This window comes from Streptomyces sp. NPDC102278 (assembly GCF_044766345.1).
In the GTDB taxonomy this organism is placed as follows: domain Bacteria; phylum Actinomycetota; class Actinomycetes; order Streptomycetales; family Streptomycetaceae; genus Streptomyces.
Genome location: NZ_JBIWLV010000006.1, coordinates 57311 through 239673, shown reverse-complemented (window position 1 = coordinate 239673; position 182363 = coordinate 57311). Strand labels below are relative to the sequence as shown.

General features: G+C 71.6%; 168 protein-coding genes, 7 tRNA genes and 3 pseudogenes (1 of these 178 cut by a window edge). 126 read left to right on the top strand and 52 right to left on the bottom strand.

Features of this window, described 5'->3' with window-relative positions:
- Window positions 1-148: 148 nt before the first annotated feature.
- The 5 genes from ACIRO3_RS17930 to ACIRO3_RS17910 form a co-directional block, all read right to left on the bottom strand.
- Window positions 149-1162 carry a PAC2 family protein gene (locus tag ACIRO3_RS17930; RefSeq protein WP_366150242.1) on the bottom strand — a complete coding sequence of 338 codons (1014 nt, stop codon included), beginning with the start codon at window positions 1160-1162 and terminating at the stop codon, window positions 149-151.
- A gap of 127 nt (window positions 1163-1289) precedes the next feature.
- Window positions 1290-2897, bottom strand: a complete 1608-nt coding sequence (locus tag ACIRO3_RS17925) for an FAD-dependent oxidoreductase (RefSeq protein ID WP_404137533.1) — start codon at window positions 2895-2897, stop codon at window positions 1290-1292.
- 44 nt (window positions 2898-2941) lie between these two features.
- Window positions 2942-4468, bottom strand: coding sequence for a glycerol kinase GlpK (gene glpK / locus ACIRO3_RS17920; RefSeq protein WP_404137530.1), 1527 nt, complete (start codon window positions 4466-4468; stop codon window positions 2942-2944).
- Between the two features lie 76 nt (window positions 4469-4544).
- Entirely contained in the window at window positions 4545-5327 is a 783-nt protein-coding gene (locus ACIRO3_RS17915; protein WP_404137528.1) for an MIP/aquaporin family protein, read from the bottom strand.
- A 315-nt stretch (window positions 5328-5642) separates the two neighbouring features.
- Window positions 5643-6410 carry an IclR family transcriptional regulator gene (locus ACIRO3_RS17910; protein WP_404137525.1) on the bottom strand — a complete coding sequence of 256 codons (768 nt, stop codon included), beginning with the start codon at window positions 6408-6410 and terminating at the stop codon, window positions 5643-5645.
- A 252-nt stretch (window positions 6411-6662) separates the two neighbouring features.
- Between ACIRO3_RS17910 and metH the strand changes: the two genes are divergently transcribed.
- From metH to ACIRO3_RS17890, 4 genes are all read left to right on the top strand, one after another.
- Window positions 6663-10175 carry a methionine synthase gene (gene metH / locus ACIRO3_RS17905; RefSeq protein ID WP_404137522.1) on the top strand — a complete coding sequence of 1171 codons (3513 nt, stop codon included), beginning with the start codon at window positions 6663-6665 and terminating at the stop codon, window positions 10173-10175.
- A 111-nt stretch (window positions 10176-10286) separates the two neighbouring features.
- Window positions 10287-10988 (top strand): HAD family phosphatase, encoded by a 702-nt coding sequence (locus ACIRO3_RS17900; RefSeq protein ID WP_361785073.1) that lies wholly within the window; start codon window positions 10287-10289, stop codon window positions 10986-10988.
- A gap of 481 nt (window positions 10989-11469) precedes the next feature.
- A complete protein-coding gene (locus ACIRO3_RS17895; protein WP_366150245.1) occupies window positions 11470-13074 on the top strand; it encodes an ABC transporter substrate-binding protein in 1605 nt (534 codons plus the stop codon).
- 74 nt (window positions 13075-13148) lie between these two features.
- On the top strand, window positions 13149-14726 hold the full coding sequence (locus ACIRO3_RS17890) for an ABC transporter substrate-binding protein (protein WP_361785067.1): 1578 nt from the start codon (window positions 13149-13151) through the stop codon (window positions 14724-14726).
- A gap of 73 nt (window positions 14727-14799) precedes the next feature.
- Here ACIRO3_RS17890 and ACIRO3_RS17885 read toward each other — a convergent pair whose 3' ends face one another.
- Together ACIRO3_RS17885 and ACIRO3_RS17880 are read right to left on the bottom strand one after the other, a co-directional pair.
- Window positions 14800-15474, bottom strand: a complete 675-nt coding sequence (locus tag ACIRO3_RS17885) for a response regulator transcription factor (RefSeq protein WP_361785064.1) — start codon at window positions 15472-15474, stop codon at window positions 14800-14802.
- Between the two features lie 65 nt (window positions 15475-15539).
- The gene (locus ACIRO3_RS17880) at window positions 15540-16466 is read right to left on the bottom strand and encodes a RecB family exonuclease (protein ID WP_404137517.1); all 927 of its coding nucleotides are present in this window, start codon (window positions 16464-16466) and stop codon (window positions 15540-15542) included.
- 166 nt (window positions 16467-16632) lie between these two features.
- Here ACIRO3_RS17880 and ACIRO3_RS17875 point away from each other — a divergent pair, with 166 nt between their 5' ends.
- The 3 genes from ACIRO3_RS17875 to ACIRO3_RS17865 all read left to right on the top strand — a co-directional run bounded on the left by ACIRO3_RS17875 (window position 16633) and on the right by ACIRO3_RS17865 (window position 19576).
- Complete coding sequence (locus ACIRO3_RS17875) at window positions 16633-17832, top strand: site-2 protease family protein (protein WP_404137514.1); 1200 nt, start codon at window positions 16633-16635, stop codon at window positions 17830-17832.
- Window positions 17833-17850: 18 nt separating this feature from the next.
- Window positions 17851-18771, top strand: a complete 921-nt coding sequence (locus ACIRO3_RS17870) for a tRNA (adenine-N1)-methyltransferase (protein WP_361785061.1) — start codon at window positions 17851-17853, stop codon at window positions 18769-18771.
- A 220-nt stretch (window positions 18772-18991) separates the two neighbouring features.
- Complete coding sequence (locus tag ACIRO3_RS17865) at window positions 18992-19576, top strand: hypothetical protein (protein ID WP_404137792.1); 585 nt, start codon at window positions 18992-18994, stop codon at window positions 19574-19576.
- Window positions 19577-19580: 4 nt separating this feature from the next.
- On the opposite strand, the gene ACIRO3_RS17860 is transcribed toward ACIRO3_RS17865, so the two are convergent.
- Window positions 19581-19901: a ferredoxin gene (locus ACIRO3_RS17860; protein WP_366001460.1), complete on the bottom strand. Its 321-nt coding sequence runs from the start codon at window positions 19899-19901 to the stop codon at window positions 19581-19583.
- 264 nt (window positions 19902-20165) lie between these two features.
- Between ACIRO3_RS17860 and arc the strand changes: the two genes are divergently transcribed.
- The 6 genes from arc to prcA all read left to right on the top strand — a co-directional run bounded on the left by arc (window position 20166) and on the right by prcA (window position 26126).
- Complete coding sequence (gene arc, locus ACIRO3_RS17855; RefSeq protein ID WP_351752020.1) at window positions 20166-21932, top strand: proteasome ATPase; 1767 nt, start codon at window positions 20166-20168, stop codon at window positions 21930-21932.
- A gap of 252 nt (window positions 21933-22184) precedes the next feature.
- Window positions 22185-23696, top strand: a complete 1512-nt coding sequence (gene dop / locus ACIRO3_RS17850) for a depupylase/deamidase Dop (protein ID WP_361785054.1) — start codon at window positions 22185-22187, stop codon at window positions 23694-23696.
- A 192-nt stretch (window positions 23697-23888) separates the two neighbouring features.
- Entirely contained in the window at window positions 23889-24101 is a 213-nt protein-coding gene (locus ACIRO3_RS17845; RefSeq protein ID WP_030233608.1) for a ubiquitin-like protein Pup, read from the top strand.
- A gap of 72 nt (window positions 24102-24173) precedes the next feature.
- Window positions 24174-24524, top strand: coding sequence for an endonuclease domain-containing protein (locus ACIRO3_RS17840; RefSeq protein ID WP_404137509.1), 351 nt, complete (start codon window positions 24174-24176; stop codon window positions 24522-24524).
- Window positions 24476-25315 carry a proteasome subunit beta gene (prcB, locus tag ACIRO3_RS17835; RefSeq protein WP_404137506.1) on the top strand — a complete coding sequence of 280 codons (840 nt, stop codon included), beginning with the start codon at window positions 24476-24478 and terminating at the stop codon, window positions 25313-25315. Before ACIRO3_RS17840 ends, prcB begins: the two co-directional genes overlap by 49 nt.
- Before the next feature lie 46 nt (window positions 25316-25361).
- On the top strand, window positions 25362-26126 hold the full coding sequence (gene prcA, locus ACIRO3_RS17830; RefSeq protein ID WP_351917259.1) for a proteasome subunit alpha: 765 nt from the start codon (window positions 25362-25364) through the stop codon (window positions 26124-26126).
- A gap of 57 nt (window positions 26127-26183) precedes the next feature.
- On the opposite strand, the gene ACIRO3_RS17825 is transcribed toward prcA, so the two are convergent.
- Window positions 26184-27179 (bottom strand): LacI family DNA-binding transcriptional regulator, encoded by a 996-nt coding sequence (locus ACIRO3_RS17825; protein ID WP_404137502.1) that lies wholly within the window; start codon window positions 27177-27179, stop codon window positions 26184-26186.
- A gap of 136 nt (window positions 27180-27315) precedes the next feature.
- Between ACIRO3_RS17825 and ACIRO3_RS17820 the strand changes: the two genes are divergently transcribed.
- From ACIRO3_RS17820 to ACIRO3_RS17760, 13 genes and pseudogenes are all read left to right on the top strand, one after another.
- Window positions 27316-28578: an MFS transporter gene (locus ACIRO3_RS17820; RefSeq protein ID WP_404137500.1), complete on the top strand. Its 1263-nt coding sequence runs from the start codon at window positions 27316-27318 to the stop codon at window positions 28576-28578.
- Between the two features lie 58 nt (window positions 28579-28636).
- Window positions 28637-29998, top strand: a complete 1362-nt coding sequence (pafA, locus tag ACIRO3_RS17815) for a Pup--protein ligase (RefSeq protein ID WP_030768414.1) — start codon at window positions 28637-28639, stop codon at window positions 29996-29998.
- 130 nt (window positions 29999-30128) lie between these two features.
- Window positions 30129-31133 carry an FKBP-type peptidyl-prolyl cis-trans isomerase gene (locus ACIRO3_RS17810; RefSeq protein ID WP_404137496.1) on the top strand — a complete coding sequence of 335 codons (1005 nt, stop codon included), beginning with the start codon at window positions 30129-30131 and terminating at the stop codon, window positions 31131-31133.
- A gap of 54 nt (window positions 31134-31187) precedes the next feature.
- Window positions 31188-31583: an FKBP-type peptidyl-prolyl cis-trans isomerase gene (locus ACIRO3_RS17805; protein WP_361785040.1), complete on the top strand. Its 396-nt coding sequence runs from the start codon at window positions 31188-31190 to the stop codon at window positions 31581-31583.
- A 149-nt stretch (window positions 31584-31732) separates the two neighbouring features.
- The gene (locus tag ACIRO3_RS17800; RefSeq protein ID WP_361785037.1) at window positions 31733-32692 is read left to right on the top strand and encodes a WYL domain-containing protein; all 960 of its coding nucleotides are present in this window, start codon (window positions 31733-31735) and stop codon (window positions 32690-32692) included.
- A 46-nt stretch (window positions 32693-32738) separates the two neighbouring features.
- Complete coding sequence (locus ACIRO3_RS17795; protein ID WP_361785035.1) at window positions 32739-33707, top strand: WYL domain-containing protein; 969 nt, start codon at window positions 32739-32741, stop codon at window positions 33705-33707.
- 15 nt (window positions 33708-33722) lie between these two features.
- The gene (locus tag ACIRO3_RS17790) at window positions 33723-33995 is read left to right on the top strand and encodes a hypothetical protein (protein ID WP_366150247.1); all 273 of its coding nucleotides are present in this window, start codon (window positions 33723-33725) and stop codon (window positions 33993-33995) included.
- A 25-nt stretch (window positions 33996-34020) separates the two neighbouring features.
- Window positions 34021-34221 (top strand): hypothetical protein, encoded by a 201-nt coding sequence (locus ACIRO3_RS17785; protein ID WP_361785029.1) that lies wholly within the window; start codon window positions 34021-34023, stop codon window positions 34219-34221.
- A gap of 198 nt (window positions 34222-34419) precedes the next feature.
- A complete protein-coding gene (gene tatA / locus ACIRO3_RS17780; RefSeq protein WP_404137491.1) occupies window positions 34420-34716 on the top strand; it encodes a Sec-independent protein translocase subunit TatA in 297 nt (98 codons plus the stop codon).
- A gap of 56 nt (window positions 34717-34772) precedes the next feature.
- The gene (gene tatC, locus ACIRO3_RS17775) at window positions 34773-35729 is read left to right on the top strand and encodes a twin-arginine translocase subunit TatC (RefSeq protein ID WP_361785023.1); all 957 of its coding nucleotides are present in this window, start codon (window positions 34773-34775) and stop codon (window positions 35727-35729) included.
- Window positions 35730-35882: 153 nt separating this feature from the next.
- A pseudogene (locus tag ACIRO3_RS17770) lies at window positions 35883-36174 on the top strand (sphingosine kinase); the annotation flags it as partial.
- Between the two features lie 77 nt (window positions 36175-36251).
- A complete protein-coding gene (locus ACIRO3_RS17765) occupies window positions 36252-39089 on the top strand; it encodes a DEAD/DEAH box helicase (RefSeq protein WP_404137487.1) in 2838 nt (945 codons plus the stop codon).
- A 91-nt stretch (window positions 39090-39180) separates the two neighbouring features.
- Entirely contained in the window at window positions 39181-39831 is a 651-nt protein-coding gene (locus tag ACIRO3_RS17760) for a helix-turn-helix domain-containing protein (protein ID WP_404137485.1), read from the top strand.
- A gap of 64 nt (window positions 39832-39895) precedes the next feature.
- Here ACIRO3_RS17760 and ACIRO3_RS17755 read toward each other — a convergent pair whose 3' ends face one another.
- From ACIRO3_RS17755 to ACIRO3_RS17740, 4 genes are all read right to left on the bottom strand, one after another.
- A complete protein-coding gene (locus ACIRO3_RS17755) occupies window positions 39896-40861 on the bottom strand; it encodes a pseudouridine synthase (RefSeq protein WP_404137482.1) in 966 nt (321 codons plus the stop codon).
- A 36-nt stretch (window positions 40862-40897) separates the two neighbouring features.
- Window positions 40898-42493 (bottom strand): serine hydrolase, encoded by a 1596-nt coding sequence (locus ACIRO3_RS17750; protein WP_404137479.1) that lies wholly within the window; start codon window positions 42491-42493, stop codon window positions 40898-40900.
- Between the two features lie 376 nt (window positions 42494-42869).
- Window positions 42870-43715: a siderophore-interacting protein gene (locus ACIRO3_RS17745; RefSeq protein ID WP_361786276.1), complete on the bottom strand. Its 846-nt coding sequence runs from the start codon at window positions 43713-43715 to the stop codon at window positions 42870-42872.
- Window positions 43716-43764: 49 nt separating this feature from the next.
- The gene (locus ACIRO3_RS17740) at window positions 43765-44670 is read right to left on the bottom strand and encodes a 5'-3' exonuclease (protein WP_361786335.1); all 906 of its coding nucleotides are present in this window, start codon (window positions 44668-44670) and stop codon (window positions 43765-43767) included.
- Between the two features lie 161 nt (window positions 44671-44831).
- On the opposite strand from ACIRO3_RS17740, the gene ACIRO3_RS17735 reads away from it, so the two are divergent.
- The gene (locus ACIRO3_RS17735) at window positions 44832-45470 is read left to right on the top strand and encodes a helix-turn-helix domain-containing protein (protein ID WP_404137476.1); all 639 of its coding nucleotides are present in this window, start codon (window positions 44832-44834) and stop codon (window positions 45468-45470) included.
- Between the two features lie 4 nt (window positions 45471-45474).
- Window positions 45475-46221 (top strand): helical backbone metal receptor, encoded by a 747-nt coding sequence (locus tag ACIRO3_RS17730; RefSeq protein WP_404137473.1) that lies wholly within the window; start codon window positions 45475-45477, stop codon window positions 46219-46221.
- 73 nt (window positions 46222-46294) lie between these two features.
- Here the strand turns inward: ACIRO3_RS17730 and ACIRO3_RS17725 are convergent, their stop codons facing one another.
- Window positions 46295-47419 carry a TDT family transporter gene (locus tag ACIRO3_RS17725; protein ID WP_404137470.1) on the bottom strand — a complete coding sequence of 375 codons (1125 nt, stop codon included), beginning with the start codon at window positions 47417-47419 and terminating at the stop codon, window positions 46295-46297.
- Window positions 47420-47489: 70 nt separating this feature from the next.
- Here ACIRO3_RS17725 and ACIRO3_RS17720 point away from each other — a divergent pair, with 70 nt between their 5' ends.
- The gene (locus ACIRO3_RS17720; RefSeq protein WP_361786284.1) at window positions 47490-48407 is read left to right on the top strand and encodes a LysR family transcriptional regulator; all 918 of its coding nucleotides are present in this window, start codon (window positions 47490-47492) and stop codon (window positions 48405-48407) included.
- Window positions 48408-48654: 247 nt separating this feature from the next.
- On the opposite strand, the gene ACIRO3_RS17715 is transcribed toward ACIRO3_RS17720, so the two are convergent.
- The 3 genes from ACIRO3_RS17715 to ACIRO3_RS17705 all read right to left on the bottom strand — a co-directional run bounded on the left by ACIRO3_RS17715 (window position 48655) and on the right by ACIRO3_RS17705 (window position 51793).
- Entirely contained in the window at window positions 48655-49362 is a 708-nt protein-coding gene (locus tag ACIRO3_RS17715) for a gamma-glutamyl-gamma-aminobutyrate hydrolase family protein (RefSeq protein WP_366149558.1), read from the bottom strand.
- A 74-nt stretch (window positions 49363-49436) separates the two neighbouring features.
- Window positions 49437-50906: an ethanolamine permease gene (eat, locus tag ACIRO3_RS17710; protein WP_404137466.1), complete on the bottom strand. Its 1470-nt coding sequence runs from the start codon at window positions 50904-50906 to the stop codon at window positions 49437-49439.
- Window positions 50907-51046: 140 nt separating this feature from the next.
- Window positions 51047-51793, bottom strand: a complete 747-nt coding sequence (locus ACIRO3_RS17705) for an FCD domain-containing protein (protein ID WP_361786293.1) — start codon at window positions 51791-51793, stop codon at window positions 51047-51049.
- 77 nt (window positions 51794-51870) lie between these two features.
- Between ACIRO3_RS17705 and ACIRO3_RS17700 the strand changes: the two genes are divergently transcribed.
- From ACIRO3_RS17700 to ACIRO3_RS17685, 4 genes are all read left to right on the top strand, one after another.
- Window positions 51871-53241, top strand: coding sequence for a glutamine synthetase family protein (locus ACIRO3_RS17700; protein ID WP_361786296.1), 1371 nt, complete (start codon window positions 51871-51873; stop codon window positions 53239-53241).
- Window positions 53242-53290: 49 nt separating this feature from the next.
- Window positions 53291-54670: an aldehyde dehydrogenase family protein gene (locus tag ACIRO3_RS17695; protein ID WP_361786299.1), complete on the top strand. Its 1380-nt coding sequence runs from the start codon at window positions 53291-53293 to the stop codon at window positions 54668-54670.
- Between the two features lie 7 nt (window positions 54671-54677).
- Window positions 54678-55469 carry a 3-oxoacyl-ACP reductase gene (locus tag ACIRO3_RS17690; RefSeq protein ID WP_361786302.1) on the top strand — a complete coding sequence of 264 codons (792 nt, stop codon included), beginning with the start codon at window positions 54678-54680 and terminating at the stop codon, window positions 55467-55469.
- Window positions 55470-55576: 107 nt separating this feature from the next.
- Entirely contained in the window at window positions 55577-56884 is a 1308-nt protein-coding gene (locus tag ACIRO3_RS17685; protein ID WP_404137461.1) for a haloacid dehalogenase-like hydrolase, read from the top strand.
- Here ACIRO3_RS17685 and ACIRO3_RS17680 read toward each other — a convergent pair.
- Window positions 56881-58074 carry an amino acid deaminase/aldolase gene (locus ACIRO3_RS17680; RefSeq protein WP_404137459.1) on the bottom strand — a complete coding sequence of 398 codons (1194 nt, stop codon included), beginning with the start codon at window positions 58072-58074 and terminating at the stop codon, window positions 56881-56883. The two genes, ACIRO3_RS17685 and ACIRO3_RS17680, sit on opposite strands and share 4 nt — an antisense overlap.
- Before the next feature lie 216 nt (window positions 58075-58290).
- Between ACIRO3_RS17680 and ACIRO3_RS17675 the strand changes: the two genes are divergently transcribed.
- From ACIRO3_RS17675 to ACIRO3_RS17665, 3 genes are read left to right on the top strand one after another with little or no spacing between them, the layout of a single operon-like run.
- Window positions 58291-59070, top strand: a complete 780-nt coding sequence (locus ACIRO3_RS17675; RefSeq protein WP_404137456.1) for a hypothetical protein — start codon at window positions 58291-58293, stop codon at window positions 59068-59070.
- Window positions 59067-60260 carry a type VII secretion-associated serine protease mycosin gene (gene mycP, locus ACIRO3_RS17670; protein ID WP_404137453.1) on the top strand — a complete coding sequence of 398 codons (1194 nt, stop codon included), beginning with the start codon at window positions 59067-59069 and terminating at the stop codon, window positions 60258-60260. Before ACIRO3_RS17675 ends, mycP begins: the two co-directional genes overlap by 4 nt.
- A 2-nt stretch (window positions 60261-60262) precedes the next feature.
- Window positions 60263-61003 carry an SseB family protein gene (locus ACIRO3_RS17665; protein ID WP_404137450.1) on the top strand — a complete coding sequence of 247 codons (741 nt, stop codon included), beginning with the start codon at window positions 60263-60265 and terminating at the stop codon, window positions 61001-61003.
- A gap of 105 nt (window positions 61004-61108) precedes the next feature.
- On the opposite strand, the gene ACIRO3_RS17660 is transcribed toward ACIRO3_RS17665, so the two are convergent.
- Window positions 61109-61486 carry a DUF1844 domain-containing protein gene (locus tag ACIRO3_RS17660; protein ID WP_267799963.1) on the bottom strand — a complete coding sequence of 126 codons (378 nt, stop codon included), beginning with the start codon at window positions 61484-61486 and terminating at the stop codon, window positions 61109-61111.
- A gap of 351 nt (window positions 61487-61837) precedes the next feature.
- On the opposite strand from ACIRO3_RS17660, the gene infC reads away from it, so the two are divergent.
- The 9 genes from infC to ACIRO3_RS17615 all read left to right on the top strand — a co-directional run bounded on the left by infC (window position 61838) and on the right by ACIRO3_RS17615 (window position 71873).
- Window positions 61838-62569, top strand: a complete 732-nt coding sequence (gene infC, locus ACIRO3_RS17655; protein ID WP_404137446.1) for a translation initiation factor IF-3 — start codon at window positions 61838-61840, stop codon at window positions 62567-62569.
- Window positions 62570-62674: 105 nt separating this feature from the next.
- On the top strand, window positions 62675-62869 hold the full coding sequence (gene rpmI / locus ACIRO3_RS17650; RefSeq protein WP_030387121.1) for a 50S ribosomal protein L35: 195 nt from the start codon (window positions 62675-62677) through the stop codon (window positions 62867-62869).
- 101 nt (window positions 62870-62970) lie between these two features.
- Entirely contained in the window at window positions 62971-63357 is a 387-nt protein-coding gene (rplT, locus tag ACIRO3_RS17645; protein ID WP_007263143.1) for a 50S ribosomal protein L20, read from the top strand.
- 198 nt (window positions 63358-63555) lie between these two features.
- Window positions 63556-64413, top strand: coding sequence for an RNA methyltransferase (locus tag ACIRO3_RS17640; protein ID WP_366001065.1), 858 nt, complete (start codon window positions 63556-63558; stop codon window positions 64411-64413).
- A gap of 56 nt (window positions 64414-64469) precedes the next feature.
- On the top strand, window positions 64470-65687 hold the full coding sequence (locus ACIRO3_RS17635; RefSeq protein ID WP_404137441.1) for an ATP-binding protein: 1218 nt from the start codon (window positions 64470-64472) through the stop codon (window positions 65685-65687).
- Window positions 65688-65851: 164 nt separating this feature from the next.
- Window positions 65852-66979 (top strand): phenylalanine--tRNA ligase subunit alpha, encoded by a 1128-nt coding sequence (gene pheS / locus ACIRO3_RS17630; protein ID WP_361786329.1) that lies wholly within the window; start codon window positions 65852-65854, stop codon window positions 66977-66979.
- Complete coding sequence (pheT, locus tag ACIRO3_RS17625) at window positions 66979-69507, top strand: phenylalanine--tRNA ligase subunit beta (protein WP_404137437.1); 2529 nt, start codon at window positions 66979-66981, stop codon at window positions 69505-69507. Before pheS ends, pheT begins: the two co-directional genes overlap by 1 nt.
- Window positions 69508-69952: 445 nt before the next feature.
- Window positions 69953-71290, top strand: coding sequence for a transcriptional regulator (locus ACIRO3_RS17620; RefSeq protein WP_361785406.1), 1338 nt, complete (start codon window positions 69953-69955; stop codon window positions 71288-71290).
- A 61-nt stretch (window positions 71291-71351) separates the two neighbouring features.
- Window positions 71352-71873, top strand: coding sequence for an NUDIX hydrolase (locus tag ACIRO3_RS17615; RefSeq protein ID WP_404137434.1), 522 nt, complete (start codon window positions 71352-71354; stop codon window positions 71871-71873).
- A 28-nt stretch (window positions 71874-71901) separates the two neighbouring features.
- Here ACIRO3_RS17615 and ACIRO3_RS17610 read toward each other — a convergent pair whose 3' ends face one another.
- Window positions 71902-72804: a 3-hydroxybutyryl-CoA dehydrogenase gene (locus ACIRO3_RS17610; RefSeq protein WP_266972306.1), complete on the bottom strand. Its 903-nt coding sequence runs from the start codon at window positions 72802-72804 to the stop codon at window positions 71902-71904.
- Window positions 72805-72958: 154 nt separating this feature from the next.
- Here ACIRO3_RS17610 and ACIRO3_RS17605 point away from each other — a divergent pair, with 154 nt between their 5' ends.
- On the top strand, window positions 72959-74218 hold the full coding sequence (locus tag ACIRO3_RS17605; protein WP_404137431.1) for a glycoside hydrolase family 10 protein: 1260 nt from the start codon (window positions 72959-72961) through the stop codon (window positions 74216-74218).
- A 79-nt stretch (window positions 74219-74297) separates the two neighbouring features.
- Here ACIRO3_RS17605 and ACIRO3_RS17600 read toward each other — a convergent pair whose 3' ends face one another.
- Window positions 74298-74495: a DUF1918 domain-containing protein gene (locus tag ACIRO3_RS17600; RefSeq protein ID WP_053681924.1), complete on the bottom strand. Its 198-nt coding sequence runs from the start codon at window positions 74493-74495 to the stop codon at window positions 74298-74300.
- A gap of 59 nt (window positions 74496-74554) precedes the next feature.
- Window positions 74555-75460, bottom strand: coding sequence for a DMT family transporter (locus ACIRO3_RS17595; protein ID WP_404137428.1), 906 nt, complete (start codon window positions 75458-75460; stop codon window positions 74555-74557).
- Between ACIRO3_RS17595 and ACIRO3_RS17590 the strand changes: the two genes are divergently transcribed.
- Both ACIRO3_RS17590 and ACIRO3_RS17585 read left to right on the top strand, forming a co-directional pair.
- Entirely contained in the window at window positions 75459-76892 is a 1434-nt protein-coding gene (locus ACIRO3_RS17590) for a PLP-dependent aminotransferase family protein (protein WP_404137424.1), read from the top strand. The genes ACIRO3_RS17595 and ACIRO3_RS17590 overlap by 2 nt on opposite strands.
- 55 nt (window positions 76893-76947) lie before the next feature.
- Entirely contained in the window at window positions 76948-77700 is a 753-nt protein-coding gene (locus ACIRO3_RS17585; RefSeq protein ID WP_404137422.1) for an N-acetyltransferase, read from the top strand.
- 14 nt (window positions 77701-77714) lie between these two features.
- Here the strand turns inward: ACIRO3_RS17585 and ACIRO3_RS17580 are convergent, their stop codons facing one another.
- Window positions 77715-78140, bottom strand: coding sequence for a VOC family protein (locus ACIRO3_RS17580; protein WP_404137419.1), 426 nt, complete (start codon window positions 78138-78140; stop codon window positions 77715-77717).
- 169 nt (window positions 78141-78309) lie between these two features.
- Here ACIRO3_RS17580 and argC point away from each other — a divergent pair, with 169 nt between their 5' ends.
- The 5 genes from argC to ACIRO3_RS17555 are packed head-to-tail and all read left to right on the top strand — an operon-like array spanning window position 78310 to window position 83176.
- A complete protein-coding gene (gene argC / locus ACIRO3_RS17575; RefSeq protein ID WP_361785429.1) occupies window positions 78310-79338 on the top strand; it encodes an N-acetyl-gamma-glutamyl-phosphate reductase in 1029 nt (342 codons plus the stop codon).
- On the top strand, window positions 79335-80492 hold the full coding sequence (gene argJ, locus ACIRO3_RS17570; RefSeq protein ID WP_404137414.1) for a bifunctional glutamate N-acetyltransferase/amino-acid acetyltransferase ArgJ: 1158 nt from the start codon (window positions 79335-79337) through the stop codon (window positions 80490-80492). Before argC ends, argJ begins: the two co-directional genes overlap by 4 nt.
- Window positions 80489-81397: an acetylglutamate kinase gene (gene argB / locus ACIRO3_RS17565; protein ID WP_404137412.1), complete on the top strand. Its 909-nt coding sequence runs from the start codon at window positions 80489-80491 to the stop codon at window positions 81395-81397. Before argJ ends, argB begins: the two co-directional genes overlap by 4 nt.
- On the top strand, window positions 81394-82632 hold the full coding sequence (locus ACIRO3_RS17560) for an acetylornithine transaminase (protein WP_404137409.1): 1239 nt from the start codon (window positions 81394-81396) through the stop codon (window positions 82630-82632). The genes argB and ACIRO3_RS17560 overlap by 4 nt, the downstream gene beginning before the upstream one ends.
- Before the next feature lie 7 nt (window positions 82633-82639).
- The gene (locus ACIRO3_RS17555; RefSeq protein ID WP_053681932.1) at window positions 82640-83176 is read left to right on the top strand and encodes an arginine repressor; all 537 of its coding nucleotides are present in this window, start codon (window positions 82640-82642) and stop codon (window positions 83174-83176) included.
- A 75-nt stretch (window positions 83177-83251) separates the two neighbouring features.
- Here ACIRO3_RS17555 and ACIRO3_RS17550 read toward each other — a convergent pair whose 3' ends face one another.
- Window positions 83252-83959 (bottom strand): L,D-transpeptidase, encoded by a 708-nt coding sequence (locus ACIRO3_RS17550; RefSeq protein ID WP_404137405.1) that lies wholly within the window; start codon window positions 83957-83959, stop codon window positions 83252-83254.
- A 3-nt stretch (window positions 83960-83962) separates the two neighbouring features.
- Window positions 83963-84538, bottom strand: a complete 576-nt coding sequence (locus tag ACIRO3_RS17545; protein WP_366149542.1) for a pyridoxamine 5'-phosphate oxidase family protein — start codon at window positions 84536-84538, stop codon at window positions 83963-83965.
- Between the two features lie 215 nt (window positions 84539-84753).
- Between ACIRO3_RS17545 and ACIRO3_RS17540 the strand changes: the two genes are divergently transcribed.
- Both ACIRO3_RS17540 and argH read left to right on the top strand, forming a co-directional pair.
- Window positions 84754-85947, top strand: coding sequence for an argininosuccinate synthase (locus ACIRO3_RS17540; RefSeq protein ID WP_404137402.1), 1194 nt, complete (start codon window positions 84754-84756; stop codon window positions 85945-85947).
- Window positions 85948-86052: 105 nt separating this feature from the next.
- Complete coding sequence (argH, locus tag ACIRO3_RS17535; protein ID WP_361785447.1) at window positions 86053-87480, top strand: argininosuccinate lyase; 1428 nt, start codon at window positions 86053-86055, stop codon at window positions 87478-87480.
- Between the two features lie 116 nt (window positions 87481-87596).
- Here argH and ACIRO3_RS17530 read toward each other — a convergent pair.
- Window positions 87597-87854 (bottom strand): annotated as a pseudogene (locus ACIRO3_RS17530) (hypothetical protein); the annotation flags it as partial.
- An 85-nt stretch (window positions 87855-87939) separates the two neighbouring features.
- Between ACIRO3_RS17530 and ACIRO3_RS17525 the strand changes: the two are divergent.
- The 3 genes from ACIRO3_RS17525 (at window position 87940) to ACIRO3_RS17515 (ending at window position 91600) form a co-directional block, all read left to right on the top strand.
- Window positions 87940-88491: a TetR/AcrR family transcriptional regulator gene (locus tag ACIRO3_RS17525; protein ID WP_404137398.1), complete on the top strand. Its 552-nt coding sequence runs from the start codon at window positions 87940-87942 to the stop codon at window positions 88489-88491.
- On the top strand, window positions 88488-90032 hold the full coding sequence (locus ACIRO3_RS17520) for an MFS transporter (RefSeq protein WP_404137395.1): 1545 nt from the start codon (window positions 88488-88490) through the stop codon (window positions 90030-90032). The genes ACIRO3_RS17525 and ACIRO3_RS17520 overlap by 4 nt, the downstream gene beginning before the upstream one ends.
- 83 nt (window positions 90033-90115) lie before the next feature.
- A complete protein-coding gene (locus ACIRO3_RS17515; protein ID WP_404137392.1) occupies window positions 90116-91600 on the top strand; it encodes a membrane-associated oxidoreductase in 1485 nt (494 codons plus the stop codon).
- Window positions 91601-91618: 18 nt separating this feature from the next.
- Here ACIRO3_RS17515 and ACIRO3_RS17510 read toward each other — a convergent pair whose 3' ends face one another.
- Window positions 91619-92248: a lysophospholipid acyltransferase family protein gene (locus ACIRO3_RS17510; protein WP_351763380.1), complete on the bottom strand. Its 630-nt coding sequence runs from the start codon at window positions 92246-92248 to the stop codon at window positions 91619-91621.
- A 305-nt stretch (window positions 92249-92553) separates the two neighbouring features.
- Between ACIRO3_RS17510 and ACIRO3_RS17505 the strand changes: the two genes are divergently transcribed.
- The 3 genes from ACIRO3_RS17505 (at window position 92554) to ACIRO3_RS17495 (ending at window position 94895) form a co-directional block, all read left to right on the top strand.
- Entirely contained in the window at window positions 92554-93708 is a 1155-nt protein-coding gene (locus tag ACIRO3_RS17505) for a glycerophosphodiester phosphodiesterase (RefSeq protein ID WP_404137390.1), read from the top strand.
- A 124-nt stretch (window positions 93709-93832) separates the two neighbouring features.
- Entirely contained in the window at window positions 93833-94354 is a 522-nt protein-coding gene (locus tag ACIRO3_RS17500) for a sigma-70 family RNA polymerase sigma factor (RefSeq protein ID WP_361785466.1), read from the top strand.
- A 37-nt stretch (window positions 94355-94391) separates the two neighbouring features.
- Window positions 94392-94895 carry a GNAT family N-acetyltransferase gene (locus ACIRO3_RS17495; protein WP_361785469.1) on the top strand — a complete coding sequence of 168 codons (504 nt, stop codon included), beginning with the start codon at window positions 94392-94394 and terminating at the stop codon, window positions 94893-94895.
- A 79-nt stretch (window positions 94896-94974) separates the two neighbouring features.
- Here the strand turns inward: ACIRO3_RS17495 and ACIRO3_RS17490 are convergent, their stop codons facing one another.
- Window positions 94975-95406 carry a hypothetical protein gene (locus ACIRO3_RS17490; RefSeq protein ID WP_404137387.1) on the bottom strand — a complete coding sequence of 144 codons (432 nt, stop codon included), beginning with the start codon at window positions 95404-95406 and terminating at the stop codon, window positions 94975-94977.
- Between the two features lies 1 nt (window position 95407).
- The gene (locus ACIRO3_RS17485; RefSeq protein ID WP_366000844.1) at window positions 95408-95776 is read right to left on the bottom strand and encodes a hypothetical protein; all 369 of its coding nucleotides are present in this window, start codon (window positions 95774-95776) and stop codon (window positions 95408-95410) included.
- A gap of 185 nt (window positions 95777-95961) precedes the next feature.
- On the opposite strand from ACIRO3_RS17485, the pseudogene ACIRO3_RS17480 reads away from it, so the two are divergent.
- The 9 genes and pseudogenes from ACIRO3_RS17480 to ACIRO3_RS17440 all read left to right on the top strand — a co-directional run bounded on the left by ACIRO3_RS17480 (window position 95962) and on the right by ACIRO3_RS17440 (window position 107449).
- Window positions 95962-96226 (top strand): annotated as a pseudogene (locus ACIRO3_RS17480) (HAD-IA family hydrolase).
- A 383-nt stretch (window positions 96227-96609) separates the two neighbouring features.
- Complete coding sequence (locus ACIRO3_RS17475; RefSeq protein ID WP_361785478.1) at window positions 96610-97677, top strand: ATP-binding cassette domain-containing protein; 1068 nt, start codon at window positions 96610-96612, stop codon at window positions 97675-97677.
- Window positions 97674-98342, top strand: a complete 669-nt coding sequence (locus tag ACIRO3_RS17470; RefSeq protein WP_361785481.1) for a methionine ABC transporter permease — start codon at window positions 97674-97676, stop codon at window positions 98340-98342. Before ACIRO3_RS17475 ends, ACIRO3_RS17470 begins: the two co-directional genes overlap by 4 nt.
- Window positions 98343-98453: 111 nt before the next feature.
- A complete protein-coding gene (locus ACIRO3_RS17465) occupies window positions 98454-99314 on the top strand; it encodes a MetQ/NlpA family ABC transporter substrate-binding protein (RefSeq protein ID WP_361785484.1) in 861 nt (286 codons plus the stop codon).
- A 176-nt stretch (window positions 99315-99490) separates the two neighbouring features.
- On the top strand, window positions 99491-100171 hold the full coding sequence (locus ACIRO3_RS17460; RefSeq protein WP_404137382.1) for a GNAT family N-acetyltransferase: 681 nt from the start codon (window positions 99491-99493) through the stop codon (window positions 100169-100171).
- 61 nt (window positions 100172-100232) lie between these two features.
- Window positions 100233-101450: a precorrin-6y C5,15-methyltransferase (decarboxylating) subunit CbiE gene (gene cbiE, locus ACIRO3_RS17455; RefSeq protein ID WP_404137379.1), complete on the top strand. Its 1218-nt coding sequence runs from the start codon at window positions 100233-100235 to the stop codon at window positions 101448-101450.
- Between the two features lie 236 nt (window positions 101451-101686).
- A complete protein-coding gene (gene cobT, locus ACIRO3_RS17450) occupies window positions 101687-105085 on the top strand; it encodes a nicotinate-nucleotide--dimethylbenzimidazole phosphoribosyltransferase (protein WP_404137376.1) in 3399 nt (1132 codons plus the stop codon).
- Between the two features lie 272 nt (window positions 105086-105357).
- Window positions 105358-106575: a uroporphyrinogen-III C-methyltransferase gene (cobA, locus tag ACIRO3_RS17445; RefSeq protein WP_366000848.1), complete on the top strand. Its 1218-nt coding sequence runs from the start codon at window positions 105358-105360 to the stop codon at window positions 106573-106575.
- Window positions 106576-106618: 43 nt separating this feature from the next.
- Complete coding sequence (locus ACIRO3_RS17440; RefSeq protein WP_404137372.1) at window positions 106619-107449, top strand: TrmH family RNA methyltransferase; 831 nt, start codon at window positions 106619-106621, stop codon at window positions 107447-107449.
- Window positions 107450-107500: 51 nt separating this feature from the next.
- On the opposite strand, the gene ACIRO3_RS17435 is transcribed toward ACIRO3_RS17440, so the two are convergent.
- Window positions 107501-108655, bottom strand: a complete 1155-nt coding sequence (locus tag ACIRO3_RS17435) for a serine/threonine-protein kinase (RefSeq protein ID WP_404137369.1) — start codon at window positions 108653-108655, stop codon at window positions 107501-107503.
- A gap of 552 nt (window positions 108656-109207) precedes the next feature.
- Here ACIRO3_RS17435 and ACIRO3_RS17430 point away from each other — a divergent pair.
- The 4 genes from ACIRO3_RS17430 to ACIRO3_RS17415 all read left to right on the top strand — a co-directional run bounded on the left by ACIRO3_RS17430 (window position 109208) and on the right by ACIRO3_RS17415 (window position 111315).
- A complete protein-coding gene (locus ACIRO3_RS17430; RefSeq protein WP_053684373.1) occupies window positions 109208-109393 on the top strand; it encodes a hypothetical protein in 186 nt (61 codons plus the stop codon).
- Window positions 109394-109663: 270 nt separating this feature from the next.
- Entirely contained in the window at window positions 109664-109960 is a 297-nt protein-coding gene (locus tag ACIRO3_RS17425) for a hypothetical protein (RefSeq protein ID WP_404137366.1), read from the top strand.
- Window positions 109948-110943, top strand: coding sequence for a phosphotransferase family protein (locus ACIRO3_RS17420; RefSeq protein WP_404137363.1), 996 nt, complete (start codon window positions 109948-109950; stop codon window positions 110941-110943). Before ACIRO3_RS17425 ends, ACIRO3_RS17420 begins: the two co-directional genes overlap by 13 nt.
- 66 nt (window positions 110944-111009) lie before the next feature.
- Window positions 111010-111315 (top strand): zf-TFIIB domain-containing protein, encoded by a 306-nt coding sequence (locus ACIRO3_RS17415; RefSeq protein WP_404137360.1) that lies wholly within the window; start codon window positions 111010-111012, stop codon window positions 111313-111315.
- A 46-nt stretch (window positions 111316-111361) separates the two neighbouring features.
- Here the strand turns inward: ACIRO3_RS17415 and ACIRO3_RS17410 are convergent.
- From ACIRO3_RS17410 to ACIRO3_RS17390, 5 genes are all read right to left on the bottom strand, one after another.
- A tRNA-Val gene (locus ACIRO3_RS17410) sits at window positions 111362-111436 on the bottom strand.
- A 50-nt stretch (window positions 111437-111486) separates the two neighbouring features.
- Window positions 111487-111558 (bottom strand) — tRNA-Val (locus ACIRO3_RS17405).
- 19 nt (window positions 111559-111577) lie between these two features.
- A tRNA-Val gene (locus ACIRO3_RS17400) sits at window positions 111578-111649 on the bottom strand.
- Window position 111650: 1 nt separating this feature from the next.
- Window positions 111651-111724 (bottom strand) — tRNA-Cys (locus tag ACIRO3_RS17395).
- Window positions 111725-111767: 43 nt separating this feature from the next.
- Window positions 111768-111840, bottom strand: a tRNA-Gly gene (locus ACIRO3_RS17390).
- Between the two features lie 180 nt (window positions 111841-112020).
- Between ACIRO3_RS17390 and ACIRO3_RS17385 the strand changes: the two genes are divergently transcribed.
- Genes ACIRO3_RS17385 through ACIRO3_RS17375 form a run of 3 tightly spaced genes read left to right on the top strand, consistent with a single transcriptional unit; the run spans window position 112021 to window position 114783 of the window.
- Entirely contained in the window at window positions 112021-113088 is a 1068-nt protein-coding gene (locus ACIRO3_RS17385) for a chorismate-binding protein (RefSeq protein WP_361783103.1), read from the top strand.
- Window positions 113085-113903: an aminotransferase class IV gene (locus ACIRO3_RS17380; protein ID WP_404137357.1), complete on the top strand. Its 819-nt coding sequence runs from the start codon at window positions 113085-113087 to the stop codon at window positions 113901-113903. The genes ACIRO3_RS17385 and ACIRO3_RS17380 overlap by 4 nt, the downstream gene beginning before the upstream one ends.
- Window positions 113904-113958: 55 nt before the next feature.
- A complete protein-coding gene (locus ACIRO3_RS17375; protein WP_404137355.1) occupies window positions 113959-114783 on the top strand; it encodes a GNAT family N-acetyltransferase in 825 nt (274 codons plus the stop codon).
- A 19-nt stretch (window positions 114784-114802) separates the two neighbouring features.
- Here the strand turns inward: ACIRO3_RS17375 and ACIRO3_RS17370 are convergent, their stop codons facing one another.
- A complete protein-coding gene (locus ACIRO3_RS17370) occupies window positions 114803-115327 on the bottom strand; it encodes a DsbA family protein (protein WP_404137352.1) in 525 nt (174 codons plus the stop codon).
- A gap of 197 nt (window positions 115328-115524) precedes the next feature.
- On the opposite strand from ACIRO3_RS17370, the gene ACIRO3_RS17365 reads away from it, so the two are divergent.
- Together ACIRO3_RS17365 and ACIRO3_RS17360 are read left to right on the top strand one after the other, a co-directional pair.
- Window positions 115525-115974 (top strand): hypothetical protein, encoded by a 450-nt coding sequence (locus tag ACIRO3_RS17365; RefSeq protein ID WP_404137349.1) that lies wholly within the window; start codon window positions 115525-115527, stop codon window positions 115972-115974.
- 148 nt (window positions 115975-116122) lie between these two features.
- Entirely contained in the window at window positions 116123-116299 is a 177-nt protein-coding gene (locus tag ACIRO3_RS17360) for a hypothetical protein (RefSeq protein ID WP_361783118.1), read from the top strand.
- On the opposite strand, the gene ACIRO3_RS17355 is transcribed toward ACIRO3_RS17360, so the two are convergent.
- A complete protein-coding gene (locus ACIRO3_RS17355) occupies window positions 116240-116860 on the bottom strand; it encodes a CGNR zinc finger domain-containing protein (RefSeq protein WP_361783121.1) in 621 nt (206 codons plus the stop codon). The genes ACIRO3_RS17360 and ACIRO3_RS17355 overlap by 60 nt on opposite strands.
- A gap of 199 nt (window positions 116861-117059) precedes the next feature.
- Window positions 117060-117473 (bottom strand): SsgA family sporulation/cell division regulator, encoded by a 414-nt coding sequence (locus ACIRO3_RS17350; RefSeq protein ID WP_030011909.1) that lies wholly within the window; start codon window positions 117471-117473, stop codon window positions 117060-117062.
- Window positions 117474-117650: 177 nt separating this feature from the next.
- Between ACIRO3_RS17350 and ACIRO3_RS17345 the strand changes: the two genes are divergently transcribed.
- Both ACIRO3_RS17345 and ACIRO3_RS17340 read left to right on the top strand, forming a co-directional pair.
- Window positions 117651-118088 (top strand): TIGR02611 family protein, encoded by a 438-nt coding sequence (locus ACIRO3_RS17345; protein ID WP_404137345.1) that lies wholly within the window; start codon window positions 117651-117653, stop codon window positions 118086-118088.
- 56 nt (window positions 118089-118144) lie between these two features.
- Window positions 118145-118216 (top strand) — tRNA-Val (locus tag ACIRO3_RS17340).
- Window positions 118217-118276: 60 nt separating this feature from the next.
- On the opposite strand, the gene ACIRO3_RS17335 is transcribed toward ACIRO3_RS17340, so the two are convergent.
- Window positions 118277-120667: an SCO7613 C-terminal domain-containing membrane protein gene (locus tag ACIRO3_RS17335; RefSeq protein WP_404137342.1), complete on the bottom strand. Its 2391-nt coding sequence runs from the start codon at window positions 120665-120667 to the stop codon at window positions 118277-118279.
- A 173-nt stretch (window positions 120668-120840) separates the two neighbouring features.
- Here ACIRO3_RS17335 and ACIRO3_RS17330 point away from each other — a divergent pair.
- Window positions 120841-120912, top strand: a tRNA-Val gene (locus tag ACIRO3_RS17330).
- A gap of 61 nt (window positions 120913-120973) precedes the next feature.
- On the opposite strand, the gene ACIRO3_RS17325 is transcribed toward ACIRO3_RS17330, so the two are convergent.
- Window positions 120974-121699: a 3'-5' exonuclease gene (locus ACIRO3_RS17325; RefSeq protein ID WP_361783130.1), complete on the bottom strand. Its 726-nt coding sequence runs from the start codon at window positions 121697-121699 to the stop codon at window positions 120974-120976.
- A 206-nt stretch (window positions 121700-121905) separates the two neighbouring features.
- On the opposite strand from ACIRO3_RS17325, the gene ACIRO3_RS17320 reads away from it, so the two are divergent.
- Together ACIRO3_RS17320 and ACIRO3_RS17315 are read left to right on the top strand one after the other, a co-directional pair.
- Entirely contained in the window at window positions 121906-122496 is a 591-nt protein-coding gene (locus tag ACIRO3_RS17320; protein ID WP_361783133.1) for a DUF4365 domain-containing protein, read from the top strand.
- On the top strand, window positions 122496-123713 hold the full coding sequence (locus tag ACIRO3_RS17315; protein ID WP_404137338.1) for a hypothetical protein: 1218 nt from the start codon (window positions 122496-122498) through the stop codon (window positions 123711-123713). Before ACIRO3_RS17320 ends, ACIRO3_RS17315 begins: the two co-directional genes overlap by 1 nt.
- Here the strand turns inward: ACIRO3_RS17315 and ACIRO3_RS17310 are convergent.
- From ACIRO3_RS17310 to ACIRO3_RS17295, 4 genes are all read right to left on the bottom strand, one after another.
- Window positions 123710-125086, bottom strand: a complete 1377-nt coding sequence (locus ACIRO3_RS17310) for a carotenoid oxygenase family protein (RefSeq protein WP_404137335.1) — start codon at window positions 125084-125086, stop codon at window positions 123710-123712. The genes ACIRO3_RS17315 and ACIRO3_RS17310 overlap by 4 nt on opposite strands.
- 104 nt (window positions 125087-125190) lie before the next feature.
- On the bottom strand, window positions 125191-125649 hold the full coding sequence (locus ACIRO3_RS17305; RefSeq protein ID WP_404137332.1) for an SRPBCC family protein: 459 nt from the start codon (window positions 125647-125649) through the stop codon (window positions 125191-125193).
- A gap of 136 nt (window positions 125650-125785) precedes the next feature.
- Entirely contained in the window at window positions 125786-126352 is a 567-nt protein-coding gene (locus ACIRO3_RS17300; RefSeq protein ID WP_404137329.1) for a TetR/AcrR family transcriptional regulator, read from the bottom strand.
- Between the two features lie 31 nt (window positions 126353-126383).
- Window positions 126384-126857 carry a GNAT family N-acetyltransferase gene (locus ACIRO3_RS17295; protein ID WP_404137326.1) on the bottom strand — a complete coding sequence of 158 codons (474 nt, stop codon included), beginning with the start codon at window positions 126855-126857 and terminating at the stop codon, window positions 126384-126386.
- Between the two features lie 169 nt (window positions 126858-127026).
- On the opposite strand from ACIRO3_RS17295, the gene thrS reads away from it, so the two are divergent.
- Window positions 127027-129003, top strand: coding sequence for a threonine--tRNA ligase (thrS, locus tag ACIRO3_RS17290; RefSeq protein WP_404137323.1), 1977 nt, complete (start codon window positions 127027-127029; stop codon window positions 129001-129003).
- Window positions 129004-129018: 15 nt separating this feature from the next.
- Here the strand turns inward: thrS and ACIRO3_RS17285 are convergent, their stop codons facing one another.
- The gene (locus tag ACIRO3_RS17285) at window positions 129019-129708 is read right to left on the bottom strand and encodes an ion channel (RefSeq protein ID WP_361783154.1); all 690 of its coding nucleotides are present in this window, start codon (window positions 129706-129708) and stop codon (window positions 129019-129021) included.
- A gap of 67 nt (window positions 129709-129775) precedes the next feature.
- Between ACIRO3_RS17285 and ACIRO3_RS17280 the strand changes: the two genes are divergently transcribed.
- On the top strand, window positions 129776-130336 hold the full coding sequence (locus tag ACIRO3_RS17280) for an HIT family protein (protein ID WP_404137319.1): 561 nt from the start codon (window positions 129776-129778) through the stop codon (window positions 130334-130336).
- A 58-nt stretch (window positions 130337-130394) separates the two neighbouring features.
- Here the strand turns inward: ACIRO3_RS17280 and ACIRO3_RS17275 are convergent, their stop codons facing one another.
- Both ACIRO3_RS17275 and ACIRO3_RS17270 read right to left on the bottom strand, forming a co-directional pair.
- Window positions 130395-132059, bottom strand: coding sequence for a hypothetical protein (locus tag ACIRO3_RS17275; RefSeq protein WP_366000867.1), 1665 nt, complete (start codon window positions 132057-132059; stop codon window positions 130395-130397).
- Window positions 132060-132217: 158 nt separating this feature from the next.
- Entirely contained in the window at window positions 132218-134413 is a 2196-nt protein-coding gene (locus tag ACIRO3_RS17270) for an elongation factor G-like protein EF-G2 (protein ID WP_404137316.1), read from the bottom strand.
- A gap of 242 nt (window positions 134414-134655) precedes the next feature.
- Between ACIRO3_RS17270 and pgsA the strand changes: the two genes are divergently transcribed.
- The 15 genes from pgsA to ACIRO3_RS17195 all read left to right on the top strand — a co-directional run bounded on the left by pgsA (window position 134656) and on the right by ACIRO3_RS17195 (window position 150176).
- Window positions 134656-135315 carry a phosphatidylinositol phosphate synthase gene (pgsA, locus tag ACIRO3_RS17265; RefSeq protein ID WP_404137313.1) on the top strand — a complete coding sequence of 220 codons (660 nt, stop codon included), beginning with the start codon at window positions 134656-134658 and terminating at the stop codon, window positions 135313-135315.
- Window positions 135315-136220 carry a phosphatidylinositol mannoside acyltransferase gene (locus ACIRO3_RS17260; protein WP_361783169.1) on the top strand — a complete coding sequence of 302 codons (906 nt, stop codon included), beginning with the start codon at window positions 135315-135317 and terminating at the stop codon, window positions 136218-136220. Before pgsA ends, ACIRO3_RS17260 begins: the two co-directional genes overlap by 1 nt.
- On the top strand, window positions 136217-137377 hold the full coding sequence (locus tag ACIRO3_RS17255; RefSeq protein WP_404137310.1) for a glycosyltransferase family 4 protein: 1161 nt from the start codon (window positions 136217-136219) through the stop codon (window positions 137375-137377). The genes ACIRO3_RS17260 and ACIRO3_RS17255 overlap by 4 nt, the downstream gene beginning before the upstream one ends.
- Window positions 137378-137522: 145 nt before the next feature.
- Complete coding sequence (locus ACIRO3_RS17250; protein ID WP_053676655.1) at window positions 137523-138062, top strand: hypothetical protein; 540 nt, start codon at window positions 137523-137525, stop codon at window positions 138060-138062.
- A gap of 138 nt (window positions 138063-138200) precedes the next feature.
- Window positions 138201-139118: a pyridoxal 5'-phosphate synthase lyase subunit PdxS gene (gene pdxS, locus ACIRO3_RS17245; protein ID WP_361783175.1), complete on the top strand. Its 918-nt coding sequence runs from the start codon at window positions 138201-138203 to the stop codon at window positions 139116-139118.
- A 5-nt stretch (window positions 139119-139123) separates the two neighbouring features.
- Window positions 139124-139717: a pyridoxal 5'-phosphate synthase glutaminase subunit PdxT gene (gene pdxT / locus ACIRO3_RS17240; RefSeq protein WP_361783178.1), complete on the top strand. Its 594-nt coding sequence runs from the start codon at window positions 139124-139126 to the stop codon at window positions 139715-139717.
- A 57-nt stretch (window positions 139718-139774) separates the two neighbouring features.
- Window positions 139775-140527, top strand: a complete 753-nt coding sequence (locus tag ACIRO3_RS17235) for a YebC/PmpR family DNA-binding transcriptional regulator (RefSeq protein ID WP_267797473.1) — start codon at window positions 139775-139777, stop codon at window positions 140525-140527.
- Window positions 140528-140696: 169 nt separating this feature from the next.
- On the top strand, window positions 140697-141263 hold the full coding sequence (gene ruvC / locus ACIRO3_RS17230) for a crossover junction endodeoxyribonuclease RuvC (RefSeq protein ID WP_404137305.1): 567 nt from the start codon (window positions 140697-140699) through the stop codon (window positions 141261-141263).
- On the top strand, window positions 141260-141892 hold the full coding sequence (gene ruvA / locus ACIRO3_RS17225) for a Holliday junction branch migration protein RuvA (protein WP_361783184.1): 633 nt from the start codon (window positions 141260-141262) through the stop codon (window positions 141890-141892). Before ruvC ends, ruvA begins: the two co-directional genes overlap by 4 nt.
- 271 nt (window positions 141893-142163) lie before the next feature.
- Complete coding sequence (ruvB, locus tag ACIRO3_RS17220; protein WP_361783187.1) at window positions 142164-143237, top strand: Holliday junction branch migration DNA helicase RuvB; 1074 nt, start codon at window positions 142164-142166, stop codon at window positions 143235-143237.
- A gap of 164 nt (window positions 143238-143401) precedes the next feature.
- Window positions 143402-143881 (top strand): preprotein translocase subunit YajC, encoded by a 480-nt coding sequence (gene yajC, locus ACIRO3_RS17215; RefSeq protein WP_361783190.1) that lies wholly within the window; start codon window positions 143402-143404, stop codon window positions 143879-143881.
- A gap of 153 nt (window positions 143882-144034) precedes the next feature.
- The gene (gene secD / locus ACIRO3_RS17210) at window positions 144035-145879 is read left to right on the top strand and encodes a protein translocase subunit SecD (protein WP_404137300.1); all 1845 of its coding nucleotides are present in this window, start codon (window positions 144035-144037) and stop codon (window positions 145877-145879) included.
- Window positions 145880-145882: 3 nt separating this feature from the next.
- Window positions 145883-146938 carry a protein translocase subunit SecF gene (gene secF, locus ACIRO3_RS17205; protein WP_366000876.1) on the top strand — a complete coding sequence of 352 codons (1056 nt, stop codon included), beginning with the start codon at window positions 145883-145885 and terminating at the stop codon, window positions 146936-146938.
- Window positions 146935-147486 carry an adenine phosphoribosyltransferase gene (locus ACIRO3_RS17200; RefSeq protein WP_361783199.1) on the top strand — a complete coding sequence of 184 codons (552 nt, stop codon included), beginning with the start codon at window positions 146935-146937 and terminating at the stop codon, window positions 147484-147486. The genes secF and ACIRO3_RS17200 overlap by 4 nt, the downstream gene beginning before the upstream one ends.
- Before the next feature lie 266 nt (window positions 147487-147752).
- Window positions 147753-150176 (top strand): bifunctional (p)ppGpp synthetase/guanosine-3',5'-bis(diphosphate) 3'-pyrophosphohydrolase, encoded by a 2424-nt coding sequence (locus tag ACIRO3_RS17195; protein ID WP_366000877.1) that lies wholly within the window; start codon window positions 147753-147755, stop codon window positions 150174-150176.
- A gap of 90 nt (window positions 150177-150266) precedes the next feature.
- Here the strand turns inward: ACIRO3_RS17195 and ACIRO3_RS17190 are convergent, their stop codons facing one another.
- Together ACIRO3_RS17190 and ACIRO3_RS17185 are read right to left on the bottom strand one after the other, a co-directional pair.
- The gene (locus tag ACIRO3_RS17190) at window positions 150267-151496 is read right to left on the bottom strand and encodes a DUF349 domain-containing protein (RefSeq protein ID WP_361783205.1); all 1230 of its coding nucleotides are present in this window, start codon (window positions 151494-151496) and stop codon (window positions 150267-150269) included.
- Between the two features lie 200 nt (window positions 151497-151696).
- Window positions 151697-152473, bottom strand: a complete 777-nt coding sequence (locus ACIRO3_RS17185) for a peptidylprolyl isomerase (RefSeq protein WP_404137296.1) — start codon at window positions 152471-152473, stop codon at window positions 151697-151699.
- A 162-nt stretch (window positions 152474-152635) separates the two neighbouring features.
- Between ACIRO3_RS17185 and ACIRO3_RS17180 the strand changes: the two genes are divergently transcribed.
- The 4 genes from ACIRO3_RS17180 (at window position 152636) to ACIRO3_RS17165 (ending at window position 156826) form a co-directional block, all read left to right on the top strand.
- Window positions 152636-153355 (top strand): MBL fold metallo-hydrolase, encoded by a 720-nt coding sequence (locus ACIRO3_RS17180; RefSeq protein WP_404137293.1) that lies wholly within the window; start codon window positions 152636-152638, stop codon window positions 153353-153355.
- A 10-nt stretch (window positions 153356-153365) separates the two neighbouring features.
- Window positions 153366-154628, top strand: a complete 1263-nt coding sequence (gene hisS / locus ACIRO3_RS17175; protein WP_361783214.1) for a histidine--tRNA ligase — start codon at window positions 153366-153368, stop codon at window positions 154626-154628.
- A gap of 186 nt (window positions 154629-154814) precedes the next feature.
- Window positions 154815-155426, top strand: coding sequence for a vitamin K epoxide reductase family protein (locus ACIRO3_RS17170; RefSeq protein WP_361783217.1), 612 nt, complete (start codon window positions 154815-154817; stop codon window positions 155424-155426).
- A 50-nt stretch (window positions 155427-155476) separates the two neighbouring features.
- Window positions 155477-156826: a replication-associated recombination protein A gene (locus ACIRO3_RS17165; RefSeq protein WP_361783220.1), complete on the top strand. Its 1350-nt coding sequence runs from the start codon at window positions 155477-155479 to the stop codon at window positions 156824-156826.
- A 425-nt stretch (window positions 156827-157251) separates the two neighbouring features.
- Here ACIRO3_RS17165 and ACIRO3_RS17160 read toward each other — a convergent pair whose 3' ends face one another.
- Window positions 157252-158157, bottom strand: coding sequence for a DUF2470 domain-containing protein (locus tag ACIRO3_RS17160; protein ID WP_361783226.1), 906 nt, complete (start codon window positions 158155-158157; stop codon window positions 157252-157254).
- A 55-nt stretch (window positions 158158-158212) separates the two neighbouring features.
- Between ACIRO3_RS17160 and rpsD the strand changes: the two genes are divergently transcribed.
- Window positions 158213-158824, top strand: coding sequence for a 30S ribosomal protein S4 (gene rpsD / locus ACIRO3_RS17155; RefSeq protein WP_030294564.1), 612 nt, complete (start codon window positions 158213-158215; stop codon window positions 158822-158824).
- Window positions 158825-158851: 27 nt separating this feature from the next.
- Here rpsD and ACIRO3_RS17150 read toward each other — a convergent pair whose 3' ends face one another.
- Window positions 158852-161065: an ATP-binding protein gene (locus ACIRO3_RS17150; protein ID WP_404137288.1), complete on the bottom strand. Its 2214-nt coding sequence runs from the start codon at window positions 161063-161065 to the stop codon at window positions 158852-158854.
- A 147-nt stretch (window positions 161066-161212) separates the two neighbouring features.
- Between ACIRO3_RS17150 and ACIRO3_RS17145 the strand changes: the two genes are divergently transcribed.
- The 14 genes from ACIRO3_RS17145 (at window position 161213) to nusB (ending at window position 174568) form a co-directional block, all read left to right on the top strand.
- The gene (locus tag ACIRO3_RS17145; RefSeq protein ID WP_404137285.1) at window positions 161213-161644 is read left to right on the top strand and encodes a DUF948 domain-containing protein; all 432 of its coding nucleotides are present in this window, start codon (window positions 161213-161215) and stop codon (window positions 161642-161644) included.
- An 8-nt stretch (window positions 161645-161652) separates the two neighbouring features.
- Window positions 161653-162006, top strand: a complete 354-nt coding sequence (locus ACIRO3_RS17140) for a DUF6167 family protein (protein WP_361783235.1) — start codon at window positions 161653-161655, stop codon at window positions 162004-162006.
- Window positions 162006-164693, top strand: coding sequence for an alanine--tRNA ligase (gene alaS / locus ACIRO3_RS17135; RefSeq protein WP_361783238.1), 2688 nt, complete (start codon window positions 162006-162008; stop codon window positions 164691-164693). Before ACIRO3_RS17140 ends, alaS begins: the two co-directional genes overlap by 1 nt.
- On the top strand, window positions 164690-165160 hold the full coding sequence (ruvX, locus tag ACIRO3_RS17130; RefSeq protein WP_361783241.1) for a Holliday junction resolvase RuvX: 471 nt from the start codon (window positions 164690-164692) through the stop codon (window positions 165158-165160). Before alaS ends, ruvX begins: the two co-directional genes overlap by 4 nt.
- 126 nt (window positions 165161-165286) lie before the next feature.
- On the top strand, window positions 165287-167074 hold the full coding sequence (mltG, locus tag ACIRO3_RS17125) for an endolytic transglycosylase MltG (protein WP_404137281.1): 1788 nt from the start codon (window positions 165287-165289) through the stop codon (window positions 167072-167074).
- Between the two features lie 170 nt (window positions 167075-167244).
- The gene (locus tag ACIRO3_RS17120; RefSeq protein WP_404137278.1) at window positions 167245-168078 is read left to right on the top strand and encodes a shikimate dehydrogenase; all 834 of its coding nucleotides are present in this window, start codon (window positions 167245-167247) and stop codon (window positions 168076-168078) included.
- A 166-nt stretch (window positions 168079-168244) separates the two neighbouring features.
- Window positions 168245-169429 carry a chorismate synthase gene (aroC, locus tag ACIRO3_RS17115; protein WP_404137276.1) on the top strand — a complete coding sequence of 395 codons (1185 nt, stop codon included), beginning with the start codon at window positions 168245-168247 and terminating at the stop codon, window positions 169427-169429.
- Complete coding sequence (locus tag ACIRO3_RS17110; protein WP_366000300.1) at window positions 169426-169944, top strand: shikimate kinase; 519 nt, start codon at window positions 169426-169428, stop codon at window positions 169942-169944. Before aroC ends, ACIRO3_RS17110 begins: the two co-directional genes overlap by 4 nt.
- Complete coding sequence (gene aroB / locus ACIRO3_RS17105; protein ID WP_404137273.1) at window positions 169941-171032, top strand: 3-dehydroquinate synthase; 1092 nt, start codon at window positions 169941-169943, stop codon at window positions 171030-171032. The genes ACIRO3_RS17110 and aroB overlap by 4 nt, the downstream gene beginning before the upstream one ends.
- Window positions 171029-171469: a type II 3-dehydroquinate dehydratase gene (gene aroQ, locus ACIRO3_RS17100; RefSeq protein WP_361783256.1), complete on the top strand. Its 441-nt coding sequence runs from the start codon at window positions 171029-171031 to the stop codon at window positions 171467-171469. Before aroB ends, aroQ begins: the two co-directional genes overlap by 4 nt.
- Window positions 171470-171549: 80 nt before the next feature.
- Entirely contained in the window at window positions 171550-172314 is a 765-nt protein-coding gene (locus tag ACIRO3_RS17095) for an AAA family ATPase (RefSeq protein ID WP_404137270.1), read from the top strand.
- Window positions 172315-172398: 84 nt separating this feature from the next.
- The gene (locus ACIRO3_RS17090) at window positions 172399-173505 is read left to right on the top strand and encodes an aminopeptidase P family protein (protein ID WP_361783262.1); all 1107 of its coding nucleotides are present in this window, start codon (window positions 172399-172401) and stop codon (window positions 173503-173505) included.
- Between the two features lie 59 nt (window positions 173506-173564).
- Window positions 173565-174131, top strand: coding sequence for an elongation factor P (gene efp / locus ACIRO3_RS17085; protein ID WP_351761912.1), 567 nt, complete (start codon window positions 173565-173567; stop codon window positions 174129-174131).
- Window positions 174132-174133: 2 nt separating this feature from the next.
- A complete protein-coding gene (gene nusB, locus ACIRO3_RS17080) occupies window positions 174134-174568 on the top strand; it encodes a transcription antitermination factor NusB (RefSeq protein WP_361783265.1) in 435 nt (144 codons plus the stop codon).
- A gap of 175 nt (window positions 174569-174743) precedes the next feature.
- Here nusB and bldD read toward each other — a convergent pair whose 3' ends face one another.
- Window positions 174744-175244 carry a transcriptional regulator BldD gene (bldD, locus tag ACIRO3_RS17075; protein ID WP_007263032.1) on the bottom strand — a complete coding sequence of 167 codons (501 nt, stop codon included), beginning with the start codon at window positions 175242-175244 and terminating at the stop codon, window positions 174744-174746.
- Window positions 175245-175493: 249 nt separating this feature from the next.
- Between bldD and pyrR the strand changes: the two genes are divergently transcribed.
- The 6 genes from pyrR to carB form a co-directional block, all read left to right on the top strand.
- Window positions 175494-176090, top strand: a complete 597-nt coding sequence (gene pyrR / locus ACIRO3_RS17070) for a bifunctional pyr operon transcriptional regulator/uracil phosphoribosyltransferase PyrR (protein WP_404137266.1) — start codon at window positions 175494-175496, stop codon at window positions 176088-176090.
- Window positions 176091-176188: 98 nt separating this feature from the next.
- Window positions 176189-177181 carry an aspartate carbamoyltransferase catalytic subunit gene (locus ACIRO3_RS17065; protein WP_361779033.1) on the top strand — a complete coding sequence of 331 codons (993 nt, stop codon included), beginning with the start codon at window positions 176189-176191 and terminating at the stop codon, window positions 177179-177181.
- Between the two features lie 2 nt (window positions 177182-177183).
- Window positions 177184-178470 carry a dihydroorotase gene (locus tag ACIRO3_RS17060; RefSeq protein WP_361779036.1) on the top strand — a complete coding sequence of 429 codons (1287 nt, stop codon included), beginning with the start codon at window positions 177184-177186 and terminating at the stop codon, window positions 178468-178470.
- The gene (locus ACIRO3_RS17055; protein ID WP_361779039.1) at window positions 178467-179048 is read left to right on the top strand and encodes a hypothetical protein; all 582 of its coding nucleotides are present in this window, start codon (window positions 178467-178469) and stop codon (window positions 179046-179048) included. The genes ACIRO3_RS17060 and ACIRO3_RS17055 overlap by 4 nt, the downstream gene beginning before the upstream one ends.
- On the top strand, window positions 179045-180208 hold the full coding sequence (gene carA / locus ACIRO3_RS17050; RefSeq protein WP_361779042.1) for a glutamine-hydrolyzing carbamoyl-phosphate synthase small subunit: 1164 nt from the start codon (window positions 179045-179047) through the stop codon (window positions 180206-180208). The genes ACIRO3_RS17055 and carA overlap by 4 nt, the downstream gene beginning before the upstream one ends.
- Window positions 180201-182363, top strand: the 5' portion of a protein-coding gene (carB, locus tag ACIRO3_RS17045; RefSeq protein ID WP_361779045.1) for a carbamoyl-phosphate synthase large subunit. The gene runs 1146 nt beyond the window's last position; 2163 of the gene's 3309 nt are visible here — the first part of the coding sequence; the start codon lies at window positions 180201-180203; its stop codon lies off the right edge, out of view. The genes carA and carB overlap by 8 nt, the downstream gene beginning before the upstream one ends.

The window sequence follows — 182363 nt, the reverse complement described above, 5'->3', positions numbered from 1 at the left end:
CCCCGGCGTGGCTGCCGGCACGTGGGACGCGGTGGGGGGCGTGGACCGTTAGACGGCGGTGGCCAGGCCCCCCGACCCAGCTCCGCGCCCCGGCGGACCCGCGGGGCCGCGCTCGTGCTTCGGGAGCCATGCCCCGGCAGCGGGCCGGTCAGGCCCCGGGGGTGTCCTCGTCCGTGTCCGTGTCCGTCTCCGGCGTGTCGGGCGCCTCGGACGCCCCCGCCGTCTCCTCCGGTCCCGGCTTCGGCTTCGGCTGCGGACGTCCACCGCCCGAGAGGTCGCGGAAGTACGAGCCGGTGTCGCCGGCCGTGCCCGGCTCGGCCGCCGGATCCCGCCGCCGCAGGTACCGCTCGAACTCCCGGGCGATCGCGTCCCCCGAGGCCTCCGGCAGGTCCGCGGTGTCCCGCGCCTCCTCCAGCGTCTGCACGTACTCGGCCACCTCGCTGTCCTCGGCGGCCAGTTGGTCCACGCCCAACTGCCAGGCCCGCGCGTCCTCGGGGAGTTCGCCGAGCGGGATCCGAATGTCGATCAGATCCTCCAACCGGTTCAACAACGCCAGCGTCGCCTTCGGGTTCGGCGGCTGCGACACGTAGTGCGGCACCGCCGCCCACAGCGACACCGCCGGCACGCCCGCGTGCGTACAGGCCTCCTGGAGCACGCCCACGATGCCGGTCGGGCCCTCGTACTTGGTCTCCTCCAGGTCCATCGTGCGCGCCAGGTCGGCGTCGGAGGTCACTCCGCTCACCGGCACCGGCCGGGTGTGCGGGGTGTCCCCGAGCAGCGCCCCCAGGATGACCACCATCTCCACGCCCAACTCGTGGGCGAAGCCGAGGATCTCGTTGCAGAACGACCGCCAGCGCATGGACGGTTCGATGCCCCGCACCAGCACCAGGTCGCGCGGCTTCGCGCCGCCGATCCGGACCACCGACAGACGGGTCGTCGGCCAGGTGATCTTCCGTACTCCGTTGTCCAGCCAGACCGTCGGCCGGTTGACCTGGAAGTCGTAGTAGTCCTCGGCGTCCAGAGCCGCGAAGACCTCGCCCTTCCACTCCCGGTCCAGGTGCGTCACCGCACCGGAGGCGGCGTCACCCGCGTCGTTCCAGCCCTCGAACGCGGCCACCATGACCGGGTCGATCAGCTCGGGCACGCCCTCAAGCTCGATCACCCAGGTCTCCTTCCGAAGTTCCCTTGCGTACGTGGGTCAGCCTAAGCCTTGAAACGACACCAACCACAGTCCACGACAAAGGGGCGGTTCCCCTCGGAACCGCCCCTCTGCCCACCTGCCGAGCCGGCTATGCCTTGTCGCCCAGCATCTCCTGGACCCGGGCGCGCACCGCGTCGTCGTCCAGGCCGCGGACCGTCACCGTCGTACGACGACGCAGCACGTCGTCGACCGTCTCGGCCCACTCGTTGTCACGGGCGTAGGCGACCTGCGCCCAGATCTCCGGACCGTCCGGGTGGATGCGCTCGGCCAGCGCCGCGTCCTCGTTCGCCAGGCGCGCGATGTCGAAGGCGAGCGAACCGTAGTGCGAGGCCAGGTGGCGGGCGGTCAGCGGGTCCATCCGGGTACCGGGCTCCCGGTCCACCAGCAGCCGGTGCGCCACCGCGTTCGGGTTGGCGACACCCGGCAGGGCGATCCGGCGCACCAGCGACTTCAGCGGCTCCATGTCCTCGGTCAGCGGGCTGCCCGGGAGCTTCGCCAGCTTGTCCATCACGACGCGGCCGATGTGGCGGTAGGTGGTCCACTTGCCGCCGGCCACCGACAGCATGCCGCCCGCGCCCTCGGAGACCACGGTCTCCCGCTTGGCCTTCTCCACCCCACCGGGGCCGCCGGGCAGCACCCGCAGGCCCGCGAAGGCGTACGTCATCAGGGAGCGGTCGAGGTCCGCGTCCTTCACGGAGAACGCCGCCTCGTCGAGGATCTGCTGGATGTCGGCCTCGGTGGCGCGCACGTCCGCCGGGTCGCCCTCGTACACCTCGTCGGTGGTGCCGAGCAGCAGCTGGTCCTCCCACGGCAGCGCGAAGGTGATGCGGTACTTGTCGATCGGGGTGGCCATGGCGGCCTTCCAGGGCGACTTGCGCTTCATCACGATGTGCGCGCCCTTGGACAGCCGGATCGACGGCATCGCGTGCTTGTCCTCCATGCGCCGCAGGTGGTCCACCCACGGGCCGGTGGCGTTGAGCACGACGCGCGCGTCGACCCCGAACTCGGTTCCGTCGAGACGGTCCTTGAGCTCGGCGCCGCTGACCCGGCCGCGCGTCATGCGCAGGCCGGTGACCTCGGCGTGGTTCAGGACGACCGCGCCCGACTCGACGGCCGCGCGGACCGTCATGACGGCCACGCGGGAGTCGTTCATCTGGTGGTCGTAGTAGACGGCGACGGCCTTCAGGTTGTCCGTCTTCAGACCCGGGTTGTCGGCGACGGCACGGGCCGGGGATATGACCTTGCCGATGCCGTCACCGAAGGCGGACAGCGCCGAGTACGCGAACACGCCCGCGCCCAGCTTCGCGGCGCCGACCGGGCCGCCCTTGTACACCGGGAGGTAGAAGGTGAGCGGGTTGACCAGGTGCGGGGCCACGTCCTTGGCCAGCACCCGGCGCTCGTGGTGGTTCTCGGCGACCAGTTTGACCGCACCGGTCTGCAGGTAGCGCAGGCCGCCGTGAACCAGCTTGGACGAGGCGGAGGAGGTGGCGCCGGCGAAGTCGCCGGCGTCCACCATGGCGACCCGCAGACCCGACTGCGCGGCGTGCCAGGCCACCGAGGTGCCCAGGATTCCACCGCCGATGACCAGCAGGTCGTACGTGGCCTTGGCCAACTGCTCGCGGGTCTCGGCGCGGCTCGGGTTCGAACCGGCGGTCGGGTGCGTGCCCAGGGCGGGAACGCTCTGCGGGCTGCTCATATCGCTTGACTCCTACTTACTCGTCGATTGCGCCGGCTGAGCGGTCAGCTGGCGTCTTCGTCGTCGACCCAGCCCATGGACCGCTCGACGGCCTTGAGCCAGCTCTTGTACTCGCGGTCCCGCTGTTCGGCGGGCATCCGCGGGGTCCACTCCGCCGCGCGGCGCCAGTTGGCGCGCAGGGCGTCGGTGTCGGGCCAGAAGCCGACGGCCAGGCCGGCGGCGTAGGCGGCGCCGAGGCAGGTGGTCTCGGCGACCATGGGGCGCACCACGGGGGCGTCCAGGAAGTCCGAGAGCGTCTGCATCAGCAGGTTGTTGGAGGTCATGCCGCCGTCGACCTTGAGGGCCGCGAGCTCGACGCCCGAGTCCTTGGTCATGGCGTCGGTGATCTCACGGGTCTGCCAGGCGGTGGCCTCCAGGACGGCACGGGCGATGTGCGCCTTGGTGACGTACCGGGTGAGGCCGGCGATCACACCGCGGGCGTCGGAGCGCCAGTACGGGGCGAAGAGACCGGAGAAGGCGGGCACGAAGTACGCGCCGCCGTTGTCCTCGACGGAGGAGGCCAGGGTCTCGATCTCGGCGGCGGACTTGATCAGGCCCATCTGGTCGCGCATCCACTGGACGAGCGAGCCGGTGACGGCGATGGAGCCCTCCAGCGCGTAGACCGGCTTCTGGTCGCCGATCCGGTAGCCGACCGTGGTCAGCAGGCCGCTGTAGGAGTTGATGATCTGGTCGCCGGTGTTCATGAGCATGAACGTGCCGGTGCCGTAGGTGGACTTGGCCTCGCCCTCGGCGAAACAGGTCTGTCCGAACAGCGCGGCCTGCTGGTCACCGAGCGCCGAGGCGACCGGGACGCCGGCGAGGACGCCCTCCTTGACGTGGCCGTAGACCTCGGCCGAGGACTTGATCTCGGGGAGGACGTTGGTCGGGACCCCCATCGACTCCGCGATCTTCGGGTCCCACTCCAGGGAGTGCAGGTTCATCAGCATGGTGCGCGAGGCGTTGGTGACGTCGGTGACGTGCACACCGCCCTGCGTGCCGCCCGTGAGGTTCCAGATGACCCACGAGTCCATGGTGCCGAAGAGAATGTCGCCGGCCTCGGCGCGCTCGCGCAGGCCCTCGACGTTGTCGAGCAGCCAGCGGACCTTGGGGCCGGCGAAGTACGAGGCGAGCGGGAGGCCCGTCTCGCGGCGGAAGCGGTCCTGGCCGACGTTGCGGCCCAGTTCCTTGCACAGGGCGTCGGTGCGGGTGTCCTGCCAGACCAGCGCGTTGTGCACCGGCTCGCCGGTGTTCTTGTCCCACAGGAGGGTGGTCTCGCGCTGGTTGGTGATGCCGACGGCCTTGACGTCCGCGGACGTGATCTCGGCCTTGGCGATGGCTCCGGCGACGACCTCCTGGACGTTGGTCCAGATCTCGGCGGCGTCGTGCTCGACCCAGCCCGGCTTCGGGAAGATCTGCTCGTGCTCCTTCTGGTCGACGGCGACGATGCGGCCGTCGCGGTCGAACACGATGCAGCGGGAGGAGGTGGTGCCCTGGTCGATCGCGGCGATGAAGGGGCCGGTGCTGCTGGTCATGGTGGGTGCTCCTGGCAGGTCTCTGGTTGGCGGAATCAGGGGGCGGTGCGGATCTTGCGATACGTGCCGATGCTGATCAGGCGAACGCGATGTTGTACAGACCACCGGCGGCGGCGGCGCCGACGAGCGGGCCGACGACCGGGATCCAGGAGTATGCCCAGTCGGAGCCGCCCTTGTGGGGAAGCGGCAGCAGGGCGTGGACGATGCGGGGACCGAGGTCGCGGACGGGGTTGATGGCGTATCCGGTCGGACCGCCGAGTGAGAGGCCGATGCCGACGACCACGAACGAGGTGATCAGGACGCCGATGACGCCGAGGCCCTTGCCGTCGTCCTGGAGACCCTGGGTCAAGATGGCCAGGACCAGGACGGCGGTGCCGATTATCTCGGTGGCCAGGTTCTGGACGGTGTTGCGGATCTCCGGACCGGTGGAGAAGATCCCGAGCACCGGGCCCGCCACGTCGTGCGGGTGCGGGTCCTCCGGGCCGAGCTTCGCGTCCCGGATGTGCTCCGGGTCCGCCAGGTGCACACGGAACTGGCCGTAGTACGTGAGCCACATCAGCACCGCGCCGAGCATCGCGCCCAGGAGCTGGCCGGCGAAGTACACCGGGACGTTGCCCCAGTCGCCGTCCTTGATCGCGAGGCCGACGGTGACCGCCGGGTTGAGGTGGGCGCCGGAGAGGGGCGCGGAGACGTAGGCGGCGATCAGTACGGCGAAACCCCAGCCGAACGTGATGGCGAGCCAACCCGCGTTGCGGGCCTTGGAGCTCTTCAGCGTGACGGCGGCGCAGACGCCGCCACCGAGCAGTGTGAGCAGGGCGGTACCGATGGTCTCGCCGATGAAGATGTCGGAGCTGGACACCCGCGACTCCTTTGTCTTACGTCCAGGGGTACGTGGACACCGGGTCCCTCCGGTGGCCCACGCACTCGGTGAGTGCTGCACCGGTCCTTGGCCTTGCCACACCCTAACGCGTATTGCCGGTAGGTGTTCGACAATGCCGACCGATGAACGGCAGTTTTCCGCCCGGGTGAAGAAGGCGTCAAGGGTTGACCAGGTCAAAGAGTCGGATCGTTACCAGTCGGTGTGATCGACCAAATCCAGCCATCTGATGATCAAAAAAAGGCGCAATGCATCCAGATAGCGGAGAAAGCCCGCCTGGATGCGATCAATGCAAGGTCAGAACCGGCCCGCGCCAAGGTCGCGCGAAACCGACCGCGCACAGTCCCGGACCGACGCGACCAACGTCGCGCGGGGCTCCCCGGTCTCCGTGCAGACCCGCTCCACGGCCCCCACGACCGCCACCGCGCCCACCGGCATCCTGCGCCGGTCGTGGATCGGCGCCGCCACCGAGGCGAGGCCCTCCCAGGTCTCCTCGACGTCCGAGGCCCAGCCGCGGGCCCGCGTCAGGTCCAGGATCTCCTCGAAACCGGCGCCGTCCGTGACGGTGCGGGGCGTGAACGCCTCCCGCTCGACCTCCACGGCCTCGGTGTGCGCCACCGGGTCGAACGCGGAGAGCACCTTGCCCAGGGCGGTGCAGTGCAGCGGCTGCATGGCCCCCACCTCCAGCACCTGACGGCTGTCGTCCGGCCGGAACACGTGGTGCATGATCAGCACCCCGCTCTTGTGGAGCACGCCCACGTACACGCTCTCGCCGCTCGCCCGCGCCAGGTCGTCCGTCCACACCAGGGCGCGGGCGCGCAGCTCGTGCACGTCCAGATAGCTGTTGCCCAGACGGAGCAGCTCGGCCCCCAGCTGGTAGCGGCCCGAGGCGGGGTCCTGCTCCACGAACCCCTCGGCCTGCAGGGTGCGCAGGATCCCGTGCGCGGTCCCCTTGGCCAGGCCCAGGGACGTGGCCACGTCCGACAGTCCCAGCCGGCGTTCGCCGCCGGCCAGGAGCCGCAGCATCGCAGCGGCTCGTTCGAGCGACTGGATGTTCCGTGCCATCGCGCAGCCTCCTGCTGACGTAGTTCGACAATGCTGAACAGTATCGGTCGATGCCGACCTCGCGCATGATCGGGGCAACCTTCAGGACAGCATCGGTCAGGACAGCCCGGCCAGACCCCCGCGCACAGAATGCAGTCCGCCACGTGGGACGGCCCCACCGGGGTTGCCACCGCGCGGTTACCCTGACCGCGTGCACCCTTGACACCGAGGGGGTGCAAAGCCGACAGCCGTCGCATCCCAGGGAGCACATCCATGGCCTCGTTGCCGAACCCGCCCGCAGACACCCAGACCCGGGCCGACGCCCTGCGCGAGGCGCTCGCCACCCGCGTGGTCGTCGCCGACGGAGCCATGGGAACGATGCTCCAGGCGCAGGACCCCTCCCTGGAGGACTTCCAGCAGCTCGAAGGCTGCAACGAGGTCCTGAACATCACGCGCCCCGACATCGTGCGCAACGTGCACCGGGAGTACTTCGCCGTCGGCGTGGACTGCGTCGAGACCAACACCTTCGGCGCGAACTTCGCCGCCCTCGCCGAGTACGACATCGCGGATCGCAACCACGAGCTGTCCGAATCCGGCGCCCGCATCGCCCGCGAGGTCGCCGACGAGTTCACCGCCTCCACGGGACGCCAACGGTGGGTCCTGGGCTCCATGGGCCCCGGCACCAAGCTGCCCACCCTCGGCCACATCGACTACGCGACGATCCGCGACGCCTACCAGATCAACGCCGAAGGCCTGATCACCGGCGGAGCCGACGCCCTCCTCGTCGAGACCACCCAGGACCTCCTGCAGACCAAGTCCTCCGTCATCGGCGCCCGCCGCGCCATGGAAGCCCTCGGCGTGTCCGTACCGCTGATCTGCTCCGTGACCGTGGAGACCACCGGCACGATGCTCCTCGGCTCGGAGATCGGCGCCGCGCTCACCGCGCTGGAGCCCCTGGGCATCGACATGATCGGGCTGAACTGCGCCACCGGCCCCGCCGAGATGAGCGAGCACCTGCGCTACCTCGCGCGCAACTCCCGCATCCCGCTCTCCTGCATGCCCAACGCCGGCCTGCCCGTCCTCGGCAAGAACGGCGCCCACTACCCGCTCTCCGCGAGCGAGCTGGCCGACGCCCAGGAGACCTTCGTCCGCGAGTACGGGCTCTCCCTCGTCGGCGGCTGCTGCGGCACCACCCCCGAGCACCTGCGCCAGGTCGTCGAACGCGTCCGCGCGCTCAGCCCGGGCGCCCGCGAGCCGCGCCCCGAGGCCGGCGCCTCCTCGCTCTACCAGACGGTCCCCTTCCGCCAGGACACCTCGTACATGGCGATCGGCGAGCGCACCAACGCCAACGGCTCGAAGAAGTTCCGCGACGCCATGCTGGAGGCGCGCTGGGACGACTGCGTGGAGATGGCCCGGGACCAGATCCGCGAAGGCGCGCACATGTTGGACCTGTGCATCGACTACGTGGGCCGTGACGGCGTCGCCGACATGAAGGAACTGGCCGGTCGTTTCGCCACCGCCTCCACCCTGCCCATCGTGCTGGACTCCACCGAGGTCCCCGTCATCCAGGCCGGCCTGGAGAAGCTCGGCGGCCGCGCCGTCATCAACTCGGTCAACTACGAGGACGGCGACGGACCGGAGTCCCGCTTCGCGAAGGTCACCCGCCTCGCCCGGGAGCACGGCGCCGCGCTGATCGCGCTGACCATCGACGAGGAGGGCCAGGCCCGCACCGTCGAACACAAGGTCGCCATCGCGCAGCGGCTGATCGCGGACCTGACGGGCAACTGGGGGATCCACGAGTCGGACATCCTCATCGACACCCTCACCTTCACGATCTGCACCGGCCAGGAGGAGTCCCGCAAGGACGGCATCGCCACCATCGAGGCGATCCGCGAGCTGAAGCGCCGTCACCCGGACGTGCAGACCACACTGGGCCTGTCGAACATCTCCTTCGGCCTCAACCCCGCCGCGCGCGTCCTGCTCAACTCCGTCTTCCTCGACGAGTGCGTCAAGGCCGGCCTGGACTCGGCGATCGTCCACGCCAGCAAGATCCTGCCCATCGCCCGGTTCGACGACGAACAGGTCGGCACCGCCCTCGACCTGATCTACGACCGGCGCGCCGAGGGCTACGACCCGCTGCAGAAGCTGATGGCGCTGTTCGAGGGCGTCAACACCAAGTCCCTCAAGGCCGGCCGCGCCGAGGAACTCATGGCGCTCCCGCTCGACGAGCGACTCCAGCGCCGCATCATCGACGGCGAGAAGAACGGCCTGGAAGCCGACCTCGACGAGGCGCTCCAGACCCGCCCTGCCCTCGACATCGTCAACGACACCCTCCTGGAGGGCATGAAGGTCGTCGGCGAGCTCTTCGGCTCCGGCCAGATGCAACTGCCGTTCGTCCTCCAGTCGGCGGAGGTCATGAAGACCGCGGTGGCCTTCCTGGAACCGCACATGGAGAAGACCGACGCCGAGGGCAAGGGCACCATCGTCCTCGCCACCGTCCGCGGCGACGTCCACGACATCGGCAAGAACCTCGTGGACATCATCCTGTCCAACAACGGCTACAACGTCGTGAACATCGGCATCAAGCAGCCGGTCTCCGCGATCCTCGAAGCCGCCCAGGAACACAAGGCCGACGTCATCGGCATGTCCGGTCTCCTCGTGAAGTCGACCGTGATCATGAAGGAGAACCTGGAGGAGCTCAACCAGCGCAAGCTGGCGGCCGACTACCCGGTGATCCTCGGCGGCGCCGCCCTGACCCGCGCCTACGTCGAACAGGACCTCCACGAGATCTACGAGGGCGAGGTCCGCTACGCCCGCGACGCCTTCGAGGGCCTGCGCCTGATGGACGCCCTGATCGCCGTCAAGCGCGGCGTCCCCGGCGCCGCCCTGCCCGAACTCAAGCAGCGCCGGGTCGCCAAGCGCACCGCACCCCTCCCCGGCCCGGAGGAGTCCGAGGAGCCGGGCGGCCGCTCCGACACCTCCACCGACAACCCGATCCCCACCCCGCCGTTCTGGGGCACCCGCGTGGTCAAGGGCATCCCGCTCAAGGACTACGCCTCCTGGCTGGACGAGGGCGCCCTGTTCAAGGGCCAGTGGGGCCTCAAGCAGGCCCGCGCCGGCGGGGCGACGTACGAGGAGCTCGTGGAGTCCGAGGGCCGCCCGCGGCTGCGCGGCCTCCTCGACAGGCTGCACACCGACAACCTGCTGGAAGCGGCCGTCGTCTACGGCTACTTCCCCTGCGTCTCCAAGGGCGAGGACCTGATCATCCTCGACGAGCAGGGCAACGAACGGACCCGCTTCACCTTCCCGCGCCAGCGCCGCGGCCGCCGCCTGTGCCTCGCGGACTTCTTCCGCCCGGAGGAGTCCGGCGAGACCGACGTCGTCGGCCTCCAGGTGGTCACCGTCGGGTCGAAGATCGGCGAGGCCACGGCCAAGCTGTTCGAGTCCGACTCCTACCGCGAGTACCTGGAGCTGCACGGACTGTCCGTCCAGCTCGCCGAGGCCATGGCCGAGTACTGGCACGCCCGCGTCCGCGCCGAGCTCGGCTTCGGCGGCGAGGACCCGGCCAAGGTCGAGGACATGTTCGACCTCAAGTACCGGGGCGCCCGCTTCTCGCTGGGCTACGGCGCCTGCCCCGACCTGGAGGACCGCGCCAAGATCGCCGACCTCCTCCGGCCCGAGCGCATCGGCGTCCACCTTTCGGAGGAGTTCCAGCTCCACCCGGAGCAATCCACCGACGCGATCGTGATCCACCACCCCGAAGCGAAGTATTTCAACGCACGCTGACGCGGATCGACGTACACTTGTCGGTCCCATACAGGCCGGTCGCCTGCTCCCCGGGGTACGCCCCGAGGAGAGAGGTGGCCGGCCTTGTCGTCCCTTCAGAGAGGTGTGCGCATGACGAGTACCGTCCCCGCCCCCGTCGCCCGTACGGCCGACGACTCAGCCCTCCAGGCGGTGCTGCTCGACATGGACGGCACGCTGGTCGACACCGAGGGCTTCTGGTGGGAGATCGAGGCGGAGATCTTCCGCGAGCTCGGCCACCTGCTGGAGGACTCGTGGCGCGACATCGTCGTCGGCGGCCCGATGAGCCGCAGCGCGGCCTTCCTCATCGAGTCCACCGGGGCGGCCATCGGCATCGCCGAGCTGAGCATCCTCCTCAACGAACGCTTCGAGGCCCGGATCGCCGACCAGGTGCCCATGATGCCCGGAGCCGAGCGGCTGTTGGCCGAGCTGGCCCGGCACAACGTGCCCACCGCCCTGGTGTCCGCCTCCCACCGACGGGTCATCGACCAGGTACTGCTCACCCTCGGCCGGGACCGCTTCACGATGACGGTCGCCGGCGACGAGGTGCCCCGCACCAAGCCGCACCCCGACCCGTACCTGTTCGCCGCCCGGGCCCTGGGCGCGCACCCCTCGCGCTGCGCCGTCATCGAGGACACCGCCACGGGCGTCGCCGCCGCCGAGGCCGCGGGCTGCCGCGTCGTGGCCATCCCCTCCGTCGGCGTGATCGCGCCGGCCCCCGGCCGCACGATCGTCCGCTCCCTGGAGGAAGTCGACCTTCCGTTCCTGCGGTCCCTCATCACTCCGATGAACTGATCGCATACGCTGCGTACCGAACAGAACGCCGGTGTGATCCAGGTCCCACAAGAGGATCTCTCGCAACCCGCACCGGAGGCCGAAATTCCATCCCCCCTGGTGTAGTTGCGCCGGGTGACGTTGGTCACCCACGAAGCCCCCGAGAAGCCCCCACAGGCCCCCCGGGGGCTTCCCTTGTGTCCCCATTGATCAGCTCCTGACCCCATCTGCGGAGACACCCGCAGACGCGGCCAGTCCGCTCCGATCACCGTCCGATTACGCCCCAACTCCTGCCAGTTCCAGCCATCCCGCCCCAGGCCACTAATGTCGATCCGGGCACCGCGCCGCACCTCTGCCGTACCGGACACACACCCCTGTGCCGGTATCGCGTGGACCGATCGTCACACCACCGGCCCGATCGTTCCGCCCTGAACGGGCGACCGCCGCGCAGTGCCCTTCACGCCGCTTTGAGCAAGTGCCGGGTCGAGGGAGTACTTCCAGCATGAACCGCAAGACCATGGTGCTGACGGCCGCCGCAGGCCTGCTCGCCCCCGCGCTGTCCGCATGCGGCAGCGCGAGCGGCGGAGGAGCAGGAACCGGAGCGATCGTCGTCGGAACCACCGACCGGTTCGAGGCCGCCGACTACGCCCCCGCCCCCTTCGACCCCGCCTACGCCTACGACGCCGGCGCCTGGAACGTACTGCGCCAGACCGTCCAGACGCTGATGCGCACCCCGCGCGGCGGCGGACAGCCCGTCCCCGAAGCGGCCTCCGACTGCCGCTTCACCGACACCGGCAACGAAAGCTACCGCTGCACCCTGCGCCCCGGACTGAAGTTCGCGAGCGGCGACCCCCTCACCGCCCAGGACGTCAAGTTCTCCATCGAACGCGTCCTCGCGATCAAGGACGAGAACGGCCCCTCCTCACTGCTCTCCACCCTCGACACCGTCGAGGCCAAGGGCGAGGACACCGTCGTCTTCCACCTCAAGACCGCCGACGCGACCTTCCCGTACAAACTCTCCACCCCCGCCGCCGGCATCGTCAGCCAGAAGAACTACGACGCCAAGAAGCTGCGCACCGGCTTCGCCGTCGACGGCTCCGGCCCGTACACGATGAAGGCCGAGGTCAAGGACGACCACCTCGTCCGCGCCGTCTTCACCAAGAACCCGAACTACCAGGGCGACATCAAGCTCCGCAACGACAAGGTCGAACTGCGGACCTTCGCCGACTCCGAGAGCATGGGCAAGGCCCTCACCGACGGCGCCATCCACATGGTCTCCCGCACCCTGTCGCCCGCCCAGATCACCGAGCTCTCCGCCAAGCCCCCCAAGGGCGTCAAGCTCGTCCCGATGCCCGGCCTGGAAATCCGCTACCTCGGCTTCAACACCGAGGCCCCCGTCGTCAAGGACAAGGCCGTACGCCAGGCCCTCGCCGCCGCCGTCGACCGCAACCAGCTCATCTCCAAGGTCTACGGCAAGGCCGCACAGCCCCTGTACTCCCTGGTCCCCACCACCGTCACCGGCCACGTCAACTCGTTCTTCAACAAGTACGGCGAGGCCAACACCGCCAAGGCCGCCGACATCCTGAAGGCCGCCGGCATCAAGACCCCGGTCAAGCTGACCCTGAACTACACCGCCGACCACTACGGCGACGGCACCGCCGCCGAGTTCGAGGCCCTCAAGACCCAGCTCAACTCCACCCGGCTCTTCGACATCACCGTCCAGGGCAACGAGTGGAACGACTTCCGGCCCGCGCAGAAGAAGGGCGACTACGCCGCCTACGGGCTCGGCTGGTTCCCCGACTACCCCGACGCCGACAACTTCCTCGCCCCGTTCCTGGAGCAGGACAACTTCCTGGGCACGCCGTACGCCAACGCCGCCGTACGCACCCGCCTCATCCCCGAATCCCGCCGGGCCGCCGACCGCAACGTCGCCGCCCCCGCGATCACGGAGATGCAGGAAATCGTCGCCGAGGACGTGCCCGTCCTGCCCCTGTGGCAGGGCAAGCAGTACGTCGCCGCACGCGACGGCATCACCGGAGTGGAATGGTCCGTCAACGCCATCTCCGACCTCCAGCTGTGGGAACTCGGCCGGGGCGTCAGCGGCTGAGCAAGGCAGGAACCGGCAGCGGATGTCGCGGGCCGGCGCAACGAAACAGTTCGACTGTGAAGGACGTTCGCGTGATGAGACGTAACCAGTGGCTGGCAGCCCCGCTCGGCGCCGCCACCGCCGCCGCGCTGCTCAGCGGTTGCGGTGCGCAGGATGGCTCCGCCGCCGGAGACGGCAAGGGCGTGGTCATGGGCATATCCGACAAGGTCAAGGCCACCGACCCGGCCTCGGGCTACGACCCGGGCTCCTGGCTGCTCTTCAACAACGTCTTCCAGTCGCTGCTCACCTTCCCCAAGGGCGGCACGACCCCGGAGCCCGATGCCGCGCAGAGCTGCGACTTCCAGGGCAGCGACAGCAAGGTCTACAAGTGCGTCCTGCGCGGCGGCCTGAAGTTCAGCAACGGCAACAAGCTGACCTCCCAGGACGTCAAGTACTCCTTCGAGCGCACCCTGCGGATCAATGACGAGAACGGCCCCGCCGTCATGCTCTCGTCGATCGCCGGCATCGACGCCCCCGACGAGAAGACCGTCGTCTTCCGCCTGAAGACCCCCGACGCGACCTTCCCCAGCAAGATCGCCGCCGGCGCGGGCTCCATCGTCGACCACACCGAATATCCCGCCGACAAGCTCCGCACCGACGGCAAGGCCTTCGGCTCCGGCGTCTACACACTGGACTCGATCAACGAGAAGGCGGCCAACTTCTCCGTCAACGAGTCCTACAGCGGCAAGGCCAAGGCCAAGAACACCGGCGTCACCATGAAGTTCTTCAACGAGGACCAGGCCGCCCTCAAGAAGGTCCTCGAAAGCGGCGACGTCGACTTCGCCTTCCGCGGCCTCGCCGCCAAGGACATCGCCGGCCTCGCCGGCAACACCGGCGACCAGAAGGTCGAGGTCGTCCAGGGCACCGGCGCCGAAGTCGAACACCTCGTCTTCAACATGAACGACCCGGTCGCCGGCAAGCTCCCCATCCGCAAGGCCATCGCCTTCCTCGTCGACCGCGAAGCGCTCGTCAAGGAGGTCTACAACGGGACCGCCGTCCCGCTGTACTCGATCGTCCCGGCCGGCATCGGATCGCACACCACCCCGTTCTTCGACCGCTACGGCGGCAGCCCCCAGGTCGACAAGGCGAAGGCCGTCCTGCGCGCGGCCAACATCAAGGACAAGGTGAAGATCACCCTGTACTCGACGCCCTCCCGGTTCGGCCCGTCCACCGATCAGGAATTCCAGCTGATCGCCAAGCAGCTCAACGACAGCGGCCTCTTCGAGGCCAACGTCAAGTCCGTCGAGTTCGAGCAGTACGACAAGGACATCCAGGCCGGCAAGTACGGCGTCTACGTCAAGGGCTGGGTCCCCGACTACCCGGACGCCGACAACTTCACCCAGCCCTTCTTCGGCCCGGACAACGTCCTGCGCAACAACTACGACAACAAGGAGATCAGCGGGACCATCATCCCGTCGACCTCCGCGAAGTCCGACCGCACCGCGGCCACCACCGACTTCACCCGCCTCCAGGACATCGTCGCCGACGAGGTCCCGATCCTCCCGCTCTGGCAGAGCAAGCAGTACGCCGTCACCCGCCCCAACGTGACCGGCCTCCAGTGGTCGCTCGACGCCTCCACCGTCTTCCGCTTCTGGGAGATCGCCAAGGGCTAGGCCACGGCCCACCCCGGGACACACGAGGGCCCCCCGCCCACGGGCGGGGGGCCCTCGTGTGTCCCGGCGGAGACTATTGACCCGCCCCCGGACGGACCAGACCGCTCTCGTACGCGTACACGGCCGCCTGCACCCGGTCACGCAGACCCAACTTCGTCAACACGTGCCCCACGTGCGTCTTGACCGTCGTCTCGCTCACGAACAGGTCCGCCGCGACCTCCGCGTTCGACAGACCCCGGGCCACCAGCTTCAACACCTCGACCTCACGCTCCGTCAACGTGCCCAACGCGTCCGGCACGTTGTCCTCACCCGACGGCAGGTGCCCCGCGTACTTGTCCAACAACCGCCGCGTGATGCTCGGCGCCAACATCGCCTCACCCGCCGCGACCACCCGGATCGCCTGCACCAACTCGACGGCCGGCGCGTCCTTCAACAGGAACCCGCTCGCCCCCGCCCGCAGCGCCTCCACCACGTACTCGTCCAGATCGAACGTCGTCAGCACCAGCACCTTCGCCGGCCCGTCCCGCCCCGGACCCGTGATCTGACGGGTCGCCTCCACCCCGTCCATCCGCGGCATTCGGATGTCCATCAACACCACATCGGGCTGCAAGGCCCGCACCTGGTCCAGCGCCTGCAGACCGTCCCCGGCCTCACCGACCACCGCCAGGTCCTGCTCCGCCTCCAGGATCATCCGGAAACCGGTGCGCAGCAGCGGTTGGTCATCGACCAGCAGTACGCGGATCGCCACGGGGTCTACCTCGAATTCGTACGACGGCTTCGACGGACGCCGCCCATTCTGCCCTGACCCACCGATCAGGATCCCGCCGGGCGCACCGCCTCGACCTCGACCCCGACCTCGGCCCTCGGCCCGATCACCAACGGATAGACCGGGGGAGTACCCCCGAACTCCGGACACACCGCCTGATGATCACACCAACCACACAGCTTCGTCGGCCGCGGCCGCCAGTCACCCGACTCCGTCGCCTCGCTGATCGCCTCCCACAGCGCCAACAGCTTGCGCTCCACCAGCTCCAGATCCGCGACCACCGGGTCGTACGTCACGACGTCCCCGCTGCCCAGGTACACCAACTGCAACCGACGCGGCACCACCCCCTTCAGCCGCCACACCACCAACGCGTAGAACTTCATCTGGAACAACGCACCCTCGGCGTACTGCGGCCGCGGCGCCTTGCCCGTCTTGTAGTCCACGATCCGCACCTCGCCCGACGGCGCCACGTCGACCCGGTCGATGATCCCCCGCAACCGCAGCCCCGACTCCAGCTCCGTCTCCACGAAGAACTCCCGCTCCACCGGCTCCAGCCGCGTCGGGTCCTCCAACGTGAACCAGCGCTCCACCAGCGCCTCCGCCTCCGTCAGCCAGCCGTCCAACCCCGACCCGCCGTCACCCTCCGCGAACAGCTCCGCCAGCTCCGGCCTCGCCTCCAGCAGACGGTCCCACTGCCCCGGAATCAACGCCTTCGCCCGGGGCGCCGTCCGCTCCGCCGCCGGGTGATCGAAAAGCCGCTCCAACACCGCGTGCACCAACGTGCCCCGCGTCGCCGCCGCACTCGGCTTCTCCGGCAACTTGTCGATCACCCGGAACCGGTACAGCAACGGGCACTGCATGAAGTCGCTCGCCCGCGAAGGCGACAGCGAAGCCGGCCGCACCGCGCCACCACCCCCACGGGGCGTCGCACCGGCAGCGGCCGTCTCCGGACCGGGGTCAGGGCTCGTCGTCATGCCTGAAACCCTACGACCCGCCGCCGACAGCACACGCATACCATCGACGCCAAGCCCCCTCGCACTGCATGATCGGAGCATCACACCGCGCCACCACACCACGACCAACCCCCACGAACCGCCGGCGCCCCCCACGGCGCCGGACAGCACCGAACGAAGGACAGCCGTGGCAGACACCGACGAAACCGGCGAGCGCGGAGCCAAGCGCTCCGACCCGGGCGGCGGACTCCTCATGGGCCGCCCCTTCGGCGTACCCGTCTACGTCTCGCCCAGCTGGTTCCTCGTCGCCGCCCTGATCACCTGGGTCTTCGGCGACCAGCTGGACCGAGTGCTCCCCGACCTCGGACCCGCCCGGTACCTCGTCTCGCTCTTCTTCGCCGTCGCCTTCTACGCCTCCGTCCTGGTCCACGAACTCGCGCACACCATCGCCGCCCTCCGCTTCAAACTCCCCGTGCGCCGCATCCAGCTCCAGTTCTTCGGCGGAGTCTCCGAGATCGAGAAGGAATCCGAGACCCCCGGCCGCGAATTCGTCCTCGCCTTCGTCGGCCCCCTCCTCTCCCTCCTCCTCGCCGGCGCCTTCTACCTCGGCATGAACGCCGTCGACCCCGCGACCGTCCCCGGCGTCCTCCTCGGCGGCCTGATGATCTCCAACCTCCTCGTCGCCGCCTTCAACCTGCTCCCGGGCCTCCCCCTCGACGGCGGACGCATGCTCCGCGCCGTCATCTGGGGCATCACCGGCAAACCCATGACCGGCACCGTCGCCGCCGCCTGGGTCGGCCGCGGCCTCGCCGTCGCCGTCCTCATCGGACTGCCCCTGATCACCCACACCGGTGTCCTCGGCAACCGCCCCCAGGAAATCGGCGGCATGAACACCGTCATGGACGCCCTGCTCGCCGCGATCCTCGCCGCCATCATCTGGACCGGCGCCGGCAACAGCCTGCGCATGGCCCGCCTGCGCGAACACCTCCCCGAACTCCAGGCCCGCACCCTCACCCGACGCGCCATCCCCGTCGAGAACGCCACCCCCCTCTCCGAAGCCCTGCGCCGCGCCAACGAAGCCGGCGCCCGCGCCCTCGTCGTCGTCGACGGCCACGGCGACCCCATCGCCCTCGTCCGCGAGAGCGCCATCGCCTCCGTCCCCGAACACCGCCGACCCTGGGTCGCCGTCAGCACCCTCGCCCAGGACCTCACCGACGGCATGAAGGTTTCCGCGGACCTCATCGGCGAAGAACTCCTCGACCACCTCCGCACCACCCCCGCCACCGAATACCTCGTCCTCGAAACCGGCGGCGCGATCTACGGCGTGCTCTCCGCCCTGGACGTGGAGAAGGCCTTCGTCAAGGCCATGGCGCGGCCCCAGTCCTAGAGCCAATACACTGGTCACATGTCCGAACCGACCGGTGCCGCCCGCCGACGCGGGCCCTTCGAGGTCGGGGACCAGGTTCAGCTCACCGACCCCAAGGGCCGCCACTACACGTTCACGCTCGAAGCCGGGAAGAATTTCCACACCCACAAGGGTTCCTTCCCGCACGACGAGCTGATCGGTGCTCCCGAAGGCAGTGTTGTCCGTACCACGGGCAACGTCGCCTACCTCGCGCTGCGTCCCCTGCTCCCCGACTATGTCCTGTCCATGCCCCGCGGTGCCGCCGTGGTCTACCCCAAGGACGCCGGCCAGATCCTGGCCTTCGCCGACATCTTCCCCGGCGCCCGCGTCGTCGAGGCAGGCGTCGGATCCGGCTCCCTGAGCAGCTTCCTGCTGCGCGCCATCGGCGACCAGGGCATGCTCCACAGCTACGAGCGCCGCGCCGACTTCGCCGAGATCGCGACCGCCAACGTCGAGCGCTACTTCGGCGGCCCGCACCCCGCGTGGCAGCTGACCGTGGGCGACCTCCAGGACAACCTGTCCGACACCGACGTCGACCGCGTGATCCTCGACATGCTGGCTCCCTGGGAATGCCTGGAGGCCGTCTCCAAGGCCCTCGTCCCCGGCGGCATCCTGTGCTGCTACGTGGCCACCACCACCCAGCTCTCGCGCACCGTCGAGTCCATCCGCGAGTTCGGCTGCTACGCCGAACCGCAGCCCTGGGAATCGATGATCCGCAACTGGCACGTCGAGGGCCTCGCCGTCCGCCCGGACCACCGGATGATCGGCCACACCGGCTTCCTCGTCACCGCCCGCCGGCTCGCCGACGGAGTCGAACCCCCCATGCGCCGCCGCCGCCCCTCCAAGGGTGCCTACGGCGAGGACTACGACGGCCCCGGCAGCCAGTCACGCGGCGGCGCCGCCGCCGCGGACCGCGACTGACCCCGGCCCACCGCCGACCCAACACCAAGGCGCCGTGGCGCAGTTCCCGAACCGACTCGGGAACTGCGCCACGGCGCCTTTTCGTTGTACCGGGCATCGTGCGATCCGTCCGGACCCGACCGTTCCACCCCGGTGTGAGGTGTGGCACGATGCTGGCTCCCCGTCACCCTTCGCACAGGAGACACCCCGCGTGCAGCACAGCCCCGCCGAGCCGGCTCCCATGCCGGAACTCCCGACCCACCACCGCGCCGGGCCCCTCCACTGGATCGCCACGGCCTCGGCCATGGCCGCCGTCATCGCCGCAGCGGGCCTCCTGCAACCGGACCCCGCCACCGGAGCCCCAGCGGCGCCGTCCACCGCCGGCAACCCCGGGGCCCGCAGCGCCCCGCAGGAGCCCGCCCCCGACGCGCACGCGCTCATGTACCCGCTGGCCTGCGGGACCGTCGCACAGCTCGTCACGGCCACCGCCCAGGGCGATCTCGACGGGGACGGACGCCCCGAGACCGTGGCCGCCGTACGCTGCGACGCCGGCTCGGGAACCCCGCCCCACGCGATCTACGTACTCACCCGGGCCGCCGCCCCCGGCTCCGCCCCGCGTGTCGTCGCCACCCTGCTCGACCCCGCCCGCCGACAGAACGCCACCGACCTCACCGTGAGCGACGGCCGGGTCACCGCGACCCTCCTCGGCTACTCCTCACGCCAGGTGCCGCGCTCCGACCCTGATGTGAAGCAGCTCTCCAAGTGGCGCTGGGTGGGCGGAAAATTCCGCCAGGAGCTGACGGACTCGACCGCCAGAAGTGTTTGAACCGTCACTCGGCGTCGGGACCGTAGACCTCGACCCTGTCCGAAACGCGCCTTACGTGGATGCAGTCACCCGGGCATTCCTTCGCGGAGTCGACCACGTCCCGCAGCAGCGTCAGAGGTACCGGAGTGGTCGCCCCCACGTCCTGCAGGAGCTCGTCCTCGGGGCTCTTCACGTACGCCAGACCATCGATGTCCAGCTCGAACACCTCCGGGGCGTACTGCACGCAGATGCCGTCCCCGGTGCAGAGGTCCTGGTCGATCCAGACCTCAAGCGACTCATCCGTCTCGCCGCCGCCGCCCGTGGGAGCCTCCTGCTGCACGGTCATATCTCCTGCCGTTCCCTGCGCTGAGTGATCCATCCCGGTCACAACTCGCAGCAAGTCGCGCGAGCCCTGACGGGTGTTGAACAGTTCGACCTTACAACCGGCTGCTTTCCGATGTTGCTGGGTGGGTATTTCCTTGGCGTGAGGGAGTACGCAAGGGTGAAGATCGGACACACCCCTACCGTCTTTGTGATCTAGGGGTTTCAATCACCACCAGCCCAGGTAGGGTCAGGAAGCGTCCAGCTCCCCTTGGAGGAGGTGAGGACCGTGGCAGCCCACGACGACGACATCAACCGCGGCATCCGGCCCGGGCGAGGGTCTGATGACCCCGCCGGCCAGGTTGCCTATCTCGAGCAGGAAATCGCCGTCCTGCGACGTAAGCTCGCCGACTCTCCGCGGCACGCGAGGATTCTCGAAGAGCGGATCGTCGAGCTCCAGACGAATCTGGCCGGCGTATCCACGCAGAACGAACGACTGGCGAATACCCTCCGTGAGGCCCGCGACCAGATCGTGGCCCTCAAAGAAGAAGTCGACCGGCTCGCCCAGCCGCCGGCCGGATTCGGTGTCTTCCTTCAGGCGAACGAGGACGGCACCGTCGACATCTTCACCGGAGGCCGAAAGCTTCGCGTGAACGTGAGCCCCAGCGTCGAACCGGAAGACCTCCGGCGCGGCCAGGAGGTCATGCTCAACGAAGCACTCAACGTGGTCGAGGCCATGGAGTTCGAACGGGCCGGGGACATCGTCACCCTCAAGGAGATCCTCGAGGACGGCGAGCGCGCCCTGGTGGTCGGGCACACCGACGAGGAGAGGGTGGTGAGGCTCGCCGAGCCGCTCCTGGACATCACCATCCGCCCCGGCGACGCCCTCCTGCTCGAACCCCGCTCCGGCTACGTCTACGAAGTGGTCCCCAAGAGCGAGGTCGAGGAACTCGTCCTCGAAGAGGTCCCGGACATCGACTACGACAAGATCGGCGGCCTGGGCGACCAGATCGAGCTGATCCGCGACGCCGTCGAGCTCCCGTACCTCCACCCCGACCTCTTCAAGGAACACGAACTGCGGCCCCCCAAGGGCATCCTGCTCTACGGCCCTCCCGGCTGTGGCAAGACGCTCATCGCCAAGGCCGTGGCCAACTCCCTTGCCAAGAAGGTCGCCGAGGTGACCGGCCAGCCCGCGGGGAAGTCCTACTTCCTGAACATCAAGGGCCCCGAACTCCTCAACAAGTACGTCGGCGAGACCGAGCGGCACATCCGCCTCGTCTTCCAACGTGCCCGGGAGAAGGCGAGCGAGGGCACCCCCGTCATCGTCTTCTTCGACGAGATGGAATCCCTCTTCCGCACCCGCGGATCCGGTGTCAGCTCGGACGTGGAGAACACCATCGTCCCCCAGCTGCTCGCCGAGATCGACGGTGTGGAAGGCCTGGAGAACGTCATCGTCATCGGCGCCTCCAACCGCGAGGACATGATCGACCCGGCCATCCTGCGCCCCGGCCGTCTCGACGTGAAGATCAAGATCGAGCGTCCGGACGCCGAGGCCGCCAAGGACATCTTCGCGAAGTACCTCAAGGCCACCCTGCCCCTGCACACGGACGACCTGTCCGAACACCAGGACTCCAGGGCCGGCACCGTCCACAGCATGATCCAGACGGTCGTCGAGCAGATGTACGCCGAAACCGAGGAGAACCGCTTCCTCGAGGTCACGTACGCCAACGGCGACAAGGAAGTCCTCTACTTCAAGGACTTCAACTCGGGCGCGATGATCCAGAACATCGTGGACCGTGCGAAGAAGATGGCCATCAAGGCCTTCCTCGAGCACAAGCAGAAGGGCCTTCGGGTCTCCCATCTCCTCCAGGCCTGCGTGGACGAGTTCAAGGAGAACGAGGACCTGCCGAACACCACCAACCCGGACGACTGGGCCCGCATCTCCGGAAAGAAGGGCGAGCGGATCGTATTCATCCGCACGCTCGTCACCGGAAAGCAAGGCGCGGACACGGGCCGCTCCATCGACACGGTGGCAAACACCGGTCAGTACCTCTGACGAAGCGGGGCGGCTGCGGGTGCCCGGCCAAGGGCACCCGCAGCCGACTGCTTTATGCCGACTGCTTTTCAGCCGGTGACAAGGCAAATTCAATGACTGAAATGATCTCCCCACCAGCGCGGAGTGGTTCTAGGCTCTTCCGTACCGCCTCCTCCGCAGTGCGGGGACGGACACCGCACGAAACGCACCGGAGCACCAGCGGTACTTGAGCGCCGCTCCCGAACGGGAGCGCCGCCGGGCAAGGAGGGCCGCATGACCGTACGGCGAGTAATGGGGATCGAGACGGAGTACGGGATCTCCGTCCCGGGGCACCCGAACGCCAATGCCATGCTCACCTCGTCCCAGATCGTCAACGCCTACGCGGCGGCGATGCACCGGGCGCGGCGCGCCCGCTGGGACTTCGAGGAGGAGAATCCGCTGCGGGACGCCCGCGGCTTCGACCTCGCCCGCGAGGCCGCCGACAACAGCCAGCTGACCGACGAGGACATCGGCCTCGCCAACGTCATCCTCACCAACGGCGCCCGGCTCTACGTCGACCACGCGCACCCCGAGTACAGCTCCCCGGAGATCACCAACCCGCTCGACGCCGTGCTCTGGGACAAGGCAGGCGAACGGATCATGGCCGAGGCCGCCGAACGGGCCGCCCAGCTCCCCGGCGCCCAGCCGATCCACCTCTACAAGAACAACACCGACAACAAGGGCGCCTCCTACGGCACGCACGAGAACTACCTGATGAAGCGGGAGACCCCCTTCTCGGACATCGTGCGCCACCTGACCCCCTTCTTCGTCTCCCGGCAGGTCGTCACGGGCGCGGGACGCGTCGGCATCGGCCAGGACGGCCGCGAGCACGGCTTCCAGATCAGCCAGCGCGCGGACTACTTCGAAGTCGAGGTCGGCCTGGAGACCACCCTCAAGCGGCCCATCATCAACACCCGCGACGAACCGCACTCCGACGCCGAGAAGTACCGCCGGCTCCACGTGATCATCGGCGACGCGAACCTGTCGGAGATCTCCACCTACCTCAAGCTCGGCACCACCGCCCTGGTGCTGTCGATGATCGAGGACGGGTTCATCACCGTGGACCTGGCCGTGGACCAGCCGGTGCGCACCCTCCACCAGGTCTCCCACGACCCCGACCTGCGACACCTGATCACGCTCCGCAGCGGGCGGACCCTGACCGCCGTGCAACTCCAGATGGAGTACTTCGAGCTGGCCAGGAAGTACGTGGACGAGCGTTTCGGGTCCGACGCGGACGAGCAGACCAAGGATGTCCTCGCTCGGTGGGAGGACGTACTGGGCCGGCTGGAGACGGACCCCATGAGCCTGTCCGGGGAACTGGACTGGATCGCGAAGCGGGAGATCCTGGAGGGCTACCGCCGGCGGGACAGCCTCGACTGGGACGCCGCCCGGCTGCACCTGGTGGACCTCCAGTACGCGGACGTACGGCCGGAGAAGGGCCTGTACAACCGTCTGGTGGCCCGCGGCAAGATGAAGCGACTGGTGGACGAGGCGGCCGTGGAACGGGCCGAGGGCAAGCCTCCGGAGGACACCCGGGCGTACTTCCGGGGCCGCTGCCTGGAGCAGTACGCCGACGACGTGGCCGCGGCCTCGTGGGACTCGGTGATCTTCGACCTGCCGGGTCACGACTCGCTCCAGCGGGTCCCCACCCTGGAGCCGCTGCGAGGCACCAGGGCCCATGTGAAGGAGCTCCTGGACCGCTGCCGGACGGCGGAGGAACTGGTGCGGGTGCTCTCGGGCCGCTGAGGCCATTCCGGTACCGGGACGGGGCCTGAAAAGGCTCCGCCGAGGGAATCATGAAGTCACCCGGACGTTGTGAAAGTACCGGGACGAATGTCGGGGCCTCCTTGTAGGGTCCGGCGTAGGGTCTGATCTTGAGAGATCCCGATTCCGGGGTCTCTCGACATGAGCGTGCGAACCGAGCGGGGTGAGGTAGACATGGCGACCAAGGACACCGGCGGCGGACAGCAGAAGGCGACGCGCTCGACCGAGGAGGTCGAGGAGGCGGCGGTCGAGGAATCGACCGACCTCAAGGAGCGCCAGGAAAAGCTCTCCGACGACGTCGATTCGGTACTTGACGAGATTGACGACGTCCTCGAGGAGAATGCTGAGGATTTCGTGCGGTCCTTCGTTCAGAAAGGTGGAGAGTGACTTCGCCTTTGATCCAAAGGTGACGCTCTTCGGGGGGAAGGCTCGACGGCCTGCAGGTCTCTCCTGCAGGCCGTGCGGAGCCGAGTACCGCCAAGTACTGCCGCCGTTGCGGAGAGGTCGAACCGCATTCGGAACGGGACCGCGACAAGAGGGCTTCGGGCGGTTCATCCACACGACGCCTGGCATGCCGTGCGGTCGGGCGTCGTAGGGGCCGTCCGAAGTCGCCTGAAGGTTCCGGCCGTGCATGTGGATCACTGCCACGAGGCGGGTAGGGTCCGAGGCGTACCGTGCTTCAACTGCAAGTCGGCCATCGGCAAGTTGGGAGACGATCCCGACACTTCGCGTCGGGCCATCTCATACCTGGAAGGAAACCTGTGGAACCCAACACTCGTAGCACAGGGCGTCTACCGGCAGCCTTCCTGACGCCGGGGTCCTCGTCCTTCATGGACTTCCTCGGGGCGCACCGGCCCGAGATGCTGCCGGGGAACCGCAAGCTCCCCGACGGGGTCGTCGAGGCGCCGCACGGGACGACGATCGTCGCGACGACGTTCCCCGGTGGGGTGGTGCTCGCCGGTGACCGGCGGGCGACCATGGGGAACATGATCGCCCAGCGGGACATCGAGAAGGTGTTCCCGGCCGACGAGTACTCCGCGGTGGGCATCGCGGGTACGGCCGGCCTCGCCGTCGAGATGGTGAAGCTGTTCCAGCTGGAGCTGGAGCACTTCGAGAAGGTGGAGGGGGCGACCCTCTCGCTGGAGGGCAAGGCGAACCGCCTGTCCACCATGATCCGCAGCAACCTTGGGATGGCGATGCAGGGGCTGGCCGTCGTGCCGCTCTTCGCGGGCTACGACGAGGCCAAGGAGAAGGGCCGGATCTTCTCCTACGACGTGACCGGCGGCCGCTCCGAGGAGCACGGGTTCGCCGCCACCGGGTCGGGTTCGATCTTCGCTCGCGGGTCCATGAAGAAGCTGTACCGTCCCGATCTGACGGAGGAGCAGGCCACCACCTTGGTCGTGCAGGCGCTGTACGACGCGGCCGACGACGACTCGGCGACCGGTGGACCGGACCTCTACCGTCACATCTATCCCATTGTCACCGTCATCACCGACGAGGGCTTCCGCCGGCTGAGCGACGACGAGTCGCAGGCGCTGGCCCGCTCGGTGACCGACCGTCGGCTGGAGCAGCCCGACGGCCCGCGCGCCGCCCTGCTCTGACCATCCGTCGCCTCGTAGGAGCCCAGAAGAAAGGGACGGTCAGCCGGTGTCGACTCCGTTCTATGTTTCACCTCAGCAGGCCATGGCCGACCGGGCGGAATACGCCCGGAAGGGCATCGCCCGCGGTCGCAGCCTGGTCGTGCTGCAATACGCCGACGGCATCGTGTTCGTGGGGGAGAACCCGTCCCGCGCGCTGCACAAGTTCAGCGAGATCTACGACCGGATCGGCTTCGCGGCCGCCGGCAAGTACAACGAGTACGAGAACCTGCGGATCGGTGGCGTGCGCTACGCGGACCTGCGCGGATACACCTACGACCGCGACGACGTGACGGCCCGTGGGCTCGCCAACGTCTATGCGCAGACGCTGGGCACCATCTTCTCCAGCGCGGGCGAGAAGCCGTACGAGGTGGAGCTGGTGGTGGCCGAGGTCGGTCCGACGGCCGCGGGCGATCAGATCTACCGGCTGCCGCACGACGGTTCGATCGTGGACGAACACGGCTCGGTCGCGGTCGGCGGCAACGCCGAGCAGATCAGTACGTTCCTCGATCAGCGTCACCAGGACGGGATGACCCTGTCCGAGGCGTTGAAGTTGGCGGTGCAGGCGCTGTCGAGTCAGGCGAACGGCGCGGACAAGGCGATTCCGGCCGAGCGGCTGGAGGTCGCGGTGCTGGACCGTACGCGGGCGCAGCAGCGGAAGTTCAAGCGGATCCGGGGTCGGCAGTTGGCGCGGTTGTTGGAGGCGGACGTGCCGGCGGCGGCGCAGGCCGACGCCGTGTCGAACGACGAGGTGCCGGAGGACGACGCCGAGTAGGACGTGTGTGGAGGGGCCCCGGTCTGCCGTTCGCGGTGGGTCGGGGCCTTTTCGCGTTCAGGCGGGTGCGGGGCCGGTGGAGTCGCGGACGACGAGTTCGACGGGGATGTCGGGGGCGGACCACGGGGTGCCGTCGAGGACGGCGAGGAGGGCGCTCATGCCCTGCTCGCCGACGCGCTCGGCGGGCAGGCGGACGGTGGTGAGTTCGGGGTCGAGGGCGGTGGCCAGGGCGAGGTCGTCGAAGCCGGTGACGGAGAGGTCGTCGGGGACGCGCAGGCCGAGGCGTCGGGCGGCCTTGCAGGCACCGGCGGCGAGGATGTCGTCGTCGCAGATGACGGCGGTGGGCCGGGGCCCGGGGGCCCCCAGGACGGCTTCCATGGCCGCGCGGGCGCCGTCCACGGTGAGGGGGGCCCGGACGGTGCGCAGTGCGGTGGAGGGGCCCAGGAGGGCCGGCAGGGCCGTGGCGCGGATGTGGAAGGTCCAGGAGTCGACGGCCGAGGCCAGGTGGAGGAAGCGGCGGTGGCCGTGGTCGAGGAGGTGGGTGACGGCTTGGCGCATGCCGTCGGCCATGGCGAGGTTGACGTGGGCGGCGGCGGTGTCGGAGGCGGGGTCGCTGTCGAGCATGACGAGGGGGAGGCCTTCGCGGCCGAGGTCGTCGAGGGCGTCGGCGGCCATGGAGGAGGCGATGACTCCGTCGAGGGCGGCGCGGGCGGAGGGGAAGGGGTCGCGGGCGGGTCCGGTGCCGTCGGGGGACGGGTAGAGGACGACGCCGAAGCCGTGTTCGGCGGCGACGCGGGCGGCGCCGGTGTAGACGCGGGCGAAGAACTCGTTGGTGAGGGCGGGGACGACGAGGAGGGCGGTGCGGGTGGAGCCGAGGCGCAGGTTGCGGGCGGCGAGGTTGGGGCGGTAGCCGAGGGCGCCGGCGGTTTCGCGGACGAGGTCGGCGGTCCGCGGGGCAACGCGGCCGCGCCATTTGTCGCCGAGGACGAGGGAGACGGTGGCCTGGGAGACCCCGGCGGCGGCGGCGACGTCCCGGCTGGTGGGTCTCGTCACAGGGGGCTCCCGATGTCGCAGGTCATGGGGTGGGGGGTGGTCCGGCGGGTGGACCCGTGGACTGGGGACATGGTACGTATGACCCGTCACGTTATACGTATTACCCCGGTGGGTTCCGGGCAGGAGGGGAGCGGACATGGCCGCGGGTTATGCGGAGCTGCTCAGGACCAGGCATGCCGCGAGGCTGCTGGTGGGCACGCTCATAGGGCGGTTGCCCAATGGCACGGCGGCCATCGCGATCGTGTTGTTCACCCGGGCCGAGGGCGGCAGCTACAGCCTGGCGGGCGCGTTGGCGGCGGCGTACGGGGTGGCCAACGCGGTGGGGCAGCCGCTGCTGGGGCGGGCCGTGGACCTGTACGGGCAGCCGCGCGTGCAGTTGCCGGCCGCGGTGGTCTCCGCGCTGGGCATGGCCTGGCTGGCGTTGGCCGGGACGGGGTCGGTGGCGGTCGCCTACGCGGCCGTGGTCGTGGCGGGGTTGTTCACGCCTCCGTTGGAGGGCGGGTTGCGCGCGCTGTGGCCGGGGGTGCTCGGCGGCAAGGAGGAGCGGGTCCACGTCGCGTACGCCATGGACGCGGTGGCGCAGGAGGTCATGTTCACGGTCGGCCCCCTGCTGGTGACGCTTTTCGTGGCGCTGTGGGATCCGGCGGTGGCGCTGCTGGTGATCAACGGCATCGGTGTGCTGGGTGCGCTGTCCGTGGTGGTCTCGCAACCGTCCCGTGCGTGGCGTTCCGCTCCGCGGGAGGCGCATTGGCTGGGTGCGCTGCGTTCGCGGGGCCTGTTGGCGTTGTTGGGGGCGTTCTTCTTCGTGGGTACGGCCCTGGGTTCGATCACGGTGGCCGGCGTGGCGTACGCGGACGGGCACGGCGGGCAGGCGGTGTACGGCTGGTTGATGGCGGCCCTGGGTCTGGGCGCGCTGGTGGGTGGTGTGGTCTACGGGGCCCGGCAGTGGGCGGGGGCGGCCGAGCGGCGGTTGCGGATGCTGGTCGCGTTGCTGGCGGTCTGCTATCTGCCGTTGATGCTGACGCCGGGGCCGGTGGGCATGACGGCGTTGTCGGCGCTCGCGGGTGTGTTCCTGGCGCCGGCGATCGCCTGCGCGTTCATCGTCGTGGACCGGCACGCTCCGCGGGGCACGGTGACGGAGGCGTTCTCGTGGTTGGTCACGTTCTTCGGGGTGGGTGCGGCGATCGGTACGGCGGTGGCGGGACCGGCGGTGGAACTGGGCGACACGAGGGCGGGTTTCGCGGTGGCGAGCGTGGCCGGTGCGGCCGCCCTGGTGGTTCTGATGACCACTCAGCGGGTGCTGGCCGCGCCGGTGCGCGGCGGGGTGGTGGCGGGCGCCGGCGGGGCTCCCTCGGAGGGCTCGCAGGAGGGGTCCGCGGACCCTCTGATCAGAAACTGATCGGAACGGCGCCGGCGAACCCGGTTTCAGAAGAGGGCAGAAGGCGTAATGTTCAGTCATGGACCGCCGCATTTTCGGGCTGGAGAACGAGTACGGCGTCACGTGCACGTTCAGGGGACAGCGCCGACTGTCTCCTGACGAAGTGGCGCGCTACCTCTTCCGCCGTGTTGTGTCATGGGGCCGCAGCAGCAATGTCTTCCTGCGGAACGGCGCCCGCCTCTACCTCGACGTGGGTTCGCATCCGGAATATGCAACTCCCGAATGCGACAACCTGACCGAACTGGTCACTCACGACAAGGCCGGCGAGCGCATTCTCGAAGGCCTGCTCGTCGACGCCGAACGCCGCCTGCACGAGGAGGGAATCGCGGGCGACGTCTACCTCTTCAAGAACAACACCGACTCGGCGGGCAATTCTTACGGCTGCCACGAGAACTATCTCGTGGCGCGGCACGGAGAATTCTCCCGTCTGGCGGACATCCTCATTCCCTTCCTCGTCACGCGCCAGCTGATCTGTGGCGCGGGCAAGGTGCTGCAGACCCCCCGGGGCGCGGTCTACTGCGTCAGTCAGCGGGCCGAGCACATCTGGGAGGGCGTCAGCTCCGCCACGACGCGTTCCCGGCCGATCATCAACACCAGGGACGAGCCGCACGCGGACGCCGAGCGGTACCGGCGGCTGCACGTGATCGTCGGTGACTCGAACATGTCCGAGACGACCATGCTGCTCAAGGTCGGGGCCACCGATCTGGTGCTGCGCATGATCGAGGCGGGCACGGTGATGCGGGACCTGACCCTGGAGAACCCGATCCGGGCCATCCGCGAGGTCAGTCACGACATCACGGGGCAGCGCAAGGTGCGCCTGGCGAGCGGTCGCGAGGCGTCCGCCCTGGAGATCCAGCGCGAGTACTACGACAAGGCCGTGGACTTCGCCGAGCGTCGGGGCATCCGTACCGGTGTCGTCGACCAGGTGCTGGAGTTGTGGGGTCGCACGCTCGACGCGATCGACGCGGAGGACCTGGACCGGATCGGCACCGAGATCGACTGGGTCATGAAGTACCAGCTGATCGAGCGGTACCGGGCGAAGCACAACATGACCATGTCGAATCCGCGGGTCGCGCAGATAGACCTCGCGTACCACGACATCCACCGTCGGCGCGGTCTGTACTACCTGCTGGAGCGCAAGGGGCAGGCGGCGCGGATCTGCAACGACCTGAAGATCTTCGAGGGCAAGTCGGTGCCCCCGCAGACGACCAGGGCCCGGCTGCGCGGCGACTTCATCCGCCGGGCGCAGGAGCAGAGGCGGGACTTCACCGTCGACTGGGTTCACCTGAAGCTGAACGACCAGGCGCAGCGGACGGTGCTGTGCAAGGACCCGTTCCGGTCGGTGGACGACCGGGTGGAGAAGCTGATCGCCGGGATGTGATGTCCGGCGGTGGAGGGCCCCGTGCGCCGTGGCGTGCGGGGCCCTTCGCACGGCGCCGCCTTGTCGGCGAGGGGGTTGGCCGTAGAGTGGGCCGCTACGACGGACCATTCCAGCGACCCTGAGGACCACTGTGCGACGCCGACTTGCTGCCGCGCTCATCGTGCCGGCTCTGATGCTCACCGCGGCCTGCGGAGGGGGCGACGACAAGGACACGAAGGATTCCGCGTCCCCGTCGGCCGATGCCTCGCAGCCCTCGGCACCGAAGGCGGTCGCGTCCGCGGACCCGATGCCCACCGTCGCGGGTGAGGTCGGGAAGAAGGCGCAGATCACCGTTCCCAAGGGCGACCCGAGCGGCAAGTTCGTGGTGAGCACGGTGAAGGAGGGGGCGGGCACGGAGATCAAGAAGGGCGATCTCGTCGTCACGAAGTACACGGGCAAGGTCTGGAAGGGCGGCAAGGACCTGAACGGGTCCTACGACGAGGGCGGCGCGCCGATCGTCGTCACCGCCGGTTCGCCGGAGATCCTGCCGTTGTTCAGCGAGTCCGTGGTGGGCAAGAAGGTCGGCAGTCGGGTGCTGGTCGTCGCGCCTCCGGCGGCGGCGTTCGGTGACAAGGGTCAGCCGCAGCTGGGTGTCGGTCCGACGGACAACCTGGTCTTCGTGATGGACATCGAGTCGACCCTGCCGAAGAAGGCCGAGGGCACGCAGGCACCGATCCCGTCGGACCTGCCGCAGGTCAAGGCGGACAAGGACGAGGCCGCCACGATCACGATCCCGAAGAACGACCCTCCGAAGGAGCTGGTCGACAAGGTCCTGATCGAGGGCAAGGGCCCCGAGGTCAAGAACGGTCAGACCGTCTACATGCAGTACAGCGGTGCCGCGTGGGCGCCGAACCAGGGCAAGGACGCCGCGAAGCTGTTCGACACCTCGTGGAAGACGGGTTCGCCGTTCTCCACGGTGATCGGTCAGGGTCAGGTCATCGAGGGCTGGGACAAGGGTCTGGTCGGCAAGAAGGTCGGCAGCCGTGTTCTGCTGGTGATTCCGCCGGAGATGGCCTACAAGGACCAGGCCAAGGGTGAGGACCTGCCGGCCAACTCCACCCTCGCCTTCGTCGTGGACATCGTCGGAGCAGTGTAAGACTGGTTCGGTCCCCTTCCCGGCTCAGCTCGGGAAGGGCCCCGGTTCGTAGACATGAGGAGCAGTTCCGTGAGCGACCAGCTTGAGAAGCCCGAGATCGACTTCCCCGAGGGCGCAGCCCCCGCCGATCTCGTGATCGAGGACATCTGGGTGGGCGACGGCGCCGAGGCCAAGGTCGGTGCGTTCATCAAGGTCCACTACGTGGGCGTGGCGTTCTCCACCGGCGAGGAGTTCGACGCCTCCTGGAACCGCGGTTCCGCGCTGGCGTTCCAGCTCGGTGTCGGCCAGGTCATCAAGGGCTGGGACCAGGGCGTGCAGGGCATGAAGGTCGGTGGCCGTCGCAAGATCACCATTCCCGCGCACCTCGCGTACGGGGACAGCGGCGCGGGGGGCGGCAAGATCGCCCCGGGCGAGACGCTGATCTTCGTCTGCGACCTGATGGACGCCTGATCCCCAGGTCGTGAACAGTGTGGGCCCCCGCCGGACGGCGGGGGCCCTCGCTTTTGCGGGGGACGGCCGGGACGGTACGGTCAACGGTCACGAGGCCGTACGCGTACGCGTACGTCGGGGTGTACGTCGAGAAGGGCGGAAGGGCGTCGATGGCGATTGCCAAGGCCGAGCGGCTGATGAATCTGGCGCTGTGTCTGCTGGGGACCCGACGGCCCCTCAGCAAGCGCGAGCTGCGCGGTTCGATCGAGGCCTACATGGAAGCCGGCAACGACGAATCCTTCAACCGGATGTTCGAACGGGACAAGGACGACCTGCGGGAACTCGGCCTGGTCATCGAGACGGTGGAGAACCTGGACGGTGACACCGGCTACCTGGCCCGCCGCGACAGCAACCGACTGCCGCCCGTCTCCCTGGACGCCGAGGAGGCCGCCGCCCTCGGGTTGGCGGCGAAGGTCTGGCAGCAGGCCCGCCTGGCGGGCGCGGCCAACGGCGCCCTGCAGAAGCTGCGCGCCGGCGGGATGCCCGAGGCGGGCGATCCGTACGAGGGTCAGCACAGCGCGATCGAGCCGCGGATCCCGGTGCACGAGGCGGCCTTCGAGCCGCTGATGTTGGCGTGTCGGGACCGGCGGCCGGTGGTCTTCGACTACCGCAAGTCCACCGCGGCGAGGCCCGAGACGCGCCAGGTCGAGCCCTGGGCGTTGGAGTGCTGGCGGGGTCACTGGTACCTGGCCGGTTTCGACCGGGACCGGGGCGCGGAGCGGGTGTTCCGGCTCTCCCGGATCACGGGCAAGGTCCGCTCCCGGGCGGCGAAGTACACCGCCGAGGTGCCGGACGTGGTGACCGTGCGGGAGACCGTCGCGAGCTGGGCCGGCGAGAGCGCCGACCGTTCCGCGGTGATCCGGCTGCGCACCGGGGCCGGTTATCCGCTGCGGGCCAAGGCCACCGCGGTGCGCGAGGGCGTGGCCGAGGGCTGGGACGAGCTGGAGATCCCGTACGGGCACGGGCTGGACGCCTGGCTGGTCGAGTTCGGCCCGGACGTCGTGGTGGTGGGACCCGCGGACCTGCGGGCCGACGTGGTGGACCGGCTGCGCGCCGTCGCCAAGGGCTGAAACCGCAACATTCGCCAGAACCGCCCTGAGGGGGAGACGTACCAGCATGGCTGCGAACGCCATTGACCAGACCCGCCGGATGCTGTCCCTGGTGACGTATCTGCGCGAACGCCCCGGAGCGCACGTCGCCGACGTCGCGCGCGCCTTCGGGATCACCGAGGACGAGCTGATCTCGGACCTCGACGTACTGCCCATGTGCGGCACCAGCTTCCGGGGCGGGGACCTGCTCGACATCGACACCGACGGGGAGCGCATCTGGTGGCGCAATCCCGACGCGTCGGGGGAGTCCACCGCCGAGCCGCTGCGGCTGGCCGCCGACGAGGCGACCGCGCTGCTGGTCGCCGCCCGTGCGGTGGCCACCCTGCCGGGGTTGCGCGAGAGCGACCGGGACGCGTTGTTGCGGGCCACCGCCAAGTTGGAGGCGGCGGCCGGCGAGGTGGCCGGGGCGAGCTCCCGGCTGTCGGTGACCTTCGAGTCGGAGGGCGGGGTCTTCGCGGACGTCGACCGCGCGATCGCCGAGCGGCGCCGCGTCCGGCTGCGCTACTACTCGCCCGCGCGCGACGAGCTGACCGAGCGCACGGTGGACCCGATCCGGTTGTTCGCGGTGGGGCACACGTACATGGAGGGGTGGTGTCACCTCTCGGAGGCGCGACGGACCTTCCGGCTCGACCGGGTCGCCGAGATCACCCTGCTCGACGAGCGGTCCGACCCGCCCGCGATCGAGCCGCGGGACCTGTCCGAGGGGCTGGTCCAGCCGGCCGCGGAGGATCCGGAGGTCGTGGTCGAGGTGGGTCCGGGCGGACGCTGGGTCGCCGAGTACTACCCCCACGACAGCGCCGAGGAACTGGCGGAGGGCGGCCTGCGGATCACGCTGCGCAGCCCGGACCCCGGGTCGCTGCGCCGGTTGGCGCTCCGGCTGGGTCGGGAGGGGCGCATCGTGTCCCCGCCGGAGCTGGCGGACAGCGCCCGGAAGGCCGCTGGAGAGGCGCTCGCGGGGTACGGGGAACAGGGCTAGGGGGAGCGGGGAGCGATGTCGCCATCATCTGGGCCGGCGCCGGGGTCCGGCCCGGCGGAGTCGGCGGCCGCGCCCGTCGCGGTCACCTTCAAGGCCGGCTGCCCCGACTGCCGGGCCCGCTTCGAGCTCGGGGCGGGCGCCCTGAGGCTGGCCATCGGGGGCAGCCGACGGACGACCTTCTACTCGTTCACGTGTCCCGAATGCGGCGCCTCGGTGCGCAAACCCGCCGGTGAGCGGATCGTGGAGCTGCTGACGGGCGGCGGAGTGAGCACCCTGCGCCGTGTCTGAGCCCGCAGTGGCCTAGGCTCGTCCCATGCTGTGGCCGATGATCGCAATTGCCCTGGGTTTCCTCGGTGTCGCCGTTCTCGGCGTGCTGGCCGTACGGGTCTTCGTCCAGGTCCGGCGGTTGTCCGGCCAGGTGGCCGACGCCAGCCGCCGGATCACCGAGGCCTCGGGCGACCTCGAACGGGCCGCGAGCGACCTGGCCCGCACGGGACGCGCCACACTCCCGTAACCCCTGCCCATGGAAACTGCGGGTCGTGACCCGTACCGTCGGTCCCGTCACCCCGTGCGCGTGGATGCGGGGAGACGCCGGGGGATTGCCGGGCGTTAACCCCCGGGGGTTACGATCGTTGCAGGAGGGCGTGCCGGATCTTCGTCCGGCGTGACCCGCCACCACAACCAGCCGTTTCGGTGAGTAAGGAAGACACACATGATCGGCAATCTGAAGCCCCTTGAGATCCTTCTGATCATCGCTGTCATCGTGTTGCTGTTCGGTGCCAAGAAGCTCCCCGAGATGGCTCGCTCCCTCGGCAAGTCGGCCCGCATCCTCAAGAGCGAGGCGAAGGCCATGAAGAAGGACGGCGAGCCCGAGGACACGGCCACCGCGGCCACGGTCGCCGACCAGGCCGGTGCCCAGCCGGTCGCCCCGCGCACGATCCAGGCCGCGCCCGGTGACGTCACCAGCTCGCGCCCGGTCAACGAGCCGAACCGCACCACCCAGGGCTGACGGCCGACGGCCACGTCGGTCACGCCAGTCATCTGCATCGAGACGAGGGACGTGGGTTGCTCAAGTCTGCCCGCAAGCAGGAGAAAGCGGACAAGGACGCCGAAGGGCGCATGCCTCTTGTCGAGCACCTGCGTGAGCTGAGAAACCGCCTGCTGAAGTCGGTCCTGGCGATCATCCTGATCACTGTCGTCGCGGCCTTCTTCTACAAGGACCTCATCGACTTCATGCTGAAGCCGATGCTGGACTCCGTCGGCTGCACCGACGGGGTGGTGTCGCAACGCAACGGCCGCCCCTGCGCCGACATGACCGTGAACGGTCTCATCGCACCGTTCTCGATCGCCCTCAAGGTCTCGCTCACCGCCGGCATCGTGCTCTCCGCCCCGGTCTGGCTCTACCAGCTGTGGGCGTTCGTCGCCCCCGGCCTGCACGGGCACGAGAAGAAGTACGCGATCAGCTTCGTGGCGGTCGGCGCACCGCTCTTCGGCGCCGGCGCGGTCCTCGCGTACAAGATCCTTCCGCAGACCGCGACGATCCTGCTCGAATTCACCCCCGATCACGCGCGCAACCTGCTGCCGGTCGACGACTACCTCGACCTGGTCACGCGGATGGTCGTCGTCTTCGGCCTCGCCTTCGAACTGCCGCTGCTGCTGATCCTGCTGAACTTCACCGGGGTCCTCACCGCGAAGCGACTGGCGAGCTGGTGGCGGGTGATGATCCTCGGCATCACGGTCTTCGCCGCCTTCGCGACGCCCACCGGCGATCCGCTCACCATGCTGTCGCTGGCCGCCCCGATCGTCGCCCTCTACTTCGTCGCGCTCGGTGTCTGCCTGGTCAACGACCGCAGGCGCAGGCGCAACAACCCCGACGCGGGTCTCGACGACGACGAGGCCGCCGAGCTGGACCTGACCCCCGCCCCCATCGGCGCGGTGGGCTCCGCGCCCGCCCCCTCCGCACTGCCGGAGCAGGCCGACGGCGGACGCCGACAGATCAACGGTTACGACGACGCGACCTGAGGGGCCCGCCCCGGGCCGGCTGCGGACCGCGGTGCGGAAGGGCACCGGCGCGGTGATCGCAGTCGGCGGCGAGATCGACCCGAGGCGAGCCGCCGGCACCCGGTACGGGACCGCGCTGGGCTCCGGTTTCGACCCGTCCCCCGGACGGAGTCCGGGGGAGGCTGCTCCTGCGGCGGCGGCATGCGCATCCGCGCGGACGCGCATGCCCGACGACGGACTGTTCGACGTCACCCTGGTCGGCGACCGCGGGCGCGCCACCCTGCTCACGCTGTTCCCGCAGGCCGACGGGGGGACGCATCTTGGCCACCCGAAGGTGAGCGTCCACCGTGCCTCGAAGGTCACCCCGGAGGCCGTCGGCATCACCGCCTGCGCCGACGGGGAGCCGCTGGGGCCGCTGCCCCTGACGGCCGAGTGCGGACCGGCGGCCCTGCGGCTCCTGGCGTAGGGCCCCGTTCCGGCCACCGGCACTCGTCGTAAAGATCGCGACTGTTGTCAGGGCCGGCGGGTAGGCTCGACGACAAGATGACCGAAGAACTCTCACCCGCGGAGCGCTACGCCGCTGCCCGGATCCGCGCCGCCGAAGAGGCCACCGCCCTGGCCCCCTTCCGCGAGATGTACGAATTCGGCCTGGACCCGTACCAGGTCGAGGCATGCAAGGCACTGGAGGCCGGAAAGGGCGTCCTCGTCGCCGCGCCGACGGGCTCGGGCAAGACGATCGTCGGCGAGTTCGCCGTGCACCTGGCCCTGCGACAGGGCCGCAAGTGCTTCTACACCACGCCCATCAAGGCCCTGTCGAACCAGAAGTACGCCGACCTCGTCAAGCGCTACGGCGCCGACAAGGTGGGCCTGCTGACCGGCGACAACAGCGTCAACTCCGAGGCACCCGTGGTCGTCATGACCACCGAGGTGCTCCGCAACATGCTCTACGCGGGCTCCCAGTCGCTGCGCGGACTCGGCTACGTCGTGATGGACGAAGTGCACTACCTCTCCGACCGGTTCCGCGGAGCCGTCTGGGAGGAGGTCATCATCCACCTCCCCGAGTCGGTGACCCTGGTCTCCCTCTCCGCGACCGTGTCCAACGCCGAGGAGTTCGGCGACTGGCTCGACACCGTGCGCGGCGACACCGAGGTGATCGTCTCCGAGGAGCGGCCCGTACCGCTGTGGCAGCACGTCATGGCCGGCCGCCGGGTCTACGACCTCTTCGAGGAGGAGTCCGACCACGGCGGTCGCGGCTCCACCCGCCGCGAGGTCAATCCGGACCTGCTGCGCATGGCGCGCGAGGAGAACAGCCGCACGTACAACCCGAAGGACCGGCGGCGCGGCAAGATGGTCCGCGAGGCCGACCGCGAGCGCGAGCGGCGCTCCCGCAGCCGGATCTGGACCCCGAGCCGACCCGAGGTCATCGGCCGGCTCGACAACGACGACCTGCTCCCCGCCATCAACTTCATCTTCAGCCGCGCCGGCTGCGAGGCCGCCGTCCAGCAGTGCCTGTACGCCGGCCTGCGGCTCAACGACGAGGCCGGACGCCTGCGGGTACGCGAGATCGTCGAGGCGCGGACCGCCACCATCCCCAGCGAGGACCTGCACGTCCTCGGCTACTACGAGTGGCTCGAAGGCCTGGAGCGGGGCATCGCCGCGCACCACGCGGGCATGCTGCCCAAGTTCAAGGAGGTCGTCGAGGAACTCTTCGTCCGCGGCCTCGTGAAGGCCGTCTTCGCCACCGAGACCCTCGCGCTGGGCATCAACATGCCCGCGCGCACGGTCATCCTGGAGAAGCTGGTCAAGTGGAACGGCGAACAGCACGCCGACATCACCCCGGGCGAGTACACGCAGCTCACCGGCCGGGCCGGCCGGCGCGGCATCGACGTCGAGGGCCACGCGGTCGTGCTCTGGCAGCGGGGCATGGACCCGGCGGCCCTCGCCGGACTCGCCGGAACCCGCACCTATCCGCTGCGCTCCAGTTTCAAGCCCTCGTACAACATGGCCGTGAACCTGGTCCAGCAGTTCGGGCGGCACCGCTCGCGCGAACTCCTGGAAACCTCCTTCGCGCAGTTCCAGGCGGACCGCTCGGTCGTCGGCATCTCCAAGCAGGTGCAGCGCAACGAGGAGGGACTCCAGGGCTACCAGGAGGGCATGACCTGCCACCTGGGGGACTTCGAGGAGTACGCGCGGCTGCGCCGCGACCTCAAGGACCGCGAGACGGAACTCGCCAAGCAGGGCGCGGCGCAGCGTCGGGTGCAGGCGGCCGGATCGCTGGAGAAGCTCAAGCCGGGCGACATCATCCACGTGCCGACCGGCAAGTTCGCCGGGCTGGCGCTGGTCCTCGACCCGGGCGTGCCGGCCGGACGCTCCAACGGGCACCGCGGGCACGAGTACACCGAGGGCCCGCGCCCGCTGGTGCTCACCGCCGAACGCCAGGTCAAGCGGCTCGCCGCCATCGACTTCCCGGTGCCGGTCGAGGCGATCGACCGGATGCGGATCCCGAAGACCTTCAACCCCCGTTCCCCGCAGTCGCGTCGGGACCTGGCGACCGCGCTGCGCAGCAAGGCCGGGCACGTCAGCCCGGAGCGCCGGCGGCGCGAACGCGCCGCCGCGGCCGACGACCGCGAGATCGCCCGGCTGCGCACCGAGCTGCGGGCGCACCCCTGCCACGGCTGCGACGAGCGCGAGGACCACGCCCGGTGGGCCGAGCGCTACCACCGGCTCCAGCGGGACACCCAGCAGTTGGAGCGGCGGATCGAGGGGCGGACGAACACCATCGCCCGCACCTTCGACCGGATCCACGCGCTGCTCACCGAGCTGGACTACCTGCGCGAGGACGAGGTCACCGTGCACGGCAAGCGGCTCGCCCGGCTGTACGGGGAGCTCGACCTGCTGGCCTCCGAGTGCCTGCGCGAGGGCGTCTGGGAAGGCCTCTCCCCGGCCGAACTGGCTTCCTGCGTATCGGCGTTGGTGTTCGAGTCGCGGCAGGCCGACGACGCGGTGGCGCCCAAGGTGCCCGGCGGCGCGGCGAAGGCGGCGCTCGGCGAGATGGTCCGGATCTGGGGCCGGCTCGACGCGCTGGAGGAGGAACACCGCATCAACCAGGCGGAGGGGGTGGGTCAGCGCGAACCGGACCTCGGCTTCGCCTGGGCGGCCTACCAGTGGGCCTCCGACAAGAGCCTGGACGAGGTGCTGCGCGAGGCGGAGATGCCGGCGGGCGACTTCGTGCGCTGGTGCAAGCAGGTCATCGACGTGCTGGGGCAGATCGCCGCCGCGGCCCCGTCGTCCTCGGACAGCGGGAGCACGGTGGCGCGAAACGCCCGTAAGGCCGTGGACGCACTCCTTCGGGGTGTAGTGGCATACAGCTCCATCAGCTAGACGCTTTTGGGGCTTCCTCCGAGAGTCGGGATGGCCGGATCTCATCTCTTGCCATGATCGATTCCACGTGTCCTGTGCGACGATCGGTCGCATGAGTGGGGGAACGGACGAAGGACCGAGACGGGTCGGTCGGCCTCGCGCCGATCAACTGAGACCGCAAAGCGGCCGGCCGCCGCGCGAGGAACTCCTGCGCGCGGCGGCCGAGCTGTTCACGGTGCGCGGGTACGGGGCCACCACCACGCGGGAGGTGGCCGAGCGGGCCGGAATGCGCCAGGCCACGATGTACCACTACTTCGACGGCAAGGAGGAACTCCTCGCCGAACTCCTGGAATCCACGGTGGCGCCCTCGCTGGCGCTGGCCCGGCGACTGTCGGCCGAGACCGGCCGGCCCGCGGCGCACCGGCTGTGGGAGCTGTGCCGCTCGGACGTGATGCTGCTGTGCGGGGCGCCGCACAACCTGGGCGCGTTGTACCTGCTGCCCGAGGTCGCCGGCGACCGGTTCGGCAGGTTCCACCGCATGCGAGGTGAACTGCGCGACGTCTACCTGGAGTTGCTGTACGCCGCCTCGGTCGACACCGAACTCGTGGACGACCGGGACGGGTTGGCCCTGCGCAACGATCTCGTCTTCGGGCTGATCGAGGGCGTCATGCTCATCCGCCGCTCCGACCCGGCGCGCCCGATGGCGACCTTCGCGGAGGCGGCGGCCGATGCGGCCCTGCGGATCGCGGGCGTGGCGCGCTGAGGGTCGGCGCGGGCTGAACGGCTTCGCGTGCCGGGCGGCGCGTGTGTCGGGCGGCCGGCGCGTGTCAGGCGGCTTCGGGGTCGGATTCCCAGCCCGCCCGGTCGTCCCAGGCGCGCAGGCTCAGCCCGCTCTCCAGCTGATGGACCGTACCGGTGACGGGATCGGTGAACTCAAGCTTGCGGGCCAGCAGTTGGAGCGGGCGGCGGTAGTCGGCCGGATCCGCGGCGGGGGCGACCACCGGGTAGACCGGGTCCCCGAGGATCGGCAGGCCCAGGGCGTTCATGTGTACCCGCAGCTGGTGGGTGCGACCGGTGTGCGGGGTCAACCGGTACCGGCCCAGGTCACCCCGTACGGCGATGAGCTCGACGCGGCTCTCCGCGTTCGGCTCGACGTCCGGGAGTTCCACGGCCGCCATCACGCCGCGGATCTTCTCGATGTGACTGCGGACGGTCCGGGGCAGCGCCACCGCGGGATCGTGCGGGGCGAGGGCCTCGTACTCCTTGAAGACCTTCCGCTGCTCGAACAGCGACTGGTACGCGCCGCGGTCCTCGGGACGGATGCTGAACATCACCAGTCCGGCGGTCATCCGGTCCAGCCGGTGCGCCGGACTCAGCGCCGGCAGGTCCAACTCCTCGCGCAGCCGAGCCAGGGCGGTCTGGGTGACGTGGCTGCCGCGCGGGGTGGTCGCCAGGAAGTGAGGCTTGTCCACGACCAGCAGGTGCGCGTCCCGGTGCACGACCGGGATGGGGAAGGGCACCACGGGCTCGGCCGGCATGTCCCGGTGGAACCACAGGAAGCCGCCCGCCTCGTACGGGTCCTCCGGGCGCATTACCCGCCCGCCGACGCCGAGCACCCGGCCGTCGCGCAGGAGCCGCGCCATCGACTCGGCGCCGCGGGTACCCGCGTACCGGGCCGTGAGGTAGGTGCCGAGATCCGGCCACATCCCCTCCGGATCGGGGGGAAGCCGCAGCCGTACCGGATCGATGCCGGAGACCTGGGGCAGGGGCGCGGGCGGGATGTTCCGTTTCATCGGGCTCCAGCCTAGGCGCTGCCGCTGCCGCTGCCGCTACCGCTCGGTGAAGGTTCCCAGGTGGTCGGCGTCGAGGTACTCGACACGGAGCGTGCCGTCGGCGAACGTCACCCCGGTGCGGCCCACGGCGTTCTCGCCGACGGTCTCGAAGCTGAACACGTCGCCGTCGTAGTGGGTGAGCGGGAACCGCAGGGGCTTCGGCCCGAGAGCCAGGGTCAGTCCGTCGCCGTCCGGGTCCGCGGTGACGGTGGCCTTGCCGTAGTAGGGGTTGTCGTAGGTCCCGGTGTACGCGGCGACGTCCTGGGCGGGCTTCGCGCCGGCGGGCGGGTGGGCGTAGTCGGTGGGGGAGCGGCCCGCGGCGTCCATCTGCGCGTACAGCCCGCCGGTGAGCCCCAGCCAGTCGGCGGTGGCCTTGCCGTGTTCGGCGAAGTCGAAGAAGTCCAGGGCGACGGCGTCGGCGAGGCCGACGGGGGCGCCGTTGGTCAGGACGACGATCCCGAGCCGCTCCAGCGGCAGCATCGTGACGTTGGTGTTCGCGCCGAGCTCGAAGGCGCCGGAGTGGCTCAGGCGCAGCCGACCGGCCTGGTCGTAGGAGACGTTCCAGCCGAGACCGTAGAACCCGGTCGTCGCGGTGGGCGTGGCGGGCGGCTGCGAGACGATCGCGGGGACATGCGTGCGGGACAGGGTGTCCTCGGGGATGATCCGCCGCCCGTCCAGGGTGCCTTCGGCCAGTTGGAGGCGCAGCCAGCGGGACATGTCCCGGGCCGTCGAGCTGACCCCGCCCGCCGGGGACTGGGCGTCCGGGTCGCGGACGAGGCGCGGACTCCAGGTGCCGTCGGGGTTCCTCACGTGCGTGGCGGCCCGGTCCGTCGCCCGCTCGAAAGCGGCGAACTCCGTGCTGGTGCGCGTCATGCCCGCGGGCTTGAAGAGGGTGTCCTCGGCGAGCTTCTGCCAGCTGGTGCCGCGGGCCCGGGCGATGGCCTCGGCGGCGGCCGTGAAGCCGAAGTTGGTGTACGCGTAGCTCGCGCGGAACGGGGCAAGGGGCGCCACGCGCAGGTGATCGAGGATGTACGCCTGGTCGTAGCCGAGGTCTTCGAGGAGATCACCGGCGTGGTCCGGGAGGCCGCTGCGGTGCGAGAAGAGGTCGGCCGTGGAGACGTGATCGGTGACCCACGGGTCCTTGAGGGAGAAACCGGGGAGCGGGACGTGCCGGTCCCACTCGTCGGGAGTGGTCAGGGCGCCGGCCACCACCGTCGAGGAGACGGGCTTGGAGAGGGAGGCGATCTGGAAGACCGTGTCGGGATCGACCTCGGCGCTCCGGTCGGTCCGGCGCAGCCCGAAACCCTTGAGGTGGACGACCTCGTCGTCGTGGACCACGGCCACGGACACGCCGGGGACGCCGGTGCGACGCATCATGTCCGTGACGGTGGCGTCGAGGCGGGCCACCGCCTTGTCGACGGCGGCGTCGGTGAGGCGGGGCTTCGGTGGGGGCGGGACGGCCGTCGTTCCCGCAGGGGTGGGGGTGGTGGCGGTGGCGGTGGCCGCGGGGGTTGCGGTGCCTGTGCCCGCGGTGGTCGCGGTGGCCAGCAGCATGGCGGCCCCTGCCGCGCCGAGCACGCGGAGCGTACGCATGGGGTCATTGTCCCGCCGGACGGGCGGGGGCGCGCGGTGGCCTGCGGCCGGCCTGTGGGGGCGGGCGGTTCGGGGTGGGGGCGGTGCTTTGGGCGCGGGGCGGGTGCGCGGAGCGGCCCCGGCTGCGCCGGGCTTTCGGGGCCCGCCCCGGACCCCGCGCCTCGAACGCCGGCGGGGCTGGAACTGGTCGGGGTCGGTCCCGGGTCCGCCGGCGGGGGTGGATTTGGCCGGGCCGCCCCGGACCCCGCGCCTTGAACGCCGCTGGAACTGGTCGGGGTCGGTCCCGGGTCCGCCGGCGGGGGTGGATTTGGCCGGGCCGCCCCGGACCCCGCGCCTCGAACGCCGGCGGGCTGGAATTGGCGGGGGCCCCCGGGGGTCAGACCGTGGCGGGGGTGGGGAGTTCTTGTTCGGCTTCGACCTTGGCGTTCCAGTCGCGCTTGATCGCGCGCCAGCCCTCGTCGGTCTCGCCCAGGCGCCAGTAGCCGGAGATGGAGAGACGTTCCCGCGGGATGCCGCGTTCGACGCGCAGGTGGCGGCGGAGTTCCTTCACGAAGCCCGCTTCGCCGTGGACGAAGGCGTGGACGTCCGCGGAGGGGAACCGCAGGGCGGTGACCGCCTCGACCAGGGCCTCGCCGACGGGGCGGTTCCCGCGGTGCAGCCAGATCGGGGCCACGCCGTCGGGGGTGGCGACCTTCTGCTCGTCGTCCGGGCCGTCGACCTCGATGAAGGCGTGCACCACGGCCCCGGCCGGCATCCGCTCCATCGTCGCGGCGATCGCCGGCAGGGCGCTCTCGTCGCCCGCCAGGAGGTGCCAGCCCGCGTCCTCGGCCGGGGCGTAGGCGCCGCCCGGCCCGAGGAAGCGGACGAGCTCGCCCGGCTGGACCCGGGCGGCCCAGGGGCCGGCCAGACCCTCGTCGCCGTGGACGACGAAGTCCAGGGTCAGCTCGCGGTGCGTCGGGTCCCAGCAGCGCACCGTGTACGCGCGCTGGCGCGGCCACTCCTCGCTGGGGTGGGCCGAGCGGATCTGGTTCAGGTCCCACGGCACCGTGTACGTGACGCCGTCCGGTGCGAACAGGAGTTTGACGTAGTGGTCGGTGAACTCGCCCGCGCCGAAACCGGCCAGGCCCGCACCGCCCAACACGATGCGCACCATGTGCGGCGTGAGCCGTTCGGTGTGTACGACGACGGCGGTGCCGACTGTGCGGGCGCGTCCTTCTGCCACGGCGTCTCCCCTGACTCCCCAGAAACTTAGGATTACCTAAGTTAGCACCTCAGGGGCGCAGCGCGCCTCCCAGGCGAGATACGGCTCCACCAAGACCCCACCGGTGGGCCAACGCGTCGACCATCTCCGGATCCGCCGCAACCGCCGGGATGGCGGGGTCGAAGGGGGGAAGCGGGACGTCCGAGGCGACCTGGACCACCTTCGGGGCCACCGCCAGATATGGCCGGGATTCGTCGAGTCGCCTGCGCTGCGTGGGGGTGAGCCCCGACGTGGGGTCGTCGATCGCGGCGATGATCCCGGCGAGGTTCCCGTACGCGTCCAACAGCTTGGCCGCCGTCTTCTCGCCGATCCCCGGCACGCCCGGCAGGCCGTCGCTCGGGTCGCCGCGCAGCAGCGCCAGGTCCGCGTACCCGGGGCCGTCCACCCCGTACTTCTCGCGCAGCCAGGCCTCGTCGGTGACCTGGAGCGTGCCGACGCCCTTGAGCGGGTACAGCACGCGGCGCCGCTTCGCGTCGTCCACCAGCTGGTACAGGTCACGGTCGCCGGTGACGATGTCCACCGGGCCGGTCGCCCGCGCCGTCAGGGTGCCGATGACGTCGTCGGCCTCGTAGCCGGCGACACCCACCCGGGCGATCCCGAACGCGTCCAGCGCCGCCTCGATGATCGGCACCTGCGGGGCGAGGGTGTCGGGGGTCTCCTCCAGGTCCGGGCCGGTCTCCGTCTCCCGCGCGACCCGGTGGGCCTTGTAGGACGGGATCAGTTCCACCCGCCAGTGCGGTCGCCAGTCGGCGTCCATGCAGGCCACCAGGTCGTCGGGGCGGTGGTCCTGGACCAGCCGGCCGATGAAGTCGAGCAGCCCGCGCACGGCGTTGACCGGGGTGCCGTCGGGGGCCTTCACGGAGTCCGGCACACCGAAGTAGGCGCGGTAGTAGAGGGAGGCGGTGTCCAGGAGCATCAGGCGTCGTGTCGTCACGCTGACGATGATGCCGCAGCCGTCCGACGGCCCGCGGGCGAGGACGGGTCGAGCCGTGCACGCGAATCCGGGGGCGGTTGCTGCGTAAGGTGCTTACAGCACACCGATGTGCGTCCGACGGACAAGGGGAGGGCAGCCCCGCCATGAACGACAAGGACGGCAAGGTCGACACGGACGGCAAGGACGACAAGGACAAGGACAAGGACAAGGACGCCAAGGACCAACCGCTCCGGGTGGGCGTGGCCGTGCGCAAGCGGCGTCGCGCGCTCCAGCTGACCCTCGCCGCCGTGTCGGCGCGCAGCGGCCTGTCCGTGCCCTTCCTCAGCCAGATAGAGAACGAGCGCGCCCGGCCCAGCATGCGCTCCCTGGAACGGGTCGCGGACGCGCTGGAGACCACGGCCGTGGAACTGCTGGCCGCCTCCGACACCGCGCGCACGGTGGACCTCGTACGGGCCGGCGACGACTCCGGCCTGACCCCGGTCCCGGGAGTCCGGCCGCTCGTGCGCGGACACCACCAACTCCACGCACTGGAGTTCACCGGGGACCAGGACGCGGGCCGCGAGTACCAGCACCGCAACGACGAACTGATGTACGTGGTCGCGGGCGCCTGCCAGGTGGAGGCCGAAGGCCGGGCGTACCGGCTGGAGAGCGGCGACGCGCTGTTCCTGTCCGGCGGAGTGCGGCACCGCTGGCGGGCCGTCACCGAGGACACCCGGATCCTGGTCGTGGCGGTGGGCGAGCACATCCACGCCACCTCCGAGCCGCCCTCGCCGGGGCACTGAACCGGTGGGTGGCGGGCCCCGAAGGGTGTCGCGCGTCGTCTCGCTCGTGCCCTCGTTGACCGAGGCCGTGGCCGTGAGCGCGCCCGGCCTCCTGGTGGGGGTCACGGACTGGTGCACCCACCCCGACGACCTCGACGAGGCGGGCGTGGTGCGGATCGGGGGAACCAAGAACCCCGACCTGTCGAGGATCCTCGCGCTGCGCCCGGACCTGGTGATCGCCAACGAGGAGGAGAACCGGGCGCCGGACCTGGCCGCGCTGCGGGCCGCCGGGGCGGCGGTGGTGGTCACCGAGATCCGCGACCTCCCCCAGGCGCTGCGCGAACTGGAGCGGCTGCTGGTCACCACGCTGGGACTGGCCCGGCCGCGATGGTTGACGGACGCCGAGGCCGCGTGGGCGCGGGTGGAGCCCGCGGCGGACCGGGCGGCGTTCGTGCCGGTGTGGCGCAGGCCCTGGGTGGTGCTGGGACGGGACACCTTCGCCGGGGACCTGCTGGGCAGGCTCGGGGTGCGCAACGCGTACGCCGGACACGCGGAGCGGTACCCGCGGGTGCCGGTCGAGGAACTGACCGCGGCGGGCTGCGATCTGGTGGTGCTGCCGGACGAGCCGTACCGCTTCACCGCTTCCGACGGGCCCGAGGCCTTCCCGGGACTGCCCGCGGCCCTGGTCAGCGGGCGGCATCTGACCTGGTACGGGCCCTCGCTGGCCGAGGCGCCGGCCGTACTGGCGCGGGCCCTGCGCGCCGCGCGCTGACCGGCCGGGCCCGGCAGGCAGGGGCTCGGCGCCGGGCTCGGCGCCGGGCTCGGCGCGGGGCTCGGCGCGGGGTTCAGCGCGGGGCGAGGAGCAGACGGCCGGAGCGCAGGCCGCGCAGCGTGTGGACCGCGGCCGTCACCCAGGCGGTCAGCAGGGCCAGGAACAGGGCCGCGGCAAGCCAGGCGAAGGCGGTCAGTCCGGTGTGGCGGGCCAGGCCGGCGGCGCCGGTGACACAGGTGCCGACGGGGAAGGTCAGGGCCCACCAGGTCATCGCGAACCCCATGCCGCGCCGGGCGGCCCGCACCAGCATCGCCGCGGCCAGGGCCAGCCACAGCAGGGCGAAGCCCATGACGGGGACCCCGTAGACGACGGCGAAGGCTCCGAGCGCACCCGCGTACGGGGCGCCGATCGAGCGGGGGGCCATGTCCGCGAGCTGGTTGACGGCGGTGGTCGACTGGCCGAGGGGACCCAGGACCAGGAAGAGGGTCGGGGTCAACAGCAACGGCAGCGGACCGCTCGTGATCAGTCGGCCGAGGATCAGCGGGAGCATCAGCAGGGTGGCCAGGAGGCTGAGACCGAAGAGCGCGTAGCAGCCCAGCAGCATGGCCTCGCGGGCCTGGCCGGCGGGCAGGTGGGGTATCAGCAGCGGGCCCAGCGCGGCGGAGACCATCGGGGCGACCAGGGGGAGCAGCCACACGGGGGTGGCCTGCCCGGGCTCGACCTTGTGGCGCGTCACCATCAGGTACGGGACCAGCACGGCCACCAGCAGGCCGATCGCGGTACCGGCGGTGAAGAGCACGGCGTCCACGGCGACGGCCGCCTCCGTGCCGATCAGGTCCTTGCCGACGATCAGGGCGCCGCCGCCCACGGCCAGCAGCGCCATCGACAGACACCCGTGGAACGGGGCGACGGCCGGGTCCAGCAGGTGGGCGCGGGCCTGGTCGCGATGGTGCAGCCAGTGTCCGGCGCGGGCCGTGAGCAGGACCGCGAGGGCCGCCGCGGACAGCGCCCAGACGAGTTGGCAGGCCACCCGTTGGCCGGGGAGCTGGTAGGGCAGGGTCGCGCCGGCGTTGGCGACGATCGCCGTGCCCATGACCGAGGCGTACCAGTTCGGGCCGAGGTGCCGCAGCGCGGGGGTCTTGTGGGCCCGGGAGGCGGGAGCGGCGGTGGTGCGGGGACGTACGAGGGTGGTGGCCATGGGTCCAGCCTCGTGCCGGGCGGGACCGACCGGCAGAGGTCGCTGTCCTATGAGGTCATAAACTGACCTTATGGGCAATGAGGAGTGGGTTCCGCTGGCGCACCGCGTACCGGATCTGGGCGCGCTGGAACTGCTGCTCGCGGTCGCGCGCGTCGGCAGCCTGAGCGGGGCCGCCCGGCGGCTGGGCATCACCCAACCCGCCGCGAGCAGCCGCATCCGGGCCATGGAGACCCGCCTGGGGGTGGCCCTCGTCGACCGGTCCCCGCGCGGGTCCACGCTCACGGCGGAAGGCGCGCTGGTCACCGACTGGGCACGGCGGGTCGTGGAGGCGGCCGAGGCCCTCGACGCGGGCGCGCAGGCGCTGCGCGGGCGGCGGGACTCGCGGCTGCGGGTGGCGGCCAGCATGACCATCGCGGAGTACCTGCTGCCCGGCTGGCTGATCGCGCTGCGGGGCCAGCGCCCCGGGACGGCGGTGTCGCTGCACGCCGGGAACTCGGCCGTCGTCGCCGAACGGGTCCTCGCGCACGAGGCCGACCTGGGATTCGTGGAGGGGCTGTCCGTACCGGAGGGACTGGACTCGGCGGTCATCGCACAGGACCGGCTGGTGGTGGCGGTGGCCCCGGGGCACCCGTGGGCGCGGCGCACCAGACCCGTGCCCGCGGCGGAACTGGCCGCGACCCCGCTGATCCTGCGGGAGCGGGGCTCGGGGACGCGGCAGGTGCTGGACGCGGCGCTGGCCGGGTGCGGGGGACTGGCCGAGCCCCTGCTGGAACTGGCGTCCACGACGGCCGTGAAGGCGGCGGCGCTGAGCGGGGCCGGGCCGTGCGTGCTGTCCGAGCTGGCGGTGGGGGACGAGTTGGGGGCGCGGCGGCTGGTGGAGGTGCCGGTTGCCGGGGCGGCGTTGGACCGGGCGCTGCGGGCCGTGTGGCCGACGGGGGCGCGGCCGGCGGGACCCGCGCGGGATCTGCTCTCGCTGACCCGGGCGTGAGTCCTGGCCGGGCGTGAGTCCTGGCCGGGCGGTGAGGGGTGGGGCGGGTGCCGCGGGCCCGGCCCGGCCCCCGGGTGCGGCGCCGTTGCGGGGGCTCCGCCCCCGGGCCCCCGCGCCTCAAACGCCGGCGGGGCTGGAATCGGGCCGGTGCCGTGGAGGGGTCGGGGCGTGTCGGGGCCGCGCCTCGAACGCCGGCGGGGCTGGATGGGTGCCGGCCGGGCTGGGTTCGGGTCGGCGGGTCTGGGGGTCAGACGCGGGCCAGGGGTGCGGGGAGGGTGGCCGCGGTGATCAGGGCGGACAGCACGCGGGTGTCCTTGGCGCGTTCCGGGTGCCACTGGACGCCCAGGACCCAGCGGTCGGGGTCGGGGAGTTCGATGGCCTCCACCGTGCCGTCCAGCGCGTGGGCCGAGACGATCAGGCCCTGACCCAGTCGGTCCACGGCCTGGTGGTGGTAGGTCGGCACGTCCGCCTCCTCCGGCACGAGCGCCGCGTACCGGGTGCCCGCGACCGGGCGGACGGGGTGCGAGGAGATGGCGCCGGGGGTGTGGACGTGGCCGTCGAGGTGCTGGATCAGGCTGCCGCCCAGGGCCACGTTCAGCGCCTGCATGCCCCGGCAGATGCCGAGCAGCGGGAGGTCCGCGTCCAGGGCGGCCCTGATGAGGGCCAGCTCCCACTCGTCACGGACGGTCGCGGGTGCGCCCGTACGGGGGTCGCGCGGGGCGCCGTAGTGGATCGGGTCGACGTCCGGGCCGCCCGCGACGACCAGGCCGTCCACGCGGCTCAGCACCTCCGCGGCGCGTCCCGGTTCGTCCGGCGGCAGCAGTACCGCGGCGCCGCCCGCCGCCTGGACGAGTTCGTAGTACCCGGAGGGGACGAGGGCGGTCGGGAGGTCCCACACGTTGTAGCGGGTGGATTCCTCGACGTAGGTGGTGATGCCGATGAGCGGCCTGGGCACGGGTGCTACCTCCAGGGTGGTTCCGGGATGTTCCGACGGGCCCGTACCGGGCGGACCGGTACGGGCCCAGGATTTCAGTCGCGGGTCAATTCCGCCTCGGCGGCCGCCAGCGCCGCGAACTCCTCCTCGGGCGCGGAGGCCACCAGGTGGTGGCGGCTGTAGAGCGCGAAGTAGGCGAGGGCGACGGCGTACACGGCCAGCGCGATGAAGGCCGCGTCCTTGTCCACGAGGAAGGTCGCGACGAGGGCGGAGAGGGCCAGGACGAAGGCGACCGAGGAGGTGACGATGCCGCCCGGGGTGCGGTACGGACGCTCCAGAGCGGGCTCCCGCCGGCGGAGCACGATGTGCGAGAGGGCCATCAGGGCGTACGAGATGGTCGCCCCGAACACGGCGATGTTCAGCATGCGCGGACCGTTGCCGGTGGCTGCGGCCAGGGCGAAGCCGATCGCGCCGGGGATCAGCAGGCCCAGGTACGGGGCCTTGCGCTTCGAGGTGAGGGACAGGAAGCGCGGCAGGTAGCCCGCCCGGGAGAGGGCGAACAGCTGGCGCGAGCCGGCGTAGATGAGGGAGAAGAAGGACGCCACGAGCCCCGCGAGGCCCGCGTAGTTGACGAACGTCTTCAGCCAGGAGAGGCCCGGGTTTCCGTCCAGGGCGACGACCAGCGGGTTGCCGGCGTCCTTGAGGGCGTCGGCGCCGCGGGCACCCGTCGAGGCGAGGAAGGTGATCAGGGCGAGCAGGACGAGGATGCCCATGGAGATCGACAGGGCCCTGGGCATCGAGCGGACCGGGTCCTTGGCCTCCTCGGCCGCGAGCGGGACGCCCTCCACGCCCAGGAAGAACCACATGCCGAAGGGGAAGGCGGCCCAGATGCCGAGGACGCCGAGCGGGAGCCAGGAGCCCGCGCCGAAGGCCTCGGTGTCGACGGCGATGTCGTTCAGGTTCGACGCGTCGAACTCGGTGAACGCGCCGAGCGCGAAGACGATCAGCGCGATCACGGCGACGGCGGTGACGACGAGGGAGAAGCGCAGGGCCTCGCCGACGCCCCAGAGGTGGATCCCGATGAAGATCGCGAAGCAGGCGAGGTAGACCGGCCAGCCGGAGGTCAGGCCGAAGAGGTTCAGGGACTCCACGTAGTCGCCGATGAAGATGGAGATCGCGGCGGGGGCGAGGATGTACTCGATGAGGATCGCGGTACCGGTGAGGAAGCCGCCCCAGGTGCCCAGGGCCCGGCGGGCGAACCCGTAGCCGCCGCCCGCCGTCGGCAGGATCGCGGAGAGTTCCGCGAGCGAGAAGACCAGACAGGCGTACATCGTGCCCATCAGGACGGTGGCGATGGCCAGGCCGCCGAAGCCGCCCTGCGCCAGGCCTATGTTCCAGCCGGAGAAGTCGCCGGAGACGACGTACGCGACGCCGAGACCGGTGAGCAGCAGCCAGCCGGCGCTGCCGCGGCGGAGCGTGCGGCGTTCCAGGTAGCCGTCGCCGCCCTCGGGGGACTTGGTGGGATCGGCCGCGGCTGTCAGCCGGGCCTCGGTGTCGTCGGCCATGTGCGCTCCTGCCTAGGGCAATGGTTGTGAGGCGTACCTTTGCGCCATGGGAGTGGAGCGCGCAAGACCCCTGCGTTAAACAGGGGTTACGAATCGCTCTCGGTCCGAAACCGGGTCGAACCAGCCTTGAGGGGCTGGTTTTAGGCCAGAAATCCCCGCAGGAGCGCCGCCGTCCCGCAGCAGTGCTCGCGCATCGTCTCCCGCGCCGCGTCCGCGTCGCCCTCCAGGACCGCCTCCACCAGGGTCGAGTGCTGCTGCTGCGAGTGCTCCAGGTTGCGCACCAGCAGCGGAATGCAGTCCAGCAGGTCGTTCACGGTGGCGCGGACGGCCGCGTACTGGGCCGTCAGCGTGGCCGATCCGGCGAGTTCGCACAGGGTGAGGTGGAACAGGGTGTCCTGGCGGCGATAGTCCGCGAGCGGGGCGTCGTGGGTGGCGGTCAGCGCGCCGAGCAGCCGCTCGGCCCCCTCCTCGGTCAGCCCCTGCGAGGCGCACAGCCCGGCCGCGCCCACCTCCAACACCTCGCGGAAGCGCAGCGCGTCCTCGATGTCCACGCCCGCCACCCGTCTGCGCAACTCCTGCTCGGCGCCGCCGGCGGGGGGGTCGGGGCGGGTCAGCACGAACGTTCCGCCGTACCGGCCGCGGCGGGCCTCCACCAGGCCCTGGTCCTGGAGCACCTTCAGCACCTCCCGGAGGGTCACCCGGCTGATCCCCATCCGCTCGGCCAGCTCGCGCTCGGCCGGAAGCCGCTCCCCGCCCGGCACCAGGCCCAGTCGGACCACCTGGAGGATCTGCTCCAGGGCCTCCTCGAAACCGTTGCCCGCCCGCACCTGTCGCAGTACGGGATTCAGCCGGGCGATCGCGTCGCCTTCACTCGCCGTGTCGGTCATCTCGGCCCCTCCCCTTCCCAAGCAATGGTTCTATTCAATACCTTAGGCGCACTCGGCTCACCGAAGGAGAGATTCCAGTGGTAGACCGCAAGCCGCCGCTCGCGCTCGAGGAGCTCCGCTCCCTCGTCGCCAGCGGTGAGATCGACACAGTCGTCCTGGCCTTCCCCGACATGCAGGGGCGCCTCCAGGGCAAGCGGTTCGCCGCACAGTTCTTCCTCGACGAGGTACTCGCCCACGGCACCGAGGGCTGCAACTACCTGCTCGCCGTCGACACCGACATGAACACCGTCGACGGCTACGAGATGTCCTCCTGGGACCGCGGCTACGGCGACTTCGCCATGCACCCCGACCTCGCCACCCTGCGCCGCGTCCCCTGGAACCCCGGCAGCGTCTTCCTCCTCGCCGACCTGGCCTGGAACGACGGCTCGCCGGTGGTCGCCGCCCCGCGCCAGATCCTGCGCCGCCAACTGGAGCGCCTCGCCGACCTCGGGTACACCGCCATGGTCGGCACCGAGCTGGAGTTCATGGTCTTCCAGGACACCTACGAACAGGCCTGGAACTCCCACTACCGGGATCTGACCCCCGCCAACCAGTACAACATCGACTACTCCGTCCTCGGCACCGGCCGCGTCGAGCCCCTCCTGCGCCGCATCCGCAACGAGATGCAGGCCGCCGGCCTGGTCGTCGAGTCCGCCAAGGGCGAGTGCAACCTCGGGCAGCACGAGATCGTGTTCCGCTACGACGAGGCGCTCACCACCTGCGACCAGCACTCCGTCTACAAGACGGGCGCCAAGGAGATCGCGGCCCAAGAAGGCGTCTCGCTCACCTTCATGGCCAAGTACGACGAGCGCGAGGGCAATTCCTGCCACATCCACCTCTCACTGGGTGACGCCGACGGAAACAACGCGATGGCCGGCGGACCCGACGACCCCGGCGGCATGTCACCGGTGATGCGCCACTTCCTGGCCGGCCAACTCGCGGCGCTGCGGGACTTCTCCCTTCTCTACGCCCCGAACATCAACTCGTACAAGCGTTTCCGCCCCGGATCCTTCGCGCCGACCGCCGTCGCCTGGGGCGTGGACAACCGGACCTGCTCCCTGCGCGTGGTCGGTCACGGCCGCTCCATGCGCTTCGAGAACCGCCTGCCGGGCGGCGACGTCAACCCCTACCTCGCCGTCTCCGGCCTCGTCGCCGCAGGCCTCCATGGCATCGAGCACCGCCTGGAACTGCCCGAGGCCTGCACCGGCAACGCGTACACCGCCGACTTCGCCCACGTCCCCACCACCCTGCGCGAGGCCGCGGAACTCTGGGAGAACAGCGAGATCGCCAAGGCCGCGTTCGGCCCGGAAGTGGTCGCCCACTACCGCAACATGGCCCGCGTGGAGCTCGACGCCTACGACTCCGCGGTGACCGACTGGGAGCTGCGCCGCTCCTTCGAACGCCTCTGACCGCTTCCCGCCCCCTGCCCACCGCACCCGAACGTCTGAGAGGCACCACGTGTCCGATGAGCCGGCCCCCCTCGATCTGCGCGTGCTGAACCCGGCCACCGAGGAGATCGTCGCCACCGTCCCGACCGCCACACGGGACGACGTCGACGCCGCCGTCACCAGGGCCGCCGCGGCCCAACGAGCCTGGGCGGCGGCCTCGCCGGCCGACCGCGCCCGACTGCTGAGGCGCTTCGCCGCGGTGGTCGACGGACACGTCGAGGAACTCGCCGCCCTGGAGGTCCGGGAAGCCGGACACACCATCGGCAACGCCCGCTGGGAAGCCGGCAACGTGCGCGACCTGCTCGACTTCGCCGCCGGGGGAGTGGAACGGCTCTCCGGCCGGCAGATCCCCGTCGCCGGCGGCATCGACGTCACCTTCCTCGAACCCCTCGGCGTCATCGGCGTGATCGCCCCCTGGAACTTCCCCATGCCGATCGCCGCCTGGGGCGTGGCGCCCGCCCTCGCCGCCGGCAACGCCGTCATCCTCAAGCCCGCCGAGACCACCCCCCTCACCGCCCTGCGCCTCGCCGAACTCGCCCTCCAGGCCGGAATCCCCGAGCACCTCTTCCAGGTGCTCCCCGGCCGGGGAGCGGTCACCGGGGACGCGCTGGTCGAACACCCCGGCGTCGCGAAGATCGTCTTCACCGGTTCCACCCCCGTCGGCAAGCGGATCATGGCCAAGTGCGCCGACCGGGTGAAGCGGCTCACCCTCGAACTCGGCGGCAAGAGCCCCAACATCGTCTTCGCCGACGCCGACCTGGAGGCCGCCGCCGCGGCGGCCCCGATGGCCTTCCTCGACAACACCGGCCAGGACTGCTGCGCCCGCACCCGGATCCTCGTACAGCGCTCCGCCTACGACCGGTTCCTCGAACTCGTCACCCCGGGCATCGAGGGCGTCATCGTCGGCGACCCGTCCGACGAGAAGACCCAGATGGGCCCGCTGATCTCGCAGGCGCAACGGGAGCGCGTACGGTCCTACGTCACCGACGACCTCACCGCGATCCGCGGCGCCGCCCCCGACGGCCCCGGCTTCTGGTACCCCCCGACGCTCCTCACCGACGTCGACCCCACCGCGCCCGTCGCCACCGAGGAGGTCTTCGGCCCGGTCGCCGTCGTCCTGCCCTTCGAGGACGAGGAGGACGCCGTGCGCCTGGCCAACGCCACCGCGTACGGACTCTCCGGCTCCCTGTGGACCCGCGACATCGGCCGCGCGCTGCGCGTCTCGCGCGCCGTCGCCGCGGGCAACCTGTCCGTCAACTCCCACAGCAGCGTCCGCTACTGGACGCCCTTCGGCGGCTACAAGCAGTCCGGCCTCGGCCGGGAGCTCGGACCCGACGCCCTCACCGCTTTCACCGAGACCAAGAACGTCTTCATCAGCACGGAGGCCTGAACCCACCATGACCACTTCCGACAACGAGATCGTCTGCCGCCGCCTGGTCGGCCGTACCGCCGTCATCACCGGAGCCGGCAGCGGCATCGGTCTCGCCACCGCGCGCCGCCTCGCCTCCGAGGGCGCGAACATCGTCTGCGGGGACATCGACGAGAGGGCCGGCAAGGCCGCGGCCGAGGAAGTCGGCGGCACCTTCGTCAAGGTCGACGTCACCAGCCCCGAGGAGGTCGAGGCCCTCTTCAAGACCGCCTTCGACACCTACGGCTCCGTCGACATCGCCTTCAACAACGCGGGCATCTCACCCCCCGACGACGACTCGATCCTCACCACGGGCCTGGAGGCCTGGAAGCGGGTCCAGGACGTCAACCTGACGTCCGTCTACCTCTGCTGCAAGGCCGCCCTGCCCTACATGCAGCGCCAGGGCCGCGGCTCCATCATCAACACCGCCTCCTTCGTGGCGATCATGGGCGCCGCCACCTCCCAGATCTCCTACACCGCCTCCAAGGGCGGCGTGCTCGCCATGTCCCGCGAACTCGGCGTGCAGTTCGCCCGCGAGGGCATCCGCGTCAACGCGCTGTGCCCGGGACCGGTCAACACCCCGCTCCTGCAGGAACTGTTCGCCAAGGACCCCGAGCGGGCCGCCCGCCGCCTCGTACACATCCCGCTCGGCCGGTTCGCCGAACCCACCGAGATCGCCGCCGCCGTGGCCTTCCTCGCCAGCGACGACTCCTCCTTCATCAACGCCACCGACTTCCTCGTCGACGGCGGCATCTCCGGCGCGTACGTCACCCCCCTGTAGGCGTTCGCCCCCCACCACCCTCCCGACAGCCGGGCGTCGCACGACGCCCGGCTGTCGTGCTCCACCGTCCGCGACGATCCCCGCAGGAAACAGGAGTGTCCACCTCGATGACCCGATCCGGTCCCGCTCGTCGCCTGCAGGCCGCCGCGGCCGCCGCGGCGATCACCGCCGGCGCCCTGGTGGCCGCCGCACCCGCCGCCCAGGCCCGCCCCGGCGCCCACTGCACCACCCCCACGCTGAAGGCCGGTTGGTACGGGGACAACCAGGCCCGGCTCCAACGCCTCCTCGACACGTACGGGGCCTGCGCCCCCCACCGACCGAACCGCGACAAGCCCGTCGCCGTCTTCGACTGGGACAACACCGTCGTCAAGAACGACGTGGGCGACGCGCAGATGTTCTGGCTGCTGCGCAACGGCAAGATCCGCCTCCCCGCCGGCGGGGACTGGGCCACCACCAGCCGTCACCTCACCCCCGCCGCCGCCCGGGCCCTGGACGAGGCCTGCGGCCGGCTCGCCCGCCCCGGTGCCCCGCTGCCCACCGGCGCCCCCGCCGGCGCCGGCTGCGCCGACGAGATCAACGCCGTCTACGGCACCGCCGCCACCCGGTCCGGCGCCGCCGCCTTCGCCGGCTGGGACCACCGCACGACCGAGCCCGGGTACGCCTGGCCGGCCCAGCTGACGCGGGGCTGGAGCGCCCGCGAGGTCCGCGGCTTCGCCGCCGCCGCCCGGACCGAGAACCTGACCGCGCCCATCGGCGCCACACAGCGGGTCGGCACCGGCAGCGCCACCGCCTGGGTCCGCTACTACGAGCAGCAGAAGGACCTCATCGGCTCCCTGCGCAAGGCCGGCTTCGACGTCTGGATCAGCTCGGCCTCACCACAGCCGGTCGTCGAGGTGTGGGCTGAGGGCGTCGGCATCGACGCCGACCACGTCATCGGCATCCGCAACACCACCACGCGCGACGGCCGCCACACCGCCCACCTCCAGGGCTGCGGCTCCGTCAAGGACGGAGCCGACACGATGATCACGTACATCGACGGCAAGCGCTGCTGGATCAACAAGGAGATCTTCGGGATACGGGGCGCCGCCGCCGAGAAGGTCCAACCCGCCGCCCGACGCCAGGTCTTCGCCGCGGGCGACTCCGACACCGACGTCTCGTTCCTGCGGGACGCCACCGCGCTGCGGCTCGTGCTCAACCGCAACAAGAACGAACTGATGTGCCGCGCCTACGACAACAGCGACGGCAAGTGGATCGTGAACCCGATGTTCATCGAGCCCAAGGGACGCAAGAGCGCCCCGTACCCGTGCGCGACGACGGGCTACGTGGAGCGCGACGGCGCCCCGGGGCCCGTCCGTCGGGGCGACACCAGCGTCATCCCCGACCAGCAGGACACCGTGTACCGGCCACAGCACTAGAGGAAGGTGCGGCCCTCGCCCCGGTACGTCGGGGCGGTGGCCACCACCCGATCCCCCTCGACGAGGTGCAACGTGTCGAAGCGCTCGCACAGTTCACCGGCCTTCGCGTGCCGGAACCACACCCGGTCGCCGATCAGCAGGTCGTCGGCCGGGCTGCCGAGCAGCGGAGTCTGCACCTCGCCGGCGCCCTCCTGCGGGTCGTAGCGCAGACCCGCCGGAAGGTACGGCACGGGCAGCCGGTCCGGGCCGGGCGCTCCCGAGGCCGGATACCCGCCGCCGAGCACGGTCACGACACCCACGCCGGGCCTGCGGACCACGGGCTGGGCGAACAGGGCGGCCGGGCGCCCCCGGAAGGACGTGTAGTTGTCGAACAGCCGCGGCACGTAGAGCCCCGAACCGGCGGCGATCTCCGTCACCGCGTCCTCGGCGGCGGTCTGCTGCACGCTGCCCGTACCACCGCCGTTGACGAACTCCAGGTCGGGCACCACCGCACGGACGGCCCGTACCGTCTCGGCGCGACGGGCCGCCAACTCCTTGCGGGCCGCGCCCTGCATCAGACGGATCGCGCGCGAGCGCACCGGTCGCCCGGCCAACGAGTCCCCGACACCCGCGACATGACCCTCGTAGCCCATCAACCCCACGACCCGGAACCCCGGACGGGCCGACACCGCGCGGGCCAGGTCCGCGAGCTGCCGCGGCTCGCGCAGCGGCGAACGACGCGCACCCACCCGGACCCTGCCGCCGAAGAGGTGCAGCGCGGTGTCCAACTCCAGACAGACCCGGATCTCCTGCATGCCGCCGTCCCGGGCCCGGTCGACGAGTTCCAGCTGGGCGAGGTCGTCCACCATCACGGTGACCGCCCCGGCCAGTTTGGGGTCGGCCGCGAGTTCGGCGAAGCCGCCGCGATCGGCGGAGGGATAGGCGAGCAGCACGTCCTCGAACCCGGAACGGGCCAGCCAGAGGCTCTCGGCGAGGGTGTACGACATGATCCCGGCGAACCCCGGCCGTGCCAGCACCCGTTCGAGCAGCGCACGACACCGTACGGACTTGCTGGCCACCCGGACCGGCTTGCCGGCCGCGCGACGCACGAGGTCGTCGGCGTTGGCGTCGAACGCGGCCAGATCGACGATGGCCAACGGGGCGTCGAGGTGGGCGGTGGCCTTGTCGTACCGGGCGCGGTCGGAAGTCATGGCCGCAGCCTGCCATGCCGGTGTACCGGTGGGTAGGGGGTTCGTGCCACCACCCCGGGCGGTACGGGGCGGCGGCCGTCCGCCCGCGCTCCCGGCTCCGGCCCGCGCGACGGCCCCGGCGGCCGGAGCCGACCGCCAACCCCTGCCGCCCCCCTGCCGGAGCCCCCGTACAGTACGGGGAAGGCCGCAGCGTAGGAACGGGGGCGGAGCAGCCGGATGACGACGTCCACACCGCGATCGGCGGTCCTGGTCGAGCCCGACCCGCCCCCGCGCCGAGGCCCCGCCCGCGTGGTGGCGGCCGTCCTGTCCGGAGTCCTGGGAGCCGGCCTCGTCGGCGGAGCCGCGATCACCGCCTGGAACGAACACCGGGCCGCGCACCGCCCCGTGGCCCCCGACGCCGCCTACCGCAAGGCGGCCACGCTCTGGCGCGACGCCCCCGTCGACCGCCTCTTCCCGCCCGCCCTCGACGGCCGCGACGCCGGCCCCGACGGCGCCGACCGCTCCTGGACCCGGATCGCCCTCGCCCCCGACGTCGACTGCCCGGCCGCGCTCGACGCCACCTGGCGGGCGACCCTGGCCGACACCGGCTGCGCCCGCGTGCTCCGCGCCACCTACATCGACTCCACCCGCAGCTCCCTGATCGCCGTCGGCCTGGTCTTCACCACCGCGGACTCCGCCACGATGGCCGGCTTCCGCGACCGGATGACCCTTCCCCACGCCTTCGGGTTCTCCGACTCCCGGCGCGCCGCCTGGACCGCGAACCCCGTCTCCGGGGCCCCGGCGATCCTCTACACCGTCTCCGCCTTCGCCGACGGACGCGCACCGGACGCCCCCCGGCCCGCCGAGGAGGCCGTCCGGCAGGACGCGACCGGCGTCGTGGCCGAGTCCGGTCTCGGCCACGACGCCAAGGCCGTCGCGGCGGAGGTGGGGCGCGCGGTGGCCGCCCTCGCCGCCCCGCCCGCGTCACCCGCCCCGGACCGGAAGGCCCGCCCGTGAGCCGCCCGCCCGTGAGCCGCGCCCGCGCCGCCGCCGCGCTCGCCCTGGCCGCCCTCCTCGCGGCGGCCGGTGCGCACCCCGCCTCCGCCGACGCCATCCGGGACCGCCAGTGGGGCCTGCTGGCCCTGCGCGCCGAGGAGGCGTGGGGAACCACCCAGGGCGACGGGGTCACGGTGGCCGTCCTCGACACCGGCGTGGACGCCACCCACCCCGACCTCGCCGGTCAAGTGCTCGACGGCACCGACCTCGTCGGCATGGGCGCCGGCCGCGGCGACCGCGCCTGGGCCCGGCACGGCACCGCCATGGCGAGCATCATCGCCGGACGCGGCCACGGCCCCAGCCGCGGCCAGGGCATCCTCGGCATCGCCCCGCAGGCCAGGATCCTGCCGGTGCGGGTGATCCTGGAAGAGGCCGACCCGGGCCGGGCGAAGGCCCGCGGAAGCAAGTCCGGGGCCCTCGCCGAGGGCATCCGCTGGGCCGCCGACCACGGCGCCGACGTCATCAACCTCTCGCTCGGCGACGACAGCGAGTCCGCCCACCACGAGGGCGGCGAGGACGAGGCGGTCCGCTACGCGCTGGGCAGGGGCGTGGTCGTCGTCGCCTCCGCGGGCAACGGCGGCGAGCGCGGCGACCCCACCTCCTACCCGGCCGCCTACCCGGGGGTCATCGCCGTCACCGCCGTCGACCGCGAGGGCCGCAAGGCCGACTTCTCCACCCGCCACTGGTACGCGACCGTCAGCGCCCCCGGCGTGGACGTGGTCATCGCCGACCCCGACCGCTCCTACTACGAGGCGTGGGGCACCAGCGCCGCGGCCGCCTTCGTCTCCGGCACCGTGGCCCTGGTCAAGGCCGCCCACCCGGAACTGTCCCCGGCGCAGATCAAGAAGCTGCTGGAGGACACCGCCTCCGACGCCCCCTCCGGAGGCCGCGACGACGCCCGGGGCCACGGCACGGTGGACGCGGTCGCCGCCCTCCAGGCGGCGGACACGCTCCGCCCCGAAGGGCCGCTGCCCACCCCCGTCCCGGCCGGCCGGGAGTACTTCGGCCCCGGCCCCGAGCCCGTCCGCCCACCGCAACGCACGGCACGCCTGGGGGCCCCGGCGGCGGCCGCCGCGGGTGTGGTGCTGCTCGCACTGGCCGGCGTACTGGCCCGGCGTCCGAGGGTTTCGCGGCGGGATAGGGTCGGTTGATTGTGGCGAACAAGAACATTCCCGACCCCGGTTTCTCCGACGACGACGGCTCCGCCGATCCCGTCCTGAGCGCGGCCCTGGCCGCCTGGTCCCTGGACCGGGCGCGGGAACCGGAGGTGTTGGCCGCCCTCGCGGGCGCCCGCCTGCTGGTCCCCGTGGTCGCGGTCCTCGGCGAGGTGGAGACCGATCCGCAGACCGGGCTCAAGCGCGAGAAGACCAGCGACATGGCGGTCCCCACCCTCACGGCGGGGGACCGGCGGGCGCTGCCCGCCTTCACCTCGACCGCCTCGCTGGCGCTCTGGGACCCGGCCGCCCGCCCGGTCGCGGTGCCGTTGCACCAGGCCCTGGCCGCCGCCGCGCACGAGAAGGCCGACACGATCGTCCTCGATCTGGCCGGACCGGTGACGTACCAGCTGAGCGGTCCGGCGCTGCTCGCCCTCGCGGAGGGCCGGACGGGGGCGAGCCCGGTGGACGATCCCGCCGTGCGCGAGGCGGTGCGGGCGGCCGTGGCCGCCGAGCCCGCCGTGCTCCGGGCCCATCTGGTCGCGGGTCGGGGGGACGCCGACGGGACGCTCGCGATCGTGCCGGCCGCCGATGCCCCGCCGGCCGCGACCGCGCGCCGGGTGGCCGAGGCCATCGCCGCCGACGAGACCCTGCGCGGCCGGCTGGTGCGCGGGCTGGACCTGGCGCTGCTGCCGCCGGACGCGCCGGCGCCGCCGGGCGAGCCGCTGTACGTCCGCTGAGGGACGTACGCGAACGACGATGGCCGGCTCGGAGGGTTCCGAGCCGGCCATCGTCGGTTTCGTTCCGGTCGGGGCCTCGCACGCGCCCCGGTCGGCAGGAGACGGTCAGGAGAAGACGGGACCGGTGAACTTCTCGCCCGGCCCCTGGCCCGGCTCGTCCGGCACCAGGGAGGCCTCGCGGAAGGCCAGCTGCAGCGACTTCAGACCGTCGCGCAGCGGAGCCGCGTGGAAGGAGCTGATCTCGGTGGCGCTCGCGGTGACCAGTCCGGCCAGGGCCGTGATCAGCTTGCGGGCCTCGTCGAGGTCCTTGTACTCGGAATCCGGCTTGTCCAGGCCCAGGTTGACCGCCGCGGCGCTCAGCAGGTGCACGGCCACCGTGGTGATCACCTCGACGGCGGGCACGTCCGCGATGTCGCGGGTCATGGCGTCGTAGTCGGGGGCCTGGTCGGCGTCGGTGGCGGGAGTGGGGGTCGCGTCAGTCATGTCCCACACGATAAGCCGGGCCGCGCGGCCCGCCGACCGGTCCTCGGGGTGAGCGGGTCTGGCGCGCAGTGCTATATTGGGCTAACGACCGGCCGGAGACGCATGTCCCCGGCCCACAAGTGGAGGCTCCGATCTCCCACCTGACCGCCCTCCGGGGTGGCGGGTCACCGGTCAGGCGGTATCCATCGTTCCGTACGGACGATGGAAAGCTGCCCGAGTTGCGCCCCGCGTTCGCATGCGGCGGTGCTCCGGTCTTTTGGAGCCCCTGCCTGTGCCCGGCGGGGCTTTTTTGCATTCCCCGCCGCGGTAGGTCTGACGACCATATCGTCAGCGGCTGTCTGCCAGGCAGTCGTGTGGTGCTACCGAGGAGGATCCATCAGCACCGAGCCCCGCATCAACGACCGGATTCGCGTTCCCGAGGTACGACTCGTCGGTCCCAGCGGCGAGCAGGTCGGCATCGTGCCGCTTGCGAAGGCGCTTGAACTCGCGCAGGAGTACGACCTCGACCTGGTCGAGGTCGCGGCGTCCGCACGCCCGCCGGTCTGCAAGCTCATGGACTACGGCAAGTTCAAGTACGAGTCGGCCATGAAGGCCCGTGAGGCGCGCAAGAACCAGGCGCACACGGTCATCAAGGAAATGAAGCTCCGGCCGAAGATCGACCCGCACGACTATGACACCAAGAAGGGTCACGTCGTTCGGTTCCTCAAGCAGGGCGACAAGGTCAAGATCACGATCATGTTCCGTGGTCGCGAGCAGTCCCGGCCGGAACTCGGTTACCGACTGCTGCAGCGTCTCGCCTCGGACGTCGAGGACCTCGGGTTCATCGAGTCGAACCCGAAGCAGGACGGCCGAAACATGATCATGGTTCTCGGTCCGCACAAGAAGAAGACCGAGGCGATGGCCGAAGCCCGCGAGGCGCAGGCCGCCCGCAAGGCCGAGCGCCAGGGTGTCGCCCTCACCGACGACGAGGCTCCTTCCGAGGACGTCGTCGAGGTGACGGAGGACGCCGAAGGCGAGGTCGCCTCCGCCGAGGCGACCTCCGACGAGGCGGACACCTCTCACGAGGCACCTGCCGAGGCCTGATTCCGGGGCAGCCCGTCTCGGATCACCGACACAACATGACGCTCCCGCGAGCCGGTCCCGCAACGGACCGGTGGGGGGCGCCACCGACGAGGAGATAACGGCGCTATGCCGAAGAACAAGACGCACAGCGGTTCCAAGAAGCGCTTCAAGATCACCGGCTCCGGCAAGGTGCTCCGTGAGCGCGCCGGCAAGCGCCACCTGCTCGAGCACAAGTCGTCCCGTGTCACCCGCCGCCTGACCGGCACCGCGGAGATGGCTCCCGGCGACGCCGCGAAGATCAAGAAGCTTCTCGGCAAGTGACGCTCGCCGCTCCCACCACGGGAGCGGGACGTCAGGACCGGGACCCCATCGAATTCGGGCCGTGTGAAGACAACCACGGCCCCGCTACAAGGAGTTAAAAAGTGGCACGCGTCAAGCGGGCAGTAAACGCCCACAAGAAGCGCCGGGCGATCCTCGAGGCGGCCTCCGGCTACCGCGGTCAGCGTTCGCGCCTGTACCGCAAGGCCAAGGAGCAGGTCACCCACTCGCTGGTCTACAACTTCAACGACCGCAAGAAGCGCAAGGGCGACTTCCGTCAGCTGTGGATCCAGCGCATCAACGCCGCTGCGCGCCAGAACGGCATGACGTACAACCGCCTCATCCAGGGTCTGAAGGCCGCCAACATCGAGGTGGACCGCAAGATCCTCGCGGAGCTGGCCGTCAACGACGCCAACGCGTTCGCCGCGCTCGTCGAGGTCGCGCAGAAGGCGCTTCCGGCCGACGTCAACGCCCCGAAGGCCGCTGCCTAAGGCGTAGCCGGCCGCGTCACGCGGTCGGCACCCACGGACCCGCAGGCTCCACGCCTGCGGGTCCGTGTGCTTTCGCCCCGCACCGCCGGGGCGGGACCTCGCACCCCGCCACCACGGTGGCTCCCGCCGCCCGCCGGGCTCCGTCCGCCGGCGAAAGCGCGGAGCCACGCTCCGGACCCGAGAGAGAACCGCAGACACATGGGCACCCCCGAGCCGATCTCCCCCCGATCCACCCGGGTGGCCGCCGCCAGGCGCCTGGCGCGGCGCAACTTCCGCACCAAGGAGCGCCGGTTCATCGCCGAGGGCCCGCAGGCGGTCCGCGAGGCCGTCGAGCACCGCGGCCCGGGAGGCGCGTCGACCCTCATCGAGCTGTTCGCCACCGTCGAGGCCGCAGAGCGCTACGCCGACATCGTCGAGGCCGCGCTGCTGGCCGGGGCGCGCGTGCACTACGCCGACGACGAGGTCCTCGCGGAGGTCTCGCAGACCGTCACCCCCCAGGGCCTGGTCGGCGTCTGCCACTTCCTGGACTCGCCCTTCGAGGACATCCTCAAGGCGGGTCCCAAGCTCGTCGCCGTCCTCGCCCACGTGCGCGACCCCGGCAACGCGGGCACCGTGCTGCGCTGCGCGGACGCCGCCGGCGCCGACGCCGTGGTGCTGACCGACGCCTCCGTGGACCTGTACAACCCGAAGTCCGTACGCGCATCGGTCGGCTCCCTCTTCCACCTCCCGGTGGCGGTCGGAGTGCCCGTGGAACAGGCCGTCGAGGGGCTGCGGGCGGCCGGCGTACGGATCCTGGCGGCCGACGGAGCCGGCGAGGACGACCTCGACGCCGAACTCGACGCCGGCACCATGGGCGGTCCCTCGGCCTGGGTGTTCGGCAACGAGGCCTGGGGCCTGCCGGAGGAGACCAGGGCCCTGGCGGACGCCGTCGTACGGGTCCCGATCCACGGCAAGGCGGAGAGCCTGAACCTCGCCACGGCCGCCGCCGTGTGCCTCTACGCCTCCGCGCGTGCACAGCGGGCGCCCGGAGGGTGCCGCTCCGTGACCCCCAGCTAGTAATGTGGCGGGCCGGGGGGCCCACTGCGTTACTCGGAGATGTGGGGTACGGGGACATGAGCGTCGGTACGAACAGCACGCCGGCGGCCGTCGAGGCGGCCGGACCGCCGCCCCCGGCCGTCCCGGCCCGGGCCGCCCGGGGCGTTCCCACGCAGGCCACGCCCGCCCGCGCCGCCGACCGGCGGCCGCCCGCGTCGGAGTTCGCCGGCCTCGGCATCGACCCCGACGACCTGCCCGACGGACTGGTCGTCGCCGACCACACGGGCCGGGTCATCTGCTTCAACGCCGCCGCCGCCCGCATCACCGCCCTCCCGGCCGGCGAGGCGATCGGGGCGGCGATCGACCGGGCGCTGCCGCTCGAGGACCTCGAAGGCCGCCGCTGGTGGGCGCTGACCGACCCGTACGGGGGCCTGGCCACCCGGCGCGGCCAGCCCGAGCGGAACCTGCTGCTCCCCGGCGGGCGGGAGGTCCTGGTCTCCGCGCGCTACGTGCGCACCCACCCCACCGGCCCGCTGACCCGCCTGGTGGTCACCCTGCGGGGAACCGAGGCCAGACGGCGCACCGAGCGCAGCCACGCCGAGCTGATCGCGACCGTCGCGCACGAGCTGCGTTCGCCGCTCACCTCCGTGAAGGGGTTCACGGCGACCCTGCTCGCCAAGTGGGAGCGGTTCACCGACGACCAGAAACGGCTGATGCTGGAGACCGTCGACGCCGACGCGAACCGTGTCACCCGCCTCATCGCCGAACTCCTCGACATCTCCCGGATCGACTCCGGCCGGCTGGAGGTCCGCCGGCAGCCCGTGGACATCGCCACCGCCGTCGGCCGGCACGTCCAGGCGCTCACCGCGAACGGCCAGGCCCCCGAGCGGTTCTTCGTACGCGTCAGCCGTCCGCTGCCCGATCTCTGGGCAGACCCGGACAAGATCGACCAGATCCTCGGCAACCTCCTCGAAAATGCGGTGCGGCACGGCGAGGGAACCGTCACCATCGACGTGTCGCCGACCACTTTCGCGAACGCCGCGGGGAAGACCGAGAAGGGAACCGCCGTCACCGTGACCGACGAAGGCCCCGGCATCCCCGAAGAGTCGATGGGACGCGTCTTCACCCGCTTCTGGCGCGGCAGCAAGCGCGGCGGCACCGGGCTGGGCCTGTACATCGTCAAGGGCATCGTGGAGGCGCACGGCGGGACCATCGCGGTCGGCCGCGGTCCCGACGGCGGCGCCGAGTTCCGATTCATCCTGCCCGTCGCCGCCCCGGCCTATCTCACGCAGTAACCCCGCGGAGGGTCTCGCCAGGCGGCCCACGGGCTCCTTCACCCCCGGCGACCTTTAGACTCGACCTTTGGCACCTTTGTGTCCTTGTGCAGAACGGGTCGGTCGAGACTGTCGAGCGGGTCGCGCGGGGATCCACCAGCCAGCCATCGGAAGTACGGGAAGAGATGTCGGCACCGAACAAGTCGTACGACCCTGTCGAGGTCGAGGCACTGAAACCGGAAGAGATCGAGCGCATGCGGGACGAGGCGCTCGCCGCCTTCGCGTCCGCCGGCGACCTCGACGCACTTCGCGAGGCGAAGACCGCGCACATGGGCGACCGCTCGCCCCTGGCGCTCGCCAACCGCGAGATCGGCGCCCTGCCGCCCCAGGCCAAGGCCGAGGCGGGCAAGCGCGTCGGGCAGGCCCGAGGCGCCGTGAACAAGGCCTTCGGGGCCCGCACGGTCGCCCTGGAGGCCGAGCGCGACGAGCGGGTGCTGGTCGAGGAGGCCGTGGACGTCACGCTGCCCCACGACCGGATCCCGGCCGGCGCGCGCCACCCCCTGACCACGCTGATGGACCGCATCGCGGACATCTTCACGGGCATGGGGTACGAGGTCGCGGAGGGGCCCGAGGTCGAGGCGGAGTGGTTCAACTTCGACGCCCTCAACTTCACCCCCGACCACCCCGCGCGCCAGATGCAGGACACCTTCTTCGTCCAAGGGCCCGAGGGCACCGAGGGCGACGAGTCCGGTGTCGTGCTGCGCACCCACACCTCCCCGGTGCAGGCGCGCTCGCTGCTGGAGCGCAAGCCCCCCGTCTACATCGTCTGCCCGGGTCGGGTGTACCGCACCGACGAGCTCGACGCGACGCACACCCCGGTCTTCCACCAGGTCGAGCTGCTCGCCGTGGACGAGGGCCTGACCATGGCGGACCTCAAGGGCACCATGGACCACATGGTCCAGGAGCTGTTCGGCGAGGGCACCACCACGCGCCTGCGACCGCACTTCTTCCCGTTCACCGAGCCGTCCGCCGAGATGGACATGCAGTGCTACGTGTGTCGCGGCGCGTCGGTGGGCAACCCCGACCGCCCCTGCCGCACCTGCTCCAGCGAGGGCTGGATCGAGCTCGGCGGCTGCGGCATGGTCAACCCCAAGGTGCTCGTCGCCTGTGGGGTGGACCCGGAGAAGTACAGCGGCTTCGCCTTCGGATTCGGCATCGAGCGGATGCTGATGTTCCGGCACAACGTGGAAGACATGCGAGACATGGTCGAGGGTGACGTTCGTTTCACCCGGCCGTTCGGGATGGAGATCTGATGCGGGTCCCGCTTTCCTGGCTGCGGGAGTACGTAGACCTCCCCGCAGGTGAGACCGGCCGCGACGTGGCCGCCAAGCTCGTCGACGCCGGCCTCGAGGTCGAGACCGTCGAGCAGCTCGGCGCCGGGCTCAAGGGCCCCCTCGTCGTCGGTCAGGTCCTGACCATCGAGGAGCTGGAGGGCTTCCGCAAGCCCATCCGCTTCTGCACGGTCGACGTCGGTCGGGCCAACGGCACCGGCGAGCCGCAGGAGATCGTCTGCGGCGCCCGGAACTTCGCCGTCGGCGACAAGGTCGTCGTGGTCCTGCCCGGCGCGGTGCTGCCCGGCGACTTCGCGATCGCCTCGCGCAAGACGTACGGCAAGACCTCGCACGGCATGATCTGCTCCGGCGAAGAGCTGGGCATGGGCGACGACGGCACGCACGGCATCATCGTGCTGCCGCACGAGCACGAGGTCGGCACCGACGCGATCGAGCTGCTCCAGCTCGTCGACGAGGTCCTCGACATCGACATCACCCCGGACCGCGGCTACTGCATGTCGCTGCGCGGTGTGGCCCGCGAGGCCGCCACCGCCTACGGCCTGCCGCTGCGCGACCCGGCGCTGCTCGACGTGCCCGCGCCGAACTCCTACGGCTACCTCGTCAAGATCGACGACCCCGCCGGCTGCGACCGCTTCACCGCCCGCACCGTGACCGGTCTCGACCCCGAGGCGCGCTCCCCGATCTGGCTCAGCCGCCGGCTGCAGAAGGCGGGCATGCGCCCGATCTCGCTCGCCGTCGACATCACCAACTACGTGATGCTGGAACTCGGTCAGCCGCTGCACGCCTACGACCGCTCGCGCATCGACGGCGCCATCGGCGTCCGCCGTGCCGAGCAGGGCGAGAAGTTCACCACCCTCGACGGGGTCAAGCGCACGCTCGACGCCGAGGACCTGGTGATCACCGACAACAGCGGCCCGATCGGGCTCGCGGGTGTCATGGGCGGTGCCAACACCGAGATCGCCGACTCCGTCACCGACCCCGAGACCGGCCGGGTCACGGGCACCACCGACGTGGTCATCGAGGCGGCGCACTTCGACGCCGTGTCGATCTCGCGCACCGCCCGCCGCCTCAAGCTGTCCTCCGAGGCCTCCAAGCGCTTCGAGCGGGGCGTGGACCCGCAGGCCGCCGCCGCGGCCGCGCAGCGGACCGTGGACCTGCTCGTGCTGGTCGCGGGCGGCACCGCCGAGGCCGGGGTCACCGACCTCATCGCCCCGGGCGCCCCGCGCACCGTCGCCATGAGGGCCGACCACCCGGACCGCGTCGCGGGCATGGACTACGGCCGCGAGACCGTCGTCCGCCGCCTCCAGGAGATCGGCTGCGACGTCTACGGGCAGGACGAGCTCGTCGTCACCGTCCCGTCGTGGCGCCCCGACCTCGCCGAGCCCAACGACCTCGCCGAAGAGGTCATCCGGCTGGAGGGCTACGGCAACCTCCCGTCGACCCTGCCGCAGGTGCCGTCCGGTCGCGGTCTGACCGCCCGGCAGCAGCTGCACCGCCGGGTGGGCCGCGCGCTGGCCGGCGCGGGCTACGTCGAGGCCCTCAGCTACCCGTTCCTCGGCGAGGCCGTCTTCGACCAGCTCCAGCTGGCCGCGGACGACACCGCCCGCCGGGTCGTCAAGCTCGTCAACCCGATCTCCGACGAGGAGCCGGCGCTGCGCACCACGCTGCTGCCGGGGCTGCTGAACGCGCTGCGCCGCAACGACAGCCGGGGCAGCCACGACCTCGCGCTCTTCGAGACCGGTTCGGTCTTCCTCGCCGGCCCGCAGCCGGGTGTCGCCGTACGACTGCCCGTCGACCGGCGTCCCACGGACGAGGAGATCGCCACCCTGAACGCCGCCCTGCCGGCCCAGCCGCGGTACGCCGCGGTCGTGCTCGCCGGAGCGCGCGAGCAGGCCGGCTGGTGGGGCAAGGGGTACCCGGCGGGCTGGGCCGACGCGGTCCAGGCGGCGCGCTCGCTGGCCGTCGAGGCCGGCGCCGAACTCACCGTGCGCCAGGGCCAGTACGGCCCCTGGCACCCGGGTCGGTGCGCCGAGCTGCTCGTCACCCTCGACGGGGTGGAGACGGTCATCGGCCACGCCGGTGAGCTGCACCCGCGCGTGGTCAAGGCGATGGGCCTGCCGGCCCGCACCAGCGCCATGGAGCTCGACCTGGACCGCCTCGCGGCGGCCGGTGGCGAGGCCCTCCAGGCGCCCCGGATCTCCTCCTTCCCGGTGGCGACCCAGGACGTCGCGCTGATCGTGGACGCCTCGGTGCCCGCCGCGGCGGTCGAGGACGCGCTGCGCGGTGGCGCGGGCGAACTGCTGGAGTCCCTGCGGCTGTTCGACGTGTTCACCGGTGAGCAGGTGGGCGAGGGCAAGAAGTCCCTCGCGTACGCGCTGCGCTTCCGGGCGGCCGACCGCACGCTGACCGCCGAGGAGTCCACGGCCGCGCGCGACGCGGCGGTGGCCCTGGCCGGCGAGCGGACGGGCGCGGTGCTGCGGGGCGCGTGAGCGCACCGCCGACACAGGCCTGCCGAGGGGCGCGTCCGGATCACCGGACGCGCCCCTCGGTCGTTCGGTGCGGTGGATGCCCGGTGTCGGTGCGGGGCGCGGGCAGGCCGTCACGCACCGGGCCCGGTGGATGGGCCCGGTGCGCGGTCGGCCCGGTTCCGGCCGGTTCCCGGCGACCAACCGGGCGCCGGCGCAACCGTGGCGCGCCGCCCGTCCTGCCGTGGAGTGTCGGGCAGACAACAGGACGGGCGGCGCGGTGCCGGGTCGTCGCACTGTACGAGGGGGAGCCGACGACCCGAGCCGCCTCTTGACGAGGCCCTTAAGTGAAGCGCTCCGGGACACCTCCGCGGCAGGGTGCGTATCGCATTTATGCGCGTACTCGTTTCACACCCCGTGTGAACCGCCCACCCATTAGCCTGATGCGGACGAGCCCTTGGAGGGCCCCATGCAGCCCAACGCCCTGCTCGACGCCCTCCTCGCGGAGGCGGGCATGTCCCACGCCGGACTCGCCGCGCACGTCAACCAGGCGGGTCGTGGCCTCGGGCTCGCCCTGCGCTACGAACACACCGCGGTCTCCCGCTGGTTGAAGGGGCAGCGGCCGCGCGGCCAGGTGCCCGTGCTGATCTGCGAGGTGCTCGGCGGCCGGCTGCGCAGGCCCGTCACGCTCGACGACGTCGGGCTCGGCGCGACCGGCCGGCCCGCGCCCCACGCGACCCCGCTGAACGGGTTCGTGGACCGGGCCGCCGCCCTGTGGCGCTCCGACGAACAGGGCCGGTCCCCGCTGCGGTCCGACGAGGCGGTCACGGGCACGTCGGCCGTCATGCCGGTCTGGGAGTGGGAGAACCCGCCCGAGGACTGCGACGTGTCGCGCGACGGCCCGCTGCGGATCGGGCCCGAGCACATCGAGGTCCTCAGGGCCGCCCGCGCGCACTACGAGTTGATGTACCGCAGGGCCGGCGGGATGGCCACCCGGGCGCGGATCGTCCGTTTCCTGGGCACCGAGACCGCGCCGATGCTGCGCGGGAGTTACCCCGACGCGCTCGGTCGGCGGTTGCACCGGGCCACCGGCTCGCTGGTGGCCGTCGCGGGCATCTGCGCGTACGACTCCGACGCCCACGGCGCCGCCCAGCGGTACTTCCACCAGGCCCTGAGGATGGCGAAGGCCAGCGGGGACCGGGGACTCGGGGCGTACGTGATCGCGCTGCTCGTCAACCAGTCGCTGTACCTGGGGGACCACCGGCAGGCCGTGGCCTTCGCCGAGGCCGCGCTGCGGACCGCCGGCCGGCACACCACCCCGGCGCTGGCCGCGGACCTGCACGCGATGCAGGCGAAGGCGTACGCCCGACTCGGCGACGGGGCGGCCGCGTTGGCGTGCATCCGGCAGGCGGAGGCGGACGCCGAGCGGATCCGACCCGGTACCGAGCCGGCGGAGACGGGATACGTGCAGCCGGGGCTGGTCAACGTCCAGGTGGCGGAGGCGCTGCTCAGCCTCGGCGACCTGGAGGCCGCCCACGCCCAGGCGGAGGCCGCCGTCGGGACGCCCGCGCACGACCGCGGCCGGGTCCACCGGCTGGCCATCCTGTGCGAGGTGCAACTGCGGCAGGGGGAGCCGGACCGGGCGGTTCCGGCCGCGGTGGAGATGGCCGAGCGGGCCCAGGGGATGGAGTCGCGGCGGCTGCGGGATCGGCTGCGGGCGGTCAGGGAGGGGCTCCTGACCAGTGGTTGCGCCCGTGCGCAGGAGTCGGCCCGGCTCATCGACGGGGCGCTGCGCGTTCCCCTGTAAGGGGTCGAACTGCTGCCATGTTGCCACCGACGAATCGGAAGGTGGCACAACCGTGCAGTGGATGAACCTGAGTGAGCAGACCGTGTACAAGAACCGCTGGTTCGATGTGAACCTCGCGGATGTGGAACTCCCCGACGGGCGGCACCTGGACCACTTCGTGATCCGGCTGCGGCCGGTGGCGGTCGCCACGGCCGTCAACGCCGCCAACGAGGTGCTGCTGCTGTGGCGGCACCGCTTCATCACCGACAGCTGGGGTTGGGAACTGCCCGCCGGCGTGGTCGAGGACGGCGAGGACGTCGCCGTCGCCGCCGCCCGGGAGATGGAGGAGGAGTCGGGCTGGCGGCCCGGCCCGCTCCACCACCTGATGACCGTGGAACCCTCCAACGGGCTGACCGACGCCCGCCACCACCTCTACTGGGCGGACGGGGCCACGTACATCGGCCACCCCGAGGACGACTTCGAGTCCTCGCGCCGTGAGTGGGTCCCGCTCAAGCTGGTGCCGGACATGATCGCGCGCGGCGAGATCCCGGCCGCCAACATGGCGGCCGGGTTGCTGCTCCTGCACCATCTGCGGCAGGCCTAGTCGTGCCCTCGGCCCGGCCCTCGAAGGATCAGGCGTACGGGTAGAAGCCCGAGCCCGTCTTGCGCCCGAGGCGGCCCGCGTCGACCATGCGCTGGAGCAGCGGGGGAGCGGCGTACAGCGGCTCCTTGAACTCCGCGTACATCGAGTCCGCCACCGAGGCCACCGTGTCCAGGCCGATCAGGTCCGCGAGCTTCAGCGGGCCCATCGGGTGGGCGCAGCCCAGCTCCATGCCGTTGTCGATGTCCTCGCGGCTCGCGATGCCGGACTCGAACATCCGGATCGCCGACAGCAGGTACGGGATGAGCAGGGCGTTGACCACGAAGCCGGATCGGTCCTGGGCGCGGATCGCGTGCTTGCCCAGCACGTCCCGCACCAGGGCCTCGGCCCGCTTGATGGTCTCCTCGCCCGTGGTCAGCGCCGGGATCAGCTCGACGAGCTGCTGCACCGGGGCCGGGTTGAAGAAGTGGATGCCGATGACCTGGTCGGGCCGCGAGGTGGCGACGGCCAGCTTGACCAGCGGGATCGAGGAGGTGTTGGAGGCGAGGATCGCGTCCGGGCGGGTGATCACCTGGTCGAGTACCTGGAAGATCTCCGTCTTGACCTGCTCGTTCTCGACGACGGCCTCGATGACGAGGTCGCGGTCGGCGAACTCGCCGAGGTCGGTGGTGAAGGTGAGGCGGGCCAGGGTGGCGTCCCGCTCCTCCTCGCTGATCTTGCCGCGTTCGGCGGCCTTCATCAGGGAGTTGTGCAGCCGGGTGCGCCCGATCTCCAGGGCCTCGCCGGTGGTCTCGGCGACCATCACCTCAAGACCGCTGCGGGCACACACCTCCGCGATGCCCGCGCCCATCTGGCCACAGCCCACCACGCCGACGCGTGCGATGTCGGTCGGGAGGGTAGAGAGGTCCGTCACATCGTGCCTTTCGCTGCTCATCCATCGCGGGTCCCCCGTACTGGGCAGTGGTAACTGCGTTCCGGCGCCCGCCACGCCCCCCGACGTTACCCCCGACCTTGCCCCGGCCGGCGGGCCGGGGCGGGCATGCTGGGCGCACGCAACGCATTGTCACGGAACGGAACGGAGTCGTCACATGACGTACATCGGGCGGCGGGGACTGCTGGCGGCGGGCGCGGGGCTGTTGGCCTCGGCCACGGGGGCGGGGCCCGCCGGGGCGGCGGGCCGGACACGACCCGAGGGGCGAAGGCCGGTGCCGACGGGGGCGCCGGCCTCGGAGTTCCGGGGGATGTGGATCGCCTCCGTACAGAACGTCGACTGGCCCTCCGAGGCGGGGCTCTCCGCCGCCGCGCAGCGCGCCGAACTCCTCGCGCTCCTCGACACGGCCGTCGAGCGGCGGCTGAACGCGGTGGTCCTCCAGGTCCGACCCGCCGCCGACGCCCTGTGGCCCTCCGGGCTGGAGCCCTGGTCGCAGTGGCTGACCGGAACCCAGGGGGTCGACCCCGGCTGGGACCCGCTGGGCACGGCGGTCACCGAGGCCCACGCGCGGGGGCTGGAGCTGCACGCCTGGTTCAACCCGTACCGGGTGGCCAACCACACCGACCCGACCCGGCTCACCCCCGCGCACCCGGCCCGCCGCAACCCCGGCTGGACGGTCCCGTACGGCGGCAAGCTGTACTACAACCCGGGACTGCCCGAGGTGCGGGCCTTCGTGCAGCGGGCCATGCTCGACGCGGTCGCCCGCTACCCGGTCGACGCGGTGCACTGGGACGACTACTTCTACCCGTACCCCGTGGACGGCGAGGACTTCGACGACGACGAGGCCTTCGAGGAGTACGGCGGTTCCTTCGCCTCCCGGGCCGACTGGCGGCGGCACAACACCGACACCCTGGTGAAGGAGATGTCCGGGCAACTGCGCACGGTCCGTCCCGCGGCGAGGTTCGGCATCAGCCCGTTCGCGGTCTGGCGCAACGAGGGCGTGGATCCGCTGGGCTCCCCGACCCGGGCGGGCATCGGCACGTACGACGACCTGTACGCGGACACCCGCAAGTGGGTCAAGGAGCGCTGGATCGACTACATCGCGCCGCAGGCCTACTGGCAGATCGGCCATCCCACCGCCGACTACGCCTCGATCGTGCCGTGGTGGGCGCGCACGGTCGAGGGCACTGGCGTGGACCTGTACGTGGGGGAGGCGCTCTACCGCTGCGACGCCGACAGCCCCACCGCGGCGTGGCGCGACCCGGGGGAGCTGTCTCGGCACGTGCGCTTCGCCCGGGACCACGCGCAGGTCCGCGGCCACTGCTACTTCTCGGCGAAGCAGGTGGTCGCGGACCCCAACGGGGCGATGGCCAGGGTGGTGGCCGATCACTATCCGACGCGGATGCCGCCGCGATGAGAGGGGCGCGCGCCGAGGTGCGTCCGGGGGTGTGCGTCGGGCCGGGCCCCGGGACGTGCGTCGGTTCGGGTGGCCGGGGTCAGTGGGTGGGCTCGGGCGGGTGCTTCACGACGCAGTCGGGGCCCGGGGACATCACGGCCTCGTGCCCGTCCTGGAAGCGGACCCGGTAGGGAGGGGTTCCGTTCTCTCCCAGGACCTGGGTGATCTCACCCACCTTGTCGTGCTGGCCCACGATCCTGCCGTGCTGTACCAACTGGTCGCCCTCGGTCGCGCGCATGGCTGGCCTCCCTCACAAGGCGCTCTGATCCGGTGCTAGCAGTTTAGGGCGTTCCCGCACTATTTGACCCGCTGCGTCACCGCGATGCAGACCAGGACCGCACCGGCCGCCACCGGTGCGGCCGGGGACATGTGCTCGCCGAGCAGCGCCACCGACCAGACCAACGTCAGCAGGGGCTGCGCGAGCTGGAGCTGGCTGGCCCGGGCCGCGCCGATCTCGGCCATGCCCCGGTACCAGACGTACAGCCCCAGGAAGGTCGAGCCCGCCGCCACCCAGACCAGCCCGATCACCCCGTGCGCGGTCAGGTGCACCGGCTCGTACGTCAACCCCAGCACGGAACCGGCGAGGCTGAGCGGCAGGCACAGCACCAGGGCCCAGCCGATCACCTGCCAGCCCGGCAGCAGGCGCGCGAGCCGACCGCCCTCGGTGTAGCCGGCGGCGCAGACGAGCAGCGCCCCGAAGAGGTAGCCGTCGCCGGCCGAGAGGGAGCCGCCGCTCTGGCCGAGCGTGAACCCGAGCACGATCACCGCTCCGGCGACGGCCGCGGCCCAGAACCCCTTCGACGGCCGGGCGCCCGTACGCAGCGAGGACACCACGGCGGTGGTCAGCGGGAGCAGGCCGACCACGACGGCGGCGTGCGAGGTGGTGGAGGTCTGGAGCGCGAGGGTGGTGAGCAGGGGGAAGCCGACGACCACCCCCGCGGCGACGACAGCGAGCCCCGCCCAGTGTGCGCGGTCGGGCAGCGGTACCCGGCGGGCCAGCAGGAAAGCGCCCGCGATCGCCGCGGCGAGGACGCTGCGCACGGCGACGAGGGACCAAGGGCCGAAGCTCTCCAGGCCCCAGGCGGTGGCCGGGAAGGTCAGCGAGAAGGCGACGACCCCGAGGCCCGCGAGAGCGGATCCGCTTCTGGCCCCGCCCTGAACCGCTATCGAAGTCGAGCGAGTAGCGCTATTCTGTGCTGTCATGTACGAGCGTAGCAGTGCGGCGGAGCTGGCCGAATCCCTCAAGTCCGAACTCAACCGCTACTCGGTGGGTGGAAAGCTCCCGTCGAGCCGGGCTCTGGTGGAGCACTACCGGGTCAGTCCCGTCACCGTGTCGCGCGCCCTCGCCCTGCTCGCGGCCGAGGGACTGGTCGTCACCCGACCCGGCGCCGGGGTCTTCCGGGCCCGAGCGCGCTCCGCGGAACCCGCCTCCGGGGACACCTCCTGGCAGGAGGTCACCCTCAGCGGGGAGGGCGCGGGAGACGTGGTCCCGCGGTCCGTGGACGCCTCCGGGGTGCTCGTCTCGCTGGCCGCCCCGCCGTCCGGGGTGATCGAGCTGAACAGCGGCTACCTGCACCCCTCGCTCCAGCCCGAGCGGGCCATGGCGGCCGCCCTCGCCCGGGCCGGCCGCCGGCCCGGCGCGTGGAGCCGGCCCCCGGTGGAGGGACTGCCCGAACTGCGCGACTGGTTCGCCCGCGAGATCGGCGGCGCGGTCTCGGCGGCCGACGTGCTGGTCACCGCGGGCGGGCAGAGCGCCCTGACCACCGCGCTGCGGGCGCTGGCCCCGCCCGGCGCGCCGATCCTCGTGGAGTCGCCCACCTACCCCGGGCTGCTCGCCATCGCCCGCGCCTCGGGCTGCCGTCCCGTGCCGGTCCCCGTCGACGCCGAGGGGGTCCGGCCGGAGTTGCTGGCCGCCGCCTTCGAGGCGACGGGCGCCCGCGTCTTCGTCTGCCAGCCGCTGTTCCAGAACCCGACCGGCGTCGTCCTCGCGACCGCGCGCCGCGCGGAGGTGGTACGGATCGCGCGCGCGGCCGGGGCCTTCGTGGTCGAGGACGACTACGCGCGGAACCTGGCCCACGAGGACGCCGGGCCGCTGCCCGCCACCCTCGCCGCCGACGACGCCGACGGGGTCGTCGTCCACGTACGGTCGCTGACCAAGGCCACCTCGCCCAGCCTGCGGGTGGGGGCACTGGCCGCCCGGGGCCCGGTCCTCGACCGGCTGCGGGCCATCCAGGTCGTGGACAGCTTCTTCGTGTCCCGCCCGCTCCAGGAGGCCGCGCTCGAACTGGTCGGCGCGCCCGCCTGGCCCCGGCACCTGCGGGCCGTCGCCGCGGAGCTGCGCCACCGCCGGGACGTCCTCGCGGGCGCCCTGCGCCGGGAGCTCCCTGCGCTGACCCTTCCCCATCCGCCCTCCGGCGGATACCAGTTGTGGCTCCGGCTCGGGGAGGGCGCGGACGAGGCCGCCTTCGTCGCCTCGGCCCTGCGGGCCGGGGTGGCCGTCGCGCCCGGCCGCCCGTACTTCTGCGCGGAACCGCCGGGCCCCTACGTACGGCTCAGCTTCGCCGGGGTCGCCGGCGCGGGGGAGCTGACCGAGGCCGCCCAGCGGCTGCGCTCGGGTCTCGGCCCGCACGTCTGACGCCGCCCCCGCAAATTCGGTTGAAGGGCGGACGGGTCGTGCCTGGCCTGCGCCCATGACCGGCATCGAGATCACCACCCTGGCCCGCCGTCCCGAACTGGCCGACCGGCTCTGGGACATGAAGGACCCGTGGCCCCCGTTCGCCGGTCACGACTCGCTCGCCTGGCTGCTGTACCCGCGCATGGTGGCCGAGTTCCCCGACCACGTGCTGGTCTGCACGGACGGCGACGCGGTGATCGCCAGGGCGTTCAGCCTGCCCTTCGCCCTGCACGCGGACGGTCGCGGCGCCGGCGTGCTGCCCGCCCGCGGCTGGGACCAGATCCTGCTGTGGGCCTTCTCCGACCTGCGCCGCGCGGCCGAGCCCGACACCGTCGGCGCCGTCGAGATCACCGTCGCCGCCGACCGGCAGGGCGAGGGCCTGTCGGGACGGATGTTGGCGGCCATGCGGGACAACGCCCGCGCCCGCGGCTTCGCCGAGGTCGTGGCTCCCGTCCGGCCGAACGGCAAGCACGCCGAGCCGGACACCCCGATGGACGTGTACGCGTACCGCACGCGTGAGGACGGGCTGCCCCACGACCCGTGGCTGCGGGTCCACGTGCGCGCCGGAGCCGTCATCGACTCCGTGGCCCCGCTGTCGATGACGATCAGCGGGTCCCTGGCCGACTGGCGGGAGTGGACCGGCCTGCCCTTCGACGTCACCGGCCCGGTGCGGGTGCCGGGCGCGCTCGTCCCCGTCCGGTGCGAGGCGGAGCGGGGGTACGCGGTGTACGTGGAACCGAACGTGTGGGTGCGCCACCCGCTCGGTTGAGGCCGGCGGGCCGGTCAGAGGATCGGCTCGCCGATCCCCACCAGGTTCCCCTCGCTGTCGCGGAACCAGGCGGCGCGCTCACCCCGCGCGCCCTTGCTCGGATAGTTCCCGTCGATCTCGGCGATCCCGTCCGTGGTGTGGAGCCCGGGCGCGTCGACCTCCTCGAACCGCACCCCGCGCCGCCGCAGCTGCGACACCACCGACGCCAGGTCGTCCACGACCCATGCCATCTGGGTGAACGTGCCGGGCGACGCCCCCGTCGACGCGTACAGGACGAACTCCGTGCCCCCGCACCGGTACAACAGCCCGCCGGGCCGTTCGTCCACCGGCTCCAGGCCGAGCCGCTCGGCGTAGAAGCGCCGCGCCCGCTCCAGGTCCTGGGCGGGCAGCCGGGTCGCGACGTGCCCCCGGGCCAGAATGTTCCTGTCGTCAGCGTTCATGACCCCACTGTGCCGCGCGCCGCGGCCGGACGACCGGGCGACATGCGCGGGCCGGCGGGGCCGACGCGGGGCGGGGCGACGCGGGACGGCGCCGGGCAGGACCGGGCTGTGCAGCTTTGCATAAACCTGCGTAGATACGTATAGTCATGCCATCGATGAGGAGGGTCCGATGGTGGTACGTGTAGCGGTGGCCGGAGCGAGCGGATACGCGGGCGGTGAAGTCCTGCGCCTGCTGCTCTCGCACCCCGAGGTGGAGATCGGCGCGCTGACCGGCAACTCCAACGCGGGCCAACCCCTCGGCGCCCTGCAACCGCACCTCGTGCCGCTCGCCGACCGGACCCTGGAGGCGACCACGCCCGAGGTCCTCGCCGGGCACGACGTCGTCTTCCTCGCCCTGCCGCACGGCCAGTCCGCCGCCGTCGCCGCGCGGCTCGGCGAGGACGTGCTCGTCGTCGACATGGGCGCCGACCACCGGCTCAAGGACTCCGCGGACTGGGACCGGTTCTACGGCGCTCCGCACGCCGGGACCTGGCCCTACGGACTGCCCGAGCTGCCCGGGGCCCGCGCGGCCTTGGAGCGGGCCAAGCGTATCGCCGTTCCCGGCTGCTTCCCGACCGCCGTCTCGCTCGCGCTGTTCCCGGCGTACGCGGCCGGGCTCGCCGAACCGGAGGCCGTGATCGTGGCCGCCACCGGCACCTCCGGCGCCGGCAAGGCCCTCAAGCCCCACCTGCTCGGCTCCGAGGTGATGGGCTCGGTCAGCCCGTACGGGGTCGGGGGCGGTCACCGCCACACGCCCGAGATGGTGCAGAACCTGAGCCCCCTCGCGGGCCGGCGGGTCTCGGTGTCCTTCACGCCGACCCTGGTGCCCATGGCCCGGGGCATCCTCGCCACCTGCTCCGCCAAGGCCCTCCCCGGCACCACCGCCGACGCGGTCCGCGCCGCGTACGAGAAGGCGTACGCCGACGAGCCCTTCGTACGCCTGCTCCCCGAGGGGCAGTGGCCCGCCACGAAGTCCGTCCACGGCTCCAACGCCGCCCAGGTGCAGGTGGCGTACGACGAGTCCGCCGGGCGGATCATCGCGATCAGCGCCATCGACAACCTGACCAAGGGCACCGCCGGCGGCGCCGTGCAGAGCATGAACATCGCCCTCGGGTTCGACGAGGGCCTGGGTCTTTCCACGATCGGAGTCGCACCGTGAGCGTCACGGCAGCACAGGGGTTCACGGCGGCGGGCATCGCCGCCGGAATCAAGACGAACGGCAGTCCGGACGTGGCCCTCGTGGTCAACAACGGGCCGCGCCTGGCCGCCGCGGGCGTCTTCACCTCCAACCGCGTCAAGGCCGCGCCCGTGCACTGGTCCGAGCAGGTCCTGCGCGGCGCCACCGTCAGCGCGGTCGTCCTGAACTCCGGTGGCGCCAACGCCTGTACCGGGCCCAAGGGCTTCCAGGACACCCACGCCACGGCCGAGAGGGTCGCCGCCGCGCTCGGCGGCGACCACAACGCCGGCGAGATCGCCGTCGCCTCCACCGGCCTGATCGGCGTCCTGCTCCCCATGGACAAGCTGCTCGCCGGCGTGGACACCGCCGTCACGGCCCTCGCCGCCGACGGCGGGGAGGACGCGGCCATCGCCATCAAGACGACCGACAGCGTGCACAAGACGGCCGCCGTCACCCGGGGCGGTTGGACGGTGGGCGGCATGGCCAAGGGCGCGGGCATGCTCGCCCCGGGGCTGGCCACCATGCTCGTCGTCCTCACCACCGACGCCGACCTGGACGGCGACACCCTCGACAAGGCGCTGCGCGCCGCCACTCGCACCACCTTCGACCGGGTCGACTCCGACGGCTGCATGTCCACCAACGACACCGTGCTGCTGCTCGCCTCGGGGGCGTCCGGCCGGGTGCCCGCGTACGAGGACTTCGCGGAGGCCGTACGGACCGTCTGCGACGACCTCGCCCGGCAGCTGATCGGCGACGCCGAGGGCGCGAGCAAGGACATCCGCATCGAGGTCGTCGGCGCGCTCAGCGAGGACGACGCGGTCGAGGTCGGCCGGTCCATCGCCCGCAACAACCTCCTCAAGTGCGCCCTCCACGGCGAGGACCCCAACTGGGGCCGGGTGCTCTCCGCCATCGGCACCACCCGGGCCGCCTTCGACCCGGACCGGCTGAACGTCGCCATCAACGACGTGTGGGTGTGCCGCAACGGTTCGGTCGGCGACGACCGCGACCTGGTCTCGATGAAGGACCGCGAGGTCCGCATCACCGCCGATCTGGCGAACGGCACCGAGTCCGCGGTGATCTGGTCCAACGACCTGACCGCCGAGTACGTCCACGAGAACAGCGCGTACAGCTCATGAGCACCGCGAGGAAGCACACCGCGCTGCCCAAGGCCGAGATCCTCATCGAGGCCCTGCCCTGGCTCACCCGCCACAACGGCAAGATCGTCGTGATCAAGTTCGGCGGCAACGCCATGATCGACGAGGACCTCAAGGCCGCCTTCGCCCAGGACGTGGTCTTCCTGCGCCAGGCCGGCCTGCGGCCCGTCGTCGTACACGGCGGCGGACCGCAGATCAACGCCCAACTGGACAAGCAGGGCCTGGTCAGCGAGTTCAAGGCCGGCCTGCGCGTCACCACCCCGGAGGCCATGGACGTCGTACGCATGGTCCTGGCGGGGCAGGTCCAGCGCGAGCTGGTGGGGCTGCTCAACCAGCACGGGCCGCTCGCCGTCGGCATGACCGGCGAGGACGCCCACACCATCACGGCGACCAAGCACAGCCCGCAGATCGGCGGCGAGCTCGTCGACATCGGTCGGGTCGGAGTGATCACCGCCATCGAGACGGGCGCGATCGAGGCACTGCTGGCCGACGGCCGGATCCCGGTCATCTCCTCCATCGCGCGCAGCGCCGACGACCACCACGTCTACAACGTGAACGCCGACACGGCGGCCGCGGCCCTCGCCGCCGCGCTGGGCGCCGAGACGCTGATGGTCCTCACCGATGTCGAGGGCCTGTACGCGGACTGGCCGAACAGCGACGAGGTGATCAGCCGGCTCACCGTCAGCCAGTTGGAGAAGCTGCTGCCCGAGCTGTCCAGCGGCATGGTTCCCAAGATGGAGGGCTGCCTGCACGCCGTGCGCCACGGGGTGAACACCGCCCGCGTGATCGACGGACGGGTCCAGCACTCGATCCTCTTGGAGATCTTCACGGACGAGGGAATCGGCACGATGGTCGTGCCCGACGCACAGGGAGGGGAACCGGTATGACCGGCGACCAGGAGACCGGCAACCAGCGCTTCGCCGCCCGCTGGCAGGGCGCGCTGACCGACAACTACGGCACTCCGGCGCTGGCCCTCGTGCGCGGTGAGGGCGCCCAGGTCTGGGACGCGGACGGCAAGCAGTACACCGACTTCGTCGGCGGCATCGCGGTCAACGCCCTCGGTCACGCGCACCCGGCGATCGTGTCCGCGGTCACCGAGCAGATCTCCACGCTCGGCCACGTCTCCAACCTGTACGCCTCCGAGCCGGTGCTGGCGCTCGGCGAACGGCTGCTCCGGCTCTTCGACCGGCCGGGACGGGTCTTCTTCTGCAACTCCGGCGCCGAGGCCGTCGAGGCCGCCTTCAAGATCGGCCGGTTGACCGGGCGGACCCACATGGTGGCCACCGACGGCGGCTTCCACGGCCGGACCATGGGCGCCCTCGCGCTCACCGGCCAGCCCAAGAAGCAGGAGCCCTTCCTGCCCCTGCCCGGCGAGGTCACGCACGTCCCGTACGGCGACGCGGAGGCCCTGCGGGCCGCCGTCACCGAGGAGACCGCGCTGGTGATCATCGAGCCGATCCAGGGCGAGATCGGCGTCGTCGTCCCGCCCGCGGGCTACCTGACCGCCGCCCGTGAGATCACCCGGGCCACCGGGACCCTGCTCGTGCTCGACGAGGTGCAGACCGGCATCGGTCGGTGCGGCCAGTGGTTCGAGCACCAGGCCCACGAGGGCGTCGAACCCGACCTCGTCACGCTCGCGAAGGGCCTGGGCGGCGGCCTCCCCATCGGCGCCGTCGCGGCCTTCGGCCCGGCCGCCGACCTGCTCCGGCCCGGCCAGCACGGCACCACCTTCGGCGGGAACCCGGTCGCCTGCGCCGCCGGCCTCGCCGTGATCGAGACCATCGCCGCCGACGACCTGCTCGACCGGGTCAAGGAGCGCGGCGAGCGGCTGCGCTCCGGGATCGAGGGGCTGGGCCACGGCCTCGTCTCCCACGTGCGCGGCGCCGGCCTCCTGCTGGGTATCGTGCTGACCGAGCCCCTCGCGCCACTGGTGCAACAGGCGGCTCAGGGCGCCGGCTTCCTGGTGAACGCGCCCGCCCCCGACGTCGTACGGCTGATGCCCCCGTTCGTACTGACCGAGGCGGAGGCGGACGCGTTCCTCCGGGCACTGCCCGGCGTACTCGACGCTGCCAGGGACGCAGCCAACGACGCAGCCAACGGGGACGGACGAACCGGGGAATGAGACGACGATGAGTCAGGCGCAGGAACACGAGCAGAACGGCCAGTCCGTCCCCCAGACCCGCACCGCACGCCACCGCCGGATCGTGGACATCCTCAACCGGCAACCGGTGCGCTCGCAGAGTCAGTTGGCCAAGCTGCTGGCCGACGACGGGTTGAGCGTCACCCAGGCGACGCTCTCGCGCGACCTCGACGAGCTGGGCGCGGTCAAGATCCGCAACACGGGTGGCGAGCTGATCTACGCGGTCCCCAGCGAGGGCGGCTTCCGCACCCCGCAGGCCCCGCTCGGGGAGTCGGCGAAGGAGGAGCGCATGCGGCGCCTCTCCGGGGAACTGCTGATCTCCGCCGAGGCCTCCGCGAACCTCGTGGTCCTGCGCACCCCGCCCGGAGCGGCCCAGTTCCTCGCTTCCGCGATCGACCAGGCCGAACTCCGGGAGATCCTCGGCACCATCGCCGGCGACGACACCCTGATGCTCATCAGCCGCGATCCGGCGGGCGGTCAGGCCCTCGCCGACCACCTGCTGCGGTTGGCACAGAAGGAGGGCTGAGCCCCGCCCGCCGCGCGCCGCGCGCGTCGCGTCGGGTAGCACCGGACGCCCGCCGGACCGCCCTGGTGCACCTGCCTAGTGGCGCGTCACGGCCAGCGGGCCGTCCTGCGTGCCGACCGCGATGTGCGGGTGCCGCCGGGGGTCCGCCCAGCGCAGGATCGCGCGCATCGACCCCTCCGGCACGGACACGCAGCCCGCCGTCGCGCCCTTGCCGTCGACGTGCAGGAAGATGCCCGCGCCCCGGCCGCGTACCGGCCGCTCGTAGTTGAAGTCCATCACCAGCGCGTACGCGTACTGCTGCCGGTACGTGATCAGGTGCTCCGCCTCGCCGGGCGCGCAGTCGGCGGGCAGCGGCTCCACCCAGCGGTTGTAGCTGCCGGACGCGTTGTCCTGGCACCACCAGGAACCCTCGGTCACCCGCCGGTACAGGCCGCGGTACTCCGTGCCCGCGGGCGGGGCCTCGATGCCGAACGCGTACGGCAGCCCGTACAGGCCGGCCGGGGTGGTGCTCGTACCCTGGACCCGGGTCGTGCCCTCGGTCAGGCCGTTCGCCCCGAACCGGGCCGGGGCGCTGCCCACCTCGTACCAGTGGTCAGCCCGCCGGTCCCACCAGGTGAGCCGGCCGGTCGTGGACCCGGCGGAGGGGGCGACGGCGACGATCAGCTGACTGCCGCCCCCGGTGTCGGCGAGGCGCGCGGGCAGGGGCGTGGGCAGGGGCGGGGGGCCGGGCCACAGCAGGCTGGTGACGAACAGTGAACCGGCGAGGAGAGCGGTACGCAGCACCTGTCAGACGGTACGGGCAGGAAGGGGCACGGGCAGTGCAGGCAGGCCGTCGAGACTCACCGCGACCTTCTTCTCGCAGTACGCGGCGAACTCCTCGTCCGTCTTGCGGGCGAAGTACTCCGCGTGCAGGGTGCGCTCGCCCTGGTACTCCATGAAGGGGACGGCGTAGCCGCACACGTCCGAGATCCGGCGGGCGTGGACCACGACGATCGCCCGGGCCGAGGGCCCGTCGGCGTCCCCGAACAGGGCGATCAGCTCGCCCCAGCGCGGGTCGTCACGGAAGACCGTCTCGCCCTCCCCGTGGACGCGCACGATGTTCGGCGGACCGGAGAACGCGCACCACATCAGCGTGATGCGGCCGTTCTCGCGGACGTGGGCGATGGTCTCGGCGCCGCTCCCGCCGAAGTCCAGGTAGGCGAGGGTCTGCTCGTCGATGACGACGAGGGTCCCGGCGCGGCCCTTGGGGGAGAGGTTGACGTGGCCGTCCCCTGCGAGCGGCGCGGTGGCGGTGAAGAAGACCGGCTGCTCCTCGATGAATTTCCGCAGGCGGCCGTCTATCCGTTCATGAAGTTTTCCCATGACCTGATCATCCACGGTCATACGAACGCCCGCCGCGCGTTTCACCCTCCGAGACCCATGCGCGAGCGCCGCAGCCTCGTTCATGCGGCCCGGGCCGGCGAATCACCGCAGGCCGGAGCGCTGGAAACGAGGTCGATTGACGAAACATACGGAGCAGTGCATAGTTATGCCTGTCGTTGAATGCATCATGTCGAACACACCGTGAGGAGGCACCCGTGACCGAGCGCGTCGTTCTCGCCTATTCGGGCGGTCTGGACACCTCCGTCGCCATCGGCTGGATCGCCGAGGAGACGGGCGCCGAGGTCATCGCCGTCGCCGTGGACGTCGGCCAGGGCGGCGAGGACCTGGACGTCATCCGCGAGCGCGCCCTCGCCTGCGGCGCCGTCGAGGCCGAGGTCGCGGATGCCAAGGACGAGTTCGCCGACGAGTACTGCCTCCCGGCGATCAAGGCGAACGCCCTCTACATGGACCGCTACCCGCTGGTGTCGGCCCTGTCCCGACCGGTCATCGTCAAGCACCTCGTGGCGGCCGCCCGCAAGCACGGCGCCTCGACCGTCGCCCACGGCTGCACCGGCAAGGGCAACGACCAGGTCCGCTTCGAGGCCGGCATCGCCGCCCTCGGCCCCGACCTGAGGTGCGTCGCCCCGGTCCGCGACTACGCGATGACCCGGGACAAGGCGATCGCCTTCTGCGAGGAGAAGAACCTCCCGATCGCGACCACCAGGAAGTCCCCGTACTCCATCGACCAGAACGTCTTCGGGCGCGCGGTCGAGACGGGGTTCCTGGAGGACATCTGGAACGCGCCGATCGAGGACATATACGAGTACACCGCGAACCCGGCGCTCCCGCGCGAGGCCGACGAGGTCGTCATCTCCTTCGAGGAGGGCGTCCCCGTCGCCCTCGACGGCAAGCCCGTCACCGTGCTCCAGGCCATCCGGCAGCTCAACGAGCGCGCCGGCGCCCAGGGCGTCGGCCGGATCGACATGGTCGAGGACCGTCTCGTGGGCATCAAGTCCCGTGAGGTGTACGAGGCTCCGGGCGCGATCGCGCTGATCACGGCCCACCAGGAGATGGAGAACGTCACCGTCGAGCGCGAACTGGCCCGTCACAAGCGGCAGGTCGAGCAGCGCTGGGGCGAACTGGTATACGACGGCCTGTGGTTCTCCCCGCTCAAGCGCGCCCTGGACGGCTTCCTCGACGAGGTCAACCGGCACGTGAGCGGCGACATCCGGATGACCCTGCACGGCGGCCGCGCCGTCGTCACGGGCCGCAGGTCGCACGCGTCGCTCTACGACTTCAACCTGGCCACCTACGACTCGGGCGACACCTTCGACCAGTCCAAGGCCCAGGGTTTCATCGAGATCTTCGGCCTCTCGTCGAAGATCGCCGCACGCCGCGACCTCGCCTGAGTCCCAGTCGTTGGGTCGTTACGCAGTACGAGATCGGCCTCCCCGACACCTCCGCGGCGGGGAGTCCGCGCACATCCGAGCATGCAGTCCTGAGGAGCAGTAGCTGTGAGCAGCAACAACGGTGACGTTCGGCTCTGGGGCGGCCGGTTCGCCGACGGCCCCGCCGAGGCCCTCGCGAAACTGTCCGCGTCGGTCCACTTCGACTGGCGCCTCGCGCCGTACGACATCGCCGGCTCCCGGGCCCACGCCCGCGTGCTGCACAAGGCGGGTCTCCTCACGGCCGAGGAACTGGACCGGATGATCACCGGCCTGGACCGGCTGGAAGCCGACGTGGCCGACGGTTCCTTCGTCGGCACCATCGCCGACGAGGACGTCCACACCGCCCTGGAACGGGGTCTCCTGGAGCGGCTCGGCGCCGACCTCGGCGGCAAGCTGCGCGCCGGCCGGTCCCGCAACGACCAGGTGGCCACCCTCTTCCGGATGTACCTGCGCGACCACGCCCGGATCGTCGGCGGCCTGATCGCGGACCTCCAGGACGCGCTGGTCGGACTCGCCGAGGCGCACGCCGACGTGGCGATGCCGGGCCGGACCCACCTCCAGCACGCCCAGCCGGTGCTCTTCGCCCACCACGTGCTGGCCCACGTGCAGTCCCTGTCCCGGGACGCCGAGCGGCTGCGCCAGTGGGACACCCGGACCGCGGTCTCCCCGTACGGATCGGGCGCCCTCGCGGGCTCCTCGCTGGGCCTGGACCCGGAGGCGGTCGCCGCCGACCTGGGCTTCGAGCGGGGCTCGGTCGGCAACTCGATCGACGGCACGGCCTCGCGCGACTTCGTCGCCGAGTTCGCCTTCATCACCGCGATGATCGGGATCAACCTGTCCCGGATCGCGGAGGAGATCATCATCTGGAACACGAAGGAGTTCTCCTTCGTCACCCTGCACGACGCCTTCTCCACCGGCTCGTCGATCATGCCGCAGAAGAAGAACCCGGACATCGCCGAGCTGGCGCGCGGCAAGTCGGGCCGGCTCATCGGCAACCTGACCGGTCTGCTCGCCACCCTCAAGGCCCTCCCGCTCGCCTACAACCGGGACCTCCAGGAGGACAAGGAGCCCGTCTTCGACTCCTGCGACACCCTCGAAGTCCTGCTCCCCGCCTTCACCGGCATGATGGCCACCCTCACGATCAACCGGGAGCGCATGGAGGAGCTGGCTCCGGCCGGCTTCTCCCTCGCCACCGACATCGCGGAGTGGCTGGTCAAGCAGGGTGTGCCGTTCCGGGTGGCGCACGAGGTGGCCGGCGAGTGCGTCAAGGAGTGCGAGGCGCTGGACATCGAGCTCGACGAGCTCACCGACGAGCAGTTCGCGAAGATCTCGGAGCACCTCACCCCCGAGGTCCGTACCGTCCTGAACGTCGCCGGAGCCCTGGCCTCCCGCGACGGCCGCGGCGGCACCGCCCCCTCGGCGGTGGCCACCCAGCTCACCGAACTCAAGGCCGACCTGGTCATCCAGCACGCCTGGGCGACCCACAAGCAGTAGCCGTACGACAACAGCAGCCGTAGACAGCCGCATGACCCGAAGGGGGCGGCCGGAGCACCCGCTCCGGCCGCCCCTTCGGCGTGCCGCGCCGTCCGTCCGCCGGTTGCCCGTCCGTCCTACGCCGCCCAGTGCGCCAACGCGTCGAAGCCGGCCCGGGTCAGCCCGATCCGCTCGTCGATCCGCATCAGCAGGGTGCGCGCCGGATGGCGCTGGTCGACGTACTCCCGGTCCATCGCGGTGATGTCGTCGTCGATCCACGCGAAGGGCCGCCCTCCTGCGTACTCCAGGACGTACTGCGTCTTCCAGAAGGTGCCGTGCGGCGCCCGGCCGTGCATCTGCGGCCAGTCGATGTACGGGAGCCGGGGCAACCCCAGGATTCCTTCCGCCGTCCGCAGGGGCAGCTGATTTTCTGGTCACTTCAATGAGACAAACTTGTCTCATTCGGGTTATGGTTGTCTCATGGCCATGGATCGTGACCAGGTGCTCCGCGACGCGGCGGCCCTGCTCTCCCGCAAATCGACCGCGACGATGGACGAGGTCGCCCGCGCCGCCGGCATCGGCCGCGCGACTCTCCACCGGCACTTCGCCGGCCGTGACGCCCTCGTGCGGGCCCTGGAGGAACTGGGGATCCGCGAGTTCGAGGTGGCGTTCGACAACGCCCGCCTCGGCGAGGACACGGCCGTCGACGCGCTCACCCGGCTCGTCGCCGAGGTGGAGCCCAACGCCCAGCTGCTGGCCTTCCTCGTCACCGAGAACCAGCTGTTCGAGGGCGACGAGGTCAACGAGGGCTGGGCCCGGCTCGACGCCCGCGTGAGCGCCCTGTTCCGGCGCGGCCAGGAGGAGGGGGACATCAGGATCGACCTGACCCCCGCCTGGCTCACCGAGGCCCTCTACGGGCTGGTCGGCACCTGCGCCTGGGCCGTCATGGACGGCCGGGTCGCGGCCAAGGACTTCCAGTACATGATCATCGAGCTGTTGCTCGGTGGCGCACGACGGAGCGTGGAGAAATGAGTCGTACCGAAGAGCTGAGCAGGCGGACGGGGACGGAGGGACAGAGTCGGGGGCGCTGGCTGGCGCTCTCCGTGCTCGTCCTGGCCGTGCTGCTGGTCGCGGTCGACGCCACCGTACTCGGCCTCGCGACCCCCGCCCTCAGCGAGGACCTCAAGCCGTCCGGCACCCAGCTGCTGTGGATCGGCGACATCTACTCCTTCGTCATCGCCGGCCTGCTCGTCTCCATGGGCTCCCTCGGCGACCGCATCGGCCGCAAGAAGCTGCTGCTCATCGGTGCCACGGCCTTCGGCGCCGTCTCCGTGCTCAACGCCTACGCGAGCAGCCCCGAGATGATGATCGTGGCCCGCGCCCTGCTCGGCGTGGCCGGCGCCACCCTGATGCCGTCCACCCTGGCGCTGATCCGCAACATCTTCCACGACCCCAGGGAACGCAGCCTCGCCATCGGCATCTGGGGCGCCACCGCCTCGGCCGGCGCGGCCGTCGGTCCCGTTGTCGGCGGAGCGCTGCTCCAGCACTTCTGGTGGGGCTCGGTCTTCCTCATCAACCTTCCCGTGATGATCGTCCTGGTCATCGTCGGCATCAAGCTGCTGCCCGAGTCCAAGAACCCGGTCGCCGGGCCCTGGGACCTGGTCAGCGTCGCCCTCTCCCTCGTCGGCATCATCGCCGTCGTCTACGCCGTCAAGGAAGCCGCCACCCACGGACCCTCGTGGGAGGCCGCGGGCATCGCGGTCCTCGGCTTCGGAACGCTCTACGCCTTCGTGCGCCGCCAGTTCACGCTGACCGCGCCGCTGCTCGACATGCGGCTGTTCAAGCACCGCGGCTTCTCCGGCGCGGTCCTCGCCGACCTGCTCACCGTCTTCGGGCTGTCCGGGCTGGTCTTCTTCCTGTCCCAGTTCCTCCAGCTCGTCCAGGGGCGCCAACCGCTGGAGGCGGGCCTCGCGGAGCTGCCCGCCGCGATCGGCGCCGTGGCCACGGGTCTGCTCGCCGGCCGGTACGCCCGCAAGTACTCGGTACGGGTACTGGTCAGCGGCGGCCTCGCCGCCATCGGCGCGGCCCTGGCCGTCCTGACCGTGATCCACAAGGAGACCGGGTACCCGCTGCTCGGCGCGGCCCTGCTCGTCGTCGGCCTGGGCGCGGGCTTCTCCTTCACGGTCACCGCCGACGTCATCCTCTCCAGCGTCCCCAAGGAACAGGCCGGGTCCGCCTCGGCCGTCTCCGAGACCGCGTACGAACTCGGCGCCGCCCTCGGCATCGCCCTGCTCGGCTCCATCGTCACCGGCGTCTACCAGGGCTTCAACGCCCCGGCGTCCGTCTCCGGCCCGGTCGCCGACGCGGCGCACGAATCGCTCGGCGGCGCCGTCGAAGCGGCCAAGTCGCTGGACCCGCAGACCGCCCGGACCATGGTCGACGCGGCGCAGATCGCCTTCGTGGACGGGCTGCGACTCGCCTCCGGCGTCGGCGCGGCCGTCCTGCTGGCCACCGCCGTGGCCGCCTGGTTCCTGCTCAAGGGGCAGAAGCTCCAGGACGGGATCGAGCACTGATCGCGCTGCCCTGATCGCCGGTCAAGGAAGGCTGTCCCGCGCGCGGTTGACAGTCCGTCGACGGGCGGGACACCATCCCGGCGATGGAGATCAACGAGCTGACGCCGGCCGAGCGCCGCGTATGGGACGCCTTCCCGCGCGGCGAAGGCGTCGACTTCAGGCCGTCGCCCGACGAGGACTCCTCGGGCGGCGCCTCCTGGGGGCCCGAGCGGACCCTGCGCGCCGAGGTGATCACCGCCCTGGTGCTGAGCGGGGCCCCGGCCGCCGGCCAGGTGCCGGGGCTCAACGTCAGGGGCGCCCGGATCACCGGCAAACTGGACCTCAAGTACGCGGTCGTGCCGTACGGGATCCGCCTGCGGGGCTGCTGGTTCGAACGCAAACCCCTCGTCCACGGGGCCCAGCTGCGCGCCCTCGTCCTGTCCGACTCGACGCTGCCCGGCCTGACCGGCGCCACCGTGAGCGTCGACGTCGCGCTGCGACTGTCCTGCTGCCGGATCACCGGGCCCGTCCGCCTCCAGGGCGCCCGGATATCCGGCGGCCTCTTCATCCGGCGGGCGGTCCTCGGGAACCCGGACGCGCCCGACGGACAGGATCCGGACGAGGAACCGCTGCTCCAGATCAACCACGCCCAGATCGCCACCGACGTCATCGCCATGGACCTCACCGTCCACGGCCAGACGCGCGTCAACGGCGCCGTCGTCGGCGGCCAGATCAACCTCGACGGCGCCCGCCTGTACGCCCCCGGCGGCACCGCCCTGCACGCCGAGAACCTGACCGTCGGAACCGACCTGCGGGCCATGCGGATGGAGGCCCGGGGCCGGGTCAACCTCAGCGGAGCCCGCGTCCCGGGCCAGCTCAACTTCGCCCACGCCCGGTTCGTCAACCCCGGCGGGGTCGCCCTGCGCGCGTCGAGCTGCGTGATCGGCGAGGTCTGGCTGCGGTCCTGCGCGAAGCTCCAGGGCGACGTCAACCTGCGCCGCTCCACCTTCGACCTGCTCCACATCGAGCCCGACACCTGGCCGGAGCGGATCCGCCTCGACGGCCTGACCTACCGCACCCTCGCCCCGCACCTGCCGGCCGAGCGACGGCTCCCCGCCCTGGAACGCGAGGAGTCCGGGTACCTTCCGTACGCCTACGAGCAGCTCGCCGCGGCCTACCGCACGGTCGGCGACGAGCTCGCGGCCCGGACCGTCCAACTCGCCAAGCTCCGCCGGCACCGGCGCACCCAGCCGCGGCACGCCCGGCTGTGGGGACTGCTGCAAGACGTCACCGTCGGCTACGGATACCGGCCGATGCGGGCGGCGGGCTGGCTGCTGGCCCTGCTGCTCACGGGGTGGATCGCGTACGGGCTGGAGCCGCCGCCGGCGCTGAAGGCGGACGAGGCCCCGCAGTTCAACGCGGTGTTCTACACGATCGACCTGATGCTGCCGATCATCGGATTCGGGCAGGAGGGCGCCTTCGCACCACGGGGCCGGTACCAGTGGCTGTCGTACCTGCTGATCGTGACCGGCTGGATCCTCGCCACGACCACCGCGGCGGGCGTCAGCCGGTCACTGCGCCGCCAGTAGCGGCGGCGGGGGACCGGATCAGGCGGCCTTCGCCTTGGTGGCGTACATGTCCACGTACTCCTGGCCGGACAGGCGCATGACCTCGGCCATCACCGAGTCGGTGACGGCGCGCAGCACGTAGCGGTCGCGGTCCATGCCCTCGTACCGGGAGAACTCCATCGGCTCGCCGAAGCGCAGCGTGACCCGCCCCGGGCGGGGCATGCCCTTGCCGCCGGGCTGGAGCTTGTCGGTGCCGATCATCGCGAACGGCACCACGGGCGCGCCCGTCATCAGGGTCAGACGGGCGATGCCGGTGCGACCGCGGTACAGCCGGCCGTCGGGGGAGCGGGTGCCCTCCGGGTAGATGCCGAAGATCTTGCCCTCTTCGAGGATCCGGCGACCGGTCATCAGGGCCGCGACCCCGCCGTTGGCGCCGTCCCGGTCCACCGGGATCATCCCGGAGCCGGTGAAGAACCAGGCCATCACGCGACCCTTGAGGCCCTTGCCCGTCACGTACTCGTCCTTGCCGATGAAGTGCACCGTCCGGTCGCACACCAGGGGCAGGATCATCGAGTCGATGAAGGTGAGGTGGTTGCCCGCCAGGATCACCGCCCCGGTGCCCGGAATGTTCTCGATGCCCTCCACCTTGGTGCGGAACATCAGCCGCATGACGGGTCCGACGGTGGCCTTGATGAGCGCGGTACGGAACAACGTGAGCCCTCCGGCATCGAAACGCGGGTTGCGCACCACACAGTGGTAGTGCAGGTGAGGACGATACTCGCGGGTCATCACTGATCGCACATCGGGTTCACGTGTCGGATACGCAGTGTTGACGCGCGTTCGCGCCAAATTCGGCCACGCGGCCCCTGCGGGCCATCCACCGCTGCCTACCATCGGCACGCCGATTCGGGCCGTCTGACACCGGGCCACCACAGGCCCCGGGACCACCGGCCCCTGTCCGAACGGGGAGTGGCATGACGCAGGGTGGGACGGCGCGGCGCGCGGTACTGGGAGCGGCGGTCCTGGCGGCGGGAGGCGGGCTCGTCGGACTCTCGGCGCCGACCGCCGCGGCCGCGGGCACGGGACGCGGCGGCTACCGGGACCTTCCCGTCCCGACGGTGATCGGCCATCGGGGCGCGTCCGGCTACCGGCCCGAGCACACCCTGGGCTCGTACGGACTGGCCCTCGACCTTGGCGCCGACATCATCGAGCAGGACCTCGTCCCCACCAAGGACGGGCACCTCGTGTGCCGTCACGAGAACGAGATCGGCGGCACCACCGACGTCGCCGACCACCCCGCGTTCGCGTCCCGGCGCGCCACCAAGTCCGTCGACGGGGTCTCCGTCACGGGCTGGTTCACCGAGGACTTCACGCTCGCCGAACTGAAGACGCTGCGCGCGAAGGAACGCATCCCCGCCGTCCGCCGGCGCAACACCCTCTACGACGGCCGGTGGGCCGTGCCCACCTTCGAGGAGGTGCTGCGCTGGGCGGACCGCGAGGGCGACCGCCGGGGCAGGCGGATCTGGCTGCACGTCGAGACCAAGCACCCCACGTACTTCCGGGGGCTGGGCCTGGGCCTGGAGGAACCGCTGGCCCGGCTGCTGCGCCGGTACGGCCGCGACGGCCGCGACGCGCCCCTCTTCCTCCAGTCGTTCGAACCGTCCAGCATCCGGCGGCTCGCCCGGCTGGTGTCGGCCCCCCGCGTGGTGCTGCTGTCGGCGGCGAACACCCGCCCGTGGGACTTCGAGGTCGCCGGCGACCCGCGCACGGTCGCCGACCTGGTCAAGCCCGCCGGCCTGAAGTGGATCGCCGGCTTCGCCCAGGGGATCGGCCCGACCCTCGACCTGGTCGTGCCGCGCACCGCGGACGGCCGGCTCGGCGAACCGACCACGCTGGTGCGCGACGCCCACGCGCGCGGCCTGCTGCTGCACCCCTACACGGCGCGGAACGAGAACAGCTTCCTGCCGGCGGAATACCGCAGGGGCACCGACCCGGCCGACTACGGGGACGCCTTCGGCGCCTTCCGTAAGTACTTCGAACTGGGCATCGACGGGATCTTCACCGACAACCCCGACACCGGACTGCTCGCGGCCGAGGACTTCCGCCCGGGCCGCGGCGCACGCGGCTAGACCGCACCCGCGGCCCCGCCGGGAACGCCGGCCGAACGCGTCAACGGGCACACGGAGTTTCTCGTACGAGTGTTCCGGGTCCGGCGCGGAAACCGCCGGGCCGAACCCCCGCGTCCCGCCCGGCATGGAACTGCTGAAGGACGCCGACCTCCTGAACGAACTGGGACCGCTGCTCTCCGCCGAGGCGGCCGCGGAGGCGCCGGCCGCCGGAGTGGACGCGGCCGACCTGGAACAAGCCGTCTGGGTCAGGCTGCTGGAGGGCGGGCCCGCCCCCGAGCCGGCCGACCGCGCGAGCTGGCTGCGCCGGGCGGTGCGCGCCGAGGCCCGCGGGGCGCGCCGCCGGGCCCGGCGCGAAGTCCCCTACGGCGCCCGCCCGGGCAGCGCCGGCGCCGAACCGGAGGACGCGGCCCTGCACGGGGAGGTCAACCGTGTCCTCCGATCGGCTGTCGCCCGGTTGCCCGGACGTTGTCCGGAACTCATAGGGGCACTTCTGTCGCCCAGGGATCTCACCTACCGTGAAATCGCAGGAGAGTTGGGTATCTCACAAGGAAGTTTGGGACCCGTACGTTCCCGTTGCCTGGGATGTCTGCGCAGAATGCTGGCTGCAGAGGTTGCGGCTCCTGACCTGCGGGGAAGGGAGCGGTAGACCAACGGGCCACCAGGTGAGCGGGAGGCATGCGCACATGGGCATGAGTGTGACCATTTCGGCGGCGGCCGCCGAGGACGCGGAGCAGATCTTCAAGCTGCAGTACCTGGCGTTCCAGCGCGAGGCCGAGCTGTACGGCAACTACCTCATCCAACCGCTCACCCAGTCGCTCGACTCCCTGAAGGCGGAGCTGGAGACGGACACCGTGCTGGTGGCCCGACTCGGCGACGAGGTGGTCGGCACCGTCCGCGGCAACGTGGACGAGGACGGCACGGGCAGCATCGCCAAGCTCTGCGTCCACCCCCGCCTCCAGGGCCACGGCCTGGGCGCCCGGCTGCTGCGCGCGGTCGAGGCGGCGCTCACGGACGACGGCGGGACCAGCCGCTTCCGCCTGCACACCGGCCACAAGAGCGAGGCCAACCTCCGGCTGTACCGCAAGGCGGGCTACATCCGGGTCGGCGACCGCACCGCCTCCGACGGCGTGCTGCTGGTGATCCTGGAGAAGGAGGCGAAGGCCTCGGACTTCGCCGTCAGCGCCTGACCTCCCGTCACCTCCGGTCGGCCGTCCCCACCTCGGGGCGGTCGACCGTCACCACCGGCCGGCCCCCGGGGTGGAGCCCTCAGCCCTGTCGGCGCCGGCGCAGCCAGAGCATCCCGGTGATCGGCAGGATCACCGGGATGAACAGGTAACCCATCCCGAAGTCCGACCACACGGTCGCGTCCGGGAAGGCGTCGGGCTCCACCAGCGTCCAGGTGCCCACGACCAGTACGCCGGTCAGCTCGGCGGCGCAGCAGACCCGCGCCGCCTTGCGGGCCGTCTCCCCGCCGCGCACCAGTGAGTACGTGATGAAGGCGTAGACCAGCGCGGCCACCGCCGACAGGGCGTACGGCAGCGGCGCCCGGTCGAACTCGGTGGAGATCTGGTAGGCCGACCGGGAGACCGCGCCGACCGTGATCACCCCGTACAGCCAGACCAGCAGCAGGCCGGGTCCGGAGACCAGCCGTTCGCGCGCCGGGGCGGGCGGGGCCGCGGCGGAATCGGTGTCGGGCATGTCAGGCACCGGCGGTTCCCCAGATGTCGTAGAGGCGCACTTCGAGCACGGCCAGGACGACCGCGCCCGCGGCCACCGTCACCGAACCCCACTTGGTCCGCTCGGTGAGCGAGAGCATCCCGGCGGCCGGGACCGCCGCGAAGGCACCCAACAGGTAGGCCACGAAGATCACCGTGCCCTCGTCGGCCTTCTCGCCCCGACCCAGCTGCACCAGGCCGATCACCAGCTGGGCCAGGACCAGCACGGTCACCACGGCCATGCCGATGAAGTGCCAGTCCTTGGTCGGCTGGTCCCGCAGTGCGGCGAAACCGCACCAGGCGGCGAGGGCGAGTGCGGCCACACCGATGGCGACCGTCAGGGCGTCGAGCATGCAGCGAGGGTATTACGGGCCGAAAGACCCGATGCGCTCACCCCTCGGCGCGGGCTTTCCTGGAAGGCGTGAAGCCCGCAGACGCACATCACGAGCGCGCGGCCGCGCACGACACCCCTGCGGGCACCTGCGTCACGCGGGTCGACGCCCTGCTGTTCGACAACGACGGCACCCTGATCTCGTCCATGGAGTCGGCGCGCCGCTGCTGGACCCGGTGGCCCGCGAGCACGGGATCACCGCGCAGGCCTTCCGGGTCGATCCGGCCCGCTGCGTGGTCTTCGAGGACGCCCCCGCCGGCCCGGCCGCCGGTCGGGCGGCCGGCATGCGGACCGTGGCCTTGACCACAACCCACCCGCCGCGCGGCTCGACGCGGACGTGGTCGTGCGGGACCTCCCGGCCGTGTCGGTGCAGGTCACGGGCGCCGGTGTGACGGTCCGGACAGGCGGCTGAGACTGATCAGCGCTGTCCGGAATGTGGTCGATAATCGTCCGCTATCCGGACGTCATTGATCGGTGAGGTGACAGGTCTGCTTTACTGGGGCCATGACCACGACGAGCAGCCGCACCCTTGCGACCGAGGCGACCACGACGCCCGGTGCTCGTTGTATGTGTCGAATGTGCGCCTTCTGAGGGCCCCTTCCTTGCAGTCTCGCGCCCCGAAGCGAGACCGGCCGAGCCCCGTCCGGCACCACCGTGTGACACCCGGAACGCTCCTGCCCCGCGCACACGCCGCCATCGCCGTTTCGTGATGGTTCGCCCCGTGACGCGTCCCCTGATGTTTGCCCCGTGCCCGGCACCCCGCACCGCCGTGCACTCGACAGCGACGGAATTCCTGTGATCACCACATCGGGCCTCACGAAGGTCTACCAGTCCCGTGGCCGCGAGGTCACCGCCCTGGACGGCGTCGATCTCCACGTCCGCGAGGGCGAGGTCTTCGGAGTCGTCGGCCAGAGCGGCGCCGGCAAGTCCTCCCTCATCCGCTGCGTGAACCTGCTGGAGCGCCCCACCACCGGCACCGTCACCGTCGACGGCGTGGACCTCACCGCGCTCGCCGGCCGCGGCCGGCGCGCCGGCAGGGAACTCCGCGAGGCCCGCAGCCGCATCGGCATGGTGTTCCAGCACTTCAACCTGCTGTCCTCGCGCACCGTGCAGGCCAACATCGAGCTGCCCCTGGAGATCCTCGGGATCTCCGGCCGCGAGCGCTCCCGCAAGGCCGCCGAGCTCCTCGACCTCGTGGGCCTCGCCGACAAGGCCAAGGCCTACCCCGCCCAGCTCTCCGGCGGCCAGAAGCAGCGCGTCGGCATCGCCCGCGCCCTGGCCGGCGACCCCAAGGTGCTGCTCTCCGACGAGGCCACCAGCGCCCTGGACCCCGAGACCACCCGCTCGATCCTGCAGCTGCTGCGCGACCTCAACCGACAGCTCGGCCTGACCGTCCTGCTCATCACCCACGAGATGGACGTGGTCAAGGCCGTCTGCGACTCCGCCGCGCTGATGAAGAACGGCCGGGTCATCGAGTCCGGCACCGTCTCCGAACTGCTGGCCACCCCCGGCTCCGAGCTGGCCGCCGAGCTGTTCCCCGTCAGCGGCGCCGCCGGCGGCCCCGACCGCACGGTCGTCGACGTCACCTTTCACGGCGAAGCCGCGACCCGGCCGGTCATCTCCCAGCTCTCGCGGACCTACAACATCGACATATCGATCCTCGGCGCGGCGATGGACACCGTCGGCGGGAAGCAGATCGGCCGCATGCGCATCGAGCTGCCCGGCCGCTACGAGGACAACGTCGTTCCCGTGGGCTTCCTGCGCGAGCAGGGCCTCCAGATCGACGTGGTCGACGAGGTCGAAGACGTACAGACCGCGGTGAACACGATCACCGACGCACTGGTCAAGGAAGGTGCCAAGTGACCTGGTCCGAGATGCAGCCCCTGCTCACCCAGGGCACGTACGACACCCTGTACATGGTCCTGTGGTCCACCCTGGTGACCGTCGCCGGCGGCCTGCCGATCGGCATCCTCCTCGTTCTCACCGACAAGGGCGGCCTGCTGCGGAACCAGCCGCTGAACAAGGTCCTCGGCGTGATCGTGAACATCGGCCGCTCGCTGCCGTTCATCATCCTGCTGATCTTCCTGATCCCGGTCACCACGGCGGTCGTCGGCACCTTCATCGGCCCCACCGCCATGATCGTCCCGCTCGCCATCGGAGCCATCCCCTTCTTCGCCCGGCTCGTCGAGACGTCGGTCCGCGAGGTGGACCACGGCCTCGTCGAGGCCGTCGAGTCCATGGGCGGCGGCGTACCGACCCTGGTCGGCAAGGTCCTGCTGCCCCAGGCCCTGCCCTCCCTGATCGCCGGCGTCACCACCACCGTGATCACCCTCGTCGGCTACTCCGCCATGGCGGGCGCCGTCGGCGGCGAGGGACTCGGCTCCAAGGCCATCACGTACGGCTTCCAGCGGTTCGAGACCGGCTTCATGGTCGCCACCGTCGTGGTCCTGATCGCCCTCGTCACGATCATCCAGCTGATCGGCGACGGCGTGGTGCGCGTCCTGGCCCGCCGCGGCCGGACGGCCTGAACCACCCCCCAAGACCCACCCCCAGAGAGCCCGCACTTGTCGTGCTTGGGCCACCACCCCGCAAGAACCGCGCGCGATCCGCGCCCTTGCAAGCAATGAAAGGCACTCTTCGTGCGTAAGAACATCAAGCTCACCGCCTTCGCCGCCGCCTCCGCCGCGCTCGCCCTCGGCCTCACCGCCTGCGGCAGCTCCTCGGACCCGTCCGCCAAGAGCGACGGCGGCACGGTGGACGAGAGCAAGCCGCTGGTCATCGCCGCGTCCCCGAGCCCGCACGCCGACATCCTGAACTTCGTCAAGGACAAGCTGGCGGCCAAGGACGGCCTCAAGCTGGAGGTGAAGGAGTTCACGGACTACGTCCTGCCCAACACCGCCACCGAGCAGGGCCAGGTCGACGGCAACTACTTCCAGCACAAGCCGTACCTCGACGACTTCAACAAGAAGAACGGCACGCACATCGTGCCCGTCGTGAACGTGCACCTGGAGCCGCTCGGCCTCTACTCCAAGAAGATCAAGGCCATCGGTGACATCAAGGCCGGCCAGACCATCGCCGTCCCGAACGACACCACCAACGAAGGCCGCGCGCTGCAACTGCTCGCCACCAACAACCTGATCACCCTCAAGGAGGGTGTCGGCACGAGCGCCAAGCTGTCCGACATCACCGACAAGAAGGGCCTGGAGTTCAAGGAGCTGGAAGCCGCCACGGTCCCGCGCGCCCTGAACGACGTGGACGCCGCCATCATCAACGGCAACTACGCCATCGAGGCCGACCTGGCGCCCGCCAAGGACGCGCTGGTCCTGGAGAAGGCCGAGGGCAACCCCTACGCCAACTTCCTCGCCGTCAAGGACGGGAACCAGAACGACCCGCGCGTCCAGAAGCTCGCCAAGCTCCTGAACTCCGACGAGGTCAAGAAGTTCATCGCCGACAAGTACCAGGGCTCGGTCGTCCCCGCCTTCGGCGCCCCGAAGGCCTGATCCACAGCGGTACTTCGGCCCCGCACGCCCCCGTCGGCGTGCGGGGCCGCGCTCTGCCCGTTTCCGGGCAACCCGGCCCTGCACAACCCATGGCCGATGCTGCATGCTGTGGCCTACGACCCGCACAAACGGTCCCGCAACACGGTCGCACCACGGTCTCAGGCATGGAGCTGCGCATGACTACCACCTTCCCGGACGTCACCATCAGCACGGACCGGCTGGTGCTGCGCCCCTTCGAGGTGGACGACGTCAGCGCGCTGGTCGAGATGATGAACGACGAGCACGTCATCGCCTGGAGCGGTGCCCCGCACCCGTACACCCGTGCCCACGGGCACCGTTGGGCCATCCGCGAGTCCCACGCCGAACGCACCGAGGGCCGCGGGATCGTCCTCGCCGTCACCGAGTTCCTCACCCACCGCCTCGTCGGCTTCGTCCGACTGACGAACACCGACTGGCGGACCTTCACCACCGAGGTCGGCTACGTCACCGCGCCCTGGGCGCGCGGCGAGGGCTACGCCGGCGAAGCCGTGCTCGCCGTCGCCCAGTGGCTCTTTCGCGACCGAGGGTTCGAACGCCTCGAACTGCGCACCGCCGCCGACAACACCGCCTCCCAACAGGTCGCCCAGAAGATCGGCTGCATCAGCGAGGGAGTCCTGCGCAACGCCTGCATAGTGCGTGCCCAGACCAGCGCCGGCGGCTGGATCGAGACCCGCAGCGACCTCATCGTCTGGGGCCTGGTCCCCGAGGACCTGGACGACGTCGACGGCCACGACGGCCACCCAGGCCACGGCGACCAGTACGCGTTCGGGCAGCGCGCCGACGCGAGCGGATACCCCGTCGGGGCCGACTGGAGCTGACCCGATGACCAGGTAGTCTCACCGTGACCGCCCCCCGACGCATCCCAGGAGACTGACGACGATGGCCGACCGGGTCACGGTGATCGGCTGGGACGGTTCGCCACTGACCGCGGCCGCCCGGTCCGCGCTCTCCGCCGCCACCCTCGTGGCCGGCGCCGCACACCACCTCGCGCTCCCCGAGATCCCCCCGGGCGCCGAACGCATCCGCCTCGGCAGCCTCGGCCTGGCCGCCCGCCGCATCGCCGGGCACCGCGGCACCGCCGTGGTCCTGGCCGACGGCGACCCCGGCTTCTTCGGAGTCGTACGCACCCTGCGCGCCCCCGAACACGGCCTCGAAGTCGAGGTCGTCCCCGCCGTCTCGGCCGTGGCCGCCGCCTTCGCCCGCGCCGGAATGCCCTGGGACGACGCCCAGGTCGTCGTGGCCCACCCCCGCACCCTGCGCCGCGCCGTCAACGTCTGCCGCGCCCACGGCAAGGTCGCCGTACTCACCTCACCCGGCGCCGGCCCCGCCGAACTGGCCCTGCTCCTCGGCGGAGTCCACCGGACCTTCGTCATCTGCGAGGAACTCGGCACCGACCGCGAACGGGTCACCGTCCTCACCTCCGACCGGGTCGCCGACCACACCTGGCGCGACCCCAACGTCGTCATCGTCATCGGCGGCGCCGCCCAGACCGGCGTGGCGGCCGAATCCGGCTGGCTGCTCGGCCAGGGCGTCGCCCACGGCGGCGACCGCGGCTGGGCCCGACCGCAGGCCGACACCGGGGAGGGCGAGTCCGCGCCGCTGCGGGCCGCCCAACTGGCCCGACTCGGCCCGCGCCCCGGCGACCTCGTCTGGGACATCGGCACCGGCTCCGGAGCCCTCGCCCTGGACGCCGCCGCGTTCGGCGCCGCCGTCATCGCCGTGGACGCCGACCCGCACGCCTGCGCCCGCCTCGTCGCCACCGCCCGCGGCCGGGGCGCGCAGCTCCAGATCGTGAACGGCCGCGCGCCGCACGTCCTCGAAGACCTGCCCGAACCCGACGTCGTCCGGGTCGGCGGAGGCGGAGCCGAGGTCGTCGCCGCCGTCGCGGACCGGCGCCCCGAGCGGATCGTCAGCCACGCCTCCACCCGCGACGAGGCCGAGGCCATCGGCCGCACCCTCACCGAACACGGGTACGCCGTCGAGTGCGCGCTGCTCCAGTCCGTCGGCCTCGACACCCGCACCTGGACCGAACGCCAGCGCTCCGTCGTCTTCCTGCTGGCCGCCGAACGCCCCGCGAACCGCCCGGACAGGACCTGAGGAAGAGCCCGGGGTAGGCTGACCGATCGGCGTACTGCCCGCAGACCGCGCGACGTGGCGCAGTCCACAACGGACCGTGGTGATTTCTGGCCGACACGGCGGCTGACGAGCGCGACAATGCTCAGTGGTTGTCGTGCGTACGGGCGAGACGCGAACGCGACGCACGGCGACCCCGCTCGTTGGTCACGTGGGCGTCGGGCGATCGAAGAGGCAACACCGATGGGCGAGGGGTACGCATGACTGACACCGGCCAGGTTCCGGGCGAGGGCCACCCGGACAACGCGGGCATGGTGGATCAGCAGAGCATCCCCGCCCCCGTCCCGCCCCAGATCCCGGCGGGCTACGCCTTCCAGGACCTCGTGGACAACCCGGCCGAGCCGGAGGACGAGGAACTGCTGCTGATGCCGAGCGGCCAGGGCGCGTGGAGCGACCCGCAACTGGTCCCGCCGCCCGCGTTCCCGATCGAGTCGGCCCCCGCGTACGAGGGAGCCCCCGCGTACGAGGAGTACGCGCAGCAGTCCGCGGCCCCGACCGGCCCGTACGCCGACCCCGCCGCGGCCCCCCTGTACGCCGACCCCACCGCCGCACCCCGCTTCCCGGGGCCTGCGGCGCCGCTCTACGCCGAGCCCGCCCCCGCCTACGCCGAGCCCGCCGCCGCGCCCGCGTTCGCCGAGCCCGCGCAGCCGGGCTTCCCCGACGCCGGACAGCCCGAGCCCTTCTACAGCGCCGGTGCCCACGAGGCGGGCGGCCGGGACTCCGGCGCGCTCGACCTCGGCGGCCTCCTGATCCCGACGCCGGCCGCGCCGCCCGTCCCCCCGGCCCCGGTGACCCCCTCCCGGCGCCCCCTGCACATGGGCCCGCCCGTCCCCGAGGCCGGTGGAGTCGTACGGTCCCTCGCCGACCGGGGGCCGGCCGCCGCGCCGCAGAGCCCCGTGATGCCGTTGCGCCAGGCGGGGCCGCCCACCACGGGCCCCGAGTACCTGGACATCCCGCGCGCCGAGGACGCCCCCGTCCCCGCCGCGCCGCAGGGTGAGATCCCGCCGCAGGCCGGCGCCCCGTGGCCCGCCGAGCCGGTGTTCCCGACCCCCGTGGCCGAGCCCGTCGCAGCCGAGCCCGTCGCCGCCGCGGTGGAGCCCGAGTCCGAGACCCCGGTGGAGCCCCTACGGGCCGCCGAGGCCGAGCCGGCCGACCCCGAACCGGTCCCGGCGAACGAGCCCGAGCCGGCTGTCGTCCCGCAGCCGACGGCCGAGGCCGTCGAACCCGTCGAGACGGCCCCGCCCGCCGAGGTCCCCGCGCCCGCAGACGTCGTGGAGGCCCCGACGCCCGCGGAGGCCGGCACGGCCCCCGCACCGCAGCCCGAGCCCGCCCCGGAACCGGTTGCCGCGGTCGAAGCCCCGCCCGTGGTGGTGGAGGCCGCGCCCGAGCTCCCGCAGCCCGTCGAGACCGCGCCGCCGGCCGCCCCCGAGGTGCCCGAGGCCGTCGCTGCGCCGCTTGAGCCGCAGCCGCTGCCCGCCGAGACCGTGGAGAGCACCGAAGCCGCGGCGGAGCCGGCCGAGCCCCAGGCGGCGGAGCCGGCGCCGGTGGAAGCGGTCCCGGCCGCCGAGCCCGTCGTCGAAGCCGTCGTCGTACCCGAGGCACCGGCCGCGCCGATCGCCCCCGCCGCCCCCGCCGAGGTGGAGGAAGCCGAGGTCGAGGCAGTCGCCGCCGAGTCCGCCGAGCCGCAGGAAGCCGCGCAGGCCGTCGAGCCGCAGGAAGCCGCGCGGCCCGTCGAGCCCGCGCCGCAGCCCGTCGAGCCCGTGCACCCCGTCGCGGCCGTGCCCGAGGAGACTCCGCAGACCCCCGAGGCCACCGAACCCGTCGAGGCCGTGGCCCCCGAGCCCCTCGCCGCCGCCCCCGTCGGCGAGCCGGCCCCCGCCGGCTACGACGAGGCCGAACGCGACGCCATCCAGCGGGTCATGCGCGAACGCCGCGACATCCGCAAGGGCTTCCGCTCCGACCCGATCCCGCACGAGGTGCTGCTGCGCGTCCTGGAGGCGGCCCACACCGCCCCCAGCGTCGGCCACTCCCAGCCCTGGGACTTCGTCGTCATCCGATCCGCCGAGACCCGCCGGACGATGCACGAACTCGCCCAGCGCCAGCGCGAGGCCTACGCCAAGTCCCTCCCCAAGGGGCGGGCGAAGCAGTTCAAGGAACTCAAGATCGAGGCCATCCTCGACACCCCGGTGAACATCGTCGTCACCGCCGACCCGACCCGCGGCGGCCGTCACACCCTCGGCCGGCACACGCAGCCGCAGATGGCGCCGTACTCCTCGGCCCTCGCCGTCGAGAACCTCTGGCTCGCCGCCCGCGCCGAAGGCATCGGCGTCGGCTGGGTCAGCTTCTTCGACGAGCGCGAGATGGTCCGCGAGCTGGGCCTGCCGGAGCACCTGGAGGTCGTCGCCTACCTGTGCGTCGGCTACGTCGACGAGTTCCCCGAGGAGCCCGAACTGGCGCAGGCCGGCTGGTCCCAGCGCCGGCCGCTGGCCTGGGTCGTCCACGAGGAGACGTACGGGCGCCGCGCGCTGCCCGGCGCGGAACCGCACGACCTGCTCTCCGAGACGGTCGCCGGCATCCGCCCGCTCGACGCGAAGGCGCTCGGCGAGGCCTGGGAGCGACAGAAGCGCATGACCAAGCCCGCCGGGGCCCTGGGCATGCTCGAAATCATCTCCGCGCAACTAGCCGGTCTGTCCCGCGTCTGCCCGCCCCCGATCCCGGAGCCCGCGGCCGTCGCGATCTTCGCCGGAGACCACGGGGTGCACGCCCAGGGCGTGACCCCCTGGCCGCAGGAGGTCACCACCCAGATGGTGGCCAACTTCCTCGGCGGCGGAGCGGTCTGCAACGCCTTCGCCAACCAGGTGGGCGCCGAGGTCTGCGTCATCGACGTCGGTGTCGCCGGAGACCTGCCCGCCACCCCCGGGCTCCTGCCGCGCAAGGTGCGGCCGGGCACGGCCGACATGTCCGTCGGTCCGGCGATGACCCGCGAGGAGGCCATCGCGGCCATCGAGGTCGGCATCGAGACCGCCCGCGACCTGGTGGCAGCCGGGAACAAGGCGCTGCTCACCGGCGAGATGGGCATCGCGAACACCACCGTGTCGGCGGCCCTGATCTCGGTCTTCACCGGGGTGGACCCGGGCGAGGTCACCGGACGCGGCACCGGCATCAACGACGAGACGCACGCCCGCAAGGTCGAGGTCGTACGCCGCGCCCTGGAGCTCCACCAGCCCGACCCGGCCGACCCGATCGGCGTCCTGGCGGCCGTCGGCGGCCTGGAGCACGCGGCGATCGTCGGACTCCTGCTCGGCGGAGCCTCGCTCCGTACGCCGGTCATCCTGGACGGCGTCAGCGCCGGCGCGGCCGCCCTGGTCGCCCGGGCGATCGCCCCGGAGGCCCTGTCGGCGTGCATCGCCGGACACCGCAGCGCGGAGCCGGGCCACGTGGCCGCCCTGAACAAGCTCGGCCTGCGTCCCCTGGTCGACCTGGACCTGCGCCTCGGCGAGGGCACGGGAGCCCTGCTGGCCCTGCCCCTGGTCCAGAGCGCGGCCCGCGCGATGCACGAGGTCGCCACGTTCGACTCGGCGGGCGTCACCGAGAAGTAGCCGTTCCGGCCGGGGGAGCCGCCGGCCACCGTCCCGGGCATCCGCCCGGGGCGTCGGGCCGCTCCCCCCGGGCTCCGGCCCGGCCCGGTCGGCGCCCCCGCGGCTCGCCGCGCGGCGACGACGCGGCCGGGCCCGCGGGCCCGCGCACCGGCCCCCGGAAGGACCGGTCGGCGACCGGGTCGTATCGTGGACCCGGGCACACCACACCCCGCCCCACCAGCCGCTTCAGCGCCGCAGCGGCCTCACCCCGCCGCATCAGGAGCCGCACCGCCATGGCACATCCCGCCTACCCCGTAGGACTCCGCCTGGCCGGCCGCCGCGTCGTCGTCATCGGCGGCGGCCAAGTAGCCCAGCGACGCCTCCCCGCGCTCATCGCGGCCGGGGCCGACATCCTGCTCATCTCCCCTTCTGCCACGCCCTCCGTGGACGCCATGGCGGAGACCGGCGAGATCCGCTGGGAACGCCGCCGCTACCAGGACGGCGACCTCGCCGGCGCCTGGTACGCCCTGATCGCCACGCAGAACCGCGAGGACAACGAGCGGGCCTCCGCCGAGGCCGAGCGCGAACGCGTCTGGTGCGTGCGCGCCGACGACGCCTCCGCCGCCAGCGCCTGGACCCCGGCCACCGGCCGCGTCGAGGGCGTCACCGTCGCCGTGCTCACCGGCAACGACCCCCGCCGCTCCGCCTCCGTCCGCGACGCGATCGTGGAGGGCCTGCGCGAGGGCACCCTGGCCGCCCCCGGCCACCGACACCGGTCCGCCCCCGGCGTGGCCCTCGTCGGCGGCGGCCCCGGCGACCCCGACCTGATCACCGTGCGCGGCCGCCGGCTGCTCGCCGAGGCCGACGTGGTCATCGCGGACCGGCTCGGCCCCCGTGACCTGCTCGACGAACTGCCCCCGCATGTCGAGGTCATCGACGCCGCGAAGATCCCGTACGGCCGTTTCATGGCCCAGGAGGCCATCAACAACGCCCTCATCGAGCACGCCAAGGCCGGCAAGGCCGTGGTCCGGCTCAAGGGCGGGGACCCGTACGTCTTCGGCCGCGGCATGGAGGAACTCCAGGCCCTCGCCGAAGCCGGCATCCCCTGCACCGTCGTGCCGGGCATCTCCAGCTCCATCTCCGTCCCGGGCGCGGCCGGCATCCCGGTCACCCACCGGGGAGTGGCGCACGAGTTCACCGTGGTCAGCGGCCACGTCGGCCCCGACGACCCGCGCTCCCTCGTGGACTGGGCCTCGCTCGCCAAGCTCACCGGCACCCTGGTGATCCTCATGGGCGTCGACAAGATCGGCCTGATCGCCGAGGCCCTGGTCCGCCACGGCCGCCCCTGCGACACCCCCGTCGCGGTCGTCCAGGAGGGCACCACCGCCGCCCAACGCCGGGTCGACGCCACCCTCGCCACGGTCGCGGAGACGGTGCGCGCCGAGGAGATCCGCCCGCCCGCGGTCATCGTGATCGGCGCGGTCGTCGCGGTTCACACCCCCAGCGCCTGACCGGGCCGTTGGCACCACACCCAGGACAAGGCAGTATCACCCTGTGGCAGATCTCATCACCGTCGAAGACCCCGACGACCCCCGCCTGCGCGATTACACGGGCCTGACCGACGTCGAACTGAGACGCCGGCGCGAGCCCGCCGAGGGCCTCTTCATCGCCGAGGGCGAGAAGGTCATCAGACGGGCCAAGGACGCCGGTTACGAGATGCGTTCGATGCTGCTGTCCGCCAAGTGGGTCGACGTCATGCGCGACGTCATCGACGAACTCCCGGCCCCCGTCTACGCGGTCACGCCCGAACTCGCCGAACGCGTCACCGGCTACCACGTGCACCGCGGCGCCCTCGCCTCGATGCAGCGCAAGCCGCTGCCGACCGCCGGGGAACTGTTCGCGCAGGAGTCGACGGGGCAGCGCATCGGCGTGTTCGAGGGTTTCGTCGACCACGCCAACCTGGGCGCCGCGTTCCGCAGTGCCGCCGCGCTCGGCATCAGCGCCATCCTGCTCTCCCCGGACTGCGCGGACCCGCTGTACCGGCGTGCCATCAAGGTCTCGATGGGCTCGGTGTTCTCCGTGCCGTACGCGCGCCTGGACCAGTGGCCCGCCGACCTGGAGAAGGTCCGCGAAGCGGGCTACCGGATCCTCGCCATGACACCCAGCGAGAAGGCCACCCCCTTGGACCAGGTGCCGGCGGAGCGGTTCGCGCGCTCCGCGATCATGCTCGGTTCGGAGGGCCACGGCCTGTCCACGTACGCCCTGCGGGCCGCCGACGAATGGGTGCGCATCCCCATGGCCGAGGGCATCGACTCGCTCAACGTGGCGGCGGCCTCCGCCGTCGCCTTCTACGCGACCCGCCCGCCCGCGTCCCCGCGGGCGTAGGGCCCGGGCACCCCGCCCGGGGTGCCCGCGACGGGGCCTCCGGGAGCCCGTCTAGAGCTTCTGCGCGGCAGCGATCCCCAGGGCCACGACCAACGTCACGACGATGAACACGATCAGTCGCTGCCGCATCAACCTCGGGTCCGGCCGCGACGGCCGCCGTCCCGTCCCGGTGGTCCGCGGAGAGGTACGACCACCCGTACGGCCGGCCGTGGAGCCCGGGTTGCGGGGGGACGAGGGCCGCGAGTGCGGTCCGCTGTGCGGCCCCGTGGCCCGGGGGATCGTGTTGCCCCCCGTACGCAACTCCGTCCGCTGGTCGACGTACTCCTCGGCGGCCGACCGCTCGGTGCGGCCGCGCTGCGCCGGCGGCCGGGCCTCGCCCAGCCCCTGTGCCTCGCGGGCCGCGATCTCCTTCAGCCGCATCGACAGTTGGAGGGTGCTCGGCCGCTCCTCGGGATCCTTGGCGAGGCAGGCCCGCACGAGCGGCGCGAGGGCGTCCGGGACCCCCTGGAGGTGGGGTTCCTCGTGCACCACCCGGTACAACATGACCTCGGAACTGCCGTGCCCGAAGGGCGAGTCGGCCGTCGCGGCGTAGGCGAGGGTGGCACCGAGGGAGAACACGTCCGTCGCGGGGGTGACGGCCGCTCCGCGCACCTGCTCGGGCGCGAGGAAGCCGGGGGAGCCGACGGCGGTGCCCACATGGGTGAGGGTGCTCGCCCCGGTGGCCCACGCGATCCCGAAGTCGATGATCCGCGGGCCCTTGGGGGAGAGAAGAATGTTCGAGGGCTTGAGGTCGCGGTGGACGACACCGGCCTCGTGCACGGCGACGAGCCCCTCCGACAGCGCGGCCCCGATCGCGGCGATCTGCGCGGCCGTGAGCGGGCCCTCCTCGGCCACCTTGTCGTGCAGGGAGGGTCCGGGAACGTACTGGGTCGCGAACCAGGGCCGCTCGGCCTCCAGGTCGGCGGCCACCAGCCGCGCCGTGCACCCGCCCCGGATCCGCCGCGCGGCGGACACCTCACGGGCGAAACGGGACCGGAACTCCTGGTCCTCGGCCAGATCGGGCCGGATGACCTTGAGCGCGACACGCTGCCCACGCCGGTCGGATCCCAGGTAGACCACGCCCATGCCGCCGGCGCCGAGCCGCCGGTGCAGCCTGAACGAGCCGACGACACGCGGGTCCTCGCGCCGGAGCCGCATCATCGCCATGTCCACCCCGCTGCCCGGTCGTCCTGCTGACGTGCCACAGCTTACGGACCATCCGCCATCGGCGCTCAGAGGCCGCGCCCTCGCCGGTGGATTCGATCGTCAGTGCGGGGCAAGCCACTTGAGGGTTGTTCAGGTGAAGGCGCCGTGCTCGACCCCACTCGCTCGAAGAGGCCCAAACGGCCGTACCGGCAAGGGGATTGGCCCCGTACCGGGCCGATCCGACGGCCGCACCGGAGTGGATCTCACCCGGCGACGGCGCCGGCTTGATCCACACCGCGTGGCAGGACACGCGTGTGCGGGGAGTGACGGAAGTGAGCGAAGTCACTACCCTCCGGTCATCCCCTCCGGGAAGACCCTCAGGACGGGGGACCGGTCTCCACCCAGGGGAGTAGGCCGGGGGTGGCCCCGTCATCCTCCTGGAGGCCTGCCAATGGGTACGGAGGCATGAGGCCAGGCGCCCGCCGGCCGCCTAGTGTTGAAGACAAGCGGCGGGTGGCGCACTCGTCCCCCGAGGTCACAAGCCCGCCGCTGCCAAACGACAGGGAGAGGGCCATGGCGGACATCGCACGGCAGGGACGCAAGGCATTCGCGTTCAACGGCCATGAGTCCGGCAAGCGGCACCCGCTGGTGGCCGCGGCCATGGTCCTCCCCCTGGCCGCCGTCCTGCTCTTCGTCTTCGGAGGGTTCGACCAGGTGGCGGCGCAGGCGTCGTCCGTGGGCGCGATGCTGGGGCGCTGAGCGGCGCCCCGGGTCCGGGAGAGCGGCCCGGGCCGGGACATCGGCCCGTCCAACCCCGTGGGGACGGGGGCGCGACGGACGGCAGGTGAAGGGTGCTGCCCGTACGACTGGGGAGTCGGACGGGCAGCACCCTTTTTCATTCGACCGGCCCCGCCGGTGAGCGGGACACGGGCTCGCCGCGGACGCCCACACCCGCACCCGAGTCCGTAACCTCCTCCTGGGACCGCGGCCGCGCCCGGCGGCGGCGGGGCGACACCGGAGCCGGCCACCATGACCCAGGACGACGCCACCTGGCGCCTGATGCGCGAGGACGTGCTGCTCGGCACGATCACCGTCGAGGAGGCCGACTTCCCCTGGATGTACGGCCGCTTCGCCGCCGAGCCCGCCTTCGCCGAGGTGAAGCCGTGGTTCGACGCCGTCCGGGAGACGATGGCCGCCGAGGTCTACGACGAACGGTTCGACGCCGCGTACGCCCCCATCGCGCGGGCGCTGACCCTCGTCTCCCCCTCGGGTCCGGTGGTCGACTTCCTGCTCCACATCGACGGGACGACCGCATGGTTCCGCTGAACGACCGGCCGGCGGGCCTGCCCGCCGCCCTCGCCGCGTACGCCTCCACGGTGTGGCCCGACACCCCGCCCCACCCGTACGTCCTCCTCGCCGACCGCGACGACGGCACCGTCGTGCGCTGCGGCGCCGCCGTGGTCAAGGCGCACGCCGAGGACACCGACCGGGGCGGGCTCGCCGTACGGATGCGGATCGCGGGGGAGCGGGCGCTGGCCGGGGTGTTGCTGGCGCCGCTGACCGTGGAGGCCGGCCACGTCCTGCGCCGGCCCGTCTCGCTGTGGCCCTACGGAGCTCCCGTCGATCCCGCGCGCCCCGAGGACGCCCCCTGGGAGGAGGTCGCCCGACTCCTGGCCGCCCTCCACCGCGTCCCCGTGCACACCCTCCCCGGGCCGGTTCCGCCGATGCGCGGTCCCGCCAAGGTCGCCCGCGCCCTGCACCGCCTGGCCGAGGCCCTCCCCGACGTCGCGCCGCGGGCTTCCCGTGACGTCCCGGGCCCCGCCGACGCCCGGGCGGTGTGGAACGCCGCACGGTCCCTGCCCGGCTGGGCGCGCGGGGCGGGCGAACCGCCCCCCGGCGACGCCCTGTGCCACGGGGACCTGCACCTCGGGCAACTGGTGCGCTGCCCGGCCCCGGACGGCGCCTGGCGGCTCATCGACGTGGACGACCTCGGGCTCGGCGTCCCCGCCTGGGACCTGGCCCGCCCCGCGGCCTGGTACGCCGCCGGCCTGCTCGCCCCCGAGGACTGGCTGTGCTTCCTCGACGCCTACCGGGCAGCCGGCGGGCCGGCCGCCGGTCCTCCCGGCGCCGACCCCTGGCCGGAACTCGACGTCGTCGCCCGGGCCCTGACCGTACAGACCGCCGCACTGGCCCTGGCCAAGGCGGCGGCCGGCCATCGGGACCTCGACGAGGGGGAGCGGCTGATGGTGGACTCCTGTGCCCGAATTTCCGCCCTCCCGCCCGAGTTGGAGCCGCAGCCTCCGTCGTAGGGTGAGCCCCACGCCACCGGGGCGTCCCTCCGGTGGCGACGCACACGGCGAGGAGTTGATCCGGTCATGCAGTGTCCGAAGTGTCACGCGATGATGCACACCTACAACCGCAACGGCGTCCAGATCGAGCAGTGCAGCGGCTGCCGCGGCATCTTCCTCGACTACGGCGAGTTGGAGGCGCTGACCCGCCTGGAGTCGCAGTACACCTCCCAGCAGTACGGCCAGGTCCCGCCGCCCGCCCCCTACCCGGCCCAGCACGGGGCCCCGGCGCCCGCGCCGGCCTGGGGCGCCCCCCAACAGCACGGCGGCTACGGCCACGGCCACGGCAAGCACCAGCGCGGCGGCTTCGGCCGGATGCTGTTCTCCTCCTGACGACAACGCGGAAGCCCCGGCCGTCGAGACGGCCGGGGCTTCCGGGTGGTGCGCGATACTGGGATTGAACCAGTGACCTCTTCCGTGTCAGGGAAGCGCTCTCCCGCTGAGCTAATCGCGCGGGAACGGCTTGATGGCCGCAAGTGAAGCACGTGTTGCGATGGTACAGCGTGCGCGATACTGGGATTGAACCAGTGACCTCTTCCGTGTCAGGGAAGCGCTCTCCCGCTGAGCTAATCGCGCGGGGATCCTTGCGGACCAGTGGACGATACTGGGATTGAACCAGTGACCTCTTCCGTGTCAGGGAAGCGCTCTCCCGCTGAGCTAATCGTCCTTGGAGGTGGAGACGGGATTTGAACCCGTGTAGACGGCTTTGCAGGCCGTTGCCTCGCCTCTCGGCCACTCCACCATGGAGCTGCGGGGGTTCTCGGGAAGGATGATCCCCCACTTCGAGCGGACGACGAGACTCGAACTCGCGACATCCACCTTGGCAAGGTGGTGCTCTACCAACTGAGCTACGTCCGCAGGTCACCGTGTTTGCTCCGGGGTGTTGCCCCTTCGCTCCCTGGCGACGTGTTGAACTCTAGCGGATTCCCGGGCCAGCTCAAAAACGCGTTTGCGCAGCGTGCTGCCGGTCGATCACCACCGGTCACCCGGCCGTCACCGCACCGGCGAGAACCCGTCACCGGTCATAGACTCGCAGCCGTGCACGACCTGCCCCCCCTGGCCCGCTTCGGCGGCCGCCTCGCGACCGATCTCCGCGATGTCACCAGCGATCCCTCCGCCCTCGACTCCACCGGCTTCTGGGCGGTGGCCGCCGACTTCGAGGGCCGACTGGTCTGCGCGCGGTTCGGCGACGTACGCCCCGACCCCGTTCCCGCGCCGCTGCCCGGCGCCTGGCGCGGCCCCGCCGCCGACGGCTGGGTCTCCTCGCTCGACCGTGCCGCGTACGTGGCCGGCGTCCGGCGGGTGCGCGAGTACATCGCGAAGGGCGAGGTCTACCAGGCGAACCTGTGCCGGGTGATGTCGGCGCCGCTGCCCGACGCGGCCACCGCCGACGTGGACGCCCTCACCGCGCTGCTCGCGCGCGGTAATCCGGCGCCCTATGCAGGAACGATTCGGCTGCCGGCGCGGGGCGTCGAGATCGCGACGGCCTCGCCCGAGCTGTACCTGCGCCGCAGCGGCCGCCACGTGGAGTCGGGCCCCATCAAGGGCACCGGTCGGACCGTCGCCGACCTGCTCCCCAAGGACCACGCCGAGAACGTGATGATCGTGGACCTCGTACGCAACGACCTCGGCCGCGTCTGCGCCACCGGCTCCGTCGCGGTCCCCGCCCTGTGCGAGGTCGAGGAGCACCCGGGGCTGGTCCACCTCGTGTCCACCGTCAGCGGTGAACTCGCCGAGGGTGCGGGCTGGGCGGAGCTGCTCGACGCGACCTTCCCGCCCGGCTCCGTCACCGGCGCCCCCAAATCCTCCGCGCTGCGGATCATCGAAGAGCTGGAGACCGCCCCGCGCGGCCCCTACTGTGGCGGCATCGGGTGGGTCGACGCCGATCAGGGCACCGCCGAGCTCGCCGTCGGCATCCGGACCTTCTGGATCGACCGCGCGGCGGCGGGCGGACCGCGCCTGTGCTTCGGCACCGGCGCGGGGATCACCTGGGGGTCCGACCCGGACCGCGAGTGGGCGGAAACGGAATTGAAGGCCGCCCGGCTGCTCGGCGTCGCCTCAGGCACGCCCGAGACGCACGGGCTGAGCGCGGGGAGCGTGCGGTGAAGATCTGGCTCGGCGGCACATTGCGGGACGTGGACGACGCGAAGGTGTCGGTGCTGGACCACGGGCTGACCGTGGGGGACGGCGTCTTCGAGACGCTCCGGGCGAGCGACGGGCAGGCCTTCGCGCTCACCCGTCACCTGGACCGGCTGACCCGCTCGGCACGCGGCCTCGGTCTGCCCGACCCCGACCTCGACGAGGTGCGCCGGGCCTGCGCCGAGGTGCTGAAGTCCAATCCGATGCCGCTCGGCCGGCTGCGGATCACCTACACCGGCGGGGTGTCCCCACTCGGCTCCGATCGCGGGGAGGCCGGTCCCACCCTGATCGTCGCGGTCGGCCCGACGGCCCGACGCCCGGACACCACCGCGGTGATCACCGTCCCGTGGGTCCGCAACGAGCGCTCGGCCGTGACCGGACTGAAGACCACCTCGTACGCCGAGAACGTGGTCGCGCTCGCCCGCGCGCACGCGGCCGGGGCCAGTGAGGCGCTGTTCGGCAACACCGTCGGTCGGCTCTGCGAGGGCACCGGCTCCAACGTCTTCGTGGTCCTCGACGGGCAGGCCCACACCCCGCCCGTCTCCTCGGGTTGCCTCGCCGGCATCACCCGGGCCCTGACCGTGCGGTGGATCGGCGCCAAGGAGACCGATCTGCCCCTCGACGTCCTGGATCACGCCGAGGAGGTCTTCCTGACCTCGACCCTGCGCGACGTCCAGGCCGTCCACCGGATCGACGACCGGGACCTCGCCGCCCCCGGGCCGGTCACCGCCCGGGCGATGCGGATCTTCGACGAGCAGGCCGGCGCGGACCTCGATCCGTAGGCCCCGTCGGGGAAAGGCACTGTCGCGGCGGCGGCCCGGCGGGTAGAACTCGACGATGACCACCACCCTGCGGCCGAGCGGGCCGCTTCAGCAGAGCGACGGGGGCGCGCGCTCGCGCCCGTACGAGGTACGCGTCAACAGCAGGCGCGTCGGGGCGCTGACGATCGCCGCGGACACGCCCTTCGGACCTGCCGTCGGCGAGATCCGCGACCTCGTCGTCGACGAGCCCGACCGCCGGCGGGGCCGGGCCACCGTCGCGGCGCTCGCCGCGGAGGAGGTGCTGCGCGGCTGGGGCTGCCGGCGGGTCCGCGTCTCGGTGCCCGCCGACTCGGCGGGCGGGCGGCGGTTGGCCGAGACCCTCGGTTACGTCGAGCACGGCCGCAACATGGCCAAGGAACTCCCCGCCGAGCCGCCCGCCGCCCGCGAAGGGGTGACCGACCGGCCCATGACGCCGGCCGAGTACGAGGAGTGGGAGGCCCTCGCCCGTGCGAGCTACGCCGCGCTCTGGGTCGAGCGCGGCATGTCCCCCCAGGCCGCGGCAGCCAAGTCGCAGGCCGACCACGACGCCAACCTGCCCCGGGGACTGGCCAGTCCGGGCGTCTCGCTGTCCGTCCTGGAGGCGGGCGGCGCCACCGTCGGGACGCTGTGGGTCGCGCGGCATGACGGGGGCGCGTACGTCTTCGACGTCGAGGTGGCCGAGGAACACCGAGGGCGCGGCCACGGCCGGGACCTGATGCTGCTCGCCGAGCGCGTGGCCCTCGCCGACGGCCAACGGACCCTGGCGCTCCACGTCTTCACCACCAACACCCCGGCCCGGCGGCTCTACGAGTCCCTCGGCTACCGCCCGACCCGCCTCAACCTCGCCAAGGACCTGCTCTGAGCCGCTGAACGGGGCTCGGTCAGGGGGCCAGCAGACGGTCGGCGATCTCCTCGACGCGGGCGCGCAGACCGTCCTGGCTCTTGCCGCCGTCGAGGCGTTCGCCGCCGATCACGTACGTCGGCGTACCGCTCACGCCGATCGCCTTGCCCTCGGCCTGGTCGGCGTCCACGATCAGGATGTGCCGCCCGTCGACCAGGGCGGTGTCGAACTCCTCGACGTCCAGGCCGAGTTCGCGTGCCACGTCCAGCAGGACGGGTTCGCCGAGCCGGGCGAGCTCCGCGGTGCGGGCCAGTACGGCCTCCACGTACGGCCAGCCCTGACCCTGCTCCACGGCCTCCTCGGCGGCCTGCGCGGCGGCGAAGGCGTGCTTGTGCTTCTCCAGCGGGAAATGGCGCAGCACGATGTCCAGGCGGTCGCCGTAACGGGCCCGCAGGGCGCGCACGTCGTCCAGGGCGGCGTGGCAGTCCGGGCACTGGAGCTCGCACCACACCTCCAGGACGACGGGGGCGGGAGTGGAGGCGGCGGTGGCGTGGGAATCGGTCATGGACACAGTCTCCCAGCAGTGTCCGCACCCGTCGGCACCCCCACCCACCGGCACCCGGGGAGGAGGCGCGACCCGGAGATGTCCCGGAGATCGGCGCGGGATCCGTTCCGGGCGTGGCCGTGGCGGTGTCGCCCGGTGCAGGATGGATAGGGACAGAACGCCCAAGCCTCACAGACAGCCCTGCCCTGGAGGACAGCATGCTTGCCGAGACCATATGTTCCGCGGTGTCCGCGGCGGGCCTGGGCTTGGCCGCGGTGACGGCGTACCGCAGGCGTTTCCTGGCCGCCACCCGGATCGCCGCCTACGCGCTGGTCCCGGTGGGCCTGGTGCTGACGGGCGTCGTGGAGTGGGTGTCCGGCATGGTCTTCAAGCCGTCCGTCTGGATCGGCTTCGGGCTCCTGGGCCTGTCCTGGCTGCTCTTCGCGACCACCCGCGCCGTCGAACGCCGCGCGCTCGCCAAGGGCGGGAAGCCACAGAAGGAGCCGAGGGCCGCCAAGGGCCGTCGGGCACCCGAGGCCGTCGCCCCGAACGCCTCCGCGCCCTCGCTCGGCGCCGGTGCGCCCCGGCCCGCCGCCGGCCAAGCCCCGGCGGCCCCCGCGGACGACTTCTCCGACATCGAGGCCATCCTCAAGAAGCACGGCATCTGACCCGGTCGAAGGAGCCCGCGGCGCTCGGCCCGGTCGGGCCGTGGCGTCGGCGGGGCGTGTGCGAACCGACGGGAACTGACGAACTCCCGCGTGTTCGTTGGCGTGTTGAGCGCCGATCGGGGTCGTGCTGCGCGATCATCGGCCCGACATGCTCGACACATCGCAGGGTGAGCCGCAGGCTCCCGCCCCCGTCGCCGAGGACCCCGCCGCCGAACGTGGGCGCGGCTGTCTCTTCGCGCTCTCCCAGCCGCCCCTGATGATCTTCCTAGGGGTGATCGGAACCCTGCTGCTGCTCGCCGCCGTGCACGACCTCTTCCTGCTCTGAGCCGTGCGCGTCCGCCTCCTTGCGGCGCGCCCGGTACGCCGCCACGTGCAACCGGTTCCCGCAGGTCCGGCTGTCGCAGTAGCGTCTCGACCGGTTCCGGGACAGGTCCACGAAGGCGCGCCGGCAGTCCGGGGCCTCGCAGCGACGCAGCCGCTCCTCTTCCCCGGACACCACGATGAAGGCCAGCGCCATCCCGCCGTCCGCGGCCAGGTGGTCGCCCAGCGAGGCGCCCGGCGCGAAGTAGTGCACGTGCCAGTCGTAGCCGTCGTGGTCGGTCAGCCGGGGGGTGGTGCCCGCCGTGGCCACGAGTTCGTTGATCTGGGTGGCGGCCGCCCGCGAAGTCGGCGCCGCGAACACCTGGGCGAACTTGCCGCGTACCGCGCGCACCCCGGACAGGTCACGGGCGCCGAGTTCGCCGACGTCACTGATCGCGTACTCGCGGACGAATCCGCGCAGCGCGCCCAGGTCCGACAGCCCGTCCGTCCGGCCGGGCTCGGCCGCGGTGTTCACCAGCGCGACGACGACGTCGAGCGCGCGACGGGTGTCGTGGGGGATCTGCACGAGGTCTCCCTGTGGGGCGGGCCTGCGACGACGGGCCTGCCGTCACTTGGGGGCCGACTCTAGCGGGTCCTGCGCGCAGCGCACCGGCGCCGCCCTCGCGGTTGGCTTCCGCGAGAACAGCGCCGGCACGGCCGTATGTGGTTGTCCGACGCGCACCGTCGCCCCGAGTCGGACGGTGTCGCGCCGGTGTAGGCCTGGCTCAGCTTTCGGCCAGGATGTGGGAGAGCTCCTTGTCGAGGTCGAAGTGCCGGTGTTCGGTCCCGGGTGGGACCGCGGCGTCCGTCCGCTTGAGGAACGACTCGAGTGCTCGGGCGGGTGCTTCGAGCAGTGCTTCTCCCTCCGGTGAGCTCAGGGCGATGCAGACGACGCCCTGACCGTGGCTGCGGGACGGCCAGACGCGGACGTCGCCGGTACCGGTGGGCCGGTGGAGGCCCTCGGCGAGGAGGTCGCGGGCGAATACCCATTCGACCGTCTCCTCGGCGCCGGTGTGGAAGGTGGCGTGCACGGCGTAGGGGTCGGCCGTGTCATACCGCAGGCCCGCGGGAACAGGCAGTGAGGACTCGCTCGACACAACGAGGCGCAGGTGCAGCTCGCAGCTGACCGTGGTGTTCATAAGCGCCAGGGCCTTTCGCTCAGTGTGCGCTCGGGGATTCGCACGTCGGCGAAATCGACATGCCACCTACGGTGCCGTTGTAAACCCCTCTGACCGTTTTGCGGACCTCTGGGTCCCTCGAACGGCGGATCCAAACCATCGTTCACGCGTGTATCCGGCTCGGGTAGATTCGGCGGCATGAATACGGGGAGTGACCGCGAGGCCCAGGAGCCCGCGACCAGTGAGACGACACCGGACGAGAAGCCGCACGTGTCGAGGGCGCCGGCCTTCGTCAAGGCCCGGCGCAGCCTGCACCTGAGCTGGCAGGTCGGCGTCTTCATCGTCGGCCTGGCCGTCATCGCCGCGGGTGTGGCGATGCTCGTCCTGCCGGGCCCGGGTTGGGTCGCGATCTTCGCCGGCCTGTTCATCTGGGGCACCGAGTTCGCCTGGGCGCAGGTCGTGCTGCGCTGGACCAAGCGCAAGGTGGCCGAGGCGGCCCAGAAGGCGCTCGACCCCAAGGTGCGCCGCCGCAACATCATCCTGACCAGCGTCGGACTCGTGATCGCCGGCGCGCTGGTCGGCTTCTACCTGTGGAAGTACGGCCTGATGCTGCCGTGGAACATCAAGGACCAGTGATCCGTCCCTGATGGCGGGAAGCACCGCTGACATGCGGTAATGTTTGCGGTGCGTCCGGGCGATTAGCTCAGTGGGAGAGCACTTCGTTCACACCGAAGGGGTCACTGGTTCGAACCCAGTATCGCCCACCCGGACCAGAGGCCCGGAGACTTCACCGTCTCCGGGCCTCTGGCGTTTCCCGAGCGATGTCACCCGAGCCGGCCGAGCGCGTTCCGCAGCCGGCGGGCGTCGCGCAACCGGCGCTCGTACGTCGCTCCGACCAGCAGCAGCAACAGGCCCGCCAGCGCCGGCGGCAGCCACCTGGGCAGCGCGCCGACGACCTGGACCACGTACGGGGCCAACTCGTGCAGGGCCACCGCCGCGAGCGTCGCGCCGCCCAGCAGGAGCGGGGCCTGGAGCCGTTGCCGGGCGCCGACCAGCGTGAGCGCCAGCGCGGCCAGGCCCAGCAGCAGCGGTCGCTGCCAGTGCGGGTCGCCCCAGGCCGCGATCAGGGCGGGCAGCAGGGTCGCCGCCAGACCGGGCGCGTACGCCGTCCAGGACGAGGCGGCCGGATCGCGGCGACGGCGTACGAAGCCCACCACCAGCGCCGGGACCGTCACGGGCAGCGTGTACGCCTCGGGCCAGGCCACCCCGGACGCGCTCAGCCGGACCCAGGTCGCGGCCACGAACAGCGCCCAGGCCGCCCAGCCCAACCGGCGCCGGTCCGCGCGCACCGCCGCGGCCGCGCAGACCACCCCGGCCAGGGCCAACGCCGGTGCCAGGGCCCGCGCCGACGGGTCGGAGGCGGCCAACGCCAGGGCGAGCACCCCCGACGCGATCGACGCCGCCTCGGCGGGAACCCGCACCGCGCCCCACCGGGGGCCGAACGCGACCACCGCGGCCGGGACCGCCAGTACCGGCGGCGCCCACCAGGCCACCGCGAGCCCCGACAGCGTGCACAGCGCCACCACCAGCGCCGTGGCCCACCCGACGGCGAGCACCGCGGCCCCGCCCCGGGCCCACCGGGGACCGGGCCGGTACGCCGCTCCCGCCGCGCCGGCGGCCGTCAGGGTCCCCAGCACCAGGACCGTGGCCAGTCGGCCGTCCAGCGCCCCCACAGCGGTGCTCCCGGCCCCCAGGAGCGCGCAGCCGGCGGCCGCGATCCCGATCCCGATCCCGATCCCGATACCGATCCCGATACCGGTATCGGTATCGGCGGGCCGGGGCCGCAGTGCCAACGCCCCCGCGGCCACCGTCACCGACAGGTGCGCCGCGAGCACCACCGCCACCGGGAAGCCCAGCAGCACCGGGGCCGCGAACAGCCCGGCCCACCCCAGCACCACCGCGAGCACCCCGGCCTCGGGTCTGGCCGGGAACAGCCGGGCCGCCCGAGCGGCCGCCCCCGCCGTCACCAGCAGCGTCACCGCCACCGCCGCGCCCGTACCGGGCCGGTTCGCCTCCGGGGTCGTCGCCGCCCACACCTCGCCGAGCACCCGCAGCCGGCTCGACAGCGCCGGCGCCACCGACGCCAGGGCCCAGAGCGCCGCCGCCGCGGCCACGCCCAGCCCCGCGCCGGCCAGACCGCGCCGCACGGCCGCCGGGAGCGCGGTCGCCGGGAGCGCGTTCGCCCCCACCCCCGCCGGCAGGGTCAGGACCAGGGCCACCGCCAGGTGCGCCACCACCGCCCAGCCCGTGTCCCCTCGCGGGGAGAGCGGGCCGCCCACCGCCACCACCGCGGCCAGACCGCCGGCGAGCGCGGCCGCCCAGGCCCGCGGCACCCGCCAGGCCACGGCCACGCCGAGCGCCGCCACTGCCGCGAGCAACAGGGCCGGGGCCATCGCGCCCGGGGTGAGGGCCGACTCCACCAGGCCGACCGCGAGCGCGGCCACACCCAGCGCGGCCCCGGCCGGCCACGCGGCCCGCGCCCGGGCCACCGTCATCGCCGCGACCACGTCCAGCGCGGCCGTCGCCAGCAGCGCCCACCCGAGCCCCACCGGGTCCGCCGCGGAGGCGAGCGCCGCCAGCGGCAGGGGGAACTGCGCCGCCACCACGGCGACGGGCCACGGCAGCCGCAGCCCGGGCAGCGCCCGCCCGTACCCGGCCCAGAGCGCCGCCAGGACGGCGGCCGCCCCCGCCGTGTACGCGACGCCGTCGATCCCCGACATCCCGACGGCGTGCACCGCGTACGCGTCCAGCACCGTCAGCGACAGCCCCAGCGCGGCGACCGACTCCGCCGTGGACCGCAACCCGCGACGCAGCAGCGGCAGCGGCGCGACGAGCGCCCCCGCCGTCACCACGGCCAGTACCGCGGCGCGGACGGCGATGCCGAGGGAACCCCAGCTGACGAGGGTGAAGGCCAGCGCCGCCACCGAAAGCAGCACCGCGCCCAACGTCAGCAGCACGTTCTGCGCGCCCCGGCCCGAGGCGTCCTTGACGGGGGGCGAGGGCGGCGCCGGCGCGGGCGCCGACGGCCACGGGGTCGGCGGCAGGCGCAGCAACCAGTCGCGGCGGGCCGTCAGATGGGCGCGACGGGCGTCGAGTCGGGCGAGTTCGCCGGCGATGAGCGCCAGCTCCTCGGCGGGCGACAGAGGCGTGTTCATGCTCGGAGTGTGGTGCCCGTCACGCCGTCGGCACATGGGCGGGTGTACTCAGATCCGCCTGAGTACGCCCGGTGCCCGGAGCGGGATCCGGATGCCGCGAGAGGCCGGCCCGAGGGTCGACCGGAAGCGGTTTGAACAGACCCCGGGGCTCTTGTATTGTTCAGTCCGTTCCCGGGCGATTAGCTCAGCGGGAGAGCACTTCGTTCACACCGAAGGGGTCACTGGTTCGATCCCAGTATCGCCCACCGGGAGAGGCCGGTCCGTCACAGACGGACCGGCCTTCCGCATTCCCGCACCAACCGCCCGCTACGCCGCCGCTCCCAGTTCCGGCCGCAGCGGCCAGTGCGGATCCACCGACTCCGGCGTTCCCTGGCGGGCGAACCAGGCCTGCAGCCCCCGGGCCTGCGCCGCGTGCCACACCGCCTGGAGCGTGTGCAGCTCGGCCGGGGTCAGCCGCTCCAGCCGGCCCGCGAACCGGCGCCCGACCGCCCGGACCACCTCCAGCGAGGCCAGGGCGTCCGCCGAGGCGTCATGGGCCCCCTCCAGTTCTATGCCGTAGTGCGCGCACAGGTCCGTCAGCGTCCGGCGACCCTTGCGGTAGCGGTCCAGGTGCTTGTCCAACACCCGCGGATCCAGCACCGTCAGCGGCCGGTTGTCCAGATACCGCGCCAGCGAGGAGGCCCGGTGGCGGCGCAACTCCCTGTCCAGCAGCGTCAGGTCGAACGGCGCGTTCATCACCACCACCGGCCGGCCCGCCACCTGCTGCTCCGCGAGCGCGCGGGCTATCTCCTCCACCACCGGCGCGGGCCAACGGCCGTGACGCTGAAGGTGCTCGTCGGTCAGGCCGTGGACCTCCGTGGCGCCCGGGGGTACCGGGACGCCGGGATTGACCAGCCAACGGGTGGAACGGACGCGACCGCCCGCGCACTCCTGCACGACGAGCGCGGCGGACACGATCCGATCCTCCTCGACGTCCACTCCGGTGGTCTCCGTGTCGAATGCGGCCAGCGGGCCCTCATACCAGCGTGTCATGGCGAACTCCTCGTCCCCGGTCGGCAGATGGGGCGCACCCGGATCACGCCGCCCTTGCCCGAATCGGTGATACCCGGGCTGTTTGCCCCGTACGCCGTTTGCGACTCGTCTGCTACGGAGACAACTTCCCTGGGGGGCCGTACACATGACCGGTCATCACCCCGACACCTCACTCTGCGGAGCCCGCAAGGCATGGGGAGCCGGCCATGGCGCTCACACAGCCCGAACCGTTCGGGGTGCCACCGGCGCAGATCGGTCCGCGGCCGGACGCGCGGACCGGACCGCTGCGCGGCACACTCGCCACCACCGCCTGCATGGAGACCCTCCAGGTGGGATACCTCCACGCCGTCGCGGCCGCGGCCGGCTGCTCGCTGTCCCAGCCCTTCCCGGACAACGGCATCGACTGGCACGTCAGCCACGGCGCCCCCGAGCACGTCGTCGACGACGAGGTCACCATCAAGGTGCAGTTGAAGGCGACCTACCAGACACCGCCGCGGCCGGCCGGAGCCACCTTCGGCTTCACCCTCGACAACGAGCACCTCGTGAAACTGGCGCGCACTCCCGTCGCCGTCCACAAGATCCTCGTGGTGATGCTCGTGCCCAGGGAGCGCGAGCAGTGGCTGGCGGCCGGACACGACCGGCTCGACCTGCGGCACTGCTGCTACTGGACCAACCTCGCCGGACAGCCCGTGACCGGCCGGCGCCGGACCACCGTGCGGATACCGACCGCGCGGATCTTCGACGACCGGGCGCTGTGCGAGATCATGACCCGGGTCGGGTCGGGAGGGACACCTTGATGGAACGGTACTCACCGCGCCCGGAGCCGCTGACGCCCCCGGATCCCACCGGGTACGCGGACGCCGCCACGCCCGATCCCGCGAAGGTCGATCCCGCCGTGCTCGGCGCGCTGTTGCACCGGCACGGCTGGCTGCGCCGCGGCGGGGCCGCCGGTCGGTACGGGAGGTGGACGCCGCCCGGGCTCCCGGGCACCAGCCTGCTCGTCCCCGAGAGCCGGACCTTCCCCGACTGCGCGGACCTGCTGGACGAGGCGTTGGCCGCGCTGGCGCACAGCGGGCTGCCCTCGGCACGGGAGGTGCTGTTCGGGTTGAGCGTCCCGAGCGACGAGATCCGCTGGGAACGGGAGTTCCCCGAGGGCTCGTACCCGGCGCGGGGCGCGGAGGCCTGGACCGTGCAGGAACAACTCCGCTCGGCCGCCCGGCAGCTGCTGCTCGCCGGGGCCCTGGCGGCGCACGCCCGCGCCGGGTACTACGGGGCCCGTCACCGGGCGCAGGCCGAACGGGCCCTGGACGGGGTGCTGGTGGGACCCTCGCCGGGCGGCCGGCGACTCGCCGCGTACGTCCCGGTGGACGGGGGGCGGGGCGTCACCGCCCGGCTGCACCACGCGCTGCACGCGGCCCGCGAGGCCGTGGACTACCGGCGCGCCACCGGCGGCATGGAGGCCTTCGACGCGGCCGTGGAGGCCGGCGTCAGCCGGGAACTCGCCGACGCGCTCATCGCCCTCGTGCGGGGCTCGGAGGGGGCCCGGATCGCGTTGGCCTGGGCTCCGGCGGCGGGCGTTCCGGCGGGGTGCGCGGCCCGGCCGGAGGCCGTGGAGTTCTCCCCGGGCGACCTCCCGGTGCTGCGCGAGGCGGCCGCCCGGTACACGCGGGACGAACCGGCGATCCCCGTCCGGTTGGCCGGGGCCGTGGTCCGGATGCGGCGCTCGGCGGCGGGCGGCGGCGGAACGGTGCGGCTGCGGGTCTTGTCGGGGGCGGAGGTGCCGTACGTACGGGCCGCCCTCGACGAGGAGTCGTACCGGGTCGCGGGCCACGCCCACCTGATGGGCCTGCCGGTCCGGGTCAGCGGGCGGCTCCAGCGGCGGGGCGGGTTCCGGAGGCTGACGGACGCGGTGGACGTGCGGCCGGTCCCGCTCGACGAGGTCGAACGGGACCGGCTGATGAAGTCCCTCGACGAGTCCTTCGACCCCTCCGAGGTGCTTCCCTCCGACGACTAGGACGCCGCCGGCGCTTCGGCGTCGGGGATCCAGGAGCCGTGGATCATGGCGGGGACCCGGCGGGGGAGGTGGACGGTCGCGACCGGCGGGAGGGTGAGGTCGGTCGCGTCCAGGACGAGCAACCGCGAGGCGTCGGCGTTCAGGTCGCTGACCACGGTCAGCAGGTAGCCCGCGTCCTCGTCGCCGGGGCCCGCGTCGGCGGCCGGTACGAACACGGCCTCGCCGGGCAGCCGGCCGGTGCCGAAGGGCAGGATCTGACGGCCGCCGGTGGTGCGGTCGTACTTGACCAGTCCGTGGTTGCCGACGCCGAGGTCGTCCGGGAAGGACAGGGCGTACTGGTAGCGGTGTTCCCGGCCCAGGTACGCGTCGTTGATGGTGGGGAACTCCACGGTCAGGTCGTCCGTCTGCTCCTGCGTGACCGTGCCGGCGGCCAGGTCGACGGTCCAGCGACGGCCGCGGGAGCCGGAGTTGGGCTCGGCGCCGCGGTCGGGGGCGCCGACCCACCAGTTCCAGGAGCGCTGCCAGCCCGCGCGGCCGACGGCCGGGCCCTCCACGACGATCCGACCGCGCGCGTCCTCGTACGCGTTGGCGAAGTGCATTCCGTAGCCGGGGGCGATCTCGAACCAGCGGATCCGGGCCGCGCCGCCCGCACCCCGGGGCATCACCCCGATCCGGGAGACCTGGCTCTCGCTCCAGCCGTACGGGATGCCGGAGTGCTCGGAGGGGTCGAAGGTCACCGAGCCCTCCAGGAAGACGACGTGGTGGGCGGTCAGCGCGAAGTCGTGCTTCAGCGCGGCGCTCGCCCCCGGCACTTCCGCGCTGTCGAGGACCTTGCCGTCGGCCGAGGCCACGTGGTGGATCAGGAACGGCGGGAACGGCGAGGAGGCGAAGAAGTGGAGCTCCCCGGTGACGGGGTCCTCCTTGGGGTGGGCGGTCATCGCCGAGGTGAGCCTGCCGCCGAAGTCGTAGGCGCCCACGGTCTCCAGGTCGGGGGTCAGCTCGAAGGGCAGGGCGGCCTCGCTGAGGGCCAGGAGCCGTCCGGCGTGCTCGATGACATGGGTGCCGGCGGTGCTCGCGGTCAGATCGGGGCCGCGTTCGGTCATGTACGGGGCGCCGTCCAGCGCGGGGGTGTGCACCCAGCGGTTGCGGTACCACTCGGCGCGACCGTCGCGCAGCCGGATGCCGTGGACCATGCCGCTGCCCTTGAACCAGTGGGTGGGGGTGATGCCGGGCTTGGGGTTGTGGCTGTTGCGCAGCAGCCGACCGGTCAGTTCGGGCGGGAGCGCGCCCTCCACCGTCAGGTCGGTCGCGGTGATCTCGTCGACCACGGGGGCGTAGTGGCCCGTCAGGTACGGCTTCTTCGCGTCGGTCATCGTCTTCACTTCCTGGCTGGTCCGCACGGTGGGCCTCGGCTTTCGGCGGGTGCGGTGGGGAGGTGGCGGGGTGTTCGGTCGGCTTCAGCGCGCCTCGGCGGGCTTCAGCGGGCTTCGGCGGTGCTCTTCAGGAGGTGGAGCCACTCCTCCAGGGACTGGCGCAGCGCCGCCTCCATCTCGGAGGGGCGCGCCTCGACGGGGGCGCCGGCCCAGGACTCCTCGGTGCGGACGGTGACCCCCGCGGCGTCCTCGTGGAAGGTCCAGACGTGCACTCCGTCGATCCCGTGGGCGGGGCCGCCCCAGGCGATCCGCCGGCCGGGCGTCACGTCGAGGACGGTCGAGGTGATGTCGAGTCCGTGGGTGAGCCAGCGGAAGCGGGAGCCCGCGGCGAGGGGGCCCACGAACTCGACGCGGTCGACGCCGGTGTGCCAGTCGGCCCAGCCGGCGATGTCGGTGTGCAGGGCCCAGACCGTGGCGAGGGGTGCCGCGATGGTGGTCTCCAGGCGGACGACGGCGGGGGCGTTCTCGTCGATCGTGGTGGGGCGGGTGGTGTTCGTGGTCATGTCCGGTGCTCCTGGGTTCGGTGGGGAGGTGGTCGCTGGTATGTGTGTGGTTGACCACTCACTCTTTGGTCCGGAAAGAGGGCGGGCTCCGGGGCCCGCCCTGTTCCGTCGTTCGTCCTCGTGGTCGCCCGGCTCGTCAGTAGTGCCGGACCCCGGCCGAGAGGGTCCGCGTCCACGGCGCGTCGACGGCCTGCGTGTCCATCGACACCAGCAGGTGGCAGAGCATGCCGACCGCGAAGAACCGCTGCACCTCCGGCTCGCCGCCGCCCGAGGCGCCGCGCACGTACTCCACCAGCCGGGCGTAGCCGGCCCGGACGGTGTCCCGGACCGCCACCTCCGACACGGCCGCCGCCTGGGCGTGGGTGAGGACGAGCAGCAGGTCCTTGTCCGCGATCAGGTGGGCGTAGGCGTCGCCCATGGAGCTCAGCACGGCTTCGGGTGAACCGCCCCCGGCGTTCGCCGCGCCCTCCTCCAGGCTGGCCCGCACCCGGGTGAAGCAGTGGTCGACGACGGCGGTGAACAGCGCCTCCTTGTTTGGGAAGAGCCGGTAGACGTACGACTGGGAGATGCCGGCGGCCTTGGCCACCTCCGTGGTCGTGGTGCCGAAGTAACCGCGCGAGGCGAAGGCCCCGATGGCGGTGCGCAGCACCGTCTCCCGGCGTTCCTCCGCGGAGGAGAGCTGTCGACGTCGTTCCGTGTTCATGTGAGTAATAAACCACTCACACTTTTCGGTGTCAACGGATCGGGGGAGGGGGATTCCGGGAGAACGCGGCCATCCGCAGTCCCGGGACAGGCTCGAAGTCCTCGCCGCGCACGAAGCCGAGACGCTCGTACAGGGCCACGGCGGGCGCGTTCGCGGCGCCGGTGGTGACGGTGACGGGGCGGTCGGCCGGCAACCGCGCGCACAGCAGCGAGGCGACTCCCCGACGGAACCACGCCGGGTCCACGCACAGCCGGTCGACGCACACGCCGCCGTCCTCCGTGTCCTCCCACGCCAGGAATCCGGCGAGCGTGCCGTCCCGTGCGACGGCGCCGATCCAGCGCAGCGGCCGCTCCCGCATCTCGTCGAGGCTCTCGCGCAGGGCGGGGATGCCGTCGAAGCCGATGAGCGCGGCCTCCACGGCGTACGCGGCCCGACCGACGCGGTGGACGGCGGCGGCGGTGGGGTCGTCGATGAGGTCCAGCGGGCGGACGAGGACTTCCGGCACGGCGGTTCGCTCCAGGGGGTGGGGTGGCGGCGAAACGGTACCCCGACCGGTCGCCGCCGGGGCGGGCGTCGGGCTCCGGCGAACAACCGTTTAACGGTGGCGCCCCCCGGCTCGGTACGATTCAGGCGCGCAGTGTTCGCTCGCGCACCCCCTGAGTCAGGAGAGACCGGTGTCAGACGTCCGTGTGATCATCCAACGCGATTCCGAGCGGGACGAGCGCGTGGTGGCCACGGGCACTACGGCGGCGGAGCTCTTCGCCGGCGAGCGCACCATCGTCGCCGCGCGCATCGCGGGTGAGCTGAAGGACCTCGCGTACGAGGTTCGGGACGGGGAGACCGTCGAACCGGTGGAGATCTCCTCCGAGGACGGCCTGAACATCCTGCGCCACTCGACCGCGCACGTCATGGCGCAGGCCGTGCAGGAACTCTTCCCCGAGGCCAAGCTCGGCATCGGCCCGCCGGTCCGCGACGGCTTCTACTACGACTTCGACGTCGCGAGGCCCTTCACCCCCGAAGACCTCAAGGCCGTCGAGAAGAAGATGCAGGAGATCCAGAAGCGCGGGCAGCGGTTCGCCCGCCGCGTGGTCACCGACGAGGCGGCCCGCGAGGAGCTCGCGGACGAGCCGTACAAGCTGGAACTCATCGGCATCAAGGGTGCGGCCTCCACCGACGACGGCGCCAACGTCGAGGTGGGCGGCGGCGAGCTGACCATCTACGACAACCTCGACGGCAAGACCGGCGAGCTGTGCTGGAAGGACCTCTGCCGCGGTCCCCACCTGCCCACCACCCGCAACATCCCCGCCTTCAAGCTCATGCGCAACGCCGCCGCCTACTGGCGCGGCAGCGAGAAGAACCCGATGCTCCAGCGCATCTACGGCACCGCGTGGCCGTCGAAGGAGGAGCTGAAGGCCCACCTCGACTTCCTCGCCGAGGCCGAGAAGCGCGACCACCGCCGGCTCGGCACCGAGCTCGACCTGTTCTCCGTACAGGACGAGATCGGCTCCGGCCTGGCCGTCTTCCACCCGCGGGGCGGCGTCATCCGTCGCACCATGGAGGACTACTCGCGCAAGCGGCACGAGGAAGAGGGCTACGAGTTCGTCTACACCCCGCACGCCACCAAGGGCGCCCTCTTCGAGAAGAGCGGGCACCTGGACTGGTACGCGGAGGGCATGTACCCTCCCATGCAGCTCGACGGTGGTACCGACTACTACCTCAAGCCCATGAACTGCCCGATGCACAACCTGATCTTCGACGCGCGCGGCCGCTCCTACCGCGAACTGCCGCTGCGCCTGTTCGAGTTCGGCACCGTGTACCGGTACGAGAAGTCCGGCGTGGTGCACGGCCTGACCCGCTCGCGCGGCTTCACCCAGGACGACGCGCACATCTACTGCACCAAGGAGCAGATGGCGCAGGAGCTCGACCGCACCCTGACCTTCGTGCTGAACCTGCTCCGCGACTACGGCCTGACCGACTTCTACCTGGAGCTGTCGACCAAGGACCCGGAGAAGTTCGTCGGCTCGGACGAGGTCTGGGAGGAGGCCACCGCCGTCCTCCAGTCGGTCGCCGAGAAGCAGGGCCTGCCCCTGGTCCCGGACCCGGGCGGCGCCGCGTTCTACGGCCCGAAGATCTCCGTCCAGTGCCGTGACGCGATCGGCCGCACCTGGCAGATGTCGACCGTGCAGCTCGACTTCAACCTGCCGGAGCGCTTCAACCTGGAGTACACCGGCCCCGACGGTTCGCGGCAGCGCCCGGTCATGATCCACCGTGCGCTCTTCGGTTCCATCGAGCGGTTCTTCGCGGTGCTGCTGGAGCACTACGCGGGCGCCATGCCGCCGTGGCTGGCCCCCGTCCAGGCCGTCGGCATCCCGATCGGCGACGGGCACGTCGAGTACCTCCAGGAGTTCGCCGCCGAGGCGAAGAAGCAGGGGCTGCGGGTCGAGGTGGACGCCTCCTCGGACCGGATGCAGAAGAAGATCCGCAACCACCAGAAGCTCAAGGTCCCGTTCATGATCATCGTCGGTGACGAGGACATGGCCGCCGGCACCGTCTCCTTCCGCTACCGCGACGGTTCGCAGGAGAACGGCGTGGCCAAGGACGAGGCCCTGGCCAAGCTGGCCAAGGTCGTCGCGGACCGCGTCCAGGTCTGACCGTCCGGCGGCACGTCAGGACGGAGCCCCCGGGGAACTCTGATTCCCCGGGGGCTCCTTCTCGTCCTCCCGGCGGAAGACCTGGATCAGCCAGGACGAGAAGGAACCGGTCACCGCGCCCAGCAGGGCCACGCCGAAGACCATCATCACGACCGCGATCAGCCGCCCCACCGGGGACACCGGGGTGATGTCCCCGTAGCCCACCGTCGTCAGCGTCTGGCTCACCCACCACAGCGAGTCCCCGAAGGTGCGGATCGTGGAGCCGGGGATCAGCCGCTCCTCGTGGTAGACGCACAGCGCCCCCGAGAACCCGAGCAGGACCGCCGAGAGCCCGGCGTACGTGATCACCCGCTCGTACAGCCCCCGGCGCGGACGGTTCTGCCTGGCCTGGACCGCGTCGTGCACCTTGACCATCCGCAGCGGCCGCAGCAGCGGCAGGATGACCACGAGGGTGTCCAGCCAGTGGAGCCGGACGAAACGGAGCGGGCTCTCGCGGCTCAGCACCATCCGGACCACGAAGTCCACGATGAAGCAGAGCCACATCAGCAGGACCAGCAGGCCGGCGACGTCCCGCCAGACGTGGTCCGCCTTGTGGGCGAGTACGCGGACCGCGTATCCCGCGATGAAGATCAGGGAGGCGTAGAACAGCGGCAGCTCGGTCCGGCGTTCCCAGGCCTTGTCGCGGGGCTCGACATCGGGATGCATGTGCCCAGCATCGGGGCGGGGGCCCCCGCCTTCGCCCCGGCGACACGCCCCGCGGGGGCAAGGTCATATGCTGCATCCCATGACGATTGAGCCGGAGCAGCAGATCGGTGTGGGCACGCAGGACGCGTTCCAGCGTCTGTGGACGCCCCACCGGATGGCCTACATCCAGGGGGAGAACAAGCCGACCGGCCCGGAGGCCGGGGACGGCTGTCCCTTCTGCGGGATTCCGGAGATGTCCGACCAGGACGGCCTGGTCGTGGCCCGGGGCAGGCACGTCTACGCGGTGCTCAATCTGTACCCGTACAACGGTGGCCACCTGATGGTCGTCCCCTACCGGCACGTCGCCGACTACACGGACCTCGACGCCGCCGAGACCGCCGAGCTCGCGGACCTGACCAAGCGGGCCATGGTCGCCCTGCGCAAGGCCTCCGGGGCGCACGGGTTCAACATCGGCATGAACCAGGGCGCGGCGGCCGGCGCCGGCATCGCCGCGCACCTGCACCAGCACATCGTGCCGCGCTGGGGCGGGGACACGAACTTCATGCCGGTCGTCGGCCACACCAAGGTGCTGCCGCAACTCCTCGCGGACACCCGCCAGATGCTCGCGGACTCCTGGCCCACCGACTGAGACGCGGCGCACGGCCGGGGCCTGGGCCGGGCGGCCCGCGCCGCCCGGCCGGCCGGACCTACGCGTCGTAGACGTCGGCCTTGCGCGGCGACGGCTCCTGGATCAGGCCGCTCATGATCGAGGAGCGGTTGGTGAAGCGGTCGGTGTCCACGCCGTTCTCCTCCAGGACCTTGAACGCGGCGGTGTGCACCGAGCGCAGGACCGGGGCCACGGTGCGCAGGGCGTCGTCCGCCATGAAGCGGTGGCGCCACATCGAACCGGCCCACACGTGCCGCAGCCCGAACGGCTCGGGCAGGATCAGCTTGCCGCCGAAGTACTCCAGGACCGGCGGGTACCAGGTCAGCGAGGCGCGCACGGCCAGGCGGACCACCTCCGTCGCGTCCACCAGCGGGAGCTGTCGCTCGACCGTCTCCCAGAAGCGGACGGACTTGGACACCTCGACCGTCTTGGGCGCGGACTTCGTGGTGAACAGACCGTGCACGGGGCCCAGGGCGTGGGCGGTGACGTCCACCCGCAGCGTCTTGTAGAGCACCGTGACGGTGACCAGCATGGTGATGACGAGCTGCCCGTCCCAGAGCGGGTACTGGATGCCCAGGTAGTGCCGGTTGCCGGCGCTGAACTGCTGCTCGTTGCAGATCCGGGTGATCTCGTGCGGCTTCACCAGGAAGGTGTCCACGTCCTCGCCGGTGGGCCGGGCCACCTCGGCCGCGCCCTCGCCGATCGGGGTGACGATCCAGTGCTGGATCGACGCGGTCGGGAAGCCCCCGGTGTGCAGGGGGCCGCGCTCCAGCTTGCGGAGTTGGGTGTCGATCGCTCGTATGACGTCCCAGCTGCGGAAGGGATGGATGTCGGCGCCCTCGGTCCTCGGGGTCAGCTCCTCGGCCATCTGCCAGCTGCCCCAGCGGGTGCCCATGCCGAGGATCCCCTTGGGGCCGGCGTAGAAGGCGGAGTTGCTGCGGTCCTCCGCGGTGAGCTTCGCCAACTGGTGGCGCAGGTCCTCGCGGGCCTTCTCGTCGGGATTGCCCGGCACCGCCTCGGGGATCTTGGCGGCGACGCCCCCGCCGCCCAGCAGCCCGTCCCAGCGGGAACGCATGTCGACGGCGGTCGCCTCGCAGATCCGGCGGGCCAGGAACCAGCCCAACGCCGGAGCGATGATCATCGCGCGCAGGTATATCCCGAGGAACCCGGTGAAGGGCAGCCGGAACATCAACACCGCCACGACTATGGCGACGCCCACGAGCAGGGCCGTGACCAGCCACGACCGCTTGCCCTCGCCCTTGCCCAGGGACTTGCGGAGCTGGAACAGGCCCAGCCACAGCAGCAGCCCGGGCAGGAAGAGCACCCCGCAGACCAGCACGATCATGCGCAGCTTGCGGTCGCGCTCCTTGCGGATGCGGGAGGCGGCCAGGCAGTGCTCGACGACGGTCTGCGGATCGGCGCCGAAGGACTGGATGAGCGGCTTGCGGCCGGCGCCGAGGGTGCGCGCCTCGACCGCGCGGCAGAAGGCCTCGCCCAGGTTGGGCTCGAAGAGGGAGATCTTGGGCGCCTTGACCTTCGACTCGTGGAGGTCGTTGTTGGCCTTGAGGATCTCCTCCAGCTTGCCGTCGCGGTACGCGGCGGACGCCAACGCGTTGGTCGCGGCGGTCTGCCCACCGCCTCCCTGGAGCGGAACCTGCGCCCCGGGCCTGAAGTCGAAACCGTCGTCCGCCACCGTTGCCCCCATCGCCGTGCGCCTGTGCCCACTGCCGACCCGCGCCTGCCGTCTTCCTGCCCCGCGCCGCCGAAAAGCCTATCGGCGCGGCCTGCCCCATGGTCATGGGACAGGGAAATACCGCCCACCGCAAGCGGGTTGGGTGGGCGGTCGCCGCAGCGCTATGTCAACTACGTTCCCTTCTCGGCCTGTTCGCGAATCTTTTCCGCCAATTGTGGTGGCATGGGCTCATGGCGGGCGTACGCGCGACGGAACCCGCCCGTGCCGTGCGACACGGACCGCAACTCCACCGCGTACCGGCCGATCTCGATCTCCGGGATCTCCGCGCGCACCCGCGTCCGCCCCGGCCCGGCCCGGTCGGAGCCGACGACGCGGCCGCGTCGCCCCGCCAGGTCGCTCATGACCGGGCCGACGTACTCGTCCGGTACCAGTACGTCGAGCTCGGCGACCGGCTCCAGGAGGTGCATGGTCGCCTCGGCGGCGGCCTCGCGCAGGGCGAGCGCGCCCGCGGTCTGGAAGGCGGCGTCGGAGGAGTCCACCGAGTGCGCCTTGCCGTCGAGCAGGGTGATCCGTACGTCCACCAGCGGGTACCCGGCCGCGACCCCGCGGGCGGCCTGGGCGCGGACGCCCTTCTCCACGGACGGGATGAACTGGCGGGGCACCGAACCGCCGACCACCTTGTCGACGAACTCCACGCCGCTGCCGGGCGGGAGCGGCTCGACCCGGATCTCGCAGATGGCGAACTGCCCGTGGCCCCCGGACTGCTTGACGTGGCGGCCGCGCCCGGTGGCCTCGGCGCCGAAGGTCTCGCGCAGGCTGACCTTGTGGGGGACGGGGTCCACCTGGACCCCGTAGCGGGTCCGCAGACGTTCGAGCACGACGTCCTGGTGGGCCTCGCCCAGGCACCACAGGACGAGCTGACGCGTGTGGGGGTTCTGCTCCAGCCGCAGCGTCGGGTCCTCGGCCACGAGGCGGGCCAGCGCCTGCGAGAGCTTGTCCTCGTCGGCCTTGCCGTGGGCCTCGACGGCCAGGGGCAGCAGCGGATCGGGCATCGACCAGGGCTCCATCAGGAGCGGCCGGTCCTTGGCGGACAGGGTGTCGCCGGTCTCGGCGCGGGTGAGCTTCGCCACGCTGGCGAGGTCGCCGGCGATGCACCGGGCGAGCGGTCGCTGGTGTTTGCCGAAGGGGGAGGAGAGGGCCCCGATCCGCTCGTCCACGTCGTGGTCCTCGTGCCCGCGGTCCGCGAGCCCGTGCCCGGACACGTGCACCGTCGCCTCCGGGACCAGGGTGCCGGAGAAGACGCGGACCAGGGAGACGCGGCCGACGTACGGGTCGGAGGAGGTCTTGACGACCTCGGCCACCAGGGGGCCGTCGGGATCGCAGGTGACGGCGGGCCGGGCGGCGCCGTCCGGGGCGGTGACGGCGAGGGGGGCGCGTTCCGCGGGGGTGGGGAAGCCGCCGGTGACCAGTTCGAGGAGTTCCACCGTCCCCAGGCCCTGGCGGGCCCCCTCGGCGGCCGGCGCCGCCATCAGGACGGGGTGGAAGGTGCCCCGGGCGACGGCCCGCTCCAGATCGTCCACGAGGGTCTTGAGATCGATGTCCTCGCCGCCGAGATAGCGGTCCATGAGGCTCTCGTCCTCGCTCTCCGCGATGATCCCCTCGATCAGGCGGGAGCGCGCGTCGGTGATGAGGGCGAGCTCCGCGGGGTCCGGGTCGCGTTCGACGCGTTCCCCGGAGCCGTAGTCGTACACGCGCCGGGAGAGCAGGCCCAGCAGCCCGGTGACGGGGGCGTGCCCGTCCGGGCCCGCGGGCCCGTGCAGGGGCAGGTAGAGCGGCACGACGGCGTCCGGGTCCTCGGCGCCGAAGACCTCCCCGCAGACGCCGGCCATCTGGGCGTAGTCGGACCGGGCCGCCTCCAGGTGCGTGACGACGATGGCCCGGGGCATGCCGACGGCCTCGCACTCCTCCCAGACCATGCGGGTGGCGCCGTCGATCCCGTCGCCGGCCGAGACGACGAAGAGGGCCGCGTCCGCGGCGCGCAGACCGGCCCTGAGCTCACCGACGAAGTCGGCGTATCCCGGAGTGTCCAGGACATTGATCTTGATCCCGCCCCATTCGACGGGGACGAGGGAGAGCTGGACGGACCGGTGGCGACGATGTTCGATCTCGTCGTGGTCGGAGACGGTGGAGCCGTCCTCGACCCGGCCGGCGCGGTTGACGGCCCCGGCGGTCAGCGCCAGGGCCTCGACCAGGGTGGTCTTGCCGGCGCCGCTGTGGCCGACCAGCACGACGTTCCGTACGGAAGTGGGCCGGTCGGCCGTCAGTGCCCTGCCGGCGGCCCCGGCTTGGTGTGATGTGGCTCCCATGATGCTCGTGCCTCCCGTTGTCGCGGTGAGGAGGATGATCGGGGTCCTTCGAGCTTTGCACCGGTGTCACACCACGTCCATACGTCGTACCCGCCGCCGTCCGGAGCGTGGAGAGGGGGCGGCGCGGGGATTGTCCGGGGCGAACCGGTGGGTGCGCGGCGCCCGGGGCGCGGGGCGCCGGCTACGATGGGCCAGCCGGTGGCCGCTGTGGCCGCGCGGCCCAGCGACCCTCCGGGAAGGCCATGCTGAACAAGTACGCGCGTGCATTCTTCACGCGTGTTCTCACGCCGTTCGCCGCATTTCTCCTCCGTCGGGGGGTGAGCCCGGACGCCGTCACCCTCATCGGCACCGCCGGAGTGGTGGCCGGAGCGCTGGTCTTCTTCCCCCGGGGCGAGTTCTTCTGGGGCACGATCACCATCACCCTCTTCGTCTTCTCCGACCTGGTCGACGGCAACATGGCCCGCCAGGCCGGCGTCTCCAGCCGGTGGGGCGCGTTCCTCGACTCCACGCTCGACCGCGTGGCCGACGCGGCCATCTTCGGCGGGCTCGCGCTCTGGTACGCGGGCGGCGGGAACCACGACGTGCTGTGCGCCGTGTCGATCTTCTGCCTGGCCAGCGGCCAGGTGGTCTCCTACACCAAGGCCCGCGGCGAGTCGATCGGCCTGCCGGTGGCCGTCAACGGGCTCATCGAACGGGCCGAGCGCCTGGTGATCACCCTCGTCGCGGCCGGCCTCTCCGGGCTGCAGACCTTCGGCGTCCCCTCCTGGATCGGGGTGCTCCTGCCGATCGCCCTGTGGGTGGTGGCGGCGGGCTCCCTCGTCACGCTGATCCAGCGGGTGGTCACCGTACGCCGTGAGGCGGCGGAGGCCGACGCGGCCGCGGCCGAGGGCGGTGTCGTCTGATGGGCGCCGCACAGGACAAGCTCGTCGACGGCCTCTACGGGCTCGGCTGGGCGGGTGTGAAGAAGCTCCCGGAACCCGCGGCGGTGGCCCTCGGCCGCCGGATCGCGGACTACGTCTGGAAGCGGCGCGGCAAGAGCGTGCTGCGCCTGGAGTCGAACCTGGCCCGCGTGGTCCCGGACGCGACCCCCGAGGCCCTGCGCGAGCTGTCGCGGGCCGGCATGCGCTCGTACATGCGGTACTGGATGGAGTCCTTCCGACTGCCCACGCTGGACCCCAAGCGGTTCGGCACGGACGTCGAGATGAAGGACGACCACATCCTGCGCGAGGCGCTGGCCACCGGACGCGGGGTCGTGGTCGCCCTGCCGCACCTGGCGAACTGGGACCTCGCCGGCGCGTGGGCCACCGGCCACATCGGGGTGCCGTTCACCACGGTCGCCGAGCGGCTCAAGCCCGAAAGCCTCTACGACCGCTTCGTGGCCTACCGGGAGAGCCTCGGCATGGAGGTGCTGCCGCACAGCGGCGGCGCCGCCTTCGGCACCCTCGCGCGACGGCTCCGCTCCGGGGGACTGGTCTGCCTGGTCGCCGACCGGGACCTGTCGGCCTCCGGGGTCGAGGTGGACTTCTTCGGCTCGGCGGCGCGCATGCCGGCCGGACCGGCGCTGCTGGCCCAGCAGACGGGCGCGGTGCTGCTCCCGGCCACCCTGTACTACGGGGACAGCCCGAAGATGTACGGCCGGATCCACCCCGAGGTGCCCGTACCGGAGAACGGCACCCGGATCGAGAAGACGGCCGTCATGACCCAGGCCGTCGCCGACGTGTTCGCCGGGGGGATCGCCGAGCACCCCGAGGACTGGCACATGCTGCAACGGCTGTGGCTGGACGACCTGGAGGAACGCGCGCAGTGAAGATCGGCATCGTGTGCCCGTACTCGTGGGACGTACCGGGCGGCGTCCAGTTCCACATCCGTGACCTCGCGGAACACCTGATCCGCAGTGGCCACGAGGTGTCGGTGCTGGCCCCCGCGGACGACGAGACCCCGCTGCCGCCCTACGTGGTCTCGGCGGGACGGGCGGTGCCGGTGCCGTACAACGGGTCGGTGGCCCGGCTGAACTTCGGCTTCCTGTCCGCGGCCCGCGTACGACGCTGGCTCCACGACGGGATCTTCGACGTGATCCACATCCACGAACCGGCCTCACCGTCCCTCGGCCTGCTGTCCTGCTGGGCGGCGCAGGGACCCATCGTGGCCACGTTCCACACCTCCAACCCCCGCTCGCGCGCGATGATCGCCGCGTACCCGATCCTCCAGCCGGCGCTGGAGAAGATCAGCGCCCGCATCGCGGTGAGCGAGTACGCGCGACGGACCCTCGTGGAGCACCTGGGCGGGGACGCGGTCGTCATCCCCAACGGGGTCGACGTGGACTTCTTCGCCAAGGCCGAACCCAAGGCGGAATGGGGCGGACAGACCCTCGGCTTCATCGGCCGGATCGACGAGCCCCGCAAGGGCCTGCCCGTGCTCATGGCCGCCTTCCCCAAGATCGTGGAGGCCTGTCCGGACGTACGCCTCCTCGTGGCCGGCCGCGGCGACGAGGAGGAGGCCGTGGCCTCGCTGCCCGCCGACCTCCGCTCCCGGGTCGAGTTCCTCGGCATGGTCTCGGACGAGGACAAGGCGCGGCTGCTGCGCAGCGTCGACGTGTACGTCGCCCCCAACACCGGCGGCGAGAGCTTCGGCATCATCCTCGTCGAGGCCCTCTCGGCCGGCGCCGCGGTGCTGGCCTCGGACCTGGACGCCTTCGCCCAGGTGCTGGACCAGGGCGGCGCGGGCGACCTCTTCACCAACGAGGACGCCGACTCCCTGGCGGCCGGGGCCATCACCCTCCTGCGGGACCCGGAACGCCGGGCGGAACTCAGCACCCGCGGCTCGGCGCACGTGCGGCGCTTCGACTGGTCGACGGTGGGAGCGGACATCCTGGCCGTCTACGAGACGGTGACGGACGGCGCGGCGGCGGTCGCGGAGGACGAACGAGTGGGTTTGCGCGCCAGGCTGGGCTTCTCGCGGGACTAGGTCCTTCCCCTCGGATCCTGCCGGCGAGATCATTTCGCCCGCGGGTCGGGTCCGCGGATCCCGCCCGCGGGCCGGGTCGGGGCGGTCCGGGGGCCCACGGGGCCGGGCCGGGTGACGGGTCCCGCGAAAGGTAGAGTCGCGGCCCGTGATCGAAACCCTTGTCTGGATTGCCCTGGGCCTCGGCGTCATCGGGGTCTACCTCAGTTGGACCGCCGGTCGGCTCGACCGGCTGCACTCGCGGATGGACGCCGCCCGGGCCGCCCTCGACGCGCAGCTCGTGCGGCGGGCGTCGGTGGTGCTGGAGGTGGCCACCTCGGGGGTGCTCGACCCCGCCTCGTCGCTGGTGCTGTACGAGGCCGCGCACGGGGCCCGGCAGGCCGAGGAGGAGCACCGCGAGGTGGCCGAGAGCGAGTTGAGCCAGGCGCTGCGCGCGGTGTTCGCCGACGTGGACCAGGTCGAGGTGCTGAAGGCCGCCCCCGGCGGCGCGGAGGCCACCGAGGAACTGGCGGCCGCCGTCCGCCGGGTTCCGATGGCCCGCCGCTTCCACAACGACGCCGTCCGGGCGGCCCGCGCGCTGCGCCGGCACCGCAAGGTCCGCTGGTTCCGCTTGGCCGGACACGCCCCCTTCCCGCTCGCGTTCGAGATGGACGACGAGCCCCCGGTGGATCTTGCGGAGCGGCCGTAGCGGGCCCCACTTGTACCCAATGGCCAAATCGGAAGGAGCCACCGGCTCCTCATTGGCCCTTGCAGTGGACTGGTCGTGGGGGGTTTGCTCAGTGCAGTACCACCGCAGCACCCGTCTTCCTTCGAGTGAGGTCAATCCGTGAGCACGCTTCCCTCCACCCCGCAGTCCGCTGAGTCCGCGATCGGCACGTCCCGCGTCAAGCGCGGCATGGCCGAGCAGCTCAAGGGCGGCGTGATCATGGACGTGGTCAACGCCGAGCAGGCGAAGATCGCCGAAGACGCCGGCGCCGTGGCCGTCATGGCCCTGGAGCGGGTCCCCGCCGACATCCGCAAGGACGGCGGAGTGGCCCGGATGTCCGACCCCAACATGATCGAAGAGATCATCGAGGCCGTCTCCATCCCCGTCATGGCCAAGTCCCGCATCGGCCACTTCGTCGAGGCGCAGGTGCTGCAGTCCCTCGGCGTCGACTACATCGACGAGTCCGAGGTCCTGACCCCGGCCGACGAGGTCAACCACTCCGACAAGTGGGCCTTCACCACCCCCTTCGTCTGTGGCGCCACCAACCTGGGCGAGGCCCTGCGCCGCATCGCCGAGGGCGCGGCCATGATCCGTTCCAAGGGTGAGGCCGGCACCGGCAACGTCGTCGAGGCCGTCCGCCACCTGCGCCAGATCAAGAACGAGATCGCCCGCCTGCGCGGCTACGACAACAACGAGCTGTTCGCCGCCGCCAAGGACCTGCGCGCCCCGTACGAGCTGGTCAAGGAGGTCGCCGAGCTCGGCAAGCTCCCGGTCGTGCTGTTCTCCGCCGGTGGCGTCGCCACCCCGGCCGACGCCGCGCTGATGCGCCAGCTCGGCGCCGAGGGCGTCTTCGTCGGCTCCGGCATCTTCAAGTCCGGCGACCCGGCCAAGCGCGCCGCCGCCATCGTGAAGGCCACCACCTTCTACGACGACCCGAAGATCATCGCCGACGCCTCCCGCAACCTGGGCGAGGCCATGGTCGGGATCAACTGCGACACCCTCCCCGAGTCCGAGCGCTACGCCAACCGGGGCTGGTAACAAGCATGAGCAGCACCCCCGTCATTGGTGTCCTGGCTCTTCAGGGCGATGTACGGGAGCACCTGATCGCCCTGGCCGCGGCGGACGCCGTGGCCAGGCCGGTCCGGCGTCCCGATGAACTCGCCGACATCGACGCCCTGGTGATCCCCGGCGGCGAGTCCACGACCATGTCGAAGCTCGCCGTGCTGTTCGGAATGCTGGAGCCGCTGCGCGAGCGCGTCCGGGCCGGGATGCCGGTCTACGGCACCTGCGCCGGCATGATCATGCTCGCCGACAAGCTCCTGGACGGCCGCGAGGACCAGGAGACGCTGGGCGGCATCGACATGATCGTCCGCCGCAACGCCTTCGGGCGCCAGAACGAGTCCTTCGAGGCCCGGATCGACTTCGCCGGCATAACCGGCGACCCCGTCGAGGGTGTCTTCATCCGCGCCCCGTGGGTAGAGTCGGTCGGCGCCTCGGTCGAGGTGCTCGCCACGTACGACGGCCACACGGTCGCGGTACGGCAGGGGAACGTGCTCGCCACGTCCTTCCACCCGGAACTGACCGGCGACGACCGCGTTCACGCGTACTTCGTCGACATGGTGCGCGCGGGGCTGTAACGGCGTCCCGGTAGGATCTGAGGCGAACACTGTTGGTGACGCGAAGGAGACAGGCAGATGTCCGGCCACTCTAAATGGGCTACGACGAAGCACAAGAAGGCCGTGGTTGACGCCAAGCGCGGCAAGCTCTTCGCGAAGCTGATCAAGAACATCGAGGTCGCGGCCCGCATGGGCGGCGCCGACATCGATGGCAACCCGACGCTCTTCGACGCCATCCAGAAGGCCAAGAAGAGCTCGGTCCCGAACAAGAACATCGACTCCGCGGTCAAGCGCGGCGGCGGCCTCGAAGCCGGCGGCGCCGACTACGAGACGATCATGTACGAGGGCTACGGTCCGAACGGCGTCGCGGTGCTCATCGAGTGCCTCACCGACAACCGCAACCGCGCCGCGTCCGACGTGCGGGTCGCGATGACCCGCAACGGCGGCTCGATGGCCGACCCGGGTTCCGTCTCGTACCTGTTCAACCGCAAGGGTGTCGTCCTGCTGCCCAAGGGCGAGCTCTCCGAGGACGACGTCCTGGAGACGGTGCTGGAGGCCGGCGCCGAAGAGGTCAACGACCTCGGCGACAGCTTCGAGATCATCAGCGAGGCCACCGACATGGTCGCGGTCCGCACCGCGCTCCAGCAGGCCGGCATCGACTACGACTCGGCCGACTCCAACTTCCTGCCGACCATGCAGGTCGAGCTGGACGAGGAGGGCGCGCGCAAGATCTTCAAGCTGATCGACGCGCTGGAGGACAGCGACGACGTGCAGAACGTCTTCGCCAACTTCGACGTCCCGGACGAGGTCATGGAGAAGGTCGACGCCTGAGCCACAGGCCCTCGCCGCAGCACAGCAGACGTGAACGGCCCGCCGGATCGATCCGGCGGGCCGTTTCGTTGGTCGGCGGTCGCCGAACACGGCGGGTCCGTCCCGGGCGTTCGCCGCCGCTGTCGGTGGTGGCCGGTAGCCTGCACACCTGCGTGAAGGAGGAGGGGACGTGCGAGTGCTCGGTGTGGACCCGGGGTTGACCCGATGCGGTATCGGGGTGGTCGAGGGCGTCGCGGGTCGCCCGTTGAAGATGCTGGGCGTGGGGGTCGTACGGACTCCGGCGGACGCCGAGATCGGCCTGCGGCTCGTCGCCATCGAGCAGGGCATCGAAAGCTGGCTCGATGAACACCGCCCCGAACTCGTCGCGGTGGAAAGGGTGTTCAGCCAGCACAACGTCAGCACCGTCATGGGGACCGCGCAGGCCAGCGCCGTCGCCATGCTCTGCGCCGCCCGCCGCGGACTGCCCGTCGCCCTGCACACCCCCAGCGAGGTCAAGGCCGCCGTCACCGGCAGTGGCCGCGCCGACAAGGCGCAGGTGGGAGCCATGGTCACCCGCCTGCTGCGGCTCGACGCGCCCCCGAAGCCGGCCGACGCCGCCGATGCCCTGGCCCTCGCCATCTGTCACATCTGGCGGGCCCCCGCCCAAAACCGTCTCCAGCAGGCGGTCGCCCTGCACGCCGCGTCCGCCGCGCGCGGCTCCGCCCCCGTCCCCGCCCGGAAAGGCCGTACCCGATGATCGCCTTCGTCAGTGGCCAGGTCGCCGCCCTCGCCCCCACCCTCGCCGTGATCGAGGTGGGCGGCGTGGGCATGGCCGTGCACTGCACGCCGAACACCGTCTCCGGCCTTCGACTGGGTGAACCCGCGCGGCTGGCGACCTCCCTGGTCGTGCGGGAGGACTCGCTGACCCTGTACGGCTTCGCCGACGACGACGAGCGGCAGGTCTTCGAGCTGTTGCAGAGCGCCAGCGGGGTCGGGCCGAGGCTGGCCCAGGCCATGCTGGGCGTGCACAGCCCCGACGCGCTCCGGTTGGCCGTCTCCACGGGCGACGAGAAGTCCCTGATGGCGGTGCCCGGCATCGGCAAGAAGGGGGCGCAGAAGCTGCTGTTGGAGCTCAAGGACAAGCTGGGCGCGCCGCTGGGCACGAGCGGCCTGGTCGGGGCCCAGCGGGCCGCCGCGACCGGACCCGCGCCGTGGACGGAGCAGCTCGCGGCGGCGCTGATCGGGTTGGGGTACGCCTCCCGGGAGGCGGAGGAGGCGGTCTCGGCCGTCACCCCGCAGGCCGAGGAGGCCATCGCCGCCGGCGCCCCGGCCCCCGTGCCCCAGCTCCTGCGCGCCGCGCTCCAGTCCCTGAACCGGGCCCGCTGACCCGGCGGCCCATGCCCGCGACGCGACGACCGACGGGGGTACCGGGCCGCCGCGCGACCCCGACAGCCGGCGACCGGACCGGCGGGGCGCCGACCGCCGGGGCCCCGACAACTGCGGCCCCGACAGCCGCGGCCCCGCCGGTCCGGTCGCCGGGGGAGTCGCGCGCGACGGGCGGGCACGCGCGCCGCCGCTCCCGGGCGGTCGTCCCGTACCGGGCCGCCCCGCAGGGCCACGATGACCACCGCACCCACCGAGAAGGCAGACTGACACCGTGAACTGGGACGACGAGAGCGACGCAGCCGAGACCGATCGTCTGGTCGCGGCGGCGGCCGGCGGCGAGGACACCGCCGTCGAGGCGGCCCTGAGGCCCAAGGACCTCGGCGAGTTCGTCGGCCAGGAGAAGGTCCGCCGACAGCTCGACCTCGTCCTCAAGGCGGCCCGTCAGCGCGGGGCCACCGCCGATCACGTCCTGCTCTCTGGTGCGCCCGGCCTCGGCAAGACCACCCTCTCCATGATCATCGCCGCCGAGATGGGGGCGCCCATCCGGATCACCTCCGGCCCGGCCATCCAGCACGCCGGCGACCTCGCCGCGATCCTGTCCTCCCTCCAGGAGGGCGAGGTCCTCTTCCTCGACGAGATCCACCGCATGTCCCGGCCCGCCGAGGAGATGCTGTACATGGCCATGGAGGACTTCCGCGTCGACGTGATCGTCGGCAAGGGCCCGGGCGCGACCGCCATCCCGTTGGAGCTGCCGCCCTTCACGCTCGTCGGCGCCACCACCCGGGCCGGGCTGCTGCCCCCGCCGCTGCGCGACCGCTTCGGCTTCACCGGACACATGGAGTTCTACGTCCCCGAGGAACTCGAACGGGTCATTCACCGCTCGGCCCGCCTGCTCGACGTGGAGATCGACACCGCCGGCGCCGCGGAGATCGCCGGCCGCTCCCGGGGCACGCCGCGCATCGCCAACCGGCTGCTGCGCCGCGTCCGGGACTACGCCCAGGTCAGGGCCGACGGAGTGATCAACCGCGAGGTGGCCGGCACCGCCCTCCAGCTCTACGAGGTGGACGCGCGCGGGCTCGACCGGCTCGACCGGGCCGTGCTGGAGGCCCTGCTCAAGTTGTTCGGCGGTGGACCCGTGGGCCTGTCCACCCTCGCGGTGGCCGTGGGGGAGGAGCGGGAGACCGTCGAGGAGGTGGCCGAGCCCTTCCTGGTGCGCGAGGGCCTGCTGGCGCGTACGCCCAGGGGCCGGGTCGCGACCCCCGCCGCCTGGGCACACCTGGGGCTCGTGCCGCCCCCGCAGGGCGGTAGTGGATCAAGCGGACAACAGGGGTTGTTCAGGGCCTGACGGCGCGGAGGTTCGACCGCTCAGGAACTGCGGTGCCATGCTGGGCGTTGTTCCATCGGTGCGGACTCGCCTAGACTCCGCCGATGCCGACCCTTCAGGTCGGCATGCCCACCCCCGTAGAAGAAGGCCGTCTCCCGTACGGTCGTGCGAAGGATCTCCGTCCCGTGAATCTCGTGACACTCCTCCCGTTCATCGTGCTCATCGGGGCGATGTTCCTGATGACCCGCTCCGCCAAGAAGAAGCAGCAGGCGGCCGCGCAGATGCGCAACGAAATGACGCCCGGCACCGGGGTCCGCACCATCGGTGGCATGTACGCCACCGTGAAGGAGATCGGTGAGGACACCGTCACCCTCGAGGTGGCTCCCGGCGTCCACGCCGTCTTCGCGAAGAACTCCATCGGCGCGGTGCTGGAAGACGCGGAGTACAACCGCATCGTCCACGGCGCGACCGATGATCTGACCATCGACACGCCGGTCGTTCCGGACGACGCCTCCTCGCTGACCGCTGGGGAGACGCCGAAGACGGACCTGTCGAAGGACGAGGACGAGGCTCCCAAGCTCGACCTCGGCAAGAAGGACGAGCCCGGCAACGGGCCCGAGGAGCCGAAGGACGGCAAGACCGACGGCGAGGCCGGCGCGAAGTAGCGCTCGGCCGGGGACCGCGGAGGCGCCTGACCGGTGCCCGCCGCGGTTCCCGTGAGTGACACTTCTGCGGGGGGCAGGGGTCCCCACCACACATTTCGTGGCCGTCCGCGTGCTGACCCGGCGCGGGGCGGTTGGACAGGGAGATACGACAAGGTGGCAGCACCGAAGAAGGGCCGGCGGCCCACGGGGGCTCAGGGGAGGCCGGGGCGCGCCCTGGCGATCATCCTGATCGCGATGGTGGCGCTCACCGCGGGGATGTTCATCTCCAAGCAGACGACTCCCCGACTGGGCATCGACCTCGCCGGCGGTACGAGCATCACGCTCAAGGCGAAGAGCGAGCCCGGCAAGCCGGACGCGATCAACGAGACCAACATGAACACCGCGGTCGGCATCATCGACCGCCGTGTCAACGGTCTCGGCGTGTCGGAGGCCGAGGTCCAGACGCAGGGCCGCGACCACATCATCGTGAACATCCCCAAGGGAGTGAACGAGCAGCAGGCGCGCGAGCAGGTCGGTACCACCGCCCAGCTGTACTTCCGCCCGGTCCTGGCATTCACCGGCGGTGAGCCGGTCGCGCCCGACGCCACGCCGAACCCGTCCGGCAGCCCGTCCGGCACTCCGTCCGGTTCCCCGTCCGCGAAGCCCTCCGCGAGCGGCTCCGGCGCCCCCAAGGCCCAAGACGGCAAGCCGTCGGCCACCCCGTCGTCCAGCGCCACTTCCCAGGGCCGTGCGCTCAGCGAGGCCCTCAAGGCCCCGAGCGCCCCCTCTCCCACGCCGTCGGCGAGCGGATCGAAGAAGGCAGACGACAACAAGGCCACCACCCCGGCCACGACGCCGGCGCCGGTCCCGTCGGGCGCCGACGCGGCCGCGGCCGACCTGCAGGCCAAGTTCGCGGCGCTGAACTGCGCCGACCCGGCGCAGCGCGCCGAGGCCGGCAAGGGCGCCAAGCCCGAGGACCCGATGCTCGCCTGTGGCAAGCGCGGCGACACCTGGGGCAAGTGGGTGCTCGGCCCGGCCGGCGTGAACGGTCAGGACGTCGACAAGGCGAAGGGCGAGATCGACCCGCAGACCGGTGAGTGGATCGTCACGATGCAGTTCACCGACAAGGGCGCGGACAAGTTCGCCAAGATCACCGGTGAGCTCGCCACCAAGCAGATGCCGCAGAACCAGTTCGCCATCGTGCTCGACGGCTCGGTCATCTCCGACCCGTCCGTGAGCCAGGCGCTGACCGGCGGCAACGCCCAGATCTCCGGCGGCTTCACCCAGCAGTCCGCCATGGACCTGGGCAACATGCTCTCGTACGGCGCGCTGCCGCTCTCCTTCCAGGAGGACAGCGTCACCACCGTCACCCCCGCGCTCGGCAGCGAGCAGCTGAAGGCCGGTCTGATCGCCGGCGCCATCGGCCTGCTCCTCGTGGTGATCTACCTGCTGGTCTACTACCGCGGCCTGGCGTTCATCGCGATCGTCAGTCTCCTGGTGTCCGCGATCCTCACCTACACGATCATGGCGCTCCTCGGAAAGGGCATCGGGTTCGCGCTGAACCTGCCCGCCGTCTGTGGTGCCATCGTCGCGATCGGCATCACGGCGGACTCGTTCATCGTGTACTTCGAACGCATCCGTGACGAGATCCGCGAGGGCCGCACCCTGCGTCCGGCCGTGGAGCGCGCCTGGCCGCGGGCCCGACGCACCATCCTGGTCTCCGACTTCGTGTCGTTCCTCGCCGCCGCGGTGCTGTTCATCGTCACCGTCGGCAAGGTCCAGGGCTTCGCGTTCACGCTGGGTCTGACCACCCTGCTCGACGTGGTCGTGGTGTTCCTCTTCACCAAGCCGATCATGACCCTGATGGCCCGTACGAACTTCTTCTCCAGCGGCCATCCGTGGTCCGGGCTGGACCCGAAGCGGCTCGGTGCCAAGCCCCCGCTGCGCCGGTCCCGCAGCACCGGTACCGGTGCGAGTGCCGCCACCGTGTCCGCCCCCGTCGACTCGAAGGAGGCGTGAGAGATGTCGAAGCTGGGAGATCTCGGCGCCAGGCTGTACCGCGGTGAGGTCGGCTACGACTTCGTCGGCAAGCGTTTCCTCTGGTACGGCGTTTCCATCCTGATCACCATCACGGCGATCGTGGCCCTGGCCGTCCAGGGCCTCAACATGGGCATCGAATTCAAGGGCGGTGCCGTCTTCACCACCCCGAAGCCGGTGGCCTCCGTCGCCCAGACGACCGAGATCGCGGAGAAGGCCTCCGGGCACGACGCGATCGTCCAGGAACTCGGCACCGGCGGCATGCGCATCCAGATCTCCGGTCTGGACACCGCCGCCGCGGCCGACGTGAAGAAGGACCTGGCGGCCGAGCTGAAGGTTCCGGTCGGCGACATCAACGCGGACCTGGTCGGCCCGAGCTGGGGCGAGCAGATCGCGAACAAGGCCTGGACGGGCCTCGCCATCTTCATGGTCCTGGTGGTGATCTACCTCGCCATCGCCTTCGAGTGGCGGATGGCGGTCGCCGCGCTGGTCGCGCTGATCCACGACCTCACCATCACCGTCGGCGTGTACGCGCTCGTCGGTTTCGAGGTCACCCCGGGCACCGTGATCGGCCTGCTCACGATCCTCGGTTACTCCCTCTACGACACCGTCGTCGTCTTCGACGGTCTCAAGGAGGGGTCGAAGGACATCACGAAGCAGACCCGCTACACCTTCAGCGAGATCGCCAACCGCAGCATCAACGGCACGCTGGTCCGCTCGATCAACACCACCGTCGTGGCGCTGCTCCCGGTCGGGGCCCTGCTCTTCATCGGCGGCGGCTTCCTGGGCGCGGGCATGCTCAACGACATCTCGCTGTCGCTGTTCGTCGGTCTCGCGGCCGGCGCGTACTCCTCGATCTTCATCGCGACCCCGCTGGTCGTGGACCTGAAGGAGCGCGAGCCCGCCATGAAGGCCCTCAAGAAGCGGGTGCTCGCGAAGCGGGCCGCCGCCGCGGCCAAGGGCGAGTCCGTCGACGGGGGCCCGGCCTCCGAGGACTCCCCGCAGGTCGTGGCCGAGGGCCACGGACGGCGGCGCCGATGACCGCGTGTGCTCCCGAGGTGCGCGAGCTGCTGCTCAGCCGGATCAAGGACGTCCCGGACTACCCGAAGCCGGGGGTGATGTTCAAGGACATCACCCCGCTGCTGGCCGACCCGAAGGCCTTCGCGGCCCTGACGGACACGCTGGTGGACCTGGCGGTCCGGTACGGCGCGACGAAGATCGTCGGACTGGAGGCGCGCGGATTCATCCTCGCCGCCCCGGTGGCCGTCCAGGCCGGGATCGGCTTCGTGCCCGTACGCAAGGCCGGCAAACTGCCCGGGGCGACGCTCTCGCAGTCGTACGAGCTGGAGTACGGCACCGCGGAGATCGAGGTCCACGCCGAGGACCTGTCGAGCGGTGACCGGGTCATGGTCATCGACGACGTCCTGGCGACCGGCGGCACGGCCGACGCCTCGCTCTCGCTGATCCGGCGCGCCGGGGCCGAGGTCGCCGGCGTGGCCGTCCTGATGGAACTGTCGTTCCTGCCGGGCCGCGCCCGGCTGGAGCCGGGACTCGACGGCGCTCCGCTGGACGCGCTGATCGTGGTCTGACGGCCCTGCGCCACACGGAGCGGGCGGTGCACCGGGACATCCCGGTGCACCGCCCGCTCCGGCGTTCCGGGGGCGCGCGGCGCACTTCACCGGGGGTCCGGCGGGCCCGAGCGCGGGCGGGCCCGGGTGGGCCCGGGCGACGGCGGGGGAGCCGGGGCCGAGGGGAACGAGCCGGCGCAACCCTCGCTACCATGGGTTGTCCGGACCTGACCGGGGCACCGGACCCTCCCCCAGACTCCGTCCGGGGGGACCCCCGAGGAGCGCTCTTGCCAGACGAGGTCCAGCCCATCTCCGCCGCGCAGCCCGACCCGCAGCCCGAGGAGGCCGCGGCGGCCGCAGCCACGCCCCCGCCGGCCCCGCCGGTCAAGCCCGCTCAGGCGAAGCCGGCCGGGTCCTCCAACCGGGTGCGCGCCCGGCTCGCGCGCCTCGGCGTACAGCGCTCCAACCCGTACAACCCGGTGCTGGAACCCCTGCTCCGCATAGTCCGCGGCAACGACCCGAAGATCGAGTCGGCGACGCTGCGCCAGATCGAGCAGGCGTACCAGGTCGCGGAGCGCTGGCACCGCGGCCAGAAGCGCAAGAGCGGCGACCCGTACATCACGCACCCGCTCGCGGTGACCACCATCCTCGCCGAGCTGGGCATGGACCCCGCGACGCTGATGGCGGGCCTGCTGCACGACACCGTCGAGGACACCGAGTACGGGCTGGACCAGCTCAGACGCGACTTCGGCGACGCCGTGGCGCTGCTCGTGGACGGCGTCACCAAGCTCGACCGGGTCAAGTTCGGCGAGGCCGCGCAGGCGGAGACCGTGCGCAAGATGGTCGTCGCCATGGCCAAGGACCCCCGGGTTCTGGTCATCAAGCTCGCGGACCGCCTGCACAACATGCGCACCATGCGCTACCTCAAGCGGGAGAAGCAGGAGAAGAAGGCCCGCGAGACGCTGGAGATCTACGCGCCCCTGGCCCATCGGCTGGGCATGAACACGATCAAGTGGGAGCTGGAGGACCTCGCCTTCGCGATCCTCTACCCCAAGATGTACGACGAGATCGTGCGTCTGGTCGCTGAGCGGGCGCCCAAGCGCGACGAGTACCTCACCGTCGTCACGGACGAGGTGCAGACCGACCTCAGGGCCGCCCGCATCAAGGCCACCGTCACCGGCCGGCCCAAGCACTACTACAGCGTCTACCAGAAGATGATCGTGCGCGGCCGCGACTTCGCGGAGATCTACGACCTGGTCGGCATCCGGGTCCTTGTGGACACCGTCCGGGACTGCTACGCGGCCCTCGGCACCGTGCACGCGCGATGGAACCCGGTCCCCGGCCGGTTCAAGGACTACATCGCGATGCCCAAGTTCAACATGTACCAGTCGCTGCACACGACGGTCATCGGGCCCAGCGGCAAGCCGGTCGAACTCCAGATCCGCACCTTCGACATGCACCGCCGTGCCGAGTACGGCATCGCCGCCCACTGGAAGTACAAGCAGCAGACCGTCGCCGGCACCTCCAAGGTGCGCACCGACGTGCCGCAGGCCGCCAAGGGCAGCGCCGGCCAGGACACCGTCAACGACATGGCCTGGCTGCGGCAACTGCTGGACTGGCAGAAGGAGACCGAGGACCCGGGCGAGTTCCTGGACTCGCTGCGCTTCGACCTCTCCCGCAACGAGGTCTTCGTCTTCACGCCCAAGGGCGACGTCATAGCGCTGCCGGCGGGCGCCACCTCGGTGGACTTCGCCTACGCCGTGCACACCGAGGTGGGGCACCGCACGATAGGGGCGCGGGTCAACGGGCGGCTGGTACCGCTCGAATCGACCCTCGACAACGGCGACCTGGTCGAGGTGTTCACCTCCAAGGCCGAGGGCGCCGGCCCGTCCCGGGACTGGCTGGGCTTCGTCAAGTCCCCGCGGGCCCGCAACAAGATCCGCGCCTGGTTCTCCAAGGAGCGCCGCGACGAGGCGATCGAGCACGGCAAGGACGCCATCGCGCGGGCCATGCGCAAGCAGAACCTGCCGATCCAGCGGATCCTGACGGGAGACTCCCTCGTCACCCTGGCGCACGAGATGCGCTACCCCGACATCTCCTCCCTGTACGCGGCGATCGGCGAGGGCCACGTGGCCGCGCAGGGCGTCGTACAGAAGCTGGTGCAGGCCCTCGGCGGCGAGGAGGCCGCCAACGAGGACATCGAGGAGAGCATCCCGCCGGCGCGCGGCAAGGCCAAGCGCCGCAACAACGCCGATCCGGGCGTGGTCGTGAAGGGCGTGGACGACGTCTGGGTCAAGCTGGCCCGCTGTTGCACCCCGGTGCCGGGCGATCCGATCATCGGATTCGTCACGCGGGGCAGCGGCGTGTCCGTGCACCGCGCGGACTGCGTCAACGTGGACTCCCTCTCCCAGCAGCCCGAGCGGATGCTGGAAGTCGAGTGGGCGCCGACCCAGTCCTCCGTCTTCCTCGTCGCCATCCAGGTCGAGGCGCTGGACCGGTCCCGACTGCTGTCCGACGTCACCCGGGTCCTGTCGGACCAGCACGTGAACATCCTGTCGGCGGCCGTGCAGACCTCGCGCGACCGGGTGGCCACCTCCCGGTTCACCTTCGAGATGGGCGACCCCAAGCACCTGGGGCACGTCCTGAAGGCCGTACGCGGCGTCGAGGGCGTCTACGACGTCTACCGCGTGACCTCGGCCCGCAGGCCGTAGGCACACGGGCCCCACGGCCCCCGGGGCCGCACACCGAAAGGGCACCACCGGACGATTCCGGTGGTGCCCTTCGCACGTGCCGAGCCGGCGTCAGCCGCCGAACTCCTCCAGGCCCTTGAGCGCCTGGTCCAGCAGCGCCTGACGGCCCTCCAGCTCACGGGACAGCTTGTCGGCCTTCGCGTTGTTGCCCGCGGCCCGCGCCGCGTCGACCTGCCCGCGCAGCTTGTCGACCGCCGCCTGGAGCTGACCCGTCAGACCGGCCGCACGCGCCCGGGCCTCCGGGTTCGTACGACGCCACTCGCCTTCCTCGGCCTCCTGGATGGCCCGCTCCACGGCGTGCATCCGACCCTCGACCTTGGGACGGGCGTCGCGCGGTACGTGGCCGATGGCCTCCCAGCGCTCGTTCAGGGAACGGAAGCCGGCACGCGCCGCCTTCAGGTCCGTGATCGGGACGAGCTTCTCGGCCTCGTCGGCCAGCTCCTCCTTGAGCTTGAGGTTCTCCGTCTGCTCGGCGTCGCGCTCGGCGAAGACCTCGCTGCGAGCGGCGAAGAAGACGTCCTGCGCACCGCGGAAACGGTTCCACAGGTCGTCCTCGGACTCGCGCTGCGCCCGACCGGCCGCCTTCCAGCTCTCCATCAGCTCGCGGTAGCGCGCGGCCGTCGGACCCCAGTCCGTCGACTTCGACAGCGACTCGGCCTCCGAGACCAGCTTCTCCTTGGCCTTGCGGGCGTCCTCGCGCTGCGCGTCGAGCGAGGCGAAGTGCGCCTTGCGACGCTTGGAGAAGGCGGAGCGGGCGTGCGAGAAGCGGTGCCACAGCTCGTCGTCCGACTTGCGGTCCAGCCGGGGCAGGCCCTTCCAGATGTCCACCAGGGCGCGCAGCCGCTCACCGGCACTGCGCCACTGGTCGCTCTGCGCCAACTCCTCGGCCTCGACGACCAGGGCGTCCTTGGCCACCCGGGCCTCGTCCGCCTGCTTGGCCTTCTGGACCTTGCGCTCCTCGCGCCGCGAGTCCACGGTCGCGACCAGCTTGTCCAGCCGGGCGCGCAGGGCGTCGAGGTCACCCACGACGTGGTGCTCGTCCAACTGCGTCCGCAGATGATCGATGGCCGTCTGGGCGTCCTTGGCGGACAGATCGGTGGTCCGCACCCGCCGTTCGAGGAGGCCGATCTCGACCACCAGGCCCTCGTACTTGCGCTCGAAGTAGGCCAGGGCCTCCTCAGGGGTGCCCGCCTGCCACGAGCCGACGACCTGCTCGCCCTCGGCAGTACGCACGTACACGGTGCCGGTCTCGTCGACTCGGCCCCACGGGTCGCTGCTCACAGCGCCTCCTCCACCTGATGCCTTGCGAGGGGTTCACCCCCTGGGCATCGTCCACAGTTTCCTGGGGGCGGGCCGCGCCCGCCCTGCACAACGCCAACATAGGCGACCGCCGGGCCGGCTGTCCGCATCCCGCACGACGGAATATCGACGCACGGGAGGGAGGCCGGCCGGGTTCGGGCCGCCGGTCACTCGGTCCTCGGTCAGTTCTTGGTGACGACGCCCTTCTCGATGGTCACACCGTTCTTCGGGGCCCCGTCCGGGGCCCCGTCGGCGGTTCCCGCCTTGGCGATCTCCGTCAGGACCTTCAGGCCGGCCGCGTCGATCTTGCCGAAGGGGGTGTAGGAGGGAGCCAGCGGGCTGTCCTTGTAGACGAGGAAGAACTGGCTGCCGCCGCTCCCCGGTTGACCCGTGTTCGCCATCGCCACCGTGCCGGCCGGGTAGACGACCTGACCCTGGGCGTTCGGCTTGCCGAGGGAGTCGAGGTTCTCGTCGGGGATGGTGTAGCCGGGGCCGCCCGTTCCGGTGCCCTCGGGGTCGCCGCACTGGAGCACGAAGATCGAGCCGGTCACCAGACGGTGGCACTTCGTCTTGTCGAAGAAGCCCTTGTCGGCGAGCGACTTGAACGAGTTGACGGTCTGCGGGGTCTTCGCCGCGTCCATCTCGAACGTGATCGCGCCCGCGTTCGTCTTCAGGTCGAAGGTGTACTTCGCCTTCTGGTCGATCGCCATCGCCGGGGGCGACTGCTTGGGCGACGGCGAGGACGACGGGGTGTCCGTCGGATCGGTCGCCTTCGTGTCCTTCGAATCGAAGACGCCTCCCACCACCAGGCCGACCAACGTGGCGACGACCGCGGCCACCGCCGCACCGATCACCGCCATGTTGCGGCGCGCCTTGCGCCGGGCCGCGGCCCGGTTCTGCCGCTGGCGCTCGTACTTCTCCCTGGCGAGCTGTCGCCGACGCTGATCGCTCGTGACCACCGGTCGTCTCCTTGTGCGTCTCTGGTACCGCTGTCCGGGCTGGGCTAGGCCGTACCGTATATGGGTTCGCTGTGTAATGAGCGGCGCCGGTAGGCTCTGAGCAGCGGAATCTCATCCGCGGCCGCTTGCGTGGCCCCCATCGGACGACGATTGAGGACGAACGTGCTGATTGCCGGGTTCCCCGCCGGGGCCTGGGGGACCAATTGCTATGTGGTCGCCCCCGCCGCCGGTGAGGAGTGCGTGATCATCGACCCGGGCCACCAGGCCGCCCAGGGCGTCGAGGACACGCTGAAGAAGCATCGGCTCAAGCCCGTCGCGGTCGTCCTCACCCACGGCCACATCGATCATGTGGCCTCCGTGGTCCCGGTGTGCGGAGCGCACGACGTGCCGGCCTGGATCCACCCCGCCGACCGCTACATGATGAGCGACCCGGAGAAGGCCCTCGGCCGGTCCATCGGGATGCCGCTCATGGGCGAGCTGACCATCGGCGAGCCGGACGATGTCCGGGAGCTGGCCGACGGCGCCGCCCTCAGATTGGCCGGGATGGACTTCTCGGTGGCCCACGCGCCCGGGCATACCGAGGGGTCGGTGACGTTCGGGATGCCCGCGGCGGTCGACGTTCCGCCGGTCTTCTTCTCGGGTGACCTGCTCTTCGCCGGCTCCGTCGGACGCACCGACCTGCCCGGCGGCTCCCACCCCGAGATGCTCCGGTCGCTGGCCCGCGTGTGCCTGCCGCTGGACGACTCGACGGTGGTGCTGTCCGGCCACGGTCCCCAGACCACCATCGGGCGCGAACGCGCGACCAACCCGTACCTGCGGGAAGTCGCCGCCGGCGGCCCGGACCGCGGAGCCGGCAACGCCACTCCACGACGAGGAATGTGACGAGAGTTTCGTGAGTACTTTTCAGGCCCCCAAGGGCACGTACGACCTGCTGCCCCCCCGCTCCGCGACCTTCCTGGCGGTGCGCGAGGCGATCTCGGGTCCGCTGAGGAACTCGGGCTACGGGTACGTCGAGACCCCCGGCTTCGAGAACGTCGAGCTCTTCTCGCGCGGCGTCGGTGAGTCCACCGACATCGTCAGCAAGGAGATGTACACCCTCACGACCAAGGGCGGCGACCAGCTCGCCCTGCGTCCCGAGGGAACCGCGTCGGTGCTGCGCGCGGCGCTCCAGGGCAACCTGCACAAGGCCGGTCTGCTGCCCGTCAAGCTCTGGTACTCCGGTTCCTACTACCGCTACGAGCGCCAGCAGGCGGGCCGCTACCGCCACTTCTCGCAGGTCGGCGCCGAGGCCATCGGTTCCGAGGACCCGGCCCTGGACGCCGAGCTGATCATCCTGGCCGACCAGGCGTACCGCACGCTGGGCCTGCGCAACTTCCGCGTCCTGCTGAACTCGCTGGGCGACAAGGAGTGCCGCCCGGTCTACCGGGAGGCGCTCCAGACCTTCCTGCGCGGGCTCGACCTGGACGCGGAGACCGTGCGCCGGGCCGAGATCAACCCGCTGCGGGTGCTCGACGACAAGCGCGAGGACGTGCAGAAGCAGCTCGTCGGGGCGCCGATGCTGCGCGACTACCTCTGCGACGCGTGCAAGGCGTACCACGAGGAGGTGCGGGCGCTGGTGACGGCGGCCGGCGTCGCCTTCGAGGACGACGAGAAGCTGGTGCGCGGCCTCGACTACTACACCCGGACCACCTTCGAGTTCGTGCACGACGGCCTGGGCTCGCAGTCGGCGGTCGGCGGCGGCGGGCGTTACGACGGCCTGTCCGAGATGATCGGCGGCCCGTCGCTGCCGTCGGTGGGATGGGCGCTGGGCGTGGACCGGACGGTCCTCGCGCTGGAGGCCGAGGGCGTGACGTTGGACATCCCCGCCGCGACCTCCGTCTTCGGCGTGGCGCTCGGCGAGGAGGCCCGCCGGGTGCTCTTCGGCAAGGTCACGGAACTGCGGCGGGCCGGCGTGGCCGCCGACTTCGCGTTCGGCGGCAAGGGCCTCAAGGGCGCCATGAAGGACGCGAACCGCTCGGGGGCGCGCTTCGCGGCCGTCCTGGGCGAGCGCGACCTCGCCGAGGGCGTCGTGCAGCTCAAGGACATGCAGTCCGGTGAACAGGGCCCGGTGGCCCTGACGGACCTGGTGGACGTGCTCCGCGCCAGGTTGGCCTGATCGAGACGTCGGCCTGATCGAGGCCGCCCGAGGGGGCGGGGCCGGGGAGCGATCCCCGACCCCGCCCCCTCGCGTTCCCCGGACCCCCGGCAGGCGCCTCCTTATGTCCTTCGAACGGTGGACGCACAGCCCCGTACGGCACAATGGCCGGTGCTTGATGACCTTGCAGATGCGGAGCGGGCGGGTATGACGACAACAGGTGCTGACGCGGACGCCGCCCGGACCCACGGCGGCAGCCGGGCCCTGGCGCTCCTTCTGGTGATCACGGGAGCGGCCGGACTGCTGGCCGCCTGGGTGATCACCATCGACAAGTTCAAGCTGCTGGAGGACCCGAACTTCACGCCGGGGTGCAGCCTCAACCCGATCGTCTCCTGCGGCAACATCATGAAGAGCGACCAGGCGGCCGTCTTCGGGTTCCCCAACCCGATGCTCGGCCTGGTGACCTACGCGATCGTGGTCTGCGTCGGCATGAGCCTGCTCGCCGGGGCCCGCTTCCGGCCCTGGTACTGGCTGACCCTGAACGCCGGCACGCTCTTCGGCGTGGTCTTCTGCGCCTGGCTGACGTACCAGTCGCTGTACAACATCAACTCGCTGTGCCTGTGGTGCTGCCTGGCCTGGGTCGCCACCATCGTCATGTTCTGGTACGTCACCTCGCACAACGTCCGGCAGGGGCTGCTGCCCGCCCCCGGGTGGCTGAAGGCCTTCTTCGACGAGTTCACGTGGGTCGTGCCCGTCCTGCACGTCGGGATCATCGGAATGCTGATCCTGACCCGCTGGTGGGACTTCTGGACCTCCTGAGCCCGACGGAGCCCGACGGCGCTGTCGGTGGGCTCGCATAGGCTTCCCGTGTGGAACCAGATCTCTTCACCGCCGCAGCCGAGGACCGCCAGGAGAAGGACCCGTCGAGCTCTCCGCTCGCCGTCCGGATGCGCCCGCGCACCCTGGACGAGGTCGTCGGCCAGCAGCACCTGCTCAAGCCCGGCTCGCCGCTGCGCCGCCTCGTCGGCGAGGGCGCCGGAGGCCCGGCCGGAGCCTCGTCGGTGATCCTCTGGGGCCCGCCGGGCATCGGGAAGACCACCCTCGCGTACGTGGTCAGCCAGGCGACGCAGAAGCGGTTCGTGGAACTGTCCGCGATCACCGCCGGCGTGAAGGAGGTACGGGCGGTCATCGAGGGCGCCCGGCGCGCGGCCGGCGGGTACGGCAAGGAGACCGTCCTCTTCCTCGACGAGATCCACCGCTTCAGCAAGGCCCAGCAGGACTCGCTGCTCCCGGCCGTGGAGAACCGCTGGGTGACCCTCATCGCCGCCACCACGGAGAACCCGTACTTCTCGATCATCTCCCCGCTGCTGTCGCGCTCCCTGCTGCTGACGCTGGAACCGCTGACGGACGACGACCTGAGCGCCCTGATGAAGCGGGCGCTGGAGGAGGAGCGGGGCCTGGGCGGGGCCGTCACCCTGTCGGCCGAGGCGGAGGCCCACCTGCTGCGCATCGCCGGCGGTGACGCCCGGCGGGCCCTGACGGCGCTGGAGGCGGGAGCCGGTTCGGCCATCGCCAAGGGCGAGGAGGAGATCACCCTCGAAACCGTCGAGGAGGCGGTCGACCGGGCGGCCGTGCGCTACGACCGGGACGGCGACCAGCACTACGACGTGGCGAGCGCCCTCATCAAGTCCATCCGCGGCTCCGACGTGGACGCCGCGCTGCACTACCTGGCGCGGATGATCGACGCGGGGGAGGACCCCCGGTTCATCGCGCGCCGCCTGATGATCTCCGCGAGCGAGGACATCGGTCTGGCCGACCCCACGGCCCTGCCGCTGGCCGTGGCCGCCGCCCAGGCCGTGGCGATGATCGGCTTCCCGGAGGCGGCCCTGACCCTGTCGCACGCGACGATCGCGCTGGCCCTGGCACCCAAGTCGAACACCGCCACGACCGCCATCGGCGCCGCGCTGGCCGACGTACGGGCCGGCCTGGCGGGCTCCGTCCCGACGCACCTGCGCGACGGCCACTACAAGGGCGCGGCGAAGCTGGGCCACGCCGTCGGGTACGTCTACCCGCACGACGTCCCCGGCGCCATCGCCGCGCAGCAGTACGCGCCGGACGAGATCCACGGCAAGCGGTACTACGAACCGACCCGGTACGGCGCCGAGGCGCGGTACGCGGACGTGGTGGAGAAGGTCCGCGAACGGCTCCGCGGGTCGTAGCGGCCGGGCCGCCGGCTACGCTCCGGGACATGGGACGTCGGGCTCCGCTCATCGCCTTTGCGGCCGTGCTGTCGGCCGCCGGGTGCCATCACGGGGACGGCGAGAAGAGCCCCGCCACTGGTCCGACGAGACCGACGCCCTGGGCGGGCGCAACGGCTGCGACACCCGGGACGACGTGCTGCGCAGGGACCTCAAGGAGCTCCGGGCGGGGGACCGCAACCCGTGTGTGGTGCTCTCCAGGGTGCTGCACGACCCGTACACCGGCAAGGAGATCCCCTACACCTACCGCCGGGCGTCCGGGATCGAGACGGACCACGTCGTCGCGCTGGGCGCCGCCTGGCGGGGCGGGGCCCACGCCTGGACGCCGTGGCGCAGGCTGGAGTACGCCAACGACCTGAAGGTCCTGCTCGCCGTGGGACCTGCCCTCAGGGGTGACCGGCCGCAGAGAAGAGCGTGTGCATCGCCCGGCGCAGACCGCAGATGTCCGCGACCGGTTCCGGGAAGTCGAAGCGGGCGTCGAAGGCGGAGGAGGGGTCGCCGCCCGTGAAGCGCACGCGCAGCCCCAGCCGGTCGAGGGCCAACGGGACCGCCTTCATGCCCTCGGCCCCGCGGGCGCCGAGCAGCCCGCACAGGTCCGCGATCCGGTCGCCGTGGGCGGCGCAGAGGTGCTGGAGGAGTTCCGTCTCGTGGGCGACCATCGGGTCCGGCTCCGCCGCCGCCAGGTCGTCCGGGTCCACCTGCTCGGCGCCCCACAGGTCGTCCACCGAGATCTCGCCGACCTCCAGGCGGAGCATCATCCAGGCGGGGCGGCCCGCGTACGGGGCGTCCAGCGACTCGGACATCCCGAGCAACTCGCCGACCGGACGGCGCTCCGCGAGCAGCGCCGCACAGGCCGGTCGGTCGTCCCCGCGCACCGGCGTCAGCCACCCGGAGAGCCACGCGCGGCCTCGGATACGATGGGGCACGGACACCGGCGCCACATCCGTGATCTCGATCACGGCGGTGAGGTCGTCGTCCTGGGCGTGAGCGGCTGCCCTGGCAGCCGCGGATTCCCCTGAAACAAGGAGAAGCACGTCCCCGTCCGGGGTGACGGTCCGAGCGGCCGGCAGCCCTGTCCCGAACTCTTCCTGGTCGAAAGCACCCGGGAGCGTGAGGGATACTGAGGCGTTGGACTCTACGAGGGTTCGTACGCGTTCGGCTCCGGTGAGCTGCCGAACGCCTTCCCTGGGACGCGGCTGACCTTGCTTATCGTCGTCGAAAGCAGATTCCGTTTCGTTGGAATCTGAACTTCGACGCGCACTGGGCAGGGGGATCCCATGTGGTCGAGACATTACGTCCTCCTCGCTAAGGTAAGCCTCACCTAACTTACATGGAGGTAGGTTCCACGTGAACCAGAAGCGACCCAAGGTCAAGAAGTCGCGTGCCCTCGGCATTGCGCTGACCCCGAAGGCCGTCAAGTACTTCGAGGCCCGCCCCTACCCGCCGGGCGAGCACGGCCGTGGCCGCAAGCAGAACTCGGACTACAAGGTTCGTCTGCTGGAGAAGCAGCGTCTGCGCGCTCAGTACGACATCTCCGAGCGTCAGATGGCCCGCGCGTACGACCGCGCCAAGAAGGCCGAAGGCAAGACGGGCGAGGCGCTGGTCGTCGAGCTCGAGCGTCGCCTCGACGCCCTGGTCCTGCGTTCGGGCATCGCCCGCACCATCTACCAGGCCCGCCAGATGGTCGTTCATGGCCACATCGAGGTCAACGGTGGCAAGGTCGACAAGCCGTCGTTCCGTGTCCGCCCGGACGACGTCATCACGGTGCGCGAGCGCAGCCGCGAGAAGGTTCCGTTCCAGGTTGCCCGTGAGGGTGGCTACGCAGGCGAGGGCGAGACCCCCCGTTACCTGCAGGTCAACCTGAAGGCCCTGGCCTTCCGCCTGGACCGCGACCCGAACCGCAAGGAAATCCCGGTCATCTGCGACGAGCAGCTCGTCGTCGAGTACTACGCCCGCTGATTCCGCGGACGTAGCCTCACAGGCTGGTCAGCCCGCCGGTTCCCCCTTGGGGGAGCCGGCGGGCTTCCTGTTGTCCGCGCCCGCCCCGGCGCGGCCCGCCGTCCGGGTGGGCATCGTGCGGGGCCTCGGCGGCGCGGTCGCGGGCGCCGGCTCCGGCCCCCGCAGCGCCCGCTCCACCAGCGCGTCCGACGACAGGGTGCGCCCGTGCCGGGCGCCGGCGGCGTAGTGGTCGGCGCCGATCAGCTCGCCCGCGCGTTCCAGGCATCTCAGCCGGGGCGCGTTGAAGTACCCCGAGCCGAAGAGCCGCAGCCCCACCCCGTCCCACATCGGCTCCGCCGCGCCCTGGAGCACCGCCGCCTCCGTCGGGTGCCCCTCCGTCACCGTGACCAGGGCCAGCAGCTCGACCGCCAGGACCAGCCCCACCAGGTCCCGGAACGCGTGGTTGATCTCCACGCACTCCGTCAGCAGCGACCGGGCCCGCCCCGGGTCCCCGGCGTCCAGTGCCGCGTACGCCAGCACGTACAGCGCGTACGCCTTCGTCCAGAGCTCCCCACGCTCCTCGCAGATCTCCCGGACCTCCTCGCACAACGAGAGCGCGCCCGCCGGCTCACCCAGGAAGGCCAGCGACATCGCCAGCTCCACCTGGCACATCAACACGTTGCTGTTCAGCTCGCCGGCTTCCCGGTAGCGCTCCAACGCCGTTCCGAGCAGCTCCCGCGCCCGCGGCATGTCGTCCGAGACCAGGGCCAGGCAGCCCAGCCGGTGCACCGCGTACGCCGCCGCCACCGGGTTCCCGGTGCGCGCCGCGCCGTCCCGACACTCGTACAGGGCGCTCATCGAGGCCACCGCGTCGCCCTGGAGGGCGGCCACGTACCCCAGCACCCAGAGCGCCTTCAGCCGCGAGCTCTCGTACTCCGGGCCCGGGGCGTGCTCCAGCGTGCGGTCCAGCCAGTGCCGGCCCTCGGTGAGCCGGCCGCAGCCCGCCCAGTAGAACCAGAGGGTGCCCGCCAGGTACTGACCCAGGTGCAGGTCCTCGGGTTCGTCGAGACAGCACTCCAGGGCCAGCCGCAGGTTCGCCAACTCCGCCTCCACCAGCGCCGCCACCTCGCGCTGCCGCGGACTGAACCAGTCCAGCTCGCACCAGGTCGCCAGCCCCATGTACCAGTCCCGGTGCCGTCGCCGCAGCCGTCCGGTGTCGCCCAGCGACTCCAGCCAGCCCGCGCCGTACAGCCGCACCGTCTCCAGCATCCGGTAGCGCACCCCCGCCGGGGTCTCTTCCTTCACCAGCAGCGACTGCGCCAACAACTCCCCGACCAGGTCCAGCACGGATTCCACCGGCAGGTCCCGGCCCGCGCACACGTACTCGGCGGCGTCCAGGTCGAACTGCCCGGCGAAGACCGAGAGCCGCGCCCACAGCAGGCGCTCCGACGGCGTGCACAGCTCATGGCTCCAGCCGATCGCCGTACGCAGCGTCCGGTGCCGCGGCAACGCCCCCCGCGTCCCTCCCGTGAGCAGGGCGAACCGGTCCGCCAGCCGGGCCGACACCTGTTCCGGGGCCAGCGCGCGCAGCCGGCCCGCCGCCAGCTCCAGGGCCAGCGGGATCCCGTCGAGCCGCTCGCACAGCCCGATCAGGGCCGCCCGGTTGGCGTCCGTCACCTCGAAGGCCGGATCGAGGGCCGTCGCCCGGACCGCCAGCAGCGCCAGGGCCTCCTCGGCGGCCGGCGGGGCCAACGGGAAGACCAGCTCCCCCTCCACCTCCAGCGGACGCCTGCCCGCGGCCAGCACCCGCAGGCCGGGGGAGCGGCGCAGCAGCTCCCGCACGAGGACCGCGCACTCGTCGACCAGTTGCTCGAACCCGTCCAGGACCAGCAGCACCCGGCGCTCCGCCAGGTGCTCGGCCAGCACGGTCCGCAGCGGCCGGGTGGTGTGGTCGGTCAGCCCGAGCGCCTCGGCGACGGTGAGCTCCAGGAACGCCGGATCCCGCACGCAGGACAGCTCCGCCCACCACACGCCGTCGCAGTAGCGTTCCTGCTCCGCCGGGGTCCCGGACGCCTCCAGCTCCCGGGCGACCGCCAGCACCAACCGGGACTTGCCCACGCCCCCGACCCCGGTCACCGTCACGAGCCGCGAGGTCCCGAGCAGCCGTTCCAACCCGTCGAGTTCCTCACCCCGGCCGACGAACTCGCTCAGCTCCGAGGGAAGATTGCCCCAGGTCCTGTTTCGAAGGGGTCTCTGTCGCATGGGACACGGAGAGTACTGGTCCGGACGCGCCGCGTACAAGGCGGACCCCGGGGCTCCGGAATTCCGGTACGGGCGGGGATCTCCGGCGCGATAGGGTCGGAAGACGACCTTTATACGTGGCGATCGATGTGCGGAGAGTGGTGCGACGTGTCCGGTGGAGAGGTGGCCGGGATCCTCGTGGCCGTCTTCTGGGCCATCCTGGTCTCCTTCCTCGCCGTGGTGTTGGTGAGGCTGGCCCAGGTCCTGAAGGCGACCACCAAGATGGTGGCCGACGTGACCGAACAGGCGGTCCCGCTGTTGGCCGACGCCTCCACGACCGTCCGCTCCGCGCGCACCCAGCTCGACCGGGTCGACGCCATCGCGAGCGACGTCCAGGAAGTCACCTCCAACGCCTCCGCGCTGTCCTCGACCGTGGCCTCCACCTTCGGCGGTCCCCTCGTCAAGGTCGCGGCCTTCGGCTACGGGGTCCGCAAGGCGCTGGGCAAGAACACGGACGACGCGCCGAAGAAGACATCCCGACGTACCGTGATCGTCGGCCGTACGGTGCCGACGCCCCGGCGCCGGAAGCAGAAGGGCTGAGACCTCCGATGTTCCGCCGAGCCTTCTGGTTCACCGCCGGCGCCGCCGCCGGCGTGTGGGCCACCACCAAGGTCAACCGACAGCTGAAGAAGCTGACACCGGAGAGCCTCGCCGCGCAGGCCGCCGACAAGGCGGTGGAGGCGGGTCACCGCCTCAAGGACTTCGCCCTGGACGTCAAGGCGGGAATGACGCAGCGCGAAGACGAGCTGAACGACGCACTGGGGCTCCACCAGGACCCCGACCGGGCCGACAACGTCACCGCCCTCCCCGGGCCGCGACGGCTGCGGGCCCTGGAGAACGACCAGACCACCCACCGCACGAACCGATCGACGGCTGGGTACAACCGGAATGAGGACCACTGATGGAGTCGGCTGAAATCCGCCGCCGCTGGCTGAGCTTCTTCGAGGAGCGCGGTCACACCGTTGTCCCTTCGGCGTCGCTCATCGCGGACGACCCGACTCTGCTGCTGGTCAACGCGGGCATGGTCCCGTTCAAGCCGTACTTCCTCGGTGAGACCAAGCCCCCGGCCCCGCGGGCCACGAGCGTGCAGAAGTGCGTCCGTACGCCGGACATCGAAGAGGTCGGCAAGACCACCCGCCACGGCACGTTCTTCCAGATGTGCGGCAACTTCTCCTTCGGGGACTACTTCAAGGAAGGCGCCATCAAGTACGCCTGGGAGCTGCTCACCAGCTCCGTGGCGGACGGTGGCTACGGCCTCGAACCCGAGAAGCTCTGGATCACCGTCTACCTCGACGACGACGAGGCCGAGACCATCTGGCGCGACGTGGTCGGCGTCCCCGCCGAGCGCATCCAGCGCCTGGGCAAGAAGGACAACTTCTGGTCCATGGGCGTCCCGGGACCCTGTGGTCCGTGCTCGGAGATCAACTACGACCGCGGCCCGGAGTTCGGCGTCGAGGGCGGCCCCGCCGTCAACGACGAGCGCTACGTGGAGATCTGGAACCTGGTCTTCATGCAGTTCGAGCGTGGCGCCGGCGACGGGAAGGAAGACTTCCCGATCCTCGGCGAGCTGCCGTCGAAGAACATCGACACCGGCCTCGGGCTCGAACGTCTCGCCATGATCCTGCAGGGCGTGCGGAACATGTACGAGACCGACACCCTGCGCGTGGTCATGGACAAGGCCACCGAGCTCACCGGCGTCCAGTACGGGGCCGCCCACGGCACCGACGTATCGATGCGCGTCGTCGCCGACCACATCCGCACCTCGGTGATGCTCATCGGTGACGGCGTGACCCCCGGCAACGAGGGCCGCGGCTACGTGCTGCGCCGCATCATGCGGCGCGCCATCCGCAACATGCGCCTCATGGGCGCCACCGGTCCCGTCGTCCAGGAGCTCGTGGACGTCGTGATCAACACGATGGGGCAGCAGTACCCGGAGCTGCTCACCGACCGCAAGCGGATCGAGACCGTCGCCCTCGCCGAGGAAGCCGCCTTCCTGAAGGCCGTCAAGGGCGGCACGAACATCCTCGACACCGCCGTGAGCGAGACCAAGGCCACCGGCGGCACCGTCCTCTCCGGCGACAAGGCGTTCCTGCTCCACGACACCTGGGGCTTCCCGATCGACCTCACCCTGGAGATGGCCGCCGAACAGGGCCTCTCCGTGGACGAGCCGGGCTTCCGCCGCCTGATGCAGGAGCAGCGCGACCGCGCCAAGGCCGACGCCAAGGCCAAGAAGACCGGCCACGCGGACATGTCCGCCTACCGGGAGATCGCCGACGGCGCCGGAGCCACCGAGTTCACCGGCTACGCCACCAACCAGGGCGAGTCCACCATCGTCGGCCTGCTGGTCAACGGCGTGTCCGCGCCCGCCGCCTCCGAGGGCGACGAGGTCGAGATCGTCCTCGACCGCACCCCCTTCTACGCCGAGGGCGGCGGCCAGCTCGCCGACCAGGGCCGGATCAAGCTCGACTCCGGCGCCGTCGTCGTCGTGCGCGACGTGCAGCAGCCCGTCCCGGGCGTGTCCGTGCACAAGGGCTCCGTCCAGGTCGGCGAGGTGACGGTGGGCGCCTCGGCGTACGCCGCCATCGACATCAACCGCCGCCGGGCCATCGCCCGTGCCCACTCGGCCACGCACCTGACGCACCAGGCGCTGCGCGACGCCCTCGGCCCGACGGCCGCCCAGGCCGGTTCCGAGAACTCGCCCGGCCGCTTCCGCTTCGACTTCGGCTCCCCGAACGCCGTACCCGGCACGGTCCTCACCGACGTCGAGCAGAAGATCAACGACGTGCTCTCGCGCGAGCTGGACGTCACCGCCGAGATCATGAGCATCGACGAGGCCAAGAAGCAGGGCGCCATCGCCGAGTTCGGCGAGAAGTACGGCGAGCGGGTGCGCGTCGTGACCATCGGCGACTTCTCCAAGGAGCTGTGCGGCGGCACGCACGTCGGCAACACCGCCCAGCTGGGTCTGGTGAAGCTGCTCGGCGAGTCCTCCATCGGTTCCGGCGTGCGTCGCGTCGAGGCCCTGGTGGGCGTGGACGCGTACAACTTCCTCGCCAAGGAGCACACGGTCGTCGCCCAGCTCCAGGAGCTGGTCAAGGGCCGTCCGGAGGAGCTGCCGGAGAAGATCGCCTCCATGCTCGGCAAGCTGAAGGACGCCGAGAAGGAGATCGAGAAGTTCCGCGCGGAGAAGGTCCTCCAGGCCGCCGCCGGTCTCGCCGCCGGCGCCCAGGACGTACGGGGCGTCGCGCTCGTCACCGGCCAGGTGCCGGACGGCACCGGCGCCGACGACCTGCGCAAGCTCGTCCTCGACGTGCGCGGCAGGCTCGCCCAGGTGCCGGGGCAGGGCGACCGCCCGGCCGTCGTGGCCCTGTTCACCGTGGCGAACGACCGCCCGCTGACGGTCATCGCCACCAACGAGGCCGCCCGCGAGCGCGGCCTCAAGGCCGGTGACCTGGTGCGCACCGCCGCCAAGACCCTCGGTGGCGGTGGCGGCGGCAAGCCCGACGTCGCCCAGGGCGGCGGTCAGAACCCGGCCGCCATCGGCGACGCCGTCGCGGCCGTCGAGCGACTCGTGGGCGAGACCGCCCGATGACACTGCGCCGCGGCCGTCGGCTGGCCATCGACGTCGGCGACGCCCGGATCGGGGTCGCCTCGTGCGACCCCGACGGGGTGCTGGCCACACCGGTGGAAACCGTGCCGGGACGGGACGTCCCCTTCGCCCACCGGCGGCTGCGGCAGCTCGTCGCGGAGTACGAGCCCCTCGAAGTCGTGGTCGGCCTCCCCCGCTCGCTCAGCGGGCGGGAGGGGCCGGCCGCGGTCAAGGTGCGCGCCTTCGCGAACGAGCTGGCCAAGGGCATCAAGCCGGTCACGGTGCGGCTCGTGGACGAGCGGATGACCACGGTCACCGCCGCCCAGGGGCTGCGGGCCTCCGGGAAGAACGCGAAGAAGGGGCGCTCGGTCATCGACCAGGCGGCCGCCGTGGTGATCCTGCAGACCGCTCTTGAGACCGAACGGGTATCGGGTAATCCGCCCGGTGAGTGCGTCGAAGTGGTTGTCTGATCGCGATACGGTAACGTTCCGCGCGATGTGGCGGCACTCGAACAGCCGTCGCCCACCACTTCAGAGGCGGAACCGGGTGCCGCGGCAACGAAGCCGCTGCCTCCGTCTCGCGGCTCTAGGGGATCGATGACTGAGTATGGCCGGGGCCGCACCCCCGAACCGTGGCACCCCGAGGACCCCCTGTACGGGGACCAGGGGTGGACCGGGCATCCGGTCCAACAGGGTCAGACGCCGTACGCCGGTGGCGCTCAGGAGCAGTACCAGCAGCAGCCGCCGCAGCATCCGGACCCCCAGACCCACCAGCCTCCGTACGCGGATCCGCAGTACCGGCAGCAGTACCCGCCGCAGCAGTACCAGGACCCGCAGTATCCGGACCCCCAGTACCCGAGCCAACAGCAGTACCCCGGTCAACAGCAGTACCCGGACCCGCAGCAGTACCCGCAGCAGGGCCATGCCCCGCAGCAGCAGCCCACCCCTCAGCAGTCCGGCCCGCAGCAGCCGGCGTACGGCGACCAGGTCTGGGACACCGGCCAGGGACAGTACGTCGCCGGGCCCGCCCCGGTGGACCCGTACGCGGGCGTGGACCCGTACGTCCAGCAGAACACGGGTGCCTACCCCGGCGAGGCCCCCGACCCGTACAGCACTCCCGACGCCTACCCGCCGCCGCAGCCCCCGGGCCGGCGGCACCTGGAACCCGAGCCGGGTGCCCAGGCGCAGGACGGCGACCTCCTGACGGAGGAGCGCGAGGAGGAGGACGGCTCCCTCGCCGGCGGGGACCCCGACGGGTCGGGCGGCGGGCGCAGGTCGGGCCGTTCGAAGGACACGACGAAGCGCAGCGGCGCCGCGTGCCTGATCGCCGCCCTCGTGATCGTCGGCGTAGTCGGCGGAGGCGGCTACTACGGCTACACCTATCTCAAGAGCAAGTTCAGTTCGGCCGCGGACTTCGCCGGCACGGGCACCGACGAGTCGGTCGACGTCGAGATCCCCAAGAACGCGGGCCTGATGCTGATGGGCCAGCTCCTCAAGAAGGCGGGCGTCGTGGCGAGCGCGGAGGCCTTCGCCGCCGCCGCCGAGGCCAACCCCAAGGGCAAGTCCATCCAGCCGGGCGTCTACTCCCTCAAGAAGGAGATGTCCGCGAGGTCCGCGGTCGAGGTCATGATCGACCCCGCCGCCCTGAACGTGCTCACGATCCCCGAGGGCAAGCGCAACTTCGAGATCTACAACATGGTCGACAAGAAGCTCTCCCTCAAGCCCGGCACCACGAAGGACGTCGCGGCCAAGGAGGCCAAGAACCTCGGCCTCCCGGACTGGGCCAACTCCAACAAGAACATCAAGGACCCGCTGGAAGGCTTCCTCTACCCGGCCCGCTACGACCTGGGCAAGGACATGAAGCCGGAGGCCCTGCTCAAGCAGATGGTCGCCAAGGCCAGCCAGGAGTACGCGAACGCCGACGTCAAGGGCCAGGCCACGAAGATGGGCCTGAAGAACCCCCTCGAACTCGTCACCGTCGCGAGCCTCGTCCAGGCCGAGGGCAAGTACCAGCACGACTTCGACAAGATCTCGCGCGTGGTCTACAACCGCCTCAAGCCGGGCAACACCGAGACGAACGGTCTGCTCGACTTCGACTCCACGATCAACTACATCAAGGGACAGAGCACGCTCGACGTCGGTTCGGTCAAGGAACTGCGCCAGATCGCCGACCCCTACAACACGTACAAGATCGTGGGTCTGCCCGCGGGTCCGATCAGCAACCCGGGCGCGGACGCGCTCAAGGCGGCGACGAACCCGGAGCCCGGCCCCTGGTACTACTTCGTGTCCGTCAACGAGAACAAGACGCTGTTCGCGGTCACCAACGACGAGCACAACGTCAACGTCGAGGAGTACGAGAGGGAGCGCAAGAAGTCGGGCCAGTAGCCCGGGCGTTCGAGGCGCTTCCGCACCCGGCCCCCGTCGTCCCCGGACGACGAGGGCCGGGTGTCCTCGTCCCGACACGGGCTGCTGTACTGTCTCTCGCGCCCGGGCACCGGCCCGGTCGTCCGCGCGCGTGCGTGCGCGCGAACGGATCTGTGTGAGGGGCGAGGGAATTGCAGCCGACAGTACGGCGGGCCGCGGTGCTGGGGTCACCCATCGAGCACTCCCTCTCCCCGGTCCTGCACCGCGCCGCGTACCGGGAACTGGGCCTGTCCGGCTGGACGTACGACCGCTTCGAGGTCGACGAGTCCACGCTCGCCGGATTCGTCGCCGACCTCGGCCCCGAATGGGCCGGCCTGTCCCTCACCATGCCGCTGAAGCGGGCGATCATCCCGCTGCTCGACGGGATCAGCGACACCGCCGCGTCGGTGGAGGCCGTCAACACGGTCGTCCTCACCCGGGACGGCCGGCGCCTCGGCGACAACACCGACATCCCCGGCATCGTCGCCGCACTGCGCGAACGCGGTGTCGAGAAGGTACCGGCCGCCGCCGTCCTGGGCGCCGGAGCCACCGCCTCCTCGGCGCTGGCGGCGCTCTCCCGGGTCTGCGCCGGCGAGGTCACCGCGTACGTGCGCTCGCGCGAGCGCGCCGACGAGATGCGGCAGTGGGGCGAACGGCTCGGCGTCGACGTCCGCACGGCCGACTGGTCGCGGGCGGCCGAGGCGCTCGGCGCACCCCTGGTGATCGCCACCACCCCGGCGGGCGCGACCGACGAACTGGCCCGGGAGGTCCCCGCCGGCGCGGGGACCCTGTTCGACGTCCTGTACGACCCGTGGCCCACCGCGCTCGCGGCGGCCTGGTCGGGGCGCGGCGGCACCCTCCTCGGCGGGCTGGACCTCCTGGTCCACCAGGCGGTCCTCCAGGTCGAGCAGATGACCGGCAGCGCCCGCGGCCCGTTGGCGGCCATGCGCGCGGCGGGCGAAGAGGCACTCCGGGCCCGCCCGTAAGGGCGTGACGCCGCCTCGAAGGGCGGGGACCTGACGGATCCCCCGTCCGATACCTGGACCTGGCACCTGGATACCCCCGCGGACATGGGAGGATCGGGTGAGGCGGGTCCGGGCCGCGCACCCGATCGCGCCGTCGCTGTGCCAGGCGCGAGCATGAGGAGCATCGTTGAGCAGGTTGCGTTGGCTGACCGCAGGAGAGTCGCACGGACCGGCCCTGGTGGCGACGCTGGAGGGCCTCCCCGCCGGCGTCCCGGTCACCACCGAGCTGGTGGCCGACCACCTGGCCCGGCGCCGGCTCGGCTATGGCCGCGGTGCCCGGATGAAGTTCGAGCAGGACGAGATCACCTTCCTCGGCGGCGTCCGCCACGGACTGTCCCAGGGTTCCCCGATCGCCGTCATGATCGGCAACACCGAGTGGCCGAAGTGGGAGACGGTCATGTCGGCCGACCCCGTCGACCCCTCGTTGCTCAAGGAAACCGGCCGCAACGCGCCGCTGACCCGCCCGCGCCCCGGCCACGCCGACCTGGCGGGCATGCAGAAGTACGGGTTCTCCGAGGCCCGCCCGATCCTGGAGCGCGCCAGCGCCCGTGAGACGGCCGCCCGCGTGGCCCTCGGCGCCATCGCCCGGTCCTTCATCAAGGAGGTCGCGGGCATCGAGATCGTCTCGCACGTGGTGGAACTGGCGGCGGCCAAGGCCCCGTACGGCGTCTACCCGGCCCCCGCCGACGTCGACAAGCTCGACGCCGACCCGGTGCGCTGCCTCGACGCGGACGCCTCGAAGGCGATGGTCGCCGAGATCGACCAGGCCCACAAGGACGGCGACACCCTCGGCGGTGTCGTCGAGGTCCTCGCGTACGGGGTGCCCGTCGGCCTCGGCTCGCACGTCCACTGGGACCGTCGCCTCGACGCCCGCCTCGCCGCCGCACTCATGGGTATCCAGGCCATCAAGGGCGTCGAGGTCGGCGACGGCTTCGAGCTGGCCCGCGTGCCCGGCTCGCAGGCGCACGACGAGATCGTCTCCACCGACGAGGGCCTGCGCCGCACCTCGGGCCGCTCCGGCGGCACCGAGGGCGGCCTGACCACCGGTGAGCTGCTGCGCGTACGGGCCGCGATGAAGCCCATCGCGACCGTGCCGCGCGCGCTCGCCACCGTCGACGTGGCCACCGGAGAGGCGACGGTGGCCCACCACCAGCGCTCCGACGTGTGCGCCGTCCCGGCCGCGGGCATCGTCGCCGAGGCGATGGTCGCGCTCGTGCTGGCCGACGCCGTCGTCGAGAAGTTCGGCGGCGACTCGGTCCCCGAGACCCGCCGCAACGTCCGCTCGTACCTCGACAACCTGCAGATCCGGTGACCGCCGGACCACTGGTCGTCCTCGTCGGACCCATGGGGTCCGGCAAGTCCACGGTGGGGGAGCTCCTCGCCGTCCGCCTCGGCGTCCCCTACCGGGACACCGACGCCGACATCGTCGCGGCCACCGGCCGGGAGATCTCCGACCTCTTCGTCGACGAGGGCGAGCCGTACTTCCGCGCGCTGGAACGGCGGTCCGTCGCGGCCGCCGTCGCCGAGCACACCGGGGTCCTCTCCCTCGGCGGCGGAGCCGTCCTCGACGAGGGCACCCGCGGGCTGCTGGCCGGCCTGCCCGTCGCCTACCTGTCGATGGACGTCGAGGAAGCGGTCCGGCGCGTCGGCCTGGGCGCCGCGCGCCCGCTGCTCGCCGTCAATCCGCGCCGCCAGTGGCGCGAGTTGATGGAGGCCAGGCGCCACCTGTACACCGAAGTCGCGCGCGTCGTCGTGGCCACCGACGACCGCACCCCCGAAGAGGTCGCGCAGGCGGTCCTCGACGCTCTGGAGTTGAAGGACGTATGACAGACCAGGTGACGCGCATCCAGGTCGGCGCCAGCGCCGGACACGACGCGTACGACGTGCTGGTCGGCCGGCAGCTGCTCGGCGAGCTCGGCTCCCTGATCGGCACGAAGGCCAAGCGGGTCGCGGTGATCCACCCCGAGGCGCTGGCCTCGACGGGTGAGGCGCTGCGGGACGACCTGGCCGCGCAGGGCTACGAGGCGGTCGCCATCCAGGTGCCGAACGCCGAGGAGGCCAAGACGATCGAGGTCGCGGCGTACTGCTGGAAGGCCCTCGGCCAGTCCGGCTTCACCCGCACCGACGTGATCGTCGGCGTGGGCGGCGGCGCCACCACGGACCTCGCGGGCTTCGTGGCCGCCTCCTGGCTGCGCGGGGTGCGCTGGGTCGCCGTACCCACCACCGTGCTCGCCATGGTGGACGCGGCCGTCGGCGGCAAGACCGGCATCAACACCGCCGAGGGCAAGAACCTCGTCGGCGCCTTCCACCCGCCCGCCGGGGTGCTCTGCGACCTCGCCGCGCTGGACTCGCTGCCGGTCAACGACTACGTCAGCGGCCTCGCCGAGGTCATCAAGGCCGGTTTCATCTCCGACCCGGTGATCCTCGACCTGATCGAGGCGGACCCGCAGGCGGCCCGTACGCCCGCCGGACCGCACACCGCCGAGCTGATCACGCGCTCGATCCAGGTCAAGGCGGACGTGGTCTCCAGCGACCTCAAGGAAGCCGGGCTGCGGGAGATCCTGAACTACGGCCACACCCTCGCGCACGCCATCGAGAAGAACGAGCGCTACAAGTGGCGCCACGGCGCGGCCGTGTCCGTCGGCATGGTCTTCGCCGCCGAGCTCGGCCGGCTCGCGGGCCGGCTGGACGACGCGACGGCGGACCGGCACAAGGCGGTCCTCGCCTCCGTGGGTCTGCCGCTGACCTACCGCGGCGACCAGTGGCCCAAGCTGCTGGAGACCATGAAGGTCGACAAGAAGTCCCGCGGCGACCTGCTGCGCTTCATCGTCCTCGACGGGCTGGCCAAGCCGACCGTCCTGGAAGGGCCGGACCCGGCCGTGCTGTTCGCCGCGTACGGCGAGGTCGGGGCGTGAGCCGGCGGGTGCTCGTCCTGAACGGCCCGAACCTGGGCCGGCTCGGATCGCGCGAGCCCGACGTGTACGGGGCCACCTCCTACACCGGGCTGGTCGAGAGCTGCCGCGCGGTGGGCGAGGAACTCGGCTTCGACGTCGAGGTCCGCGAGACCAATGACGAGGGCGAGCTGGTGCGCTGGCTGCACGAGGCGGCGGACGGCAAGATCCCGGTCGTCATCAACCCGGGCGCCTTCACGCACTACTCGTACGCCATGCGGGACGCGGCGGCGCAGCGGACCGCGCCACTGATCGAGGTGCACATCTCGAACCCGTACGCCCGCGAGGAGTTCCGGCACACCTCGGTCATCGCCGCGGTGGCGACCGGCACCGTGGCGGGCTTCGGCATCGGTTCGTACCGCCTGGCGCTGCGCGCGCTGGCGGACGAAGTGACCGCCTGACGGCAGGGGTGGGACGCCGGCGGTCCGGGGTCATATAACGTTCTCGCATCAGTCGCCGGAACGAGACGGAGTGGCAGCGGATGCAGCAAGGAGTGGGAGGCGGCGCCTGGGGCGGGTCGGGACAACACCCGGCGGCGCCCTCGCAGCCGCCCATACCCGCCGGGCAGGGTTGGCCGGGATCCGTACCGCCGCCCCCGCCGGTCCAGCCCCCGCCGGTCCCGCCCCAGCAGGTGGTCCCGGAGACGACGGGCCACATCCCGCTGCCGCCGGCCGTGGCCCCCGGCACCGGCGGCGCCACCCTCGCGGTGCTGCTGATCGGCCCGGCGGGCGCGGGGAAGACCACCGTCGCCCGCCACTGGGCGGCCACCCGACCCGTGCCCACCGCGCACATCAGCCTGGACGACGTCCGGGAGTGGGTCTGCTCGGGCTTCGCCGACCCGCAGGCGGGCTGGAACGAGCACTCCGAGGCCCAGTACCGTCTCGCCCGCCGCACCTGCGGTTTCGCCGCCCGCAACTTCCTGGCGAACGGGATCTCCTGCATCCTCGACGACGCCGTCTTCCCCGACCGGCCCGTGGTCGGTCTGGGCGGATGGAAACGGCACGTCGGCCCCGCCCTGCTGTCGGTCGTCCTGCTGCCCGGCCTGGAGATCGTCCTGGAGCGGAACGCGGCCCGTTCCGGCAACCGGCGGCTCTCCGACGAGGAAGTCGCGCGCATCCACGGCCGGATGGCGGGCTGGTACGGATCCGGGCTCTCGATCATCGACAACTCGCACCTGGACGTCGAGGGCACCGCCCGCGCGCTCGACGAGACCCTGGCCCGCGTCATCGGGACCCCACAGACCTGAACCGGGCCCGCACCCCGGGGGCCGCGGGCCCGTACGGACCCGCTCGCCGGGCCGGATGGGCGGGGCGCTCGTAGGCTCGAAGACATGTCAGACGCCTACGCGGCCCGCAGGGGCCGGCTTCGCGACCGCTGTGCCGCCGCGGGCAACGCCGCCGCGTTGATCACGCGTCCGGCCAATGTCCGCTACCTCGCCGGGGCGTCCCCGCGCGGCGCCGTCCTCCTGGTCGGGCCCGCCGAGGACGTGCTGTTCTGCGGCACCTCGCCCACCGGGGAGGCCGACGAGGGCCGGCTGGACGACCAACTCCGGGTGAACGTGCTCTGCGCCCCCGGCGGGGACCCGGCCGTGGCCGCCGCCGACATGGCCGCCTCGGCACGGGCCGACTCGCTCGCCGTCGAGGAGCACCACCTCACCGTCGGCCGCCACCGCGCCCTGCGCTCGGTCGCGCCCGGACTGCGCCTCGCGGACCTCGGCACGTCCGTGGAACAACAGCGCCTCGTCAAGGACGAGGAGGAGATCGCCTGTCTGCGGATCGCCGCCGAGATCGCCGACCAGGCGCTCGGCGAGCTGCTGGAGTCCATCCTGGTCGGCCGGACCGAACGCCACCTCGCGCTGGAACTGGAACGGCGCCTGGTGGACCACGGAGCCGACGGCCCCGCCTTCCCCACCTCGGTCGGCACCGGCCCGCACTCCGGCCGCTCCCGGCACCGGCCGTCCGACCGCCGGGTGGAGGAGGGCGACTTCCTCTCCGTCTGCCTGGGCGCCAACTACCGCGGGTACCGCTGCGAGATCGGCCGCACGTTCGTGATCGGCACCACCCCGGCCGACTGGCAGATCGAGCTCTACGACCTGGTCTTCGCCGCCCAGCGGGCCGGCCGGGAGGCCCTCCTGCCGGGCGCCGCCTACCGGGACGTCGACCACGCGGCGCGCTCCGTACTGGGGTCGGCCGGCCACGGCGAGGCCCTCGCGCCGTCCACCGGACACGGTGTCGGTCTCGAAATCGACGAGGACCCGCAGCTTGCACCTACGGCAATGGGTAAACTGGACGCTTGCGTGCCGGTCACCGTCGAACCGGGGGTTCACCTCCCGGGCCGGGGAGGTGTCCGGATCGATGACACGCTCGTCGTGCGCCCCGAGGCGGACGGCGGTCCCGAGCTACTCACCATTACGACCAAGGAGCTGCTCGCGCTGTAGTCCGCCCAACCGGACCGTGCGCGCCTCCCTGGTCTTCCAGTGCAGGAGATTCCGCAACCGTGGCTTCCACGAACGACCTCAAGAACGGCATGGTGCTGAAGCTCGACGGGGGCCAGCTCTGGTCCGTCGTCGAGTTCCAGCACGTCAAGCCCGGCAAGGGCCCGGCCTTCGTGCGCACCAAGCTCAAGCACGTGCTCTCCGGCAAGGTCGTCGACAAGACGTTCAACGCCGGCACCAAGGTCGAGACGGCCACCATCGACCGCCGCGACATGCAGTTCTCGTACATGGACGGCGAGTACTTCGTCTTCATGGACATGGAGACCTACGACCAGCTGATGGTCGACCGCAAGGTCGTCGGCGACGCCGCCAACTTCCTGATCGAGGGCTTCACCGCCTCCGTGGCCCGCCACGAGGGCGAGGTGCTCTACGTCGAGCTCCCGGCCGCCGTCGAGCTGGTCATCCAGCACACCGACCCGGGCGTCCAGGGCGACCGCTCCACCGGTGGCACCAAGCCGGCGACGCTGGAGACCGGTCACGAGATCGCGGTCCCGCTCTTCGTCAGCACCGGCGAGAAGATCAAGGTCGACACCCGTACCAGCGACTACCTCGGCCGGGTGAACAGCTAACCGTGGCTGCCCGGAGCAACGCGCGAAAGCGCGCTTTCCAGATCCTCTTCGAGGCCGACCAGCGCGGTGTGCCCGTGCGCGAGGTCCTCGCGGACTGGATCCGCCACGCGCGGTCGGACGACCGGCAGTCGCCGGTCAACGCCTACACGATGGATCTTGTCGAGGGTTACGCCGACAAGGTGGACCGCATCGACGATCTGATCGCCACCTACGCCGTGGACTGGGACCTCGACCGCATGCCGGTCGTGGACCGGAACATCGTGCGGCTCGGCGCCTACGAGCTGATCTGGGTGGACGACACCCCGGACGCCGTGGCGATCGACGAAGCGGTCCAGCTCGCCAAGGAGTTCTCGACGGACGAGTCGCCCTCGTTCGTGAACGGACTGCTGAGCCGGTTCAAGGACCTGAAGCCGAACCTGCGCCGCGGCGAGAGCTGACGCACAGGCCACGCACACACGGAAGGGCCCGCAGCGAACGCGCTGCGGGCCCTTCCGTGTGTACGCGCGTGCGCCGGGCCCGGGAAGGCGCGGCCCACGCGAAACGGCGGCCGCCGGGACCCCCGAGGGGGACCCGGCGGCCGCCGGTACGTTTCTGCTGAGCCTGGGCCCGGGACTAGATGTCCTCGTGGGCCACCGCGCGGCGCGCGTCCGCGTCCAGCACGCCCCAGCTGATGAGCTGCTCGGTCAGGACCGAGGGGGACTGGTCGTAGATGACGGCGAGGGTGCGCAGGTCGTCCTGGCGGATCGAGAGCACCTTGCCGTTGTAGTCGCCGCGCTGGCTCTGGATCGTCGCCGCGTACCGCTGGAGCGGACCGGCCTTCTCGGCGGGCACGCCCGCGAGGCGCTCCAGGTCCAGACGGAGCTTCGGCGGCGGCTCGGCGGCCCCGCCGGGAGTCGTGCCCGGCAGCAGCTCCTGCACCGGCACCCCGTAGAAGTCCGCCAGCTCGGCGAGGCGCTGGACGGTCACGGCGCGGTCCCCGCGCTCGTACGAACCGACCACCACGGCCTTCCACCGGCCCTGGGACTTCTCCTCGACACCGTGGAGGGAAAGGCCCTGCTGGGTGCGGATGGCACGGAGCTTGGCCCCGAGCTGTTTGGCGTATTCGCTGGACATAACGCTCCCGGACGCTGTGACGCTGTGACGACATGGACAACGTGCGGCTCCGCCGCGCGGCTGGTAACTCACTGTGAGGTTACGCAGCGTTACTTGGATGCGTCAAGCCGAATGGTCTTCGTCGCCCTCCCGGGAGGGAGTCCGGCCGGGCCCTGTGCGAGGCCCGCCCGATCCCCCTGGTACCGTGGAACGCGTAGATCAGACGTCCTTTAAGGTCCGTCCCGTGAGGCGGAGAAGGAGGTCCTTTTCATGGACACCCAGCACAGCACGGACACCGGGCACGGCCCCGATGACATGCGCCCCGTTCTGGACGCGCAGGACATCGCACGAGTCTTGACCCGCATCGCCCACGAGATCGTCGAACGCGCCAAGGGCGCCGACGACGTGGTGCTCCTCGGCATCCCCACCCGCGGTGTGTACCTCGCCCGCCGGCTGGCCGCCAAGCTCGAAGAGATCACCGGGACCAAGATCCCGGTCGGCTCCCTCGACATCACCATGTACCGGGACGACCTGCGGCTGAAGCCCGCCCGGGCCATCGGCCGCACCGAGATCCCCGGCGACGACATCGACGGCCGCCTCGTGGTCCTCGTCGACGACGTGCTCTTCTCCGGCCGCACCATCCGCGCCGCCCTCGACGCGCTCGGCGCCATCGGCCGCCCGCGCGCCGTGCAGCTCGCCGTCCTCGTCGACCGGGGCCACCGCGAACTGCCGATCCGCGCCGACTACGTCGGCAAGAACCTCCCCACGTCGCTGCGGGAGACCGTCAAGGTCCAGCTCCAGGAGGAGGACGGCCGTGACGCCGTGCTGCTCGGCCAGCGGACCGCCCCGGCAGCCGGGCAGCAGTAGCCCACACCGGTGCGGGGCCCGCCACGGGTCCGCGCCGCGGTCCGCCCTGCCCGCACGCCAGTCAGCCCGCCTGCCCTCCTGACCTACGGAGCACCCAGATGAAGCGCCACCTCATCTCGGCCGCCGATCTCACGCGCGACGACGCCGTCCTGATCCTCGACACCGCCGAGGAGATGGCCCGTGTCGCGGACCGGCCGATCAAGAAGCTTCCCACCCTGCGCGGCCTGACCGTCGTCAACCTCTTCTTCGAGGACTCGACCCGCACCCGGATCTCGTTCGAGGCGGCCGCCAAGCGACTGTCCGCCGACGTCATCAACTTCTCCGCCAAGGGGTCCTCGGTTTCCAAGGGCGAATCCCTGAAGGACACCGCCCTGACCCTGGAGGCCATGGGCGCGGACGCGGTCGTCATCCGCCACCACGCCTCCGGCGCCCCCTACCGGCTCGCGACGTCCGGCTGGATCGACTCCGCCGTGGTCAACGCCGGCGACGGCACCCACGAGCACCCCACGCAGGCCCTGCTGGACGCCTTCACCATGCGCCGCCGGCTCGTCGGTCGCGACGGCGGGCTCGGCAAGGACCTGAACGGCCGCCGCATCACCATCGTCGGCGACGTGCTGCACAGCCGGGTGGCCCGCTCCAACGTCCAACTGCTCCACACGCTGGGCGCCGAGGTGACCGTGGTGGCCCCGCCCACCCTCGTGCCGATCGGCGTCGAGAGCTGGCCGTGCGAGGTCTCGTACAGCCTCGACGAGGTGCTGCCGAAGTCCGACGCGGTCATGATGCTGCGTGTGCAGCGCGAACGCATGAACGCCGCCTTCTTCCCGACCGAGCGCGAGTACTCCCGCCGGTACGGGCTCAACGGCGACCGCATGGCGAAGATGCCCGAGCACGCCATCGTGATGCACCCCGGCCCGATGAACCGCGGCATGGAGATCACCGCCGAGGTCGCGGACTCCGACCGCTGCACGGCCGTCGAGCAGGTCGCCAATGGCGTGTCCACCCGCATGGCCGTCCTGTACCTGCTGCTCGGTGGTTCCGAGCCCGCCGTCACCACCGCCCCCGCCGCCGCCCGTACCGAGGAGACCAAGTAACCATGAGCAAGATCCTTATCCGTGGCGCGAAGGTACTCGGTGGCGAGGCGCAGGACGTCCTGATCGACGGCGAGACCATCGCCGAGGTCGGCACCGGTCTGTCCGCAGAGGGCGCGACCGTCATCGAGGCGGAGGGCCAGGTCCTCCTCCCCGGCCTCGTCGACCTGCACACCCACCTGCGCGAGCCCGGCCGCGAGGACTCCGAGACCGTCCTGACCGGCACCCGCGCCGCCGCGAGCGGCGGCTACACCGCCGTCTTCGCCATGGCGAACACCTTCCCCGTCGCCGACACCGCCGGCGTCGTCGAGCAGGTCTGGCGGCTCGGCAAGGAGTCCGGCTACTGCGACGTGCAGCCCATCGGCGCCGTCACCGTGGGCCTGGAGGGCAAGCAGCTCGCCGAGCTCGGCGCGATGCACGACTCCGCCGCCCACGTCACCGTCTTCTCCGACGACGGCAAGTGCGTGGACGACGCCGTGATCATGCGCCGCGCCCTGGAGTACGTGAAGGCCTTCGGCGGCGTCGTCGCCCAGCACGCGCAGGAGCCCCGCCTGACCGAGGGCGCCCAGATGAACGAGGGCGTCGTCTCGGCCGAGCTGGGCCTCGGCGGCTGGCCCGCCGTCGCCGAGGAGTCGATCATCGCCCGCGACGTCCTCCTCGCCGAGCACGTCGGCTCCCGCGTGCACATCTGCCACCTCTCCACCGCCGGCTCCGTCGAGATCGTCCGCTGGGCCAAGTCCCGCGGCATCGACGTCACCGCCGAGGTCACCCCGCACCACCTGCTCCTCACCGACGAGCTCGTCCGCTCGTACAACGCGGTCTACAAGGTCAACCCGCCGCTGCGCACCGAGCGCGACGTGCTGGCCCTGCGCGAGGCGCTCGCCGACGGCACGATCGACATCGTCGCCACCGACCACGCCCCGCACCCGCACGAGGACAAGGACTGCGAGTGGGCCGCCGCCGCCATGGGCATGGTCGGCCTGGAGACCGCGCTCTCCGTCGTCCAGCAGACGATGGTGGAGACCGGACTGCTCGACTGGGCGGGCGTCGCCCAGCGGATGTCCTTCGCCCCGGCGCGCATCGGAGGCCTGGAAAACCACGGCCGGCCCGTCTCGGCAGGTGAACCCGCGAACCTGACCTTGGTCGATACCTCGTACCGTGGTGTCGTGGACCCCGCGCACTTCGCCTCCCGCAGCCGCAACACGCCCTACGAGGGCCGCGAGCTGCCGGGGCGCGTCACTCACACATTCCTGCGGGGCCGGGCAACGGTCGTGGACGGGACGCTGGCGTGACACCTGCAGTAATCCAACTGGCCGCCGAGGCCGCCGAACGACAGTCGGCGGAGGTGACGGACTGGGGCGCGCGCATCGCGTGGGTCGTCGGTCTGCTCGTCTTCATCGCGTTCGTGTACTGGCTGATGCGGCAGGGCTGGAAATGGCGCGGCGCCCTGCAGAGCGATCTGCCGGAACTGCCCGTCGCCCCGAGCGGTCTCCCCGAGCACCGGCTGGCCCTGACCGGCCGGTACCACGGGTCGACCACCGCCGGGCAGTGGCTCGACCGGATCGTCGCCCACGGTCTGGGCGTCCGCAGCCGGGTGGAGCTCACGCTCACCGACGCGGGCCTCGACGTGGTCCGACCGGGTGCCACCGACTTCTTCGTACCGGCCGCGCGGCTGCGCGGCGCCCGCCTCGACAAGGGAATCGCGGGCAAGGTACTCACCGAGGGCGGTCTGCTCGTCGTCACATGGGCGCATGGCGACAAGCTGATCGACTCCGGATTCCGCTCCGACCGCGCGGCCGAACACGCCGCCTGGGTCGAGGCGATCAACCACATGAACTCATCCATCACGACGGAAGGCGCCGAACGATGACGACCTCCACCAGGGGAGCAGCCAAAGCTCCCGCCGTACTCGTCCTGGAGGACGGTCGGATCTTCCGCGGCCGCGCCTACGGCGCTGTGGGGGAGACCTTCGGCGAGGCCGTGTTCTCCACCGGCATGACCGGCTACCAGGAGACCCTCACCGACCCGTCGTACCACCGACAGGTCGTCGTGATGACCGCCCCGCACGTGGGCAACACCGGGGTGAACGACGAGGACCCCGAGTCCTCCCGCATCTGGGTCGCCGGCTACGTCGTGCGCGACCCCGCCCGCGTCCCCTCCAACTGGCGCTCGCGGCGCTCGCTGGACGAGGAACTGGTCAAGCAGGGTGTCGTCGGGATCTCCGGCATCGACACCCGCGCCCTGACCCGCCACCTGCGCGAGCGCGGCGCCATGCGCGTCGGCATCTTCTCCGGGGAGGCCTGGGAGGGCGTCCGTGACGAGGCGCTGCTGGCCAAGGTGCAGGCCGCCCCGCAGATGAAGGGCGCGAACCTCGCCGCCGAGGTCGCCACCAAGGAGACGTACGTCGTCCCCGCGATCGGCGAGAAGAAGTTCACCGTCGCCGCCGTGGACCTCGGCATCAAGGGCATGACCCCGCACCGGATGGCCGAGCGCGGCATCGAGGTCCACGTGCTTCCCGCCACCGCCACCGTCGAGGACGTGTACGCCGTCAACCCGGACGGCGTGTTCTTCTCCAACGGACCGGGCGACCCGGCCACCGCCGACGGCCCCGTCGCCGTCATGCGGGCCGTGCTGGAGCGCAAGACCCCGCTCTTCGGCATCTGCTTCGGCAACCAGATCCTGGGCCGCGCGCTCGGCTTCGGCACCTACAAGCTGAAGTACGGCCACCGCGGCATCAACCAGCCGGTCCAGGACCGCAGCACCGGCAAGGTCGAGGTCACCGCGCACAACCACGGCTTCGCCGTGGACGCGCCCCTCGACAAGGTGTCCGAGACCCCCTACGGCCGCGCCGAGGTCTCCCACGTCTGCCTGAACGACCAGGTCGTCGAAGGCCTGCGGCTGCTCGACCAGCCGGCCTTCTCCGTCCAGTACCACCCCGAGGCGGCCGCCGGCCCGCACGACGCCGCGTACCTCTTCGACCGCTTCACGTCTTTGATGAGCACCGCCCAGATGGAGGCCGAGCGTGCCTAAGCGCACCGATATCCAGTCCGTCCTGGTCATCGGCTCCGGCCCGATCGTCATCGGGCAGGCCGCCGAGTTCGACTACTCCGGGACCCAGGCCTGCCGCATCCTCAAGGCCGAGGGCCTGCGGGTCATCCTGGTCAACTCCAACCCCGCGACGATCATGACCGACCCGGAGATCGCCGACGCCACGTACGTCGAGCCGATCACCCCCGAGTTCGTCGAGAAGATCATCGCGAAGGAGCGCCCCGACGCGCTGCTGCCCACCCTCGGCGGCCAGACCGCGCTCAACACCGCGATCTCCATGCACGAGCAGGGCGTGCTGGAGAAGTACGGCGTCGAGCTGATCGGCGCCAACGTCGAGGCCATCAACAAGGGCGAGGACCGCGAGCTCTTCAAGGGCGTCGTCGAGGCCGTCAAGGCCAAGATCGGCTACGGCGAGTCCGCCCGCTCGGTCATCTGCCACACCATGGACGACGTCATCGCCGGCGTCGAGACCCTCGGCGGCTACCCCGTCGTCGTGCGGCCCTCCTTCACCATGGGCGGCGCCGGCTCCGGCTTCGCCCACGACGAGGACGAACTGCGCCGCATCGCCGGCCAGGGCCTCACGCTCTCCCCGACCACCGAGGTGCTCCTGGAGGAGTCCATCCTCGGCTGGAAGGAGTACGAGCTGGAGCTGATGCGCGACACCAAGGACAACGTGGTCGTCGTCTGCTCCATCGAGAACTTCGACCCGATGGGCGTCCACACCGGCGACTCGATCACCGTCGCCCCCGCGATGACGCTGACCGACCGCGAGTACCAGCGGCTGCGCGACATCGGCATCGCGATCATCCGCGAGGTCGGCGTCGACACCGGCGGCTGCAACATCCAGTTCGCGATCGACCCGGTCGACGGCCGCGTCATCGTCATCGAGATGAACCCGCGCGTCTCGCGCTCCTCGGCGCTGGCGTCGAAGGCCACCGGCTTCCCGATCGCCAAGATCGCCGCCAAGCTGGCCATCGGCTACACCCTCGACGAGGTCCCCAACGACATCACCGAGAAGACGCCGGCCTCCTTCGAGCCGTCCCTCGACTACGTCGTCGTCAAGGCCCCGCGCTTCGCCTTCGAGAAGTTCCCGCTCGCCGACGCCACCCTCACCACCACCATGAAGTCGGTGGGCGAGGCCATGGCCATCGGCCGCAACTTCACCGAGGCCCTGCAGAAGGCCCTGCGCTCCCTGGAGAAGAAGGGCTCGCAGTTCACCTTCGTCGGCCCGGTCGGCGACAAGGAAGAACTGCTCGCCACCGCGGTGCGCCCGACCGACGGCCGCATCAACACCGTCATGCAGGCCATCCGCGCCGGCGCCACCCAGGAGGAGGTCTTCGAGTCCACGAGGATCGACCCCTGGTTCGTCGACCAGCTGTTCCTGATCAAGGAGATCGCCGACGACCTGGCGGCCGCCGACAAGCTCCGGCCCGAGCTGCTCGCCGAGGCCAAGCGGCACGGCTTCTCCGACCACCAGATCGCCGAGATCCGGGGCCTGCGCGAGGACGTCGTCCGCGAGGTCCGGCACGCCCTCGGGGTCCGCCCGGTCTACAAGACGGTCGACACCTGCGCCGCCGAGTTCGCGGCCAAGACCCCGTACTTCTACTCCTCGTACGACGAGGAGTCCGAGGTCGCGACCCGCACCAAGCCCGCGGTGATCATCCTGGGCTCCGGCCCGAACCGCATCGGCCAGGGCATCGAGTTCGACTACTCCTGCGTCCACGCCTCCTTCGCGCTCAGCGACGCCGGCTACGAGACCGTGATGGTCAACTGCAACCCCGAGACCGTCTCGACGGACTACGACACCTCCGACCGCCTGTACTTCGAGCCGCTGACGCTGGAAGACGTGCTGGAGATCGTCCACGCCGAGTCCCTCGCCGGCCCCATCGCCGGCGTCGTCGTCCAGCTCGGCGGCCAGACCCCCCTCGGTCTCGCCCAGGCACTCAAGGACAACGGCGTCCCCGTCGTCGGCACCCCGCCGGAGGCCATCCACGCCGCCGAGGACCGCGGCGCCTTCGGCCAGGTCCTCGCCGAGGCCGGCCTGCCCGCCCCCAAGCACGGCACCGCCACCACCTTCGCGGGTGCCAAGGCGATCGCCGACGAGATCGGCTACCCGGTCCTGGTCCGCCCGTCCTAC

Excerpts from the sequence above, each read along its gene's own strand:
- ACIRO3_RS17860 (WP_366001460.1), bottom strand. The coding sequence starts at position 19,901 with ATGACCGTGCAGCAGGAGGCTCCCACGGGCGGCGGCGGCGAGACGGAT.
- mltG (WP_404137281.1), top strand. The coding sequence starts at position 165,287 with ATGACTGAGTATGGCCGGGGCCGCACCCCCGAACCGTGGCACCCCGAG.
- ACIRO3_RS17555 (WP_053681932.1), top strand. The coding sequence starts at position 82,640 with ATGAGTCAGGCGCAGGAACACGAGCAGAACGGCCAGTCCGTCCCCCAG.
- ACIRO3_RS17260 (WP_361783169.1), top strand. The coding sequence starts at position 135,315 with ATGGGCGCCGCACAGGACAAGCTCGTCGACGGCCTCTACGGGCTCGGC.
- ACIRO3_RS17785 (WP_361785029.1), top strand. The coding sequence starts at position 34,021 with ATGCTGTGGCCGATGATCGCAATTGCCCTGGGTTTCCTCGGTGTCGCC.
- ACIRO3_RS17170 (WP_361783217.1), top strand. The coding sequence starts at position 154,815 with ATGACGACAACAGGTGCTGACGCGGACGCCGCCCGGACCCACGGCGGC.
- ACIRO3_RS17890 (WP_361785067.1), top strand. The coding sequence starts at position 13,149 with ATGAGACGTAACCAGTGGCTGGCAGCCCCGCTCGGCGCCGCCACCGCC.
- ACIRO3_RS17460 (WP_404137382.1), top strand. The coding sequence starts at position 99,491 with ATGACTACCACCTTCCCGGACGTCACCATCAGCACGGACCGGCTGGTG.
- ACIRO3_RS17720 (WP_361786284.1), top strand. The coding sequence starts at position 47,490 with ATGGGCAATGAGGAGTGGGTTCCGCTGGCGCACCGCGTACCGGATCTG.
- ACIRO3_RS17425 (WP_404137366.1), top strand. The coding sequence starts at position 109,664 with ATGACCCAGGACGACGCCACCTGGCGCCTGATGCGCGAGGACGTGCTG.
- ACIRO3_RS17300 (WP_404137329.1), bottom strand. The coding sequence starts at position 126,352 with ATGAACACGGAACGACGTCGACAGCTCTCCTCCGCGGAGGAACGCCGG.
- tatA (WP_404137491.1), top strand. The coding sequence starts at position 34,420 with ATGATCGGCAATCTGAAGCCCCTTGAGATCCTTCTGATCATCGCTGTC.
- ACIRO3_RS17545 (WP_366149542.1), bottom strand. The coding sequence starts at position 84,538 with ATGGGAAAACTTCATGAACGGATAGACGGCCGCCTGCGGAAATTCATC.
- ACIRO3_RS17580 (WP_404137419.1), bottom strand. The coding sequence starts at position 78,140 with ATGAACGCTGACGACAGGAACATTCTGGCCCGGGGGCACGTCGCGACC.
- ACIRO3_RS17880 (WP_404137517.1), bottom strand. The coding sequence starts at position 16,466 with ATGACGACGAGCCCTGACCCCGGTCCGGAGACGGCCGCTGCCGGTGCG.
- ruvA (WP_361783184.1), top strand. The coding sequence starts at position 141,260 with ATGATCGCCTTCGTCAGTGGCCAGGTCGCCGCCCTCGCCCCCACCCTC.
- ACIRO3_RS17820 (WP_404137500.1), top strand. The coding sequence starts at position 27,316 with ATGGCCGCGGGTTATGCGGAGCTGCTCAGGACCAGGCATGCCGCGAGG.
- ACIRO3_RS17140 (WP_361783235.1), top strand. The coding sequence starts at position 161,653 with ATGTTCCGCCGAGCCTTCTGGTTCACCGCCGGCGCCGCCGCCGGCGTG.
- ACIRO3_RS17660 (WP_267799963.1), bottom strand. The coding sequence starts at position 61,486 with ATGACTGACGCGACCCCCACTCCCGCCACCGACGCCGACCAGGCCCCC.
- ACIRO3_RS17160 (WP_361783226.1), bottom strand. The coding sequence starts at position 158,157 with ATGTCTCGACCACATGGGATCCCCCTGCCCAGTGCGCGTCGAAGTTCA.
- metH (WP_404137522.1), top strand. The coding sequence starts at position 6,663 with ATGGCCTCGTTGCCGAACCCGCCCGCAGACACCCAGACCCGGGCCGAC.
- ACIRO3_RS17615 (WP_404137434.1), top strand. The coding sequence starts at position 71,352 with ATGAACCTGAGTGAGCAGACCGTGTACAAGAACCGCTGGTTCGATGTG.
- ACIRO3_RS17280 (WP_404137319.1), top strand. The coding sequence starts at position 129,776 with ATGCTGCATCCCATGACGATTGAGCCGGAGCAGCAGATCGGTGTGGGC.
- ACIRO3_RS17485 (WP_366000844.1), bottom strand. The coding sequence starts at position 95,776 with ATGCTCGACGCCCTGACGGTCGCCATCGGTGTGGCCGCACTCGCCCTC.
- aroB (WP_404137273.1), top strand. The coding sequence starts at position 169,941 with ATGACAGACCAGGTGACGCGCATCCAGGTCGGCGCCAGCGCCGGACAC.
- ACIRO3_RS17895 (WP_366150245.1), top strand. The coding sequence starts at position 11,470 with ATGAACCGCAAGACCATGGTGCTGACGGCCGCCGCAGGCCTGCTCGCC.
- ACIRO3_RS17305 (WP_404137332.1), bottom strand. The coding sequence starts at position 125,649 with ATGACCACGAACACCACCCGCCCCACCACGATCGACGAGAACGCCCCC.
- ACIRO3_RS17790 (WP_366150247.1), top strand. The coding sequence starts at position 33,723 with ATGTCGCCATCATCTGGGCCGGCGCCGGGGTCCGGCCCGGCGGAGTCG.
- ACIRO3_RS17095 (WP_404137270.1), top strand. The coding sequence starts at position 171,550 with ATGCAGCAAGGAGTGGGAGGCGGCGCCTGGGGCGGGTCGGGACAACAC.
- cobA (WP_366000848.1), top strand. The coding sequence starts at position 105,358 with ATGGCACATCCCGCCTACCCCGTAGGACTCCGCCTGGCCGGCCGCCGC.
- ACIRO3_RS17765 (WP_404137487.1), top strand. The coding sequence starts at position 36,252 with ATGACCGAAGAACTCTCACCCGCGGAGCGCTACGCCGCTGCCCGGATC.
- ACIRO3_RS17755 (WP_404137482.1), bottom strand. The coding sequence starts at position 40,861 with ATGAAACGGAACATCCCGCCCGCGCCCCTGCCCCAGGTCTCCGGCATC.
- ACIRO3_RS17910 (WP_404137525.1), bottom strand. The coding sequence starts at position 6,410 with ATGGCACGGAACATCCAGTCGCTCGAACGAGCCGCTGCGATGCTGCGG.
- rpmI (WP_030387121.1), top strand. The coding sequence starts at position 62,675 with ATGCCGAAGAACAAGACGCACAGCGGTTCCAAGAAGCGCTTCAAGATC.
- ACIRO3_RS17900 (WP_361785073.1), top strand. The coding sequence starts at position 10,287 with ATGACGAGTACCGTCCCCGCCCCCGTCGCCCGTACGGCCGACGACTCA.
- secF (WP_366000876.1), top strand. The coding sequence starts at position 145,883 with ATGTCGAAGCTGGGAGATCTCGGCGCCAGGCTGTACCGCGGTGAGGTC.
- ACIRO3_RS17505 (WP_404137390.1), top strand. The coding sequence starts at position 92,554 with ATGACGCAGGGTGGGACGGCGCGGCGCGCGGTACTGGGAGCGGCGGTC.
- ACIRO3_RS17350 (WP_030011909.1), bottom strand. The coding sequence starts at position 117,473 with ATGAACACCACGGTCAGCTGCGAGCTGCACCTGCGCCTCGTTGTGTCG.
- ACIRO3_RS17060 (WP_361779036.1), top strand. The coding sequence starts at position 177,184 with ATGAGCAAGATCCTTATCCGTGGCGCGAAGGTACTCGGTGGCGAGGCG.
- ACIRO3_RS17560 (WP_404137409.1), top strand. The coding sequence starts at position 81,394 with ATGACCGGCGACCAGGAGACCGGCAACCAGCGCTTCGCCGCCCGCTGG.
- ACIRO3_RS17595 (WP_404137428.1), bottom strand. The coding sequence starts at position 75,460 with ATGACAGCACAGAATAGCGCTACTCGCTCGACTTCGATAGCGGTTCAG.
- ACIRO3_RS17620 (WP_361785406.1), top strand. The coding sequence starts at position 69,953 with ATGCAGCCCAACGCCCTGCTCGACGCCCTCCTCGCGGAGGCGGGCATG.
- cbiE (WP_404137379.1), top strand. The coding sequence starts at position 100,233 with ATGGCCGACCGGGTCACGGTGATCGGCTGGGACGGTTCGCCACTGACC.
- ACIRO3_RS17435 (WP_404137369.1), bottom strand. The coding sequence starts at position 108,655 with ATGGCGATGATGCGGCTCCGGCGCGAGGACCCGCGTGTCGTCGGCTCG.
- carA (WP_361779042.1), top strand. The coding sequence starts at position 179,045 with ATGACGACCTCCACCAGGGGAGCAGCCAAAGCTCCCGCCGTACTCGTC.
- ACIRO3_RS17275 (WP_366000867.1), bottom strand. The coding sequence starts at position 132,059 with ATGGGGGCAACGGTGGCGGACGACGGTTTCGACTTCAGGCCCGGGGCG.
- ACIRO3_RS17705 (WP_361786293.1), bottom strand. The coding sequence starts at position 51,793 with ATGACCGACACGGCGAGTGAAGGCGACGCGATCGCCCGGCTGAATCCC.
- ACIRO3_RS17150 (WP_404137288.1), bottom strand. The coding sequence starts at position 161,065 with ATGCGACAGAGACCCCTTCGAAACAGGACCTGGGGCAATCTTCCCTCG.
- ACIRO3_RS17800 (WP_361785037.1), top strand. The coding sequence starts at position 31,733 with ATGGCGATTGCCAAGGCCGAGCGGCTGATGAATCTGGCGCTGTGTCTG.
- ACIRO3_RS17415 (WP_404137360.1), top strand. The coding sequence starts at position 111,010 with ATGCAGTGTCCGAAGTGTCACGCGATGATGCACACCTACAACCGCAAC.
- ACIRO3_RS17315 (WP_404137338.1), top strand. The coding sequence starts at position 122,496 with ATGGAACGGTACTCACCGCGCCCGGAGCCGCTGACGCCCCCGGATCCC.
- ACIRO3_RS17725 (WP_404137470.1), bottom strand. The coding sequence starts at position 47,419 with ATGGCCACCACCCTCGTACGTCCCCGCACCACCGCCGCTCCCGCCTCC.
- ACIRO3_RS17325 (WP_361783130.1), bottom strand. The coding sequence starts at position 121,699 with ATGACACGCTGGTATGAGGGCCCGCTGGCCGCATTCGACACGGAGACC.
- ACIRO3_RS17685 (WP_404137461.1), top strand. The coding sequence starts at position 55,577 with ATGACCCGATCCGGTCCCGCTCGTCGCCTGCAGGCCGCCGCGGCCGCC.
- ACIRO3_RS17515 (WP_404137392.1), top strand. The coding sequence starts at position 90,116 with ATGGAGATCAACGAGCTGACGCCGGCCGAGCGCCGCGTATGGGACGCC.
- ruvX (WP_361783241.1), top strand. The coding sequence starts at position 164,690 with ATGACACTGCGCCGCGGCCGTCGGCTGGCCATCGACGTCGGCGACGCC.
- ACIRO3_RS17370 (WP_404137352.1), bottom strand. The coding sequence starts at position 115,327 with ATGACCGATTCCCACGCCACCGCCGCCTCCACTCCCGCCCCCGTCGTC.
- ACIRO3_RS17590 (WP_404137424.1), top strand. The coding sequence starts at position 75,459 with ATGTACGAGCGTAGCAGTGCGGCGGAGCTGGCCGAATCCCTCAAGTCC.
- ACIRO3_RS17345 (WP_404137345.1), top strand. The coding sequence starts at position 117,651 with ATGAATACGGGGAGTGACCGCGAGGCCCAGGAGCCCGCGACCAGTGAG.
- ACIRO3_RS17285 (WP_361783154.1), bottom strand. The coding sequence starts at position 129,708 with ATGCATCCCGATGTCGAGCCCCGCGACAAGGCCTGGGAACGCCGGACC.
- ACIRO3_RS17690 (WP_361786302.1), top strand. The coding sequence starts at position 54,678 with ATGACCACTTCCGACAACGAGATCGTCTGCCGCCGCCTGGTCGGCCGT.
- ACIRO3_RS17795 (WP_361785035.1), top strand. The coding sequence starts at position 32,739 with ATGGCTGCGAACGCCATTGACCAGACCCGCCGGATGCTGTCCCTGGTG.
- ACIRO3_RS17600 (WP_053681924.1), bottom strand. The coding sequence starts at position 74,495 with ATGCGCGCGACCGAGGGCGACCAGTTGGTACAGCACGGCAGGATCGTG.
- ACIRO3_RS17500 (WP_361785466.1), top strand. The coding sequence starts at position 93,833 with ATGGAACTGCTGAAGGACGCCGACCTCCTGAACGAACTGGGACCGCTG.
- ACIRO3_RS17310 (WP_404137335.1), bottom strand. The coding sequence starts at position 125,086 with ATGACCGACGCGAAGAAGCCGTACCTGACGGGCCACTACGCCCCCGTG.
- ACIRO3_RS17750 (WP_404137479.1), bottom strand. The coding sequence starts at position 42,493 with ATGCGTACGCTCCGCGTGCTCGGCGCGGCAGGGGCCGCCATGCTGCTG.
- cobT (WP_404137376.1), top strand. The coding sequence starts at position 101,687 with ATGACTGACACCGGCCAGGTTCCGGGCGAGGGCCACCCGGACAACGCG.
- glpK (WP_404137530.1), bottom strand. The coding sequence starts at position 4,468 with ATGACCAGCAGCACCGGCCCCTTCATCGCCGCGATCGACCAGGGCACC.
- ACIRO3_RS17805 (WP_361785040.1), top strand. The coding sequence starts at position 31,188 with ATGAGGAGCAGTTCCGTGAGCGACCAGCTTGAGAAGCCCGAGATCGAC.
- pyrR (WP_404137266.1), top strand. The coding sequence starts at position 175,494 with ATGGACACCCAGCACAGCACGGACACCGGGCACGGCCCCGATGACATG.
- ACIRO3_RS17360 (WP_361783118.1), top strand. The coding sequence starts at position 116,123 with ATGCTCGACACATCGCAGGGTGAGCCGCAGGCTCCCGCCCCCGTCGCC.
- ACIRO3_RS17925 (WP_404137533.1), bottom strand. The coding sequence starts at position 2,897 with ATGAGCAGCCCGCAGAGCGTTCCCGCCCTGGGCACGCACCCGACCGCC.
- ACIRO3_RS17865 (WP_404137792.1), top strand. The coding sequence starts at position 18,992 with ATGCCGGAACTCCCGACCCACCACCGCGCCGGGCCCCTCCACTGGATC.
- ACIRO3_RS17585 (WP_404137422.1), top strand. The coding sequence starts at position 76,948 with ATGACCGGCATCGAGATCACCACCCTGGCCCGCCGTCCCGAACTGGCC.
- ACIRO3_RS17335 (WP_404137342.1), bottom strand. The coding sequence starts at position 120,667 with ATGAACACGCCTCTGTCGCCCGCCGAGGAGCTGGCGCTCATCGCCGGC.
- argC (WP_361785429.1), top strand. The coding sequence starts at position 78,310 with ATGGTGGTACGTGTAGCGGTGGCCGGAGCGAGCGGATACGCGGGCGGT.
- pgsA (WP_404137313.1), top strand. The coding sequence starts at position 134,656 with ATGCTGAACAAGTACGCGCGTGCATTCTTCACGCGTGTTCTCACGCCG.
- ACIRO3_RS17090 (WP_361783262.1), top strand. The coding sequence starts at position 172,399 with ATGTCAGACGCCTACGCGGCCCGCAGGGGCCGGCTTCGCGACCGCTGT.
- ACIRO3_RS17420 (WP_404137363.1), top strand. The coding sequence starts at position 109,948 with ATGGTTCCGCTGAACGACCGGCCGGCGGGCCTGCCCGCCGCCCTCGCC.
- ACIRO3_RS17680 (WP_404137459.1), bottom strand. The coding sequence starts at position 58,074 with ATGACTTCCGACCGCGCCCGGTACGACAAGGCCACCGCCCACCTCGAC.
- eat (WP_404137466.1), bottom strand. The coding sequence starts at position 50,906 with ATGGCCGACGACACCGAGGCCCGGCTGACAGCCGCGGCCGATCCCACC.
- ACIRO3_RS17735 (WP_404137476.1), top strand. The coding sequence starts at position 44,832 with ATGAACGACAAGGACGGCAAGGTCGACACGGACGGCAAGGACGACAAG.
- ACIRO3_RS17635 (WP_404137441.1), top strand. The coding sequence starts at position 64,470 with ATGAGCGTCGGTACGAACAGCACGCCGGCGGCCGTCGAGGCGGCCGGA.
- pheS (WP_361786329.1), top strand. The coding sequence starts at position 65,852 with ATGTCGGCACCGAACAAGTCGTACGACCCTGTCGAGGTCGAGGCACTG.
- ACIRO3_RS17675 (WP_404137456.1), top strand. The coding sequence starts at position 58,291 with ATGACGACGTCCACACCGCGATCGGCGGTCCTGGTCGAGCCCGACCCG.
- ACIRO3_RS17495 (WP_361785469.1), top strand. The coding sequence starts at position 94,392 with ATGGGCATGAGTGTGACCATTTCGGCGGCGGCCGCCGAGGACGCGGAG.
- ACIRO3_RS17365 (WP_404137349.1), top strand. The coding sequence starts at position 115,525 with ATGCTTGCCGAGACCATATGTTCCGCGGTGTCCGCGGCGGGCCTGGGC.
- bldD (WP_007263032.1), bottom strand. The coding sequence starts at position 175,244 with ATGTCCAGCGAATACGCCAAACAGCTCGGGGCCAAGCTCCGTGCCATC.
- ACIRO3_RS17270 (WP_404137316.1), bottom strand. The coding sequence starts at position 134,413 with ATGGGAGCCACATCACACCAAGCCGGGGCCGCCGGCAGGGCACTGACG.
- ACIRO3_RS17520 (WP_404137395.1), top strand. The coding sequence starts at position 88,488 with ATGAGTCGTACCGAAGAGCTGAGCAGGCGGACGGGGACGGAGGGACAG.
- argB (WP_404137412.1), top strand. The coding sequence starts at position 80,489 with ATGAGCACCGCGAGGAAGCACACCGCGCTGCCCAAGGCCGAGATCCTC.
- ACIRO3_RS17525 (WP_404137398.1), top strand. The coding sequence starts at position 87,940 with ATGGCCATGGATCGTGACCAGGTGCTCCGCGACGCGGCGGCCCTGCTC.
- pafA (WP_030768414.1), top strand. The coding sequence starts at position 28,637 with ATGGACCGCCGCATTTTCGGGCTGGAGAACGAGTACGGCGTCACGTGC.
- ACIRO3_RS17605 (WP_404137431.1), top strand. The coding sequence starts at position 72,959 with ATGACGTACATCGGGCGGCGGGGACTGCTGGCGGCGGGCGCGGGGCTG.
- dop (WP_361785054.1), top strand. The coding sequence starts at position 22,185 with ATGACCGTACGGCGAGTAATGGGGATCGAGACGGAGTACGGGATCTCC.
- ACIRO3_RS17320 (WP_361783133.1), top strand. The coding sequence starts at position 121,906 with ATGGCGCTCACACAGCCCGAACCGTTCGGGGTGCCACCGGCGCAGATC.
- ACIRO3_RS17845 (WP_030233608.1), top strand. The coding sequence starts at position 23,889 with ATGGCGACCAAGGACACCGGCGGCGGACAGCAGAAGGCGACGCGCTCG.
- ACIRO3_RS17640 (WP_366001065.1), top strand. The coding sequence starts at position 63,556 with ATGGGCACCCCCGAGCCGATCTCCCCCCGATCCACCCGGGTGGCCGCC.
- ACIRO3_RS17760 (WP_404137485.1), top strand. The coding sequence starts at position 39,181 with ATGAGTGGGGGAACGGACGAAGGACCGAGACGGGTCGGTCGGCCTCGC.
- ACIRO3_RS17870 (WP_361785061.1), top strand. The coding sequence starts at position 17,851 with ATGTCCGAACCGACCGGTGCCGCCCGCCGACGCGGGCCCTTCGAGGTC.
- ACIRO3_RS17740 (WP_361786335.1), bottom strand. The coding sequence starts at position 44,670 with ATGCTCCTGGACACCGCCTCCCTCTACTACCGCGCCTACTTCGGTGTG.
- ACIRO3_RS17235 (WP_267797473.1), top strand. The coding sequence starts at position 139,775 with ATGTCCGGCCACTCTAAATGGGCTACGACGAAGCACAAGAAGGCCGTG.
- ACIRO3_RS17610 (WP_266972306.1), bottom strand. The coding sequence starts at position 72,804 with ATGAGCAGCGAAAGGCACGATGTGACGGACCTCTCTACCCTCCCGACC.
- ACIRO3_RS17375 (WP_404137355.1), top strand. The coding sequence starts at position 113,959 with ATGACCACCACCCTGCGGCCGAGCGGGCCGCTTCAGCAGAGCGACGGG.
- ACIRO3_RS17200 (WP_361783199.1), top strand. The coding sequence starts at position 146,935 with ATGACCGCGTGTGCTCCCGAGGTGCGCGAGCTGCTGCTCAGCCGGATC.
- ACIRO3_RS17490 (WP_404137387.1), bottom strand. The coding sequence starts at position 95,406 with ATGCCCGACACCGATTCCGCCGCGGCCCCGCCCGCCCCGGCGCGCGAA.
- pdxT (WP_361783178.1), top strand. The coding sequence starts at position 139,124 with ATGAGCAGCACCCCCGTCATTGGTGTCCTGGCTCTTCAGGGCGATGTA.
- ACIRO3_RS17065 (WP_361779033.1), top strand. The coding sequence starts at position 176,189 with ATGAAGCGCCACCTCATCTCGGCCGCCGATCTCACGCGCGACGACGCC.
- ACIRO3_RS17510 (WP_351763380.1), bottom strand. The coding sequence starts at position 92,248 with ATGCGGCTGATGTTCCGCACCAAGGTGGAGGGCATCGAGAACATTCCG.
- ACIRO3_RS17430 (WP_053684373.1), top strand. The coding sequence starts at position 109,208 with ATGGCGGACATCGCACGGCAGGGACGCAAGGCATTCGCGTTCAACGGC.
- pheT (WP_404137437.1), top strand. The coding sequence starts at position 66,979 with ATGCGGGTCCCGCTTTCCTGGCTGCGGGAGTACGTAGACCTCCCCGCA.
- alaS (WP_361783238.1), top strand. The coding sequence starts at position 162,006 with ATGGAGTCGGCTGAAATCCGCCGCCGCTGGCTGAGCTTCTTCGAGGAG.